127 protein-coding genes, 1 tRNA gene and 3 pseudogenes (1 of these 131 running past the window's edge) are annotated in these 166,108 nt (G+C 37.2%); 62 read left to right on the plus strand and 69 right to left on the minus strand.

The genetic code is table 11. From position 1 onward, the window contains the following. Positions 1 to 325, plus strand: the 3' portion of a protein-coding gene (locus M0R16_00235; GenBank protein ID MCK9611313.1) for an NAD-dependent epimerase/dehydratase family protein. It extends 623 nt beyond the left edge of the window; 325 of the gene's 948 nt are visible here — the last part of the coding sequence; its start codon lies beyond the left edge, outside the window; the stop codon is at positions 323 to 325. A 3-nt stretch (positions 326 to 328) separates the two neighbouring features. On the opposite strand, the gene frr is transcribed toward M0R16_00235, so the two are convergent. The 6 genes from frr to rplM form a co-directional block, all read right to left on the minus strand. Then, positions 329 to 892 carry a ribosome recycling factor gene (gene frr, locus M0R16_00240; GenBank protein MCK9611314.1) on the minus strand — a complete coding sequence of 188 codons (564 nt, stop codon included), beginning with the start codon at positions 890 to 892 and terminating at the stop codon, positions 329 to 331. Between the two features lie 25 nt (positions 893 to 917). Then, positions 918 to 1,628, minus strand: coding sequence for a UMP kinase (gene pyrH / locus M0R16_00245; protein ID MCK9611315.1), 711 nt, complete (start codon positions 1,626 to 1,628; stop codon positions 918 to 920). Positions 1,629 to 1,710: 82 nt separating this feature from the next. Then, positions 1,711 to 2,544 carry a translation elongation factor Ts gene (gene tsf / locus M0R16_00250; protein MCK9611316.1) on the minus strand — a complete coding sequence of 278 codons (834 nt, stop codon included), beginning with the start codon at positions 2,542 to 2,544 and terminating at the stop codon, positions 1,711 to 1,713. Between the two features lie 23 nt (positions 2,545 to 2,567). Further along, positions 2,568 to 3,515 (minus strand): 30S ribosomal protein S2, encoded by a 948-nt coding sequence (gene rpsB, locus M0R16_00255; GenBank protein MCK9611317.1) that lies wholly within the window; start codon positions 3,513 to 3,515, stop codon positions 2,568 to 2,570. A gap of 117 nt (positions 3,516 to 3,632) precedes the next feature. Beyond that, positions 3,633 to 4,019, minus strand: a complete 387-nt coding sequence (gene rpsI, locus M0R16_00260) for a 30S ribosomal protein S9 (protein MCK9611318.1) — start codon at positions 4,017 to 4,019, stop codon at positions 3,633 to 3,635. Between the two features lie 2 nt (positions 4,020 to 4,021). After that, positions 4,022 to 4,480 (minus strand): 50S ribosomal protein L13, encoded by a 459-nt coding sequence (rplM, locus tag M0R16_00265; GenBank protein MCK9611319.1) that lies wholly within the window; start codon positions 4,478 to 4,480, stop codon positions 4,022 to 4,024. 214 nt (positions 4,481 to 4,694) lie between these two features. Here rplM and M0R16_00270 point away from each other — a divergent pair, with 214 nt between their 5' ends. The 5 genes and pseudogenes from M0R16_00270 (at position 4,695) to M0R16_00290 (ending at position 8,468) form a co-directional block, all read left to right on the plus strand. Next, positions 4,695 to 5,423 (plus strand): FKBP-type peptidyl-prolyl cis-trans isomerase, encoded by a 729-nt coding sequence (locus M0R16_00270; GenBank protein ID MCK9611320.1) that lies wholly within the window; start codon positions 4,695 to 4,697, stop codon positions 5,421 to 5,423. 144 nt (positions 5,424 to 5,567) lie between these two features. After that, positions 5,568 to 5,924: pseudogene (locus tag M0R16_00275) on the plus strand (FKBP-type peptidyl-prolyl cis-trans isomerase N-terminal domain-containing protein). Continuing rightward, a pseudogene (locus M0R16_00280) lies at positions 5,913 to 6,284 on the plus strand (FKBP-type peptidyl-prolyl cis-trans isomerase). Before M0R16_00275 ends, M0R16_00280 begins: the two co-directional pseudogenes overlap by 12 nt. A 27-nt stretch (positions 6,285 to 6,311) precedes the next feature. Continuing rightward, positions 6,312 to 8,009: a M2 family metallopeptidase gene (locus tag M0R16_00285; protein MCK9611321.1), complete on the plus strand. Its 1,698-nt coding sequence runs from the start codon at positions 6,312 to 6,314 to the stop codon at positions 8,007 to 8,009. A 105-nt stretch (positions 8,010 to 8,114) separates the two neighbouring features. Then, complete coding sequence (locus M0R16_00290; protein MCK9611322.1) at positions 8,115 to 8,468, plus strand: DUF3127 domain-containing protein; 354 nt, start codon at positions 8,115 to 8,117, stop codon at positions 8,466 to 8,468. 13 nt (positions 8,469 to 8,481) lie between these two features. On the opposite strand, the gene M0R16_00295 is transcribed toward M0R16_00290, so the two are convergent. The 4 genes from M0R16_00295 to yidC all read right to left on the minus strand — a co-directional run bounded on the left by M0R16_00295 (position 8,482) and on the right by yidC (position 12,718). After that, positions 8,482 to 8,832 carry a hypothetical protein gene (locus M0R16_00295; GenBank protein MCK9611323.1) on the minus strand — a complete coding sequence of 117 codons (351 nt, stop codon included), beginning with the start codon at positions 8,830 to 8,832 and terminating at the stop codon, positions 8,482 to 8,484. A gap of 375 nt (positions 8,833 to 9,207) precedes the next feature. Further along, positions 9,208 to 9,570: a hypothetical protein gene (locus M0R16_00300; GenBank protein ID MCK9611324.1), complete on the minus strand. Its 363-nt coding sequence runs from the start codon at positions 9,568 to 9,570 to the stop codon at positions 9,208 to 9,210. A 141-nt stretch (positions 9,571 to 9,711) separates the two neighbouring features. Next, positions 9,712 to 10,638 (minus strand): DMT family transporter, encoded by a 927-nt coding sequence (locus M0R16_00305; protein MCK9611325.1) that lies wholly within the window; start codon positions 10,636 to 10,638, stop codon positions 9,712 to 9,714. Between the two features lie 97 nt (positions 10,639 to 10,735). Beyond that, on the minus strand, positions 10,736 to 12,718 hold the full coding sequence (gene yidC / locus M0R16_00310) for a membrane protein insertase YidC (protein MCK9611326.1): 1,983 nt from the start codon (positions 12,716 to 12,718) through the stop codon (positions 10,736 to 10,738). A 258-nt stretch (positions 12,719 to 12,976) separates the two neighbouring features. Here yidC and M0R16_00315 point away from each other — a divergent pair, with 258 nt between their 5' ends. Further along, positions 12,977 to 16,798: a C25 family cysteine peptidase gene (locus tag M0R16_00315; GenBank protein MCK9611327.1), complete on the plus strand. Its 3,822-nt coding sequence runs from the start codon at positions 12,977 to 12,979 to the stop codon at positions 16,796 to 16,798. Positions 16,799 to 16,869: 71 nt separating this feature from the next. Here M0R16_00315 and M0R16_00320 read toward each other — a convergent pair whose 3' ends face one another. The 5 genes from M0R16_00320 to M0R16_00340 form a co-directional block, all read right to left on the minus strand. Next, on the minus strand, positions 16,870 to 18,408 hold the full coding sequence (locus tag M0R16_00320) for an aromatic amino acid ammonia-lyase (GenBank protein ID MCK9611328.1): 1,539 nt from the start codon (positions 18,406 to 18,408) through the stop codon (positions 16,870 to 16,872). Between the two features lie 154 nt (positions 18,409 to 18,562). Further along, positions 18,563 to 19,927, minus strand: a complete 1,365-nt coding sequence (gene hisS, locus M0R16_00325) for a histidine--tRNA ligase (GenBank protein ID MCK9611329.1) — start codon at positions 19,925 to 19,927, stop codon at positions 18,563 to 18,565. Between the two features lie 31 nt (positions 19,928 to 19,958). Further along, positions 19,959 to 20,705 (minus strand): hypothetical protein, encoded by a 747-nt coding sequence (locus M0R16_00330; GenBank protein ID MCK9611330.1) that lies wholly within the window; start codon positions 20,703 to 20,705, stop codon positions 19,959 to 19,961. 17 nt (positions 20,706 to 20,722) lie between these two features. Further along, positions 20,723 to 21,196 carry a WbuC family cupin fold metalloprotein gene (locus tag M0R16_00335; protein MCK9611331.1) on the minus strand — a complete coding sequence of 158 codons (474 nt, stop codon included), beginning with the start codon at positions 21,194 to 21,196 and terminating at the stop codon, positions 20,723 to 20,725. Between the two features lies 1 nt (position 21,197). Next, positions 21,198 to 21,788, minus strand: a complete 591-nt coding sequence (locus tag M0R16_00340; GenBank protein ID MCK9611332.1) for a TIGR00730 family Rossman fold protein — start codon at positions 21,786 to 21,788, stop codon at positions 21,198 to 21,200. Positions 21,789 to 21,870: 82 nt separating this feature from the next. Here M0R16_00340 and M0R16_00345 point away from each other — a divergent pair. Together M0R16_00345 and M0R16_00350 are read left to right on the plus strand one after the other, a co-directional pair. Next, positions 21,871 to 23,126, plus strand: a pseudogene (locus M0R16_00345) (insulinase family protein). Then, complete coding sequence (locus M0R16_00350; protein MCK9611333.1) at positions 23,107 to 23,748, plus strand: O-methyltransferase; 642 nt, start codon at positions 23,107 to 23,109, stop codon at positions 23,746 to 23,748. Before M0R16_00345 ends, M0R16_00350 begins: the two are co-directional and overlap by 20 nt. Before the next feature lie 2 nt (positions 23,749 to 23,750). Here the strand turns inward: M0R16_00350 and M0R16_00355 are convergent, their stop codons facing one another. Then, entirely contained in the window at positions 23,751 to 25,166 is a 1,416-nt protein-coding gene (locus M0R16_00355; GenBank protein MCK9611334.1) for a hypothetical protein, read from the minus strand. 85 nt (positions 25,167 to 25,251) lie between these two features. On the opposite strand from M0R16_00355, the gene M0R16_00360 reads away from it, so the two are divergent. The 5 genes from M0R16_00360 to tyrS all read left to right on the plus strand — a co-directional run bounded on the left by M0R16_00360 (position 25,252) and on the right by tyrS (position 29,918). Further along, a complete protein-coding gene (locus M0R16_00360; GenBank protein ID MCK9611335.1) occupies positions 25,252 to 26,022 on the plus strand; it encodes a CDP-alcohol phosphatidyltransferase family protein in 771 nt (256 codons plus the stop codon). Then, positions 26,000 to 26,254 (plus strand): phosphoribosylformylglycinamidine synthase subunit PurS, encoded by a 255-nt coding sequence (purS, locus tag M0R16_00365; GenBank protein MCK9611336.1) that lies wholly within the window; start codon positions 26,000 to 26,002, stop codon positions 26,252 to 26,254. Before M0R16_00360 ends, purS begins: the two co-directional genes overlap by 23 nt. Before the next feature lie 35 nt (positions 26,255 to 26,289). Then, a complete protein-coding gene (locus M0R16_00370; GenBank protein MCK9611337.1) occupies positions 26,290 to 26,640 on the plus strand; it encodes a DUF6150 family protein in 351 nt (116 codons plus the stop codon). Positions 26,641 to 26,830: 190 nt separating this feature from the next. Next, a complete protein-coding gene (gene ispG / locus M0R16_00375; GenBank protein MCK9611338.1) occupies positions 26,831 to 28,534 on the plus strand; it encodes a (E)-4-hydroxy-3-methylbut-2-enyl-diphosphate synthase in 1,704 nt (567 codons plus the stop codon). An 85-nt stretch (positions 28,535 to 28,619) separates the two neighbouring features. Beyond that, complete coding sequence (gene tyrS, locus M0R16_00380; protein MCK9611339.1) at positions 28,620 to 29,918, plus strand: tyrosine--tRNA ligase; 1,299 nt, start codon at positions 28,620 to 28,622, stop codon at positions 29,916 to 29,918. Here the strand turns inward: tyrS and M0R16_00385 are convergent. From M0R16_00385 to tgt, 6 genes are all read right to left on the minus strand, one after another. Further along, positions 29,915 to 32,986, minus strand: a complete 3,072-nt coding sequence (locus tag M0R16_00385) for a PAS domain S-box protein (GenBank protein MCK9611340.1) — start codon at positions 32,984 to 32,986, stop codon at positions 29,915 to 29,917. The genes tyrS and M0R16_00385 overlap by 4 nt on opposite strands. Before the next feature lies 1 nt (position 32,987). After that, a complete protein-coding gene (locus M0R16_00390) occupies positions 32,988 to 35,996 on the minus strand; it encodes a PAS domain S-box protein (GenBank protein ID MCK9611341.1) in 3,009 nt (1,002 codons plus the stop codon). Positions 35,997 to 36,002: 6 nt separating this feature from the next. Continuing rightward, positions 36,003 to 36,440 carry a response regulator gene (locus M0R16_00395; protein ID MCK9611342.1) on the minus strand — a complete coding sequence of 146 codons (438 nt, stop codon included), beginning with the start codon at positions 36,438 to 36,440 and terminating at the stop codon, positions 36,003 to 36,005. A gap of 5 nt (positions 36,441 to 36,445) precedes the next feature. Then, the gene (locus M0R16_00400) at positions 36,446 to 38,698 is read right to left on the minus strand and encodes a YfiR/HmsC family protein (protein ID MCK9611343.1); all 2,253 of its coding nucleotides are present in this window, start codon (positions 38,696 to 38,698) and stop codon (positions 36,446 to 36,448) included. A gap of 4 nt (positions 38,699 to 38,702) precedes the next feature. Beyond that, the gene (locus tag M0R16_00405) at positions 38,703 to 40,667 is read right to left on the minus strand and encodes a TonB-dependent receptor plug domain-containing protein (protein ID MCK9611344.1); all 1,965 of its coding nucleotides are present in this window, start codon (positions 40,665 to 40,667) and stop codon (positions 38,703 to 38,705) included. 283 nt (positions 40,668 to 40,950) lie between these two features. After that, positions 40,951 to 42,081, minus strand: coding sequence for a tRNA guanosine(34) transglycosylase Tgt (tgt, locus tag M0R16_00410; GenBank protein MCK9611345.1), 1,131 nt, complete (start codon positions 42,079 to 42,081; stop codon positions 40,951 to 40,953). Between the two features lie 132 nt (positions 42,082 to 42,213). On the opposite strand from tgt, the gene M0R16_00415 reads away from it, so the two are divergent. Both M0R16_00415 and M0R16_00420 read left to right on the plus strand, forming a co-directional pair. Beyond that, a complete protein-coding gene (locus M0R16_00415) occupies positions 42,214 to 43,365 on the plus strand; it encodes a glycosyltransferase (protein ID MCK9611346.1) in 1,152 nt (383 codons plus the stop codon). Next, positions 43,356 to 43,964 (plus strand): sigma-70 family RNA polymerase sigma factor, encoded by a 609-nt coding sequence (locus tag M0R16_00420; protein MCK9611347.1) that lies wholly within the window; start codon positions 43,356 to 43,358, stop codon positions 43,962 to 43,964. Before M0R16_00415 ends, M0R16_00420 begins: the two co-directional genes overlap by 10 nt. Positions 43,965 to 44,002: 38 nt before the next feature. Here the strand turns inward: M0R16_00420 and rsmA are convergent, their stop codons facing one another. From rsmA to rplU, 6 genes are all read right to left on the minus strand, one after another. Further along, positions 44,003 to 44,776 carry a 16S rRNA (adenine(1518)-N(6)/adenine(1519)-N(6))-dimethyltransferase RsmA gene (gene rsmA / locus M0R16_00425; GenBank protein ID MCK9611348.1) on the minus strand — a complete coding sequence of 258 codons (774 nt, stop codon included), beginning with the start codon at positions 44,774 to 44,776 and terminating at the stop codon, positions 44,003 to 44,005. 3 nt (positions 44,777 to 44,779) lie between these two features. After that, the gene (locus tag M0R16_00430) at positions 44,780 to 46,612 is read right to left on the minus strand and encodes a tetratricopeptide repeat protein (GenBank protein ID MCK9611349.1); all 1,833 of its coding nucleotides are present in this window, start codon (positions 46,610 to 46,612) and stop codon (positions 44,780 to 44,782) included. Between the two features lie 33 nt (positions 46,613 to 46,645). After that, the gene (locus M0R16_00435) at positions 46,646 to 47,194 is read right to left on the minus strand and encodes a hypothetical protein (GenBank protein MCK9611350.1); all 549 of its coding nucleotides are present in this window, start codon (positions 47,192 to 47,194) and stop codon (positions 46,646 to 46,648) included. Positions 47,195 to 47,203: 9 nt separating this feature from the next. Continuing rightward, positions 47,204 to 48,475, minus strand: coding sequence for a serine--tRNA ligase (gene serS / locus M0R16_00440; GenBank protein MCK9611351.1), 1,272 nt, complete (start codon positions 48,473 to 48,475; stop codon positions 47,204 to 47,206). A gap of 95 nt (positions 48,476 to 48,570) precedes the next feature. Then, positions 48,571 to 48,849: a 50S ribosomal protein L27 gene (gene rpmA / locus M0R16_00445; protein ID MCK9611352.1), complete on the minus strand. Its 279-nt coding sequence runs from the start codon at positions 48,847 to 48,849 to the stop codon at positions 48,571 to 48,573. A 2-nt stretch (positions 48,850 to 48,851) separates the two neighbouring features. Next, positions 48,852 to 49,184: a 50S ribosomal protein L21 gene (gene rplU, locus M0R16_00450; GenBank protein MCK9611353.1), complete on the minus strand. Its 333-nt coding sequence runs from the start codon at positions 49,182 to 49,184 to the stop codon at positions 48,852 to 48,854. A gap of 835 nt (positions 49,185 to 50,019) precedes the next feature. On the opposite strand from rplU, the gene M0R16_00455 reads away from it, so the two are divergent. The 3 genes from M0R16_00455 to M0R16_00465 are packed head-to-tail and all read left to right on the plus strand — an operon-like array spanning position 50,020 to position 54,074. Then, on the plus strand, positions 50,020 to 52,257 hold the full coding sequence (locus M0R16_00455) for a DUF3352 domain-containing protein (GenBank protein MCK9611354.1): 2,238 nt from the start codon (positions 50,020 to 50,022) through the stop codon (positions 52,255 to 52,257). After that, positions 52,224 to 52,838 carry a nicotinate (nicotinamide) nucleotide adenylyltransferase gene (gene nadD, locus M0R16_00460; GenBank protein ID MCK9611355.1) on the plus strand — a complete coding sequence of 205 codons (615 nt, stop codon included), beginning with the start codon at positions 52,224 to 52,226 and terminating at the stop codon, positions 52,836 to 52,838. Before M0R16_00455 ends, nadD begins: the two co-directional genes overlap by 34 nt. Positions 52,839 to 52,862: 24 nt before the next feature. Continuing rightward, a complete protein-coding gene (locus M0R16_00465; GenBank protein MCK9611356.1) occupies positions 52,863 to 54,074 on the plus strand; it encodes an S-adenosylmethionine:tRNA ribosyltransferase-isomerase in 1,212 nt (403 codons plus the stop codon). 422 nt (positions 54,075 to 54,496) lie between these two features. Here M0R16_00465 and M0R16_00470 read toward each other — a convergent pair whose 3' ends face one another. From M0R16_00470 to M0R16_00485, 4 genes are all read right to left on the minus strand, one after another. Further along, positions 54,497 to 54,949: a hypothetical protein gene (locus M0R16_00470; protein MCK9611357.1), complete on the minus strand. Its 453-nt coding sequence runs from the start codon at positions 54,947 to 54,949 to the stop codon at positions 54,497 to 54,499. A gap of 85 nt (positions 54,950 to 55,034) precedes the next feature. Further along, positions 55,035 to 56,306: a DUF4010 domain-containing protein gene (locus tag M0R16_00475; protein MCK9611358.1), complete on the minus strand. Its 1,272-nt coding sequence runs from the start codon at positions 56,304 to 56,306 to the stop codon at positions 55,035 to 55,037. A 59-nt stretch (positions 56,307 to 56,365) separates the two neighbouring features. Next, positions 56,366 to 57,364 (minus strand): inorganic phosphate transporter, encoded by a 999-nt coding sequence (locus M0R16_00480; GenBank protein MCK9611359.1) that lies wholly within the window; start codon positions 57,362 to 57,364, stop codon positions 56,366 to 56,368. A 5-nt stretch (positions 57,365 to 57,369) separates the two neighbouring features. Next, complete coding sequence (locus M0R16_00485; protein MCK9611360.1) at positions 57,370 to 58,020, minus strand: DUF47 family protein; 651 nt, start codon at positions 58,018 to 58,020, stop codon at positions 57,370 to 57,372. Positions 58,021 to 58,353: 333 nt separating this feature from the next. On the opposite strand from M0R16_00485, the gene M0R16_00490 reads away from it, so the two are divergent. The 9 genes from M0R16_00490 (at position 58,354) to M0R16_00530 (ending at position 68,107) form a co-directional block, all read left to right on the plus strand. Then, entirely contained in the window at positions 58,354 to 59,841 is a 1,488-nt protein-coding gene (locus tag M0R16_00490; protein MCK9611361.1) for an oligosaccharide flippase family protein, read from the plus strand. Between the two features lie 85 nt (positions 59,842 to 59,926). Next, on the plus strand, positions 59,927 to 61,081 hold the full coding sequence (locus M0R16_00495; protein ID MCK9611362.1) for a hypothetical protein: 1,155 nt from the start codon (positions 59,927 to 59,929) through the stop codon (positions 61,079 to 61,081). 101 nt (positions 61,082 to 61,182) lie between these two features. Next, positions 61,183 to 61,836, plus strand: coding sequence for an acetyltransferase (locus tag M0R16_00500; GenBank protein ID MCK9611363.1), 654 nt, complete (start codon positions 61,183 to 61,185; stop codon positions 61,834 to 61,836). 1 nt (position 61,837) lies between these two features. Beyond that, a complete protein-coding gene (locus M0R16_00505; GenBank protein ID MCK9611364.1) occupies positions 61,838 to 62,818 on the plus strand; it encodes an SDR family oxidoreductase in 981 nt (326 codons plus the stop codon). Then, positions 62,818 to 63,927 (plus strand): DegT/DnrJ/EryC1/StrS family aminotransferase, encoded by a 1,110-nt coding sequence (locus M0R16_00510; GenBank protein ID MCK9611365.1) that lies wholly within the window; start codon positions 62,818 to 62,820, stop codon positions 63,925 to 63,927. The genes M0R16_00505 and M0R16_00510 overlap by 1 nt, the downstream gene beginning before the upstream one ends. 14 nt (positions 63,928 to 63,941) lie before the next feature. Further along, the gene (locus M0R16_00515) at positions 63,942 to 64,955 is read left to right on the plus strand and encodes a class I SAM-dependent methyltransferase (protein ID MCK9611366.1); all 1,014 of its coding nucleotides are present in this window, start codon (positions 63,942 to 63,944) and stop codon (positions 64,953 to 64,955) included. Next, complete coding sequence (locus M0R16_00520) at positions 64,952 to 65,959, plus strand: SDR family oxidoreductase (protein MCK9611367.1); 1,008 nt, start codon at positions 64,952 to 64,954, stop codon at positions 65,957 to 65,959. The genes M0R16_00515 and M0R16_00520 overlap by 4 nt, the downstream gene beginning before the upstream one ends. 5 nt (positions 65,960 to 65,964) lie before the next feature. After that, positions 65,965 to 67,485, plus strand: coding sequence for a PfkB family carbohydrate kinase (locus M0R16_00525; GenBank protein MCK9611368.1), 1,521 nt, complete (start codon positions 65,965 to 65,967; stop codon positions 67,483 to 67,485). A 4-nt stretch (positions 67,486 to 67,489) separates the two neighbouring features. Then, positions 67,490 to 68,107, plus strand: a complete 618-nt coding sequence (locus M0R16_00530; protein ID MCK9611369.1) for an SIS domain-containing protein — start codon at positions 67,490 to 67,492, stop codon at positions 68,105 to 68,107. 98 nt (positions 68,108 to 68,205) lie between these two features. Here the strand turns inward: M0R16_00530 and M0R16_00535 are convergent, their stop codons facing one another. From M0R16_00535 to M0R16_00555, 5 genes are all read right to left on the minus strand, one after another. Next, positions 68,206 to 70,734, minus strand: a complete 2,529-nt coding sequence (locus M0R16_00535) for a YfhO family protein (GenBank protein ID MCK9611370.1) — start codon at positions 70,732 to 70,734, stop codon at positions 68,206 to 68,208. Between the two features lie 9 nt (positions 70,735 to 70,743). Next, positions 70,744 to 70,980, minus strand: coding sequence for a hypothetical protein (locus M0R16_00540; protein MCK9611371.1), 237 nt, complete (start codon positions 70,978 to 70,980; stop codon positions 70,744 to 70,746). Positions 70,981 to 71,073: 93 nt separating this feature from the next. Further along, positions 71,074 to 71,229, minus strand: a complete 156-nt coding sequence (gene rpmH / locus M0R16_00545) for a 50S ribosomal protein L34 (protein ID MCK9611372.1) — start codon at positions 71,227 to 71,229, stop codon at positions 71,074 to 71,076. Positions 71,230 to 71,540: 311 nt separating this feature from the next. Next, on the minus strand, positions 71,541 to 72,668 hold the full coding sequence (locus M0R16_00550) for a glycosyltransferase family 4 protein (GenBank protein ID MCK9611373.1): 1,128 nt from the start codon (positions 72,666 to 72,668) through the stop codon (positions 71,541 to 71,543). 11 nt (positions 72,669 to 72,679) lie between these two features. Then, the gene (locus M0R16_00555; GenBank protein MCK9611374.1) at positions 72,680 to 73,909 is read right to left on the minus strand and encodes a sigma-54 dependent transcriptional regulator; all 1,230 of its coding nucleotides are present in this window, start codon (positions 73,907 to 73,909) and stop codon (positions 72,680 to 72,682) included. Between the two features lie 176 nt (positions 73,910 to 74,085). Between M0R16_00555 and M0R16_00560 the strand changes: the two genes are divergently transcribed. Continuing rightward, positions 74,086 to 75,816, plus strand: a complete 1,731-nt coding sequence (locus M0R16_00560) for a hypothetical protein (protein ID MCK9611375.1) — start codon at positions 74,086 to 74,088, stop codon at positions 75,814 to 75,816. 88 nt (positions 75,817 to 75,904) lie between these two features. Here the strand turns inward: M0R16_00560 and groL are convergent, their stop codons facing one another. The 12 genes from groL to M0R16_00620 form a co-directional block, all read right to left on the minus strand. Beyond that, positions 75,905 to 77,641 (minus strand): chaperonin GroEL, encoded by a 1,737-nt coding sequence (gene groL / locus M0R16_00565; protein MCK9611376.1) that lies wholly within the window; start codon positions 77,639 to 77,641, stop codon positions 75,905 to 75,907. Between the two features lie 32 nt (positions 77,642 to 77,673). Continuing rightward, positions 77,674 to 77,952, minus strand: a complete 279-nt coding sequence (locus M0R16_00570) for a co-chaperone GroES (GenBank protein MCK9611377.1) — start codon at positions 77,950 to 77,952, stop codon at positions 77,674 to 77,676. Between the two features lie 185 nt (positions 77,953 to 78,137). Continuing rightward, complete coding sequence (secG, locus tag M0R16_00575) at positions 78,138 to 78,461, minus strand: preprotein translocase subunit SecG (protein ID MCK9611378.1); 324 nt, start codon at positions 78,459 to 78,461, stop codon at positions 78,138 to 78,140. A gap of 20 nt (positions 78,462 to 78,481) precedes the next feature. Then, positions 78,482 to 79,234 carry a hypothetical protein gene (locus tag M0R16_00580; GenBank protein MCK9611379.1) on the minus strand — a complete coding sequence of 251 codons (753 nt, stop codon included), beginning with the start codon at positions 79,232 to 79,234 and terminating at the stop codon, positions 78,482 to 78,484. A gap of 7 nt (positions 79,235 to 79,241) precedes the next feature. Beyond that, the gene (gene lptE / locus M0R16_00585) at positions 79,242 to 79,751 is read right to left on the minus strand and encodes an LPS assembly lipoprotein LptE (GenBank protein ID MCK9611380.1); all 510 of its coding nucleotides are present in this window, start codon (positions 79,749 to 79,751) and stop codon (positions 79,242 to 79,244) included. A gap of 47 nt (positions 79,752 to 79,798) precedes the next feature. Next, positions 79,799 to 81,208, minus strand: coding sequence for a DUF5723 family protein (locus M0R16_00590; protein ID MCK9611381.1), 1,410 nt, complete (start codon positions 81,206 to 81,208; stop codon positions 79,799 to 79,801). A 13-nt stretch (positions 81,209 to 81,221) separates the two neighbouring features. Beyond that, the gene (locus tag M0R16_00595) at positions 81,222 to 82,841 is read right to left on the minus strand and encodes a hypothetical protein (GenBank protein MCK9611382.1); all 1,620 of its coding nucleotides are present in this window, start codon (positions 82,839 to 82,841) and stop codon (positions 81,222 to 81,224) included. Between the two features lie 82 nt (positions 82,842 to 82,923). Further along, on the minus strand, positions 82,924 to 85,671 hold the full coding sequence (locus M0R16_00600) for a hypothetical protein (GenBank protein ID MCK9611383.1): 2,748 nt from the start codon (positions 85,669 to 85,671) through the stop codon (positions 82,924 to 82,926). Positions 85,672 to 85,691: 20 nt separating this feature from the next. Continuing rightward, on the minus strand, positions 85,692 to 86,288 hold the full coding sequence (locus M0R16_00605) for a ribonuclease HII (protein ID MCK9611384.1): 597 nt from the start codon (positions 86,286 to 86,288) through the stop codon (positions 85,692 to 85,694). A gap of 10 nt (positions 86,289 to 86,298) precedes the next feature. Continuing rightward, positions 86,299 to 87,585 carry an MFS transporter gene (locus M0R16_00610; protein MCK9611385.1) on the minus strand — a complete coding sequence of 429 codons (1,287 nt, stop codon included), beginning with the start codon at positions 87,583 to 87,585 and terminating at the stop codon, positions 86,299 to 86,301. Positions 87,586 to 87,593: 8 nt separating this feature from the next. Beyond that, the gene (locus M0R16_00615; GenBank protein ID MCK9611386.1) at positions 87,594 to 88,610 is read right to left on the minus strand and encodes a DUF2231 domain-containing protein; all 1,017 of its coding nucleotides are present in this window, start codon (positions 88,608 to 88,610) and stop codon (positions 87,594 to 87,596) included. A gap of 42 nt (positions 88,611 to 88,652) precedes the next feature. Next, complete coding sequence (locus M0R16_00620) at positions 88,653 to 90,800, minus strand: S46 family peptidase (protein MCK9611387.1); 2,148 nt, start codon at positions 90,798 to 90,800, stop codon at positions 88,653 to 88,655. 102 nt (positions 90,801 to 90,902) lie between these two features. Here M0R16_00620 and M0R16_00625 point away from each other — a divergent pair, with 102 nt between their 5' ends. Then, a complete protein-coding gene (locus tag M0R16_00625) occupies positions 90,903 to 92,336 on the plus strand; it encodes a hypothetical protein (protein MCK9611388.1) in 1,434 nt (477 codons plus the stop codon). Positions 92,337 to 92,456: 120 nt separating this feature from the next. Continuing rightward, on the plus strand, positions 92,457 to 93,329 hold the full coding sequence (locus M0R16_00630) for a hypothetical protein (GenBank protein MCK9611389.1): 873 nt from the start codon (positions 92,457 to 92,459) through the stop codon (positions 93,327 to 93,329). 17 nt (positions 93,330 to 93,346) lie between these two features. Here the strand turns inward: M0R16_00630 and M0R16_00635 are convergent, their stop codons facing one another. Continuing rightward, on the minus strand, positions 93,347 to 95,143 hold the full coding sequence (locus M0R16_00635) for a T9SS type A sorting domain-containing protein (protein MCK9611390.1): 1,797 nt from the start codon (positions 95,141 to 95,143) through the stop codon (positions 93,347 to 93,349). Positions 95,144 to 95,198: 55 nt separating this feature from the next. On the opposite strand from M0R16_00635, the gene M0R16_00640 reads away from it, so the two are divergent. Both M0R16_00640 and M0R16_00645 read left to right on the plus strand, forming a co-directional pair. After that, positions 95,199 to 96,200 carry an NAD-dependent epimerase/dehydratase family protein gene (locus M0R16_00640; GenBank protein ID MCK9611391.1) on the plus strand — a complete coding sequence of 334 codons (1,002 nt, stop codon included), beginning with the start codon at positions 95,199 to 95,201 and terminating at the stop codon, positions 96,198 to 96,200. Continuing rightward, positions 96,197 to 97,228: a M28 family peptidase gene (locus tag M0R16_00645; protein MCK9611392.1), complete on the plus strand. Its 1,032-nt coding sequence runs from the start codon at positions 96,197 to 96,199 to the stop codon at positions 97,226 to 97,228. Before M0R16_00640 ends, M0R16_00645 begins: the two co-directional genes overlap by 4 nt. On the opposite strand, the gene M0R16_00650 is transcribed toward M0R16_00645, so the two are convergent. Beyond that, on the minus strand, positions 97,215 to 97,940 hold the full coding sequence (locus M0R16_00650; GenBank protein MCK9611393.1) for a pyridoxine 5'-phosphate synthase: 726 nt from the start codon (positions 97,938 to 97,940) through the stop codon (positions 97,215 to 97,217). The genes M0R16_00645 and M0R16_00650 overlap by 14 nt on opposite strands. 68 nt (positions 97,941 to 98,008) lie before the next feature. Here M0R16_00650 and M0R16_00655 point away from each other — a divergent pair, with 68 nt between their 5' ends. From M0R16_00655 to M0R16_00700, 10 genes are all read left to right on the plus strand, one after another. Beyond that, positions 98,009 to 98,671: a CBS domain-containing protein gene (locus M0R16_00655; protein MCK9611394.1), complete on the plus strand. Its 663-nt coding sequence runs from the start codon at positions 98,009 to 98,011 to the stop codon at positions 98,669 to 98,671. Between the two features lie 9 nt (positions 98,672 to 98,680). Beyond that, the gene (locus M0R16_00660) at positions 98,681 to 99,559 is read left to right on the plus strand and encodes an NAD kinase (protein MCK9611395.1); all 879 of its coding nucleotides are present in this window, start codon (positions 98,681 to 98,683) and stop codon (positions 99,557 to 99,559) included. 83 nt (positions 99,560 to 99,642) lie between these two features. Beyond that, positions 99,643 to 100,608, plus strand: a complete 966-nt coding sequence (locus M0R16_00665; GenBank protein MCK9611396.1) for a DUF6089 family protein — start codon at positions 99,643 to 99,645, stop codon at positions 100,606 to 100,608. Positions 100,609 to 100,626: 18 nt separating this feature from the next. Further along, complete coding sequence (locus M0R16_00670; GenBank protein ID MCK9611397.1) at positions 100,627 to 101,484, plus strand: DUF6089 family protein; 858 nt, start codon at positions 100,627 to 100,629, stop codon at positions 101,482 to 101,484. Positions 101,485 to 101,508: 24 nt separating this feature from the next. After that, positions 101,509 to 102,246: an isoprenyl transferase gene (locus M0R16_00675; GenBank protein ID MCK9611398.1), complete on the plus strand. Its 738-nt coding sequence runs from the start codon at positions 101,509 to 101,511 to the stop codon at positions 102,244 to 102,246. After that, entirely contained in the window at positions 102,243 to 104,867 is a 2,625-nt protein-coding gene (locus tag M0R16_00680) for a BamA/TamA family outer membrane protein (protein MCK9611399.1), read from the plus strand. The genes M0R16_00675 and M0R16_00680 overlap by 4 nt, the downstream gene beginning before the upstream one ends. Positions 104,868 to 104,893: 26 nt before the next feature. Then, positions 104,894 to 105,454, plus strand: coding sequence for an OmpH family outer membrane protein (locus M0R16_00685; GenBank protein ID MCK9611400.1), 561 nt, complete (start codon positions 104,894 to 104,896; stop codon positions 105,452 to 105,454). A gap of 72 nt (positions 105,455 to 105,526) precedes the next feature. Continuing rightward, on the plus strand, positions 105,527 to 106,042 hold the full coding sequence (locus M0R16_00690; GenBank protein MCK9611401.1) for an OmpH family outer membrane protein: 516 nt from the start codon (positions 105,527 to 105,529) through the stop codon (positions 106,040 to 106,042). A gap of 99 nt (positions 106,043 to 106,141) precedes the next feature. Then, a complete protein-coding gene (locus M0R16_00695) occupies positions 106,142 to 107,263 on the plus strand; it encodes a TlpA family protein disulfide reductase (protein ID MCK9611402.1) in 1,122 nt (373 codons plus the stop codon). A 3-nt stretch (positions 107,264 to 107,266) separates the two neighbouring features. Further along, a complete protein-coding gene (locus M0R16_00700) occupies positions 107,267 to 107,932 on the plus strand; it encodes an HD domain-containing protein (protein ID MCK9611403.1) in 666 nt (221 codons plus the stop codon). Here the strand turns inward: M0R16_00700 and M0R16_00705 are convergent. Beyond that, positions 107,929 to 109,221 (minus strand): hypothetical protein, encoded by a 1,293-nt coding sequence (locus M0R16_00705; GenBank protein MCK9611404.1) that lies wholly within the window; start codon positions 109,219 to 109,221, stop codon positions 107,929 to 107,931. The two genes, M0R16_00700 and M0R16_00705, sit on opposite strands and share 4 nt — an antisense overlap. Positions 109,222 to 109,328: 107 nt before the next feature. Continuing rightward, entirely contained in the window at positions 109,329 to 111,782 is a 2,454-nt protein-coding gene (locus M0R16_00710; GenBank protein MCK9611405.1) for a choice-of-anchor L domain-containing protein, read from the minus strand. Positions 111,783 to 111,946: 164 nt separating this feature from the next. On the opposite strand from M0R16_00710, the gene dusB reads away from it, so the two are divergent. Both dusB and M0R16_00720 read left to right on the plus strand, forming a co-directional pair. Next, positions 111,947 to 112,912 (plus strand): tRNA dihydrouridine synthase DusB, encoded by a 966-nt coding sequence (dusB, locus tag M0R16_00715; protein ID MCK9611406.1) that lies wholly within the window; start codon positions 111,947 to 111,949, stop codon positions 112,910 to 112,912. 28 nt (positions 112,913 to 112,940) lie between these two features. Next, the gene (locus M0R16_00720; GenBank protein MCK9611407.1) at positions 112,941 to 113,483 is read left to right on the plus strand and encodes a Reeler domain-containing protein; all 543 of its coding nucleotides are present in this window, start codon (positions 112,941 to 112,943) and stop codon (positions 113,481 to 113,483) included. 2 nt (positions 113,484 to 113,485) lie between these two features. On the opposite strand, the gene M0R16_00725 is transcribed toward M0R16_00720, so the two are convergent. After that, entirely contained in the window at positions 113,486 to 114,130 is a 645-nt protein-coding gene (locus M0R16_00725) for an HAD family phosphatase (protein ID MCK9611408.1), read from the minus strand. A 77-nt stretch (positions 114,131 to 114,207) separates the two neighbouring features. Between M0R16_00725 and M0R16_00730 the strand changes: the two genes are divergently transcribed. Then, positions 114,208 to 114,281, plus strand: a tRNA-Ile gene (locus tag M0R16_00730). A gap of 64 nt (positions 114,282 to 114,345) precedes the next feature. Here M0R16_00730 and M0R16_00735 read toward each other — a convergent pair. From M0R16_00735 to M0R16_00745, 3 genes are all read right to left on the minus strand, one after another. Next, positions 114,346 to 118,098: a M4 family metallopeptidase gene (locus M0R16_00735; GenBank protein MCK9611409.1), complete on the minus strand. Its 3,753-nt coding sequence runs from the start codon at positions 118,096 to 118,098 to the stop codon at positions 114,346 to 114,348. A gap of 84 nt (positions 118,099 to 118,182) precedes the next feature. Next, entirely contained in the window at positions 118,183 to 122,268 is a 4,086-nt protein-coding gene (locus tag M0R16_00740) for a gliding motility-associated C-terminal domain-containing protein (GenBank protein ID MCK9611410.1), read from the minus strand. 102 nt (positions 122,269 to 122,370) lie between these two features. Further along, positions 122,371 to 125,787 carry a gliding motility-associated C-terminal domain-containing protein gene (locus M0R16_00745; GenBank protein MCK9611411.1) on the minus strand — a complete coding sequence of 1,139 codons (3,417 nt, stop codon included), beginning with the start codon at positions 125,785 to 125,787 and terminating at the stop codon, positions 122,371 to 122,373. Positions 125,788 to 126,089: 302 nt separating this feature from the next. Between M0R16_00745 and M0R16_00750 the strand changes: the two genes are divergently transcribed. Next, positions 126,090 to 126,842 (plus strand): PorT family protein, encoded by a 753-nt coding sequence (locus M0R16_00750; protein MCK9611412.1) that lies wholly within the window; start codon positions 126,090 to 126,092, stop codon positions 126,840 to 126,842. On the opposite strand, the gene M0R16_00755 is transcribed toward M0R16_00750, so the two are convergent. The 3 genes from M0R16_00755 to asnS form a co-directional block, all read right to left on the minus strand. Next, a complete protein-coding gene (locus M0R16_00755) occupies positions 126,843 to 127,505 on the minus strand; it encodes a hypothetical protein (protein MCK9611413.1) in 663 nt (220 codons plus the stop codon). Further along, positions 127,468 to 128,979, minus strand: coding sequence for an RNA polymerase factor sigma-54 (rpoN, locus tag M0R16_00760; GenBank protein MCK9611414.1), 1,512 nt, complete (start codon positions 128,977 to 128,979; stop codon positions 127,468 to 127,470). The genes M0R16_00755 and rpoN overlap by 38 nt, the downstream gene beginning before the upstream one ends. 78 nt (positions 128,980 to 129,057) lie before the next feature. Continuing rightward, positions 129,058 to 130,458: an asparagine--tRNA ligase gene (gene asnS / locus M0R16_00765; GenBank protein MCK9611415.1), complete on the minus strand. Its 1,401-nt coding sequence runs from the start codon at positions 130,456 to 130,458 to the stop codon at positions 129,058 to 129,060. 173 nt (positions 130,459 to 130,631) lie between these two features. On the opposite strand from asnS, the gene dxs reads away from it, so the two are divergent. From dxs to M0R16_00780, 3 genes are all read left to right on the plus strand, one after another. Then, positions 130,632 to 132,518, plus strand: a complete 1,887-nt coding sequence (gene dxs / locus M0R16_00770; GenBank protein ID MCK9611416.1) for a 1-deoxy-D-xylulose-5-phosphate synthase — start codon at positions 130,632 to 130,634, stop codon at positions 132,516 to 132,518. Positions 132,519 to 132,521: 3 nt separating this feature from the next. Further along, positions 132,522 to 134,243, plus strand: coding sequence for an amino acid permease (locus M0R16_00775; GenBank protein ID MCK9611417.1), 1,722 nt, complete (start codon positions 132,522 to 132,524; stop codon positions 134,241 to 134,243). 124 nt (positions 134,244 to 134,367) lie between these two features. Further along, the gene (locus tag M0R16_00780; GenBank protein ID MCK9611418.1) at positions 134,368 to 134,937 is read left to right on the plus strand and encodes a C40 family peptidase; all 570 of its coding nucleotides are present in this window, start codon (positions 134,368 to 134,370) and stop codon (positions 134,935 to 134,937) included. A 23-nt stretch (positions 134,938 to 134,960) separates the two neighbouring features. Here the strand turns inward: M0R16_00780 and M0R16_00785 are convergent, their stop codons facing one another. Continuing rightward, a complete protein-coding gene (locus M0R16_00785) occupies positions 134,961 to 136,007 on the minus strand; it encodes a CapA family protein (protein ID MCK9611419.1) in 1,047 nt (348 codons plus the stop codon). A 15-nt stretch (positions 136,008 to 136,022) separates the two neighbouring features. Next, positions 136,023 to 136,991: a M23 family metallopeptidase gene (locus M0R16_00790; GenBank protein MCK9611420.1), complete on the minus strand. Its 969-nt coding sequence runs from the start codon at positions 136,989 to 136,991 to the stop codon at positions 136,023 to 136,025. Between the two features lie 198 nt (positions 136,992 to 137,189). Here M0R16_00790 and alaS point away from each other — a divergent pair, with 198 nt between their 5' ends. From alaS to M0R16_00810, 4 genes are read left to right on the plus strand one after another with little or no spacing between them, the layout of a single operon-like run. Continuing rightward, positions 137,190 to 139,823, plus strand: a complete 2,634-nt coding sequence (gene alaS, locus M0R16_00795) for an alanine--tRNA ligase (GenBank protein MCK9611421.1) — start codon at positions 137,190 to 137,192, stop codon at positions 139,821 to 139,823. 44 nt (positions 139,824 to 139,867) lie between these two features. Then, positions 139,868 to 142,186: a T9SS type A sorting domain-containing protein gene (locus M0R16_00800; GenBank protein ID MCK9611422.1), complete on the plus strand. Its 2,319-nt coding sequence runs from the start codon at positions 139,868 to 139,870 to the stop codon at positions 142,184 to 142,186. Positions 142,187 to 142,199: 13 nt separating this feature from the next. Then, the gene (gene recO, locus M0R16_00805) at positions 142,200 to 142,928 is read left to right on the plus strand and encodes a DNA repair protein RecO (protein MCK9611423.1); all 729 of its coding nucleotides are present in this window, start codon (positions 142,200 to 142,202) and stop codon (positions 142,926 to 142,928) included. Positions 142,929 to 142,966: 38 nt separating this feature from the next. After that, the gene (locus M0R16_00810) at positions 142,967 to 144,379 is read left to right on the plus strand and encodes an aldehyde dehydrogenase family protein (GenBank protein MCK9611424.1); all 1,413 of its coding nucleotides are present in this window, start codon (positions 142,967 to 142,969) and stop codon (positions 144,377 to 144,379) included. 8 nt (positions 144,380 to 144,387) lie between these two features. Here M0R16_00810 and polA read toward each other — a convergent pair whose 3' ends face one another. After that, a complete protein-coding gene (gene polA, locus M0R16_00815) occupies positions 144,388 to 147,189 on the minus strand; it encodes a DNA polymerase I (GenBank protein ID MCK9611425.1) in 2,802 nt (933 codons plus the stop codon). Positions 147,190 to 147,846: 657 nt separating this feature from the next. Here polA and M0R16_00820 point away from each other — a divergent pair. Continuing rightward, complete coding sequence (locus tag M0R16_00820) at positions 147,847 to 148,494, plus strand: hypothetical protein (protein ID MCK9611426.1); 648 nt, start codon at positions 147,847 to 147,849, stop codon at positions 148,492 to 148,494. 375 nt (positions 148,495 to 148,869) lie between these two features. Here the strand turns inward: M0R16_00820 and M0R16_00825 are convergent, their stop codons facing one another. Both M0R16_00825 and M0R16_00830 read right to left on the minus strand, forming a co-directional pair. Further along, entirely contained in the window at positions 148,870 to 149,436 is a 567-nt protein-coding gene (locus M0R16_00825; protein ID MCK9611427.1) for a hypothetical protein, read from the minus strand. Next, positions 149,426 to 149,947 carry a sigma-70 family RNA polymerase sigma factor gene (locus M0R16_00830; GenBank protein MCK9611428.1) on the minus strand — a complete coding sequence of 174 codons (522 nt, stop codon included), beginning with the start codon at positions 149,945 to 149,947 and terminating at the stop codon, positions 149,426 to 149,428. The genes M0R16_00825 and M0R16_00830 overlap by 11 nt, the downstream gene beginning before the upstream one ends. 172 nt (positions 149,948 to 150,119) lie before the next feature. On the opposite strand from M0R16_00830, the gene M0R16_00835 reads away from it, so the two are divergent. Together M0R16_00835 and dnaE are read left to right on the plus strand one after the other, a co-directional pair. Then, positions 150,120 to 150,542, plus strand: coding sequence for a hypothetical protein (locus tag M0R16_00835; GenBank protein MCK9611429.1), 423 nt, complete (start codon positions 150,120 to 150,122; stop codon positions 150,540 to 150,542). A gap of 406 nt (positions 150,543 to 150,948) precedes the next feature. Next, entirely contained in the window at positions 150,949 to 154,452 is a 3,504-nt protein-coding gene (dnaE, locus tag M0R16_00840; GenBank protein MCK9611430.1) for a DNA polymerase III subunit alpha, read from the plus strand. Positions 154,453 to 154,476: 24 nt separating this feature from the next. On the opposite strand, the gene M0R16_00845 is transcribed toward dnaE, so the two are convergent. The 4 genes from M0R16_00845 to M0R16_00860 all read right to left on the minus strand — a co-directional run bounded on the left by M0R16_00845 (position 154,477) and on the right by M0R16_00860 (position 160,467). After that, positions 154,477 to 154,983 carry a cupin domain-containing protein gene (locus M0R16_00845; protein ID MCK9611431.1) on the minus strand — a complete coding sequence of 169 codons (507 nt, stop codon included), beginning with the start codon at positions 154,981 to 154,983 and terminating at the stop codon, positions 154,477 to 154,479. A gap of 13 nt (positions 154,984 to 154,996) precedes the next feature. After that, entirely contained in the window at positions 154,997 to 155,743 is a 747-nt protein-coding gene (locus M0R16_00850; GenBank protein MCK9611432.1) for a PorT family protein, read from the minus strand. A 151-nt stretch (positions 155,744 to 155,894) separates the two neighbouring features. Continuing rightward, positions 155,895 to 157,892 carry a tetratricopeptide repeat protein gene (locus M0R16_00855; GenBank protein MCK9611433.1) on the minus strand — a complete coding sequence of 666 codons (1,998 nt, stop codon included), beginning with the start codon at positions 157,890 to 157,892 and terminating at the stop codon, positions 155,895 to 155,897. A 100-nt stretch (positions 157,893 to 157,992) separates the two neighbouring features. After that, positions 157,993 to 160,467, minus strand: coding sequence for a sodium-translocating pyrophosphatase (locus M0R16_00860; GenBank protein ID MCK9611434.1), 2,475 nt, complete (start codon positions 160,465 to 160,467; stop codon positions 157,993 to 157,995). Between the two features lie 157 nt (positions 160,468 to 160,624). Between M0R16_00860 and M0R16_00865 the strand changes: the two genes are divergently transcribed. From M0R16_00865 to M0R16_00885, 5 genes are all read left to right on the plus strand, one after another. After that, positions 160,625 to 161,233: a DUF151 domain-containing protein gene (locus tag M0R16_00865; GenBank protein ID MCK9611435.1), complete on the plus strand. Its 609-nt coding sequence runs from the start codon at positions 160,625 to 160,627 to the stop codon at positions 161,231 to 161,233. Between the two features lie 28 nt (positions 161,234 to 161,261). Beyond that, positions 161,262 to 162,518 (plus strand): nucleoside permease, encoded by a 1,257-nt coding sequence (locus tag M0R16_00870; GenBank protein MCK9611436.1) that lies wholly within the window; start codon positions 161,262 to 161,264, stop codon positions 162,516 to 162,518. A 74-nt stretch (positions 162,519 to 162,592) separates the two neighbouring features. Continuing rightward, positions 162,593 to 163,597: a type I glyceraldehyde-3-phosphate dehydrogenase gene (gap, locus tag M0R16_00875; GenBank protein MCK9611437.1), complete on the plus strand. Its 1,005-nt coding sequence runs from the start codon at positions 162,593 to 162,595 to the stop codon at positions 163,595 to 163,597. 286 nt (positions 163,598 to 163,883) lie between these two features. Next, positions 163,884 to 164,207 carry a hypothetical protein gene (locus tag M0R16_00880; GenBank protein MCK9611438.1) on the plus strand — a complete coding sequence of 108 codons (324 nt, stop codon included), beginning with the start codon at positions 163,884 to 163,886 and terminating at the stop codon, positions 164,205 to 164,207. Then, complete coding sequence (locus M0R16_00885) at positions 164,200 to 165,879, plus strand: HAD-IIIC family phosphatase (protein ID MCK9611439.1); 1,680 nt, start codon at positions 164,200 to 164,202, stop codon at positions 165,877 to 165,879. The genes M0R16_00880 and M0R16_00885 overlap by 8 nt, the downstream gene beginning before the upstream one ends. The last annotated feature ends 229 nt before the right edge of the window (positions 165,880 to 166,108 follow it).

Genomic DNA, 166,108 nt, shown 5'->3' on the forward strand with positions numbered 1-166,108 from the left:
TCAATCGCGCACCTTCTGTTATATTGACGATAACGTTGAGGCCTGTTACAACAGCTATATGAATACTGTACTTAAAAATAACAACTCCAACGAAATAATCAATATCGGAAACGATATAGAAATTTCGATATTAGACCTTGCAAATAGAATTATTGCAATGACAAATTCGTCTTCCAAAATAATTTATAAACCACCTCTTGAAGAAGGCGACATGAACAGAAGGCTACCTGATATTACAAAAATGAAAAAACTCCTGGGCAGGCCTTTGTTGTCTATAGAGGAGGGTATTAGAAAAATTATTAAGATGCCTGAACTCCTGAAATAAAGCCTATACCGTCATAATATCTTTTTCTTTCTGAGCCAATAGTTTATCAATTCTATCAATAAAATTGTCCGTTAATTCCTGGATTTTACTTTCTGCTTTTTTTACAGCATCTTCAGGCACACCTTCTTTTTCCAGTTTTTTCAGTGATTCGTTTGAAGTACGGCGTATGTTTCGGATGGCTACTTTTGCATTTTCGCCTTCAGCTTTGGCTTTTTTTGCAAGTTCTTTACGCCGTTCTTCTGTCAGCGGAGGAACAATAATTCGTAGTATTTCCCCGTCGTTTTTTGGATTGAATCCCAAGTTGGCAGCCATAATAGCTTTTTCAATCACCGGCAGCATATTTTTGTCCCAGGGTTGTACAATGATTTGTTTCGGGTCGGGGGTGTTGATGTTTGAAACCTGTTCCAGGGGTGTCATCACGCCATAATAATCAATTTTGATACAGTCGAGCATTTGTGCACTTGATTTTCCGGTGCGTATTTTTTGTAGTTCCCGCTCCAGATGAGTTATTGCAATCTGCATACTTTCGGCAGTTTCTTCAAGAACAAAATCTAATTCCTCTGACATGGTATAAATATTTTTGATTGATTACTTATTTTTTTGTAACATAGGTGCCCACAGTTTTACCTTGAATAATTTTCAGCAAGTTATCTTTCACATTCATATTAAAAACCACCAGGGGCATATTGTTATCTCTGCAGAGAGCAAAAGCAGTCATGTCCATCACTTCAAGGTTTTTTTCCAGGGCTTCATCAAAGCTGAGTTGTTTGTATTGTTTGGCCAAAGGATTTTTCTCAGGGTCTGAATCATAGATTCCGTTTACCCTGGTGCCTTTAAGTATCACATCGGCATTGATTTCGAGTGCGCGGAGCACTGCAGCCGTGTCTGTAGTGAAAAAAGGGTTTCCTGTGCCTCCTGCAATAATCACCACTTCTCCTTTTTCCAGATGTTTACAAATTCTGCTGCTACTGGTAAGTTCACATACAGGATTTATTTGAAGCCCGGAAAGCAGTTTGCATTTTATTCCTGCATTTTCAAAGGCCGACTGAAGCGCCAAACCGTTTATGACAGTAGCAAGCATGCCCATATAATCGCCATGCACGCGGCTGATGTTCATATTATTGCCTTTCAGTCCCCTGAAGATATTTCCTCCCCCGATAACAACAGCTATCTGGACTTGTTTTTCTAGCGCTTTACGGATTTCTTCCATAAAAAAAACTATACTTGATGCACTCAACCCATAGGATTTCTCTCCCGTCAATGCTTCGCCGCTTAATTTCAATAATATTCTTTTATATTTCATGGCATAAAATTCTGTTGATGCAAAAATAAAAAAAAAGAGAGAACTACAGCCCTCTCTTTAATAATTGGTGATAAGTTTAAGATTATCTTACCGACACTCTTTTGAAGTCCACTATTTTCAGTTCTTTGTCATGATCCGACAAATATTGGCTGACGGTTTTTTTATTGTCTTTAATAAATTCCTGATTTAAAAGGGTGTTTTCTTTAAAAAATTTATTGAGTTTCCCCATGGCAATTTTTTCGAGCATGTCTTCGGGTTTGCCTTCCTGGCGAGCCTGTTCTTTTCCTATTTCCATTTCATGCTCAATAATCTCAGGAGCTACATTGTCTTTGTCAAGTGCAATGGGATTCATGGCGGCGATTTGCATCACGACATCTTTTCCCAGTATGTCAATTTCGTTAACATTGTTTTTATTGAATCCGACAATAGCCGAAAGTTTATCTCCGTTATGATTATATATGGATACTTTAGGGGCATTAACAAACTGGTAGTCGCCGAGCTCTATTTTTTCACCTGTTTTTCCCATGTAATCGCTGATGTGCTCTGCCACGGTGCGATTGTTGAAACTCAAGGCTTTTAATTCTTCGATAGTGTTGGGTTTCTTGTCCAGCGCCACTTCTGAAATAGCTTTGGCTATATCGGTGAACTCCTGGTTTTTTGCCACAAAATCCGTTTCGCAATTCAGCATCACAACGATACCGAAATTCTGCGAATCGGAAGTTTTTGCAATGACGATGCCTTCGTTAGTTTCACGGTCTGAGCGTTTGTTGGCAACTTTTTGTCCTTTCTTGCGAAGATAGTCAATGGCTTTTTCAAAATCTCCATCAGTTTCTACGAGAGCGTTTTTACAGTCCATCATACCTGCGCCGGTTGCTTTTCTCAATTTATTGACATCGGCTGCTGTTATATTTGCCATAGTAATGTTGGTTTTTAGGTTAATTATTTTTTTGAGATGTTTTTCTTTCCCGGTGCCGGTTTTTTAACATTTTTATCCATAGGTTTCCGGACTTTCTTAATATCATTGCCGGCCTCTTTGTCTTCAGTTTCTGGAGCTTTAGTCCCAATGTCTTTTTTTAAAGCAGCTTTCTTAAGTTTTTTAGCTTCTTCTTCTTCTTCCTGTTCTTCAATGGTTTTCAGGCTGGCTTTTTCGATGATGATTTCATCCGTTTCTTCTTCCTCTTCCTGTTTGTCTTTGGTAACCTTACGTTCGGCAATCCCTTCTTCAATAGCGGAAATCATCATAGAAAGAATGAGTGTGATGGATTTGGAAGCATCGTCATTCGCTGGTATAGGATAATCCACCTCGTTGGGGTTAGAATTAGTATCCACAATGGCAAAAGTTGGGATGTTCAATTTTTTTGCTTCATTAACAGCTATTTTTTCTTTCAGAATGTCAACAATGAAGATGGCAGATGGAAGTCGTGTCAGGTCGGCGATGCTGCCTAAGTTTTTTTCAAGTTTAGCACGTTCGCGGATGATTTGCAGGCGTTCACGCTTTGAAATTTTTACAAAGGTATTGTCGTTTTTCATTTTGTCGATGGAAGCCATTTTCCTTACGGCTTTGCGGATGGTGGCAAAATTTGTGAGCATACCCCCCGGCCAGCGTTCGGTAACATATGGCATTCCAACTCTTTTTACTAGCTCGGCAACGATTTCTTTAGCCTGTTTTTTAGTGGCGACAAATAAAATCTTTTTTCCTGACTTTGCAATTTGATTTAAAGCAGCTGCAGCTTCTTCCGCTTTGGCGATGGTTTTGTAAAGGTCAATGATGTGGATGCCGTTGCGCTCCATAAAAATATAAGGAGCCATGGCCGGATTCCACTTTCTTTTCAGATGGCCAAAGTGTACTCCGGCATCCAGAAGTTCTTCAAATGATAATTTATTCATAATGTAGATTTTTGAGGTTGTTTACTTTCTTTTTTACTTTTTTAAAGTCAATTGCCCGGTAGCATCACAAATGGATAGTCCTGGCAATTTAGATACTAAACATAGGACCAGACAAGCCTAACGTTTGCTGAACTGGAATCTTTTTCTTGCTTTTTTCTGTCCGGGTTTTTTGCGTTCAACCATTCTGGGGTCTCTGCGAAGCAAGAGTTTGGGTTTTAATATAGTGCGGTTTTCTTCATTTAATTTGCATAAGCCTCTGGAAATGGCCAGCGACAATGCTTCTGCCTGCCCTTTCGTCCCTCCTCCGGAAATGGTAACCTGCAGATCGTATTTGTCGGATGTGCTTGTAAGGTCAAGAGGTTGTTTAACAACATATTGTAAGGTAGGTGTTGGAAAGTATTCTTTGAAATCTTTTTTGTTAACGAGTATATTTCCACTTCCTTCTTTGAAAAATACACGCGCAACGGCTGTTTTTCTTCTTCCTATGGTGTGAATTACTTCCATAATTATTTAATAATAGTGTTTATATTAACTTTGTTTGGGTTCTGGCCTTGATGGGGATGTTCCTGCCCGGCATAAACAAAAAGATGCCTGAACATTTCACTGCCCAGCTTGGTTTTTGGCAGCATTCCTTTTATGGCAAGTTCCAGAATTTTTTCAGGTTTTTTTGCCAGATATTGCTCCGGAGTTGTAAGACGCTGTCCACCGGGGTAGCCTGTATGCCTAACATATTCTTTTTCAGTAAGCTTGCTTCCGGTAAGCTTTATTTTTTCAGCATTTATAATTATTACATTATCGCCGCAGTTAAGGTTGGGAGTATAATAAGGCTTATGTTTACCCCTTAAAATGAAGGCAACTTTACTTGCAAAGCGCCCTAAAACCTCGTTTTCTGCATCAACCATCAGCCAATCTTTAACAATGATATCTTTATTGGCTGAGCGTGTTTTATAACTTGTTGTATCCATCATTACATTGATTTTCAGTGTCAATAAGCGTTTTTAAACAAAATCGGGGTGCAAATGTACGTTTTTTTTTTCAATTAGCAAATTTACTGACATTTTTATGTTAATAATTTTTCTACGTCTTTAATTTAATGGCATAAAAAAATAAAAATCCCGTATTTATGTATTTATTTTTACATTTGCAAAAAATTTCATGTTTCATTTAAAAACAATTATTATGAAAAAGGTTTTATTATCAGCTGTTTCCATTATTGTTGTTATGTTTTTTATGGTTTCATGCAACTCAGGCGGCAAAGTGAGCCTGAAAACCCAGGACGATTCGGTGGCTTATGTTATCGGTGCTAATATTGGAGAAAACCTAAAAAGAAACATCACAAACGATTCATTAAATTTCAGCACGGAAGCATTGGTTCAGGGGTTTAAAGATGCGCTTGAAGGTATTGACAGCAATATATTTACGAAAGAAGACAAACAAAATATTATGATGAATTTCCAGAAGCAACTTCAGGAAAAACAGAACGAAAAAGCCATGAAAGCTGCCGAGCCTAATAAAATTGCAGGCGCTAATTTCCTTCAGGAAAACAAAAAGCAACCCGGTATCATCGAAACCAGCAGCGGCCTTCAATACAAAGTGGTGAAAGCAGGAACAGGTAAAACCCCGAAAGCTACCGATAACGTTACTGTTAATTATGAAGGGAAACTGATTAGCGGAGAAATATTTGATTCTTCTTATGACCGCAACAAGCCCGAGACTTTCAATGTGTCTCAGGTCATCAGAGGCTGGACCGAAGGTCTGATGCTGATGAAAGAAGGCGGCTCTTATGAGTTGTTTATCCCTTCTGATCTTGCTTACGGCGACCAGGGCAATGCCAAAATACCCGGAGGCTCAGCATTAATTTTTAAAGTGGAACTGTTAAAAGTGGAAGAAGAAGCTGCAACTAAATAATTTCATATTTCATCTGCATAACAAGGCTAAGATTTCTAACAAGTTTAAAATATTTATAAGCCGTTACAACAAAGTAACGGCTTTTTTTATTTTAATAATTTTGAAGATTGACAGATAATTTTAATTTTGCAAAAAAAACATTTTATGAAAAAAGCCTTAAAATTAATTTTCATTTTTTCTTTCTCAGCATTAATAACAGTTTCATGCAAAACCACAAAAAACACTCACACTCAGGCCGTGGTTCTTAAAACCTTTAATGACACAATTAGCTATATTATTGGTGCAGATGTGGGAGGAAACCTGAAAAAAAGCGAAGTGGAAATAAACAACGACATTTTCTTCCATGCATTTAATCAGGGGTATAATCAACACGACACATTATTATCTAAGGAAGTTCGTTCACAAATTATGAATAAATTTCAAAGAGAGCATAGTTTAAAACAGCAATCCAGAAACCTTGCCGAAGCTCAGAAAAACAAATTATCAGCTCAGGCCTTCCTTGAAGAGAATAAAAAGAAACCCGACATCGTGGAGCTGCCCAGCGGATTACAATATAAGATTATTAAACAGGGCGATGGTTCCAAACCCGGTCCTGAAGATGAAGTTACTGTTCATTACGAAGGCAGGCTGCTCGATGGAACTATATTCGATTCCTCATACGAACGTGGCGAGCCGATATCTTTCAGCCTCAACGGCGTGATTAAAGGATGGACAGAAGGATTGCAACTGATGAATACCGGCTCCACTTATGAATTGTTTATCCCCTCCGAACTGGCATACGGCGAAAGGGGAGTAGGACAGATACCCGGCGGAGCCATGCTGATATTCAAAGTGGAATTAATATCAATAAATAATAAATAACCCTTTATCAAACAAAAAGCATGAATTATGAAAAAAAATGTATTGACGATACTATCCGTAGTGTCGCTTGTAATTTGTTTATGGTTTTTTACAGGCTGTGATAACGCACAAAAAAAATCAGAGATGGAATTTACAGAGTTTGTTAAAAGTTTAGAAGCAAAATACGTTCCTTTATATAAGGAAGTTTGTATGGCCTCTTGGAGTGCTGAAACTACAGGCGATGAGGAAGCATATAAAAAGTCAGCGGAACTGGAATTTAAAATGTCACAAATTTTTGCAGACAAAAATGATTTCGAAAAAGTAAAAAAATTCAAAGAATCCGGAACGATAAAAGACGACTTGCTCAAACGCCAGTTAGATGTCATATACAATGCATTCCTGAGCGAACAGATTGATACGGCTAAGACCAAAGCCATGATTGATATGCAGTCGAAAATTTCGCAAAAATTCAATACGTTCCGTCCGGTGGTGGGCGGCGACACCCTGTCCGACAACCAGGTGGATTCGATATTGCGTACTTCAACCGACAGCAAACTGCTTATGAAAACATGGATGGCTTCAAAAAAATCAGGAGCCAATGTGGCTGAGGATGTAAAAAAACTCGTAGCTATGAGAAACGAAGCTGCCAAAGAACTGGGCTTTAATAACTATCATGAAATGAGCTTAAAATTAAGCGAACAAGACCCCGCAGAGATAGAAAAGCTTTTCGACGAACTCGACAGCCTAACGCGCGATGCTTTTGCGCTGCTGAAAAACGACATTGACAGTTTCTTCGCCGACAGGTATAAAGTGAAAAAGGAAGAACTTATGCCCTGGCATTATCAGAATCGTTTTTTTCAGGAAGCCCCGAATATTTACCCTGTTGAACTGGATGTGTATTACAAGGGAAAGGATATTATCGAGGTCACTAAAAATTATTACAAAAGCATAGGTATGGACATTGATGATATGCTGGCAAAAAGTGATATGTTTGAGAGAAAAGGGAAAAACCAGCACGCTTTCTGTATGGATGTTGATAAGGAAGGTGATGTACGCGTACTGTGCAATACCGTTCATAATTCCTACTGGATGAACACCCTGCTGCATGAATTCGGCCATGCCGTATATTCAAAATATACCGACAGGGCGCTTCCATTCTTCCTGCGCGACGCCGCTCACACTTTCACAACGGAAGCTGTCGCCATGTTTTTCGGCAGGCTTTCAACCAACCCGCAGTGGATGGTAGAAAACCTGGGGATATCACAAACAGAAGCTCAGAAAATTGCCGAAGATTGCTATAAAACCCTTCGCCTCGAGCAGCTTACATTCAGCCGCTGGGCACAGGTGATGTATCGTTTTGAAAAAACTATGTATGAAAATCCTGAACAAGACCTTAATGCCACATGGTGGAACCTGGTGGAAAAATACCAGCTTCTGAAACGCCCCGAAGGTCGTAATGAACCCGACTGGGCTTCAAAAATACATGTGGCGCTTTATCCCTGCTATTATCACAACTATCTGATGGGTGAACTACTGGCCTCACAATTCTCCTATTATATTGCTCAAAATTATTACAAGGCGGAAGATTTAAAAAATATCAGTTTCAGCAAGAATAATGAAGTTGGCAAGTTTATGATTGATAAAGTTTTTACACCGGGCATGAGGTACGAATGGAATATCATGATTGAAAGAGCCACAGGAGAGAAACTGACAGCAAAATATTATGCCAGACAGTTTGTGAACTAAATCAATGTAAGTTTTTAAAAAGGGCGGTAATTAAATTTACTGCCCTTTTTTGTATACTGTATTTTAAAAAAAACTACTTTTAAAAAATTTTTTTATTTATATTTTATGGAAATTACAGGTAAGATAATTCAGATTTTCCCGGCACAAAAGGGCACTTCCGCAAAGGGCGAATGGAAAAAGCAGGAGTTTATTCTTGAAACCCAGACTTCGTTTCCTAAAAAAATATGTTTTGCCAGCTGGAACGATAAAGTAGACCTGAGCAGGGATTATAAAGATGATCTGGTAAAAGTGTTTTTTGATATTGAAAGCCGTGAATATAATGGGAAATGGTACACAGATGTCAGGCCCTGGAAATTGGAAACTGCCGGCCAAAACGAGCAAACAATGAAAGATAGCAAGCCATTTGAAAACACTGACCAGCCTTCTGAAAATGAAGTTGATGACGGATTGCCGTTCTAAAAACTGTGTTGTTTCAGAATATCTTTTCTCCTGAAAGAATCATGGCTGTGAAGACAAAGCCATATATGGATAATATCGCCGCCTGAACAATTCCAACAATTCCAAGGATAAATGCAACAAGTGTTTTTGCAAAAGAACCTCCGTGGTATTTTTGTTTGTTGCTTCTGAAAAGGTCCATCCCCCTGCGGCCTTTTGAAAGTCCGATAATAGATAATACAAGCCCGACTATACATGCTGCAATTCCTATAATCGGTATCATAAAGAATAAGCTGAGTGCATTGCCCCATATGCTATAGGTCAGAGCCGAAGAAGCTTCAGGGAGCAATTCTTTTTCAGCCGAAGATGAAGTAGCAATTTCTTCCATATTAAACTAAAATTTTAAAATAAAACGTGAATAAAAATGCCAGGACAAAGCAAATAACAGAAATAATTAAGCCGGTAATACCTGAATAGAAACCGGCATTTGCATTCTGAAAGTAAATTTTTTTAGAATTTTCCTGATTTTGGATGAAGAGTTTTTTTGATTTTTTGCCAAGGATAATAGCTGTTAAAGCTAAAATTATCGCCAGCAGGCAAATAAAAATCCCAAACACAGGCACCCAGAAAAACCAGCAAATACATAGGGACAACGTCCCTACTATAAGTGCTGCCAGGGCTCTGTATTTGGGATGTTGCATAAAAATATTTTATGCTTAAGTTCTTAAATAAAAAAGATGATTTTCTAAAAAACAATAAAGGTTTAGAAAAACCTATCTCCTACGGCTATTGTCACAATGATTGATATGATTATAAAAATAGCATTAAGTATGAGACCGATAAGTCCTAAAATTTTACCTGCTTTTGCAAGACCTAATGACCCCTTTTTATATTGGTCAGGAGTCTGGTTATAAAGATTTATTGCATTCTTACCTTTATTCATAGCAATAATGCCAAAGATAAGGCACATGATACATAAAATTATGCCTACAATTGGTATCATGAAATACCAACAAAAAACCAGAGAAATAATTCCAAAAACAAGAGAAATTATAGCTCCCGGAATAGGTGGTACTCCTTGTGCTGGCGGAGTTGCCTGTGGTTGTGTGTTCATGTTTTCTTCCATATTTAAAATTTTTAAATTAATATTATAGGCAAAGAAAATATATTTTATTGCTAAAAACAAGTTTTTGTGAAATTTTAACAGCCATTCGCAATCAGAGCGGTTTATAATGCAGGTAAACGGCTGAAATGCTCAATATTGTTCTTAAAGCGATATTTTTTTCCCTGCCCTAAAATTCACAAGAAAAACACCGAGTAAAATAACTGCTATCCAGAGAATGTAAGTCGGATCAAAAACTTCTTCATCAGCGATGCCCCAAAAAACAGCAACCACAGGTATCAGGTACGTTACAGAAGCAGCAAAAAGCACCCCTGAATTCTTGATGAGCTGGTTGTAAAGTATCAGCGCCAGCCCCGAGCCGAAAATGCCGAGCAGGGCAATGTAGCCTAATCCTTGCCATGCTTTAGGCGATGCTGTTAATGAAGGCACAAAATCAGTAAATAAAAACAATACCGTTACTGCGGGAATACCTATTATCAGAAAGGCAAAAGAAGTGATGGTTACGGCATCGGTATCTTCCAGGTATCTTTTTACAATATTGATGTTGATGGCATAAAGCAATGTGGCAATAATTACATAAATGCCATAACTGAAATTGAAATCAAGAGATTTATTGCCGCTGATGCTCATCAGGCCGATGGTGCCTGCTAAAGCGATAAAAACACCTCCAATGTTCACCCACCGGGCCTTATAGCTGAAAAACATCATGCCAACAAGCAAGGTGAAAAGCGGCGTTAAAGAATTCAACACCCCCGCAAGTGAGCTGTCGATACCTGTCTGTGCCTTGGCAAACAGAAAGGCAGGGATGCCATTGCCGATGATACCCACCAGCGCAATATACCCCAGTTTTTTCTTATTTATTTTTTTTATAGAGCTAATTACAAAGGGAACTAAAAAAACAAAAGCAAAACTGATACGCAGTAAGGCAAGTTGTATATGTGAAAAATATCCTAGCCCCCGCTTCATAAGAATGAAAGAGCTGCCCCATATTAAAACAAGAGTGGTCAGTATCAGCCATCCAATAATTGTTTTTTGATTATTATTTTCTATCTTTCTCCTATGTGTCCACACAATATCTATTCCCTTGCGTTTAAAAAAACTTTTTTTACCTCACAGGGCACAAAGTTTATCCCGCCTATGTTTCCTATGTGGTTGAAAAAATGTAAAATTATTTCTTTACAGGATATCCTCTTTTCTTTGCCATTTCTTCAAGGCGCTTTTGGAAGCCCGAAACTTTCACGGGTTTCTTCCTGTTTTCCTGTATGCGTGCATGAATTTTTTCCTCGTTTACAAATTTACGGAACAGGAACATTTGCGCAAAGGTGATAAGGTTGGCAAGCAGGTAGTAATAACTTAATCCCGAGGCGAAATCATTGAAAAAGCCCAGGAACATAACGGGCATGGCATACATAATAAATTTCATTCCCGGCTGCGACTGCGCTCCCATCATCTGGTTGTTCAGTTTGGTGTAAAATATGGTGGAGATGGTCATCAGCAGGCAAAACAAACTGACATGGTCGCCATAGAACGGTATGCTGAATCCCCCCGGAAAATCCCAAATAGAATCATAGGCGGAGAGGTCTTTAGCCCACAGAAAGCTTTGCTGGCGAAGTTCTATGGAGGCAGGGAAAAAGCGGAACAGGGCAATAAGTATGGGCATTTGCAGCAGCATGGGCACACAGCCCGCCATGGGGTTGATGCCGGCTTTTTTATATAATGCCATAGTAGCCTGCTGTTTCTTCATGGCGTCTTCTTTCTTTGGGAATTTCTTTCCTATCTCTTCCACTTCGGGTTTCAGCACCCTCATGCGTGCCGACGAAATATAAGTTTTGTATGCAATGGGCAATAGCACGATTTTAAGCAATATAGTAAGTATAAGGATGATGATGCCATAATTCATGCCGGTGGAGCTTAACAGGTCGAACACGGGGATGACGGCAAATCTGTTTATCCATTGCATCAGAAAAAATCCCCAGCCCAACGGTATCTGCCGTTCAAAATCCAGGTCGAAAGCCCGCAGGGTTTTATATTTGTTGGGCCCGAAATACAGCGACATGGGAATGCTTTGCTGTGGCTGGTTTTCATAAGGAATGGTGATGGCTGCGGTAAGTGTTTTCAGGTAGCCGGGAAACAGGGTGTCCTGTTTCTGTTCCACTTCCAGTGTGGCTTCTTTAAAACTGGCTTCTGACACAAGAATAGATGTAAAAAACTGTTGTCTGAAAGATATCCATTTCAGGTTGGGAAGCTTTTCTTTTTTGTCGTCTTTTGTTTCTTTCAGGTAATCCACTTTATCTTCGGCAGGTTTAAAATATACCGTGGTATTTATCAGCTCGTTTTTGGTGCTCTTTTCCTGTTGCGTTATGTTGAGTTGCCAGTCGAAGGCAAGGTAGGTGCTGTTGATGTCTATCACATCCTGCATGCCGTTGAGGTTGATGCTGAATCCCATCATGTAGTCATCTGCCCGCAGGGTGTAAAGGAATTCTATATATTTTTCTTTGTTTTTCCTGCCTGTGGTATCCGTACTGTCGGCGCTGTTCGGGTAGAGGCGCATGGAAAATGTTACCGAATCCTTGCCGGCTATTACAATGGAATCTTTTCCTGCAAAGCGGGTATCCGTTAAAAAAGGCTCAAAAAACAATCCGCCGGTGTTAATGTCTTTATATCCCGACAAAAAAGTGAGGGTATAGTTGGAAGTATCGGTATTGAAAAATATTAATGGCCTGCCATCATGTGTCTTGTATTTTTTTAGTTCTACAGAAGAAATGCCTCCGCCCTGGGATGAAATATGTATTTTCAACAAATCGCTTTCCAAAACATAGTGCTTGTTGGCGCCTTTTGCAGAAGAAGAAAATTTTCCAAACTGTTTGCTGAGCTCATTCAGGGTGTCGGGTTTTTGTGAGGGCTGAAGCAGGGGATTGATACTCTTTTCCGCTGCTTTCACGGAATCCTGTTTTATTTTCTGCAGGCTGTCGGCAATCTTAGCTGCTGAATCTGCCTGATATTGCTCTTTCTGCGCCTTAAAAAGTGAATCCTGGTATTTTTTCCGCTTCGCCAGTTCTTCCTCCGATGGTTTTGTCAGCAGGCTGTAACCGATAAGAATACCAAAGATTATCAGCACGCCGACAATGGTATTGATAGTGCTTTTGTTCATTTTTATTGAAAATTATTGAATTGCAAAGATAAAGTATTTGCTCAAATCTCAATAAATTAATACAACAGGCATCTTTGCTGCCGGCGTTTCAGGGCAGGGTTTTGCATATTAAGATTAATAATAACCTTATTACGTCTTTGATTTTTAGATATTTGTCTTTACAAACCTCTTGTTAATGTTTCGTTAATACATTAATGTAACTTATAGCCTATTTTTTAAATTTATTATATTTGCTAAAAATAAAATACATAAGATTTTATGAATATTTTTAAATCCTTTTTAACTGCTGTACTTACCGTACTGGTATTAAACAGCTTCGCACAGGTTGAAATAAAACTGAATACTTCCAAAAGCGAATTCCGTGTTCTGGAATCCAGCCCATACAAAATAAAAGCAAAAGCAAGTGTTGACAAAATAAAGACGATGCCTGTGTCCACGGTGGAAGGCACCTTTATTGAACTTGGATTAAATGGCTTCTCAAAGATATACGATGCCGGCAAGCCACAGCTTCCTGTTTACAACAAGCTGATAGAAATTCCCTATGGCGCTGAAGTAAAAATCAATATCATCAGCTACACGGAACAGAATATCCAACTCAGCAGCACAGGTATAGTAAATAAACTTATGCCGGCCCAGCCTTCTGTTTCAAAAAGTGCCGACCCTTCTGAAATCCCTTTCTATTATGACAGGATTTTATATCAGACAAATGCCTTCACACAGGCCGAAATGGTAACCGTAACACAGACAGGCACCATGCGCGGTGTGCAGGTAGGCAACCTTACGGTAGCGCCTTTCCGTTACAACCCCGTAACAAATACTCTGAAAGTCTACAACGACCTTGTTTTTGAAGTGGTGTTCAAACATCCCGACATTGCGCTTACCGAGCAGATGAAAGAAAAATATTATTCCCCTTATTTTGAATCATCATTAGGGACACTGATTAATTACACACCGCCTGCTGCCAAAGATGAAATAACTCAATATCCGGTAAAATATGTAATCATTGCTTACTCCTCTACAAGCCTTAACTTACAGACCGCTCTGCAACCTTTTGTTTACTGGAAACGCCAGAAAGGATTTAATGTTATTGAGCAATATTATTCTTCTGTTCCATCCACAACCACCATTAAAACGTATTTACAGGGGCTTTATGATGCCGCAACCCCTACTGATCCGGCACCAACATTTGTGTTACTGGTTGGTGATGTAGGTCAGATACCCACTTACACCGGTATTGCCGACAATGCCCATAAAACCGACCTGTATTACTTTACTATGGACGGGACCAGTGATTATCTTGCCGATATGTATTACGGACGTTTTAGTGCTACATCTACTACTCATGTTAACAACCAAGTGAACAAAACATTGCAGTATGAAAAATACACCATGCCCAAAAAAACATACATGGATACCGTCGTCATGGTAGCTGGCTATGATAGTTATGGCAATGACGCCACATATGGAAACGGACAAATAAATTATGGCACAAATAATTATTTTAATGCATCCCATGGCATGTATACATATACTTTTCTAGACCCTAATAATACAGAGGCGATTGCGGGAGCAAATATGAGAGCCGCAATTTATAAAGGCGTGGGTTATGCAAACTATACGGCGCATTGCAGTTCAGGCGGCTGGGGTACACCAGAATTTTCCACATCTCAGATAGCCAATATGTACAATGCCGATAAATACGGTCTGTTGGTAGGCAACTGCTGCCAGTCGAATACTTTTAACGATACAGAGTGCTTTGGTGAGGCACTTCTACGTGCATATTCCAACAAAGGAGCTGTAGGTTACATTGGAGCCTCAGATTATTCTTATTGGGATGAAGATTATTACTGGGGCGTTGGGGCACGTTCAAGCATACAGGTAAATCCAACCTATGATGCCAACAACCTTGGTTCGTACGACTGCATGTTTCATGAACATGGCGAAGCCAAAACAAAATGGTTTGTCACCAACGACCAGATGCGTATTGCCGGCTTGCTTGCTGTGGAAGCCAGCAGCTCAACAATGAAAAAATATTACTGGGAAGAATACCACCTGATGGGCGACCCTTCTGTGATGAATTATTTTTCTGTCCCCGATCCGCTAACAGTAAATTATACCAATCCGCAGAATGTTGGAATTAATTCTCTTGTGGTTAATACCGAAGAAGATGCTTATGTTGCCATATCGCACAATGGCGTTTTGTACGATGCCGAACTGGCACTGGCTGGAGGAGTGGTAACGCTGAATTTTGCTGCAATAACTTCTCCCGACACACTCGACGTTGTTGTCACAAAGCAAAACAAACAGCCTTTTATCGGCACCCTGCGCATCATGGCCGCCAGCATTCCGCTTGACGCCGAAATGGTAAGCATCAACACTCCTGAAGCTACATACAGCTGCAGCGGTTTTTCAGTAGCCCCCGAAGTTACGGTACGCAACATGGGTACCACTACCCTCACCAGTTTCAACATAACTTATTCCATCAATGGAAATACACAGCCGGTTTATAACTGGAACGGCTCCCTGGCCAGCATGGCAAGTGTTAATATTACACTTCCCCAGATTAATATTCCGGAAGGCAGCAGCAACACATTTACAGCAACTACTTCCCAGCCCAACGGCTCTACCGACCAGAATGCTGCCAACGACAGCAAGACCTTAAATTTCAGTGCTGTTACTGTGCCGGTGAGCAGCGATTTCAGTGTGGACACACGTGATTTCTGTGATGCGCCGGGAACGGTGAATTTTACCAACACCAGCCAGAATGCTGCAAGCTACAGCTGGGATTTCGGCGACGGCGGCAACAGCACCGATGCCAACCCCTCGCATACTTACACCGAACTTGGCACATATACGATAACCCTTGTTGCCGATGCGGGCATCTGCGGTAGCGATACGGAAATTAAAACGGCTTTTATCAATGTAGGCGCTCCCATGCCTTTGGTGTATGATGATTCACGCTGTGGCCCGGGAAGCGTAACACTCACCGCCAGCGGCAGCGGCACATTGAACTGGTATGATGCCATCAGCGGAGGCAGCCTGCTCACCACCGGCACTACCTATGTAACTCCCAGCTTGTCAACAACAACTTCGTATTATGTGGAAAGCCTTGTGGATGGCGGCACAGCATATACCGGACTCACAAATAAAGTTAATTCTACGTCCAATAATGTCAGTGCAGAACAAGGTCTTATATTTACATCACAGCAAGCATTTATTTTGAAGTCTGTAAAAATTTATTCTTTGTCAACCGGTACGGCACAAAAGGAAATTAATTTAAAAAATTCTGATGGTTCACAAACTTTAGCAACAACAACTGTTAGTGTACCCAGCGGAGAAAGCCGTGTTACCCTTAATTTTAATGTGCCTGTGGGGACAAATTTAAAACTTGTTTCCCCTAAGAACAGCTATTTGCACAGAGATAATAACCTTTCGCCCAGCCCTTATCCGATTACTTTACCGGGCGTGTTAAGCATTACAACATCTACTGCAAGTAGTGATCCTTTATATTATTATTATTATTTCTACGATTGGGAAGTTGAGATGCCGGATTGCAACAGCGCCCGCAGCGAAGTTACCGCCACCATATTTTCCGCTGAGCCCGATGCACAGTTCACCTATGTTCAAAATAATGAAACTATTGATTTTACAAATACTTCCACTAACGGAGGCACTTATTTCTGGGATTTCGGCGACAGCATTACCAGCACAGACGAAAATCCTTCTCATACTTATCTCGCAAACGACACCTTCCATGTAATGCTTATTGCTACAAACGACTGCGACAGCGACACCACTTATCAGGATGTTGTTATAGTTACCTCGGGTATTGCAGAAACCTCTTTCGTGAATGTTGAAATTTATCCCAACCCTGCCGACGAAATCATCTGGGTGAAAATAAATCGCAATTCTGTAGAAAAGCTAACCATAACGGATATGATAGGCCGTGAACTGAAAACTATCGCTGCCCCTGGCTCATTAACACAAATTGATATGAGCGGAAACAGTGAAGGTGTTTATTTTATCCGTCTTTACGAGGGCGATAAAATATATACGTACCGCTTTACAAAAGTGAAATAGATACGTAGCAGTCGTTTTGGTAAGAGCCCGCCTGAATTTTTCAAGCGGGCTTTTTTTCTTGGCATAATTTTTTATTCCAAACTACCTACTTCTTTTTCCACTTCCTGAAGTATCTCGCAGGAACGTACGAGCGCTTTCATCTTATTATGGTCGGGATAGAGCGGGCGGTCAATATCCAGGTAATCAACATGCTTGCGGATTACTTCGTGGGCTTTTTTGGTTCCTTTTCCGAATTCAAAAGGTGTTTCCAGCTTATTGCGCAAGTCGAGGGCCTGGGCGGCGGCAAAGAATTCTATCCCCAAAATGCCATAAGCATTATCCATTATCTGAAGGTTTTTCAGCACTCCGTTCATTCCCATCGAAACAAAATCTTCCTGGTCGGCGGCAGCAGGAATGGACTGTACGCATGATGGCGTGGAAAGGATTCGCTGTTCCACAATCTGCATATCGGCAGTGTATTGGCTGAGCATCAGTCCGGAAAACATCCCGGCGCCTTTGGTAAGAAAAGGAGGCAGCCCGACACTCAGTGCGGGATTGTTTAGGCGGTTCATTCTTCTTTCGGAAAGAACACACACCATGGTTACTACAGCACCCACTATATCCATCGGAACAGATATAGGTGAGCCCTGGAAGTTGGCTCCCGAAAGTTGCAGGTTTTCTTCAGCAAAGAAAATGGGGTTGTCGGCAACGCCGTTTAGCTCTATTTCCACCTGCGAACGTGCCCATGCAACAGCGTCGTGAGCAGCACCTATCACCTGCGGTGTAGAACGCATGGAATAGGCATCCTGAACTTTTACTTTTATTTTGTTCAGTGCAAGATCGCCGCCACCTGTGATGGTGCGAATAGATTTAGCACTTCTTATACCTCCTGCGAAACCGCGCACTTCAAGGATTTTTCCGTTATAGGGTTTGAGGTTTGCTTTCAGCGCTTCCAGCGACATGGCGCAAGCTATTTCGGCCTGCTTCAGGAAGTTATTTACATCATACAAAATGAGGCAGGAAATACCGGTGATACAGTTGGAACCGTTGATGGCTGCCAGTCCGTCGCGGGCATGAAGCCCGGGAATAGTGATGCCGGCACGCTTCATGGCTTCTTTGCCGTCGAGAAGTTCGCCTTTATAATAGGCATGTCCTTCGCCCATCAGCAGCAAAGCTATCTGCGACATAGGTGCCAGATCGCCGCAGGCGCCTACGGAACCTTTTACGCAAACCATGGGTGTAACTCCTTTGTTGAGCATTTCCACGTAGGTTTGAGTAATTTCAGGACGACAACCGGAATGGCCGTTGGCATGCACATTGATACGGCTGAGCATGGCGGCACGCACATGTTCGATGGGCATGGGCTCGCCGATGCCAGCGGCATGGTTGTAAACCAAATATTTTTGAAAATCCTGCACTTGGTCGTCGGTGAGGACCATCTCGGAAAATTCGCCGATACCGGTATTGATGCCATACATGATTTCATGGTTTTCAATTTTTTTATCAAGCATGGCACGGCATTTTTTTATGCGTTTCACAGCATCGGGATGCAGTTCTATTTTTTCATTGTTTCTGGCGACGTTGACAACGTCTTCAATTTTCAGGTTTTTACCTGTAACGATTAAAGTCATAATGTTAATGGTTTAAAATTTATGATTAAAAAATATTTTTTTAAGAAGTAAAAAAAAGGATACTGACAGGAATCAGCAGAGGCCGGCGCGGTTGATTTTGATTTTGAATTTCAGATTCCAGTTGTGCATAAGGAAAATATGGATTCAAAAATAATTATTTTTTTAATTCTTCCAAAAGTTCATCAAAAGTAAGCTCCTTTTCAATGCCGCTTGTCATATATCTGAGTTTGTATTTCCCTTTGGCAATTTCATCCGGGCCGGCAATAATGACAAAAGGAATTTTATTATTATCCGCATAAGAAAATTGTTTTTTCAATTTGGCATTTTCGGGGTAAACTTCACAGCTTATTCCCAGATTTCTTACCTGCTGTGCAACAGGGAATAGTTGTCTGGTTTCTTCATCACCAAAATTAATAAACAGAACTTTTGTGTAAATTTCGGTAATGGCAGGAAATAATTTCAATTCATTCAGCACATCATAAATTCTGTCGGCGCCAAATGAAACCCCGACTCCCGAAATATCCGGCAATCCGAAAATTCCGGTGAGGTCGTCGTAACGTCCACCTCCACAAATGCTGCCGATAGCTACATCAGAAGCTTTTACTTCTATGATGGCTCCGGTATAATAATCAAGCCCCCGGGCCAGGGTAACATCAAACTCAATCTTTGCTTTTATTGGTAATTTTTTCAGGGATTCAAAAATCTCATTAATTTCTTTTAAGCCGGATTGTCCTGATGCCGTTCCGCCGACAAATTCACGTATTTTTTCAAATTTTGTGTCATTATCGCCGCCAAGGGACAACAAAGGTTTTATTTTTTCAATAGCATCTTCTGAAAGGCCTTTTTCTGAGAGCTCTTTTATTACGTTCTCAATGCCGGTTTTATCAATTTTATCAATGGCTACTGTTATTGCAGTGATTTTATCCGCTTGCCCGATAATTTCGGCTATGCCATTTAAAAGTTTACGGTTGTTGAGTTTTATGGTAATGTTGATGCCGAAACGCTGAAAAATATCATCAATAATTTGAAATAGTTCCACTTCGTTAAGTAGTGATTTACTACCGATAACATCCACATCACACTGATAAAACTCGCGGTAACGGCCTTTCTGCGGCCTGTCGGCACGCCACACCGGCTGTATCTGGTAACGCTTGAACGGGAATGTTATCTCGTTGCGGTTCATCACCACAAAGCGGGCAAAAGGCACGGTAAGGTCGTATTTCAGGGCTTTTTCGCACATGCGGGAAGCCAATTTGGCAGGACTTGTTTTTTCAATGTCCCCGGCATTTATACCTTCCATAAAATTGCCCGAATTCAGTATCTTAAAAATCAGCCGGTCGCCTTCTTCGCCATATTTTCCGGTAAGGGTGCCCAGGCTTTCCATGGCCGGAGTTTCTATCGGTTTATAGCCGTAAAGCAGAAAAACATCTTCAATGATTTTGAAAATGTATTTGCGGCGGCTCATCTCCAGCGGAGAAAAATCACGCGTTCCTTTGGGTATGGAAACATTGACTGCCATGCATTTTTTTACAAAAGTATGAATTTCCTATTTATAACTGATTGATAATCTTTTTTAATGTGGCAGGGTCGTCGGTGATGATGCCGTCAACGCCGTTTTTTATCACCTTTTTCATGTGTTCCGGCTTATTTACAGTCCATACAAAAACCTTTTTGTTCAACCCATGGATAAAATCAACTGTTTTTTTTCCGGCATAAGAATAATTTATGTTGATTTCCGAAATAAAATCAAGTTGAACCTCACCTTTTATGATTTCTTTCAAAGGCAGTTTGACGTATAGCATGCCTGTTTTTATGGTTGGGCAGGCTTTATAAACTTTAAGAAGGGAGTTATAACTGAATGACTGAACCACACAGTATTTTTCGGCTTTGTATTTTTTTATTAACCTGACCACATCCTTTTCAATTCCCGGGTAATTGTTGTTTTCATTTTTAATCTCAATCAGCAGAACACATTTACCATGAATCAGAGTTAACACTTCTTCCAGCGAAGGAATCTTTTCGCCGGTACACTCTTTGGAAAATTTTTTTCCGGCATCATACGATACCAGTTCAGAGAATAAAAAATTCTCAACATTTCCTTTACCGTTGGTTGTCCTGTTGATTTTCCGGTCGTGAATGACGACAGTGACATTATCTTTGGTTTGCCGCACATCCATTTCAATGCGTTCAACGCCAGTTTTTATGGCATTTTTCACTGCCGCCAGGGTATTTTCGGGAGCCAGCAGACTGCCTCCGCGATGGGCTACCACGGCAACTTTTTCTTGTGCTTTCATCATAAATTCCGGGCAGGGTTTTATTGAGTAAGGGTAGCTTCTAAAATCATGTTAAGAAAATTTTCTACTTCCGGGCTGCCTTCTTCAGGCGACCAGGGAGCAAATATTTTGTCAATTTCGGGATGATAGGGGCCTTCTTTAAATTCATAAGCTATAGTGCCATTTTCAAGCGAAAGCATGGAATGATAACGCCTAGGAGGTATTTCTGTAGCATAATTTTCGGTAGTATGGTCAAGGATAACATAGTCGTCAATGGTACCGTCATCCTCATATTCCACCACCAGAATGCGGCCCCTCAACACGATAAAAACTTCATTTTTATCGGGCTTTTCATGCTTGTGAGGGCGCACATAAGTGCCCGACTCCAGCGCATTCAGCAGCCGCTGTAAAACGGCATCATTTCCCGGATGAAAATTGTGATTGATACGTTTTCTCTTTGCCAGACGGGCTTTTTCAGAGAGGTTGTCCAAAAGCTGCCTGTTGATTTTTATCATCTCAGAATTTTGTGTGTTTAAAATTTTCGAGCCATTTTGTTGTTTCAGGCGGTTCAAAGGTCATTAACCTGGCAATGAGTTCTGTTTCATCATCACTGACAAAAAACAGTTGTTTATGCTCCGGCCGTATAAATCGTTCAGCGATAAAATGGTCAAAAAGTTCGAGTAGTTTGTCGAAATATCCTTCAATATTAAAGATGCCTATGGGTTTTTTGCTGATACCCAGCTGGCTGAGGGTGAGCATTTCAAAAAACTCATCCAGAGTGCCGTAGCCTCCTGGCAGTATTAAAAACGCATCTGAAAGCTCATAAATAAGAGTTTTTCGCTCGCTCATTGATTCAACCACATGCATAGTACTCAGATTGCGGTGCGCCACTTCCACATCCACCAGACGCCGGGGGATGACACCTGTAACTTTTCCTTTTTCTTCTAAAACACTATCGGCGATAACTCCCATCAATCCGATATTTCCGGCGCCATATATCAGGGTAAGGCCATTTTTGGCAAAAAGCTTTCCTAAAAGATATGCTTTTTCCCGGTAAACATCTTTACCACCCATTGCAGAACCGCAAAATACTGCTATGTTTTTCATTATGAGTATTCGATGTTGCAAATGTATATAAATTATTGCTAAAACATCTATTTATAGCTTATTATGCCTTACTTTTGCTTTCATGAAAAATAACCAGGAACATCATTTTTACGAACTAAGCAATGGAGTGCGTATTATTCACAAGAATAGCAACACCCCTGTAATTCATCTCGGATTGTTTATTAATGCGGGCTCCCGTGACGAAAAAAAAGAAGAACAGGGTATGGCGCATTTTATAGAGCATGTGATATTTAAAGGCACACAAAAACGTAAGTCCTACCAAATATTCAACAGCATCGAAAATGTGGGCGGTGACCTGAATGCATATACTGCCAAAGAGGAAACCTGCATACACTGTTCTGTTCCGGCGGAATACTTTGAAAAAGCCGCGGAAATTATTGCTGATGTTGCCTTTCATTCGATATTTCCCGACAAAGAACTGGAGAAAGAAAAGGATATCATTATAGACGAATACTATTATTTTAAGGACATCCCCGAAGAAACTATCATGGATGATTTTGATGAACTTGTGTTTGGCAATCATCCCTTGGGGTATAACATACTTGGCCATCCGGAACGCATCCGGCAATTTTCAAAAAAAGATATTGACGCATTTATGCAGGCCAATTACCATCCCTCAAAAATGGTGGTCAGTGTGGTGGGCAATGTGCCCGAAAAAAATGTTTATCGTATCATTCAAAAATATTTTGACTTCAGGCAAACCTTACAATTAAAAGCCCGTGCACGCCGAAAGTTTTCAGCATACCTACCCGTTAAAAAGGCATATAAAAAAAAGATATTTCAGTCGCATTGCATTATGGGGACTCCGGCTTATTCCACTTTTGACAAACATAAAACAGCTTTGATACTCCTGAACAACCTGCTTGGAGGGCCTGCATCCAATTCGCTCTGAATATGGCGGTACGTGAAAAACACGGCCTGACGTACAATATTGAGTCGAACTATTCGGCATTTACCGATACGGGGCTTTTCAGGATTTATGTGAGCGCCGACAACGACAGTATGGAAAAAACCACGGAAATCATTGACAAGATATTGAAATCCCTGCGGGGAAAAAAGTTAGGTACATTGCAGTTAGCGAGGGCAAAACAGCAATTGCTCGGGAACCTGTGCCTGGCGCTTGAAAATAAAACAGCCGAAATGCTTTCCATGGGAAAAGCTTTTTTGATTTTCAATAGAGTGGATACCGTGGAAACGATAAGCCGCAAAATTGAAAATATCACGGATATGGAATTGCTGGAAATTGCCAACGAAATTCTTTGCCCTGCCTGCTTTTGTGAATTAAAATATTTGTCTGATGAATCTTACAGAGGATAAAATCACAACTTATGCAGAAATGATTTCAAGCCCCGAGGGCAGGGTATTAAGCCGCCTGAGGCGCGAAACACACCTGAAAGCGATGAACCCCATCATGCTTACAGGGCATATTCAGGGAAGTTTATTACGGATGCTGACATCCATGATAAAGCCACGCCTGGTGCTTGAAATAGGAACTTACACAGGCTATTCGGCAATTTGCATGGCGCAGGGCCTAAACGAAAACGGAAAAATCATCACCATAGAAATCAATCCTGAACTGGAAAATATCTGCAGGAAATATTTTGCAGAAAGCGAAATGAATGATAAAATTAATCTCATCATCGGCGATGCGCTCACAGTAATACCAACACTTGAGCAAAAGTTCGATATGGTATATATTGATTGTGATAAATCAGACTATCTCAATGTATATAATCTTGCTATGGAAAAACTGAATTCAGGAGGGTACATATTTGCAGATAATGTGTTGTGGCATGGAAAAATTTTTGCCTCTGACGATAAAAACAACAAAGGCACCAAGGCCATTAAATTGTTTAATCGCTATATAAAAAATGATGTCAGGGTGCAGAACCTGCTGCTTCCCATGCGTGACGGACTTATGCTCATACAGAAACTGTAATCTTATTTCTGAAATAAAAACAGTTTCTTATTATTTTCCACGAGTTTCATAATGTTTATGAAAGCTGTATCCTGAAAAAATCTCATAAAAAGTGTGTCGTTTTCAAAACGCGACTTGTCGCTAAATCCCAGTTTTGCGGCTTTGCGCAGATGAGTCAACACTTTTTCATCATCTTTTTTTTGTGCAAAAATCCTGGCAAACATAGCTTCGGGTTCGGGGTTGTCCGTATCAATTATGGAATATAATTCAATGTAGTGATGGGCTTCCTCTGTTTTATTCTGGCTTATGGAGGAGTTGCTTGCGGAGAAAGCAGCCAGACTGAGATATTCCAGGATTCTTTTAACAATTGCTTTATCATTGGATTGATTTGAAAATGTAAGAAATTGGTTCAATTTTACTACTTCCGCTTTCCACCATGTTGCATTTTCGGTTGTTAGTTTTTGTGCATATTGTTGTTGCATGGCAAGTTCTCTTTTCAGGTTCAGTTCTTCCTGCTGAAGGTAGTTTTTTACAACAGAATTTCCTGCGAGTACCTGATGTTGTTCCTCCATGCTTTTGGTATCAGCAATGCCTTTGAAATAACTTACCATTTTCTTTATCAACAGGTATTCTTTGAACTTATTGCCATTTTTTCGGGCATTTTCGAGCAATTGTTTTTGCTCTTCAAAATGCTGGTTGATAAAATTTGTATCGGCAGGAATTTTATTGTCTTTCATAGCGTTTAATTCCATCCACAAAAACACCTCATTAAACTCTTCTTTGGGCGGCCAGCCATGCGTTCCTTCAAAAACTACAAATTGCCGCCTGAAATTATTTTTTTCCAGGGCCATATCAAGCCGGAGCATTTCCGCATAGTTCATATCCTGGTCTCCTGCAAATCCAAAAAAGTCAAATTTAGATTTTATTGCGTCTTTGGTTTGAGGAAACCCCCCTGAGCAGCCTATAACACCGGCAATGCCGCCTTTAATGATGGCAACAGAACTTGCCACGCGTGCTCCTCCTGAAAACCCGCATGTATATATTCTGCCGGGGTCTATGCTAAAACGGGCTTCAATGTCTTCGAGCATGATATCATAATGCGCAGCTGCTGTTTCCCATGTCATGCCATTTCGGGATACCAGAGAGCCTGCCAGAATATAACCATATTTTTCAGCACAGGACTTCAGTAATTCAAGAGGTATGAGGCCATTGGCTGTCGGGTCAAAACATATTATTAAAGGTGATTTTTTTTCTTCAGAATAATTTAAAGGCAGGTATAATGCATAAGCATGGGTGGCGTTTTTGTGGCAATTAACTTTTGAGATTATCTTTCCTTTCTCAAAAGGTTTTTCTTCCTGTTCCTTAGTTTTTTGTTGCCCCGTACAGGAAATAAGCATTGAACAGGATAAAAAAATTATTAAATAAATATGACTTTTCATAATGCTGCTATTTATAAACAAAAATAAAGAAAAGTATTTTGCCCGATATTGCCTGAAATAATTATTTTTGTTTTTTATATTGTTTATGCGTTTAAAGTCAAATATTGCAAATTTTATAACCCTTTTTAACCTGCTTTGCGGAAGTATTGCTATATATTTTCTGTTCAGAGAAGAATATATGAATTCGCTTTATTTTATTCTCGCGGCAGCTTTTTTTGATTTCTCCGATGGTTTTATTGCCCGTGCATTAAAAATAAAATCACCTATGGGCAAACAGCTTGATTCTCTTGCCGATGTGGTGTCGTTTGGACTTGCCCCGGGTATTGTGCTTTTTCAGATGATGGCAAATAGCTTCAATCATAATCATCTGATTTTACCTGAATACACATCTTTTTTAGCTTTTCTTATACCTGTCTTTTCTGCATGGAGGCTCGCCAAATTTAATATTGACGATAAGCAATCCTTTCAATTCCGGGGTTTGCCGACACCGGCTTGCGGACTGTTTATTTTTTCATTATTACCAACTTTTTCCGGAAATATGTTATCTCCGCTCTTTCCCTGGCATGACGAATATTATAAAATTATTACACATCCGGCCTTTTTATTATCAGCAACACTTTTGCTCTCGTTTTTGCTGGTTTCGAACATCCCTTTAATGGCTTTCAAATTTAAATCGTTTTCATGGGAGAAAAATAAAATAAAATATGTTTTCCTGATAATCTCAGTATTGTTATTCATATTATTTTATTTTGTTGCAGTACCTTTTATTTTAATTTTGTATATAGTAATATCATTTTTTGAAACAGTAATATTATCTAAAAGTAAAAAGAAACATGAATTTTATAGCAGAAATTGACATCATGCCATTAAAAGAATTGCTTGACCCTCAGGGTAAGGCTGTAACATCGGGATTAAAAAATATGGGAATTCCCGAGATTCATGACGTCCGTATTGGAAAGCATATAAGGGTTGAAATTGAAGCCAAGGATGAAAAAACTGCTAAAGATAAAATTGACAGGGCATGCAGAGAATTACTCTCCAATCCTATAATGGAAAGTTATTCTTATGTTATCAACAAAATGAAATGATTAAGTTACACATGGATTAATTAATATCATTTTTTATGAAAAACCTATGCAATATCAGTATGTTTTTGCTTGTGTTGCTCATAAGCCTAAACACAGTTAAGGCACAAAAAATCTATTCCTGTGATTATAAGAGTGATGCCAAAGTGAAAGTGTATGTGGCTGAATATAAAAGCGATGCCGACCTGGTTGTTTACAAATGTAATTATGCAAGTGATGCTACTGGGAACGAGGGGTTATGGTACTTTTGCGAGTATAAGAGTGATGCGGATGTTACCATTTATTTTTGCGATTATAAAAGCGATGCTGATTTGGTGATATATTTTTCTACTTACAAAAGTGATGCAGCTTGGAAAAATAACAGCAAAAAGCATTTAATGTATAAATAGAATTTGAAGTATTTACCAAAAGAGACTCTCTTAAAAATCTGTGTAACCCTTTATTTCTCTGTTAACTCTATGGTACATAACAATACAATTCATTTAACCACAGAGAGCTAGAAAGTTAAGACAAAGAAAACACAGAAATGTTCTAACGATTTTTGGACTGCCTCTTTTTAATATTTATAAATATTTTTACTTGAAATCCAGGGAAATATACATAGGAAATTTGCCGCTTGGAGGACAGCATCCGGTGCGTATCCAATCCATGACAAACAAAAAAACCATGAATACAGAGGCAACGGCAAAACAAGTACTTGCCTTGGCGGAGGCTGGCTGTGAAATGGTTAGAATTGCAGCACGGAATAAGACGGAAGCTGCAAATTTGAAAAATATCAAAAATTTTATTGCCCGATATAATTGCCATGTACCTTTGGTTGCAGATATTCATTTTTTGCCCGAAGCTGCAGAAGTGGCGGCACGTATTGTTGAAAAAGTACGCATCAACCCTGGTAATTTTCTTGATAAGTCTTTATTTCTGAAAAAGAAAACTACTGTTTACGATGAGAATCTTTATCAGCAAGAGCTCGAAAACATTAGCCTTCGTCTTAAACCGCTGCTGAATATCTGCAAAGAGTATGGCACGGTTATACGTATCGGGGTCAACCACGGTTCTTTATCAGAACGCGTTACATGGCGTTATGGAAATACAGCCGAAGGTATGGTAGCTTCGGCCAAAGAGTATATTGAAATTTGCCGTTTACAAGGATTTCACAATCTGGTAATTTCAATGAAATCAAGTGATGTGAAAACCATGGTGTATGCATATCGTTTGCTTGTGATCCAAATGATTAAGTTAGGTTATGACTATCCCTTACATCTTGGGGTTACAGAAACTGGTGCTGGAATTGATGCCCGTTTAAAATCAGCGGCAGGAATAGGTACACTGCTTCTTGAAGGCATTGGGGATACCATACGCGTTTCTCTGACAGAAGACCCTTTAAAGGAAATACCCATTGCTAAACTGCTTGTCGATAATTTCGGGAAAACGAAGAAAAAACAAATCAGCAGGATACCTAAAATTAATACTTATAATAAAACATTTACATATAAAATAAACTGCCTGGAGCATTTCAGTCAAACAGCTTGTGTATTGCTTGAGACACAAAAAAAAGGATTCAAAGAAGTTTCTCCGGATTTTTATCTCGACAAATCAAAAAAGTATTTGTCTGATGCAGATACCGGGATAAAAATTCCCGTTGTTTTTTTAAGAACAGAAAAATACGATGTAAGTATATTTAATAAACAATACCGTTCGGTTTCTGCTCTTATGTTTGATTTCAGTGATTGCAAAGATTTATTTAGGATGAAAAAACAGCTGAAAGAAATGAGGAAGCAGTATCCGGGAAATCCATTGCTTATCTATAAAAACTACCCCCTAAATAAATGCGAAACCGACCTGTCATTAATTGCTGCTACCGAATTTTCATTTTTTCTTATTGATGGCATGATAGATGGAATTTGTATAGATATGGATACTGAAAATACAAATCTGAAAGAACTTATGTTCGGTATTTTACAAGCCACGGGCCTGCGGCGCATTAAAGCAGAATTTGTTGCATGTCCTACATGTGGAAGAACATCGTACGATGTGGAAGAAGCCTTAAAAATGATTTCGGAAAAACTATCGCATCTGAAACATCTGAAGATAGGAGTGATGGGCTGTGTGGTGAATGGCCCGGGAGAGATGGCCGACGCCGATTACGGTTATGTGGGAACAACAACAGGGAAAATTAACCTTTACCGTAAACAACAGTTGGTGAGTAAAAACATTACAGAAAGTGAAGCCATGGAAAAGCTTATTGAATTGATTAAAAATGACGGCAATTGGGTAGAGTCGTGAAACAGTCAAACACAAGAACATATAATTGTCAGTTTGTGAGATGAGAATTCTCTGAAGAATTGTTTAATTTTGTTAAAAAGTTGATATGAATTTCATTGAAGAATTGCGCTGGAGAGGGATGGTGCACGATATGACTCCCGAAGTGGAGCAACAGCTTGCCAAAGAAATGACCACAGCTTATGTGGGTATTGACCCTACAGCCGATTCGTTGCACATCGGGCATCTGGTCTCCATTATGATGCTGAAACATTTCCAGTTATGCGGCCATAAACCAATTGCTCTTGTTGGCGGTGCAACAGGGATGATTGGAGACCCGTCGGGCAAGTCGGAAGAGCGCAATCTGCTGGATGAAGAAACACTTAGATTTAATCAGGAAGGCATACAGAAACAGCTGCAAAAATTTCTGGATTTTTCAGAGGGTATTCCCAACAAAGCTGAAATAGTAAATAACTATGACTGGATGAAAGATTTTAATTTTCTTTCATTTTTACGTGAAGTGGGTAAATACCTCACCATAAATTATATGATGACGAAGGATTCGGTTCAAAAACGTATGCAGGCAGGAAGCGGCATTTCATTTACTGAATTTACTTACCAATTGGTACAGGGATATGATTTTTATTGGCTCAGCCTGAACAAAAACTGCAAATTGCAAATGGGTGGAGCCGACCAATGGGGCAACATTACTACAGGAACAGAACTTATAAGGCGCAAAGGCGGTACGGAGGCTTTTGCAATTACCTGTCCCCTGATTACGAAAACAGATGGTAGTAAATTCGGAAAAACCGACAGCGGGAATATCTGGCTTGACCCCCAAAAAACTTCGCCATATAAGTTTTACCAGTTTTGGTTGAACTGCTCTGATGCTGATACTGAGAAATACATTAAAATATTTACTTTGTTTTCAAAACAGGAAATAAATGACCTGATTAATCAGCATCAACAATTCCCGGAAAAAAGAATACTGCAGAAAGCTATGGCAAAAGATATTACCGTTAGGGTTCACTCCGAACGCGAATATGAAACTGCCTGCAGGGCGTCGGAAATATTATTTGGTAAAGGAACAGCAGAAACATTGCAATCACTTGACGAGCAAACATTTCTTTCTGTTTTTGAAGGCGTACCTCAATATGAAGTTTCTCCACTTGATTTACAATCAGGTATTGAAATTACGGAACTGCTCACCATAAAGACAAATATAATTCCTTCAAAAAGTGAAGCAAGAAGGTTGTTCAAAGAAGGTTGCCTGCTGGTTAACAAACAAAAAATGCAGGAAGGAATAAGTATTGATAGAGCATCGTTGCTTAATGAAAAATACATCCTGGTGCAGAAGGGAAAGAAGAATTATTTTCTTTTAATCTGCAAAAATCAAACTCCCGATTAATTTTCAGTGGCTTCTGTAAGAAAATTGCTTATTACTTTTTGAAGCGAAGTTTTGTCAATAGGTTTCAAAACAAAACTAACGAAATATTTTTTCATTATTTTTTCAATTTCTTCCTCTGTTGAATAAGCTGTCATTGCAATAATCGGCAGTTTGTCATTCATGGATTGTATTTCAGCAGCTGCTTGAATACCCGACATGCCGCTTTCCAGATTAATATCCATCAGTACAATATTATAATCAGACCTTTTCACCAGTTCAATGGCAAGCATTCCGGTAGTGGCAATGTCAACTTCAAAATTGTTTTTCAGGTAAGCATTAATTAAATCGCCGTTAACTTTATTATCATCAACTACCAGAATTTTATATTTTATTTTTTTGCCGGATTTCTTTTTTGTTTTTTTTATTTCGGATTCAGAGTTCTCCATCGTTATAAGGCTATGTGGTGCCGCAGGAATATAAACTGTAAAAACAGAACCTTTGCCAAGTGTGCTTTCTACAATAATAAACCCCTTCATTAACTCTACCATTTTTTTGCTCAAAGATAAGCCTAGACCACTTCCCGAATATTTTCTGTTCAATCCTTCACTAACCTGCCTGAATTCTTCAAAAATCATCTGATAGTCTTCCCTGGAGATACCGATACCCGTGTCAATAAAACTAATATATACATACCCTTTTTCGTTTTGCTCCGAATAGCCAGTTTTTATAGTAATGCTTCCTTTTTCAGTATAGTTTATTGCATTATTGATAAGATTCTTAAATACCTGAAGAATATAGTTTTCGTTAAAAGATGCAATTTTCTGTTCGTGATATTTTTTGATTATTGTAAGGCCTTTTTTATGTGCTTCAGGTTCAAGACTTATCACAGCCATATCAACAAACCTGTTGATGTCTGTACTGATAATATCAAGTTGTTTTTTACTAGCTTCAAACTGTGATATCTGTATGATGGAATTCAGGGTGTTCATGAGGCGATCACCTGATTCTAAAATGTTATCCACCATATTTAGGGATTCTGGATCTTTAGCCTTACTTTTCAACAGAGAAGCAAAACCAAGTATTCCTGTCATAGGTGTTCTTAGTTCATGATTCATATTTGCAATAAGTGAGGTTTTCAAACGGTTGGATTCTTCTGCTTTTTCTTTCGCCTTAATAAGTAGTGTTTCTGAATTTTTTTTATAAATCAATGCAGCAATCTGCTCAGAAACAAAACTCAGCAAATCTTTATCGTATGTAGTAAAGTTAACCTCCTCTTCATAACTTTGTATGGCGATGACACCAATAACCTTGTTTTGTGTAATCAATGGCACACCAAGCCATTTGGCCGACATGGGTCCAATCATTTCTATTTCGCCCGACATTTGTAATTGTTTCAGCATAAGAGGGGTTAAAAGAACAGGCGAGCCGTGGCGTAATACATATTCGGTAATTCCTCTTCTTAATTTTCTCGGCTTAGGTTTTTCATCATATTTGTCAACAAAATAAGGAAATGTAATAAAATCATTGTCTTCATCATAAAGAGCAATGTAGAAATTATCAGCATTTATTAGTTCACTAATGTAAATATGGATTGATTTGTAAAGGTCTTCAACGTCTTTTGAAGTATGTATAAGTTGGGATATTTTAAAAATTGTGTCCCGGACTTTTTCTGTATGTTTCAGTGATGTAATATCCCTATAAAAGTTCATTATGGCTTGAATTCCACCATATTCAATAACAGAACCATTTATTATGATATTAATTTCAACACCTTTTTTGTTATGATGCACGGATTCAAAATTCTTACAGGAACTATTATTTTCAATATTTATTAACTGTTGTTTGTCTGATTCAAAATTTTGACAAAGCCTGGTATAGCTCATTCCTTTAAGTTCATCAATAGAATACAAATACATTTCCGAGGCTTTTTCGTTTGCCGTTAAGATTGAATTAGTTGCTGGGTCAATGATAAGAATAGCAACGCTTGAGTTTTCGAAAATGGTTCGGTATTGAGCTTCTGAACGTTCTAATTCTAAAATGGCTTTTTTTTGTTCGGTTATGTCCCGGATAATACGGCCGATATAAGAATTATTCTGTGTTTTTATGCCGAATGATGACAAGTATATGTATTTTTCTATACCATCTGGAGTATATATTTTTCCTTCAATGTTATGATCGCTTTTATTCACATCCGGAAACTCAAGTGCTATGAGGCTGTTATTTTTTAATTTTTGGTAAAACTCTGGTGTTTTTTTTCCGGGATGCATCATTTCAAACTCAACATCCCAGTGATATTTTCCAATAGCTTTTTCAGCTGACAACCCGGTAATCATGTACATACTTTCATTCCATTCAATAATCCTTCCCTGACTGTCGTTCAGCATGATGCCTTCAACGGATTGTTCGATGACATTTCTGAATTTATCTTCACTCTGAAGAAGGGCGGCTTCAGTAATTTTTCGCTTGCCGGCTTCATCCTGTAATCTTTCTATAGTTGTGTTTAATAAAAATGTTCGTTTTTCTACTTCTTTTTCTAGCTCATCTTTTTCGTATTTGCTCATTATTTCAGAATCCCTGAACTTTGTTATTTCATTGAAAATCCCAATTATATAGGCTTTATGTTCACTGTCATAAAATATGTTTTTTTTCGACAGTACCGTATAAACACCTCCCTTTGTTGTTGTGATTTGCTGTTCCACAACGGACTCTTTTCCGCAAGCAATAACTTCTGTATCCTGAGCTTCAAAACGCCCTGCAACGCTGTCGGAAAAAATAACATTGCTTTTTTTGCCGTAAATATCTTTATAAGAAACATTAAGGAACTTACAGAAAGCTTTGTTAACATAAAACCAATTTGAATTAGCATCTTTGATAAAGAATGGCTCAGGCAAATCATGCAAGATGTTAAGGTATCGTGAACAATTAACCTTAAAAAAATTTTTTACTTCCTCAGGCAATTCGTAAGAATAAAAATCGTTATTTTCATCACCAGTTAAATCGTCTATCAGCAAAATACGATTGGATTTGTTTTTATCCAGTTCTTTTACAAATTTTAATAAATCAACTTTATTATTAAATTCTCGTAACATATCATTTCATTTTGTTAGGTAGCCCGATTATAAACGTGCTACCTGTATTTTCTTTGCTGTCAATTCTTAGGTACCCGTTATTTTTTTCAACAAGTTCTTTGCATAAAATGAGCCCCAGTCCGCTTCCTGTTTCTGATTCGGTACCGGGGGTTTTGATCTTTTCATCAATTTTAAAAATTTTATCTATGTGTTCTTTTTTTATGCCGACACCGTTATCGGAAACAGATATTTCCACAAAATCACTCATCTGTGTGTTTTCTGAAACACCTGAAGCAGAAACCCTGACGAACCCACTGCGGTTTGTGTACTTAATGGAATTGGATACCAGGTTGCGTATTATAGTTTTCACCATGTTGCTATCGGCATATATGGCAAGGTTCTCCGGTATATCAGAAATGATTTTAATCTGTTTGATTTTTGCACGGTACTGCAACACATCAATAGCTTCAAAAACAACGTGCCCCACATCAAGCATTTCCGGCTTAAACCCCATTTTCCCTGTTTGAGAGTTAGCCCATTCAAGCAGGTTTTGAATTAATTTTAGCAACGACTCTGTTGAAAGCTGAATATTGTTAATGTAATTTATTTTATCCTGTTCCGCAAGCGATTTGTAATTTTCAGTTAAAATTCCCGAAAACCCTAGAATAGCATTCAGAGGGTCTTTCAAATCGTGAGCAATGATTGAAAAAAAGCGGTCTTTGGTGGCAACAAGGTTTTTAAGCTCTTCATTTCTGACTTTTAAAAGATTTTCCATGCTTTTTCTTTCAGAAATATCCCTGCTGATACTTAATAAATGTGGTTTGCCTTTTATCAGGATCAATTCAGCCGACATATCTATAATTCTTTTAGTTCCGTTTTTATTTTGTACAATAATCTCCAGATTATGGCAATGGCCATAAGTTTTAACGTCATGCAACAATTTATCTCTGTCTTTAGGATTATCCCAGATGTTGATATCCAGGGTTGACTTGCCTTTAAGGTCTTCAGGGGCATAACCGGTATATTTTGTAAAAGTATCATTTGAATCAATATAATAACCGTCCTCAATCCGGGTTACAAGAATTGCGTCAGGGCCTTTGTCAAATATTATCTGCAGTTGTTCCTTGGCTTCCTTAAGGCCTTGTTCGGCTTCCTTTTGCCGCGTAAAATCCATAATAGCACAGCTTAACCCAAAAACCTTACCTGCAGAATCAAATAAAGGAATATAGCTCCCGTAAACATTTGCTTTCTTCCCCTTTTCAAACTCAATATCATCTATAACTTCTACTGTCTTAGCACTATTAACACATTTGTCAAATAAAAGCTTATGACGCTCATAAAGATCCGGAGGGAAAAAATCTTTAAAATTGTGGTTTTCGATTAGATGAAGCGGTACCATGAATGTTTTTTCATAATGTTTGTTGGCAAAAAAGTAATTGCCGTCTTTGTCAAGTGCAGATATCCACATCGGAAGTGAGTCTATCATACTTCTTAAAAGTATGCGGCTTTTACTCACTTCTTCTTCTGCCTTTTTTCTATCGGTGATGTCAAGAAGTGACGCCAGGCTTTTGTGGGTGCCGGGTATCATGTCAATGTAAAGCAGTATGTTTTTTATGTTGCCTTTAATATCTTTAAATCTGAACTCGTATGATTTTAAAGCTTTTAAAGTATCAGCTCTTCTGAGTTTGTGCATTTCTACCATTCTTTCCAGGTCTTCAGTAACAACAAACTCAGTCCACTTTTTCTTGTTTTCGATTTTCTCTTTTGGAATGCCTGACAACTCTGAAAATTTTGAATTTACCAAAGAAATAGTTTTATCTTCTTCAATTATTATTGTTGCAGTACCAGTATTTTCAAAAAAAGTTCTGTATTTAGCTTCAGATTCTTTTAAAAGTAATTCTGCCTGTTTGCGTGCAGTAATATCATTGAATACCGTAAGCATAGCAGGTTCTCCTTTATAAACCATACCCAGACTGGTCACTTCAACAGAGATATTGTTCCCTTTATTAGTGATGAAGACTTCTTCAAGAGACTCTGCTTTCGTATTTTTATTTAGCACTTTTTTAATTCTTTGAGCAGCGACTTCCTGATAATCGGGATGAATAAAATTAAAAATATTTAATCCCATGGTTTTCTCAATCGATGCTTCCATTATTTTAGAGGCAGCCTCATTTGCAAAAACAATATTCCCTTTGCTGTTTATGACAACTCCAACAGGGAGAAGTCTAATTAGGTTGCTGTATCGTTCTTCACTTTCCTTAAGTTCTTTTTCGGCTTGTTTACGTTTTGTAATATCTCGGAAAATTGTCTGAATGGTTTTGTTCGGCATAATTTTAGAGTGCATTTCAACCTCACAAATACTGCCGTTTTTTTTTATTATTTTTCTTTCTTTGATAATAACTTTGCCTTTTTGAAGCAAATCATATCTAATGGGGTTTTTTTTCAGGTCTTCTTTTTCATAGAGGTCAGATATGTTTTTTGTCAATAATTCATCTTTGCTATATCCTGTCATTTCGGTGCCACTTGAGTTGCTGCCAATTATGTTTCCTTCGGTGTTTAACTGAAATATACCATCAGCGGCTTGTTCAAAAAGAAGGCGGTATTTTTCTTCGCTGGCGCGCAATTTTTCTTCTGCTTCGATTTGCTCATGCCACATTTGTTTTATTTCCAGAGCATGGTTAATGGCTTGCCGCAACCGGATAGTGTTTTCTTTAAGTACATAATCAACAGCACCCACCTTGACCGTTTCAGCAGCAGTTTCTTCATCAATGGAGCCGGTATAAATAATAACCGGAACCAGCGGGGCAAGTTTTTTTGCATGACGGATAACCGTCAATCCATCAAAATTGGGCATATTAAAATCCGAAACAATGACATCAGGTTTATAAGTATTTAAAGATTCAATTAACGCTTCATTTGTGCTTACATCAGAAAATTCAACAGATTCTAACTCATGTTTAATTTCTCTTTGTGCCAGTTCAATATCCAGTGGATTATCTTCCACTATCAGTATTTTATAATGCTTTGCCATGTTGGTTTATTTAGGTGGATGGTTAATAACAAGCCAGTACAATCCCAGGCTGTTTATTGTTTCGGTAAAACTAACAATATCTACGGGCTTAACAACATAACTGTTTGCCCCCAGTGCATAAGCCGCTTTAATATCCGGGTCCTCAAGGGATGAGGTTAGCATAACAATCGGGATATTTCTCAATTCTTCATCCATTTTGATTGTTTTTAATACTTCCAGGCCGTTTACTTTAGGCAGTTTGATGTCAAGAAAAATAACTTTTGGAGGAATATTTTCTCTTTCTGAGAATTTTCCTTTGCAAAAAAGATAATCCAGAGCTTCTTCTCCGTCAATAACCACAAAAATATTGTTGGCTATGTGGTGTTTGTTGAGTGTTCTCAGGGTTAATTCGACATCCTGCGGATTATCTTCAACTAATAAAATGTCAACAATGTTGTCGTTCATAATTATTATGGTTTATTAAGTAATGAAAAATAAAATTTTGCTCCTTTATCAATTTCCCCTTCAGCCCATACACGACCACCATGCCTGTGAATAATGCGTTGCACTATTGCCAACCCCACTCCTGTCCCCTGAAATTCATTAATATTGTGCAGGCGCTGAAAGACTCCAAATAAATTATCAACATACTTCATATCAAACCCGGAGCCGTTATCTTTAACAAAGTAAATATTTTCTCCTTGATTTTCAAAACTACCCACCTCAATTTTAATAATATCTTTTTTGGAAGAAAACTTAAATGCATTTGAAATCAGGTTAACCCACACCTGTTTAATAAGGCTGATATCAACATTGGCAGGCAATAATTTTGTAATTTCAATTTCTATCTTATTTTCGCAATATTGACCTTCAACTTCTTCCAAAGCCTGATGCACAATTTTTGTCATGTCTGTCATGACTTTTTGCAAAGAAGTGCGGCTAAGCCTCGAAAATGACAACAAATCATCAATCAATTGCCCCATACGTGAAGCTTCTTTTTGGATAACATCACAGACTCTTTGGCCGTCTGTATCTATTTTGTTTGCATAATCTTCCGTAAGGATTTTCGTAAATCCGCTAATGGCGCGCAGAGGTGCCCTTAAGTCATGAGAAACTGAATAAGCAAAAGCTTCCAGTTCTTTATTAGCATTTTCAAGTTGTTGTGTCCTTAATTCAACACGTTTTTCGAGCTCCTCGTTGAGTTGTTTAATTTTGTTTTCAATTAATTTTCGTTCTGTTATATCCGAAGAAAGCACAAAAATGCCTTCTGACACAGGTTGAATACTCAGTTCAAACCATGCTGATGTCCCGTCAGGATAGATGAACTCATTAATCATGTGCTGGGGAATACGGTCATTCATGCAGCGGCTTAAAACCTGAAATACTTCTGTTTTTTCAAATCCGGAATATACCTCCATCATTTTACACCCCAACATATTTTCTTTTGTTTGGCGGCCATGACTTATTACTGCATCATTCACATAACGATAACGCCATTCATAATCAATTATCTGGCATCCTTCAAGCATATTGTCTAATGTCAACCGGAATCGTTCCTCTGATTTTTTCAAAGCTTCTTCAGCTAATTTTCGTTCGGCAAGTTCTACCTGCAATTGCTGATTAGCGTCATTTAATTCTTGTGTTCGGTCTGAAACTCTCTTTTCAAGGGATTTGTTAAGTTTTTGAATTTTTTTGTATGCAATAAAAACTGTAAGTACCAATATGGCTACCAGTATGGAAATAATAATGAACAACGTGATGAGGTTCCTCTGGCGAACTATCTGGGACCCTTGTTTGTCCAAAGCTTGGGTTTGTAACTGTATTTCAGCTTTTTTACTTTCAATTTCCTTCTTTTGCTTGTTAAGCAATTCAGTTCCTTCGCTCACATTTACGGACAGGTCATAAAGCTCTTTCTTCTGGCGTTCATATAATTTTTGTTGCTCATATATCAGAAGTGTTTTTAACGCCAGTTCCTGTTCCTTTTTTTTAAGAAGTAACGATTGTTCATCAAGAATTTTTTGTTGTTCCTGAATCTTTACAGTCTGTTCGTTAAGATTTTGAATATTTGCCTGTGCTTCTTTGGTTTTCAAGGTAATGGCTTTTTTCAAAAAATTCAAAGTGCTGTCGTGGCTCTGAATCTGTTTCTGGAGGCTGCGAAGGCTTTGTTGCTCCTCATAATACAAAGCGGCAACATCAATCGTGGTGCCTCCCAATAGCACCATATCCGGCATAATATTCAGTCGCTGGTTTATTATGTTAGCTTTGTTGATTTCAAATAAAAGGTTTCCATCTTTAGAATCGTAAAAGTTAATCATAATAATGCGCTTATCATCATAACTATCGCTAATAAGCAGAATGTTTTTCCCTTCAATTTTATCATAAATTTTTAATAGTTTTCCCTCACTTTCTTTGGTGACAAATATTAAATGTATATTGTCAGTATTATCGAGAGAAGTTGAAGATGAAACTTTAATTGGTTTTTTTCGGAGCGTTTTTGTCTTCGACAGAGTCGTTAATTCTTTTATAATGTTTTTATCATCCCCGATGACAAGAAAATGAAATTCCTGAATGCTTTCTTCGTTTTGCCATTGCACATTTTTAGCAAAGTTGTAAATGTATGCACTGATGGCAACATCTCGTTTAATCTGTTGTGCGTTAATTGGAATGAGTGGAGTTATAATGCAAATTAAAAAAATACAGATATTACGGAATAGATGTTTCATCAGATTATCTGTTGAAGGTGTAACCAAGTGAAACCATAAATGTGAATTGCGGCTGCCTATACCTGTCGGGCTCTCTGTTTGAAGTATGATAGTATTTGGTGTTTAAAATGTTTTTTAATAAAACCTGTACAGTAAAACTTTTATAGTTAAGTAATGATAGTGTTCCGTCGAGAAGAAAATAATGCCCAACATAATAACTGTTAGTGCTTGAGATTAGCTGAGGGTTTTTTCTTTTTCCAAAATAGTGCGCTCTTAAGTTTATTTTTATATGCTCATTGAAAGAATATGTAATACTTGCATTAGCGCTGTGCATACTGATTTCAGGCATAAAGAAACCCTCTTCATTTTTACTGTAGTTAAAGGTGTAATTTAAGGAAGATTTTATTTTACCGTAATCCAGCCTGAAATAAAGTTCACATCCGTAAGTATCCACAATTCCATCGTTTACCCAGCGATAAAAACTGCTGCTGTCGTAATTAATAATACCGGTTGTGTCCGGAAATTCTTTTGTAATGACATTCGTGAGATAATTTCTATATCCAACAATATCTAATTTTATTTTGTCAGTTATGGAAAAAGTAAAAGCAGTTTCTAATGATTTCATTTTTTCGGGCAGCAATGACGCATTACCTAATCCATCTGTATAATCCCATGGTTTTGGCGCCCTGAAAGCTTCGGCATAGGAAATACGAACAATATGTTTACGAAAATTGTAACTTATTCCCGCACGCGGAGTAATGACCTGTTGGTAAACATTGCTTTGGTCAAACCGAATACCCCCGGAGATAAATAAGTTTTTAAAAAGACACAATCTTGGCTCTGCAAAAATACTTAAAAGATAGTTATTTAGTATGTTGGGTTTATCTGGGCATGGCGGATTTTTATCGGGAGAGTCACTTTGGGAATATGATGCTTTTTCTGATACTTGCTCAAATTCAAAAATAAAACCACCAGTCATTGAAAAAATTTTCTTTGCCGAATAATTAATGACATTCTCTATTCCGGTTAAATTACCGGGGCGGTAATAACCAATCTGAGCCGTGTCAACAACGTAGTAAACGGAATTGCCAAGTACAGTGGAATTACTGTTATACAAAACACTTGAAAAACTTAGCCGGTCCGAAAATTTCTTATCATATCTCAGGTAATTATTCACGAATTGTATGTTCCACAAAGTTCCATAATCCCTGTAAATAGTCCCGGCAGATTTAATATTGGTGGCAAGGGAGGCTTGCTTAAACATATAATTTGTTCCAAAAGTAAAGTCGTGGAACTGCATTTTAATATCAAAAGAATAATCGTTTTCAAAGTTATCCATGAGATCACTCCAGTTGTTATCTCCGGCTTTACCTTTAAGGTTTGCCTTATCAGATTTTTTTGCCATTCCCGAAATCAATATTCCGAATGTGTTTTTTTTATTTGTTGTACTGTAAGTAAAATCAGTTGATAATGTGTTAAAGTTTCCTATGAGGGCTGTTATTTCGGATTTTTTTGTCATGGCACTTTTAGTAACAATATTAATAATGCCCGATACTGCATTGGTGCCATAAGCAACAGAACCCGGGCCATAGATTACTTCAATTCTTTCAACATTCGACAGGTTGTATTGTCCTCCTCCATAAAAGCCGCCTGAATTTAGTTCATTAACCTGTATTCCGTCAATTAGTATCAGGGTAAGGTTGTTTTGATTGGGAACTCCCCTCTGAAAAATATAACTGTTCATTCCTAAAGTATTCCTGAACTGAAACCCGGGCAAATCGGATAAGGCTTCTTCAAGAGTGAAATATCCTTTTTCTTTTATGTCGGCAGCTGTGATAACATATATTGTTGAAGGGATTTCCCTGATGCTTTGGCTTGCTTTAGAAGCCGAGGTGATTTTAAGTTGGGACAATTGTGTTAATGTCAGGTCATATATGTCAATACTATCTGTTTGGGAGAATACTTCATTTGATATAAGAAACAGAAGCATGCTAATAGATAGATATATTTTAATTTTTAAAAGAAACATGTATTTTTTTATCATGAAAAATTTAAAAAAAACATATAGAAAGCCTTATATTAAAATGCAAGATAATAATAATTCATTAATTTTTGTAATTTATATGTAAAAATTTTTTAAATATCAAAATAACTTTTTTTAAGAAGTTACAAATCATAAGAAGTTACAAATCAATAGTATCAAAAGCCAATACAGTTTTTTCAACTTTGAATTTATTATAACAGCAGCTTTTAACTTATGGTTTAATAATAAATTATAATTTGTTTTCCAGGCGCTTTACCATGTTGTTCTTCCATGATAAAAAACTACCACTAATAATATGTTCTCTGGCTTCTTGAACAAGCTGGCAGTAAAAAGCAAGGTTATGCTGGCTGGCTATCATGGCTGCCAGTATTTCATTGGAAGCAAAAAGATGCCTGAGGTAGGCTTTATTATAATATCTGTCAACATAAGATAATCCATCGTCATCAATGGGGGAGAAATCATTTTTCCATTTCTCATTGCGAATGTTTATACGGCCCTTTCTTGTAAACAACCATCCATTCCGACCGTTGCGTGTTGGCATCACGCAATCGAACATATCTACACCAAGGGCAATGGCTTCAAGAATATTGGCCGGTGTTCCCACACCCATCAGATAGCGGGGCTTGTTTTGTGGCAAAACCGAACACACTTTTGCTGTAATGTCATACATAATATCCGTGGGTTCGCCTACAGAAAGCCCCCCTATAGCTATGCCATCAGGATTATATTCAGAAGCAGTTTCAGCGGAAATTTTACGCAGGTCATCGAAAACACTGCCCTGAACGATAGGGAAAAGAGATTGTTCATATCCATAAAGCGGTTTAGTGTTGTTGAAATGTTTCATGCAACGTTCAAGCCATTTATGAGTCATTTTCATAGACTTTTTTGCATATTCGTAATCACACGGGTAAGGCGCACATTCGTCAAAAGCCATGATGATATCAGCCCCTATTTTTCGCTGAATATCCATAGTATTTTCAGGAGTAAAAATATGCTTTGAGCCATCAATATGCGAATGAAATATAACTCCATCATCTTTTATTTTCCTGATAGTTTTAAGAGAATAAACCTGATAACCTCCGCTATCTGTCAGGATGGGTTTATTCCATCCCATAAACTTATGCAATCCTCCTGCTTCTTCTAATATATCAGTGCCTGGCCTTAAATATAAATGATAGGTGTTCCCAAGAATAATTTGTGCTTTCACATCCTCAGCAAGTTCTTTTTGATGAAGTGCCTTTACGCTTCCCGATGTCCCAACAGGCATAAAGACGGGTGTTTCTATAATTCCGTGGGCCGTTTCCAACATACCGGCACGGGCAGCAGATGCCTTGTCAGTTGCCGTAAGTGTGAATTTCATACAACAAAGATAATTCTTTATTTGAAGCGTAAAAAAGGAAACAAATAATCAACATTTCTCCGTGAATAAGTTTTTTATTAAGGTAATTCAAAAAAGCTTTAAAAATATAATTTTGCAATATATTTAGTTTGCATGTTTTTTGAAAAAATTCTTCACGACCCGCTACAGTTATACTTGTATATAGCTTTTGTTGCTTTTTTTATCGTCCAGATGATTTATTACTGGGGCATTTTTTCATTATTTGCCTTTTTAAAAAATAAAAACGCAAATCAATCTGAAGAAGTATTACCTGTTTCTGTTGTTGTATGTGCCCGGAATGAATTCTACAACCTCGAAAAAAACCTGCCTAAAATTCTGGAACAGGATTATCCTGATTTCGAAGTGGTCGTTGTAAATGACCAGTCGGAGGACGATACGGCGGAGCTACTTATGGATTTATCGAGAAAATACAAAAGATTGAAGATAATCACTGTTCAAAAAAACCTAAATAATTTTAGCGGAAAAAAATTTTCCCTTTCTTTAGGCATAAAATCGGCACAACATGATGTAGTCCTGCTCACCGATGCAGATTGTGAACCTGTATCAAGCTTATGGATAAAAAATATGCAAATGCCATTTTCTAACCCGCGAACAAAAATAGTTTTAGGTTATGGGGCATATGAAAGGCGAAAAGGCTTGCTCAATAGCCTGATTCGTTTTGATACGTTCACAATCGCATTACAATATTTTTCTTTGGCAAGAGCAGGATTGCCTTACATGGGCGTAGGCAGAAATCTGGCATATCGCAGAAGCCTTTTTCTGGAAAATAAAGGTTTCGTATCGCATTATGAGATAAGTTCCGGCGATGATGACTTGTTTGTGAACAGCAATGCTACTCGAAAAAATACATCAATAGTATATACAGGGGAAAGCCATACACTCTCACAACCTAAATTAAAATTCAATGACTGGGTATTTCAGAAAAAAAGACATTTTACAACGGGGAAGTACTATAAATTTGTTCATAAAGTTTTACTCGTCCTCTTGCCATTCAGTACGCTGACATTTTATTTACTAGCAGTTATTTTAACTTTGCTTAACATAAAAACATATACTATTGTGATAGTATCATCGTTTTTTATTGTAAGGGTTACATCTCAGTTAATAATTTTTAAAAAAGCAATGTTAAAACTTAAAGAAAAAAAATTATTTTTACTTTCGCCTTTTTTTGAAGTGATAATGATTTTTTTTAATGTTTTAACAAAGCTTACGAATACGGGGAAAAAAATAAATACATGGAAATAAACCCGAATCTGACTGACAAGGCACACCGCGATTACAGGCTGGTACAACTTGCCCTGCATCAGGGCGATCAGAAAGCTTATGCCGATTTGATGGGGTTTTACAAAGATGCTATTTATTTTCTGTTGCTTAAAATGACAAACAATCCTGATGATGCTGATGACCTGACTATTGAAGCATTTGGTAAAGCATTTAAAAAACTGGACCAATATACTCCGGATTATGCATTCAGCACTTGGCTGTTCAAAATTGCTTCCAACAATTGCATTGACCATATCCGCCGTAAAAAAGTCGAGATTCTTTCAATTAATAAGACCATTGATGAGGAAGAGGGGCTGGATATGTCTCAAACCCTACCTTCCTCAACGCCCGATCCCGAAGAGAAAATGATAGAAAGGCAAAAAATAAAAATGATGCGGGAAGTGGTCGAAAAGCTTAAACCTAATTACCGCCGGCTGGTTCAATTAAGATATTTTGATGAATATTCCTATGAAGAAATTGCACAGGAAATGGATATCCCGATAGGAACCGTGAAAGCCCAGTTATTTCGTGCCAGAGAGTTTTTATACAACATCATGAAAAACGCGGAAGGAAGCATTTGACAGTTAGCAGTGAACAGTTAGCAGTTATCAGTAAACGGTTAGCAGTAAACAGTTTTTGTGATTTCAATGAATTCTTCAACAGATAACTGCTCCGGCCTTTGATTAAATACTGACATAGAAAGCAGATCCGGATTTGTAACCAACGCTTTCAACGAATTTCTAAGTGTCTTACGCCGCTGGTTGAATGCCTTTTTAACTACTTCAGTAAATTTATTTGCATCACATGGTAGCTGTAACCTGGCATTTCTTTTAAGCCTTATCACTGCTGATTGTACTTTTGGTGGAGGGTAAAAAACATTAGGGCTTACCGTAAATAAATATTCTATTTCATAAAACGCCTGAAGCAAAACGCTTAATATCCCGTATTTTTTACTTCCGGGTTTAGAGGCAATGCGCTCCGCCACTTCTTTTTGAAACATCCCCACAAGCTCCGGCACCATATCACGGTTTTCAAAGACTTTAAAAAGTATCTGGCTAGAAATATTATATGGGAAATTTCCAATAACGGCAAAAGGTTGTTTAAAATATTTTTTAATATCAAACTTTAAAAAATCGCCCAAAATAATTTTTTCTCTGATGGATGGGTACTGTTCACATAGATATGTATATGCTTCGGCGTCAATTTCAATATGCAATGTATTATATGGGTTATTTTGTAACAGGTATTTTGTTAAAACACCTGTCCCCGGGCCTATTTCGAGTACATCCTTGTAATTACCATGCCCGCTTAAGCACATGCTGATTTTTTCAGCAATATTTTTATCATGCAGAAAATGTTGCCCTAAAAATTTTTTTGGTCTGACAACAGTCATGTATCAATTAATTTTGTCGCCTCTCAATGCACGATATCTTTTGCGGGCATCAACCACATAGATACTTCCCTGGTAGTCAGTAAAAATTCTTTCGTAATTCTCCATAGCCTTTTCTGTATTTTTGAATTGCCGCTCGTTTAGCTGGCCAAGAAGAAAAAGGGCATCGTCAGCAAGAATATCGGCCGAATAAAAATCAACCAGCTTGTTCAGGAGGCTGTCGGCTTCGGAATATTGTTTCTGTTTAATTTTTATTTGGGCTTTTTTATAAAGCACTTCATCGAAAAGAGGATGGTAAAGCCCGAGTGTATTTATGGAATCCAGAGTTGTCAGTGCTTGTTCATATTTATTTTGAAAAAGAAGCAGGTCTGCTCTGGAGTATAACTGAAGCCCAACAGTCGAACTGTCTTCATCATAATTTTCCCCAATCAGCAAAGAGAGCTCCATAGCATCATTTGAAATAAGCTTGGCTGTGGCAGCTTTCAATATATCAAGTTGTGCCTTGGCAAATTCAAATTCTCCTATGTAAAAATATAATTTAGCATTGCGATACTTAGCTTCAAAGCCAATCACATCATTTTTGAATGCTTTTTCCACTTGAGAATAAAGAAGGCTGGCCTCCCAAACTTCTCCGGTAAGCAAAAGAATATCTGCAAGTTCCACTTTGCATTGTGCCAGCAAATCGGCCGTTACCCCTTTGTATTGAATAGCATCCTGCAGCAATTGAGTGGCTTCAGGGGTTTTATCCATATAAAATGCCTGCAGATGAGCAAGGTTTTTTATCAGTTGAAGTGAATAATTGGTTTGGCCGGTTTTTTGAATCAGGTCAAGGTATTCATTTTCGAGCTGAAGAGTTTCGTCTTTGTTAATAATAATGTTTTCTGTTACTTTCTGGTACCTGGTGTTAAGTTTTTCGACCAGTGCTGCCTGATAGTATGGCGAATACATATTTTTTTGTGAAAGTATATAATCATAACAGCTTATTGCTTCATCATAAAAAGTATTTGCAGCGGCAATACGAGCTAATTCAATAACCCGTTCACCATCTTCGTTAAACCTTTTGTCAATAGCTTTTGCCTGTATAAAAGCGGCTCCAAATTCCTTTTGCTGAATAAAAAACCATAACAAAAGTATAGGATAGGATTTAATATCAGGTTCTTTTTTTATTCGTTGCAACAGGGAGGATTTAAAAGTTTCTTTCCGGCTGTCGTCAGGGTAGGTGAGAAGCAAATCCTGCATTTTCCCCTGTACCATATCGGTCTCGTCAGGATAACTGCTCACATAATCAAGGTATTGATTTAATGCAGAAGAAAAATTGTTTTTTTTAAGATAAGCATCAGCCAGTTCCAGATTGAAATTATAGAAGTTTTTCAGTGTTTTCTGGCCTTGTTCGTATGTTTTTATGGCATAATCGCTAAGGTCGCGGACAAGAAAGGCATTGGCAAGGCCTATGAATTGATCTTTGTACGAATAAACAGATTTAATGGTGTTTTCGAATTGTTTTTTTGCTTTTTCATAATCTCCTTCCAGCTGATATATATATCCCAAATCAACGGCATAGCTGAAAATATCAGGATTTTTTTTGTTTAATCGGGAAATAAATTTTTCGGCTTTGCGGTAATCTTTCAGCTCCAGAAGGCAATTAACGTAATAATTGTAAATAAAAGGCGTAGGTGTTCTTTCGTAAATATCCTCAAACAAAATAACGGCTTTGTCATATTCTTTATTCTGAAAGTATTGGATGGCGAGCTGCTCGTTATTGTCTGGTTGAGAAAATGAAGGAAAATACATACTGATTGAAGCAATAAAGACAAGAAAAATTTTCAGTTTATGGTACATTGCAACATTTTTCTAAGGTAGTTTTTGCTGTATTTATTTTTCTTTTCCTGAATTATATGATTCAATCAGTCGAAGCATGTATGGATGAATGGTGTCGAAATTTTTAAGCTGATGCTGAACGCTTTCGATGTTTTTCTTAATCTTAAATGTTAAAGCGTTTATGGATTGCGATTCTATGGCAAAGCAACCATCAAACTCATTTTCTTTTAAGAGGTTTTTCTTAATGTCATGTTTTAGATTTTCGAGTTGTTTTTTTGACGAATCAACCTCCGCCTGATATTTGATGTAATTTTTAACAAGAGTTTTAAATGGTTTGCGAACATTCTGATAACTACAAACATAAGCCCAGTTCTCTTCGTTCCGATACTCCTGATAATGCTCGGAAACTTTTTTGTTGACATCATAATACGTTTGCAGCCGTTGGTTGACAGTGTCCATGTTTACACGGCTTAAAAGCATTGATGCAGAGTCAAGAAGGGCATACAGGCTGTCAACTTTTGACAGTTGATTTTTTTTTACAGGGTTGCTGCAAGAAGCTATCAGAAACCCGAGTGTTATTCCTAAAATCAGATGTTTTTTCATATTAGTGATTTAGTTTATTATTTCAAAAGTGGTATATTTATGTAAAATTTCCGGTATTAAAACCCCTCGCTTTTCCTGGTTGTTTTCGAGCAGAGATGCTACAATTCTAGGTAACGCCAAAGCACTCCCGTTTAGTGTATGTGCCAGAGAAATTTTCCCATCGGCATTGCGGAAACGCAGTTTCATTCGGTTAGACTGAAAGCTCTCAAAATTTGATACCGAACTAACCTCAAGCCATCTTTTTTGTGCTGCGGAATAAACCTCAAAGTCATAGGTCATGGCTGAAGCAAAACTGAGGTCGCCTCCACAGAGTTTAACAATTCTGTATGGCAAGTTAAGTTTATTGAGCAAAGAGGAAACATATTTGCACATGGCTTCCAGAGTTTCGTAGGATTTATCCGGGTGTTGTATCTGAACTATTTCCACTTTGTCAAATTCATGAAGCCTGTTTAGGCCGCGTACATCTTTTCCGTAGGAGCCGGCTTCACGCCTGAAGCATGCCGAATAGGCAACATTTTTTATGGGAAAGTCGCTTTCCTTTAAGATATTGTCCCTGTATAAATTTGTTATTGGCACTTCTGCTGTCGGTATCAGAAAAAGATTGTCAAGAGGAACATGATACATTTGCCCTTCTTTATCGGGGAGTTGCCCGGTGCCATAAGCAGAGGCTTCGTTTACCATCAGGGGAGGTTGTATCTCGGTGTATCCCTCATCAATGGCCGAGTCAAGGAAAAACTGAATTAAAGCCCTTTGCAGCTTGGCTCCTTTCCCAATATAAACAGGGAACCCCGCTCCGGTGATTTTGTTACCAAGTTCAAAGTCAATCAGCCCGTATTTTGCAGCCAAATCCCAATGTGGCAGGGCATCTTCGGGCAATACAGGGATATTCCCTTCGTTGAAAATTATTTCATTTTCTTCCGATGATTTCCCGGGTTTAACGGTATTGTGGGGGATATTGGGTAACAACAGAAGTTTGTTGTTTTGTTCTGATTCAGCCGCCCTGAGCATTTCTTCCAGCTCTTTTATTTTATTTTTTAGTTCTGCGGATTTTTCCTTCAGTTTATTTGCTTCTTCAGCTTTGCCTGTTTTGAATAATTCGCCGGTTTCTTTTGACATTTTATTGCTTTCGGCAAGCAAATCGTCCATATTTTTCTGAGTACTCCGCCTGGTTTCGTCAAGGGTAAGTATTTCTTTTATGATACCCGATGCGTCAAAATTTTTAACGGCAAGTGCCCGGATGATATTTTCAGGCTCGGAACGTAAGCGGCTAATTTGTAACATATTTCAGTTTTTTGGCAAAGTTATTATTCTGTTATAAGAAAAAAAAATCTCCGATTACCTTGGCAACCGGAGACGCAATCTTTTGTGAAATAAATTTAGTTTTTTTCGGGTTCGTTGCTTTCAGGCGGCATAACCGATACATACGAACGGTTGTTTTTCTTCTTTTTGAAAACCACCATGCCGTCCGTGAGGGCGAAAAGCGTATGGTCGTTACCAATGCCCACATTTAATCCGGGGTGGTGAACGGTACCTCTCTGGCGAACGATAATGTTTCCTGACTGGGCAAATTGTCCGCCGAAAATTTTTATTCCCAAACGTTTGCTGTGCGATTCGCGGCCGTTAGTCGAGCTGCCAGCACCTTTCTTATGTGCCATAATTATTTGGTTTTAGTAGAACTTTTTAAATTTATTTCTTCAATTTGTATTTTGGAAAGATATTGTCTGTGCCCGTTAGCTTTCTGATACCCCTTCCTTCTCCTCTTTTTGAAAACGATAACTTTGTCGCCTTTCATATGTGAAAGGATTTTGGCGGTAATATTGGCGCCTTCTACTTTGGGGTTGCCAACGAGCACCTTACCTTCTTTGTCCACCAGTAATACATTGTCGAAGGTAACCGAAGCGCCTTCTTCTCCTTCAAGGCGGTGAACAAAAATTTCCTGTTCTTTTTCCACTTTGAACTGTTGTCCTGCTATATCAACTATTGCGTACATTGTAAAAATATTTTACGTTTTTAAAAATGGACTGCAAAGATAGTAATCTTTTTTATTATAAAACACTATAGCTGGATTTTTTAGTAATTTTTCTCAAAATCAGGGGGTTATATAGGAATTTTTTATCCTATCCCCACCCCTTCCCCTACGAGTAGGGGAAGGGCGTTGGCCTAGTGCGTTGGCGAAGGGGTCTGAAAAGAAAATTTAAAATTATATTTGTATCCATGAACTATTATGAAATAAAAAAGATTGCAACACGGCTTAGGAATTACCCCACACCATCAAAGAAAATTCTTTGGGAAGAGTTACGGTGAAGAAATCTTAAATACAAATTTCTACGGCAACACCCCATTATTTATGAGTCAATAAAAAATGAACATTTCTTTTATATTCCTGATTTTTTTTGTACAAAAAAGAAACTGGTTATCTAACTTGATGGAAAAATACATGAATTTCAAAAAGAGTATGATGAAGACAGGACAGCAGTTTTAAAAGGAAAAGGGCTTCATGTATTGCGTTTTAAAAATGAAGAGCTGTCTGAAATATCAAAAGTGATTGAAAAAATTAAGGGAGTGTTAGAGAGTTTGCCCTGACCCCATCCCCGACCCTTCCCCTACTCGTAGGGGAAGGGCGCTGGCCTTGTGCGCAGCAAAGGGGTCAGAAAAAGAAAACGATAATTTTCCTTTTACAAAATAAGAACTTACTGGAAATAAAGGCACAGCGACCGCCGAACCCCGTTAAAATTATGTTGCAATTAATTGCTTGTTGATATAAATAATTTTTAAATTAAATGATTTTTATGTAAGTTTGTTTGTTAAACCCAAAAGTTCATTTTATGAGTACAGGCCGTAAAGTTCTAAAAGCATTTATTTGGATAATAGTGGTTATACTTTTGATTGTCGGTGGCATCGCCGCATATTTTTATTTTGGCAATTCAGGGAACCGCAATGCGCTTTCGGTCATCCCCAAAGATGCCGTTTATATTATCGAAACATCAAACCTTACAAAAGGCTGGGCTACCCTCAGTGAAAGCAAAATGTGGCAACATCTTATGAGCAGCCCGAAATTTGAAGAAATCAATGCCAGCGCCATGCAGCTTGATTCTCTTATCAAGGGAAACAAAACGCTGGATATGCTTTTTACCAACAGGCAGCTGGTGATTTCTGCACACATGACTTCACTCAGCGATTACGACTTTATTTTTGCAGTGGATCTTAAAAAAGCCTCAAAAATTTCTTTTTTGAAAAATTATATAAAAAGCATTGTAGGGTATTATGATTTTACATTTGGAAAACGAACTTATGAAGGCATTGATATTATTGAACTTACAGATATAACCTCAAAAGATATTCTTTCTCTTTGTTTTATCGAAAATGTACTTGTTTGCAGTTACTCTCCGGTTTTGATTGAAAAATCTATAAATGATAAAGACACAGAATTCTGGACAAAAAACTCCAATGTCCGTTTTGTTTCCACTGAAATAAAAGGCAATAAACTTATCAATTTTTATATTAACTATAGTGAATTGGATAGATTTTTAAAATGTTATATGTCGGAATCTTCTTCCATGGTGAAATCTCTGAGCAACAGTCTTTTCTTTTCGGCTTTCAATGTCAGTTTTAATGACGAAATGTTGCAATGGGAAGGATATACCAGCTTTAACGACAGCCTGCCTTCTTATTTCAAAGCATTGGCAGGCATTACTCCCGGCAAATGGCATGCTTACGAAATAATTTCTGATAAGGCCGCCATTTATGCCTCTATGAGTTTTAAAAATTCTGGTGATTTTATTAATAAATTAAAAGAAGTTTTCAGTGCAGAAGACACCGTTGCCGCGGCTGATTATGAAAAAATCATTAAAAAAGTTGAAAAAATCATTAAAGTTGACCTTGAAAAAGACTTTTTTAGCTGGATAGGAAGCGAATTGGCTTTTGTAAAACTGCAGCCGTCGTCAAATGCCCGGGAAGAAGATGCCATTGCCCTTATACATACTTCAGATGTTGAACAGGCTGTCGCAGGAATGGAAAAAATTACAAAAAATGTTCGTAAACGTACTTTTGGTTTGTTGAAATTCAATGATACGGAATATAAAAATTTCACAATTAAATATCTTGAATACGGATGGTTCCTGAAATTATTATTTGGCAACTTTTTCAGCAAATTTGATAAACCATATTATATTTTTATGGAAGATTTTATTGTCTTCAGCAATAGCCCTTCCTGCCTCATGGATATGATTGACGATTACACCATCGGGAAAACTCTGGCGCATAATTCCGATTTTCTCGATTTTATCGGCCATTTTGAATCAAAATCCAACATTTCTGTTTTTGTTCAGATGCCAAAGGTTTACTCTCACCTATACTATTACAGCAAAGTGGATAAAAAAGAAGGGGTTAAAAACAATAAAGAATTAATATTGGCATTTACCCGTGTCGGCTTTCAGATGACTTCCGAAGATGGTATGTTCAAAACAAAGCTCTATGCTGATTTTGATGAGGAAGCCGCTTTTGACAGCGAACTTGAAAATATTGAATCTGCAGCCGAAGATTTGTATTTTTTTGAAATAGATTCCGGAGGTTTTAGAGTGGAACTGGGTAATGAATTTATAACCAAAACCGGAGGTGTGAAGATTTATTTTAAAGACAGCCTTACCATCAAAGCTGAAGGACGTGTTACAGACGGAAAACAGGATGGGCTCTGGCGTACTTATTTTGAAGACGGGCAAATAAAAAGTACGGTGTCTTATAAAGATGGAATGGCCAACGGCATAGCATTTTTCTATTTTGATGATGACAAGCAAACCACCCGGGTTGAAGCCACTTTTGTGGATGATGAAATAACGGGTAAATACCGCGAATTTTATGAAAATGGGAATAGAAAAGCCCTACTGAATTTTGAAAAAGGAATACCTGAAGGCGATGCTGAATTTTATTACGACAGCGGTGTGATAAAAATTGAAGGACAATATAAAAATGGTGTGAAAGAAGGGAAATGGAAACATTATAACGAAACAGGCGAGTTGATAACCAAAGAAAAATGGAAAAAAGGCGACCAAAAAATAAAGAAATAATTTCTGCGAAAAACATCGGCCTGTATTTTGGCTCTTTCAACCCGATACATACCGGGCATCTTGCCATCGCAAAATACTTGCTGAAAAACTCAGGCCTTGACGAAATATGGTTTGTGGTTTCTCCTCAGAGCCCCTTCAAGAAAGAATCATCTTTACTGGATGACGATTTCCGTTTCAATATGGTACAATTGGCAATAAAGAATTTTAAACGCATGCGTGCATGTAATATAGAATTTACCTTGCCCAAACCTTCTTATACCATTGATACGCTGAGTGCCCTTCAGGAAAGATTTCTAAAAAACATATTTTCTTTAATAATTGGCTCTGATAATCTGGAACTTTTTCATAAGTGGAAAGACTATAATAAAATAATTGATAATTACAAAATTTTTGTTTACCCCCGCCGCGGATTTGATGGCGGAAAACTAAAAACGCATAGTTCGGTTTGTATGATAAATGCCCCTTTGTATGATATTTCTTCCACATGGATACGGGAAATAATAAAAAGCGGTAAAGATGTTAAGGGTTATATGCCGGAAAGAGTTTTATCCTATATAGAAAAAATGGGGTTTTATAAATAATATTTCATTTTTAGTTTGTTACCTATGTTTAAAATCCCATCAATAAATATTTCTGATTTTGCTTACACCCTGCCCGAAGAAAAAATTGCCAAATATCCTTTGCAGAAAAGAGATAGGGCAAAATTGCTGGTATGTAAAAATGATAGCATTTATGACAAATATTTTTATAATCTGCCCGAACTTATCAAACCGGGGACGTTACTGGTTATAAATAACACAAAAGTGATACATGCCCGCATGAATTTTTATAAAAAAACCGGTGCCAAGATTGAAATTTTCTGCCTGGAACCTATGCCTGACCGCAATTTTGAACTGGCTATGAAACAAACAGGGCATTGCACATGGAAATGCCTGGTGGGGAATGCAAAAAAATGGAAAGACGAAAAACTGGAATTAAAAATAAATTCAAACGCTATTGAGTATCTGCTCAAAGCAGAAAAAATGGAAAGTTTAAATGGATGTTTTCTGATTAGATTTGCCTGGATTCCCGAATATTTATGTTTTTCCTCAATTATTGAATCAGCCGGCATGGTGCCTTTACCTCCTTACATTCATCGTCCGGCCGAAAATAGCGACAACCTGACTTATCAGACGGTTTATGCCGAGAATAATGGTTCGGTGGCAGCTCCTACAGCGGGATTACATTTCACTCCCGAATTGCTGTTGGAACTCTCGAAAAATAATATTCAGAAAACACACATTACTTTACATGTAGGAGCCGGCACTTTCAAACCTGTATCTTCTGAAAGCATTGAACAGCACATTATGCATTCAGAGCAGGTTGTTATAAAAAAGCAATTGCTTAACGATATGTTGAACGCTACCGGGGAAATTATTGCCGTAGGAACTACCTCAGTCCGTTCATTGGAAAGTCTCTATTATTTGGCGGCAAAAATACATGAAACAGGAGAGATGCCCGTTGAAATAAACCAATGGGACCCGTACAATGAAACCCTAAATGCTTTAGATAGAAAGAAAACTCTGATGGTGATAAAGGATTATATGGATAAAATGCAACTGCAGCAGATTTCCTTTATTACTAACATAATTATAATTCCCGGGTATCGGTTTAAAATGACAGATGGTATGGTTACAAATTTTCACCAGCCCCGAAGTACATTACTGTTGCTTATCGCAGCTTATCTGGGCGATAGCTGGAAAGAAATATATAAGCATGCTTTAGGCAGTAATTATCGTTTTTTAAGTTACGGGGACGCCTGTTTGTTTCTGAAATAATAGGATATTATTTCATTCTGGGTAAGAATATGCTGAAGAGTAATATAAAAAATACTGCAAAAACCAACGACAATATAAATTTCATTATTAGATAGTCATAACTCAGACTTGGTAAAAAAATAAAGGGTAAAATTAGAATACAAGCCTGACTGATAATAAACAAAAAGTACCCTTTGCGCAGCATTTTCGTGATAAGAAAAACAGAAAAAATGGCAAAGGAGCAAAAAATTATCTTAAGGATGTAAAAAAATGTTCCTCCATGCAAGCTCTCAATAATAATATTATCTATAACAGGTATGGTTTGAATGAAATCAATAGCTTTACCCCCAATGATTAATAATACATTTATTATAAAGGATACAGCAAAATAAATAATACAAATAATAGATAATATAAACAGACTTGTTGGGGCTTTCTTACTTTTATTTTCCTCTGATTCTTTCATAATAGTTTTTTATATGTTTATACTGAACAGAATAAAGGACTATAAATAGAATAGTACCCGCTATAAATAGAATATTAAATACATTCATTACGATAAAAACTGATAATACAAGAATAACCAGATTGGTGACGAGATACAACCAATATCCTGAACGTTTCATATGAAACATAAGTAAAGCTCCCGTCAAAGAGCATCCGAACAAGATAAACATTATAGAAAAAAACATGGCAAAAACGCTCGACCCTATATTGTAAACACTACCCACATAGGAGCTTACAAAGTTTGCCAGCCAGCCCGAAAAAAACAACCCTCCGAAAGAAAACAGAGTCATGCTGCCACTAAAGAAAAAGGTAAACAAGCATAAGCGGGTCAGAGTTTCCGGCCTTTTAATAAGTGACGATGTTTTAACATAGCTTTCTTCAAATTCCATATAACAAACCTACAAAAAAAAACAGACTTTCGTATATATTTATCTCAAAATTTTTGTGAAAACTTGTATAAATTTGTTGAAATTTTTACATGAAAAATAACAGGAAGATATTGGCAGTTATCACTACAAGAAAAGATATCAGCACAGGCAAACGGATGTGTTTTCCGGCAAAAACAAGGGAGTAACATAATTTCAGGACATTATTGCTTATGATAGCCTGGAAAGTAATGCTTGTAAGTAAATCAACATTCATATTTAATTTCCCCTGAAAAACTGAAATCAAAAATGGGTCAATATCGGTAATACCAACAATTATTGAAAGGTAATGCAATCCATCATTGCCAAAAAACTCAACAGCATAATAGGTTATAAAAGAAAAAGCTACAAAAAGGGCCATAAATAATAAAGCCACTTTAAATTCAAGAGGGTTTTTATCTTTAATAGATGTAATGGCTGACATTTCCTCTTTTTTATGTTTATAATAATAAACAACTATCCCAACAAGTGATGTTAAAACAAACATTATTAAAAAATAAACAATGCTGTGTTTAAATAATTCCATGTTAAAAATCAGCATCAATATTCCGATTCTGAGATACATCATTGCAGTAGCCAGTATTATTGCTGCCGCATAATTATTTTTCATCATTTCGCCTTCTCTGCTTTTCCTGGCAAGTATCAAAGTTATCGCAGTACTGCTGTAAAAGCCGCCTAAAATACCCGATATTAGTATTCCCGACTTTTTAAAAACATATTTTTTTAACAGGTAGCTGAAATAAGAAATACTTGAAATAACCACAACGGCAAACCAGATTTTATAAGGAGTGATGCTTAGAAACGGGACAATAGGTTTGTTGGGAAAAATTGGAAGCACAATGCCGGCAATAATCAGAAACTTAGCCAGAGTAATAAATTCATCTTTTTCGATTTTCTCTGAAAAACTAGTGAAGGTTTCTTTGAGTTCGGTAAAAATCAAAACAGTAACAACTACAAGAATAAAAAGCCAGGCAGGCTGAGTGATAACGAGAGGAGCAATGCAATAAGTTATAAACGCAATTACTATAGTCGTTAAACCAAAGTCTTTATAAGTTAGAATTTTAAAATAATAATTAATACCAAGGAAAGTTATTATTGCAAATCCGCCACCCATATATAAATACAAATATTCAGGGTCAATAATATACAGTATATATCCTAAGATTCCAATAAATGTAAAAGTTCTGTCAGTTCCGAAAAGCCTCGAATCTTCCCCTGCCGGGTGAAGTTTGCGCTGTGATAATCCAATCAAAAGCGAAAAAACCGTGACAAGCAAGAAATCAATAAGTTGTTTAGGTACTATGTTAAGTATATTTTCCACCTTGAATTTTAACTTTTTACGTTAATTATCCCTAAAAGTTAAGATGAAAATAAGATTTTCTAAATAAATAAATGCAGGAGAAAATAAATAATGCCTGAGAATATCATAGCACATGGAATGGTAAATATCCATGCAATAACTATATTCCCCGCTAGTTTCCATTTAACTGCACTGGCTCTTTTAGTTACACCAACACCCATAATAGCACCAGTAATTGTATGTGTAGTGCTTACCGGGATTCCTGCAAATGTAACTCCGAAAAGAGTTAATGCTCCGGCTGTTTCAGCACAAAAACCCCCGATGGGTTTGAGATGAGCAAGCCCCTTACCTAAAGTCTTGACTATTTTTTTAGAGCCCAGAAGAGTTCCCATAGCGATAGCAGTGTAACATGTAAGGGCAACCCAAAGTGGGACGTCAGCATCCTGGGGTAAGTATCCTGTACCTATTAGGAGCATTAAAATAATTCCCATTGTTTTTTGAGCGTCATTACCTCCGTGACCAAGGCTGAAAAATGCAGATGACACCAACTGTAAAACCCTGAAGTATCTGTCAATTTTTAATGGTGGTTTTTTACCCCAAATCAGTAATGTAAGGTTCATAAAAAAGTATCCGATAATAAAACCGAATAATGGAGCAAAAGCTATAAATAGTACTATTTTAAAAACACCGCTGAACATCACTGCCGAAGTACCTCCTTTTATTAAAGCCGGGCCAATTAATCCACCTATAAGTGCATGAGAAACACTATTGGGTATCCCATTAAGGGCGCATATTAAAACCCAGAAACCGGCCCCCAACAAAGAACTTAAAATAAAAACATTGTCATCTTTAATAATGTCGGGCAGAATAATACCCTTACCTATTGTGTGAGCAACAGGTGAACCATAGAACACACCAAAAGCCACGAAATTGAAAAAAGCAGCCCATAGAACAGCTAGTTTCGGAGGAAGAACATTCGTACCTACAATAGTTGCAATGGAATTCCCGGCATCATTCATGCCATTCAAAAAATCATACAGTACCGCAACAACAATTGTAATGATAACTATCGCTAACATAAGGATTACGCCACTTTCACAATTATGGATTTTAGAACGTCTGAAACATCTTCAGCCATATCTGTTGCCGTTTCGAGTGTTTTTAAGATGGTATCCTTTTTAATTAATTCAATAGCATCTTTTTCGTTCTCAAAAAGGTCTGATACCGACATATAATACAGGTCGTCAACAAGGTTTTCAATTTCGTTGAGCCTAATGCAGGATTTTTTTATAATTTCAGGATGTTTGAGATTGGATAATTCACTAATAGCAATTTTTAGTTCCCGTGTTGCCTGTACGAGCAGCTCTGAGATTTCAACGGTGTTTTTAGGTAATGAGTGTATTTTATATAACTCAATTCTTTTTGCACAGGAATTAATATAATCCATCACATCATCAAGAGATGAAGTTAGGGTTTGAATATCTTCTCTGTCAAAAGGGGTTATGAATGTTTTGTTTAACTCATCAAAAATCGTGTGGGTGAAATCATCCCCTTTTTCTTCACATTGTTTAATTTGAGTAACAATACTATGTTTTTCATCATCATTTTTAATGAGCAAAACAAGTTTGTTGAGCAAAATTGCCCCTTTTTCGAGGTTTTCAGCCACTCCTTCAAAAAGCGGGAAAAACTTTTTCTCTTTTGGGACAAAAAACTGAAATACTTTATTAATTCCCATTTGTTTTTGTTTATGTTGGCAAATTTATTAATATATAGCTAACAAAAAAACAATGTTCGAAAAAAAACAGCCCTTATATTTGGGCTGTTTTTTAATCTGACTTTATAATTAAAGAAAACTTGGGGTTTGTAATAAATAAAAATTAACTATTAATTCATTATTACGAATTTTTCTTTGGTTTGTTTCAAATGCTCACAGAACAATGATTAAGAAGTCAAAAGATAAACTGTTCGTGAAATTATTATTTTATCTTTGCATACATGTTTTATTTAAAAAAATCCTTTATTCATAGTTAAATAGCCTGTTAATGATTATTATAGGTAATTTATTTTTATGATATCTAAAAAATTCATTAAGTCATCTTTTATTTATTCTTTCATTGGGGCGTTGCCGCTTGCTTCAAGTATAATACTGTTGCCTTTTTATACCAATTACTTAAGCACTTCAGATTTTGGGATTTTTTCTCTGTTCCTAGGATTTACGGCTCTAGTGCAGATACTTGTAAACCTTACGATAGACCAATATCTTGTTTATAGTTATTACGATTCGAAAGACAATTTTCAAAAAGTTAAGGAAATTGTCGGAACATCAGTTGCAATCCTTTTGGTATGGGGAGCTTTTGTTTCGTTAATTTTTTATTTATTTGGTTCATCCATATTTGATTTGTACAACACATATTTGACCAAGGAAACAAAGGAGATTAAATTTTTTCCGTATGGTTTTTTTTGTGTGCTGACTGCGGTTTTTAACAGTCTTTTTCAATCCTATAAAGGATTATTGATAGCACAGCAAAAGCCCATTCAGTATTTTTGGTTCAACATTAGCAACTTTTTTCTGACCGTTGGCATTTCTCTGGGTGGGCTTTTCCTATACCCATACACACTTGTAGGCCCAATGTACGGACGTTTATTGTCGGGAGTAGCTATTTTTATATTGGCGTTGCTATCTTTTATTATAAATTTCGGACTGACTTTTCAGAAAAAGCTTCTAAAGAACATATATAAATTTTGTTTTCCACTGTTTTTTAATTCTAATGTGATTTGGGTAATAGGATATCTGGGAGTTTTCATAATTAATTATTATACTTGCAGTTCCGATGTCGCTATTTACAATTTTATTATTTCCACAACGTTCTTGATTGAGTTTTTACAAAACGGGCTTACCAATGCTATATATCCTAAAATATTTGACCTGTGGACCCGAGATAAAATCAACAGCAATTCAAAGGAAGTAAATAAATATTTCAATGCTTATACCGGGATCAGTCTGCTGATTATACCATTATTTGTTTTGATAATTCCAATCATTGTTCCCGTTTTTGTACTTAATACAGATTTCCTTCAGGGTTTTACTTTTCTGTTATTGATCAGCGTAGCTTTTACTTTCAGGGGCATACAGAATATTTATTTTACTTCTATTATGTATTTGAAAAAAACCAAAAGAATAGCAAAAATAAACTTATATACTTCTATAATTCAGATCGTTGTGTCAGTAGTTTTAATCAAGCAATTTGGCTTGTCAGGGGCTTTTTGGGCATTTATGGTGGTAAAACCAGTACAAACATTGATATTTTATCTTGAAACAAAAAAACTATTTCAATATAACATGAATTACACCAAACAGGTATTTATTCCTTTGGTATATGTTGCGTTGGCAATAATACTATATCCTTTCTATTTTAAATTTAATATTCATATTCTTAACCTGATACAATTAACTGTAATCTGGACCATTACATTTTTGGTTTACAAAAATGAAATAATAAACTTGATCCGTTATTTCTTTTTAAAAAAACACTCACTCACCAATGTTAAGTCATAAATTAATTGCATTATTAAAAATATATTTAACAAAAATCCGATTATTGATTTATTCAATTATATCCTCTTTTTTTGATCTTATCCCGATGATGTTACATTGGCCTTTGAAAAATATTTCAGAGGCTTGTAAAAACAAAAAAAATATAGTATTTGTTGGAGGTACATCAAGTGTCAGAATATCAAGGATTGCAAAATGGTTGAATAAAAGTAGTGATTATTATACTATACTGCTTTGCCATCAAAAAGGTTTTATGGAGGAATTCTCAAATCAATACTGGGGAAAAATAATTTTTTTCAGAAATAAATATCATCTGATCCGGATAGTAAAGCAATTAAAAAATGTATATCTGATGCATGGATTTGCTACTAAAAGCTATTACCCTGATATTGCCAGAAAGTGTAATGCTGCAAAATTTATTATGGATTTTCAGGACGTCTATGCATGCTATTATGAGCTTCCACCAAAACTTAGATGGTTGAAAATTGAATTGCCGTATGAAAAGAACTGCCTTGAGAAATCTGATGGAATAATTGCACATAGTCTGGAACCCTTAGTTGCTTATAATAAATATAACATCAGACCTCATCCAGATAATATTTTTTTCCCATTATATTGTGATGATGATTGTATTGTTGATAAAGTGAATAACCCTGACCCTGAGAATATAAGTTTTGTTTATGCCGGGCAGATATCCGGATCACATCGCGGCAGAGTCTTTCGCGGGTCAACTCAATTCCACACATTAATTGATACTTTAAGTAATCAGAAAATTCATTTTCATATTTACCCCAGCCCGGCAGTACATTCAACAGATATTGATGAGTATCAACAAATTTCGGTTAACAACCCATACCTCCACATACACCCTTCTGTTGTTGCAGAAGAAATATCTTTAGAACTTTCAAAATATAATTTTGGTATTATTCCTTTTTTTCTAAAAGATACAGGGCAATCTAAAGATAAGTATAAGTATGCAACATCGCTAAAACTATTTAACTACATAGAAGCAGGGATCCCCGTGTTTGTATCAGAAGATGTTTTTTATCAAAGCTGGTTGTTAAAAAGATATAATGCCGGCATAATTATTAAAGAGGAAGATCTTAAATGTCTTGACAAACTTATTATGTCATTGAATTATGAAGAAACTGTAAAAGCTTTGAAAAAAAGCAGACAAAATTTATTACTGAGCAAGCAGATCTCAAGGTTGACAGATTTTTACAGTAAAATTGCAAAGAAATAGGAACACAAGGCTTGTGTTTACTTTTAGTCTACCATACAGTAAAAGAAATTTTACTTATACCTTAGATATTATTATTAATTTTGACTTTTTAAATTTTTGAATTGAAAAAAATTGTGATAATTGGTGCCCGTTTTGATGGTCATGCGAAAGTAGTGCTTGAGATTATTCAATCAGAAAGAAAATATGAAGTGGCAGGTTTTGTTGATGATAATTTGTTTGGTAAAAATATTAAAATCAGAGATCTGTCAATTATAGGTAGAATGAATGATTTGGAAAAATTAAAATCACAACTTGGCCTTTATGGCGCCATTGTGGCAATTGGAAATAACAGCCAGAGGCGATTTTTAGCAGAAAAGGTCCAAAAAACAGGTTTAGAACTTATAAATGCGATACATCCTACAGTTCATATTGATACTGGGGTAACTATTGGAAAAGGAAATGTATTTTGCCAGGGAGTTATTATCGTAACTGGAACTAAAATAGGCAATTGTGTGAATATTCATACCGGGGCTACGGTAGATCATGATAATGTTATTGATGATGGTGCGAATTTAGGTCCCGGGGTTCATACAGCTGGGCGGGTTACTATATGTAAGGATGCTTTTTTAGGCACTGCCACCGCTGTTATTCCCGACGGAATTATAGGTGAGGGGGCTGTTACAGGTGCAGGCACTGTTGTGATACGGCCCGTAGAACCATACACAAAAGTTGTAGGGGTGCCTGCTAAAATGATAGAAAAATTAATAAAACCCTAATATGCAAAAGATATTTATTACCGGTGGCGCCGGATATGTTGGCTCTGTATTAGTTCCAAAACTTCTTAACAATGGCTACAAAGTTACCGTACTCGATTTAATGATTTATGGTGAAGATGTACTGCCAGATCATTCCAATTTAACAGTCATTAAGGGAGATATAAGAGATAAAGCACTTCTCGCAAAACTACTGCCTTCTCATGACGCCATTATTCATCTGGCTTGTATATCAAATGACCCCAGTTTTGAACTTAACCCACAACTCGGTAAGTCAATAAACCTTGACGCTTTTGAACCCTTAGTAGATATTTCAAAAAAATCAGGCGTAAAGCGTTTCATTTATGCATCTTCATCAAGTGTTTATGGTATTAAAAATGAACCTGATGTAAATGAATCCATGATTCTTGAACCACTGACCGACTATTCGAAATTTAAAGCAAAGTGTGAAGAAATTCTTGATAAATACAAATCTGAAAATTTTACCACATGCACTATCCGCCCTGCCACAGTTTGCGGGTATGGCAAAAGACTTCGTCTGGATCTGACCGTAAATATTCTCACAAACCTGGCTATAAACAAGGGGGAAATAACCGTATTTGGAGGAAACCAGAAACGCCCGAATATTCACATTGAAGACATGACCGACTTGTATTTGCTATTGTTACAACTGCCTGACGAAAAGATATCTGGAAAAATATGGAACGCCGGTTATGAGAATTATACGGTCAGGGAAATTGCTGAAATGGTTAAAAAGGTTATTGGGAAAAATGTTAACATTACAACTTCGCCCACAGATGATAACCGTTCTTATCATATTTCATCTAAAAAAATAAAAAATGACATCGGGTTTATTCCGAGCCACACTATTGAAAATGCTGTTGAGGATCTGAAGGAAGCTTTTGACAAGGGTCTGGTGCCCGACTCGTTAACAAATGAAAAATATTTCAATGTTAAACTAATGCAAAAAATCAATCTGAAATAATGAAAGTTCCCTATATAAATTTGAGTCTTCAACACCAAGCGATAAAAAATGAGATCCTGGCCGAAATCACAAAATTACTTGACAACGGTCAGTTCATTATCGGTGATGCTTTGGCTCTGTTCGAAAAATCTTTTTCTTTATTATGCGGCGTTAAATACACGCTTGGCGTTGCCAATGGCACCGATGCCCTATGCCTTTCATTAAAGGCTTTGGGTATTGGACCTGGCGATGAAGTAATTACTGCACCGAACTCTTTTTTAGCTTCCGCTTCTTCTATAGCCCTTGCTGGCGCAACCCCTGTGTTTGCTGATGTCAGGGATGATTTTACCATTAATCCTGATGAAATTGTCAAAGCAATTACAAAAAAAACAAAAGCGATCCTTCCGGTTCATCTTACCGGCAGACCAGCAGAAATGAATGCAATTATGGATATAGCGAAGATGTATAGCCTTTTTGTTGTGGAAGATTGTGCTCAGGCTGTTGGTGCCACTTATTACAATAAGAGTGTTGGCTCTTTTGGCGATACCGGATGTTTCAGTCTGCATCCATTAAAGAACCTTTCAGCCTGTGGAGATGGGGGGCTGATCACAACTAACAGTGATACTATATACAATTACCTGAAAAAAGCCAGGAATCATGGATTGAAAAGCAGGGACGAATGTGAATTTTGGAGCCTTAATTCCCGTCTCGATAATATTCAGGCAGCTATTTTAAATGTCAAACTTAAGAAACTATTTGAGTGGATAGAAAGGAGACGACATATTGCTTCTGTTTACAGGGAAAAATTACAGGGTTTAGATATGATAATTCCGCAAGAATCAACAAATATGAATGCTGTATATCACACATTTATCATTCAGACAAAACACCGGGATCAGCTAAAAGATTATCTGTTGCAAAAGGAGATTGACACAAAAATTCATTACCCTATACCTATACATCTTCAGGAATCTGCCTCTTATCTTGGATATAAAAAAGGCGACTTCCCGGTAGCAGAAAAACAAGCCGAAACTATTTTAAGCCTTCCCGTTTTCCCCGAACTTACCGATGAGCAAATTAACTATGTATGTAGTTCCATAATTAATTTCTTTAATAAAGAAAAAAAATAAAACATACAGTTTTAATGGAAATTATAGCTAAGAAATTTTTTGATGCGATTGCAAAGGATTCCGGGTTTATAAAAAAATGGATCATCGCCTGGGATTATCAGTTGAAACGAAAAAAAACGCACAAAAAATATAACGATTCACTGCCTGAAGATTTCTTTAGCTATAATGGGCCTGAAGACCTCATCAGCTGGCTAAACTGGTTTTCTGTTGATTACCCTGATTATTTTCCCCGGGAAATGGTATTTCCACTTCTTGAAAAAAGTAAAATTATTGATAAGTCATTATTGACACAGTTGAACTTGAAATTTGATTATGAACTGTATGAAAAAAGAGTTGGAATAAACAATGTTCATGACTATCTGATTCCTAACCTTTATCCTGTACCTGAAAGAAATAGAATAAAAAATATCCTTGATTTTGGCGCGGGATATGGAAGGCAGGCCAATTTGTGGACCAGCCAGGTGGAAAACCCGGTATTTGTAGGGATGGACGCTATTCCCAAATCATATTGCCTCCAGAATTTGTATTATAGTAACCTGAATCAAAATTTTTTTGAATATTTAGATAATCCGGATAAATTTAAAATCGACCTTGATAAAAAGGGAATTTATCATATTCCTACATGGAGATCCGATTTAATACCTGGCGGTTCTTTTGATCTGGTTATATGTGTTCAAGTGTTGCCGGAGTTAAATTCTAAGTTGATACGGCACATGATAAATGAATTTAAAAGAATTTTAAAACCAGGAGGAATGTTGTACATAAGGGATCATGCTTCCAAATGGAAACCTGCTGGAAAAATCAATTTCGAAAAATATTTAAGAAATAATGGCTTTGTTCTTGAATTTCAGCCACATGTTATAAATGATTTGGATATTTTCGGAATTCCGCGGATATGGAGAAAAAAAGACGAACAGGTAATAAAATCCCAAAAGGCACAGATAAAAGATAAATTTAAGCAATTTTACAGGGATTGTGATGCCAGTTTAAGCGGATTATTAAGTAAAACAATAAAAAAGTTTAAATGAAAGCAATTGTAACAGGGGGATGCGGCTTTATCGGAAGTCACATGGTCGACAGGCTTCTAAACGAAGGATTTGACGTTATTGTTATAGATAATCTCAGCACCGGACGTTTATTAAATTTGGAACATCATAAAAACAACCCAAAGTTGTCTGTACATATTGCAGATATTTCTGATTTCGATAAAATATTAACTTGCTTTGAAAATGTTGAATGGGTTTTTCATCTCGCTGCACTTGCAGACATAGTTCCTTCAATTGAAAAACCGTTGCAGTATCACAAATCAAATGTTGACGGGACCATAAGCGTTTTGGAGTGCTGCAGAAAATCAAATGTAAAACGTGTAATTTATGCAGCATCATCGTCGTGTTATGGAATACCCGATGTTTATCCTACCCCGGAAACGGCTGATATACGTCCACAATACCCTTATGCAGTCACTAAATTTCTGGGAGAGAAATATTGTATGTACTGGCAGCAAATTTACGGTTTGCCTGTAACATCCATGCGTTTTTTTAATGTATACGGTCCGCGTTCCCGCACAAGCGGTACATATGGCGCAGTATTTGGCGTTTTTTTATCACAAAAACTCAACAACAAGCCATATACAGTCGTGGGTAGTGGTAAGCAAACAAGAGATTTTACCTATGTTACTGATATTGTAAATGCGTGTTTTATGGCTGCCGGTAATAATAATGCCATAGGAAAAATAATGAATGTGGGAAGTGATAATACTTATAGCGTAAATCGTCTGGTGGAATTACTTGGCGGAGAAGTTATTTATATTCCAAAACGTCCCGGGGAACCTGATTGTACATTTGCTGATATATCCAGAATCAAAGAGGTGCTTCAATGGAGACCACTTATTTCCTTTGAACAGGGTGTAAATAATATGCTTGAAAATATTGAATACTGGCGTGAAGCACCATTATGGGACCCTGAATCCATAGCTGAAGCCACCAAAAGCTGGTTTAAATATTTAGGGAATGATGATAAAAAAAATTTTTAAGGATTATGACTAATTCAAAAATATTAAGTCTCGAAGAACTTGCAAAAACTATTGTTGAGTTAAAAAATCAGGGAAAAACTGTTGCTCATTGTCATGGATGTTTTGACTTGTTGCATCTTGGGCATATCAAACATTTCGAAGCGACAAAAAAGGCGGCTGATATTGTAATTGTCACTATCACTCCTGACCGTTTTGTAAATAAAGGCCCTGGCAGGCCTGTGTTTAATGAGATTCTTCGTATGGAAGCAATAGCTGCACTTCAAGCAGTTGATTACGTGGCTCTTAATAAATGGGATACAGCAATTGAAACTATAAAACTATTGAAGCCGACCTTTTATGTTAAAGGCCAGGATTACAAAGACAGAGAAAAAGATATCACTAAAAATATTTATTTTGAAGAAGATGCTGTAAAATCAGTTGGTGGGCAGATTTATTTTACTGAAGAAATCGTTTTTTCATCTTCATCACTGATAAACGCATATTTTAGTCCACATGATGAAACCGTTCAGGATTATATGCGGGACATGAAAAGCAAATATTCTTCTGAGAAAGTCATTTCGTATATAAACGCTTTAAAAAACATCAGGGTACTGGTTATTGGCGACACTATAATTGATGAATATCATTATTGTTTACCACTGGGTAAATCATCCAAATCGCCTACGATTTCGACAGTATTTTTAAGAAGTGAATCTTATGCTGGTGGTGCACTTGCTGTTGCAAATCATATAGAGCAATATGCAGGCAAAGTTAAGCTGATTACGGTGCTTGGCTCACAAAATGACCAGTTAAGTATAATTGAAAGCAAGCTTTCAAAAGGAGTTGAAAGAAAATTCTTTTACAGAAATGACGGTCCCACAAATACAAAAAGAAGGTATCTCGATAAATATTTAAACACAAAACTTTTTGAAGTTACTTTTATGAACGATAAATTCATAGATAGTTCGCTTGAAAATGAAATTATTTCTTACCTGAAAAATAATATTGATAATTATGATATGGTTTTAATTTGTGATTTTGGGCATGGATTCATTTCTCCTGGCTTACAGCAATATATTCAGGGTTCTGGAAAATTTCTGGCGATAAATGCCCAGACAAACAGCAATAATTACGGATTCAATTATATTACAAAATACAGAAATGTTAACTATATTTCCATTGACGAAAAAGAACTCCGACTTCCTTTTGGTGATAATTACGGAGATTTGGAAACACTTATCGGAAAATTAAGCCATATAACAAACTGTAATGAGATTACAATAACATTGGGGCAGTCAGGATCCAGATTTTTTTCCGGCGGAAAATATTATTCTTCACCTGCATTTGCAAATTCAGTAAAAGATTCGGTTGGCGCGGGAGATGCCGTATTATCAATTACATCACTTCTGGTATATGCAAAAACTCCTACTGATTTAATACCCTTTATTGGAAATTGCATGGGTACGATTGCTGTTAACATTATTGGGAATGAACACCCTGTTTATAAAAAAGACCTGACAAAGTTTATTAATCATTTTATGAAATAAAAAAATGAAAATAGAAAAATTTATTGAGAGATATTATTCTGAATTTAAGAAAGCGTTTGAGCAGATTGAGACTACTGATAAATCTGGTAGAAACATTAAATTCAATAGTGGAATAAGCCTGTCAGTTAAGATGTTATCTGATATTCAAAAAAATAATCGAAGGGTATATCTTATCGGAAACGGAGGCAGTGCGGCAATTGCCAGCCATACGGCCATTGATTTATTAAAAAACGGAAATATCCCAGCTACAGCTTTTAACGATGCTTCACTTCTTACTTGTTTATCCAATGATATCGGATATGAAAATGTTTTTTCCAAACCTATTGAAATGCTTGCCAGAAAAGGTGATTTGGTTGTTTGTATAAGCAGTTCGGGGAACTCTGAAAATATACTTAAGGCAGCACAAACTGCAAAGACAAAAGGTTGTGTAATAATTACCTTGTCGGGGTTCGTCCCTGAAAATAAATTAAGAGAGCTTGGAAATATCAACTTTTTTGTGCCCAATTTTTCATATGGCTTCCTTGAAGTAATTCATCAGTTTATACTTCATTGCATCCTTGATGCAAAAATGTATTGTATAGACCGCAGGGATATATTTAATAAAAACCTAGAAATGCCTTAGATTGTTATTCTAAAACACTATTAGTTGAAATCACGGTTCAATATCTATCCCTAATCCACAATGCTAAATTAATTTTGCCTACTATGAAATTGCTTCCGTTATTTTTCTTCTTTATTGGTTTTGACAGGGTTGTTTTTTTTTCTGAGAAATATCATAAAAAGGCTTCCTGCGAGAAATAAAACAAGTAAAGCTGATCCGGCAAAAGATATCTTTTCACCAATATAAAATGATTTCGGTTCAAACCTGAATTCAATTTTATGGTCACCCGCAGGTACAACCATGGCCCTCAGTAAATAATTGGCACGAAAATACGGAGCTTTTTCCCCATCAATATATGCATTCCAGCCCTTGTCGTAATATATTTCTGAAAAAACAGCAAGTTGTGCTGATTTGAGACTTTTTGCTTCATATGTTAATGTGTCGGGATGATATTTTATTAATTTGATTTCGGATATAGGATTTATTTCTCCATTAAAATGAGCAGTATTTTCTTCAAAACTTTTGTCAACAACAGCGGTTGTGGCAGGAATGAAATGGTCAAGGGCCTTGATTTCTTCATCTGGATTTTCAACCCATTTTATTTCTTTAACAAACCATGCATTGCCCAGTGCAGCTGGATTACGTAAGGGCCGGGCATTAGGGCTGTAAATATAATATTTCGTATTGAGCATATTTAAAGATGTAAGCCCATACAAAGTTGCTATTAAAACCGAATCCGTAACATTATCTGACTGTAGCGTTTTTATTAATCTATCGTGCTCTCTGACTATTCTGTGTTCTATTAAATCCTGATATCGTTTTAGTTTGGCTGCATGATAACCGCCTATTGATTTATGAAAATAAGACGTTGAGGCATCCGTAGTGAAATTACCAACGGTAAGATTTAATACCCGGAAGTTTAATGTACTATCCTGTAAAATAAAATTATCAGCAGTTGAAGTTATAAAAGGATTTTCAACTTTTTTAGGGGTTTCAAAGTTTTTATCATTTAAATATTTCCTGTCAACCGGAACCATATCAATCATTATCAAAATAGCAATTGCCACGTACAACACATATTTGCTTATTTTCTTCATTGAACTGTATGTCCACAATACACCGGCTCCAATTAAAATAAACAAAAGTGAACGTAAGCAAGACATTTTAAAGATAGATACTCTTGCTGTTTCTAAATTACTTATGAATCCGTCAATAAGGTTACTGTCTGCGCCTTTTTTTATAAGCTCATTGAATTGGGTTGCTTCTGTGTTCTTTATAAAATTGAAAAAAGTAGTTGGGAGTAAAACAAATAACAATGTTAATCCTGCTGTAAGTCCAAGTGAGATAAAGAAAAATAATTTTTTTTCTTTTATTATTTTCGGATTCTCTGCTATTTCTTTTAAAGCGAGTATGGCCAGTAAAGGAATGGTGACTTCAACAACTACAAGTATGGAAGATACTGCCCTGAATTTGCTGTAGAAGGGGATATAATCAATAAAAAAATTTGTCAGAAAATTAAAATTGTGTCCCCAGGAAAGTAATATGGCTAAAATAGTCGTTGTCAAAAAAGCCCATTTTAACCTGCCTTTTACTATAAAAAGTCCTAATATAAAAAGAAAACAAACAAAAGCTCCAACATAAACAGGTCCTGCTGTGAAAGGCAGATTACCCCAATAATGATTTTGTTGTGCTACATCTTTTCGAAATTTTCTGTCCACATTATCCAGTGCAGATTTAGTTTCATTTAACGCGCCATCAGCTCCTCCTTTAACATTCGGTATCATCAATGTAAAAGTTTCTCCAATTCCATAACTCCATTGGGTTATATAATCCCTGTCAAGCCCTGTTGATTTGTTATGCAGTTCCGAAGTAAGAACAGGTTTGCCTCGTATGGTGTCTTTCATATATTCATAGGAAGTCCATAATTGACTTATATTGGGTAAAACGGCAAGAATGAAAGCAATGATTATTACTGCAAGCGCTTTGACAAAATGAAGGTATTGTTTTTTTAAGATATTATATATAATCTCAGCCAGTATAACAAATCCAAATAAAATCATGAAATAATATGTCATCTGGATGTGATTTACAAATATCTGAATGGAAAGGAAAATAGCCATTAATGCCCCTCCCAATAGATAACGGCCTCTGAAAGCAAGAATGGCCCCGGAGAGTATTGCAGGCATGCAAGCAACAGCCATTGTTTTTGTATTGTGTCCGGCCCCTATAGCAAGGAAAAAATATGTTGAAAACCCAAAGGCAATGGCACCAACCATCGACAGCCAGGGATCTGCTTTAAGAGAAATTAGCAATATAAAAAAACCAAGCAATAGAATAAATAGTATTGCAGCAGGCATTGGCAACCATAAATAAAAAAGCTTGCTGAAAAATCTCGAAATGTTGTTTTTGTAAATTACAGATATCTGGTATGCAGGCATTCCTCCAAATAAGGAATTTGTCCATAAAATATTATCACCCTTTTCCCTGTAATCAACAATTTCTTTTGATACTCCACGGAAGTTAACACCATCACTTTGTTGTATTTTTTTCCCTTGTAAAACAGGACTGAAATAAACTAAAGATATTACAACAAAAACAATAACAGCAATTACATAAGGAATAATTTTTTTTAAATCAAAATTTTTCATAAGAGCTTTTTATTTGTCATTTATTTCTTCATAATTAACATATTCTCCGGGAGCTGATTTGTTATTTTTAATATCAGGTACATAATCAACATTAACAAATCCATCTGGTTTTTTTTCAGGTTTTTGCTGTTGTTGATATTTTTTTGTCAATCTGTTCAGGTATCTTTTAATTACCAAAGGAACAACATAAATCAATAAAAACCATGAAATTATAACTATAAAAATTAACCAGAAAAAAAAACTCATTTCACCTATTATTAAAAAAAAGGAGACAATATCAATTATCTCCTCAAAATTAAATGATTTTAATTAAATCAATATTGATTGCTGAAAAAATATCTATTTATGGGTTTTCTCGTCAGAAACTGTAAGTTTCTTCCTGCCTTGAGCTCTTCTGTTTGCAAGTGTCCTGCGGCCGTTGGCTGTTTCCATCTTGCTGCGGAATCCGTGCTTGTTTTTTCTTTTACGCTGCGACGGCTGAAATGTTCTTTTCATTATTGATGAAATTTATAAGGAATGCAAAAGTAAATATTTTTTAATTAACAGCAAGTACTTTATGATTATTTTTACTTAAAGTTTAATTTTGGTGAAATTTTGATACAATTATGAATGATTGTAATGTAGTAAAAAACCAAACACAATGTAATTGCTCTTATCCTTGCTCCAAAAAAGGTGTTTGCTGTGAATGTGTTGAATATCACCGTAATAATAATGAACTTCCAGCGTGTTACTTTAATGCAAAATATGAAGCTACTTATGACAGGTCCGTCAGGAGTTATTTAAAAATGCTTCGGGAAAAATAAAATCTATGGATTCTTAGTCCTAATGATTGATTGCCATAGGAGTTCTGCTGTTTTATCCCATGAGAAATAATTCTTTCTGAGACTTGCTTTTTCAATAAGATTGGTACTTAAATCTTTGTCTTCAGCAATTTGACACATTGCCTTGCTTATAGAGTCCGGGTTAAATGGATCAATAAGTAAGGCAGCATCGCCTGCCACCTCAGGCATAGAAGTTACATTAGAAGTGATTACAGGAACATTGCATTGGAATGCTTCCAGGATAGGAATACCGAAGCCTTCGAAAATGGAAACGTAAGTTAAAGCCAACGAAGAAGCAAGAACCCTAAATAATTCAGCAGTTTCAAGCCTTCCGGTAAAAATAATATCCTCTTTATATTGTAGTCTGCTAAATGTTTTTTCTATTTCTGGAGTCCACCATTTTCGGGCTCCAACAATCAATAATTTTATTTCTTTATTACTTTTTTTTCGGAAAATATCATAAGCAATAAAAAGGTTTCTCAGGTTTTTTCTGGGCAATAATGCCCCAATAAAAATAAAAAAGTCTTTTCCCTTGGTGTACTGCTTTTTAACCAAATATTTTATGTCTTCCCCGACAGGTTGAAAGTAACCATTTGCCCCATTATATACTACGTCAATCTTATCAGAATCAATATGATAATGTTTTTGAATGTCATTCTTGGAAAATTCTGAAACAGTGGCAATACGTCTGGCGTTTTGAGCAAACCTTGGAAAAAAATACCTGTAATAATGTGATGTTAGCCAGGGAAGGTCTTTAGGATAATATTCAAAATTTAAATCATGCATTACAATTAAAGATGGAATTGCTGGCTTCAGCATGCAAAAACCATCGGGAGATAAGAAAATATCAGCTTTTATTTTTCTGAGAGTTTTTTTTACGGAATATTCAAACCATAAATAATACAAAAACGGGTGCCTGGCTTGGGGGCCAACGACAACAGGTATTATATTTTCTGAAAATATAAATTGTTTATCGAAAGACCTGTCAAAAATAAAATAAAAGGTATGTTCTTGATGTTTTTGAGTTATTCTTTTTAAGGTTTCGTAAGTAAACCAGCCTATACCCTCTAATTTCCCGGGTAATAATAAGCGTGTATTAACAGCAATATTCACAAAAACAGTACTTAATTGTCGATATTGTATTCTTTGATTTTCCGGTATAGTGTTCTTTCAGAAATTCCAAGTTCACGTGCGGCATTTTTACGTTTGCCACGATGTTTGTCCAAAGCTTTTTTTATAAGGTCGACTTCGCGGTCCTGAATAGAAAGAGACTCTTCATAAATCTCAGGGCTCTGAATAGGTTCTGCGATATAGGTTTCAGGAGTATTGATTTTTAATGAGGAATTTTTATTTTCAATAGGTATATAATCGTGTTCTAAGTCTTTCAGAAACTGATTTTTTAAGTCCTGCATTTTTACCGGGATATTATCTTCTTTCATAATCTCTGCAACAAGTTGTTTAAGCTCCGTAATGTCTTTACGCATCTCGAATAGCACACGATATAAAATATCTCTTTCGGAAATTTCCATTTTATCGCCCTGAGTTTTCATTAAAACTGGAAGTTTACTTGAACTAACCTGTGGTAAATATCTTGTAAGGGTTTCAATATCTATTTTTCGCTGTTTTTCAATAATAGAGATTTGCTCGGCAATATTTTTAAGTTGCCTTATATTTCCGGGCCAGCGATAATTAAGCATCAGTTCTTGAGCGTTTTCTTCGATGGTTACAGACGGCATTTTGTATTTTTCAGCAAAATCAGCAGCAAATTTCCGGAAAAGCAATAAAATATCATCTTTTCTTTCACGTAATGGGGGAATAATAATGGGAACCGAACTTAAACGATAGTATAAATCTTCCCGGAATTTTCCATGATGTATGGCTTCGGAAACATTAACATTCGTGGCAGCAATAACTCTTACATCTGTTTTTAAAACCTTAGATGAGCCTACTTTTATGAATTCTCCTGATTCGAGTACTCTTAGAAGCCTTGCCTGGGTTGATAAAGGCATATCGGCAATTTCGTCAAGGAAAATTGTTCCTCCATTAACAACTTCAAAGTATCCCTTCCTGGCTTCGTGAGCTCCGGTAAATGAACCTTTCTCGTGTCCGAAAAGTTCAGAATCTATGGTACCTTCAGGAATGGCGCCGCAATTAACAGCAATGTAAGGTCCGTGTTTTCTTGAGCTTAACTGGTGTATAATCTGGGGAAATACTTCTTTCCCCGAGCCGCTTTCACCAGTAATCAAGACACTTAAGTCGGTAGGTGCTACCTGACGGGCAACATCTATGGCAAGATTCAATTGGGGTGAATTCCCGATAATCCCAAAACGTTGTTTAATAGATTGTACATCCATAAATCTAAAATAATTTTGTAAAATTACTTTAAATTAATAATTTGGCAAACTTTTGTCATGTTTTTTAAGACATTTTGTCACACATATTCTATCCCGGTTCTTTTAAGAATTTTTTAAATGACATTTTTATCTCTAAATAACTAAATTTGTATGCTTATAATATCAAAGATATTTTTATGACGGGTTTTTTCTTAATGGTAGATTTTAACTCTTCTGATAAAATTCCATTTGAATATCCTCAGACATCAGGAGAATTGATAAATAATTCATTGAAAGTTGACGAATCGTTCCTGAGCCACTATGTTCTGAATAAATTTACAAATGATAAAATTTGGTTTAGTAATGAACGGTATGTTATCGCTATGGATGGTGTAGTTTTTAATTTTAAAGAATTAAAAAACAAATATTCCATATCTGATAATGCAAACCTATTAATATTGCTATTTGAAAAATACGGAATTAGTTTCGTAAATGAACTTCGCGGAGAGTTTTGTGGAGTACTTTACAGTAAAGTGACAAAAACCTGGCATGTTTTTACCAATCATACAGGTTCAAAATGGGTTTATTACTATTACAATCAGAATAATTCATTGTTTATTGCTTCAACACAGGTAAAAAAAATTGTTGACTGCCTGTCTAACAACAATATTCAATATTCACTAGATGAGATTTCGGCATACAGCTTAATCACTTTCGGTTATATGATAAATGATGGGACTTTGATTTCGGAAATTAAAAAAATAAACCCAGGTACTATTTTGGTTGTTAATAAATCCGCCATAAGATCAAAACGATATTACGAACTGGATAATACTCCCAAATATTCCAATATTCCCTCAATTTGTGCCGAATTGCATGAACGTTTTAATTATGCTATCAGTCAGGAGTTTGAAAAGGATGATGAATATAGATATGCCCATTTGGGAACAATATCTGGTGGTTTGGATTCCAAAACGGTTATCTGGTATGCATGCCAGAATAATTATCGCTCGTTATTAATAAATATTTCTGAATCTGGATCTTTAGATGAAACTATTGCCAGAAAAATGGCAAGAGACATGAAGCTTGAACTGGTTTTTTATGCTCTTGACAATGGTGTATACTTATGCAATACAATCGATGATACTTTGAAAATAAGTGATGGAAATATTGTTTATTCTGGTATTGCACAAACATATAATTCTATGAAAAGATTGGATGTTAAGTCTCTAGGTCTATTACATACTGGTCAAATCGGTGATGCTGTATTAGGTAGTTTTTTAAAGACTAAGGCTCATGTTAAACCCTCTATCGAGGGAATAAAAAACTATAGTTATTCAAAAACATTATTGAATAAATTAACACCATATTTACAAAATCATGTAATAAGCAATTTTGAAAATGACGAAATACTAGGTTTTTATACCCGTGCTTTTAATGGAGCTTATGGCGGTTATAGGGCAATTGAAAGATTTACAGACTATTCATCACCCTTTATGCATATTGATTATTTGGATTACGCTCTGCAAATAAGTCCCAATCTTAGATATAAAAGAAAAATATATCTTGAATGGCTAAAACATCATGCAAGTGTGGTATATCATTATCCATGGACATCAAAAGCCGGGTTACCTGCATATTACCCAGATGTTTTCAGCAAAGCAATTAAAGGTATGAAATTAATAAAGTCCAAAATTTTCGGAATATCCCGGACATATTCTATGACACCTTTCGATTATTGGTGGAAAAAAAATGAAACGGTCAGGAATTTTTTTAATGATAAATTTCAATCATCCTTTATGCTTCTTGAAAATCATAAAGAGTTATATCAAGATTGCAGAAATTTGTTTGTTAATGGAAATTTAAATGAAAAAGCCAGCATTTTAACATTGCTCGAAGCAATAAAATATCATTATCTTATTAGGTAAATAACAAATTTTTTTGAGATTTTGTTTGAAGTTAAAAAAGTAATAAAAAAACCGGCAAAAGCCGGTTTTTTTATTCTGGTGTGTTATTTTACATCATTCCACCCATACCACCCATACCGGGATTCATCATAGGGGGTGGTGTATCTTCTTTTATGTCGCTGATAACACATGCAGTAGTTAAAAACATACCTGCAATGGAGGCTGCATTTTCAAGGGCTACACGTGTTACTTTAGTCGGGTCAATAACGCCTGATTTGAAAAGGTTTTCAAATTTTTCAGTATGAGCATTGAACCCGAAATCATCTTTTCCTTCTCTTACTCGCTGCACTATAACAGAACCTTCCAGTCCTGCATTTTCAACAATTTGCCGCAAAGGTTCTTCTAATGACCTTTTAATAATTGCAATGCCAATTTCTTCATCTTCATTATCTCCTTTAAGTTTTTCCAGAGTGTTAATAGTACGGATATATGCAACTCCGCCTCCGGGAACTATACCTTCTTCAACGGCGGCACGGGTTGCATTTAAGGCGTCGTCAAAACGGTCTTTCTTTTCTTTCATTTCCACTTCACTGGCTGCACCAACCTGAATCACAGCTACACCGCCTGATAATTTTGCAAGGCGTTCCTGCAATTTTTCACGGTCATAATCTGATGTAGTATTCTCAATCTGTGTTTTAATTTGTGCTACTCTGGCTTTAATTTGTCCTGGTTCGCCTTTTCCGCTAACAATTGTTGTATTGTCTTTATCAACAACCACTTTTTCTGCTTGTCCGAGATATGATAGTTCAGCATCTTCAAGTTTGTAACCTGTTTCTTCCGAAATAAGTGTTCCACCTGTTAAGATAGCGATATCTTCCAGCATAGCTTTTCTTCTGTCTCCAAAACCCGGAGCTTTAACAGCTGCAATCTTTAATGAGCCACGCAATTTATTAACTACTAAAGTTGCCAAAGCTTCTCCTTCAACTTCTTCAGCAATTATCAAAAGCGGACGACCTGTTTGTACTACTTTTTCAAGGATCGGAAGAAAATCTTTCATTACCGATATTTTCTTGTCATAAATCAATATGTAAGGAGTTTCGAAAACTGTCTCCATTTTGTCTGTGTCGGTAACAAAATAAGGAGAAATATAGCCCCTGTCGAACTGCATACCTTCCACAACCTTAACAGTTGTTTCTGTGCCTTTGGCTTCTTCAATAGTAATAACACCTTCATGCCCGGCTTTAGACATTGCATAAGAAATAGTTACCCCGATTTCATTTTCATTGTTTGAAGAAATGGAGCCAACCTGAGAAATTTCATCTACTGCAACAATTTCATTTATGACTTTAACTTTATCGGTATAGCTTAACTCCTGTTTTTTATCTTTAACTTCTTTAAAGATAACTTCTGCTTTGTCAATAATGTTGTTCTTTTTAATTGCTCTGGACTGGCTTTTAAGTTTGTCAATAATTACAGTTACAGCCTTGTCAATGCCACGTTTGAGATCCATGGGGTTTGCACCAGCTGTAACATTTTTTAAGCCGGTAGTTATAATTGCCTGAGCCAAAACAGTAGCTGTTGTTGTTCCATCTCCGGCAATATCTGCAGTTTTTGAAGCAACTTCTTTTACGAGTTGAGCACCCATGTTTTCAACGGGTTCTTTCAGTTCAATTTCTTTTGCAACGGAGACTCCATCTTTAGTAACCTGAGGTGCCCCATATTTTTTGTCAATAATGACATTGCGCCCTTTGGGTCCAAGAGTGATTTTTACAGCATCTGAAAGAGCATCAACTCCTTTTTTTAACGCCTCACGGGCCTTAATATCAAAAATAATTTCCTTTGCCATTTGTTTAATTTTTTTTTGTTATTATAATTTTATTAAATCACCATATAAATATCATCTTCACGCATTATCAGATATGATTTTCCATCAATAATGACTTCAGTACCTGAATATTTTCCGTAAAGAACTTGGTCACCTGTTTTAAGTGTCATAGGTTCGTCTTTTTTTCCTTTTCCAACAGCTACCACAGTACCTTTCTGAGGTTTTTCTTTTGCTGTGTCAGGTATAATGATTCCACCAGCAGTTTTTTCTTCAGCAGGAGCTGGCTCTATAAGAACCCTGTCTTTTAAGGGCGTTCCTAAATTTTTTGTCATAACTTTTACTTTTTGATTTATAATTAATGAGGATTAGTTTTATATTTCGTTTGCAATAGTCATATTTTATGCCATTCAAGAAAAATTATATTAAATGGACAATTTTTCAGTTTCGATTATATAAAAAACAAAAAATGTCAGAACGGATATGACATTCTGACACTTAATATTTTTAAATTTATTGACTAGTTGTTCCCTGTGGGTGCAGGGGTATAATCAACAGGTTGTTCGTTATTAATCTGCTCTCTGAGTTCGGTATCAATAGTTGCATCTTTGTTGGCTCTAGGTATAACAAAAATTGATACTAAGCTCAACACAACGAGTGCAATAGCAAGGGTCCATGTGGCTTTTTCAAGAAAATCGGCTGTTTTTCTAACACCCATAAACTGATTAGATGATGAAAAATTGGAGGCAAGCCCACCACCTTTTGAATTTTGAACTAAAACAATCAATATTAGCAAAATACAAATTATAAAAATGAGTACAGAAATTACAATATATGCTCCCATGCTGAATATTATTAATGAAGTTATTTACTTAATTTTAATTTAAGATTTTCAATTTGGGCTGCAAAATAACTGCTTTTTTCCGGAACTAACAAATTTAATTTGAGGTAAATTTTTAGTGCTTTTTCGTTTAAGCCTTGTGAAATATAAATTTTTGCCAAAGTTTCACTAACAATATCGTCATGTTCAACACAACTGTTCTCAGCCATATTAACCGAACTAAAAAAGTCTCGCTTTGGCGGTGATATTTTTGGTTGTTCGCGGACAAATTTGTCAATCAGGGCATTTTCTTCCTTTTTATAGGTTGACAGCTGTTTATTATCAGGGCTTTCAACTTCAGCATTGCTTGCTTGATTTTCTATTGGACTGACCTTATCATCTGGGCTATTTTCGGACTCTTTCGAGTTTGAAAATTTTTCAGGTTTATTGTTTGACAATGTTGAATCAACTTCAGGTTGTACTTCATTAATTATTGCTTCTTCAACATTCTGAGTGAAGGGCTGTTCTTTATTATCATCTCTTAATGTTACGGGTTGTATTACTTTTTGATTATATATGAGCCAATAAAGCACGGAACGATCGTTAATATGTGCTGCAGATTTTTTTAATTGTTCCTCAAACTGGATATCATTACTAATGTTCAGGAATGTAGTGTATAATAGATGTGCGGTTTGAAAATAAGGATATTGATTAAGCAGAGATAGCATTTCCTGCTTATTAATCTGGGTTATGTTTTCATGGTTATTGATATAACCAATAAATTCGCTTTTATTCATTTATTAATTACCAATTAACGGCAGTTTTATTAAATACATCATCAACGAGATATTCAATAATTTGTTCTACTATCTCGTTTTCAACGCTGGAAAGGGTTTGAGAGCTGGGATAGTCAGCATATCTCATAAAACTGGCTTCGTAATTTTGTTTTTCATCGTACTTATTAACAAAGCGAATATTAATAGTTATTGATAGACGGTTTAGAGCTGCAGTTTGATCTCCCTGAATAGCCGTTGGCGAAGTATAATAATTTGTTATTTCTCCCGAAAGGTCAAAATCGCCAACGGAATTAACCGGAACCAGGTTTGTTTGGGAGCTAAACCGATTACGCAGGGCCTCTGTTAACTGTTGGCTTAATGTCGGTTTTACAAGGGATGCATTGTTTTTAATATAATGGATGGAAATAGTTTTGATTTCGGGGGGAATGGATGCGCCGGTAAAGGAATAATTTATTTTGCATGATTGTATTGTACAAATCATACTGAATAACAATATAATTATTACTTTTTGCTTCATATCTAATGCAAAAATAATTCTAAAAATGAAACTGTCAAATTAAAAGCTTAAAGTTTCATAAGCGGATTTGAGACTTTCTGATAGAAAATGTAATTGCATCCAAAGTGTACGTTGAAATTTTTTGTGTGATAAGGAATAATAGCTGCAAGAAAATTGTCGGTAGATAAAAATATCTGGAATGGTCCAAATCTAAGGGCTGCTCCAATACCAAAATTAAGCCACTCACGGTTCATATATGAGTATGAAAATGAAAAATCCAGTATGTTCTTGAACAACCTGTTATATGCTATAGTAAACGCAGGTTGAAAAGTCTTTCCATATATTTCTCCTCGGAAAATTACCGCAGCACGGTCTTTTTTTGAAATATTGTAATATCCGCTCAAATAGATTTTTGTTGGAAGCGGACTGGAATATCTTTTATTTTCTTCTTCAATTTTAAATATATTCGCAATGGAGTCCAATAGTTTGTCAATAGCATTTTCCTGTGTTGAATCTTTTCTGAAAAAATCTGCAATGTCAATGCCCTGAAAAGTAAAACTTTTATCACTCATGGAATATCTTCTGGTTTCGGTTTTCCAGAAGATATATCCAAAATCAATAACACTGGCACCTACAGTCCATTTTTCATTAATTTTATATGTGGCACCCAGATCAATGCCGAATCCGGGATTATTAAAGTTAAACAAATAATCTTTGTAATCATCAATAGTCATTGTATCGTTATCAAATAAAGTGTTATATATTTTTTCCGGCGCTGATGTATAAAGATCAAAATCAGAGTTGGCAGTGAGATTATAATATTCTTCATCAACCTCAAGGCTTAGTTTGCTTTTTTTTGTATAAACATTTGACATCCCGAATAAAAGTTTAAACCTTCCCCCTACAGTCCATTTGGAATTCAGGTTGTAAGTGTATCCAAGAGCTAATTCACGATAATGCGTAAGTTCGGCTCCTAATCCGTTAAAGTTGGCTGCAGAACCAATAAATTGTGAATTTCCACGCCATATCATTGAGAGAAGGTCTCTTGGGTAAGTAAACCTGAATCTTAATTTTTCGGTTAAAGACAAACTAACATAATGTACACGTTTAATTTTAAAACCAAAAGAAAGAAGCTCAATTTGCTGGTTTAATATTAGATGATTTTTTTTAGCAAGGCCATCCACAACATCTTCAAAGTCAAAGTATAATGAATCATCTGATTTGCGCTGGTGAATCAGGTCATCATACTTAAATCCGCTATTTGAAATACTGGTATAATTTGAAGACAATACAGGTAAAAATACAATAGGGAGACAGCCAATATGTATTTTATAAAGCGGCATCTGCCCCGGGTTATCATAGTATGCCTGAGGTAAAGTGCTCATAGTATAACTGGTCATGCCATCCTGGGCTAGAACAAAATTATTAGTTATGACAAGGGTGGCTGCTATTGCAAAAAATATTTTTATTCTTTTCATGTTCAATGGAGTTTTAATAAGTTACATGTAACTTCGCTCTGACACCTACTTGGACTAAAAGATTATAGTCTGAGTAAATGTTTACAATCTGAGTTGAGCTTTGTGAGGATAACATTTGAGCATGGACAAGAGCTTTTTTTGTTTGTTTGAGATTAGAAATGCGTTGTTTTTCGAAGGTTGTTTCCGTATATTTATGAACGGACTGTGTAACCATATATGGAGGGGAAGAACTGCAAGGTGCAGGGGCAACTATTTGTTGAGCAGGTGTTAGTAATGAATCAAGTTTCTGGTTGTTTTCGTCCAGAAAATATACTTGCATGATAGCTTCAACAGGAAAGCCGTTAGTTGTGTTAATGCGGAAATGTAAATATTCTGCCACACCTAAATCTTCCCCTAATTCAAAATCGAGGGTGTCCTGAATGATAAAATTCCATGTTTTTCCTGCCAGAGGTAGTTCCACCTGAGCATCAATATCAAACTGGCTGTCAAAATTGGCAAAATTATCTGATGTTCCTCCGGTTGGATTTGAAACCCCAGCGATATCTGCAACAAACCATTTTGGGGATATTAAGACCCCATTCCAAACATTACTGTTTGTTTTGTCGAGTTGCAGTTCTGTTGTAACGCTTTGGCCAATTTGAGATATTGACGGGTAATTAATATCCCAGGAAGAAGGTACACCGCTAATTAATACGTCTGGCTGCATATCATTCCCCTCGGTAGCCTTAAGATTGGTAATATTAAATCGGACAGGCATCCCGAAAGAATTAGTGGCTATGAAGTTGATTTTTGGGTCTTCAAAATCTATAAACCCATGAATATTGTTCTTAAAAAGTCTTATTTCAATAGAGTCACCTGGGAAATTAAAGTACATTTTTTTAAAATCTCCTTCAATTTTTTGCAAAACAATATCGCTGAATGATTCATTAAGGCTTAAATTGTAAGGAGAGTTGTTTGAATTGCCGTTCCCGTGAACAGTGATTGTATATATGATATCCAAAACATTTTTATTAAGTCCGGTGTTGTCGAATGTAAGTTTATAGCCCGAAATATCAAAGAATTGATTGATATTGGAATTATAAACATAATTTATATTTTGGTTAAAAGGAATGCCTCCAAGTGTTGCATTGGGAATTGAAATGTTGATGGTGGCATCATGGTTTAAATCCGCAGAAAAAACAGAAAAATTAAATAGTCCGGTTTTGAGTGTCATTTCGTCAATGATTACACTATCGGGTATGACCATAAATGAATAATTTACCTGATGTGGTGTGGCCTGCAGATCTGTCCCGTAAGGAAGTGCTCCTGTTACACTGAATTGTATATTGGTGTTTAAATTTTGTACCGGGAAAAATATCAGTTCAGCTGCAGTTCTGGAGTAAACTTTTTTGGAGTATATCAGGGTTTGAAAGTGAGTATTGTCTGTAACAAGATTATTATAGTCATGGTCATTTATAATATCTGCCAGAGTTAAATTGGAATATATGGCAGAGACAGCTACGTCAGGATTCCATTCTCCGTCTGTATCGAGCATGTCAAAGTCAAACTTGTCTCTATAGCATGAAAAAAATGAAAATACAAGCAGTAAAAATAAAATCGTTTTTGCTGCCGGAAATCGTTTGAAATTTTTCATAATTGATAGTATTTAATATTTAGCAAATATACGATAAATAAAAGAAAAAGTAAATAGGGCATTATGATTGTTATAAATACAATTAGTTTAAAATAAAATTCATCATTTTACTACTATCTGATACTAAAATATTATATAAGTTATGTCCGTAAAACATGCTTATTTCAAACTCTCTGCCGATAGTAGGACTTCCCGTGAGTGTTTTAGAGATTTTGTTGTTAAACAAAACAATAGATGCGCTGGCAGAATCCGGAAAAACAATATAATACTTGTGCTTTCCTATTTTTAATAATCTGGGTTTTGAACAAGGGATTTGTGTCATTGAAGCTTCATGGATTTTTCTTTTAGCATGGTTATAAACAACAACTTGATTATTATCAAAGAAGATAAAATCATTTTTTGTATCAAGGTTAAAGTCCCCGAAAACAAAATAATGATTTTCAGAAAAATTTTTTGTTGAAACAACTTCGATGGAACCATTTTCTGAAACAAATATCATTTTCCCTTTTCTATCGGTAGTCATTAGGTATTGTTTATTATTATCAGAAACAAGATAAAAGATGCTATTTTTGGCTTTAATAAAGGGCTTGCTGCTTTTAATAAGTAACTTCCCCCTGCGGTCAATAAAATAGACCTTTCCGTTTACATCAGTAGCAATCAGGGCATCTTTTTTCTTTAATCTAAAATATTCTACAGGGGTATTTAATCTGGCATTTGTTCTAAAATTATGCCATCCGGGAGTTGGTTTCCCGTTAAAAGTGAAGTTGTAAATTATTTGATTTTCGCAGGGGATAATTATTCTATAGTCACCATTATTGCTATAATCAACAATAGTGATTGCAGTACTTGCGGGATTAGGAAGCTTTACCGGGCTGATATTATGTTTATTTCCTTTTGTGTCAAAAATATAGATGTGGTTTTTTGTATTAAATATCAGATAACAGTTTTTGTTTTTGTGAGAAAATGCTGAAAATACCGTGCTTAGTGGTGCACCGTTGATATGTTTTTTCCATAGTAACTGCCCGTTTCGATTCAGCACATACATATTATTTAAAGCATCAAAGAATACAATTTTTTTGGTACTATCAGTAAAATCATCTATTACTGAAGCTTTTCCAGAGATAATTGTATCAGCAGAAAACTCCCATACAGAGGGACTATCTTCAAGATATGCAGCATTGTGCTTGAGATAAGCATTAAAATAAAATTTGCTTTTTTGATTAGTTGTCTGAAAAGCAATTGCCTGAATGTTTTTTAATGATTTTTCGTTTTTCAACAATTCCTGTTTTAATTTATCATTGAATATAGGTACAAGCAGCTGAAAACTTTTATGAATATTTGCATAGAAACAAAAATTGGCTTCTTCTGCTACATTATCAGCAAAATCAAGGTAGTTATGGTTTTTATTCAGAGTTTTTCCCGACAAAAAGCCAGAAATAAATAACTCCAAAGAAAGAGGCGATTGTCCAAATACAACATAATCGTTTATGGTAGTGAAATACGAAGAATCAAGCCTTGAAAAAACATCTCCGAAGCAGGCACTAAGCAGTTGATAAGGGATGAGTTTTCTTATAGCAAAAGAGTCGCGATGGGCCAGAAAAGCTTCTTCAGGGACCGTGGAAAGTTCTTCTTCCAATAAAGTTTTAAAAGTTGCAATGTCTTTTGCTTTTATAATAGCATAATAATGATAAGGGTTATCAACATTTGGGTTCTCAGTTACAATTAAAGCAAATTCATTACCAAGATGTTCGATAAACTTTTTGTGGATATCAATTTCATAGTTGTATAAAAATCTCTCATACATTTCATCAAATGATTTGCCATGAAATTTTTGTTTCATAAATGAATTATAGTCCTTGATATATTGAAGAGGTTTGTGAATGCCCCAATAGTACATTAATGCCGTATTGTATGGGCAAATACTTGTAAGTTGATTTTGCTGTGGAGATTGCGAACCAAATACTTTTTTCAGAAATTGCCCGGTATCACCTGAAATAAGATAACCCGCAATAATAAGTTCGTCATTTTTTAATGTCAAATCGAAGGCACCCATCTCTCCCGAAATGGAAATTAGTTTTATTTGCTTGTTAATATTTTTGTTAAAATAACTTGACAGCAGTTTATCAAAATATTGATTTCTAATAAAAAAGTTTGCATCAACTTTTTTCCCTGCAAAAGCATGAAGCTGTGTAAAAAGCGGATCGCTATCAAAGCATATTTTTGTTAGCAATGCGCTTAAAGAGTTTTCAATAACACCTGTGCTTTCGGAGATAATAAAAATTCCTTTTGATACGGTATAAGAGCATATAAATTTTTTATGACTGTATATTTGAAAAATTTCATTATCAAGAAATTTATAGGATGTTATGGTTTTCCCTGATGAAAAATTTTTACGGATAAACTTATCAATAATATTTTCACGATGTGGTCCTAAAAGATTTATGGTGAAAAGCAGGCTGTATTTATTTCTGTCGGGAACCCATGCAATATACAAGTAATTTGTTTTTAGTGTTTCCAGTAATTCTTCATTTTCTTTTATTATAGAATCAATATTCCTTATTTTATTATCTAATTCCCTGAAAAAATCAAGTCCCTGCAGTTCTTGCCATATAAGGTTTTTTGTTTTCATTTTTTCATACAAACCGTGTACATTTTTTACTTCCAGAAGACAGACAGCGCTTTCAGGAACGGCTTTTAAGGCAGGAATGATGGGGTCTTTAAGTTTTTTGATAAATAAAAAAACGGGAATACATAATGCGATTCCAACGATGGTAAGCAAGCTAATTATTAAATATTTTTTACGCTTTGATGTTTTTGTAGGATATCTCATTTGTATGGCAACAGGAAATTTTAAAAAATAATTCGTAATTGTTCATTCAGGTTGTATGTTCTGCGGTGGTAAGGTGTAATACCGTGCAGGTTAATAGCATTCTTATGTTCTCTTGTGGGGTAACCTTTGTTTTGTTCCCAATTGTAAATCGGAAACTCTTTGTGAATTTTTATCATAAATTCATCCCGATGAGTTTTTGCCAGCACCGAAGCCGCAGCTATTGACATGTATTTGCCATCACCTTTAATAATACAATTATGCGGGATGTTTTTGTAATCATCAAAATAATTACCGTCAACGAGTATCAATTTAGGGGTCATTGTGAGTTTATCCAGTGCCATGTGCATCGCTTTTACTGATGCTTTTAAAATGTTTATTTTGTCAATGATTGTATTGTCAACTCTCGCGACAGCCCATGCCAGGGCAATATTCTCGATTTCGATGCGCAGTTCATTGCGTTGTTTTTCGCTTAACAATTTTGAGTCGTTCAGGATGTTGTTTTTGTATTTTCGGGGAAGTATAACTGCGGCAGCAAATACTGGACCTGCCAGCGCCCCACGCCCGGCTTCATCACAGCCGGCTTCCATAATATTTCTTTTAAAAAAAAGCTTTAACATATTTTTAGTTTTAAACTTTTTTCAGTGCAAGAAATTTGTTGAAAAGTATTAATCCAATGATGGTAGCGACACCTATCAGACTGAAAATAAACCATAGTGTGGAAGGATTTTTAAGTGTATCAACAAAATAAACATAAAGGTTAGCTCCCAGCACTCCACCGATACCGCTGCCAATAACACCATACAGGAAAGAATAACCCAGATATAAGGCTTTTTTGTCGGCTGGAGCAATAAGTCCAACATAGGAAATAAATTTTGGATGGGCAGTCATTTCTCCGATTGAGAAAATAAACATTCCTGCAATGAATACCCAGGCATTTGACGACAGCCCAAGGATTGCCATTCCTATAGTTCCCAGAAAAATGCCTGTTATCATGGTTGGAAGGGCTTTGGTATGTTTAACAATACTTGAAATAAATATCTGTAAAAGTATAATAGTTCCCGCATTTATAACGGTTACATGCTCGGCTTCAAATTTCCATTGGGGGTTTTCAGTAAAAACAGCAAGAATTGAATTGACGAAATTATTGACAGGCGTCATATCCATGTATTCGCTCAGGTACCATAAAATGGTATCGAACATTTGAAAATACAATATCCAGAAGCCGGAGTAAATTACTATCATAATTATAAATCGGTAATCCTTAATTACAAGAAGCGCTTCTTTTAAAATGGTCTTAAGTTTTTTTGCATTAGCTGGTTTGGCTGGTTCTTTATATACAAACAGATTAAGAAGCATTAAAGAGCCGGTAATTACAGAAGCCATTATAAAAATATACGACCATGAGAATTGCTTCAAATAAGGAACCAATATAAGAGGAAAAATAAAAGCTCCCAAATTTATAGACCAGTAAAAAATACCAAACCCGAGTGAGGAATTCTTTTCGTCTGTTGAACGGGCGATAGTACCTGAAATAATAGGCTTAAAGAAACCGGCGCCGGTAACCATCAGCAACAGGCTTGCAAAAACAAGCGGATATTCGGTAAACTGACTAGTTAAAAAATATCCTGAACTCATTACTATAAAGGCAAATATCAGTGTTTTCCTATAGCCATAACGATCGGCAATAGCGCCTGAAATAATAGGAAGCAAATAAAGCAAAGGGGTTATGGTGCTTTTAATAACTCCAACGCTTTCTTTTGAAAACCCGAGCCCGCCCTCTTTTGTGCTCATTACAAGATAAACTGATAGTACCGACATTACACCATAGTAAGAACCGCGTTCAAAGAACTCCATGGTAATTACAGTCCAGAAATTACGTGGAAAGCTTCTGAACCCCGATTTTTTTTCAGGCAATTGTTTCATCAGTTAATAACGATATATAATTCTTTCTCAGTTCCACAGAGTTCGCAATAATCTTCTTCATTTTCGCTGGTATATGTAAAACCGCATTTAGGACATACATAGTAGGTTGTCGGCAGGTTTTTTTCCTGTTTTGATTTCAGGGCATCGATAGCATTTTTAAAATATTCCATGTGTTTTAATTCGGACTCCATTGCCCAGCTGAATGATTTCAGTGCATCACCGGCATTGTCATTTTGTGCCTGTTCAATATAAGCCGGATACATACTGAAATCTTCATAATTTTCATCTTTATAGGCGCTTTCAAGGTTCTCCATTGTTGAACCTAAAGTGAATTCTTTTGCTCTTACATCAGCCTGTATACCGAATTGTTTTAACACTATACGGTGATTTTCTGCATGTATGCTTTCTGATTTTGCAGCGGATTTAAAAAGTACAGCAACGCGCGGCATATTTTCTTCAGCGGCTCTTGTGGCAAAAGCTTCATATTTCGCAACACATGTTAACTCTTCTTCCAAAGCTGATTTGAGATAATCAATCGTTTTTCCCGCTTTTGTTGTATCGGCTGTGACATTATTGCCTGAATCCTGTATGGAAACCATATGGTTGTAAACAAGAGATCCCCCCATAAACCCGGTAATGCCAACACTGACAGCGGCAAAGAAAAACAATACAAATACAAACCACTTGAGTACGGAGTGGTCTTTCTTTTTCATAACCATGTAAATTCTGATAAGAGAAGCTGCTATCATAACAAACATAGTTATTTTGGCAAATACCTCGTGTCTTTCTTTAAGTTCTCCTGCCTCTCCCGAAAAATCCCTAGTAAAAAATTCTCCTGTAAAATAACCGCCAATGGCTCCCAGTGTTCCTAATATCATCATGTAAAAACCTACTTTTGACAGGCAGTGCTTTTTATTATTAAAAAACAGGCTAAACAGGTCGGCAATAAAACCAACGATAATTAGAGCAACCGGAAAGTGAACCAGCATTGGGTGAAAATGACTTGTATCAAACATAAAGTAACTATTTTGTGATTAATAAAAACATATCCAACAAATTTATTGAATAATATTCATTTCGGCTATAAGATTTTTGGCCCCGGCATATTTATCAATAATAAAAAGAACATAACGAATATCTACATTGATGGTTCTTTGTAATTCCGGCTCAAAACATATATTTCCGCTCATAGCTTCCCAATTGCCATCGAAAGCCAACCCGACAAGATAACCGTTGGCATCAAGCACTGGGCTGCCGGAATTACCTCCGGTAATATCATTGTTGGTGATAAAATCGGTAATGAGAGTGCCATTTTCGGCATATAAACCAAAATCTTTTTTTTGGTATAACTCTTTGAGTTTTTTTGGCACCACGAATTCCCAGTTTGAGCTGTCTTCTTTTTGAATTACGCCATCAATAGTTGTATAATAATTATAATGAACCGCATCGGCAGGGTAGTAATCCTGAACTTTTCCATAAGTAAGCCGCATGGTCTGATTGGCATCGGGATAAAATTTCTGTTCCGGCAACATTTCCCTAAATCCTGCTATCAGCAAACGCTTTCCCTCTGCAAGTTTATCATTGGATGCAACCCATAATTTTGTTATTTCGTTGTATTTTTCTGCAAAGGAATTCATAAGTAAGAACATGGCGTCTTTTTCAAGTACTTTGACTGTAGGTGATTTTAAGAATCCTAAAACGGATGTATTATCACAGAAAATGGTATTTGCAAAAAGGTCTGTAGTGAGTTTCCCGAAATCTGATTTGTGTATTAAAACAAGTTTAGTAAAATAATCAGGCTGTTGTGCTTTTGGAACGTTCTCATAATACATCTTCAGCATAGCCGCAGTTATTTTCAAATCTGTGGGTTTGTGGTAATCTTTAAACAGCTTTTCAGCAAGAGATTTAAGCTCATTAGTTTTTTGTCTTATCTTTTCATTATTTACAGGTTTTTCTTTCAGAAGTTTCAGAAGGTCATTGAATCTTCTGGAAAATGTCAGCGCTTCACAGCCTGTGATGGCTTCCATGAAATATATTCTTGCCAGGTTTGTTTTTTGTTGTTCCTGATACGCATCACTGATTGTTTGAAGTACGGTTCTGTATTTTTCTTTCCGGTTGTTATCGGCATTCACCCAATCGGAAAACTGTTTTTCCTGTTGTTTCTTTTTTTCGGCTACTTTCAGTCTTTTCAGGGCTTTCATGGTTCCAATGAAATTTTTCCAATAGTTTGAAATGCCTGCGTACTTTGAAGCGTATTTTATTTTTACTTCAGGATCCGCATCCATATCTTCGCGCATGAGTTCGAGTTTTTTTTCGCGGGCTTTAATGCGAGCCGGGTAGGATTGCTGCATATACATATCTATGCCGTATGAAGTCAGGTAACGTTCGGTAGTTCCAGGATATCCAAGGATCATAGTGAAGTCACCGTTTTTAACTCCTTTAACAGATATTGGCAATGAATGTTTAGGTTTTAGTGGAATATTATTTTCGTTGTATGTGGCCGGAGAGCCGTCAGGGGCGGTATAAACCCTGAACAATGAAAAATCACCGGTATGCCTCGGCCACATCCAGTTGTCGGTATCTGCCCCAAACTTACCAATGGATGAAGGTGGTGCGCCTGCCAGGCGAACGTCACTGTATGTTTGGTACACAAAAAGATAATATTCATTGCCTTCAAAAAAACTTCTGACTGTGGCATCATAGCTTGTGCCTTCTTTAGCTTCTTTTTGAATTGTTTCAGCAATTTCCCTTACTTTTTTAGCTCTGTCTTCTTCTTTCATATTTGGCGAAAGGGCTGATAAAATTTTTTGTGTAACATCTTCAATACGAATCAGGAACTGAACTGTAAGTCCGGGAATTGGAAGCTCTTCTCTGAGATTCATTGCCCAGAAACCATGTGTCAGATAATCATGTTCTACGGTACTTTGTGATTGGATGGCTCCATAGCCGCAATGATGGTTGGTAAGTATCAATCCCTGTGATGATATAACTTCGCCTGTGCAACCTCTTCCAAAAAGTATTATAGCATCTTTAATGCTTGAATTGTTTACACTGTAAATTTCCTCAGGAGTGAGTTTTAAGCCCATTTTTTGCATATCCGTATAATTCAACCTGTCAATAAACAAAGGCAACCACATTCCTTCATCGGCTTTTGCATTATTTCCCAGCAACAGGCATCCTGCAAGAAAAAACAACAACTTTTTCATAACTTTGAGATATTTTATTAGTTAGTAAATTTGATTACAAAATAAATAATTTTTAAACAATCCATAATATCATTCGTTTAATGTCTTTTATATAAGGATTGCATGAGAAAGACAATAATAATCTTATTTATCCAATTAATTTCATTGTTGTTGTTATCTTGCCATCGCAACCTTGTTGACCCTTTTATACCCAAAGATAAAAAGTTTAAAACCCAATTCAAGTTCAGCGAAAGGCAAAACCGAACGGTAGAAAAGCACAGAAGTTTTATCAGACAAAAGGGTAAATTCAAAGATTCCTTCAGTTCATCAAAAGGGAACCGCCGTGGCGGCGAATTTGGAAGGGATTCTTTTTCTTCAAAAAAGAAAAAAAAATATAAGGGAGCAAGCTTCAGTCAATCAAAAAGAAGAGTTGTCGGTAATTTATCTCCCCGTGCAAAAAGAGGGAGAGATTCCTTTAGTTTTAAGCCGAAGAAAAAGCTGCAATACCATAGTTACAGCAAGACGAAAAGGCAGGTGGTAAATAAGGGTGGCAAGCGTTATTCAGGCGGGCGGGATTCATTTTCTTTTAAATCCAGAAAGGGAAACAAACAATTTGCGTACAGTAAATCAAAAAGGCGTGTAATCAGCAAAGGAGATAAACATTACCACGGAGGGCGCGATTCATTCAGCTTTAAACTGAAGAAAGGTCAAAAGCAGCACAGTTATGATAAATCAAAGCGCAGAGTTGTGGCGAAAGGAAGTTTTCTTCCAAGGAGTAAGCGCGACAGGGATTCTTTTTCTTTTAAATCCAGAAAGGGAAACAAACAATTCACATACAGTAAATCAAAAAGGCGTGTAATAAGCAAAGGTAGCAAGCATTTTCGCGGAGGGCGCGATTCGTTCAGCTTTAAGTCAAGACATGGGCAAAAACAGCACCGCTTTGACAAATCAAGAAAACGGGTTACAAGCCGTTCAATATTTTCCGGCTACAAGCGCAACAAAGATACATATAGCCGCAAATCAAGCAATATTTCAGGATTCTTTCGCTACAGTAAATCTAAAAAGCGAGTGGTAAGCAAAGGAAGGTTCTTTGCCTCAGGCATGATAAAACGCGACCGCGAAAGCGGTTCTTTCACAGTTAAACGTAAGTCCCAGGGAGGACAGTTTAAGTTTAACCTGAAGAAGCGCAGGGTGACAAAAAAACCTATTGCAGTTAGTGGCATAAAACGCTTGCGCAGTTCAGACAGTTTCAGTGTAAAAGTGAAAAAACGTCCCGGGGCTTTTGGCTACAATCAGAAAAAGAAAAGGGTAACTAAGACATTTAGTCTGGTGAAGCGAAAAGATGTTAATGCCGGCTCTTTCGGACATGGGAGAAGAAAACCAAATTTCTCGGGCCAGTTTAAGTTTGACCCCAAATCAAAGCGGGTGAAAAACCGTGACAATATCTGGTGGGAAATGAACCAGAACTTCAAAAAGAAAAAACACAAAAAGAAACTCTGGGAGTTGGAACTCTTTGACCCGAAAATGAAAAGACGTATGAAACAGTTGGAAAAATAAGATGATAAATGTTTTGTCGTTTCAATTAGGACTATAGCACCTATCTTAATGTTTTAACGCTTACAAGAGAAAAAATAAACATGTTTTTATTTTAAGTAATTTCGTGAGAAATTTTGTAGGATGAAAGTTTCTGGATTTACATTTGTCCGTAATGCAATAAAATATGATTACCCCATTGTGGAAGCCATAACTTCTATACTTCCCCTTTGCGACGAATTTGTTGTAGCTGTGGGTAATTCTGAAGACGATACGCTGAAGCTTATCCAAAGCATTCATTCTTCTAAAATAAAAATTTTAGAAACTGTTTGGGACGATACCTTGCGCGAAGGCGGGCGTGTGCTTGCATTGGAAACCAATAAAGCATTCAAGGCTGTTTCGCCCACCGCAGACTGGTGTTTTTATATTCAGGGTGATGAAGTAGTGCATGAAAAATATCATGTTGTGATAAGAGATGCTATGGAAAAATTTAAAGACGATAAACGTGTGGAAGGCCTGCTTTTTCATTACACTCATTTTTATGGCTCCTATGACTATGTTGGCGACTCGCGCAAATGGTACCGTAACGAAATACGCATAGTACGAAATGATAAAGGTGTTACTTCCTTTCGTGACGCACAGGGTTTTCGTATTCATAACCGCCTCATGAAGGTTAAAGCCATTGATGCATGGATATATCATTATGGCTGGGTAAAACCGCCCGATCTGCAACAGGCCAAGCAGGAGAGCTTTCATAAAATGTGGCACGATGACGAATGGATGAAGAAAAATATCGCTCAGGCAAACCAGTTTGATTACTCCAAGATAGATTCATTGTCACTTTTCAGTAACAGCCATCCCTATGTTATGCAGGAAAGAATTCGAAAAAAAAACTGGACTTTTGATTTTGACCCTACAAAAAAGAATTTCGATTTTAAAACCCGTATCCTTTATTGGATAGAGAAGATGTCGGGGTGGAGGATAGGGGAGTACAAGAACTACAAACTAATAAAATAAGTACAGGAGCACAAGGTTTAAAGTCTCACTATTTTTTTGTAAAAAATTCCTTTACTTGTCTCTGCAATAAGAAAATACAAACCTTTTTTCAAGGGATAAAGGTCAAGTTCATAATATGTATCTGAATCAAAATTCACCATTTTTTTAATTAAGGGCTTTCCTTCCATTGATACTACCTCAAAGGCCTGGCAACTTAATTTTGGTTCAAACAGAATGAACAACTTACCAGGTGAGGGATTTGGATATACTGACATGATGGATTCAGTGTCATTATATAAATTTGTAATAATACCCTGCTGATTGCAATCGGTGTAATCTCCTGTATTGTATCTTTCTTTTGCCGGAATAGTTCCATAGCCGGGTGCGTTTGGTGCGCCTATATCCGGCCATGTCTGAGCCACATTCCAGTATGACGGCTCTGCATCAAGATAATATGACTCGTCGTTTAAAGTGCTTGTGCCTGACGGAACAATAATACCGTTATCGTTATTCCCGTATTGTATATGCCCGCTTCCTGTGATTGTGTAGGCTCCCCATGTAAAAGGAAAAGTGTAACCTGTTCCGGTAATTTCATTGCCAACAAAATTTTGATAATTAGTCATGGATGATGTCATGATAAGTCCATATCTTTCAACACTGTTACGGAAAAAAGTGTTGTAAGGGCCTGATGGGCCCCAGGTTTGGTCAATATAAATGGTTTGTACAATGTTGCCCTCAAACAGATTAGCGAAAGAATAATGTCCATGCAGTGAAATATCACCACAGTAGTCCTGTGGATATTCAAGTTCTCCGTTGCGGTATGGATTGCAGGAGTAATTGTAAGCGAACACATTTCCGTTGGCACCGTGCTTGGTCATCATGGCGTGGCGCAAGTGGTTGAAAATATTGTTGTGAACAAGGCAAAGGCAGGCATGATTATTAAGAGTTACTCCATACCCTTTGGTGCCGCTACCGTCGTAAACAAAAGCATCAAGGAAATAACATCCGCTCACGCTGATATGTGAACTCACCCCTATCATGCAGTGGCTGCCCTGGCTTTTGTTGCTCTCTATGCCACTTATTTCGCAGTTTGTTGCATAATTAAACCCGAAATTATAGCCTGTTCCGCTGGTTGATGCATCCGTACGTTCCACATTCATGCATGAGATTATGGAAGCTTTGCGCGGACTGATTTTTTGTATCTGAAGGTTCAGCGCTGTATCAAAGTCAATATGTAAACCATCAGTAAGGAATAAGGTGTCACCAAAAACAGAGTCAATTTTAATGATTTGCCCAACGGAATAGGTAGCCCATGTTGCCGGTTCTACATCCCACGTACCGTTTTCCTGCCTTATTTCACCATAATTTCCGGAAGAAAAAAGTGCAGGGTTAGTCACAGTAATTTTACGGGAGCCTTTTTGAAACCCTGAAATAATGTTTGTAAATGAATTTGTGGCTGAACCCGAAAAATAAAAACCAATACTGCTATGATTTATTTTACAGAATGTTGAATCTGAACCTGCTCCTTTCAGCCATATAGAATCAGGTATGCTAACCGTAGATGAGAATAAATAAGAACCCGCAGGAATTATTACTATGCCGGGATGTCCTCCGAAAAAAGCAATGGCGCTGTTGAGCGCATCTACATTATTTGTTGAACCGTCGGCTACACCCCCAAAATCAAGTATGCTGACCTCAGGAGTTGTTTCGGGGAAAATATATTGATTTCCGGCTGTTGACCAATTAATGCGGAAGCTTTCCGGAATCACCTGTGATGTCCCATAAAATGCTAAAAGGATTAATATAAATGTAATTTTAAATCTGGCAACACTCATATAAAACAAAAATACAAACTTTTGCTCGATTTATGTTAATTTTGCCGGTAAAATTATGATACTTGTTACCGGAGGTACGGGGTTTCTTGGCGCACATCTTCTGGCTGAGTTATGCAGTAAAGGTGAAAAAATAAGAGTCTTGAAAAGAAACTCTTCGGATTTAACATTTGTGAAGCAGCTTTTTGATTTTAATTCTAATGGTTCGTTTGGGGGAATTGAATGGGTTGACGGAGACATTCTTGATACGGAATCTCTTAAACCAGTTATGAAGGGTGTTTCTCAGGTATATCACTGTGCAGGCCTGGTTAGCTTCTCAAAAAAAGAAAGCAGAAACTTGTTTAAGATAAATGTTAGAGGAACAGCAAATATTGTGAATACTGCTCTGGAAAATGGAGTGAAGAATTTGTGTTATGTAAGTTCTGTCGCCGCGTTGGGAAGCGGAGAATTTATAAACGAAGATACTTTATGGGATACCGGGCGGGATAACTCCCCATATGCTGAAAGCAAACATCAGGCAGAAATGGAAATAATGCGAGCAGAGGCCGAAGGTTTGGATGTTTTAATTGTAAGGCCTTCAGTTATTATCGGACCTTGTCAGCAAAACAACTTAATCAGCAATCTTTCCAGGCTTATTTCCAAAGGGTTTAAATATTACACTCCCGGAAGTAGCGGTTTTGTTGATGTGCGGGATGTTGCGAAAGCTATGATACAACTAATGCAAAGCACCATCAAAAATGAGAGTTTTATCATATCTTCCGAAAATCTCAGTTACAAAGAAATATTTACCATTATTGCCGAACAATTGAATAAACCTGTTCCACATATCCCTGTTGGCAAAACTGTTACAGGTCTTTTATGGAGATTTGTAGCTCTTAAAGATTTTATTACTGGCAAAGATTCCGGGTTTAATAAAACAACTGCAAATTTTGCACACACTATATTGAAATACTCAAATAAAAAACTTTGTGAAACATTATCATTTTCATATATTCCCATCAGAGAATCGATAATAAACTCTGACAAATATTTTAAATTTTATGTAAATACAAAATCATGAGAAGCAAGGCATTTTTTTTTATTATGACAGCAACAGCAATATTTATTTTATCGTGCGGTAACAGTAATGATAAAAATGATGAACAAGAAGACATAATGAAAGAGAACTCTGGCTCAAAGGTTAATGTGCCTGTTTTCAATGAAGACTCTGCTTATATATATGTTAAAGCACAAACAGATTTTGGCCCCAGAGTGCCAAATACACCCGCACACGATAAGTGTGCCCGCTGGCTGGAGCAAAAAATGAAAACATATACAGAACATGTTCAGGTTCAAAAATCCAAAGTTCGAGCTTATAATGGCACATTGTTAAACATGATGAATATTATTGCAACATTTAATCCCGACTCCCCGGCTAGAATATTGCTTTGTGCACACTGGGATTCACGCCCTTATGCCGACTGGGACGAAGACCCGATTAATCATAATACTCCTATTGATGGAGCTAACGACGGTGCCAGCGGTGTCGGAGTGCTTACTGAAGTTGCACGAGTTTTATCACTTAATGATATTAACTTGGGAGTAGATATAATTTTTTTTGATGTTGAAGATTATGGTGAACCGCGGGATGAGCGTAATAACAACACTGATGAAAACTGGGGGCTTGGTTCGCAATACTGGTCCAAAAACCCTCATGAACAAAATTATAAAGCCCTTTACGGCATATTGCTTGACATGGTTGGTGTTGAAAGTGCAACGTTTACAAAAGAAGGCTTTTCGATGGAGTATGCTCCCGATATAGTCAATAAAGTATGGAATGCAGCCTCACGTATTGGTTATGGAAATTTTTTTGTGAATGAGCCCACAAACCCGGTAACCGATGACCATTATTTTATCAACAAAATTACCGGTATCCCAACCATTGATATCATTCATTTTGATAAGAATACTTCTACAGGTTTTTATAAATACTGGCATACGAAAAAAGATAATATTGAGACTATCAACAAAAATACACTGAAAGCAGTAGGTCAGACACTCTTAACTGTACTATATGAAGAAAATGCCGGCTCTCTCACTCAGAAATAGGTTGCAGACATCTCAGATAAAGCTGGATGGTGTTTTCTATTCCAAAATAAAGTGCATCGCAAATAAGTGCATGTCCTATTGAAACTTCAAGCAATCCGGGAATGTTTTCTGCAAAATACCTAAGATTAATCAGGTTCAAATCATGCCCGCCATTAATTCCAAGTTCTATCTGACAAGCTTTTTCTGCGGCTTTAAAATATGGTAAAATGGCTTTTTCTTTGCCCTGGGAAAATTGTTCCGCATAGCTTTCTGTATAAAGTTCTATTCTGTCAGTGCCTGTTTCTGCTGCATGTTCTATCATTTTTTCATCAGGGTCAATAAATATGGAGGTGCGTATGCCTGCTTTTTTAAATAAAGAAACAGTTTCTGTGAGGAATTTAAGATGTTTTTTAGTATCCCATCCAGCATTTGATGTAATTGCATCAGGGGCGTCAGGGACTAATGTAACCTGTGCGGGACGAGTTTCAAGAACAAGCCGGACAAACTTTTCGGTGGGGTTTCCTTCGATATTTAATTCCGTTGTAATTACTTTTTTTAACTCGTACACATCAGTATAACGTATATGACGCTCATCAGGACGGGGATGGACAGTAATACCCTGTGCTCCGAAGCATTCACAGTCAAGCGCCATTTGTATTAAGTTTGGTTTATTTCCGCCCCGGGCATTGCGCAGGGTTGCAATTTTATTTATATTTACACTGAGTTTCGCCATAGTACAATTTTGCAGGCAAAGTTAAAAATTAGTATGTTTGCATAAAATTAAAAATCTTAAAAACCATCATGCTTGCTAAAGATCTGTCAACCGATGCTGTAATCCCTGTATTGACCTCCGATACAGCTTCGTATGCTCTTAAACTGATGGAAGACCAGAAAATAAGCCATCTGCCTATAGTTAATAATTTGGAATTTTTAGGGCTTATTTCTGAAAATGATATTTATGTACAGAACATGCCCGAAGAGGTAATTGGGAATCATAAGCTGTCGCTGAATAATGCTTTTGTTTACCAGCATCAACATATTCTTGAAGTGATTTCTATTGTCACAGAATTAACTTTATCGGTAATCCCCGTTATAGACACTAAAAATCGTTATCTTGGCTCCATTACATTACAGCATTTGTTGGAACAATTTTCACAAACCGCTTCTTTGCAAAATCCCGGAGGCATTATTATTGTTGAAAGAAACCAGAACGACTTTTCTCTCGAAGAAATAGCAAGGATTGTGGAAGCAAACGATGCTAAAATACTAAGCAGCTATGTTAGTTCTTACCGCGATTCCATGAAACTGGAGGTAACACTTAAAATTAATAAAATGAATATACTGCCTATTTTACAAACTTTTGAAAGGTATAATTATATTGTTCTTGCAAGCTTCACCGAATCAGAATATAACAATGATTTACAGGACAGATATGATTCTCTTATGAATTTTCTGAATATATAAAGAAGCTATATGAAAGCAGCACTTTTTGCAATAAATTTCATTGAAGAGCTTGAACCTTATTATATTGAATTACTTGAAAAGTTGAAATATTATAACTTTACTTTATGTATTTATAAACCTTTTTTTGACCAGTTATTAAAGAATGGTATTGTTTCTCAATCCAACGAAGTTTTTAATTCGTTTGAAGATATAAAAAGCAATGTTGATTTTTTTTTCAGTGTAGGGGGGGATGGAACTTTATTAAAGACAATCCCTCTTATCCGTGATTCGGGCATCCCAGTATTGGGCTTTAATACCGGCAGGTTGGGATTCTTGTCTGGCATTTCTAAAGATGAAATAACTGAAGCTATAGAATGTATTATTGAAAAAAAATATACTATAGAAAAAAGAGCATTGATTCGACTTAATAAACCTATAGGTCTTTTTGGTGAAAATAATTTCGGGCTGAATGAAATTACAGTTCACAAAAGAGATTCTTCTTCCATGATAACTATTCAGGCATACATTAATGATGTTTTTTTAAATACATACTGGGCGGATGGGTTGATAATTTCAACACCTACGGGCTCTACTGCATATTCGCTAAGTTGCGGTGGCCCTATTGTTGCTCCGGACTCATCTAATTTTATAATAACACCCATTTCAATTCACAATCTTACAGTTAGGCCTCTGGTTATTCCAGATGATGTTAGAATTAAACTTAAAATTGAAGGAAGAGAAGATAATTATCTGGTAACTCTTGATTCAAACAATATAGTTACCAGTTCTTCAATTGAGCTGGAGATTGTTAAGGAGTATTTTTGTATAAATATTGTCCAGTTGAACAAACATTCATTTTTCTCAACTATAAGGGAAAAACTTATGTGGGGGTGGGATAAAAGAAATTAATATTTTGATTATACATTAATTAATTGTAAATAATTTTTGTACCCTTAATAATTTTTGTATTTTTGTAGTTTAAGTTTATTGACATGAAAAAGATAATAATTTTATTGTTGTTGGCACTAGTGTTAACAGACTTGTCGTTTGCCCAGAAAAGATATAGGTCTCGGTACAGAAACCAAGCATGGAAAAAAGACATGCATAAGATATATCTAGGTCTTGGCGCATCAAATTTTTTTGGGGATTTAGGTGGTGCTAATAAAATAGGCTCCACATCTTTTAGTTTAAGGGATTTTGATATTCAGGCAGTAAGGCCCGCAATACAATTGGGATACTTATACCGTTTTGACCAATATTGGGCCTGGCGCACATCATTTGATTATATATGGTTAAGCGGAAATGACAAATGGACAAATGAATTATTTCGCACTAATAGAAATCTTAATTTTCGAACACCTATTTACGGATTGTCTACCTCGATTGTTTTTTTATATGAAATAAAACAAAAAGGACATCAGTATAATCTTAAAGGTGTGAAAGGGTGGAGAAGCTATACTTATACCCCTTACATTCAGGCAGGCATTGGAGGATTTTATTTTAATTCCAAAGGGAAATACGAAGGCAACTGGTATGAATTAAAACCTTTATCTACAGAAGGTGAAGGAATTGTTTCCACAAGAAAAAAATATTCTTCTGTACAGTTTACTATTCCTTTGGGGATTGGAATACGTGTAAAAATTGATCAACAATGGGAGATAGGTTTAGAATATAGCCAATGGATTACTTTTACAGATTATATTGATGATGTTAGTACAACATATTTTGATCCTGTTGCGTTAGAAGAGTATAAAGGACAAGATGCCGTGAACCTTGCGAATCCTTCGCCAACGGCTCTGATAAGCGATCCTTCGAACCCGGGTTACAGTCCGCTGTACAGAAGCACATTGCCTGGACAGCAAAGGGGAGACCCGAGAGACCACGATCATTTTATGGGATTGTTCCTTACAGTATATTATTCTTTTAACGAAAAATATGTGCCAAAACTCAGGTGGTAAACGATAGGTAAACAATATATGAAAAAGGTCTTTTTGGTGGGGATATTGTTTCTGGTTTTAAGAAGTGTTATTATTGCTCAGGATTTTTACCGCTCAGAACTTGGAGTATTTATTGGCACATCCTATTATCTCGGAGATTTAAACCCTTCTAAACATTTTCTTCAAAGCAAGTTAGCCTACGGAATTGTGTATCGTTATAATATAACTCCGCGTTGGGCATTAAAAGTGAATGCTTTTTTAGGAAAACTTGAGGGTGATGATGCGGTATCAAAAGCTAACGAAGACAGAAATTTAAGGTTTCGTTCTCATATATTTGATTTTTCCACTCAAATTGAATTTAATTTTCTACCCTATATTACCGGCGATAAGCAACGCCTAATATCCCCCTATATTTTTGTGGGAGCTTCTCTTTTCAACTTTAACCCTAAAGCAGAACTTGATGAAAAATTATACTCACTTCAGGCACTTGGCACTGAAGGACAAGGAACAACCATCCCTGATACTAAAAAACCATATGCTCTTACCGCTTTTGCCATCCCTTTTGGTATTGGTGTTAAAGTCTCTCCTCACAGAATTTTAAGCATTGGCTTGGAATGGGGTATTAGAAAAACTTTTTCGGATTATATTGACGATGTGAGCACAATATATGTTGACTCTACAATTCTTGCTGCAGAAAACACACTAGCAGCAGCCCAATTAGCCGACAGGTCTTTAACCAATAGAGGGCAACATGCAGGAATGGAAAGAGGAAACCCCAAAACAAAAGACTGGTACGTTTTTACCGGTCTTACAGTTTCTTTCCGTATCAAAGGCAAGCATGACCTCTGTGCTGCTTACAAACAACATCCCAAAATAAAATTTAAATATAAGGACTAATTTGCTCTGTTTTAACGACCTTCCATGAAAGAAAAAATTATTCCTGATAAATTGCCTCAGCATATTGCCATCATTATGGATGGCAATGGACGTTGGGCAAAAAAAAGAGGGGCTATACGAACTTTTGGACATGAAAATGGAGTTGTTGCTGTTAGAGAAACTGTTGAGGTTGCTGCAGAACTGGGAATCAAATACCTGACACTTTATGCTTTCTCCACAGAAAACTGGAACCGACCAAAATACGAAGTTGACGGACTGATGAGATTATTAGTGAAAACAATAAATAATGAAACAAAAACACTAATTCAGAATAATATTCGTTTATTTGCCATTGGTGATTTAAAAAACCTGCACAGAGAATGTTATGATGAGCTTATGAATACTATCGAAATTACTGAAAAAAACGACAGGATGACTCTTACACTTGCATTAAGCTACAGTTCAACATGGGAAATTACTGAAGCTGTTAAAGATATTGCACTAAAAGTTCAAAATAATGAACTGCAGGTTGAAGAAATTACCCCGGAAATGGTGTCAAAATCGTTGTCAACCAAAGATTTGCCAAATCCTTCATTATTAATCAGGACTAGCGGAGAGTATCGTATAAGCAATTTTTTACTTTGGCAAATGGCTTATACCGAATTATATTTTACCCCTGTTCTATGGCCTGATTTCAGAAAAGAGCATTTATATGAAGCGATTATTGATTATCAGAAACGAGAAAGAAGATTTGGAATGACAAGTGAGCAAATAAAACGATGATGTTATTAAAAAACTTTTTAAAACTATTTATCTTTCTGCTTATAAGTTCGCCCTTATATGCTCAGATTACTATTGATGGCCAGAGTGTTATTGATTATTCCAACCCACGTGATTACGAAATACAAAAAATAACATTTAAAGGTGTTAAATTTACAGATACTACAATCTGCAGACTATTAATTGGTATATATGAGGGCGAGGTGGTAACTATTCCCGGAGAGAAAATTACAAAATCTATTAATAATTTATGGAAACAGGGCTTATTTGATGATATTAAAATTTATGCTTCAAAAATTGAAGAAAATAAAATATGGCTTGAAATATACTTGCAGGAGCACCCTCGCCTGGCGGCATCACCCATGTTCTCGGCCAATGTGAAAAAATCAGAAGTGGATGACCTGAGAGAAAAACTTAACCTTATTAAAGGTGACGTTATAACGAATAATATAAAACTTAGGTCTGCCGATATTATCAGAAAATATTATCATGATAAAGGTTTTTATAATGCAGAAGTAAATATTAAGGAAGTTCCTGACACATCTTCATCCAAATACTCTACCCGCCTGAATATTGAAGTTAATAAAAATAAAAAGGTAAGGATCAGAAAAATAAATTTTTTTGGTAACGATAAGGTTTCAACCTACAAGTTGAAACGTGTGATGAAGAAAACCAAGGAAAAAAGTATTTTTAAGCCATTTAACGGGGCGGATACATTATTATTTCAAACTTTAAAAAAATTATTCATACGAGATAGCGTTGATATTGAAACAAATATTCTACACTTTTTTTCAGAGCGTGTCGTGTTCAGAATTTTCAAATCATCCAAGTTTATGAAGGATGAGTACGAAAAAGATAAAATAGCTGTGATTGACAAATACAACGAACTGGGATTCAGGGATTCGCAAATACAATTTGACACTATTGCACGTTCAGGAGAGAATACTATTGACCTTAATATTTATATTAAAGAAGGGAAAACCTATTATTTCAGGAATATTACCTGGACAGGAAATACCAAATATTCAGATAAGGAGTTGAACTCCATACTCAAGATTAAAAAGGGGGATGTATATAACCAGAAACTTCTGGAAACTCATTTGAGTTACAACCCTAACGGGACAGACGTATATTCACTATACATGGATAATGGCTATCTTTTTTTTAGCGCTACACCCGTAGAGGTATTGATAGAAAATGATTCTATAGATATAGAAATAAGAGTTGTTGAAGGGAAACAGGCGTATATAAATAAGGTTACTATACGAGGAAATTCAAAAACAAAAGACCATGTTGTAATTCGTGAAATACGTTCTAAACCAGGGCAATTGTTCAATCGCTCTGATATTATACGTACAACAAGGGAATTAGCGCAATTAAGATATTTTAATGCCGAAAAAATAATCCCCGATATTATCCCAAATCCTGTAGATGGGACTGTAGATATTGAGTATTCTGTTGAAGAAACGTCTTCGGACCAGCTTGAACTTTCGGGAGGATGGGGTATGGGCCGCTTGATAGGCACACTTGGGGTATCATTTAATAACTTTTCAACTAAAAACTTCTTCAAAAAGTCGGCTTGGTCACCCTTACCTTCAGGAGATGGACAAAAACTAAGCATAAGGCTTCAGACAAACGGTAAGTATTATCAGGCATATAACGCTTCTTTTACTGAACCATGGCTTGGGGGTAAAAAACCTCATGCATTAAGCGTTTCAGTATACTATTCTTCACAAACAAACGGCCTGAAAAAAAGTGATTCGAGCCGCCAGGCAATTAATATAACAGGTGCTTCAGTGGGTTTAGGCACTCGTTTGAAATGGCCGGATGATTATTTTACACTTTATAATGAAATTAGTTACCGAAACTATAAACTTAATAATTATTATACATCCTTTGACTTTACTAATGGCAACTCAAATAATTTAAATTATACTCTGACACTATCGCGAAATTCACTTGACCAATGGATATATCCTCGTTCTGGCTCTGAAATTTCTATAATGATGCAGCTTGCACCGCCTATTTCTTTATTTAGAAAAGAAGGATATTATGAAAAATTGCCAGAATCAGAGAAGTACCGATGGATTGAGTACCATAAATGGAAGATTGCAGCTTCTGTTTATACAAAATTGGCAGGAAATTTGGTATTGAGTGTTCGTACTAAATTTGGATTTCTTGGTTCTTATAATAAAAAAATTGGTATTCCGCCTTTTGAAAGATTTTATTTAGGTGGTGACGGCCTTTCAGGATTTTCACTGGATGGCCGAGAACTAATAGCTCTGAGAGGATATCAGAACAATTCGCTCACCCCTCGTAATGACAACGGATATACAGGTGGTGCGATCTTTGATAAATTTACAGTGGAACTGCGCTATCCCATATCTTTAAACCCTATGGCAACAGTTTATGTGCTGGGATTTGCAGAAGCGGGAAATGCCTGGGAAAACTTTAAAAAGTTTAATCCCTTTGATGTTTACCGCTCTGCCGGAATTGGCGTAAGGGTGTATCTGCCCATGTTTGGCATGCTTGGACTTGACTGGGGGTATGGCTTTGACAATATCCCAGGTATAGGTAAAGGTGGAAGCCAGTTTCATTTTTCGATAAACCAATCTATTGATTAATAAAAACCCATGAAATGGAGGTCATTATGAAAAAGTTATTTTTTTTAGTTGTTGTTTTTGCTTTATTTTCATTTAATTCAAATGCACAGAAGTTTGCTTATGTAGATACGGATTATATTTTGGAGAACATGTCAGAGTACAGAGATGCTCAGGAAATTCTTGATAAATTGTCATTGGAATGGCAAAAAGAAATCGAAACAAAATTTTCTGAAATAGATAAAATGTATAAGAATTTTCAGGCCGAAGCCGTTCTTCTCCCCGAAGATATTAAGAAAAAACGTCAGGACGAGATAATTACCAAAGAACGTGAAGCAAAAGACTTGCAGAAAAAAAGATTCGGGAAAGATGGAGACCTTTTTAAGAAAAGACAGGAGTTGATAAAACCTATTCAGGATAAAGTGTATGACGCTATTGAAAGTATAGCCAATTCAAGCGGATATGCATTTATATTTGATAAGTCCAGTAGCACCACTATGCTTTATACAAATACAAAATTTGACAGAAGTGACGATGTACTGGAAAAACTTGGATATAAGCCCGGAGCAATTAAAACCAATGACGATAAAGATGCCAAAGATGATGAATAGTTAGTTTTTTGATGAATAAAAAACATACCTTTGCACTCAATTTGATAAAAAACAATTAATAAATTTTAATATATGAAAAAAGTAATCACGGTTGTACTTATTATTCTTATGGTTGGAATATCAAGCGAAACATTTGCTCAGAAAAAGCAGAAATTCGGGCATATTGATTCTAATGAACTACTGAAATTAATGCCTGGTAGAGATTCCGCGATGATTGTAATTCAGGATTATGCAAAAACTCTTGAAAATCAGCTTAAAGCAATGCAAAATGAACTGGAAACCAAATATCAAAATTATCTGGCAAATGAGCCAAACATGACTGCCTTGATTAAACAGACCAATCAAAAAGAGCTTCAGGATTTGCAAGCAAGAATTGAAGCATTTCAGGAATCTGCACAGGATGAACTCGAAACGAAGCAAAATGAACTTTTAAAACCCATAATTGATAAAGCAAAAGCAGCTATCGAAAAAGTTGGTAAGGACAACCTTTATACCTACATTTTTGATGCAGGGCTTGGTGTTTTGCTCTATGTTGACCCTACTGAAGATATTTTACCCATGGTAAAAAAAGAACTCGGGCTGAATTAAAAATAATTTGTCAAAAATAAAAAATCAAAAATTCCTGTTGGGGTTTTTGATTTTTTTTTAAAGAATAAAATATCAAAGAAATCAGTCATAACTTAAACAATGAAAAAAAACTTTTTTGTTATAGAAGCATTGTGTCTTGCATTATTTATTAATATAAGTACCCCTTCATGGTCGCAGCAAGCAAAACCTGTTAAGATAAGTGGTAACATAGAAAATAACAAATTTACCACCGTTTCATTGATTCATATTGGGAAAGAAGCGAAACTTGATACTGTTGCTGCTATGGATGCTCAGGGTGTTTTCAATATCTTAAAAGACATTTCTACTCCGGATTTTTATAAACTGCAGTTCGACAACAGCAATGCCATTATGATGATATTATATCCCGGTGATAATATTGAACTCAGAACCGATGCGAGTGATTTTTTTAATAAATTAACCATTAAAGGCAGCGAACAGACTTTGCAGGTATACACAAATCAGAAAGTTATTTCTTCGGCAAAACAAAAGCTTGATAGTATAAACAATTTATTAGCCAGAGAAAAATTTTCTTCACAATATGATTCTATTTTAATAGTGAGCAGACTTGCTTACGAGCAAATTGAACTGGATAAAGATAAAACTTTATCTTCATTTATATTAAAAAACCCTTGCTCGCTGGCTGTTTTGTTTTTGATAGAATCTTTACCTTTAGATAAACATATCAACGCATATACAGGAGCTGATTCATGCCTCTTTTTAAATTTTCCTGATAATTTTTTTGTAAAAAACTTTCACAACAGTTACACCGGGGCCACTAAAACAGCTATTGGTTCGGTTGCACCTGATTTTACACTACCCGACTCAGCAGGTATAAAAATCAGTTTGAGTTCTCTTCGTGGGAAATATGTACTTGTTGATTTCTGGGCATCCTGGTGTGGTCCATGCAAAAAAGAACTTCCCAATCTTATAAAGTTATATAAAGATTTTAAGTCTTCAAAATTTGAAATTCTTGGAGTTTCGCTTGACAAAACAAGAGCAGCATGGGTTGGAGCCATACGTTCTGAAAAACTCAGCTGGATACACGTCAGCGACCTTAAATACTGGCAATCGGAAGTTGTGCCCTTATATCATATCACCGGAATACCGCATATGATTTTACTTGACCCTGAAGGGAAAATTATTGCGAAAAACCTTAGAGGAGAAGAATTATACCATACCATTAAAGACATTCTTAAATAATTTTTGGCAACAGAAAAATATTACCGGATTATTGAAAAAACACGAGAATATGTAATGCGTGAGTTTTCCGGCGAGGGTTCAGGCCATGACTGGTGGCATATTTACAGAGTTCACAAACTTTCGGTTTATATTGCTAAAAAAGAAAATGCTGATTTGTTTCCTGTAGAAATGGCTTCTCTGATGCATGAGCTTGATGACTGGAAATTTAATGCTGAAGGCTCTGATAAAACCGGACATTGGCTGCAACAATGTCAGCTTGGAAATAATGATATAAAGAAAATTAAACAAATTATTTCAAAAGTTTCTTTCAAAGGAGCAGGAGAAAAGAGCACAGGATTGACATTGGAAGAAATGGTGGTACAGGATGCCGACCGCCTTGATGCTATGGGTGCAATAGGTATCGCCAGAGCTTTTGCTTATGGGGGCTTCAAAAACAGGGAAATATATAATCCGGATATTCAACCTGTGTTACATAAAAACTTTTCTGAATATAAGAAGAGCCAAAGCCATACCATTAATCATTTTTATGAAAAGCTTTTATTGCTGAGTGGCCGGATGAATACTGCAACAGCAGAGTCTCTGGCGGCAAAACGTCATCAGTTTATTGAAAAATTTCTGAAAGAGTTTTTCAACGAGTGGAACTTCAATGAAAAAGATAATTCGGTTTAGAAATAATAGAAGAAAGAGTACATCAAGCGGATATTACTGACAGGTTTTACATTTTGCACTTCTCCTAAACTATTATTTTTGTTTCCATACCCGGCTACAGTATAATCGCCTTCAATGCCCATTTTTATTTTTCCAGAAATAAAAACAAAACGTGGAGAAATCCGATATACATAAGAAATATTCCATCCGCGTGCAAAATATGAGTTTTGATTCGTCCAGTCCAGAATATTTTCGAAAGCGCCTAAGTTTTTTGTATATCCGCCCAAAATACCAAAACGGAATTTTTCTCCATTGGTAGATAAATCCATCCAGCTTGAAACAGTGTATAATGGAGTGTAACTGAAATCACCTCTTGCAACAGTGGTGCTGTCTGTGGTGTATCTGTATGCATAGCCACCGAGCATTGTTTGATTGTAAAGGTCTTGCCCATAAATACCGGATAGCTTGAAGGTGATTTTCGGGCAGCGGTATTTAAAACATACCGAGAATGCGTACGTATTTATGCTCACATTTGTAGCATAATTGCTGTCGGTAACAAGGCGGGGCGTAAGTATTTTGTAGTCAGCGCAACCGCTAACAAATATTTCACGGGATTTATCTTCATTGAAATGCTGATAAGAAATCCTGAGGTTTAAATCGGGCATGGCGGCATTGGTTAATGAAGCGGGGCCTCCCCAGCTGGCAAAATCACGCTGCGACATTACGGAAAGCATAAATTTTACTTCCTTAAATTTTTGTACAACTTTTATCTGAGGGTTTCTGGAGAATGGTTGAAAAGGGCAGCCTGTGTTTACTGCCATTATTTCGGGGAAACACTCTTCTGCGAACATACCATGCCATGTTTGCCCAATCGTAAGTTCTGTGTTTGTCCAAGATAATTTCCCAAAAGCGTGACGTAACCTGAAGCAATTAATACTGGCATCGGTAGTGCCGTAAAATTCTGCTTCAATCACTCCCGAAGTCTTTGCTCCAAAAGCATTAGGACCTGTAATATCTCCTCTTAACCGGCTCTGAATGGATAAAATGTTGAAAGAGGTTTTGGAATTAACATCTATGCTGTCGGCATCATATAAAACATTTTCGGGGTAAAGATAAAAATGACCTTCACGAATACCTACTGTTTTTCGGTAATCATAAAAAAAATCATTTTTAACGTATCCTGAGAAATGTATGCCGAATTTTTTCTGTTCTTCCTGAGCAGAGCATATCATGGACAGAAGTATCAGAAATACGAATAGTAATTTTTTGTACATAGAATTTGATTGAGTTATTAATAAAGAAACTTTCATGAATTTTTACAAATATACATAAGCATGAAATAAAATCAAAAATTTATGAAAGTTTGCTAATCCGATATTTGGCGGATTACTTTAATGGGAGCCAGTAAAAAAATAATTTATTTTAAAAGAGTAATAGTTCCGTTAAAATTATATTCTTTTTTATCGTAACCAACGGCCTCAATGATATAAAAATAAGTTCCATCAGCACAAACTCCATCACTGTTGCTTGTCCCGTTCCAAACGTCTTTCTTTTCCATTTCAACAGAAAAGTCTATAAAGTTATTGTTAAATATTTTTTTACCCCAACGGTTGAAAATAGAAATCGTCAGGCTCTGTATACCTTGCGATTCAATCTGAAAGACATCATTATAGGAATCTCCGTTAGGAGTGAAAACATTGGGTATTTTAATTTCTGAAGGTATTAATGCATGCACCAAAAGAGTGTCGGCATCTTCACAGAAATTTGGTGGGCCGCTGGAAACAACAAGTATAACCATGTAATCGCCCATATCATTATAGATAAAAGGAGGAGGATTTTGTAATGTAGAAATGTTATTGGGTGAAGACGGGTCACCGAAATCCCAGTGGTACGTAATTGAACCAGGACCAGAAATATCATCAAAATAAGTAAACTGAACCTCAAAGGGAACATACCCCTCGGGGGGATATGGATTACTTATAATTTCCGAATTGATAAGAGTTTGTGTAGATATGCTTGCCGATTCAACAACAAAGCAATTATGAGCTGAATATGTCACCGTGCACGTGTAGCCACCCGGGCAAAGGTTAATAACATTTGCACTTGTCTGCGATGTATTGCTCCATGCATAACTAACGGGCGGTGAATAATTATCACTTAACAAAGTTGAAATAGTGCCGTTACAATACCCTGTGCAGGTTTGGTCTAAGGAGTTCAATGTGAGTATAACATGAGGCGGTTGTTCTAAAATAACAAAATTTGTGGCCGTACAGCCAATATCATCAGTAACTGTCACAAAATACTGCCCTGCCCCGAGATTTCCCATGGAGCTATTTGTTCCAAAAATATTTGTACCGTCAGACCATGAATAAGAATAGGGTTCAAGTCCCGTGTAACCTGTTACAGTTGCAGAGCCATCGGTATAGCCGTAACAGGTAACAGAATCCACCTGAGTTATCTGTGATGTGAGGTTGCTGATGCTAACCATTACACTGTCGATGGTATGATAACCACAGCCGTCGTTTACGGTTACATAATACATACTCGGTGTGGTGGGGTTAACAGTTACATACGGGGTATTTCCCGCATAATCACTCCATTCATAAGTCATGGGGTGGCCGTCATTATAAAATCCTCCGTAAACAATAACTCCAATATAGGCAGGAACACCATTGCAGCTATGAACATAAGCTGGGTCCATAACCGTTGATAAAGGTGGATAATCTTTAATGATAATGGTAATCGTATCAAGTCCTCCGCAAGCAGTATTAACGTAAATTATTTCAACTGTTTCTGGGGTTTCATTTATACCATCGGAAATGGGGTCAATTTCAAAATAAACTAAAGTGTCCCCGGGGTATATCACCAGACTGTCAGGTACGGCTGGATAGTCAATGTCTTCAATGGCTGTGCCACCAATGGTATAATGAATTACAATAGTTTCTGTTGCAGGTTGCCCAAGGTGGAAGGTTATTATGGCATTGTTGCATCCTTCAACTGCAACAGTATCAATGTTTGAAGTATATGACGTAGAGAAAGAAAGTCCGTTGGACATAAAACTGTTTTCTTCAAGAAAAACTCCGGAGTCGAATATTTGGTCACCTGCATCTCCTACAGCAAGTTTGATGTGGTATTGCTGACATGCCTGTAGAATAATCTGAGCCGTATATACTTTGGTGAGCCTGTCATACTGAAAATATTGGCCTCCTGTATTTAGCCAAGACCAGGTACTGCCGGCGGAGCAGACATTATCTATAGTTACATAATTGTTCGGATTGTTGGGCATCAGCGCGATGTTGACAGCGCCATTGGAAAAAGGGCCTGCAATTCCCGGGCCGCTGATAAAAAAGCCAAAAACATCGTTGAAGTTTGAATTACAATACTCGTCAAATTCCTCTGAGCCAAAAACATACCTGAAACGAACCGTATCGGATATAGGGACAAAATCAAATTCCAGAACAGCTTTATCATTTACCGAATACCCTTGGATTAAAAGTTGTAAATCATCATCGGAACCTGTCCCCATCTGATTAGAATAATTCCCCGCATTATTATTAGGGCCAATGGCATATGCAGCAGTACCCGAAGTTAAAATAATCCCCCCGGTAAATCCAAGTTGAGTTGTGGCTGCGCCAGTAGTAGTAAAACTTCCTATCATGTCAGAAGTGATATTTGCAGCGCTGCCATTAAATGTTCCATTACTAACCGTAATACCACTGCCTATCAAAACATCTTGTATCAGTTGAATAGGTGTCTTTCCCAGCGCAGTCCCTTGTGTGACGGATAACTGTGCAAAGGTTGTGGGGGTGATTAATAAAATTAATAGGTTGGTTACAAGAAAACTATAACAAATATAATGAAATTTTTTCATAAATGTATGATTGAGTTTATTTATGTAAAGTTATGAAAAACAAAATTAAAGACAATTAAAATTAACAAAAGGTTGCATATTAAGCACTTAAATAAATACTTTTGTAGAGGTTTTTACTTCAATAAGTATAAAAAATTATCTTTTATTACGATAATTTTGCATAAATGTTTTTAAGTGAAAATATAGTAGTTCTCGCCCCTATGGAGGATGTTACTGATTCCTCCTTCCGAAAGGTATGTAAATATAATGGTGCGGATATAGTGGAGACTGAATTTGTGGCCTCGGATGCACTGATAAGGAATATTGAAAAAAGTTTAAAAAAATTACATTTTTCAGAAGAAGAAAGGCCTCTGGGGATACAGATATTCGGGAATAACGAGCATACGATGGTTGAAGCAGTAAAAATTGCCGGGAATTATAAGCCTGATTTTATTGACCTGAATTTCGGATGCCCGGTAAGAAAAGTGGTTGAAAAAGGTGGCGGTGCTGCCTTATTGAAAGATATTCCTAAAATGCTTAAAATTGTAGATGTGGTGGTTAAAAGCACTTCGCTGCCTGTCTTTGTAAAAACACGCCTTGGCTGGGACGAAAAGAAACTCCTTATCGTGGAATTAGCCGAAAAACTGCAAGATTGCGGTATCAGTGCATTGACAATTCATGCCCGGACAAAAGTTCAGATGTATGCAGGCATAGCCGACTGGACATTGATAGGAGAAGTGAAGAACAATCCGCGGATGCACATTCCTATTATCGGCAATGGTGATGTGGACAGCCCTGAAAAAGCTCTTGAGATGAAAAACCGTTATGGGGTTGATGGTCTCATGATAGGCCGGGCAAGCATAGGAAATCCATGGATTTTTCGAGAAATAAAGCACTATCTCAAAACAGGCATTTTACTGTCTCCCCCTAGAGTGGATGAACGTATAGAAACCTGTAGAAGACACCTTACTTCAGCTATCGCTGAAAAAAGTGAAAAAACAGCTATCCTTCAAATGCGTAAGCATTATGGCGGATATTTCCGAACTTTTCCGGATTTTAAAAAATTTCGCATGAAACTTGTGACTTGTTTGTCGTTTTCAGAAATTTCTGACATTTTAAATGAAATTTTATTGCATTATAAAGATATTTAGTATATTTGATAATTAAATTTAAAAACCCATGACTAAAAAATCTTTAATTGCTATTTTTATCACCCTTGTTTTTGCTGTAGGATTTTTAAGCATACAGTTATTCTCATATCCGGGCGGAGCCCCGGCGGCAAAAACAGGTTCTCCTGCCGATGTGAAAACATGCCTGGCTTGCCATAGCGCCACTCTGAAAACCAAAGAAGGCATGATTACTTCAAATGCTACTGACAATAAATATGTTCCGGGAGAAGTTTACACGATTACTGCCACCGCATCGGGTTCGGCGGGTACAAGCCGAATAGGTTTTGAAATTTCACCACAGAACCCTTCGGGAAAACTGCTTGGAGAGTTAATCCTGACCAACAGCAATGAAACAAAACTGTTGTCAAAAGGAAAGTACATTACCCACACCAACCAGGGTTCGCTTGCCAGCGGAGGGAAGAAATCATGGAGTTTCAAATGGAAAGCTCCTACAGCAGGTACAGGTGATGTAACATTTTATGGTTGTTTTCTGGTTTCAGAAAGCTCTCAGCTTGTGTTTACCTCTCAGTTGGTGTTGAAAGAAAAAAAATAAGTTCACTCCAAACATTCAGGTTTTAATAACCCTTTGTCAAAAAAGGAAGTTATTTCTTTGTCTTTTAGCCAAAGGGCTTGCATGCCAAGTTGTTTTGCAGGTGGGAGGTTTTGTTCAGAGTCATCAATAAAAAGCGTTTCAGAAGGATTTAAGTTATTTTCGGTAAGTATAAGTTTAAAAAAACGCATATCGGGTTTTCGTAAGTGTGTTTCAAAGGACATATATACTTTTTCAAACAAATCAGACAAGTTATTGTACCCGTATTTTTCCTGTAATTCTCTTTTATAAATGGGGTAGTGAATGGCGTTGGTATTGCTCATAAGAAAAATACGGTAATGTTTTTTTATTTTTTCCAGCAGCCGGATGCGTTTTTCAGGTATGCCTATCAGAATGGCGTTCCAGGCATCCATGATTTGTTGGTTATTCACGTAAGAGGGTAAAAGCTCTTTAAGCTGCTTTATAAAACCTTTCTGGCTTATTTCTCCAGTGTCAAGCCTGTCAAATATTTTTAATTGATTGGCCTGTGAATATTTTTGCTGAAAATTTATGGCTCCGAGGTTTATAAAAGCATCAATACTGCGTTGGAAGTCAAAATCAATAATGACACCGCCGAAGTCGAAAATAATATTTTTGATATTTGGGTACATAAAAAATTTTTGGATAATATGATACAAAGATGTAATTTTGCCGCCACAAAACCAAGAAAATTGCATTCGTTGCAATAGGTCCTATAGCTCAGTTGGTTAGAGCACCTGACTCATAATCAGGTGGTCCCTGGTTCAAGTCCAGGTGGGACCACAGAAATCGAAAAAAGCCTCACAAAATGCGAGGCTTTTTTAGTTATTAGAGATACCGTATTATACTATTCTTTAATTATTTTCTTAAACTCAAATACCTTGCTGTTATTAATTTTTAGAAGGTATACACCTGGGGCAAAAGAATCAGTTTGCACTATTGTTTTTTGGAATAAACTACCATTATAGATTACTGCCCCCAAAGAATTATAAATTTCAAACTCTATTAATTCATTATTGTTTTCTGACACAATTATAAGTTCGTTTGAAAAAGGGTTCGGGAAAACATTTATTGCATTGAAGTGTTGCTCATCAATAACAACCGTAAGTATTGAATAACATGCGGAAGTGTCAACGCAATTATTTTCAGTTATTTCCACGGCATATTCGCCGTTCAATACAGCAGTAAAACTTTGAGCGGTTTCTCCGGGTAAAGGAGAGTAATTATCTAAGCAATCCAGCCATTGATATGATGCCGCGTTGGCATTTGCAGTTAAAGTTTCCCCCTCTTGCTCCACAACAGTATTAACGATATTAATTGTTAAATTGATGGTGATGGTGCTGTCGCACCCGGCGCTGTTTTCGATAATAGCGGTGTTGATTCCGGATGTAGTGTGGATTATTCCATCAGGAGCAGTGTAAGTTTCGCATGCAGTTTCAGAAATTGAACTTGTAGTTTTTTGGTTAATTGTGAGATCAATAGTTATAATTGAGTCACAGCCAGCGGCGTTTTCAATCATCGCGGTTTTGATACCAGAAGTTGTATGAGTGGCCCCATCGGGAGCAGTGTAAGTTTCACAGGCGGTTTCAGAAATATTACTTACAGAATTTTGGTTAATTGTCAGGTCAATGATTATGGTACTGTCGCAACCGGCGCTGTTTGGAATGATAGCAGTTTTTATTCCTGAGGTTGTATAAACAACTCCGTCTGGAGCGGTATAGCTTTCACAAGCCGTTTTGTTTATTGTGCTTGAAGTGTGATTTGATACATTGACAGTAAATGTTGAGATAGTACCTTGCCCGCAATCATTAATACCATTAACAGTAATATTTCCTGAAACCGCAGAAGGTCCGAAATCAACCGTGATGCTGTTGGTGGTGCTTGAGCCGCTTGCTCCGGAAGGCAAAGTCCATGTATAAGCTGATGAATTTGCAATATCCGGTACAGTGTATGTTATTCCTGTTTGCCCCTTGCATACATTTGCTGTGCCTGATATCGCCCCTGCTGCATCCGGCAATGGATTGACCGTTGCGGTAACTTCCTGGCGTGAACTGGTGCAGGAAGGAGATTCAATTTCCCAATCATAATAGTAATAATAAAGGTTTGAACCTGCATTTGTTCCTGTTATTGAAATCTTACCATCTAAATTATATGGGTATGAAACCCCTGAATTATCACGATACATATTTGGATTTGATGTGCCGGTGGCAAGTCTCATATTTGTGCCTACGGGTATGTTGAAATTTAAAGTTATCCTGCTTTCACCTGACGGGACATTAATATTAGCTGACTGAAGGGTTGTGCCTGCACTGTTTTTTAGTTGAATTGTTCTGTTTGCAGTACTTCCAGCATAAACTTTAACCGTTTTAAGCACGACGGGTGTATAACAGCTAAAAACCAGATAATAGCTGTTATTCGTATGCAGGGTAGCCGAGGTTTCTTTACTTACCTTCCCAACATATTCATTTGGAGGGACTATTGACTGTTCGACATAATAATTGGTGGTGATGTTAAGCGCCGGTGTGGTATAGCTTGGGCCTGTTCCCAGCAAAGTTCCTCCCGAGGGAGAATCATACCATTTCATAGTACCTGTGCCATAAGCATTCAGAGTGGCTGTTTCCGGGCTGCAAACCGTATCATCTGTTGTATTAAATCCAACCGTAATAAACGCGTTTTTAATAATTGAGTCGGTGCCGCATGTGCCGCCATAGGCGACCAGTTTTACATTAAATGTACCGTTAGATGTATAGGTGTGCGAAGGGCTAGCCAGAGTGCTGGTAGTTCCATCTCCAAAATACCAGAGGTAAGAGTTTGCATTAATGCTTAAATTATTAAACTGTGCTGTATAGGGGGCTGATGAACACGGATTACTCGAATTTGCTGAGAACTCCGCATCTGTAGGCGATGCCACATAGGCTGCTCCGACACCAACGGCATACCAGGCATTCGTGGTTGACTCAACTTCCTGAGAACAACTTCCGTAAAGGTCAAGAGCTGCCTGAATGGAATAGGTGCGGGCATTGGCGTATTGTGAAGAACTTGTAAGATATACTGTAAGTGTCCGGAATGCAATGCGTTCAGCTTTGGCCATAGTAATACCGGTAACACTGTATGCATTTCCATTATCATTTGTACCGGAGCCACCCTGGCAAAGCAGGTAATACCAAAAGTTTATAACACCTGAGTTGTAATGCACTCCTCCATTATCACCTAGACCTGAGTACCAGTTATCTCCCAGATAAGTATCGGGTTGGTCGTATAGGTTTGGATTCGACATACTGCGAAATGCTTCCCCGATTTCTTCTCCGATAGTCCAGTTATAATCTGCATCTGGTGGTTTTGCATAAAATTCTACGCTGGCTCCGAAAATATCGCTGAATCCTTCATTTAGAGCGCCTGATTGGTTGGAGTATGTGAGGTTAGCAGTGTTTTCTGTCAGTCCGTGGGTTATTTCGTGAGCACAAATATCCAAGGTAGTTAATGGAGAGTTTTGGTTGTCCCCATCTCCATAGGTCATTCGCTCACCATCCCAAAATGCATTCACATAATTATTATCATAATGCACATAGCTTAATAGCTTGAAACCGGCGTTGTTAATACTGTTTCTCCCGTGTATGTAATAAAAATAATCCCAGGTCTTTTCAGTTCCCCAATGGGCATCCCGTGCAACTTCATCCTGCTGGGCGTTGATTCCTGTCCAGTTGTTGTCTGAATCAGTGAAATCAGTGTTGGTGTAATTGGTTCCTGTGTTAAGGTCATAGGTTTCAATTCCTAAACCTCTGCCTGTTTCACGTAAACGGTAGGTAGAACCGGTATAATCTGTTGTTATTGTTCTTGTACCGCTGTATTTTGTATCGGCGCTGCCAGTAGCGTTTGCCAGAATAACAGGTTTCTCCGTGTGAATACGGTCAAGTGTCAGTAAAATATTTCCTGTGGAGGCATCTACAAAAACCCACTGCCGGCTCATCGGCTTATGCGCATAAATATCAAAGCGGTAAGCAAGACGGTAATTGTTGCTTTTGAAATTATTATCGGAAGGAACCAACATCAACTCCCCTTTTGGAAAATAGCTTGCTTCTTCGTTGTTCAGGATATATTTTAACACGCTGTTCTCTCCGGGTATCTGACATTTGTAAATTTCAGCTCCAACGTATTCAAGGGCCTTATCAAGTGCCTGATTTTCATTTAAATTAATTTCTGTTGGAATGTCAAGGTTGCTGAACAACTGCCCGTTCATGCATTCCACCAATTCATTTTTTGCATGAACAATAAAAATATTAGAATGTATGGGATAGCTTTTGTAAGTCTGCTGATACCTGTAATGTGTAAATCCCAGTTCATCCCTTTCAAAACGCAGAAGTTTCAGGTCAAAATCGGAACTGATTTGAAAGTTGTTTTTTAACCAGGGCAGGATGTCTTTAAAATTTATTTCCGAACCTTTAGCAAATCGTATAAATGTAGGAATGTCAAGCAATGTGTCTTTGGCTAGTATTTCAGCAGCAGGAATTATTTTTCTGGCTTCAGCCCCATAAAATTCCTGAGAAAAGGAGTGTTTAGAAAACAAAAAAATAAAGAACAGAATTAAAATATTTCTATTCATAAAAAAAATTTTGTAATAAAATCATGAAAACGATATTTTGAAGAACCTTGAGGGGAAAGGAATAGCTACAATACTTATGTGGCATTATTGTATCAGTGTTACGATTCCTTTATAAATATGTTTTATTCCGGCAAGGTCTTTCACCCTTATGAGATATACATAAGTGCCTTGTACGCATTTTGTATAGTCATATTTGTTTTCGTATGTTCCGTTCCATCCCTCATTGACATCTTTTGTATAAAATATTTCTCTACCCCACCTGTCATAAATAACCATAAAGTAATCTTGAGTATCATACCCGTTGCCCTGAGGTATGAAAATTTCATTTCTGTCGTCATCATTTGGAGTGAAACTATTTGGAATCCAGAAAGCAAAATAGGGATTAACATGAACAGTAGCATACGCAGTATCTTTACAACCGCTTGGTTCACTAACAATCAGCATAATAGGATAAGAGCCTGTATCTGCATATTCATGCATGGCATTTTGTCCGTAGGCGTTACTTCCATCGCCAAAATCCCAATACCAGTTTGTAATATATCCGGTGGATTGGTCATAGAAAAATACAGGACTTTCAAACAAAACAACGTAATCGGGTTTGGTATAAAATGCAGCAGTAGGAGGCGGTTCTTTATCAACAAATATAGAACCATAACCTACACAACCCGTATATGTAACAGTGACGCTATAGGTTCCTTCACCCAGGCCCGTTGCTGTTTGTGTGTTTTGTGGAGGGTCGGTGTCCCAATAATAAGTATATCCACTACCACCAAGGTTCACAGTGGCTGTCCCATCATCAACACCGCAGCTTGATGTTGTTGATGATAATGTAATATTAAGGACGGAATCCACAATTACGGTAATGGTAGCAGAGCCTGTACATCCTTCATCGGTAGAAGCAATAACAGAAAAAGTTGTTGTTGTTAAAGGGTTCACAGTAATACTTTCCCCTGTTTGAGGAGGTGTTGTGCTCCACTCATAGGTATCACCACCGGCAGCAGTGAGTGTCGAAGGGCTTCCAGGGCAAACTGTTTGTGGGGAGGCAGAAACGTCAACAGGAATGCTTTGTGTCATAACAACCTGAACATTGGTGGCTCCGGTACATTCTATGTTATCTGTTACAGTTACAGAATAAATTCCTGCAGTATTCACAATAATGCTTTGCGATGTTTCACTAGTGGACCAAAGATAACTGGCATATCCGCTCCCTGCATCCAGTGAAGTTGAACTTCCCGGGCAAAAGGATAATTCGCCGCTAATAGAGGGTGTTGGACTGGCATTTTCGGTTATAGTTACTGAGGTTGACCCGGAACAACCTGACCCTATATAAACCGTAACAGAGTAAGTTTCTCCTGTAGTAACTGTAATTGACTGTGTTGTGGCACCGGTTGACCAATTATATGATGTATAACCACTTCCGGCATTAAGTGTTGCCGATGAACCGGAACAGAATGAAGTGGGGCCTGTAATAACCGGTGTTGGTGATGATACTTCGGAAATAGTAATAGTTATTGAACCCGGGCAACTGATATTATCCATCACATTCAGTGTGTATGTTCCAGCACCCAGACCTGTAAAGTCCTGTGCGCCGCTGATATTAATATAAGTTGCAACAGTATTTCCTCCACCATCTAATAATGTATAATCATAAGGAGAATTTCCACCACTGGTAGAAACCGAAAAACTTCCATTCGTTTCCCCGGCACAAACATTTACAATATTTGTTGCCATGATATTCAGAGTGGGGCAGGCACCGCAATCGGGTAGCAATGAATAATCTGTAATTGTGTAGGAATTTCCGTAAATGTCAACGACCTGAATGGGGTAATTACCCGTTGGAGTAACTGTGTTTCCAGTTGCAAAGGTATAATAACCAGCAGGAGATGCACATTCAGTTACAGGGATAATGCCATTCATACATTGATTAACAAAAGGCATCCAGGTATAACCGCATGCTTGGCATTCTGCCTGATTTGTGATTGGTGTTGTTGATGCCGGGAGGTATTCTGACCAGGTATAAGGCCCAAAGCCAGCAGATACTGTAATATCTCCATTGCCTTCGGCACAAACATATAATGGAGCACAACCGATGACTGTAATTTCAACAGCGCTTTCGCCGCAGGGCAGCGTATATGTTATTGTATGAGTTCCAATACCGGCTGCTGCAGGGTCAAAAACCCCGCCGGCTGAAACACCTGTCCCGCTCCAGGAGCCACCAGAAGAGCTTACTTCTAAAGTTACCGGAGAATCTGTATCGCATAAGGGCCCGACAGGGCAAATGTTGGCGTCACAGCAGAAAAGTGTCATGGGGTCGCAGGTTGACATATTGCTATATTGTAAATAGCCGGTACGGTTTACGGTATTATAATCTCCGGTTGTTCCGCAATAAAAAACGTTACCTCCATCGGTTACCGTTACATCCGATACCTTATATGATGTAGGTATAGAAGTTATTAAATTAAGGTCGGCATCATATTTTACAATGGCATTTCCTGAACCCACATAAACATTGCCACATTCATCAATATCAATTCCGCTGTTTCCAACCTGATTTCTGCCTAATGATGCTGTTGATAATCCCCCGGGTATCGATGCCTCGGTGATAACAGCCCCGTCAATCAACGAGCGTTTCTGAATATGAGTTCCGTTTTGAGTGTAAACAAAATATCGGTTAGCGCGTATTGACATAATGCCGGAATTTCCATTGTTCGGGCGGTATGTTTCACATTTATAAGCCAAATTGTATCCGCTGTTGTGTCTGAAAATAATAGGTGATGTAGAACCGCAGGCGGAAAAGTCATCATCAATAGCTCCAATGGTGTCCAATGTTAAAAAATAATACCTGGCGTTACGGCTTGAAGTTATTGACCTGACTTCTTCAATAATTGGTGGAATTGCCCACATAAAATTTGAACCAACAATCTGAGTATTTAAAACAGCGCCGCTACTTGTATTAATGTCAAAGATAGCTCCATACAAATCAATCATACTTCCGGTAGTTCCGCCAATGATCAGCTTGGTCTGGTCGCAATTAAATGCAATATTCCAGTATTCATCGGTATTAAATAAAGGCATGGGTGAATTCCACAGCAAACTTCCGGTAGTGCTTATTTTTTGAAGTTTGGCAATGGAGCCTGAAGTAACAAAACTATTACCAGCAAGGTCGGTAGCAAAAGTGCCAAGCCAGTTATTTGCGGTATCATAGGGAGTTATATATGTCCAGAGTAATGTGCCTGAGGCATTATATTTTAAGAGCTTCATAGGCATACATCCTCCGATGATATAAACATTACCGGCGCCATCTCTTTCGGTTTCCCAAACTCCGTTCGAATTCGGGAGGCTGGGTGTTTGTGTCCAGGGGTCAATGATAACCTTTCTAGACATATTGTATGGGTATGTAAAGAAAGATACTGTACTGCCATCCAGGTTAAAATGGGATGTTATGATTTCCGAATGATTGTTTTCGTAAAATGTAAGAGGGGCATGGTCTATGATGTCTCCGAATAAAGTCGGGATATGAATTTCGTTATCAATGACTGTCGGTTGTTTGGAGTAATTCATTTTGATTTTCGACAAGTCAGCTCCGGGATGAAGCACCACTGAATATTTAATTCCATCTTCAGGATGAAATATATATTCAACGTCAACGTTCGGGTAGAGGTTTTTATAGATGATTTTTTTAAATGCTTTTATAAAATTGATGTTGAGATCCTTGTCTCCGCTTCCTTTCAGTGAGTAGCTATAGTAATCCGGTGTTTCTTCTAAAGCAATTATTTCAACGTCAGGGTTTGCATTTTCCCATTGCATTTCAACAACATCTGTAACATGATCCATAGCCGTTACTTCCAATTCTTTCATTTTCCACTCTTCAACGGAAGTAATTTTCATTTCTCTTTTCTTTTCGCGTTTTTCTGCACGCCAGCGTTTAATAAAACTGTATGTTATGCCTTTCTTGGTGAAATAAATAACACTGGAACTGTTATCGTAAGCGAAAAGAACAGGTTCTTCGGAGCCATATATATGAAATTGGCCTTTATTCTCAATAAATACTTTGGCTGGCTCGTATTGAATTTTCCAATCCGTGTTTTGGGCAAACCCCGAAATATTAATAAAAGAAAACAAAAACAGATAAAGAAATAAATTAAAAAAGATTATATTAAATCTTTTCATGACAAATTATTTAAAAAACATACAATATTAATTATTTTTATCAGATAAACGTAAAACCAAGGATAAGAATTTGGTAGCAGTTGGATTTTTGTCAAACTGGTTTTACCTCATTAATGTTACTGTACCGTGCAAATCATATTCCTTTTTATTGAATCCTTTGGCATAAAGAATATAATAATAGACGCCGTCAGCAGCGGGTTGATTCCCCTTAGTGTTGCCACTCCATCCTTGGGTTATGTCATCCCATTCAAATATTTTTTTACCCCAGCGGTTGTATATCGCACAACTAAATGTTTCAATTCCTTTACTTTCCATTTTGAATTCATCATTTACGCCATCACCGTTAGGAGTGAAAATATTGGGGACAACAAGTTCTGCGGGGAAAAGAACATTGATGGTAACCGTAAATGTATCAGCGCAATAATACGGGCTGCCACTGGTTACAATAAGAGTTACAACATAAGTCCCCGCCGAATCAAAGGTATGACTGGGATTTGGAATGCTGTCATAGTTATTTGCACCAGACAATGGATCACCAAAATTCCAGAAATATTCAGCTATTCCGCTTCCAGTATGATTAAATGAAACGATAAGGGGTATGTCGCCTTCAGTGGGATTGGCAATAAAATAAGCATTTACATGAATATCTGTTGAAATAACCGCGCTGCCAGTTTTGGTGCACGAATTGGCGTCAGTTACTGTAATGTTATAGTTTCCAGCGCACAAACCATTAATGTTAGCAGAAGAGGATGTGTATCCGGCAGGGCCTGTCCAATAATATGTCAAGGTACCTCCCCCTCCTGTGATATCAGCATTTATGGTTCCATCGCATTCACCCGGGCAATGCTCATTGGCGGGTGTAAGCGTAATGTTAATTTCGGGTGATTCTTGAATCTGAACCATGGTGCTTCCCGGGCAGGTATCGTTGTCAATGATATTTAGGGTGTAAAACCCTGCACCCAGTCCATCAAATGTTTGTGTGTTGTTTGCATCTTCAATATACTCAACAGGGTTGCCGCCACCGTCTAATAGAATATAATCATAAGGTGATGCACCTCCATTAACAGTAACCGTAAAACTGCCATTAGTTTGTCCTGGACAAACTCCGATATTACTTGTAATATCAAAATATAGAGACGGGCAGCTTCCACAAGAAGGTACCAGTGATGTATCGTTTATGACAAACTCGTTGTTGTCAACATCAACAACCCTGAAAGGAACAACACCCTGATATGAACCTGTAGTTCCTGTTGAATAAGTTGTCCATGTGGTAACATACACTCCGTTGCAGATAGGCGGCATGCATTGTCCCATGGGGCATCCGCTGCAATCAAGCGTTTGGGAAGATGTTTGCCAGTTATAAGGGCCCGTTCCTCCAGAAACAACAAAATTTCCATCAAGATCCTGGCATACATTCAGAGTAGCACATGTTAGAACGGTGATGGTGATTGTGCCGGAACCGCATGGTAAAGTATAAGTGATGGTATGTGTCCCAGGACCTGCGATACCGGGGTCAAAAATTCCGGTTGTGGGGTTAACGCCAGGCCCGCTCCAGGCACCGCCACCGGTGTTTGTTTCCAATTGCACGGAGGGAGCAGTATTACACATAGGTTCTACCGGACAAATATTTGCATCACAGCAATACAAAGTCATTGCAGCACAGGATGACATATTTGCGTGTTGAATGGTACCTGTACGATTGGTAGAATTTAAATCACCTGTAGTTCCGCAGAAAATAACATTGCCCCCGCTTGTTACGCCTACGTCAGAAACCTTATAAGTTGTCGCGATTTCGCTTATGTAAGTCAGGTTAGCATCATATTTCACTATCCTGTCACCAGAGCCTACGTACACATTTCCACACTCATCAATATCAATACCGCTATTACCAACCTGATATCTACCTAAAGAAGTGGTTGACTGTCCTCCAGGTATAGCAGCAGTTGTAATCACAGAGCCATCAGTAAGTGAACGCTTCTGAATTTCTGTGCCATTCTGAGTATAAACAAAATCGCGATTAGCGCGGATGGCCATGATACCCGAATTGCCATTATTAGGACGATAGTTTTCGCATTTATATGCCAGGTTATAACCACTATTATGAGCAAAAATAGTTGGCGAACTTGTCTGACATACAGAAAAATCATCATCAATGGCTCCAATGGTGTCAAGCGTGAGAAAATAATACCTTGAGTTTTGGCTTGAAGTTATTGACCTGACTTCTTCAATGATGGGAGGAAGAGCAAACATAAACCCTGCGCCAACAACTTTAACACTATTAACACTGCCATTGCTGGTATTGACATCAAAAATTGCCCCTTCCAGATTAGTCATATTTCCTGTAGTTCCACCTATAATCATTTTTGTTTGGTCACAGTTAAAAGCAATATTCCAATATTCATCAGTATTAAAAATAGGTGCAGGAGCGCTCCATTCCAGTCCGCCACTAGTATTTATTTTTTGTAAGGCTGCTATGGAACCTGATGTAACAAAACTGTTTCCGGCATTGTCAGTAATAAAAGTGCCTAGCCAGTTGCCTGCGGTATCGTATGGAGTGATATATGTCCATTGGAGAGTTCCGGAAGCATCGTATTTGAGAAGTTTCATTGGCATACAGCCGCCAATTATATATACATTTCCCGCATCATCTTTTTCACATTCCCACACTCCGTTTGAATTTGGCAAAGATGGAGTCTGGGTCCATGGGTCAATAATTACTGTTTTATTTGATTTAAAAGAAGAAATAAAGAATGAAACTGTATTTCCGTTGACAAAAAACTTTGAAGAGATTACATTTGAGTGGTTATCAGCGTAAAAAGTTAAAGGGGCGTGGTCAATAATATCACCGAAAAGAGTAACAATATGAATATCATTATTATCAGATAAAAAGGGTGTTTTGGAATAATTCATTTTAATTGAAGACAAATCTGCCCCGGGATGAAGAATTAGAGAATACTTTATGCCGTCTTCCGGATGAAAAATGTATTCAACATCAATGTTGGGATATAAGTTTTTATAAGTGATTTTTTTATAGGATTTAATGTAATTTATGTTGGTTGCATTACGGTTTTTATCTTCAAGAGTGTAACTGTAGTAATCATGTGTAACTTCAGAAGGGATAATTTCAACATTCGGATTAGCGCCTACCCAGTTCATAGCAACTACATCTGTAGAGTATTCCATTTTCAGGGCTTCCATTTCTCTTAGTTTCCACTCTTCCACAGAGGTAACCATAGCCTCCCTTTTTTTCTCCCGTTTTTCAGCTGACCAGCGGTTTATAAAACTGTATGTTACACCTTTTTTTGTGAAATAGATAACAGAAGAATTGTTGTTATAAGCAAAAAGTACAGGCTCATTGGAACCGTGAATATGGAATTGCCCCTTATTTTCAATAAAAACTTTTTGAGGTTCATACTGTACAGCCCAATCACTGTCTTGAGCAAATACATTCATTGCCAGATATAAAAATAATGTAGTAAAACAAAATGTTTTGAACAATGAGATTAAGATTTTATTCATGTTTATAAAGATTAACGGTTAAAAAATGAAGACAAAACCTTTATTTAAGATAAATTCACTAGCTTACAAATATATAAAAAATTTTAAAAACAAATCTTTGAATATTAAAAAATCAAAAAATTGAATCGTAATTTTATAACATTCCTGTCATTTAAGACAATAAAAACATAATTTTGGTTGTTTAATATTATTAATAATAAAAAATTAAAAAAAATTTTATTATATTTATTTCTTTAAGTAATGAGACACTCATAAGTTTTTTTGTTTTATTTTAATCTTATCTTTGCAAAAAAAATTGTTTTATGAAAAATTGTTTAGTATTGGTTTTAGTGTGCCTTGTTTCGCTTACAAGCATAAAAGCTCAAGATAAAGAAGACATCAAACAAAAATTTAAGGGGAAACTCACTCAGGCCGATCGGATTATTTTGGATGTTTATACGGATATATGGCTTAAATATCCTTCTGACTCCATGAATATTAATAAAATAAACAGAGGCCTTAATTTTTATTATGTTCGCGAAATACCTTTTGGAACAAGTAATTTTAGTTTTGCAGGCGGATTGGGCTTTAGTTTTCAAAATTTATACAGCGATGCCATGCCCATAAATTATACTGTTGATACTGCCGGTGTCAAAACTTTCGGGGGCAATACATATTTTACACCAATTCCGGATTCATCCATTGACAGGGCTCAGGCAATTCATTACCGTAATAATAAGTTTACAGTCGCTTATATTGACATTCCTATTGAATTTCGTTTCAGATTGAAAAATAATTCATTTAAGTTCTATGTGGGTGGAAAATTTGGTGTTATGCTGAGTAATCACTGGAAATACAATGGCGATAACTTTAATGAAAATTATCCAACCCCAACTATGAAAATTAAACAATACAATATTCCCAATGTTAGCCCGATTCGTTATGGTATTACTGTACGTACAGGTTGGAAATGGATACAGGCTTATGCTTATTATTCCTTATCAAATTTGTTTAAAAAAGGCAAAGGCCCCGAAATGTATCCTTTATCTGTTGGGTTAACTATATCCCCTTATTAATCAGTTTATTTTAAAAAGGGTTAGAATAAGAAATACCGATAACCCGATAAGATATCCAAAATAAATCTCTGTAGAAGTATGTGATTTTAATTTCATACGGGCATAAGCTATTATTCCTGATAAAAAAATAGTTCCACAAACAGGAAGTAATAAATTTAGATTCATAATGTTCGAGAAACCTGCAAAAAATCCTGTTAGTCCTCCCGCTCCCGCCATATGTACGCTGATTTTTATTTTGAAATTAAGAATCAAAATGATTATTGAAATAATGCAGGAACCCAGCAGCAAGGTGCTGTAAATACCGGGCAAATGCGTGCTAAGCAACATGCGGTAAACGATGTAATAAATAAGGGAATTAACAAGATATGGATATATCCTGTCCTCCTTATTTTCCATATACATGTTTGCAATGATTTGTTTTCTTTTTAAAATGAGGTAAATAACAAAAGGAATTACTACTGTTGAAAAGAAAAAGATGAAAAATAAGAGCATTTTTGCAGTAAAAGGAAGTATTATTGAAACATAGGTATTGATATTAAAAATAAATAAGAGTGCATAAATAGGTATAAGATTCGGGTGAAATACTAAAGAAATTATTTTAGCAAAAAGCTCTTTCATAGTGGCTTTAAAGTTCTTTTCGAAGCCGTGCAACAGGTATTTCAAGCTGTTCGCGGTATTTGGCTACGGTGCGCCGCGCAATATTGTATCCTTTATTTTTGAGTATTTTAGTCAGCTGGTCGTCTGTTAGAGGTTTTCTTTTATTTTCAGAAGCGATGCAGTCAGAAAGAATTTTTTTTACTTCACGGGTTGATACCTCTTCGCCGGATTCTGTCAGTAAAGATTCGGAAAAGAAACTTTTTAATAAAAAAGTACCAAAGGGAGTTTGAACATATTTACTGTTTACAACACGTGAAATTGTTGATATGTCAAGGTTGACTTTTTCAGCAATATCTTTTAGTATCATGGGCTTCAGTCGTGTTTCATCTCCTTCAACGAAATATTCCTTCTGATGTTCCATGATGGCTTTCATGGTGCGGAAAAGCGTATCGTGCCGTTGTTTTATCATATCAATAAACCACCTGGCGGAATCAAGTTTTTGTTTTACAAAAACGGCAAGGTCTTTCTGCTGGGATGTATTCTTCTTTTTGTTTTGAGTAAGGGTTTCTATCATATCGAGGTATGCCTTGCTGACTCTTAATTCGGGAGTATTTTTTGAGTTCATGCTAAGGTCAAGCTGACCGTCAGTATTGGTGATGTAAAAATCAGGAACGATATATTGATTGGGCTTCGCATTATCTATTAAAGAACTACCCGGTTTGGGATTTAACTGTATGATTTCGTTGATAGCAGATTTTAATTCATCGCCTGTGATATCAAGCTTCTTTTCAATTTTGTCGTAGTGTTTTTTTGTAAACTCGGTAAAACATTTTTGTAATATGGTTTTTGCCAGTTGTGTGGAGCCCGTGAAGTTTTCTTTTCGTTCCAGTTGAATTAGCAGGCATTCCTGAAGGTTGCGTGCTCCTACGCCATATGGTTCGAATTCCTGAATAATTTTCAGCAATTCTTCCATTTCTGGGACAGCGGTATTTATATTATGAGTAAAAGCAAGATCATCAACCATGGCAGGCAAGTCTCTTTGCAAATAACCCGAGTCATCAATGTTGCCAATAATATAACTGGCTATCAGGCGTTGGGGTTCGTTAAGTTTTCGAAGACCAAGTTGTGTCTCAAGAGTCTCATGAAATGTTTGCCCAACCGAAAAAGGAATTTCCTTATGCTCATCTTCATCAGGATTGTATTCATAAGAGTTTAATTTGTAATCAGGAGTGTCGTCTTCTTCAAGATAATCTTCAAAAGAAACTTCTTCCGGGTCTTTTTCGGCCTCTTCAATTTCGTTTTCTAATTCGTCATTTTCATTGTCTTCTTCATCAGCAGGAGTATCAGAGATATCCGGGTTTTGTTCTTCTTCGTCTAAATCTTTTGTGTCGTTTGAGTCTTCAAGGGCTGGATTTTCTTCCAACTCTTCTTTTATTCTTTGTTCCATTGCTGTTGTGGGCAATTGTAATAGTTTCATCAGCTGAATTTGCTGTGGAGAAAGTTTTTGTTGTAGTTTTTGTTGTAGTTTTTGATTAAGCATGATCTTACTGCCGTAGTTTATTTGACGAAAATAATCAATTTCAATTAAAAAAACAAAAAGAAAATTATTTATATCGAATTAAAATTCCGCATTTTTGGGGGTTCTTGGGAAAGGTATTACATCGCGGATATTTGACATGCCTGTCACAAAAAGCATAAGCCGTTCAAACCCCAACCCAAACCCACTGTGCGGTGCCGTGCCAAATTTTCTAGTATCCAGATACCATTGCATTTCTTTATCCGGGATGCCCATTTCTTTCATCCTGTTTAAAAGAGTTTCGTAAATTTCTTCGCGTTGCGAACCCCCGATTATTTCTCCTATTTGCGGAAATAAAACATCCATGGCACGAACCGTCTTGCCATCACTGTTCTGCTTCATGTAAAAAGCTTTGATTTCTTTTGGGTAATCAGTCAAAATTACCGGTTTTTTAAAGTGTTTTTCCACAAGGTATCTTTCATGTTCTGCCTGAAGGTCGTTTCCCCAGGCGTATGGAAACTCAAACGTCTGTTCAGCTTTTTGCAATATGTCAATGGCTTCGGTATATGTGAGTCTGGCAAATTCGCTTGAAACAATCATGTTCAGGCGTTCAATAAGGCCTTTGTCATACATGTTATTAAGAAATTCAAGGTCTGCAGAATAATTTTCAAGGGCATAACGGATGAGATATTTCAGAAAATCTTCTGCAAGGTCCATATTTTCTTTAATTTCATAAAAAGCCATTTCTGGTTCTATCATCCAGAATTCGGCAAGGTGACGGGGAGTGTTTGAGTTTTCGGCCCTGAAAGTTGGTCCGAAAGTGTAAACTAGTCCTAATGCCAGTGCGCCGAGCTCTGCCTCAAGCTGGCCCGACACCGTAAGGTTGGTTCTTTTCCCGAAAAAGTCCTGTATGTAGTCAATTTCTCCTTTTTCATTACGCGGCGGATTACCGACTTCGAGTGTGGTTACCTGAAACATAGCGCCGGCTCCTTCGGCATCAGAACCGGTAATGATGGGAGAATGAATGTAATAAAAACCTCTGTCATTAAAATATTTATGTATGGCAAAGGACATGGCGTGGCGCAGGCGCAGGATGGCTCCGAAAGTATTTGTGCGAGGCCTCAGGTGGGCGATTTCACGTAAAAACTCCATGCTATGGCCTTTTTTCTGCAAAGGATAAGATGCTGCATCGGAAGTGCCGTAAACCTGAATTTCTTTGGCATGAACCTCAACATGCTGGCCCTGTCCGGGAGATTCAACAAGAATTCCATTAACGGATATGCATGCCCCTGTGTTAATGTTTTTTATGAGTTCTTCATCAAATTTTTCAATTTCAGCCACTACCTGAATGCTGTGAATAATTGAACCGTCATTCAATGCAATAAAAGCAAGCTGTTTATTGCCTCTTTTAGATCTTACCCAGCCTTTCAGATTTACCTGTTTCCCAAAATCCTTTAACTCAAGTATATCTTTTATTTTAAAGTATGAAAATAACTCTTCCATCCATAAATTTTTTGCAAAAAAAACACTTTTTATGCTCATTACCAAAATTTAATGCAGCAATATATAGCTACCCGAAAAAGAAGTTATGTTCAATATACCTTGGTAAAGGTTTTTTACAAAACAAAATTTTATAATTTTACACACGATTTTCTGTTATAAAGAGTTTGTTACTCATGACTGTTAAACAAGGGCCATTACTTTCAAAAGTAAATTCTGTCGAAGACTTAAGGAAACTAAGCGTTAACGAACTTCCTGCTTTATGTAAGGATATCAGACAATTTATTATTGATATCACCAGTTTTAATCCGGGGCATCTGGGTGCAAACCTGGGAACTATTGAACTTACCGTGGCAATACATTATGTTTTTAATACTCCTTATGACAAACTGATATGGGATGTCGGGCATCAGGCATACACTCACAAGATACTGACTGGGCGTAAAAATATTTTTCATACCAATAGAAAGTATAAGGGAATCAGCGGTTATCCGCGTATGGCTGAAAGCGAATATGATGCTTTTGGGGTGGGGCATTCATCCACATCTATTTCTGCAGCATTGGGGATGGCAATAGCTTCATCCTTACAAGGAGAGCCAGACAGGAGACACATTGCTTTTATCGGTGATGGTTCTATGACAGCAGGAATGGCCTTTGAGGCAATGAATCACACCGGAGTGTCTAAAACCAACCTGCTTGTTATTTTAAATGATAACGGTATTGCTATTGATAAAAATGTTGGGGCATTGAAAGAGTACCTGATAAAAATTACTACATCACGCTTTTATAACCGTTTAAAACTTAATCTCTGGAATATACTGAGAGGGAGAATTATCAGGGCCATGATCAATAAGTTACTCACGACACTTAAAACTGCCATTGTCAAACAAAGTAATTTATTTGAATCGCTTAATTTCAGGTATTTCGGGCCGGTTGATGGTCATGATGTGATACGCCTTGTAAAGATTTTAAACGGCATAAAAGATATGCAGGGGCCAAAATTGTTGCATTGCATCACTGTGAAGGGAAAGGGCTTTGAGTATGCTGAAAAAGAGCAGACTCGTTTTCATGCACCCGGAATTTTTGACCCTGAAACCGGTGAAGATATTGAAACGTCAGACCAGAAAAAATTTACAAAATATCAGGTTGTCTTTGGAAAAACTTTAGTAGAGCTTGCCGAAAAAAACCCAAAAATTATCGGAATAACACCCGCCATGCTTACCGGAAGCTCAATGTGCATGATGGCGGAGAAATTTCCAAAACGTACTTTCGATGTGGGTATTGCAGAGCAGCATGCTGTAACATTTGCAGCAGGGATGGCCGCTAAAGGAATGTTGCCATATTGCAACATCTATTCAAGTTTTCTTCAACGTGCCTATGACCAGATAATACATGACGTAGCCATTCAAAAGCTTCCGGTTGTTTTCTGTATTGATCGTGGTGGGCTTGTTGGCGAGGATGGCGTTACGCATCACGGAACCTTTGATCTGGCATACCTTCGTTGCATTCCAAACTTGATTGTGTCGTCTCCTATGAATGAAGAAGAGTTCAGGAACCTACTTTATACAGCGCAGTTTACAGAGCTTCCGTTTTCAATAAGATATCCGCGCGCTTTAGGTGTAATGGATAACTGGGAAAAACCTATGCGAAAAATAGATATCGGAAAAGGCAGAAAAATTGCTGAAGGCAACGAACTTGCGATAGTTAGCATAGGTCATCATGGAAATTATGCGTTGAATGTTATAAAAAAACTTAAAGAACAAAACATCGCGGCAGGGCTTTATGATATGAGGTTTTTAAAACCCATTGATGAAGATTTGCTGCATGAAATATTCACTCACTATAAAAAAATTATCACCATCGAAGACGGAACTATTATTGGTGGTTTAGGAACAGCCGTCATTGAGTTTAAAAATAATCATGGATACAATGCTGAAGTCATAAAAATGGGAATTCCCGATCGTTTTATTCAACAGGGAACTCTGATGGAACTTTATACTGAATGCGATTATGACGAAAAGAGCATTTATGAAACAGCAATGAAATTATTAAGCAAGAAATAAGTTTTGCGGTTTAACAGTCTTTTCCGGAAAAAATCCATTCCCGACATACTACGTCATGCAGAGGATTTAAGCAGAGATACCCACAAGCTTAAAAAAAACCTCAACCTTAAAGACCTTACAGCGCTTGGAATTGCCGCTATTATTGGTGCAGGGATTTTCAGCACCATTGGTAATGCTGCCGCCAGCGGAGGGCCGGCAGTTTCATTATTGTTTGTCTTTACAGCTTTTGCATGCGGTTTGTCAGGGCTATGTTATGCCCGTTTTGCTTCTGCCATTCCTATCAGCGGGAGTGCATATACTTATGCTTATGCAAGTTTTGGCGAACTTATAGCCTGGATTATCGGTTGGGACCTTATAATGGAATATGCCGTAGGGAATATCGCCGTGGCAATCTCATGGTCCGATTATTTTATAGGATTGTGTAACGGGCTGCACATTCACATACCTGCATATTTATCAACTGACTTTTTGAGTGCATCACGGGGATATCATACAGCAGTAGAGCAACTTTCGTCAGGCATGTCGATAGACTCCCTGACATCGGGGTTGCGTGAATCATACAATGCATGGACAGGAGCCCCGGAAATTTTTGGTTTGAAAATAATTGCAGACATCCCGGCATTTGGGATAGTTGTGCTTATTTCCACTCTGGTTTACATAGGTATTCGCGAATCAAAAATTGCCAGCAACCTGATGGTTTTTCTAAAATTATTGATTTTATTATTGATTATTGCTGTTGGCGTTTTCTATGTTGATACCGGCAACTGGCATCCTTTTGCTCCTAATGGCGTGTCGGGGGTGTTAAAAGGTGTGGCAGCGGTGTTTTTTGCCTACATAGGTTTTGATGCCATTTCAACAACAGCCGAAGAATGTAAAAGGCCACAGAAAGATTTACCCCGTGCTATTATTTTGTCGCTGGTTATTTCTACGGTTTTATATGTGATTATCAGCCTGATATTGACGGGCATGGCTCCCTATAATGAACTTGCTGTAGGGGACCCCCTTGCTTATGTTTTTCATCGCCTTAATCTTAGGGGCTTTTCCGGTGTCATTGCTGTGAGTGCCGTAATATCCATGGCAAGTGTACTTTTAGTGTTTCAACTCGGGCAGCCTAGGATATGGATGAGTATGAGCCGTGACGGCTTGTTGCCAAAGAAATTTTCAAAACTGCATCCAAAATACAAAACCCCTGCATTTTCTTCTGTAGTTGCAGGATTTCTGGTGGCCATACCCACCTTATTTATGAACCTGACCGAAGTGACAGACCTAACAAGCATAGGTACACTTTTCGCATTTGTCCTTGTGTCGGGCGGAGTGCTGGTGTTGGATAACCCCAAAAAGAATAAACAACTGACATCCGAAAAAGCATTCAAAATACCATATCTAAATTCCAGGTATTTTCTTCCATTAATATGGGTAGCCGTTTTTGCGGCAGTTTATTTTATGAACGAGGTTTTTTTAGAAAGTTTTTTTAGCGTAAAAGGTTTAATAATAAACAAAATACCGCTTATGATTTTTATTATTGTTGCTATTATACTTACATTTTTTGCTGTCAAAAAACAATTTTCACTGATACCTGTACTGGGACTGCTTACTAATTTATACCTCATGACGGAACTTGGCATAACCAACTGGCTTCGTTTTCTGATATGGCTGGTAGTAGGGTTATTATTGTATTTTGTTTACGGTTACAAACACAGCAGACTCACCAAAATCAAAACATAAATACCTGATTTGGCGGTTACAAAAATTATATATATCTTTGTCCTCCAATACAATATAAATTGTTTTGCTTCTTGATGCTTTCATCTTTTGTGTCAATTAAGTAACAAAATATATATCAAAAACAATGCGGGGAAAAATAAAAACAGAATATATCCTTAACTTACTTTTTGTTTTGTTGATGGCTTTAATTATTCCCAATATTCACAGCCAGCCGGGGAATTTTTATCAGAAGAACGATTCTATCTTTTCACTTAAAAAGGATAGTATTCCTCCGGATACGATTATAAAACCTGAATATAACGAATCTATAATTGACAGTGTTATACTTTTCGGTAAACAATTTCTGGGCTTGCATTATAAGTATGGAGGTTATACTTCTCAGGGATTTGATTGTTCGGGATATGTTTCTTATATCTTTAAAAATTTTGGTTATTCTTTCCCGAGATCTTCTTCCGGGATGGCAACAGTGGGGGAAAAAGTAGATATTAAATCAGCACGTAAGGGCGATTTTATTTATTTCAAAGGCCGCAGCACAAAATCCAGTCATGTGGGACATGTGGCCCTGATCATCGAAGCCGACTCAGGCCAGGTGACCATGATGCATTCATGCCATCGGGGGGTGCTGATCGAAAAATATAATGACAGCGATTATTACAAAAGACGATACTTGATGTGCAGGAGGTATCGGTTTTAGTTTGCTGGTTCAAAGTTTTAGCTTTATTTTTTTCTTATCTCGCCACTTTCAGAAATTGATAGTGGCGTTTCAGGAAAATCAGAGTTTGTTAGTTTGATAAGTTGCTTAAGTGCGTTATCTTCTTTATCCATCACCGGCCCGCCTTCTCCGGTTTGCATAATTGAAAAAACTTCTGCTTTCAGAAATTCGCCTTTTTCATCAAGGTGAACAGATATGATAGGAGCAACTCCGTTAGGCCCCTTAAGATTAAAACGTCCGTAAGTACAAAAATTCCCTAGGCTATAAGCAATGAATCGGTTTTTGTAAAGTTCTACAGCCCTGGTAACATGCGGCCCGTGGCCGAACACAATATCTGCCCCGCAATCAACCACCATATGCGCAAACTGGTAAACATTGCCTCTGTCTTCATCATAAAAAATTTCTGTTTGTTTGGTAACATGAGTGTGCGCAGCCCCTTCAGCCCCTGCATGCATTGAAACGATGACAATATCACACAATGAATCCAGTGTATGAACAATTTTTTTAACGGTATCTTCTTTTAATATATCTATGGTTCCCTTAAAAGGAGAGAAACCGCAAAACCCTATTTTTAATCCGTTATGTTCGAAGATTGCTGTCGGGCAGGAGTTCAATCCGGCATAGATGATTCCAGCTTTATCGAGCGCTTTAATCGTTGATTCTCTGCCGGCATTGCCAAAATCTCCGCAATGGTTGTTGGCAAGGTTCAGCATATCAAATCCGGCATCTTTTATAATTCCGGCAAAATATTCCGGTATCCTGAAAGCATAGCATTTTGTTGAATCCTGGCATTTTTTTACAGTTCCACCGCTGTTGAGCAGGCACCCTTCAAGGTTGCCAAAAGTAAGGTTAGAGTTTTTTAAAATGTGTTCAACAGGGTTGAAGATATTTTTACCACTATCAGGAGGAAGGTAATTTGCCGAAGGGAAATTTGTCCCCGGCATGATATCTCCTACAGCTGTTATTACTATAGAATTTTCTTTGTTTTGTCCGGAAGCATTATATAATACCGATAGTATAAGAATTATAAAAGACAAAAGTTTCACTTTCATTAAAAACAAATGTTTTTATGATAACGGCTGAGAAGGACGGGATGCCTGTTCAATAACTTTTTCGTATTCCTCAGGAGTGAGGTCGTTATAGAAATAATTGATAGGATTTATTTTTACCCCGTTTTTAATTATTTCATAGTGGCAATGCGGAGCTACGGACAAACCTGTGCTTCCGACATACCCAATTACTTGTCCTCGTTTGACTTTTTCTCCGGGCCTCACGAGCATTTTACTCATATGTCCGTATAGTGATTGAAATCCGTAACCGTGATTGATGATACAAACAATGCCATACCCTGACTGATTCCCTTTGGGGTTAATTACCACACCATCACCGGTTGCATAGATAGGTATTCCTTTTTTTGCTGCAAAATCAATACCCGTGTGCATGCGGGCGGTTTTATAAACAGGATGAATCCGGTACCCGAACCCCGAAACAACTGTTGACTGTGTTTTAGAAACCGGTTGGATTGCCGGTATGCATAAAAGCATTTTTTCTTTATTTTTAGCCAGCTGAACTATCTCATCGAAAGATTTTGATTGGATGTATATCTGGCGGGATATCATATCCAGGCGGGAAGTAATGTTAATCATCAGGTCTGAATTTTCAAAGCCTTTCAATTCTTTATAACGCATTTCTCCACCATATCCGGCTTTACGAATATTGTCCGATATTGGCTCTGCTTCGAATATTGTACGGTAAAGGTTATCATCACGCGATTGCAGATTAGCAAGTATAGCAGATATCTGGTCCATACGGCCATTCAGAATGGTGTACTGCAATTTCATTTTTTCATTTTCACGTTTCAGCACTTTTTCTTTTGGAGAATCAATAAAGCTATATAAAACCAACATGATGGTTGCCGAAATGACCATACCTGAAGTAAGAATGGAAATAAATTTGATGAACTTATGTTTTACGGAAACCTTAAGTTCTTCGAGTGTTAATGTTTTTGGATTAAAATGATATTTGGTCTTTCCCATCTAAAAAATCATCAGTGAAAGTTTAGAAAAACTCCTAAACATGTAAAAACTGAAGCGCAAAACTAACAAAAAAAATTAAATTTGCATTAAAATAATGCAATTACCCAACGCTTAAACCTTTGATTTAGTATTTATTTTGTTTTTTAAAAGGTCAAATAAAATGTAAGTGTCATTATTAATATTACTAAAATAAACTGCATGAAATCAAAAGAGGTAAGAAACACATTTCTGGAATTTTTCAGGTCAAAACAGCATCAAATTGTGCCATCAGCGCCTATGGTTATAAAAAACGACCCCACCCTGATGTTTACCAATGCAGGCATGAACCAATTCAAAGATATATTTTTAGGAAATGAGCCTGCAATTTACAAGCGTGTTGCCGATACTCAAAAATGTTTGCGCGTGTCAGGAAAACACAACGACCTGGAAGAGGTTGGCCATGACACCTATCATCATACAATGTTTGAAATGATTGGCAATTGGTCGTTTGGCGATTATTTTAAAAAGGAAGCCATAGATTGGGCATGGGAATTACTAACCGATGTATATAAAATTAATGCCGGGGATTTGTATGTTACAATTTTCGCAGGTGATGAAAAAGAAGGGCTTCCGAAAGATGATGAAGCGTATAATTTTTGGAAAAACAGAGTGCCGGAAGAAAAAATATTGCTTGGAAGCAAAAAAGATAATTTCTGGGAGATGGGAGAAAGCGGTCCTTGCGGGCCCTGCTCCGAAATTCATATTGACCTGCGTAGCGAAGAAGAAAAACATAAAATTGCAGGTAAGGATTTGGTTAATAAAGGAAACCCTTTGGTAATCGAAATATGGAATCTGGTTTTTATTCAGTTTAACAGGAAATCTGACGGGAAATTGGAACCCCTTAAGGCAAAACATGTGGATACGGGCATGGGGTTTGAAAGACTGAGCATGGTTTTACAAAAAGTAAAATCAAATTATGATACGGATATTTTTCAGCCGCTGATACAGCAGATAGCTTTGCTGGCGAATTGCCGATATGGTGAAAACTCTAAAAAAGATATAGCTATCCGGGTAATTGCCGACCACCTGAGAGCTGTTGCTTTTGCAATTGCCGATGGGCAGCTTCCCTCAAACAACAAGGCCGGATATGTGATAAGGCGAATTCTAAGGCGTGCCGTGCGTTATGGATACACATTTCTGGGTTTCAAAGAACCGTTTATGAATAGCCTGGTTAGCATTTTGGCAAGCCAGATGGGCGAAACATTTCAGGAACTACTAACACAAAAAGAACTCATTACAAAGGTAATCGCAGAAGAAGAGTCTGCATTTCTCCGTACACTTGATATGGGAATACATAAATTTGAAAATTATAAAGCTGTAAATAATAGTATTGACGGACGTTTTGCTTTTGAATTATTTGACACGTATGGGTTTCCGGTTGACCTAACACAATTGATGGCCAAAGAAAAAGGATATGTTGTGGATATGGAAGGTTACAATACCTGCCTGAATGAACAGAAAATTCGTTCCCGCCAGGCCGCTACAGTTGATAAGGAAGATTGGGTGGTGGTGCATGAATATGATAGAGAAAGTGTTTTTGTCGGATATGATACCTTGTCGGCAAATTCTAAAATACTGAGGTACCGAAAAATAAAAAGCAAGGGAAAAACTCAGTACCAGTTTGTACTTGACAAAACACCTTTTTATGCGGAATCAGGAGGCCAGATGGGAGATAAAGGCATTCTCCAGTCAGAAAAGGAAACAATAAAAATCGAAGACACTATAAAAGAAAATAACCTTATTATACATCTTGTTTCAGAATTACCTGAACATATTCATGTTAATTTTGAAGCCAATGTGGACAGGAAGAAGCGCCTTAGCACACAAAACAATCATACGGCCACGCATTTATTGCATAAAGCATTAAAAGAGGTTCTTGGAAATCATGTTGAACAAAAAGGCTCGCTGGTAAATGACGAATATTTGCGTTTTGATTTCTCTCATTTTACCGGGCTGACGAATGATGAAAAAAAGGCAGTTGAAAGAATAGTTTTTCAAAAAATTGCAGAAAATCTTAATGTGGAAGCTGCGACTGACGTTCCCTTGGATATAGCCAAAACACAAGGAGCAGTAGCACTTTTTGGCGAAAAATATGGAGATAAGGTCAGAGTAATTTCTATTGGCGAAAGTTATTCCAAAGAGCTTTGCGGTGGTACTCACGTGAAAAATACCGGGCAGATTGGCTTATTTCTTATTACTGAGGAAACAGCAATTGCTGCTGGCGTGAGACGCATTGAAGCTCTCACGGGAGAAACAGCGTATGCTTATATACAGGAAAACTTTATAGAGCCCCTTGAAAAAATAAAATTATCATTGAAAAAAAAATATACGGAACTCCCCGAAACAGTTCATGCTATTATTGAACAAAATAATTTTCTGCGTAAGCAAATAGAAGCTTTGCAGAAAGATAAAGCACAAGGATTGAAAGAAGAATTAAAAACAAAAGTGGAGCAAATTAATGGTGTAAATTTTTTGACATCAAAGACCGGGCTTGACCCGGTAAACATAAAAGATATTGCCTTCGCACTCAAGAATGATATGGAAAATTTGTTTCTTGTACTTGCCAGCGAAAACAATGGGAAAGCTTCTATCACTTTGATGATCTCCGAAAACCTTGTGGAAACAAATAAATGGAATGCCTCCCGGATAATCAGGGATTTGGCAAAAGAAATTCAGGGCGGTGGCGGCGGCCAGGATTTTTATGCAACAGCAGGCGGAAAAAATCCGGAAGGGATTGAAAAAGTTTTTTTAAAGGCAAAGGAATTTGTCAGCGGAAACACCGATAAACAATAATTTTAAGAAATCAGAGTTTCTTTTTTAATATAATTTAATTAAGAGTGCTAATTAGAAAAATACTTTTACAACTCATTGTGCTGGAATTGATTTTTAATAATATCAATGCCCAGGAAATTGGCATCGCCGAGTGGAGGGTGCATCTGCCATACCGCCAGACAATTTCCCTTGATTTTGCCGGTTCACTGGTTTATTGTGCCACCCCATATGGTATTTTTTATTTTGATAAAGAAGATAATACTATCAATCAGATTACAAAAATAAACGGCTTGTCAGATGTTAACATTAGCAAAATAAGATACAGCGAACAATATAAAGCACTAATCATAGTCTATACAAATGCAAATATTGACTTGATTTACGAAAAAAGCATAATTAATATTTCAGACATCAAACGTAAAACCATATTAGGGAATAAAACAATTAACAATATTACCATTTATGGGAATTATGCTTATTTGTCATGCGGCTTTGGTATTGTGGTACTGGATATCCTTCAAAACGAAATTAAGGATACTTATTATATAGGGCAAAACGGCTCATCAATGAATGTGCTTGATGTGGCATGCGATGGCGTGTATATTTATGCAGCTACTGAAAGCGGAATATATAAAGCATCTTATACAAATCCAAACCTTGCCAATTATGCCAATTGGTCAAAGGATACTTCAATGTCCAATCCGAATGGGAAATATAATGTGATTACTATTTTTCAGAATAAGCTTTTTGCAAATTTATCTGTTTCGGGTTATTCAAAAGACACACTTTACGTTAATGATGGTAATGCATGGGCAATTTTTGACTCTACACGCTTTGATGATGTATTCAGCATTCGGGTTGTAAATAATAAAATGCTGGTATCATATAATTATAAAGTGCTGGTTTATAATTCGGATATTCAGATTTTAGAAGATTTATGGACATATAACCCTGATTCTCCTGAGCCTTCAGAAGCGCTGATTGATGGAGATTCATATTATTGGGTAGCCGATAGAACAAAAGGGTTAGTTCGTTATAAAGATTGGAATGCATTTAAGATAACACCTGACGGCCCGGCTACCAACAATGCTTTTGCCATGGATATTGCCGGCAGTGATTTATATGTTGCCGCAGGAAGTGTGAACTCCGCCTGGGGAAATGTATGGAATTACAGCGGAGTGTATTCGTTTATCGGAGGTACCTGGCACACACTTAAAGATTATAACACCGCCTTTGACACAATTTATGATATTATAGACATAGCTGTTGACCCATCAAACAGCAATCATGTTTTTGCAGCTTCTCTCGGTGTTGGATTGGTGGAAATAAAAAACGGATACGTTGTGAATGTTTATGATGAAACAAATTCCCCGCTGGAGCATCCTTATAGTTTTTACAGGTGGCTGGGTATTGGAGGTTTGGCTTTTGATGACAACAATAATATATGGGCGGTGAATTCAATAAGCAATAACTTACTTAAAATGCGCACTCCCGACGGGTCTTGGTACTCTTTCAGCACATTGCCTTATATTTCACAAGCACACGGAGGCGCCATGATGATTGATCAGCATGGACAGAAGTGGATTTTATTAAGAAATGCTGTTGGATTACTCGTTTTTAATGAAAAAGGAACCTGGTCAACAAGTAATGATGATGTGATTAAAGTGCTTACTACAAGCGTTGGCAATGGCAGTTTGCCGAGCAACGCAGTTTATTGCATGGCCGAGGACCTTGACGGAAAAGTTTGGATAGGAACCGATAAAGGTGTCGCAGTATTTTATAATCCGGAAAATATTTCTGACGGCGGAAATTTTGATGCGCAACAGATTACTATTATGCAGGACGGAACAGCCCAGCATCTTCTCGAATTTGAAAGAGTAACCTCCATGGCTGTGGATGGCTCAAATAAAAAATGGTTCGGCACCGAAAAAGCAGGAGTTTTTCTGATGAGTGAAGATGGTCAGGAAGAGATTTTGCACTTCACCGAAGAAAATAGCCCACTGCTGTCAAACACAATTACCAGCATTGCTATTGATGAAAATACCGGCGAAGTGTTTTTCGGCACAGCTAACGGACTGATTTCCTTCAAATGGTATGCAACCAAAGGTGGTGAAACTTTTACCAATGTGTATGCTTACCCCAATCCCGTTCGTGGCGATTTCAACGGAACCATAGGAATAAAAGGTCTGGTAAAAGATGCTACGGTTAAAATAACCGATGTTTCCGGTACTTTGGTCTATGAAACAAAATCTGAAGGAGGGCAGGCGGTTTGGAATGGGAAAAACTTCAAAGGAGACCTCGTTGGAAGTGGCGTGTATTTTGTTTTTTGCAGCAATGAAGATTGTACCGAAAAACTGGTAACAAAAATAATGGTCATCAGGTAGCAGCTTTCACCCCATGCAATGCAAAACCAGGGCTATCGTCCTTAAAACAATCAATTACTCCGAAACAAGCATTATTGTTAAAATGCATACCGAGCTTTTTGGGTTGAAATCGTTTTTGGTACGTGGCGTTAGAAAAAAACATGCAAAAATAAACCCCAGCATCTTACAGCCTCTTTCTTTGCTTGAGGTTGTTTTTTCTAATAAAGAAAATTGCCAGTTACACTCTCCCAAAGAAATATCATCATATTACCAGTTTGTTTCACTGCCTTTTAATGTGTTTAAAAGTTCTCAGGCATTGTTTGTAAACGAACTTGTTTACCGCACCGTAAGAGAAGAAGAACCTAATCCGTATTTTTTTAATTTCCTCACACAAAGTATTATTGCTTTAGACAAAGCTAAAAGTAACTTTCAGAATATTCATATTGCTTTTTCCATAAAACTGACAAGGTATCTTGGTTTTTATCCTTTGGGGAAGTATTGTCCTGAAACACCTTATTTTATTTTAAAAGAAGGCCATTTTGCAAAATACAAACCCGATGATGAATTGTATCTTGACCAGCCTATGTCTCAAACCTTTGATTTTTTGCTTCGGATACCCATAGAAGAATCCGGTTCGGTATCCCTGTCCTCAGACACAAGAAGGAAACTTCTTGAAAATATCATTGCTTATTTTCAGCTTCATTTGATAGGGTTTGGAAATATAAAATCTCTGGATGTGCTTACCCAGCTTTTTCATTCCTGAGTTTTTGTTTATTTTTGAAACTCTTTAATCTTAAAATTATGGATGCATATAGTTTATACCTTGCCGGAAATTTTGTTGAAACTTCCGGAAAAATTAAAATAATTAACCCATATACTAAAGCATGTTTTGCCGAAGCATGTCTTGCCTCTCCCGGTGAGCTTGAACAGGCAGTTCAGGCGGCGCAAAATGTTGAAAAGGTTTTGGCGGAAATGCCATCATACAAGCGATATGAAATTTTAATGCAAATTGCAAAGCTTATCAAGGATGATAAAGACAGGCTGGCTTTTGTGTTAAGTACTGAGGCGTGCAAACCTTTAAAGTCCTCTTTGACAGAAGTTGACAGAGCCGTGCAGACTTTCATTGTCGCTGCTGAAGAAGCCAAAAGGTTGCCAAAAGAATATATCAGCATTGACTGGACAATATCCGGAGCCGGAAAGGAAGGTATGGTTAAATACTTTCCCATAGGGCTGGTGGCTGGCATTGCACCATTTAATTTTCCACTGAACCTTGCCGTGCATAAAATAGCTCCCGCCATTGCGGTAGGATGCCCGATTATTCTCAAGCCTTCTTCCTTAACCCCTTTGTCAACGCTGGAATTGGCTAAAATCATTGATAAAACCGACTTGCCTAAAGGCGCGCTTTCTATTTTACCGATGGACAGGAAAACAGGGAATTTGCTGGTGACGGATGAACGATTTAAATTACTGACTTTTACAGGATCTCCCGAGGTGGGCTGGAAAATGAAAAGTGAGGCGGGTAAGAAAAAAGTTGTATTGGAATTGGGTGGCAATGCCGGCGTGATTATAACAAAATCAGCTGATGTTGAAAAAGCAGTTACTAAATGCGTGGCAGGTGGTTTTGCTTATTCCGGGCAGGTTTGCATCCATACACAGAGAATTTTTGTACATAAAAATATTTTTACTGATTTTACACAAAAATTTGTTGAAAAAACAAAACTACTCAAACAAGGCCCATCGGAAGACCCTGCTACAGATATTTCTGCACTGATAAATGAAGAAAATGCCATACGAGTGGAATCATGGGTCGCCGATGCATTAGCGGGAGGAGCTGAACTGTTGTGTGGTGGCAAACGTAAGGGCGCTTTTTTTGAACCCACTGTGCTGACTAACACTCATAATAAAATGAATGTCTGCTGTTGTGAGGTATTCGGTCCTGTGGTTGTGATTGAGCCGTATGACGATTTCAAAAAAGCTGTTGACGAAATTAACAACGGGCGTTATGGGCTTCAGGCAGGAGTGTTTACCGACAGCATTACTGAAATGGATTATGCATTTAATAATATTGAAGTCGGTGGGTTGATGATAAACGATGTGCCGACATTCAGAACCGACCACATGCCTTATGGCGGAGTAAAAGATTCCGGTTTAGGCAGGGAAGGCGTAAAATATGCCATTATGGATATGATGGAACCGCGCCTGATGGTGAAATAAATTATGATTTAATGTGCTTCCAGCCAGTTCATTCCTGAACTCATTTCAATTTCAAGAGGAACACTCAATTCATAAGCGTTTTTCATCTGTTCTTTTATAATTTCCAAAACAGCTTCCTTTTCGGGCTTGTAAACATCAAACACCAATTCATCGTGAACCTGCATAATCATGCGGCTGCGAAATGAATTTGCGGAAATATCTCTGAAAATTTTTATCATGGCAATTTTGATGATATCCGCCGCAGAACCCTGAATGGGAGCATTTATCGCATTTCGTTCGGCATAACCTCTTACCACCGCGTTGGCAGAATTGATATCCCGCAGATAACGTCTGCGCCCTGAAATTGTTTCTACATATCCTTTCTTTCTGGCTGATGCTATGGTATCTTCCATGTACTTTTTTATAGCAGGATATTTTTTAAAATATTGCTCAATGATTTCTGCCCCTTCTTTACGCGGGATATTAAGCCGTTCCGACAGTCCAAAAGCTGAAATGCCGTAAATGATGCCGAAATTCACCATTTTGGCATTGCGGCGCTGCTCTTTGGTAACATCGGCTAAAGCGACATTGTAAACCTTTGATGCCGTTGCGGCATGAATGTCATGGCCCTGTATAAAATCCTCTATCATATTGTGTTCATCGCTGATTGCAGCGATGATTCTCAGTTCTATCTGAGAATAGTCGGCTGAAACCAAAATATAATCTTCATTGCGGGGAACAAATGCTTTACGGATTTCGCGTCCTTTTTCTGTCCTGACTGGAATATTCTGGAGATTAGGATTGTTTGAACTTAAACGTCCTGTTGCTGCAATGGCCTGATTGTAAGAGGTGTGAATTCTGCCGGTGCGGGGGCTGATGAGTTCGGGTAAAGCATCCACGTAAGTAGATTTGAGTTTAGTAAGTGAACGGTAATCCAGAATTTTCTGAATAATTGGATGTTTGTTTACGAGTTTTGTCAAAACATCTTCTGCGGTTGAAAACTGTTTGGTAGCGGTTTTTTTTGGGTTCTCGATGATTTTCATGTGTCCGTATATCACATCACCTAACTGTTTGGGCGAAGCAATATTAAATTCCACTCCTGCAAGTTCAAATATTTCTTTTTCTAACAATTGAATTTCAACAAGTAGTTCAGCGGAATAATCGTTCAGCGCTTTTTTATCAAGCTTCACACCTTCGGTTTCCATAGATGCCAGCACAGGAATCAGGGGTATTTCAATTTCTTTAAATAATTTTTCAGCGCCAACTTTTTTGAGCTCCGGTTCCAAAACAGTTTTCAACTGATAAGTAATATCCGCATCTTCAGAGGCATATTCTTTTATCTCTTCAGCGGGCACCAGCGCCATCGAAAGCTGGTTTTTGCCTTTCTTTCCAATCAATTGCTCGATAGGGACAGGAGAGTAATTCAAATACGACTGGGCCAGATAATCCATATTGTGCCTCAGATCAGGTTCTATCAGGTAATGCGCCATCATGGTGTCGAACATCGGGCCTTTCACATCAATGTCATACCACTTTAACATTTCCATGTCGAATTTGATGTTTTGACCTATTTTCAGCGAATTGGGATTCTCAAATATGGCCTTGAATTCCTGAACCTGCTCGTATGTTTCATGATACTCTTTTGAAAGCATTACATAATATGCCTTGTGTGGCTCCATGCAAAACGATATTCCCAGCAATTCAGAAGAATTTGGGTCAAGGCCTGTGGTTTCTGTGTCAAAACAAAACTCATTTGCAGTTTCCAGTATCTTTATCAGGGTTTCTCTTTTTTCTTTTGTATCCACAAGAATATATTCGTGCGGAGTGTTCTGGATATTATTTAAAGAAGTTTCTGAAATATTTTCCTGTTTTGTTGTTGCTGATATTTCGCCAAACAAATCCGGTTGTTGTTTTTTAATCAATTCCGATGTTTCCTTTTTTTGTAAAGAAATATCAGTGAAAACACGTTTTGCAAAAGTTCGCATTTCTAATTCCTCAAGCAGTTCTTTTAGTTCTTGTTCGTGCGGATGTTCGAGGATAAGTTTGTGTTCTTCAAAAGCAATAGGAACATTAAGAATGATGGTGGCAAGTGCTTTTGATTGAATAGCTAGTTCCTGCCCGGCTATCACTTTTTGTTTCATTCCTTCAGGACTTATGGAATCTATGTTTTTCAAAATATTTTCCAATGAGCCAAATTCGCTGATGAGTTTTTTTGCCCCCACTTCTCCAATGCCCGGTATGCCCGGAATATTATCGGATGCATCGCCCCAAATGCCCAGAATATCTATCAACTGCTCCGGTTTCTGAATTCCGAATTTTTCACAAACCTCTTTTACGCCCATGATCGAGGGCTTATCGCCAAAGCGAGCCGGTTTGTATATCAATACATTTTCGCTTACTAATTGCCCGAAATCTTTATCAGGTGTTACCATAAAAACTTTAAAATCTTTTTTCTCGGCTTCTTTGGCAAGGGTGCCGATCACATCATCTGCCTCGTAACCTTCCACAAAAAGTGTTGGAATGTTAAATGCTTCCACCAGCCGGTAAATATAGGGAATAGAAGCCGAAAGGTCTTCGGGCATTTCCTGGCGGTTGGCTTTGTATTCAACAAAATCTTCATGTCGCAGAGTCGGCGCCATGGTATCAAAAGCTACTCCTATATGTGTTGGTTTTTCTTCTTTTAAAAGTTTATACAGTATGTTAGCAAAACCGTAAACCGCGGAGGTATTTATTCCTTTTGAGTTGATGAGTGGACGGTCTTTGTAAGCATAAAATGCCTGGTACATCAGCGCCATAGCATCTATAAGGTAGAGTTTTTTTTCTGAGGACATGAGAAAGTATTTATTTAGTGTAAAAGTAAGTAAAAAGTTTTGGAGAGAGGTGGGTGGGTGGTATTTTTAGGGGAATAGGCTGTTAGACTATTAGGCTGATAGGTATTTAGGTGAATAGGTGTTTAGAGGTGATTAGGTAGATAGGAATGGTTAGGGTTTTATTTTAAATGATTTTCTATTTGATTTTTTCTGCGTCAATCTGCGAAATCCGCGGGAAATAATATTCTTTCTTTTACTCACGCAGATAACGCTGATTATTGCAGATAAGGCCTGATGCCGAAGGCGTCCAATATGAATATAGCACGCAGTGCGAACAACAAGAAGAAAGTCATAATAAGGACACTGAAGGTGTCCAATATATTAATAATGCTTCATTATTGATTAAGCAACACTGTGAACTCTGTCAAAACACTGTGGCGCTCTGTGGTTAAACAAGCTTTTTTTTATAAACCACAGAGGAAAACAGAGAAAAAAATGAGTTACACAGAGTTTAGGGAAAGAGTTGCTTGCATATACCAGCATTAAGTGTAAAAACAAAGAAGTCAACTATAAAATTATGAATACATAATTATAGAAATGAAAAAGAATAAAATTCCGGAATATTTGCAAATCATACTAACTTAGCAAAAGCAATTTAATGAATATTAATTAAATATTATGAAGCGTTTGCTTGTTTCAGGCTTGTTTGTTTTATGTTCAATTGGATTGTACGCTCAGGACAGTATTCCGCAAAAAGAAATAACTCATAATATCGCAGTAAATGCGTATTTTGATTTTACAAAACAAAGTTTTCTGCCTTTCTTCTCTCTTGCTTACGATTATAACAAATTTTCGATTGAAGCCCGCTACAACTATGATATAACAGAAAACTTTTCATTGTTTCTCGGAGCTGCTTTGTATAAAAACAATTGGAAGTTCAGAATAATGCAAGGGCTTACTTTTGGGAAGGATAATGTGGGTATTTGCATTTCTCCGGTAACAGTTTATGATGGCGATAAAATATATTTTTACAACAACCCTCAACTGACAATCAATATAAAAAATGTCCCGACTTATTTTTCACATTGGGCTGAAGTGTATTATAAACCATTGGATTTTTTCTGGCTTGGCATAGCCGACCGGCTTTATTTTGATTCGGAAATAAGCGATGTTACCTTCGGCCCTGTGGTTTCTTTTAATTACAGGGGATTTTTTATAAATCTGAACTATTGGGTTCCGCTAAAAATAACTGAAAACAGGGTCACTGTTTTACTTGGTTATGAAATGGATTTTGTGCGCTTAAAAAAAGTTAAAGCAAAAAACTAAAAAAACCATAAGCAAAATCATGTTGAAAGTGTCTGATTTTTTCTGCGTCAATCTGCGAAATCCGCGGGAAATAATATTCTTTCTTTTACTCACGCAGATAACGCTGATTATTGCAGATAAGGCCTGATGCTGAAGGCGTCCAATATGAATATAGCACGCAGTGCGAACAATAAGAAGCATCATTTTGCCCGGTTATTTCTTTTTCGTATGAAGGATTTTATTTTAATCTTTATTTCTGGTTTCCACTAACAACCGTTGTATCCGGAAGTACATTTATGCCGGGATACGAAAGATGTTTGTAATTTTATTTGGATTGTGTCGGGAAGACTGACTTATGTGAAAGCTTACGGGCAGTTACTCCAGCACTCACTATACTTAACTCTTTAGTTCTTCCAGCAAATTCTTCGCCCCCCTCCATATCGGCATGGAACGTTTGCGCCAGAAAAAATATCCAATAAGCCCGGAAATAAACATGATACCCCAGTAAACCGCTTGTATCACGAGTATTTTTGTTAAGGGTTCCGCTTCAAAATATTTATGATGTTCGTAGGCATTTAATGTAATGCCAACACTGATGAGTATTACGACTATAAATACCGGGTACCATCTTTTATTGAAAAAACGGTATCTTTCTTCGGTCTTCTTGAGTACGTTAAATAACGGCAGGGTGTAGTCGAGGTTTTTATAGGTTTTATACTGCCATCTGAAAAACCATGTCCCGATAAGAAATGCAAGCACATAAAATGCTCCCGATATTCTGTCCACGCCGCTTATTTCGGGGTCGGGGTTGATGATAAACAATGCCGCATAAAAGATGGTGCAGGCAAGATATACAAAAAACATTCCCCGCATTAACTTGCGGTTGCGTTTGTCTTCGCGCTGCATGCGGTTTATAAAATTGTCAATGTTGATGGACTGAGTATTTATATTGTTATTTTTCATAATCTTCTCCTTTCATCATAACTTTTAATTCTTCGCGGATACGGTGTAGTTTGGTTCGTACATTTGGCTCCGTAATTCCTATAATGTCAGCCATCTCACGCGTTGATATTTTTTCAATGGATAGTGTTATTAAAAGTTTGTCAATCACATTCAGCTGGTTTATCACATTGTGTAACGACTCAATCCTTAGCTCTTTCTCAATTTTTTCTTCTTTGACGTCTTCATCCATCAATTGCCTGAAATTGTTTTTATCCAGTGACAGGTTAAATTCCGAACGGCGATTCTCTTTCATAATGTAAGTGAGGGAAGTGTTGACTGCAATACGGTAAACCCATGTACTGATGGCTGCATCGCCGCGGAAACTATCCAGACTTCGCCAGACATTTATCATTACCTCCTGCTGTAAATCCTTGATATCTTCCTCCGAACGGGCATAGTGCCTGCATATATTCCAGATGCGCTGCTGCTGTTCTTCCACAAGTTTCCTGAATTTTTCCTCTTTCGGGTTCATGGTGGTTCAGTGTTTGAGCATAAGATATTGCATCGGGGAAATTGTTACATTTTATGAGATAAAAAGTAAAATTAAATAAAAACTAAAACTATCAATGAATGAAACACACAAAAATTCGTTTGATTAATGAAATTTTTTTATTTTCGTATTATTAATAAAAAATTCAAATAATATGAAACAATTAGTAAAATTATTTTTAGTGGCATTATTGATAATAACTTCTTTTTCGGCTTGCAAAAAATACGAAGATGGCGATACATTCAGCTGGTTTGTAAAAATGTACATCGTTAATGACTGGAAAATCGAAAAAAGGTTCCTTGTTAATTCCGGCGTGGATATCACTCCAACCAACAATTACTGGATTAAATTGTCAAAAGATTACAGATATACAGAATATCAGGCCGACACAGTTTCATCCGAAGGTTCGTGGACACTGGATGGAGAAAAAATGGAATTCATCGTTGTCCCTGATGAATATTTTGGAGGAATGGCGCAACTTGGTTTTGTATATGACATAATCAGGCTGGAAAATGCAAGGTTCCGGATAAGGGAAAAAGCAATCAATCCCACAGAAACACATTATATTCCAAAATAATTTAGAAATCACAGACAGTTTATTGCTAGCCGATGCCGTAGGCATCGAATATTTATAAATGCTTAAAATAAAAGCTGTGACAACTCCGTCGGAGTCGAATAATAAGATAATAAATTAATTATTGTGCTGTTGAAAGTATAACTTCCTGACGCTCAGATTGAGGTCGAAATCTGAACCGTCTCAAACCTGATACGTTCTTATAGCTATTGGAACGGCTCAGTCTGATTGTAAAAATTAATAATCGGCTAATCCAAAATAGTTTTTGAAAACGAAAAATATTTTTTATATGATATACGGTTTGCAGATCCGACAAGGCCTTTAATCATATTATGTAAAACTTATCAACAATTAAAAAATCAAGTATCTTATTTTTTAATTTTACTGAACATTTTTGCAAGTTATTATTATGATAAATTTCACTCATTTACACGTTCACACACAATATTCCATTCTTGACGGCGCCGCAGGCATTGAAGCCCTTATCGAAAGAGCGAAGGAGTTGGGAATGCGAGCCATAGCCATCACCGATCATGGCAATATGTTTGGAGTTAAAGAATTTCACAGTGTTGCTACAAAAAAGGAAATACTTCCCATTATCGGTTGTGAAATGTATGTGGCAGCCAAAAGCATGGTCGATAAAACCGGTACTGAAGACCGCGCCGGTTACCACCTTATTTTGCTGGCAAAAAACGAAACAGGATATAAAAACCTTTGCAAACTGATTTCTTACGCATGGATTGATGGCTTTTATTATAAGCCACGTATTGACTGGGAATTGCTGAAAAAATATCATGAGGGATTGATTGCTTCCACCGCCTGCCTGGCCGGAGAAATACCCGCTTACATATTGAATAACGATACAGCAAGCCTGGAGCAGAAAATCTCAGATTTTAAAGAACTCTTCGGGGATGATTTTTATTTTGAACTGATGAGACATAAAACAAGTATCCCCAAATACGATAATGATGTATTTGTGAGGCAGGAAATTGTAAACAACGCCCTGATAAACCTTTCACGCAGACATCAGGTGAAGCTTATCGCCACCAATGACGTGCATTTTATTAAAGCCGGCGATGCGCAAGCGCATGACCGACTGTTGTGTATCAATACGGGAAAGCTGGTTTCTGATACGAACCGGATGGAATACACCAAACAGGAATACCTGAAAAGCGCCGAAGAAATGATGGAGCTGTTTGCCGACATTCCTGAAGCCCTTGAAAATACCAATGAAATAGTAGAAAAAATAGAATCATATAAATTAGAGCATAAACCCATACTTCCTGATTTTCCACTGCCTGAAGGATACAGCGGTACATACGAGTACTTAGAGCACCTGACGTATGAAGGAGCCAGAATGCGTTATAAGGAAATTACTGACGAGATAAAAGAACGTATTGAATATGAGCTTTCAGTAATTAAAGAAACCAAATTTGCAGGATATTTTCTGATTGTTAATGACTTTATTTCAGCAGCACGCAATATGGGCGTTTGGGTGGGGCCGGGGAGAGGTTCTGCCGCCGGCTCGGTAGTGGCATACTGCCTGAGAATAACGGACCTGGATCCATTGGAATATGGTTTGCTTTTTGAGCGATTCCTGAACCCGGAACGTTTTTCAATGCCTGATATGGATATTGATTTTGATGAAGACGGGCGGGAAAAAGTTATACAATATGTGATTGATAAATACGGCGAATCCAGAGTTGCCCAGATAATTACGTTTGGCACTATGGCTTCTAAAATGGCTATACGGGATGTCGCAAGAGTTGAAAACCTTCCCTTGCAGGATGCTGATCGCCTGGCTAAAATGGTTCCGGCGAAAGCAAAAGACCTTAAGGAAGCCATTAATATGGTTCATGAGTTAAAAAGCGCAAAAAACTCCAACAACCAGTTAATATCGAGAACGATGAAATATGCCGAGGAACTGGAAGGATCTGTAAGGCATACAGGAACACATGCCTGCGGAATTATTATCGGTAAAAATGATTTAATTGACCATATCCCTTTATGCCTGCAGAAAGATTCAAAATTGAGAGTTACACAATATGAAGGAAAACATGTGGAATCGGTCGGCTTGTTAAAAATGGATTTTCTTGGGCTGAAAACTCTGTCTATCATTAAAGATGCCATTGAAAACATTAAACATTCAAAGGGTATTGAGATAGATGTTAACCAGATTCCTCTTGATGACGAAGAAACATATCATTTGTTTAGCAAAGGGAATACCACAGGTATATTTCAGTTTGAGTCGGATGGCATGAAAAAGCACCTGCGTGAACTAAAACCCAACCAATTTGAAGACCTTATTGCCATGAATGCCCTTTACCGCCCCGGGCCTATGGAACATATACCCAGTTATATAAAACGAAAGTTCGGAAAAGAAAAGATAGTATATGACCATCCGGTGATGGAATTAATATTAACCCCAACCTACGGAATAACTGTTTATCAGGAGCAGGTGATGAATCTCTCACGTGAGATGGCAGGCTTTACAAGAGGCGAAGCTGATATCCTCAGAAAAGCAATGGGTAAAAAAGATAAAAAACTCATGAACACGCTTAAGGAGAAATTTTTTACCGGCTGTAATAACAATGGTATTAAAGATGCCATCGCAAAAAAAGTGTGGTGTGAATGGGAATCTTTTGCTGAATATGCTTTTAATAAGTCACATTCGGCATGTTATGCGATAACAGCTTACCGTATGGCGTATCTGAAAGCTCATTATCAGAATGAATTTATGGCTGCCGTGCTGAGCCGGAATGTGTCGAATATTGAACAAATTACATTTTTTATTGACGAATGTAAAAAGCTGAATATCACTGTTCTTGGGCCTGATATCAACGAAAGCCAGACACATTTTATAGTGAACAGCAAAGGCGAAATACGTTTCGGCTTGGCAGCCATTAAAGGTTTGGGCAATGCCGCCGTTGATGCTATCATCACTGAACGGAAAAACGGTTACTTTAAAAATATTTTTGACTTTTTGAACCGTGTAACATTGCGTACGGTGAACAAAAAAAGCATTGAAGCCCTCGCTATGGCAGGAGCTTTCGATAGTATGGGGATACATCGTGCACAGTTTTTTTATAAACTCCCCAATGAGGATATTTCTTTTCTCGAAAAACTGATACGTCATATATCTTTGGTTCAAAACAAACAAAATACCATGCAGCAATCGCTCTTTGGCGAAAGCGACGACTCGGCCATCCCAGAGCCGGAGTTGCCTGTTTGTGAACCCTGGGGCACTATTGAACAACTAACTCACGAAAAAGAAGTCATAGGTTTTTATATGTCGGGACACCCTCTGAATGATTACCGCATAGAGATGGATGGCTTCACAAATTTTAAATTATCACAGAATGAACAGCTTGCCGATTTTGCTGGCCGTGAAATACGATTTGCAGGCATGATAATTTCCGCCACACATAAAATTGATAAAAACAACAAACCTTATGGTTTTTTTGAAATAGAAGACATGAGCGGCTCGCTGAAGCTAAATCTTTGGTCGGAACAATATGATAAATACAAGCATTTGCTTGAAATAGGCAAATGCATTTTTGTTACCGCCAAAGTTGACAGGAGATATTGGGACAACTCCAAAAAGAAAGACCCCGAGTATGTTCCCGAATATGAAATACGGGTAGGGTCTGTTGAGCCTATGTACAACCTTCTTGAGAAAAAAACCAGGGCGGTTACTCTTTATGTTCCTTTAGAAATAATTCAGGATGAATATATTGAGAACATACGCAATATCATGGATAATAACTCGGGGAAAGCTGACCTGACTGTTCGTATTATTGATGAGGAAGGAAATTATTTTATTGATATGATTTCAAGAAAACGTAAGGTATCGGGAGAAGGCTTTCTGAAAGGGATTGACTCTTTGAAAAATATAAAATATAAAATCAACTGAGCAGGATAAAAGTTTTGCCTGAGCTTATTTCACACACATTTTATTGATAATTTCTTTGTGTTGGGGAAAATCTTCCAAAAGATTTGATTTTTTTGCCAGCTCAAAGTCATGAAAATCGAAGCCGGGAGATACAGTACAACCTATCAGTGAAAAAGTATCCGGCTGATTTACTTTTGCCGCAAACCAGTATCCGTTGGGGATGACAAGCTGAAGTTGTATATTATTGCCAGCATCGCAGCCTAAAAATTCTTCTCTTAAACGGCCATTTTTATCAATGATATAAACACTTAAAGAGGACCCGTAATAAAAATGCCAGATTTCGTCGGATTTCAGGCGATGAAAAGCAGAAACCTGCCCGCTTTTTAGCAGGAAATAAATAGAAGTGGACATGTTGCGTTTGCTGGCATATCTGTCGGGGAGGGTATCGGCATGTATTGTTTCGGGAGAACGGTAAACTTCTCTGTAATAGCCTCCTTCGGGATGAGGCTGTAATTGTAGGTAATCAATCCAGAAATCAGCATTAATGTTCATTTGCAGCGAACTTTTATTCTGTTTTGTTTTTTGACTTTCTTTGTTTGGGTTTTTTCTTAAAAGTGTATCTGTCGGGTAAATATTTTTCGTTGAAATAATATAGCAGTCGCAATGTTATGGCTGTATTGTACTGTTTTCTTGACCATGGCTCTACAATTCCCGGATTCGGGTCATAATACCTGGTTCTGACTTTAGCTAAAGAATAAGAATACCGTATGTTGAATTTAAGATGTTTCCAGATGCGGAAACGCAGGTCGGCGATAACTGCAAAATCGTTTTTTGTTTTATATGTTATTTCCGGGCGGTTCCATTCCTTAACAATATTCCATTCTTTTTCTTTAAATGTAACCATGCGCCCCCATGAAAAGCCCACACCTATTGTCCATGTGTTGCGGTCTTCAAAATGTACCATCACAGGTGCAGTAAGATAATTCCACTTAAGTGAATAATAAGGGAGTTGGAGTGAGTCCACCGGCGATGGGGGATATTTCCGGTAAGAGCCTTTTTCGTCATACAACACTTCTACACTAAAAGAAAACCTGTGGCCGAGAGGGAAAATAGCACCAACCCCCACGCAGGCGCCAACTTTATTAAAGCCATACACTTCATCGCCATCCACCTGCGACAAATTGATGCCTGCAATAGCTACGCCCTTTATGTTCATGTCAACCTTTATAGGTTGTTTTTCTTTTGGGGTTTCCTGTGCGGTGAGATTGCAATACGCAGTTAGCAGCAATAGCAAAAAAAATATTTGAGGCATGAATTTCATTACAAGGTTATATATGCAAAATTAAGTGTTTCGGCTTTAAGTGTGTCAATAAATTTTATAAAACGCAGAAATTGCAAAAAAATTCACTACATTCTCAGCTCACTTGGATTACAAATCCGAACAAGCAGAACACAAAAGGGTTTTATTTTTTTAATTTATCCATATAAGCTTGTGGAATATCAATTCCAAGCCGGCGTGCCGTCTCCAGATCTTCTATCATTTTTGTTTTATCTCCTGCCGATTCATACAAAAACGCCCTGTTCTGATAAAACAGGCCCTGCTTCGGATTGATGTTGATAGCTGTATTGAAATCTTCCAAAGCTCCTTTGTAGTCTTTGATGTTTGCCTTGCATAAAGCTCTTAAATTGTAAGAGTCTGCGTCATCGGGAACCAACTCCAGGTAAGTGTTCAGGTCGGCGATGGCTTTTTCAAACTCATGTGCGTTGTAAAAGGTGACAGAACGGTTGCGCAAAGCGTTTTTACTTTTCGGGTTGATTTTTAAAGCGGTATTAAAATCTTCCAGAGAAAGTTCGGGTTTGTTCAGGAATCCGTGAGCCGCGCCGCGGTTTGAATAGGTTTCCGCATCCTTATCCCCCAGCTCTATAGCCATGTTGAAATCTTCAAGGGCTTTGTCGTACATCTTTCTGTCGGTGTATATTTTTCCCCGCGACACATAAGCCGTGGTGTTGTCAGGGCTCACCTCAATCAAACGGGAATAATCATTAAAAGCTAGGTCGGTGTATTCCTTGGCACGGGCGTAGTTTCCTTTTTCGGCCAGCAGTTTGGCTTCATCGCGATAAAAATTTCCCCGGTTGCGGTATGCCAGCTCCGACCTGTTGTCAAATTTCAGCAGCTCTGTGTACATGCTTACAGAGTTTTTCCATGTTCCGGCGCGCAGGTGTGTCAAAATACCGAAAAACAAAAGGTAGGCGATAAAAAAAACGAACACCACACCGGATTTAATTTTATTCTTTTCAATAAGCGTATCCGCAAAAACAGCCATCATAAAAAAAATTCCGATACTTGCCATATACATATAACGGTCGGCCATCACCACTTCCCTGACAGAGATAACCTGCAATACCAGCGAAAATAAAATGTTAAAGAAAAAAAACAGCCCCCCGAAAAGAATATATCGTTGTTTCTTTTTTACGGCAATTATCCAAAGAGCTATTATAGCAACAACAATTAAAGGATATAAAAAGTATATGTAGCTTATGTTTTTCAATGAGGGATATGCATAAAACATGGCTAGCTTAACAGGGATGAGCGTTTTAAAAAGATAATTGCAGATAGCATAACATGCATAAATAATTCTTTCAAAAAAACCGAAAGGAGTGGCATTGAATTCATTGAACGAGCGTGCGGCGGCTAATGCAATAAGCCCGCACACTATGGATATAACAAAATAAGGTATTTTTTCGAGCAGCACTTTTTTGCTCAGCAGTTTTCTTCCCAGATAGAGGTCAATCGCAACAACGGCCAGTGACAGGGCAACGGATTGTTCTTTGCATAAAAAAGATAAAACAAACAACAATAACGAAATAACAATAAATTTTTGTTGTGCTGTTCGGACATACCTTATGTACATTATTAATGACAACAGGAAAAAAATGCTGTATCCTGCGGTTTTAAAAACAGCTGCCGACCATGCCACTGCTTCCACCTGTATGGTTGCCAGGCCAAACAGTGCCGCTGTTATTATGGAAATTCTAAAATTTTTTCCCAGTTCGCGTATCAATCTGAATACCAGAAACACAACCGCCAGATGAAGCAAAAGCCCGCTAATGTTAAATAAAAACGGTTTAAACCCTGATATCATGTGCAGCAATCCATATATCATAGTGGGTATTGGAGAATATTGAGCGTAATAAAAACTGCCGAATATTTCAGGGATATTAGAAAAACTGAAATTTTTTACCAGCGGGTGATTGTAAATGTAAAGGTCGTCATCATAATTAATGAATTCTTTGTTAAGAACCGGGAGGTATGCCATGAAAACAGCTATGAGCAAAAGGGCTACCAACAGCATGTGTTGACGGCTTTGGTTTAATGGCTGTTTTACAGGCCTGACAGGCTGTGTTTTATGCTTTTGCCTTTTGGGGTCTGTTTTTTTATGTTTCTTTTGTTTTCCGCCCATAGAAAAAAACACTTTCAGAAAACAAATTTATAGAAATAATTAATTTGAAGCGGAAATAAAAAAGCCGGTCAGACCGGCTTTTTGTGTGACAATAATATTGTTATGCTTTCTTTGTTTTGATACGCATCTGGAAAAACGTACGGTAAACAAAATACAAGGCGATAATAAAAAATACGCTACCAATGATAGTTGCATATTGCCTGAAATTTTCCGAAATGGCTATTTCCATGGCAAGCAGTCCAAACAAGGTGGTGAATTTGATTATCGGGTTTAATGCTACAGAGGAAGTATCTTTAAAAGGGTCTCCGACAGTGTCACCAATCACGGTAGCATCATGCAAAGGTGTTCCTTTTTCTTTCAGGTCCACTTCCACCACTTTTTTGGCATTATCCCATGCGCCTCCGGCATTGGCCATGAAAATTGCCTGAAACAGGCCAAACACGGCTATTGAAATCAGATAACTTACAAAAAAAGATACGGGTGCTGCCAGGTCCAGTTTTTCATTGGCGTCTGTTGTGCCTGAAATATCACCGGGAGATGAAAAGAATGCAAAAGCCAGCGCAAAAGCGAATATGCCGATGAAGATGTTGAACATGCCGTTTTGGGCGTATTTGGTGCAAATTTTTACGACTTCTTTGGATTTTTCAACGGAAGCCTTTTTAGGAGCATCAGGGTCGAGGTTGATGTGTTTTTTGATGTATTCCACAGCGCGGTAAGCCCCGGTGGTAACAGCCTGCATGGATGCTCCCGAAAACCAGTATATCACTGCGCCTCCGGCAATAAATCCGAGGATTGAATAAGGGTTCAGGAGGTTCAGAATTTCTTCGGGTTTAATCCCTAATACATTATTAATAACAAGTATGAGTGAAAAAATCATCGTGGTGGCACCTACTACAGCGGTCCCTATCAATACAGGTTTTGCTGTTGCTTTAAATGTGTTTCCGGCACCGTCGTTGGCTTCCAGATAATATTTAGCTTTTTCAAAATCGGGTTTAAAGCCAAAATTATTTTCAATATCTTTTTCAATATCTTTCTGTTCTTCAATAAGAGATAACTCATAAATGGACTGGGCATTATCGGTAACAGGCCCGTAACTGTCAACGGCGATAGTTACAGGCCCCATACCCAGCATGCCAAAAGCTACCAGACCGAAAGCAAAAATGGAAGGATAAATCATAAAATCGCCAAGTCCGAATGTGCTGGCGAAGTAAGCTCCAAACATTAAAAATAAAAATATCATCCCTTTCCAGAAAGCGCTGAAATTACCTGCTACCAAACCGGATAAAATGGTCAATGACGAACCTCCTTCGCGTGATGCCTGCACAATTTCATTGACATGCTTTGACTTGGGGCTGGTAAAAATTTTTGTAAACTCAGGTATCAATGCAGCGCCCAACGTACCAAAGCTGATAATGGTTGACAAAATTAACCACAGGTCGGGGTTTAAACCTCCGATGGAGGATGACGGGCCTATCATCAGGTAACTGACGATAAAAGTGATTATTATAGAGAGTATAGATGTAATCCAGACAAGGTTGGTAAGTGGTTTTTCAAAGTCAATATCGTCTTTTTTCCCATAAAGTGATTTACTTAAGGCGCTGTTGATCCAGAATGACACTATAGATGTGACAACCATAAGCACGCGCATGGCAAAAATCCATGTCAGCAAGGTTGTCTGGAAATCAATTTTAAGAGCTTCATCCAGATTAAAACCAACAGCGAGGACAATAAATGAAATAAGAGCAACACCGGTAACTCCATAGGTTTCAAACCCATCGGCAGTTGGGCCAACGCTGTCACCTGCATTGTCGCCTGTGCAGTCGGCAATCACTCCGGGATTTCGGGGGTCGTCTTCCCCGATTTTGAATACGACTTTCATTAAGTCGGAGCCAATATCAGCTATTTTGGTAAAAATGCCACCGGCAATACGTAATGCAGAAGCACCAAGAGATTCTCCAATGGCAAAGCCAATGAAGCTAGCACCGGCAAGTTCTCTGGGAACAAACAACAAAATTATCAGCATCATTATCAACTCGACACATACCAGCATAACGCCTATACTCATCCCGGCATTAAGAGGAATAGTATGTAATTTAATAGGTTTGCGTTCAAGAGATGCAAAAGCCATACGACTGTTGGCAAGCGTATTCATCCGGATGCCAAACCATGCTACGCCATATGAGCCTAAAATGCCTATAACTGTCCAGGATAATATCAACAGGACACCGCTAGCATTGGTATGTAATAGAAATCCATAATAAAATCCTATGCAGAAGGCAATAAAAACAAAAAGCAATATTAAAAATTTCCCTTGCTGTATCAGGTAGGTCTTGCATGTTTCAAAAATAACTTTTGACACATCAAGCATAGATTGGTGTGCTTTCAGCCCTTTAACTTTAAGAAATTGATACAGCCCAAAAAACAAGCCTAGAAAGCAAATTAAAAATCCGAAGAGCAACAAATGATTTTGTCCTGATGTCAGTTCAGGGATTTTCAAATCAGCTTCACTGCTAAATGCCATAACAGGTAACAAAAATAAAACCAGTGTTAAAAAGGTTTGAAAAATTTTCTTCATTAAAAAATGATTTTAATATTAAAAGAAGGTAAAAATACATATTTTTAATCATTTATGATATACTTTTTTTATATAATTTATTATGGGTGGTTTTGTTTTATTACAGAATGATTTTATCTTTGCATATACAATTTTATAATTAAGGCAACCCTCCCTGATGGAAAAGATTAAGCTTGATGTTGTAGGTCTTATAAACAGTCAGACACAAAGCGGTGCTTATACAATTATCCTTGAGGATAAAGTTAAAAAAGAACGTTTACGGATAATTATTGGACTCAGTGAAGCGCAATCCATATATATTGCGTTAGAAAATGTCAAGCCTCCGAGGCCATTAACCCACGACCTGTTTAAAATGTTTTCAGAAACTTTTCATATAAAAATCACAGAAATTATTATCACCAAGCTTTCCGATAATGTTTTTTTCTCAAAACTTATATGTACTGACGGGCAGGAAGTTCAAGAAGTTGATTCCAGGACGTCAGATGCCATTGCACTGGCCATCAGGTTTGGCTGCCCTATTTATGCCACCAGGCAGGTGATGAATGCGGCACGGAGTTTCGAAAACGAAGAAAATGAAATTATAAGGGATAACATAGAAACATCCGAACAACCACAGGAAGAAGAAAGCGAAAAAGAAACCGCTTCTTTAACAAGCTTGGCAGCATACTCTCTTGAAGAACTTCATGAAATGCTTAAGAAAGCAATAGCTGATGAGGAATATGAGAGAGCGTCCAAAATTCGCGATGAAATAAAAAAATGGAAATAATTTTAAATTGTTTTAAAACCCTGTTACTATGAATTTAAAACTTCGTCTGACCGTAATGAGCTTTTTCCAGTTTTTTGTTTGGGGGGCATGGCTGATTACTATTGCAACATACTTTTTTTCCAATAAAATGGGTAATGGGGAGCAGTTTGGCGCAATTTTCTCGACTCTGGCACTCTCTTCCTTGTTTATGCCGGCACTGACAGGTATTATCGCTGACAAATGGCTAAATGCAGAACGTTTGTATGGGATTCTGCACATCCTTTATGGATTGGTGCTTTTAATGGTTCCATGGGTTAGAGATGCAAACAATCTTTATTATGTGATTTTTCTTGCTATGATATTTTATATGCCCACTATTTCTCTCTCGAATACTATCGCATATAATATTTTAAAAAGAAATAATTTCGATGTGATAAAGGTGTTTCCTCCAATCAGGGTTTGGGGCACTATTGGTTTTATTATTGCTATGTGGATAACCAACCTCTCGGGAAGTAAGGCAAATGCCAATCAGTTTGTTATTGCGGCTGTAGCAGCTATTGCACTTGGGCTATACTCATTTACCCTGCCCAAATGCCCTCCTGAGAAATCAATCTCAAAAGGAGCTACTTTTTTTGAGATGCTCGGCTTAAATGCATTTAAACTTTTCGCAAAATATAAAATGGCATTGTTTTTTATTTTCGCCATGTTTCTGGGCGCTGCATTACAACTAACAAATATGTATGGCGATACCTTTTTGGATGATTTCAAAAACAATCCCCTTTACGGACCAAAGTCTTTTGTGGTAAAGTATTCGACAATCATCATGTCAATTTCTCAAATTTCAGAAACACTATTCATACTTACCATTCCGTTTTTCCTGAGACGATTTGGTATAAAAAAAGTCATGTTGTTTTCCATGATTGCCTGGGTTCTCCGTTTCGGATTGTTTGCTTATGGAAATCCTGCTGAGAATTTATGGATGATTATTTTATCCTGTATAATATACGGAATGGCTTTCGACTTTTTTAATATTTCAGGCTCCTTATTTGTTGAAACAACTACCGATTCAAAAATCAGAGCAAGTGCGCAAGGTCTGTTTATGATGATGACGAATGGCTTTGGGGCTTTTTTAGGAAGCAAAATCAGTGGCTTTGTAATTGATAACTATTTCACAACTGCTGACGGTAAAAACTGGCATGGGATATGGCTTACTTTTGCAATATATGCCTTGGTTGTTGCAGTATTGTTTGCTATTTTATTTAAACACAAGCATGACAGAAAAGCTGTGATGAATGTCAGCCATTAATACAAAAGGAATACTTTGTTGTATTTGGGGATAAAAGAATTAATTTTTAATCATTTGATTTAAGTAAAAAATTTATGTCTGTAAAAATTGGAATTAATGGTTTTGGTAGGATAGGCAAGCTTGTTTTCAGGCTTTTGCAGGAAAAACCGGATATTGAAATCGTGGGTATTAATGACCCCGCAGACACGAAGGTTCTTGCTCATTTATTGAAATATGATACTGCACATGGTAAATTTTCCGGGACAATAGAAGTAACAGGTGATAAGCTAGTAGTCAATGGGAAAAAAATTAATGTGTATCACGAAAAAGCTCCTGCATTGATACCCCGCACCATGCATGGGACTGACATCGTCATAGAATCCTCAGGGGTTTTTACCAGCCGGGAACAGCTTATGCAGCACTTGAAATCAGGAGCCAGAAAAGTGATACTGACCTGTCCCCCCACCGGAGAGCTTGACAAAACTATTATCATTGGTGTTAACGAAGATACACTTAGTAATTCAGACACCATTATTTCGAATGCGTCCTGTACAGCTAACTGTGCTGCTACTCTTTTAAAAATTATGCATGAGAATTTCGTCATCGAAAAGGTTTTTATGAACACCGTGCATCCTGCAACCAATAACCAGCGGCTTGTTGATGCACCCCATTCTGACCTCAGGCGCTCACGAACCGCATTGTCGAATATCATTCCTACTACTTCCACTGCGATACCTATTATCAAAAAACTGATGCCATTTCTGAGCGATTGTTTCGACGGGCTGGCTACCCGGGTTCCTGTTTATGATGGTTCGTTAATAGAACTCAACATCGTTATTAAGAAAAAAACAGATGCCGTTGAAGTAAATAATATTTTCAGAAAAGCAGCTGAAGAAAAATATAAAGGAATCATTGAATATACAAACGAACCTGTTGTTTCAAGCGACATTATCGGCAACCTTCATTCGGCAATATTCGACAGCCTTTCAACAAAAGTCATAAAAAATGATTTTGTTCAAATCATCGGCTGGTATGATAATGAATTTGGGTATTCGAGCAGGGTGGTGGACCTGATTAAGCTGATGAAAAAAATCATTTAAAGTTTTTTATAAAGCTATGATAGATACAGTCAGAGAAAATGTCGGGATAATATCTATTATCTTTCTTATAACTTAAATGAATCATAAATTATGCTCTTGATTTTTAATTTTTTTATTATAAAAAACGTTTTCATGAAACTCTTATTTAAATTTCCAAATATTGTCATCAAGATATACAGAAATATGAAAAATTTCGTTTAATAGTTTTGTCCTGATTTTGTTAACTTTGCTCTACAAAACAAATATGAATATTATATGAAAAATAAGTGTTTATAAGAAAAAATTAATGTTAACATATCAAAATGTTTTGAATGCCATCTTTGAAGCTGTTGATGAATTTAATCTTCTTCACCAGACAGATCAGCTTCTTGAAAAGTCAGCAAACACGGCGCTTTTTAACCGTCCCGGTTATACGCGAAAAGGCGTTCTCGATTCGCTGGGGCTGATTAATTTTTTAGTTGTTCTTGAAGAAACCTTTAAAAGAAAACTTCCCGGTTTTTATTTGAATATTGCAGGCTTACTGGAAAGCAAACATGATACTTTGAAAAACATAGATACTCTTGCAAAAGCAATAGTGGAAATGCCGGAAAAAACGAATCCCGATGAATAAGGATAGTATAAAATGTCTTTTGTTATCAGATTTTACCATAAATAACCTTGCCGGATATTTGGAAAAAGATACGAACGACCTGGGAATAAAAACAATTATTCCTCCATTTAACCAGGTGAAGCAAATTTTGATAGACCATGAATCGGCTTGCTGGATAGAAAAGCCCGATGTTGCCTTTGTATGGACAAGGCCGGAAGGAGTGATAAGCAGTTTTAATAAAGTACTGAACTCTGAAGAATATAGTATTGATGAAGTGCTTGATGAAGTGGATGTTTTTTCAGACATGCTGAAAAACATTAAAAAGCTGGTGAATAAGGTTTTTATTGCGAGCTGGAGTTACGATCCGGAAATAAAATCATGGGCAATGCTTGATTACAAGGCAGGTATTGGAATCCCATACACCATCATGCAAATGAATAAGCGCCTTATGGATAATTTTTCTGGTGTTAATGATTTTATATTTCTCGATTCACAAAAGTGGGTGGCTTTATGCGGAAAAGATGCTTACCATGCTCAGCACTGGTATCTGAGCAAAACCCCTTTTCATTTTTCTGTTTTTTCTCATGCTGCCGGAACACTTAAATCAAGCATCCGTGCATTGTCAGGAAAATCAAGAAAAATCATCATCCTTGACCTTGATGATACGTTGTGGGGGGGCATTGTTGGCGATTTGGGATGGGAGAACATAAAACTCGGTGGCCACGACCCTGTAGGAGAGGCCTTTGTTGACTTTCAGAAAACATTAAAATCATACAAAAACAAAGGAGTGTTGCTTGCCATAGTAAGTAAAAATGATGAAAATAAAGCTCTCGAAGTGTTTGACAAACATCCCGAAATGTTACTTCGTAGAGATGATTTTGCAGGGTGGAAAATAAACTGGGGCGACAAAGCAGCTAACATTGCTGCATTGATGAAAGATGTAAATCTGGGTTTTGAATCTGCTGTTTTTATTGATGATAACCCTTCTGAAAGAGCCAGAATAAAGGAGTCATTTCCTGAAATTCTTGTCCCCGAAATGCCTCAGGATAAAATGTTGTTTGTAAAAACACTTCACAGTCTGGATTGTTTTAATACTGCTTTTGTCAGTGAAGAAGACCTGTCAAGAAACCGTATGTATGCTGAAGAAAAAAACAGGAGAAGTGAAAAGGCTATATTTAGAAACATTGAAGACTGGATAAAAACAACAGGTATTAAAGTTTGTGTGGAAAAACTGAATATCACAAATATCGAAAGAACTGTTCAGTTGTTGAATAAAACCAATCAGATGAACCTTTCCACAAGGAGAATGACGGAAAAAGAATTGACAGAATGGGCTGATGAAAAACCCCATTTTATGTGGACCTTTACTGTTTCTGACAAATTTGGTAACTCCGGCCTTACAGGGATACTTGGCTTAAATGTCATAGGCGATGTTTGCAGAATTGAAGATTTTGTTTTGAGCTGCAGGGTTTTTGGAAGAAAAATCGAAGAAGTCATGATTGGGTATGCATATAATAAAGCAATACTTTTGAAATGTAAAACCATAGTAGCAGAATACATCCCAACCGATAAAAATACTCCCTGCTTCAATTTTTTTAAGAATTCGGGATTTGCTGAAAATGCTAACCTGTTCGAGCTGGAGACAAGCAAGAAATTTTTAATACCTGATTTTATTGAAGTCTTTGAAAAATAATCCTTGTTGAAATGAAATTAAATAATCTGTTGTGCTATTAAATTATGAAAATTCACTATTTCAAATATTTACAAGATATTGACGGTTCAGATTTCGACTATACCATTAGTTTTGCAAAATGATTTTTAATTTACTTAATTTTATTGTAATTATTACTGAAGAACCAGAGAAAGAGAGGTGAACTAATTCGACAATTAAGCTTTTAGGCTTATGCTGAGTATCAGACCTC

Source organism: Bacteroidales bacterium, assembly GCA_023228145.1.
Lineage (GTDB): Bacteria > Bacteroidota > Bacteroidia > Bacteroidales > CAIWKO01 > CAIWKO01.

What these genes read in the sequence shown, in the direction of transcription:
- M0R16_00470 (MCK9611357.1), bottom strand. Translation starts at nt 54,949, where the DNA reads ATGGAATTTGAAGAAAGCTATGTTAAAACATCGTCACTTATTAAAAGG.
- M0R16_00690 (MCK9611401.1), top strand. Translation starts at nt 105,527, where the DNA reads ATGAAAAAAGTAATCACGGTTGTACTTATTATTCTTATGGTTGGAATA.
- tgt (MCK9611345.1), bottom strand. Translation starts at nt 42,081, where the DNA reads ATGAAATTCACACTTACGGCAACTGACAAGGCATCTGCTGCCCGTGCC.
- M0R16_00335 (MCK9611331.1), bottom strand. Translation starts at nt 21,196, where the DNA reads ATGATAAAAATCAACAGGCAGCTTTTGGACAACCTCTCTGAAAAAGCC.
- M0R16_00315 (MCK9611327.1), top strand. Translation starts at nt 12,977, where the DNA reads ATGAATATTTTTAAATCCTTTTTAACTGCTGTACTTACCGTACTGGTA.
- M0R16_00340 (MCK9611332.1), bottom strand. Translation starts at nt 21,788, where the DNA reads ATGAAAAACATAGCAGTATTTTGCGGTTCTGCAATGGGTGGTAAAGAT.
- M0R16_00600 (MCK9611383.1), bottom strand. Translation starts at nt 85,671, where the DNA reads ATGAGATATCCTACAAAAACATCAAAGCGTAAAAAATATTTAATAATT.
- M0R16_00695 (MCK9611402.1), top strand. Translation starts at nt 106,142, where the DNA reads ATGAAAAAAAACTTTTTTGTTATAGAAGCATTGTGTCTTGCATTATTT.
- M0R16_00320 (MCK9611328.1), bottom strand. Translation starts at nt 18,408, where the DNA reads ATGACTTTAATCGTTACAGGTAAAAACCTGAAAATTGAAGACGTTGTC.
- M0R16_00810 (MCK9611424.1), top strand. Translation starts at nt 142,967, where the DNA reads ATGGATGCATATAGTTTATACCTTGCCGGAAATTTTGTTGAAACTTCC.
- M0R16_00750 (MCK9611412.1), top strand. Translation starts at nt 126,090, where the DNA reads ATGAAAAATTGTTTAGTATTGGTTTTAGTGTGCCTTGTTTCGCTTACA.
- M0R16_00570 (MCK9611377.1), bottom strand. Translation starts at nt 77,952, where the DNA reads ATGACAAAAAATTTAGGAACGCCCTTAAAAGACAGGGTTCTTATAGAG.
- dusB (MCK9611406.1), top strand. Translation starts at nt 111,947, where the DNA reads ATGTTTTTAAGTGAAAATATAGTAGTTCTCGCCCCTATGGAGGATGTT.
- asnS (MCK9611415.1), bottom strand. Translation starts at nt 130,458, where the DNA reads ATGGAAGAGTTATTTTCATACTTTAAAATAAAAGATATACTTGAGTTA.
- M0R16_00660 (MCK9611395.1), top strand. Translation starts at nt 98,681, where the DNA reads ATGAAAGCAGCACTTTTTGCAATAAATTTCATTGAAGAGCTTGAACCT.
- M0R16_00735 (MCK9611409.1), bottom strand. Translation starts at nt 118,098, where the DNA reads ATGAATAGAAATATTTTAATTCTGTTCTTTATTTTTTTGTTTTCTAAA.
- M0R16_00725 (MCK9611408.1), bottom strand. Translation starts at nt 114,130, where the DNA reads ATGTACCCAAATATCAAAAATATTATTTTCGACTTCGGCGGTGTCATT.
- tsf (MCK9611316.1), bottom strand. Translation starts at nt 2,544, where the DNA reads ATGGCAAATATAACAGCAGCCGATGTCAATAAATTGAGAAAAGCAACC.
- M0R16_00705 (MCK9611404.1), bottom strand. Translation starts at nt 109,221, where the DNA reads ATGAAAGTTTCTTTATTAATAACTCAATCAAATTCTATGTACAAAAAA.
- M0R16_00870 (MCK9611436.1), top strand. Translation starts at nt 161,262, where the DNA reads ATGAATTTAAAACTTCGTCTGACCGTAATGAGCTTTTTCCAGTTTTTT.
- M0R16_00490 (MCK9611361.1), top strand. Translation starts at nt 58,354, where the DNA reads ATGATATCTAAAAAATTCATTAAGTCATCTTTTATTTATTCTTTCATT.
- M0R16_00540 (MCK9611371.1), bottom strand. Translation starts at nt 70,980, where the DNA reads ATGAGTTTTTTTTTCTGGTTAATTTTTATAGTTATAATTTCATGGTTT.
- M0R16_00595 (MCK9611382.1), bottom strand. Translation starts at nt 82,841, where the DNA reads ATGAAAAATTTCAAACGATTTCCGGCAGCAAAAACGATTTTATTTTTA.
- lptE (MCK9611380.1), bottom strand. Translation starts at nt 79,751, where the DNA reads ATGAAGCAAAAAGTAATAATTATATTGTTATTCAGTATGATTTGTACA.
- rpsI (MCK9611318.1), bottom strand. Translation starts at nt 4,019, where the DNA reads ATGGAAGTAATTCACACCATAGGAAGAAGAAAAACAGCCGTTGCGCGT.
- M0R16_00785 (MCK9611419.1), bottom strand. Translation starts at nt 136,007, where the DNA reads ATGAAAGTGAAACTTTTGTCTTTTATAATTCTTATACTATCGGTATTA.
- M0R16_00330 (MCK9611330.1), bottom strand. Translation starts at nt 20,705, where the DNA reads ATGATGAAAGCACAAGAAAAAGTTGCCGTGGTAGCCCATCGCGGAGGC.
- M0R16_00360 (MCK9611335.1), top strand. Translation starts at nt 25,252, where the DNA reads ATGCGTTTAAAGTCAAATATTGCAAATTTTATAACCCTTTTTAACCTG.
- M0R16_00820 (MCK9611426.1), top strand. Translation starts at nt 147,847, where the DNA reads ATGAAGCGTTTGCTTGTTTCAGGCTTGTTTGTTTTATGTTCAATTGGA.
- M0R16_00485 (MCK9611360.1), bottom strand. Translation starts at nt 58,020, where the DNA reads ATGGGAATTAATAAAGTATTTCAGTTTTTTGTCCCAAAAGAGAAAAAG.
- M0R16_00270 (MCK9611320.1), top strand. Translation starts at nt 4,695, where the DNA reads ATGAAAAAGGTTTTATTATCAGCTGTTTCCATTATTGTTGTTATGTTT.
- alaS (MCK9611421.1), top strand. Translation starts at nt 137,190, where the DNA reads ATGAAATCAAAAGAGGTAAGAAACACATTTCTGGAATTTTTCAGGTCA.
- M0R16_00655 (MCK9611394.1), top strand. Translation starts at nt 98,009, where the DNA reads ATGCTTGCTAAAGATCTGTCAACCGATGCTGTAATCCCTGTATTGACC.
- M0R16_00635 (MCK9611390.1), bottom strand. Translation starts at nt 95,143, where the DNA reads ATGAGTGTTGCCAGATTTAAAATTACATTTATATTAATCCTTTTAGCA.
- M0R16_00845 (MCK9611431.1), bottom strand. Translation starts at nt 154,983, where the DNA reads ATGAACATTAATGCTGATTTCTGGATTGATTACCTACAATTACAGCCT.
- M0R16_00670 (MCK9611397.1), top strand. Translation starts at nt 100,627, where the DNA reads ATGAAAAAGGTCTTTTTGGTGGGGATATTGTTTCTGGTTTTAAGAAGT.
- M0R16_00520 (MCK9611367.1), top strand. Translation starts at nt 64,952, where the DNA reads ATGAAAGCAATTGTAACAGGGGGATGCGGCTTTATCGGAAGTCACATG.
- M0R16_00355 (MCK9611334.1), bottom strand. Translation starts at nt 25,166, where the DNA reads ATGAAAAGTCATATTTATTTAATAATTTTTTTATCCTGTTCAATGCTT.
- M0R16_00645 (MCK9611392.1), top strand. Translation starts at nt 96,197, where the DNA reads ATGAGAAGCAAGGCATTTTTTTTTATTATGACAGCAACAGCAATATTT.
- M0R16_00300 (MCK9611324.1), bottom strand. Translation starts at nt 9,570, where the DNA reads ATGGAAGAAAACATGAACACACAACCACAGGCAACTCCGCCAGCACAA.
- gap (MCK9611437.1), top strand. Translation starts at nt 162,593, where the DNA reads ATGTCTGTAAAAATTGGAATTAATGGTTTTGGTAGGATAGGCAAGCTT.
- M0R16_00400 (MCK9611343.1), bottom strand. Translation starts at nt 38,698, where the DNA reads ATGAAACATCTATTCCGTAATATCTGTATTTTTTTAATTTGCATTATA.
- pyrH (MCK9611315.1), bottom strand. Translation starts at nt 1,628, where the DNA reads ATGAAATATAAAAGAATATTATTGAAATTAAGCGGCGAAGCATTGACG.
- groL (MCK9611376.1), bottom strand. Translation starts at nt 77,641, where the DNA reads ATGGCAAAGGAAATTATTTTTGATATTAAGGCCCGTGAGGCGTTAAAA.
- yidC (MCK9611326.1), bottom strand. Translation starts at nt 12,718, where the DNA reads ATGAACAAAAGCACTATCAATACCATTGTCGGCGTGCTGATAATCTTT.
- M0R16_00740 (MCK9611410.1), bottom strand. Translation starts at nt 122,268, where the DNA reads ATGAAAAGATTTAATATAATCTTTTTTAATTTATTTCTTTATCTGTTT.
- M0R16_00455 (MCK9611354.1), top strand. Translation starts at nt 50,020, where the DNA reads ATGAGTACAGGCCGTAAAGTTCTAAAAGCATTTATTTGGATAATAGTG.
- M0R16_00350 (MCK9611333.1), top strand. Translation starts at nt 23,107, where the DNA reads ATGAATCTTACAGAGGATAAAATCACAACTTATGCAGAAATGATTTCA.
- M0R16_00405 (MCK9611344.1), bottom strand. Translation starts at nt 40,667, where the DNA reads ATGCTTCTGTTTCTTATATCAAATGAAGTATTCTCCCAAACAGATAGT.
- M0R16_00285 (MCK9611321.1), top strand. Translation starts at nt 6,312, where the DNA reads ATGAAAAAAAATGTATTGACGATACTATCCGTAGTGTCGCTTGTAATT.
- polA (MCK9611425.1), bottom strand. Translation starts at nt 147,189, where the DNA reads ATGTCCTCAGAAAAAAAACTCTACCTTATAGATGCTATGGCGCTGATG.
- M0R16_00560 (MCK9611375.1), top strand. Translation starts at nt 74,086, where the DNA reads ATGACGGGTTTTTTCTTAATGGTAGATTTTAACTCTTCTGATAAAATT.
- M0R16_00295 (MCK9611323.1), bottom strand. Translation starts at nt 8,832, where the DNA reads ATGGAAGAAATTGCTACTTCATCTTCGGCTGAAAAAGAATTGCTCCCT.
- M0R16_00515 (MCK9611366.1), top strand. Translation starts at nt 63,942, where the DNA reads ATGGAAATTATAGCTAAGAAATTTTTTGATGCGATTGCAAAGGATTCC.
- M0R16_00680 (MCK9611399.1), top strand. Translation starts at nt 102,243, where the DNA reads ATGATGTTATTAAAAAACTTTTTAAAACTATTTATCTTTCTGCTTATA.
- M0R16_00510 (MCK9611365.1), top strand. Translation starts at nt 62,818, where the DNA reads ATGAAAGTTCCCTATATAAATTTGAGTCTTCAACACCAAGCGATAAAA.
- M0R16_00685 (MCK9611400.1), top strand. Translation starts at nt 104,894, where the DNA reads ATGAAAAAGTTATTTTTTTTAGTTGTTGTTTTTGCTTTATTTTCATTT.
- M0R16_00480 (MCK9611359.1), bottom strand. Translation starts at nt 57,364, where the DNA reads ATGTTAGCGATAGTTATCATTACAATTGTTGTTGCGGTACTGTATGAT.
- M0R16_00395 (MCK9611342.1), bottom strand. Translation starts at nt 36,440, where the DNA reads ATGAACGACAACATTGTTGACATTTTATTAGTTGAAGATAATCCGCAG.
- M0R16_00580 (MCK9611379.1), bottom strand. Translation starts at nt 79,234, where the DNA reads ATGAATAAAAGCGAATTTATTGGTTATATCAATAACCATGAAAACATA.
- M0R16_00290 (MCK9611322.1), top strand. Translation starts at nt 8,115, where the DNA reads ATGGAAATTACAGGTAAGATAATTCAGATTTTCCCGGCACAAAAGGGC.
- M0R16_00415 (MCK9611346.1), top strand. Translation starts at nt 42,214, where the DNA reads ATGTTTTTTGAAAAAATTCTTCACGACCCGCTACAGTTATACTTGTAT.
- M0R16_00835 (MCK9611429.1), top strand. Translation starts at nt 150,120, where the DNA reads ATGAAACAATTAGTAAAATTATTTTTAGTGGCATTATTGATAATAACT.
- M0R16_00885 (MCK9611439.1), top strand. Translation starts at nt 164,200, where the DNA reads ATGAATAAGGATAGTATAAAATGTCTTTTGTTATCAGATTTTACCATA.
- M0R16_00615 (MCK9611386.1), bottom strand. Translation starts at nt 88,610, where the DNA reads ATGTTTGATACAAGTCATTTTCACCCAATGCTGGTTCACTTTCCGGTT.
- M0R16_00555 (MCK9611374.1), bottom strand. Translation starts at nt 73,909, where the DNA reads ATGGATGTACAATCTATTAAACAACGTTTTGGGATTATCGGGAATTCA.
- M0R16_00495 (MCK9611362.1), top strand. Translation starts at nt 59,927, where the DNA reads ATGATGTTACATTGGCCTTTGAAAAATATTTCAGAGGCTTGTAAAAAC.
- M0R16_00780 (MCK9611418.1), top strand. Translation starts at nt 134,368, where the DNA reads ATGCGGGGAAAAATAAAAACAGAATATATCCTTAACTTACTTTTTGTT.
- tyrS (MCK9611339.1), top strand. Translation starts at nt 28,620, where the DNA reads ATGAATTTCATTGAAGAATTGCGCTGGAGAGGGATGGTGCACGATATG.
- M0R16_00370 (MCK9611337.1), top strand. Translation starts at nt 26,290, where the DNA reads ATGAAAAACCTATGCAATATCAGTATGTTTTTGCTTGTGTTGCTCATA.
- rplU (MCK9611353.1), bottom strand. Translation starts at nt 49,184, where the DNA reads ATGTACGCAATAGTTGATATAGCAGGACAACAGTTCAAAGTGGAAAAA.
- M0R16_00390 (MCK9611341.1), bottom strand. Translation starts at nt 35,996, where the DNA reads ATGGCAAAGCATTATAAAATACTGATAGTGGAAGATAATCCACTGGAT.
- M0R16_00625 (MCK9611388.1), top strand. Translation starts at nt 90,903, where the DNA reads ATGAGAAAGACAATAATAATCTTATTTATCCAATTAATTTCATTGTTG.
- purS (MCK9611336.1), top strand. Translation starts at nt 26,000, where the DNA reads ATGAATTTTATAGCAGAAATTGACATCATGCCATTAAAAGAATTGCTT.
- M0R16_00430 (MCK9611349.1), bottom strand. Translation starts at nt 46,612, where the DNA reads ATGTACCATAAACTGAAAATTTTTCTTGTCTTTATTGCTTCAATCAGT.
- frr (MCK9611314.1), bottom strand. Translation starts at nt 892, where the DNA reads ATGTCAGAGGAATTAGATTTTGTTCTTGAAGAAACTGCCGAAAGTATG.
- M0R16_00790 (MCK9611420.1), bottom strand. Translation starts at nt 136,991, where the DNA reads ATGGGAAAGACCAAATATCATTTTAATCCAAAAACATTAACACTCGAA.
- M0R16_00535 (MCK9611370.1), bottom strand. Translation starts at nt 70,734, where the DNA reads ATGAAAAATTTTGATTTAAAAAAAATTATTCCTTATGTAATTGCTGTT.
- M0R16_00640 (MCK9611391.1), top strand. Translation starts at nt 95,199, where the DNA reads ATGATACTTGTTACCGGAGGTACGGGGTTTCTTGGCGCACATCTTCTG.
- M0R16_00385 (MCK9611340.1), bottom strand. Translation starts at nt 32,986, where the DNA reads ATGTTACGAGAATTTAATAATAAAGTTGATTTATTAAAATTTGTAAAA.
- dnaE (MCK9611430.1), top strand. Translation starts at nt 150,949, where the DNA reads ATGATAAATTTCACTCATTTACACGTTCACACACAATATTCCATTCTT.
- rpmH (MCK9611372.1), bottom strand. Translation starts at nt 71,229, where the DNA reads ATGAAAAGAACATTTCAGCCGTCGCAGCGTAAAAGAAAAAACAAGCAC.
- recO (MCK9611423.1), top strand. Translation starts at nt 142,200, where the DNA reads ATGCAATGCAAAACCAGGGCTATCGTCCTTAAAACAATCAATTACTCC.
- M0R16_00505 (MCK9611364.1), top strand. Translation starts at nt 61,838, where the DNA reads ATGCAAAAGATATTTATTACCGGTGGCGCCGGATATGTTGGCTCTGTA.
- M0R16_00630 (MCK9611389.1), top strand. Translation starts at nt 92,457, where the DNA reads ATGAAAGTTTCTGGATTTACATTTGTCCGTAATGCAATAAAATATGAT.
- M0R16_00880 (MCK9611438.1), top strand. Translation starts at nt 163,884, where the DNA reads ATGTTAACATATCAAAATGTTTTGAATGCCATCTTTGAAGCTGTTGAT.
- M0R16_00830 (MCK9611428.1), bottom strand. Translation starts at nt 149,947, where the DNA reads ATGAACCCGAAAGAGGAAAAATTCAGGAAACTTGTGGAAGAACAGCAG.
- M0R16_00465 (MCK9611356.1), top strand. Translation starts at nt 52,863, where the DNA reads ATGTTTAAAATCCCATCAATAAATATTTCTGATTTTGCTTACACCCTG.
- M0R16_00435 (MCK9611350.1), bottom strand. Translation starts at nt 47,194, where the DNA reads ATGAAAAAACATCTGATTTTAGGAATAACACTCGGGTTTCTGATAGCT.
- nadD (MCK9611355.1), top strand. Translation starts at nt 52,224, where the DNA reads ATGGAAAAAAGGCGACCAAAAAATAAAGAAATAATTTCTGCGAAAAAC.
- dxs (MCK9611416.1), top strand. Translation starts at nt 130,632, where the DNA reads ATGACTGTTAAACAAGGGCCATTACTTTCAAAAGTAAATTCTGTCGAA.
- M0R16_00620 (MCK9611387.1), bottom strand. Translation starts at nt 90,800, where the DNA reads ATGAAAAAGTTGTTGTTTTTTCTTGCAGGATGCCTGTTGCTGGGAAAT.
- M0R16_00850 (MCK9611432.1), bottom strand. Translation starts at nt 155,743, where the DNA reads ATGCCTCAAATATTTTTTTTGCTATTGCTGCTAACTGCGTATTGCAAT.
- M0R16_00650 (MCK9611393.1), bottom strand. Translation starts at nt 97,940, where the DNA reads ATGGCGAAACTCAGTGTAAATATAAATAAAATTGCAACCCTGCGCAAT.
- M0R16_00525 (MCK9611368.1), top strand. Translation starts at nt 65,965, where the DNA reads ATGACTAATTCAAAAATATTAAGTCTCGAAGAACTTGCAAAAACTATT.
- secG (MCK9611378.1), bottom strand. Translation starts at nt 78,461, where the DNA reads ATGGGAGCATATATTGTAATTTCTGTACTCATTTTTATAATTTGTATT.
- M0R16_00710 (MCK9611405.1), bottom strand. Translation starts at nt 111,782, where the DNA reads ATGAAAAAATTTCATTATATTTGTTATAGTTTTCTTGTAACCAACCTA.
- M0R16_00825 (MCK9611427.1), bottom strand. Translation starts at nt 149,436, where the DNA reads ATGAAAAATAACAATATAAATACTCAGTCCATCAACATTGACAATTTT.
- rpmA (MCK9611352.1), bottom strand. Translation starts at nt 48,849, where the DNA reads ATGGCACATAAGAAAGGTGCTGGCAGCTCGACTAACGGCCGCGAATCG.
- M0R16_00530 (MCK9611369.1), top strand. Translation starts at nt 67,490, where the DNA reads ATGAAAATAGAAAAATTTATTGAGAGATATTATTCTGAATTTAAGAAA.
- M0R16_00590 (MCK9611381.1), bottom strand. Translation starts at nt 81,208, where the DNA reads ATGAAAAGAATAAAAATATTTTTTGCAATAGCAGCCACCCTTGTCATA.
- M0R16_00855 (MCK9611433.1), bottom strand. Translation starts at nt 157,892, where the DNA reads ATGGGCGGAAAACAAAAGAAACATAAAAAAACAGACCCCAAAAGGCAA.
- rpoN (MCK9611414.1), bottom strand. Translation starts at nt 128,979, where the DNA reads ATGCTTAATCAAAAACTACAACAAAAACTACAACAAAAACTTTCTCCA.
- M0R16_00675 (MCK9611398.1), top strand. Translation starts at nt 101,509, where the DNA reads ATGAAAGAAAAAATTATTCCTGATAAATTGCCTCAGCATATTGCCATC.
- M0R16_00745 (MCK9611411.1), bottom strand. Translation starts at nt 125,787, where the DNA reads ATGAATAAAATCTTAATCTCATTGTTCAAAACATTTTGTTTTACTACA.
- hisS (MCK9611329.1), bottom strand. Translation starts at nt 19,927, where the DNA reads ATGGCAGTCAATGTTTCCATACCCAAAGGAACGCGTGATTTTTCTCCG.
- rsmA (MCK9611348.1), bottom strand. Translation starts at nt 44,776, where the DNA reads ATGACTGTTGTCAGACCAAAAAAATTTTTAGGGCAACATTTTCTGCAT.
- M0R16_00420 (MCK9611347.1), top strand. Translation starts at nt 43,356, where the DNA reads ATGGAAATAAACCCGAATCTGACTGACAAGGCACACCGCGATTACAGG.
- M0R16_00720 (MCK9611407.1), top strand. Translation starts at nt 112,941, where the DNA reads ATGACTAAAAAATCTTTAATTGCTATTTTTATCACCCTTGTTTTTGCT.
- rpsB (MCK9611317.1), bottom strand. Translation starts at nt 3,515, where the DNA reads ATGAATAAATTATCATTTGAAGAACTTCTGGATGCCGGAGTACACTTT.
- serS (MCK9611351.1), bottom strand. Translation starts at nt 48,475, where the DNA reads ATGTTACAAATTAGCCGCTTACGTTCCGAGCCTGAAAATATCATCCGG.
- M0R16_00860 (MCK9611434.1), bottom strand. Translation starts at nt 160,467, where the DNA reads ATGAAGAAAATTTTTCAAACCTTTTTAACACTGGTTTTATTTTTGTTA.
- M0R16_00865 (MCK9611435.1), top strand. Translation starts at nt 160,625, where the DNA reads ATGGAAAAGATTAAGCTTGATGTTGTAGGTCTTATAAACAGTCAGACA.
- M0R16_00665 (MCK9611396.1), top strand. Translation starts at nt 99,643, where the DNA reads ATGAAAAAGATAATAATTTTATTGTTGTTGGCACTAGTGTTAACAGAC.
- M0R16_00605 (MCK9611384.1), bottom strand. Translation starts at nt 86,288, where the DNA reads ATGTTAAAGCTTTTTTTTAAAAGAAATATTATGGAAGCCGGCTGTGAT.
- rplM (MCK9611319.1), bottom strand. Translation starts at nt 4,480, where the DNA reads ATGGATACAACAAGTTATAAAACACGCTCAGCCAATAAAGATATCATT.